At 35.7% G+C, this 230,686-nt stretch carries 215 protein-coding genes, 1 tRNA gene, 2 pseudogenes, 2 riboswitches and 4 other annotated features (2 of these 224 cut by a window edge); of the genes and pseudogenes, 166 read left to right on the top strand and 52 right to left on the bottom strand.

What is annotated here, in order from left to right:
• Positions 1-1,090, top strand: a pseudogene (locus tag AC4BC4_RS13275) (YfhO family protein) (it extends 1,515 nt beyond the left edge of the window).
• 65 nt (positions 1,091-1,155) lie between these two features.
• Here AC4BC4_RS13275 and mnmM read toward each other — a convergent pair.
• From mnmM to AC4BC4_RS13250, 5 genes are all read right to left on the bottom strand, one after another.
• The gene (mnmM, locus tag AC4BC4_RS13270) at positions 1,156-1,719 is read right to left on the bottom strand and encodes a tRNA 5-(aminomethyl)-2-thiouridylate-methyltransferase MnmM (protein WP_490476003.1); all 564 of its coding nucleotides are present in this window, start codon (positions 1,717-1,719) and stop codon (positions 1,156-1,158) included.
• Positions 1,719-2,687 (bottom strand): tRNA modification radical SAM protein MnmL/YtqA, encoded by a 969-nt coding sequence (gene mnmL, locus AC4BC4_RS13265; RefSeq protein WP_490476002.1) that lies wholly within the window; start codon positions 2,685-2,687, stop codon positions 1,719-1,721. Before mnmL ends, mnmM begins: the two co-directional genes overlap by 1 nt.
• Positions 2,688-2,701: 14 nt before the next feature.
• Positions 2,702-3,352 (bottom strand): phosphatase PAP2 family protein, encoded by a 651-nt coding sequence (locus tag AC4BC4_RS13260; protein WP_490476001.1) that lies wholly within the window; start codon positions 3,350-3,352, stop codon positions 2,702-2,704.
• Between the two features lie 135 nt (positions 3,353-3,487).
• Complete coding sequence (locus AC4BC4_RS13255; protein ID WP_490476000.1) at positions 3,488-4,519, bottom strand: DUF4097 family beta strand repeat-containing protein; 1,032 nt, start codon at positions 4,517-4,519, stop codon at positions 3,488-3,490.
• 1 nt (position 4,520) lies between these two features.
• Positions 4,521-5,177: a DUF1700 domain-containing protein gene (locus AC4BC4_RS13250; RefSeq protein WP_490475999.1), complete on the bottom strand. Its 657-nt coding sequence runs from the start codon at positions 5,175-5,177 to the stop codon at positions 4,521-4,523.
• Between the two features lie 241 nt (positions 5,178-5,418).
• On the opposite strand from AC4BC4_RS13250, the gene AC4BC4_RS13245 reads away from it, so the two are divergent.
• Positions 5,419-7,455 (top strand): muramidase family protein, encoded by a 2,037-nt coding sequence (locus AC4BC4_RS13245; protein ID WP_490475998.1) that lies wholly within the window; start codon positions 5,419-5,421, stop codon positions 7,453-7,455.
• 51 nt (positions 7,456-7,506) lie between these two features.
• Positions 7,507-7,787, top strand: a binding site (T-box leader).
• 239 nt (positions 7,788-8,026) lie between these two features.
• On the top strand, positions 8,027-10,540 hold the full coding sequence (gene leuS, locus AC4BC4_RS13240) for a leucine--tRNA ligase (RefSeq protein WP_490475997.1): 2,514 nt from the start codon (positions 8,027-8,029) through the stop codon (positions 10,538-10,540).
• A 120-nt stretch (positions 10,541-10,660) separates the two neighbouring features.
• On the opposite strand, the gene AC4BC4_RS13235 is transcribed toward leuS, so the two are convergent.
• Genes AC4BC4_RS13235 through AC4BC4_RS13220 form a run of 4 tightly spaced genes read right to left on the bottom strand, consistent with a single transcriptional unit; the run spans position 10,661 to position 12,511 of the window.
• Positions 10,661-10,984 carry a hypothetical protein gene (locus AC4BC4_RS13235; RefSeq protein WP_490475996.1) on the bottom strand — a complete coding sequence of 108 codons (324 nt, stop codon included), beginning with the start codon at positions 10,982-10,984 and terminating at the stop codon, positions 10,661-10,663.
• Between the two features lie 23 nt (positions 10,985-11,007).
• A complete protein-coding gene (locus AC4BC4_RS13230; protein ID WP_490475995.1) occupies positions 11,008-11,250 on the bottom strand; it encodes a hypothetical protein in 243 nt (80 codons plus the stop codon).
• 14 nt (positions 11,251-11,264) lie between these two features.
• On the bottom strand, positions 11,265-11,810 hold the full coding sequence (locus AC4BC4_RS13225) for a hypothetical protein (RefSeq protein WP_490475994.1): 546 nt from the start codon (positions 11,808-11,810) through the stop codon (positions 11,265-11,267).
• The gene (locus AC4BC4_RS13220) at positions 11,744-12,511 is read right to left on the bottom strand and encodes a hypothetical protein (protein ID WP_490475993.1); all 768 of its coding nucleotides are present in this window, start codon (positions 12,509-12,511) and stop codon (positions 11,744-11,746) included. The genes AC4BC4_RS13225 and AC4BC4_RS13220 overlap by 67 nt, the downstream gene beginning before the upstream one ends.
• A 337-nt stretch (positions 12,512-12,848) precedes the next feature.
• On the opposite strand from AC4BC4_RS13220, the gene wrbA reads away from it, so the two are divergent.
• Together wrbA and AC4BC4_RS13210 are read left to right on the top strand one after the other, a co-directional pair.
• The gene (gene wrbA / locus AC4BC4_RS13215; RefSeq protein WP_490475992.1) at positions 12,849-13,454 is read left to right on the top strand and encodes an NAD(P)H:quinone oxidoreductase type IV; all 606 of its coding nucleotides are present in this window, start codon (positions 12,849-12,851) and stop codon (positions 13,452-13,454) included.
• Positions 13,455-13,686: 232 nt separating this feature from the next.
• Positions 13,687-15,345 (top strand): annotated as a pseudogene (locus tag AC4BC4_RS13210) (IS1182 family transposase); the annotation flags it as partial.
• 222 nt (positions 15,346-15,567) lie between these two features.
• Here the strand turns inward: AC4BC4_RS13210 and AC4BC4_RS13205 are convergent.
• The 3 genes from AC4BC4_RS13205 to AC4BC4_RS13195 form a co-directional block, all read right to left on the bottom strand.
• Positions 15,568-16,386 (bottom strand): amino acid ABC transporter substrate-binding protein, encoded by an 819-nt coding sequence (locus AC4BC4_RS13205; RefSeq protein WP_490475991.1) that lies wholly within the window; start codon positions 16,384-16,386, stop codon positions 15,568-15,570.
• A 13-nt stretch (positions 16,387-16,399) separates the two neighbouring features.
• Entirely contained in the window at positions 16,400-17,035 is a 636-nt protein-coding gene (locus AC4BC4_RS13200; RefSeq protein ID WP_438758317.1) for an amino acid ABC transporter ATP-binding protein, read from the bottom strand.
• 177 nt (positions 17,036-17,212) lie between these two features.
• Positions 17,213-17,857: an amino acid ABC transporter permease gene (locus tag AC4BC4_RS13195; RefSeq protein WP_438758318.1), complete on the bottom strand. Its 645-nt coding sequence runs from the start codon at positions 17,855-17,857 to the stop codon at positions 17,213-17,215.
• 75 nt (positions 17,858-17,932) lie between these two features.
• Positions 17,933-18,179 (bottom strand) — a binding site (T-box leader).
• Positions 18,180-18,272: 93 nt separating this feature from the next.
• Positions 18,273-18,501 (bottom strand) — a binding site (T-box leader).
• 256 nt (positions 18,502-18,757) lie between these two features.
• Between AC4BC4_RS13195 and AC4BC4_RS13190 the strand changes: the two genes are divergently transcribed.
• From AC4BC4_RS13190 to AC4BC4_RS13165, 6 genes are all read left to right on the top strand, one after another.
• Complete coding sequence (locus tag AC4BC4_RS13190; protein ID WP_438758319.1) at positions 18,758-19,480, top strand: gamma-glutamyl-gamma-aminobutyrate hydrolase family protein; 723 nt, start codon at positions 18,758-18,760, stop codon at positions 19,478-19,480.
• Positions 19,481-19,618: 138 nt separating this feature from the next.
• Positions 19,619-21,265 carry a peptide ABC transporter substrate-binding protein gene (locus AC4BC4_RS13185; RefSeq protein ID WP_490475990.1) on the top strand — a complete coding sequence of 549 codons (1,647 nt, stop codon included), beginning with the start codon at positions 19,619-19,621 and terminating at the stop codon, positions 21,263-21,265.
• A 251-nt stretch (positions 21,266-21,516) separates the two neighbouring features.
• Complete coding sequence (amaP, locus tag AC4BC4_RS13180; RefSeq protein ID WP_490475989.1) at positions 21,517-22,080, top strand: alkaline shock response membrane anchor protein AmaP; 564 nt, start codon at positions 21,517-21,519, stop codon at positions 22,078-22,080.
• 13 nt (positions 22,081-22,093) lie between these two features.
• The gene (locus tag AC4BC4_RS13175; protein ID WP_438758322.1) at positions 22,094-22,309 is read left to right on the top strand and encodes a DUF2273 domain-containing protein; all 216 of its coding nucleotides are present in this window, start codon (positions 22,094-22,096) and stop codon (positions 22,307-22,309) included.
• 38 nt (positions 22,310-22,347) lie between these two features.
• The gene (locus tag AC4BC4_RS13170; protein WP_438758323.1) at positions 22,348-22,818 is read left to right on the top strand and encodes an Asp23/Gls24 family envelope stress response protein; all 471 of its coding nucleotides are present in this window, start codon (positions 22,348-22,350) and stop codon (positions 22,816-22,818) included.
• 37 nt (positions 22,819-22,855) lie between these two features.
• Positions 22,856-23,104 (top strand): GlsB/YeaQ/YmgE family stress response membrane protein, encoded by a 249-nt coding sequence (locus AC4BC4_RS13165; protein ID WP_490475988.1) that lies wholly within the window; start codon positions 22,856-22,858, stop codon positions 23,102-23,104.
• Positions 23,105-23,239: 135 nt separating this feature from the next.
• Here the strand turns inward: AC4BC4_RS13165 and AC4BC4_RS13160 are convergent, their stop codons facing one another.
• A complete protein-coding gene (locus tag AC4BC4_RS13160; protein ID WP_438758325.1) occupies positions 23,240-23,560 on the bottom strand; it encodes a DUF960 domain-containing protein in 321 nt (106 codons plus the stop codon).
• 191 nt (positions 23,561-23,751) lie between these two features.
• Positions 23,752-24,366 (bottom strand): 50S ribosomal protein L25/general stress protein Ctc, encoded by a 615-nt coding sequence (locus tag AC4BC4_RS13155; RefSeq protein WP_438758326.1) that lies wholly within the window; start codon positions 24,364-24,366, stop codon positions 23,752-23,754.
• Between the two features lie 513 nt (positions 24,367-24,879).
• Here AC4BC4_RS13155 and AC4BC4_RS13150 point away from each other — a divergent pair.
• The gene (locus AC4BC4_RS13150; RefSeq protein WP_490475987.1) at positions 24,880-25,635 is read left to right on the top strand and encodes a 16S rRNA pseudouridine(516) synthase; all 756 of its coding nucleotides are present in this window, start codon (positions 24,880-24,882) and stop codon (positions 25,633-25,635) included.
• Entirely contained in the window at positions 25,625-26,311 is a 687-nt protein-coding gene (locus AC4BC4_RS13145; RefSeq protein ID WP_490475986.1) for a YjjG family noncanonical pyrimidine nucleotidase, read from the top strand. The genes AC4BC4_RS13150 and AC4BC4_RS13145 overlap by 11 nt, the downstream gene beginning before the upstream one ends.
• Before the next feature lie 76 nt (positions 26,312-26,387).
• Here AC4BC4_RS13145 and AC4BC4_RS13140 read toward each other — a convergent pair whose 3' ends face one another.
• Positions 26,388-26,840, bottom strand: coding sequence for a GNAT family N-acetyltransferase (locus tag AC4BC4_RS13140; protein WP_438758329.1), 453 nt, complete (start codon positions 26,838-26,840; stop codon positions 26,388-26,390).
• Between the two features lie 141 nt (positions 26,841-26,981).
• On the opposite strand from AC4BC4_RS13140, the gene udk reads away from it, so the two are divergent.
• From udk to lepB, 27 genes are all read left to right on the top strand, one after another.
• A complete protein-coding gene (gene udk / locus AC4BC4_RS13135; protein ID WP_438758330.1) occupies positions 26,982-27,608 on the top strand; it encodes a uridine kinase in 627 nt (208 codons plus the stop codon).
• Between the two features lie 741 nt (positions 27,609-28,349).
• The gene (locus AC4BC4_RS13130; protein WP_438758331.1) at positions 28,350-28,691 is read left to right on the top strand and encodes a type II toxin-antitoxin system PemK/MazF family toxin; all 342 of its coding nucleotides are present in this window, start codon (positions 28,350-28,352) and stop codon (positions 28,689-28,691) included.
• A 374-nt stretch (positions 28,692-29,065) separates the two neighbouring features.
• A complete protein-coding gene (locus tag AC4BC4_RS13125) occupies positions 29,066-30,076 on the top strand; it encodes a Gfo/Idh/MocA family protein (protein WP_490475985.1) in 1,011 nt (336 codons plus the stop codon).
• 480 nt (positions 30,077-30,556) lie between these two features.
• Entirely contained in the window at positions 30,557-32,434 is a 1,878-nt protein-coding gene (locus AC4BC4_RS13120) for a BglG family transcription antiterminator (RefSeq protein ID WP_490477382.1), read from the top strand.
• Positions 32,431-32,769: a PRD domain-containing protein gene (locus tag AC4BC4_RS13115; RefSeq protein WP_490475984.1), complete on the top strand. Its 339-nt coding sequence runs from the start codon at positions 32,431-32,433 to the stop codon at positions 32,767-32,769. The genes AC4BC4_RS13120 and AC4BC4_RS13115 overlap by 4 nt, the downstream gene beginning before the upstream one ends.
• A 58-nt stretch (positions 32,770-32,827) precedes the next feature.
• Positions 32,828-33,181, top strand: a complete 354-nt coding sequence (locus AC4BC4_RS13110) for a glycine-rich SFCGS family protein (protein ID WP_438758335.1) — start codon at positions 32,828-32,830, stop codon at positions 33,179-33,181.
• Between the two features lie 119 nt (positions 33,182-33,300).
• Complete coding sequence (locus AC4BC4_RS13105) at positions 33,301-33,675, top strand: DUF4312 family protein (protein ID WP_490475983.1); 375 nt, start codon at positions 33,301-33,303, stop codon at positions 33,673-33,675.
• On the top strand, positions 33,676-34,458 hold the full coding sequence (locus tag AC4BC4_RS13100; protein WP_438758337.1) for a DUF4311 domain-containing protein: 783 nt from the start codon (positions 33,676-33,678) through the stop codon (positions 34,456-34,458).
• A gap of 24 nt (positions 34,459-34,482) precedes the next feature.
• Entirely contained in the window at positions 34,483-35,145 is a 663-nt protein-coding gene (locus AC4BC4_RS13095; RefSeq protein ID WP_490475982.1) for a DUF4310 family protein, read from the top strand.
• Positions 35,146-35,269: 124 nt separating this feature from the next.
• On the top strand, positions 35,270-36,589 hold the full coding sequence (locus AC4BC4_RS13090) for a PTS sugar transporter subunit IIC (protein ID WP_490475981.1): 1,320 nt from the start codon (positions 35,270-35,272) through the stop codon (positions 36,587-36,589).
• Positions 36,590-36,903: 314 nt separating this feature from the next.
• Positions 36,904-37,992, top strand: a complete 1,089-nt coding sequence (locus AC4BC4_RS13085) for a DUF871 domain-containing protein (RefSeq protein WP_490475980.1) — start codon at positions 36,904-36,906, stop codon at positions 37,990-37,992.
• Positions 37,993-38,000: 8 nt separating this feature from the next.
• Positions 38,001-39,110, top strand: coding sequence for an amidohydrolase/deacetylase family metallohydrolase (locus AC4BC4_RS13080; RefSeq protein WP_490475979.1), 1,110 nt, complete (start codon positions 38,001-38,003; stop codon positions 39,108-39,110).
• Positions 39,100-40,194: a DgaE family pyridoxal phosphate-dependent ammonia lyase gene (locus tag AC4BC4_RS13075; RefSeq protein WP_490475978.1), complete on the top strand. Its 1,095-nt coding sequence runs from the start codon at positions 39,100-39,102 to the stop codon at positions 40,192-40,194. The genes AC4BC4_RS13080 and AC4BC4_RS13075 overlap by 11 nt, the downstream gene beginning before the upstream one ends.
• A gap of 14 nt (positions 40,195-40,208) precedes the next feature.
• Positions 40,209-40,952, top strand: coding sequence for a 2-dehydro-3-deoxy-phosphogluconate aldolase (gene dagF / locus AC4BC4_RS13070; protein WP_490475977.1), 744 nt, complete (start codon positions 40,209-40,211; stop codon positions 40,950-40,952).
• Positions 40,953-41,083: 131 nt separating this feature from the next.
• Positions 41,084-42,094: a sugar kinase gene (locus tag AC4BC4_RS13065; RefSeq protein WP_490475976.1), complete on the top strand. Its 1,011-nt coding sequence runs from the start codon at positions 41,084-41,086 to the stop codon at positions 42,092-42,094.
• A 197-nt stretch (positions 42,095-42,291) separates the two neighbouring features.
• Positions 42,292-43,302 (top strand): DNA topoisomerase IV subunit B family protein, encoded by a 1,011-nt coding sequence (locus AC4BC4_RS13060; RefSeq protein ID WP_490475975.1) that lies wholly within the window; start codon positions 42,292-42,294, stop codon positions 43,300-43,302.
• 30 nt (positions 43,303-43,332) lie between these two features.
• A complete protein-coding gene (locus AC4BC4_RS13055; protein WP_490475974.1) occupies positions 43,333-43,773 on the top strand; it encodes a YaiI/YqxD family protein in 441 nt (146 codons plus the stop codon).
• Between the two features lie 349 nt (positions 43,774-44,122).
• Positions 44,123-45,199 carry a D-alanine--D-alanine ligase gene (locus AC4BC4_RS13050; protein ID WP_438758347.1) on the top strand — a complete coding sequence of 359 codons (1,077 nt, stop codon included), beginning with the start codon at positions 44,123-44,125 and terminating at the stop codon, positions 45,197-45,199.
• A 131-nt stretch (positions 45,200-45,330) separates the two neighbouring features.
• Positions 45,331-46,698, top strand: a complete 1,368-nt coding sequence (locus AC4BC4_RS13045) for a UDP-N-acetylmuramoyl-tripeptide--D-alanyl-D-alanine ligase (RefSeq protein WP_490475973.1) — start codon at positions 45,331-45,333, stop codon at positions 46,696-46,698.
• A gap of 332 nt (positions 46,699-47,030) precedes the next feature.
• Positions 47,031-48,572, top strand: coding sequence for a degradosome RNA helicase CshA (cshA, locus tag AC4BC4_RS13040; protein WP_438758349.1), 1,542 nt, complete (start codon positions 47,031-47,033; stop codon positions 48,570-48,572).
• Positions 48,573-48,888: 316 nt separating this feature from the next.
• Positions 48,889-49,242 (top strand): holo-ACP synthase, encoded by a 354-nt coding sequence (gene acpS, locus AC4BC4_RS13035; RefSeq protein WP_490475972.1) that lies wholly within the window; start codon positions 48,889-48,891, stop codon positions 49,240-49,242.
• 93 nt (positions 49,243-49,335) lie between these two features.
• A complete protein-coding gene (gene alr, locus AC4BC4_RS13030) occupies positions 49,336-50,454 on the top strand; it encodes an alanine racemase (protein WP_490475971.1) in 1,119 nt (372 codons plus the stop codon).
• Between the two features lie 15 nt (positions 50,455-50,469).
• Complete coding sequence (locus AC4BC4_RS13025) at positions 50,470-50,847, top strand: type II toxin-antitoxin system PemK/MazF family toxin (protein WP_438758352.1); 378 nt, start codon at positions 50,470-50,472, stop codon at positions 50,845-50,847.
• A gap of 395 nt (positions 50,848-51,242) precedes the next feature.
• Positions 51,243-51,944 carry a hypothetical protein gene (locus AC4BC4_RS13020; protein WP_490475970.1) on the top strand — a complete coding sequence of 234 codons (702 nt, stop codon included), beginning with the start codon at positions 51,243-51,245 and terminating at the stop codon, positions 51,942-51,944.
• 31 nt (positions 51,945-51,975) lie between these two features.
• A complete protein-coding gene (locus tag AC4BC4_RS13015) occupies positions 51,976-53,328 on the top strand; it encodes a coiled-coil domain-containing protein (RefSeq protein WP_438758354.1) in 1,353 nt (450 codons plus the stop codon).
• A gap of 32 nt (positions 53,329-53,360) precedes the next feature.
• Positions 53,361-53,762 carry a LysM peptidoglycan-binding domain-containing protein gene (locus tag AC4BC4_RS13010; RefSeq protein ID WP_438758355.1) on the top strand — a complete coding sequence of 134 codons (402 nt, stop codon included), beginning with the start codon at positions 53,361-53,363 and terminating at the stop codon, positions 53,760-53,762.
• A gap of 150 nt (positions 53,763-53,912) precedes the next feature.
• A complete protein-coding gene (gene lepB, locus AC4BC4_RS13005) occupies positions 53,913-54,743 on the top strand; it encodes a signal peptidase I (protein ID WP_490475969.1) in 831 nt (276 codons plus the stop codon).
• 219 nt (positions 54,744-54,962) lie between these two features.
• On the opposite strand, the gene AC4BC4_RS13000 is transcribed toward lepB, so the two are convergent.
• Complete coding sequence (locus AC4BC4_RS13000) at positions 54,963-56,444, bottom strand: helix-turn-helix domain-containing protein (RefSeq protein ID WP_490475968.1); 1,482 nt, start codon at positions 56,442-56,444, stop codon at positions 54,963-54,965.
• A gap of 186 nt (positions 56,445-56,630) precedes the next feature.
• On the opposite strand from AC4BC4_RS13000, the gene AC4BC4_RS12995 reads away from it, so the two are divergent.
• The 3 genes from AC4BC4_RS12995 to AC4BC4_RS12985 all read left to right on the top strand — a co-directional run bounded on the left by AC4BC4_RS12995 (position 56,631) and on the right by AC4BC4_RS12985 (position 61,258).
• Positions 56,631-57,974, top strand: coding sequence for an FAD-dependent oxidoreductase (locus AC4BC4_RS12995; RefSeq protein ID WP_490475967.1), 1,344 nt, complete (start codon positions 56,631-56,633; stop codon positions 57,972-57,974).
• A 142-nt stretch (positions 57,975-58,116) separates the two neighbouring features.
• Complete coding sequence (locus tag AC4BC4_RS12990; protein ID WP_069646395.1) at positions 58,117-58,344, top strand: hypothetical protein; 228 nt, start codon at positions 58,117-58,119, stop codon at positions 58,342-58,344.
• A gap of 247 nt (positions 58,345-58,591) precedes the next feature.
• Positions 58,592-61,258, top strand: a complete 2,667-nt coding sequence (locus AC4BC4_RS12985; protein WP_490475966.1) for a YhgE/Pip domain-containing protein — start codon at positions 58,592-58,594, stop codon at positions 61,256-61,258.
• Positions 61,259-61,361: 103 nt separating this feature from the next.
• Here the strand turns inward: AC4BC4_RS12985 and AC4BC4_RS12980 are convergent, their stop codons facing one another.
• A complete protein-coding gene (locus AC4BC4_RS12980; RefSeq protein ID WP_490477345.1) occupies positions 61,362-63,020 on the bottom strand; it encodes an IS1182 family transposase in 1,659 nt (552 codons plus the stop codon).
• A 325-nt stretch (positions 63,021-63,345) separates the two neighbouring features.
• On the opposite strand from AC4BC4_RS12980, the gene AC4BC4_RS12975 reads away from it, so the two are divergent.
• The 6 genes from AC4BC4_RS12975 to AC4BC4_RS12950 all read left to right on the top strand — a co-directional run bounded on the left by AC4BC4_RS12975 (position 63,346) and on the right by AC4BC4_RS12950 (position 71,093).
• Positions 63,346-64,026, top strand: coding sequence for a class I SAM-dependent methyltransferase (locus AC4BC4_RS12975; protein WP_490475965.1), 681 nt, complete (start codon positions 63,346-63,348; stop codon positions 64,024-64,026).
• A 197-nt stretch (positions 64,027-64,223) separates the two neighbouring features.
• Positions 64,224-65,387, top strand: a complete 1,164-nt coding sequence (locus AC4BC4_RS12970; protein WP_438758361.1) for a cation diffusion facilitator family transporter — start codon at positions 64,224-64,226, stop codon at positions 65,385-65,387.
• Positions 65,388-65,680: 293 nt separating this feature from the next.
• Positions 65,681-66,073, top strand: a complete 393-nt coding sequence (locus tag AC4BC4_RS12965) for a RidA family protein (protein WP_438758362.1) — start codon at positions 65,681-65,683, stop codon at positions 66,071-66,073.
• Positions 66,074-66,290: 217 nt separating this feature from the next.
• Entirely contained in the window at positions 66,291-67,952 is a 1,662-nt protein-coding gene (locus AC4BC4_RS12960; RefSeq protein ID WP_438758363.1) for a MutS-related protein, read from the top strand.
• 276 nt (positions 67,953-68,228) lie between these two features.
• Complete coding sequence (locus AC4BC4_RS12955; RefSeq protein ID WP_438758364.1) at positions 68,229-70,052, top strand: APC family permease; 1,824 nt, start codon at positions 68,229-68,231, stop codon at positions 70,050-70,052.
• Between the two features lie 141 nt (positions 70,053-70,193).
• Positions 70,194-71,093 (top strand): prenyltransferase, encoded by a 900-nt coding sequence (locus tag AC4BC4_RS12950; protein WP_490475964.1) that lies wholly within the window; start codon positions 70,194-70,196, stop codon positions 71,091-71,093.
• A 244-nt stretch (positions 71,094-71,337) separates the two neighbouring features.
• Here the strand turns inward: AC4BC4_RS12950 and AC4BC4_RS12945 are convergent, their stop codons facing one another.
• The 5 genes from AC4BC4_RS12945 to AC4BC4_RS12925 all read right to left on the bottom strand — a co-directional run bounded on the left by AC4BC4_RS12945 (position 71,338) and on the right by AC4BC4_RS12925 (position 75,174).
• Complete coding sequence (locus AC4BC4_RS12945) at positions 71,338-71,481, bottom strand: hypothetical protein (protein ID WP_490475963.1); 144 nt, start codon at positions 71,479-71,481, stop codon at positions 71,338-71,340.
• Between the two features lie 259 nt (positions 71,482-71,740).
• The gene (locus AC4BC4_RS12940; RefSeq protein WP_438758369.1) at positions 71,741-72,415 is read right to left on the bottom strand and encodes an ABC transporter permease; all 675 of its coding nucleotides are present in this window, start codon (positions 72,413-72,415) and stop codon (positions 71,741-71,743) included.
• Positions 72,415-73,347, bottom strand: coding sequence for an osmoprotectant ABC transporter substrate-binding protein (locus AC4BC4_RS12935; protein WP_438758370.1), 933 nt, complete (start codon positions 73,345-73,347; stop codon positions 72,415-72,417). Before AC4BC4_RS12935 ends, AC4BC4_RS12940 begins: the two co-directional genes overlap by 1 nt.
• Entirely contained in the window at positions 73,347-73,982 is a 636-nt protein-coding gene (locus AC4BC4_RS12930) for an ABC transporter permease (protein ID WP_438758371.1), read from the bottom strand. Before AC4BC4_RS12930 ends, AC4BC4_RS12935 begins: the two co-directional genes overlap by 1 nt.
• A gap of 4 nt (positions 73,983-73,986) precedes the next feature.
• Positions 73,987-75,174: a betaine/proline/choline family ABC transporter ATP-binding protein gene (locus tag AC4BC4_RS12925; RefSeq protein WP_438758372.1), complete on the bottom strand. Its 1,188-nt coding sequence runs from the start codon at positions 75,172-75,174 to the stop codon at positions 73,987-73,989.
• A 537-nt stretch (positions 75,175-75,711) separates the two neighbouring features.
• On the opposite strand from AC4BC4_RS12925, the gene queA reads away from it, so the two are divergent.
• Entirely contained in the window at positions 75,712-76,743 is a 1,032-nt protein-coding gene (gene queA / locus AC4BC4_RS12920; RefSeq protein ID WP_490475962.1) for a tRNA preQ1(34) S-adenosylmethionine ribosyltransferase-isomerase QueA, read from the top strand.
• A gap of 100 nt (positions 76,744-76,843) precedes the next feature.
• Here queA and spxA read toward each other — a convergent pair whose 3' ends face one another.
• On the bottom strand, positions 76,844-77,242 hold the full coding sequence (spxA, locus tag AC4BC4_RS12915) for a transcriptional regulator SpxA (protein ID WP_490475961.1): 399 nt from the start codon (positions 77,240-77,242) through the stop codon (positions 76,844-76,846).
• Positions 77,243-77,758: 516 nt separating this feature from the next.
• Between spxA and lanM the strand changes: the two genes are divergently transcribed.
• Both lanM and AC4BC4_RS12905 read left to right on the top strand, forming a co-directional pair.
• Positions 77,759-80,653: a type 2 lanthipeptide synthetase LanM gene (gene lanM / locus AC4BC4_RS12910; RefSeq protein WP_490475960.1), complete on the top strand. Its 2,895-nt coding sequence runs from the start codon at positions 77,759-77,761 to the stop codon at positions 80,651-80,653.
• Between the two features lie 80 nt (positions 80,654-80,733).
• Positions 80,734-80,910 (top strand): hypothetical protein, encoded by a 177-nt coding sequence (locus AC4BC4_RS12905; RefSeq protein WP_438758376.1) that lies wholly within the window; start codon positions 80,734-80,736, stop codon positions 80,908-80,910.
• A gap of 66 nt (positions 80,911-80,976) precedes the next feature.
• Here AC4BC4_RS12905 and AC4BC4_RS12900 read toward each other — a convergent pair whose 3' ends face one another.
• Both AC4BC4_RS12900 and AC4BC4_RS12895 read right to left on the bottom strand, forming a co-directional pair.
• On the bottom strand, positions 80,977-81,309 hold the full coding sequence (locus tag AC4BC4_RS12900; RefSeq protein ID WP_490475959.1) for a hypothetical protein: 333 nt from the start codon (positions 81,307-81,309) through the stop codon (positions 80,977-80,979).
• Positions 81,310-81,329: 20 nt separating this feature from the next.
• The gene (locus tag AC4BC4_RS12895; RefSeq protein ID WP_438758378.1) at positions 81,330-81,584 is read right to left on the bottom strand and encodes a helix-turn-helix transcriptional regulator; all 255 of its coding nucleotides are present in this window, start codon (positions 81,582-81,584) and stop codon (positions 81,330-81,332) included.
• A gap of 684 nt (positions 81,585-82,268) precedes the next feature.
• On the opposite strand from AC4BC4_RS12895, the gene AC4BC4_RS12890 reads away from it, so the two are divergent.
• From AC4BC4_RS12890 to AC4BC4_RS12825, 14 genes are all read left to right on the top strand, one after another.
• Complete coding sequence (locus tag AC4BC4_RS12890) at positions 82,269-84,905, top strand: calcium-translocating P-type ATPase, PMCA-type (protein ID WP_490475958.1); 2,637 nt, start codon at positions 82,269-82,271, stop codon at positions 84,903-84,905.
• Positions 84,906-85,542: 637 nt separating this feature from the next.
• On the top strand, positions 85,543-87,552 hold the full coding sequence (locus AC4BC4_RS12885; protein ID WP_490475957.1) for a KUP/HAK/KT family potassium transporter: 2,010 nt from the start codon (positions 85,543-85,545) through the stop codon (positions 87,550-87,552).
• A 131-nt stretch (positions 87,553-87,683) separates the two neighbouring features.
• Positions 87,684-88,982 (top strand): hemolysin family protein, encoded by a 1,299-nt coding sequence (locus AC4BC4_RS12880; RefSeq protein WP_490475956.1) that lies wholly within the window; start codon positions 87,684-87,686, stop codon positions 88,980-88,982.
• Positions 88,983-89,209: 227 nt separating this feature from the next.
• On the top strand, positions 89,210-90,127 hold the full coding sequence (locus AC4BC4_RS12875) for an L-lactate dehydrogenase (protein ID WP_490475955.1): 918 nt from the start codon (positions 89,210-89,212) through the stop codon (positions 90,125-90,127).
• 39 nt (positions 90,128-90,166) lie between these two features.
• Positions 90,167-90,886: an epoxyqueuosine reductase QueH gene (locus AC4BC4_RS12870; RefSeq protein ID WP_490475954.1), complete on the top strand. Its 720-nt coding sequence runs from the start codon at positions 90,167-90,169 to the stop codon at positions 90,884-90,886.
• Between the two features lie 171 nt (positions 90,887-91,057).
• Entirely contained in the window at positions 91,058-93,322 is a 2,265-nt protein-coding gene (metE, locus tag AC4BC4_RS12865; protein ID WP_490475953.1) for a 5-methyltetrahydropteroyltriglutamate--homocysteine S-methyltransferase, read from the top strand.
• Complete coding sequence (gene metF, locus AC4BC4_RS12860; RefSeq protein WP_438758384.1) at positions 93,323-94,186, top strand: methylenetetrahydrofolate reductase [NAD(P)H]; 864 nt, start codon at positions 93,323-93,325, stop codon at positions 94,184-94,186.
• Positions 94,187-94,954: 768 nt separating this feature from the next.
• Positions 94,955-95,593 (top strand): signal peptidase I, encoded by a 639-nt coding sequence (locus AC4BC4_RS12855; RefSeq protein WP_490475952.1) that lies wholly within the window; start codon positions 94,955-94,957, stop codon positions 95,591-95,593.
• 71 nt (positions 95,594-95,664) lie between these two features.
• A complete protein-coding gene (locus AC4BC4_RS12850) occupies positions 95,665-96,912 on the top strand; it encodes a hypothetical protein (protein ID WP_490475951.1) in 1,248 nt (415 codons plus the stop codon).
• Between the two features lie 39 nt (positions 96,913-96,951).
• Complete coding sequence (locus AC4BC4_RS12845; RefSeq protein ID WP_438758387.1) at positions 96,952-97,686, top strand: LPXTG cell wall anchor domain-containing protein; 735 nt, start codon at positions 96,952-96,954, stop codon at positions 97,684-97,686.
• Between the two features lie 16 nt (positions 97,687-97,702).
• Positions 97,703-98,545, top strand: coding sequence for a BsaA family SipW-dependent biofilm matrix protein (locus AC4BC4_RS12840; RefSeq protein WP_490475950.1), 843 nt, complete (start codon positions 97,703-97,705; stop codon positions 98,543-98,545).
• 13 nt (positions 98,546-98,558) lie between these two features.
• On the top strand, positions 98,559-99,179 hold the full coding sequence (locus tag AC4BC4_RS12835; RefSeq protein ID WP_490475949.1) for a hypothetical protein: 621 nt from the start codon (positions 98,559-98,561) through the stop codon (positions 99,177-99,179).
• Positions 99,180-99,297: 118 nt separating this feature from the next.
• Positions 99,298-101,835, top strand: a complete 2,538-nt coding sequence (locus AC4BC4_RS12830) for a hypothetical protein (RefSeq protein ID WP_438758390.1) — start codon at positions 99,298-99,300, stop codon at positions 101,833-101,835.
• 308 nt (positions 101,836-102,143) lie between these two features.
• The gene (locus tag AC4BC4_RS12825; protein ID WP_490475948.1) at positions 102,144-102,851 is read left to right on the top strand and encodes a recombinase family protein; all 708 of its coding nucleotides are present in this window, start codon (positions 102,144-102,146) and stop codon (positions 102,849-102,851) included.
• 72 nt (positions 102,852-102,923) lie between these two features.
• Here the strand turns inward: AC4BC4_RS12825 and AC4BC4_RS12820 are convergent, their stop codons facing one another.
• The 3 genes from AC4BC4_RS12820 to AC4BC4_RS12810 form a co-directional block, all read right to left on the bottom strand.
• Positions 102,924-104,075 carry a pyridoxal phosphate-dependent aminotransferase gene (locus AC4BC4_RS12820; protein ID WP_490475947.1) on the bottom strand — a complete coding sequence of 384 codons (1,152 nt, stop codon included), beginning with the start codon at positions 104,073-104,075 and terminating at the stop codon, positions 102,924-102,926.
• Between the two features lie 242 nt (positions 104,076-104,317).
• Positions 104,318-105,040: an amino acid ABC transporter ATP-binding protein gene (locus AC4BC4_RS12815; RefSeq protein WP_490475946.1), complete on the bottom strand. Its 723-nt coding sequence runs from the start codon at positions 105,038-105,040 to the stop codon at positions 104,318-104,320.
• Positions 105,033-106,496 carry an ABC transporter substrate-binding protein/permease gene (locus AC4BC4_RS12810; protein ID WP_490475945.1) on the bottom strand — a complete coding sequence of 488 codons (1,464 nt, stop codon included), beginning with the start codon at positions 106,494-106,496 and terminating at the stop codon, positions 105,033-105,035. Before AC4BC4_RS12810 ends, AC4BC4_RS12815 begins: the two co-directional genes overlap by 8 nt.
• A 220-nt stretch (positions 106,497-106,716) precedes the next feature.
• Between AC4BC4_RS12810 and AC4BC4_RS12805 the strand changes: the two genes are divergently transcribed.
• The 11 genes from AC4BC4_RS12805 (at position 106,717) to AC4BC4_RS12755 (ending at position 116,848) form a co-directional block, all read left to right on the top strand.
• Positions 106,717-107,805, top strand: a complete 1,089-nt coding sequence (locus tag AC4BC4_RS12805; RefSeq protein ID WP_490475944.1) for an iron-containing alcohol dehydrogenase family protein — start codon at positions 106,717-106,719, stop codon at positions 107,803-107,805.
• Positions 107,806-107,974: 169 nt separating this feature from the next.
• Complete coding sequence (gene tgt / locus AC4BC4_RS12800) at positions 107,975-109,120, top strand: tRNA guanosine(34) transglycosylase Tgt (RefSeq protein WP_438758396.1); 1,146 nt, start codon at positions 107,975-107,977, stop codon at positions 109,118-109,120.
• Between the two features lie 82 nt (positions 109,121-109,202).
• Positions 109,203-109,574, top strand: a complete 372-nt coding sequence (yajC, locus tag AC4BC4_RS12795; protein WP_438758397.1) for a preprotein translocase subunit YajC — start codon at positions 109,203-109,205, stop codon at positions 109,572-109,574.
• Positions 109,575-109,623: 49 nt separating this feature from the next.
• A complete protein-coding gene (locus AC4BC4_RS12790; protein ID WP_490477381.1) occupies positions 109,624-109,938 on the top strand; it encodes a post-transcriptional regulator in 315 nt (104 codons plus the stop codon).
• Positions 109,939-110,120: 182 nt separating this feature from the next.
• A complete protein-coding gene (locus AC4BC4_RS12785) occupies positions 110,121-110,861 on the top strand; it encodes a zeta toxin family protein (protein WP_490475943.1) in 741 nt (246 codons plus the stop codon).
• Entirely contained in the window at positions 110,861-111,238 is a 378-nt protein-coding gene (locus AC4BC4_RS12780) for a hypothetical protein (protein WP_490475942.1), read from the top strand. The genes AC4BC4_RS12785 and AC4BC4_RS12780 overlap by 1 nt, the downstream gene beginning before the upstream one ends.
• 235 nt (positions 111,239-111,473) lie before the next feature.
• On the top strand, positions 111,474-114,071 hold the full coding sequence (adhE, locus tag AC4BC4_RS12775) for a bifunctional acetaldehyde-CoA/alcohol dehydrogenase (protein WP_438758400.1): 2,598 nt from the start codon (positions 111,474-111,476) through the stop codon (positions 114,069-114,071).
• A gap of 92 nt (positions 114,072-114,163) precedes the next feature.
• Positions 114,164-114,595: a GNAT family N-acetyltransferase gene (locus AC4BC4_RS12770; RefSeq protein WP_490475941.1), complete on the top strand. Its 432-nt coding sequence runs from the start codon at positions 114,164-114,166 to the stop codon at positions 114,593-114,595.
• Between the two features lie 26 nt (positions 114,596-114,621).
• Positions 114,622-115,386: a type I methionyl aminopeptidase gene (gene map, locus AC4BC4_RS12765; protein ID WP_490475940.1), complete on the top strand. Its 765-nt coding sequence runs from the start codon at positions 114,622-114,624 to the stop codon at positions 115,384-115,386.
• A 130-nt stretch (positions 115,387-115,516) separates the two neighbouring features.
• Positions 115,517-116,377 carry a VOC family protein gene (locus tag AC4BC4_RS12760; protein ID WP_490475939.1) on the top strand — a complete coding sequence of 287 codons (861 nt, stop codon included), beginning with the start codon at positions 115,517-115,519 and terminating at the stop codon, positions 116,375-116,377.
• A gap of 42 nt (positions 116,378-116,419) precedes the next feature.
• The gene (locus tag AC4BC4_RS12755) at positions 116,420-116,848 is read left to right on the top strand and encodes an NUDIX domain-containing protein (RefSeq protein ID WP_490475938.1); all 429 of its coding nucleotides are present in this window, start codon (positions 116,420-116,422) and stop codon (positions 116,846-116,848) included.
• Positions 116,849-116,928: 80 nt separating this feature from the next.
• Here the strand turns inward: AC4BC4_RS12755 and fni are convergent, their stop codons facing one another.
• The 6 genes from fni to AC4BC4_RS12725 all read right to left on the bottom strand — a co-directional run bounded on the left by fni (position 116,929) and on the right by AC4BC4_RS12725 (position 123,116).
• Complete coding sequence (gene fni, locus AC4BC4_RS12750) at positions 116,929-117,975, bottom strand: type 2 isopentenyl-diphosphate Delta-isomerase (protein WP_490475937.1); 1,047 nt, start codon at positions 117,973-117,975, stop codon at positions 116,929-116,931.
• Positions 117,959-119,056: a phosphomevalonate kinase gene (locus tag AC4BC4_RS12745; RefSeq protein WP_490475936.1), complete on the bottom strand. Its 1,098-nt coding sequence runs from the start codon at positions 119,054-119,056 to the stop codon at positions 117,959-117,961. Before AC4BC4_RS12745 ends, fni begins: the two co-directional genes overlap by 17 nt.
• Positions 119,053-120,051 (bottom strand): diphosphomevalonate decarboxylase, encoded by a 999-nt coding sequence (gene mvaD, locus AC4BC4_RS12740; RefSeq protein WP_490475935.1) that lies wholly within the window; start codon positions 120,049-120,051, stop codon positions 119,053-119,055. Before mvaD ends, AC4BC4_RS12745 begins: the two co-directional genes overlap by 4 nt.
• The gene (mvk, locus tag AC4BC4_RS12735) at positions 120,051-120,995 is read right to left on the bottom strand and encodes a mevalonate kinase (protein ID WP_490475934.1); all 945 of its coding nucleotides are present in this window, start codon (positions 120,993-120,995) and stop codon (positions 120,051-120,053) included. The genes mvaD and mvk overlap by 1 nt, the downstream gene beginning before the upstream one ends.
• Positions 120,996-121,406: 411 nt before the next feature.
• The gene (locus AC4BC4_RS12730) at positions 121,407-122,042 is read right to left on the bottom strand and encodes a pentapeptide repeat-containing protein (RefSeq protein ID WP_490475933.1); all 636 of its coding nucleotides are present in this window, start codon (positions 122,040-122,042) and stop codon (positions 121,407-121,409) included.
• 15 nt (positions 122,043-122,057) lie between these two features.
• Positions 122,058-123,116 (bottom strand): FUSC family protein, encoded by a 1,059-nt coding sequence (locus AC4BC4_RS12725; RefSeq protein ID WP_490475932.1) that lies wholly within the window; start codon positions 123,114-123,116, stop codon positions 122,058-122,060.
• Between the two features lie 343 nt (positions 123,117-123,459).
• Here AC4BC4_RS12725 and AC4BC4_RS12720 point away from each other — a divergent pair, with 343 nt between their 5' ends.
• Positions 123,460-125,136: a peptide ABC transporter substrate-binding protein gene (locus tag AC4BC4_RS12720; RefSeq protein WP_490475931.1), complete on the top strand. Its 1,677-nt coding sequence runs from the start codon at positions 123,460-123,462 to the stop codon at positions 125,134-125,136.
• Positions 125,137-125,215: 79 nt separating this feature from the next.
• Here the strand turns inward: AC4BC4_RS12720 and AC4BC4_RS12715 are convergent, their stop codons facing one another.
• A complete protein-coding gene (locus tag AC4BC4_RS12715; protein WP_438758412.1) occupies positions 125,216-125,563 on the bottom strand; it encodes a DUF3899 domain-containing protein in 348 nt (115 codons plus the stop codon).
• Positions 125,564-125,644: 81 nt separating this feature from the next.
• Between AC4BC4_RS12715 and opp1B the strand changes: the two genes are divergently transcribed.
• The 12 genes from opp1B (at position 125,645) to AC4BC4_RS12655 (ending at position 136,778) form a co-directional block, all read left to right on the top strand.
• Positions 125,645-126,586 carry an oligopeptide ABC transporter permease Opp1B gene (gene opp1B, locus AC4BC4_RS12710; RefSeq protein WP_438758413.1) on the top strand — a complete coding sequence of 314 codons (942 nt, stop codon included), beginning with the start codon at positions 125,645-125,647 and terminating at the stop codon, positions 126,584-126,586.
• A complete protein-coding gene (opp3C, locus tag AC4BC4_RS12705) occupies positions 126,586-127,638 on the top strand; it encodes an oligopeptide ABC transporter permease (RefSeq protein ID WP_438758414.1) in 1,053 nt (350 codons plus the stop codon). The genes opp1B and opp3C overlap by 1 nt, the downstream gene beginning before the upstream one ends.
• 5 nt (positions 127,639-127,643) lie before the next feature.
• Positions 127,644-128,705, top strand: coding sequence for an oligopeptide ABC transporter ATP-binding protein Opp1D (gene opp1D / locus AC4BC4_RS12700; protein WP_490475930.1), 1,062 nt, complete (start codon positions 127,644-127,646; stop codon positions 128,703-128,705).
• Positions 128,705-129,661, top strand: coding sequence for an ABC transporter ATP-binding protein (locus tag AC4BC4_RS12695; RefSeq protein ID WP_438758416.1), 957 nt, complete (start codon positions 128,705-128,707; stop codon positions 129,659-129,661). Before opp1D ends, AC4BC4_RS12695 begins: the two co-directional genes overlap by 1 nt.
• 681 nt (positions 129,662-130,342) lie before the next feature.
• Positions 130,343-131,467, top strand: a complete 1,125-nt coding sequence (locus tag AC4BC4_RS12690; protein WP_490475929.1) for an RNA-guided endonuclease TnpB family protein — start codon at positions 130,343-130,345, stop codon at positions 131,465-131,467.
• Positions 131,468-131,731: 264 nt separating this feature from the next.
• The gene (locus AC4BC4_RS12685; protein ID WP_490475928.1) at positions 131,732-132,517 is read left to right on the top strand and encodes a Cof-type HAD-IIB family hydrolase; all 786 of its coding nucleotides are present in this window, start codon (positions 131,732-131,734) and stop codon (positions 132,515-132,517) included.
• 14 nt (positions 132,518-132,531) lie between these two features.
• Positions 132,532-133,332, top strand: a complete 801-nt coding sequence (locus tag AC4BC4_RS12680) for a Cof-type HAD-IIB family hydrolase (RefSeq protein WP_438758420.1) — start codon at positions 132,532-132,534, stop codon at positions 133,330-133,332.
• A gap of 310 nt (positions 133,333-133,642) precedes the next feature.
• Positions 133,643-134,164 (top strand): translation initiation factor IF-3, encoded by a 522-nt coding sequence (gene infC, locus AC4BC4_RS12675; RefSeq protein ID WP_010762696.1) that lies wholly within the window; start codon positions 133,643-133,645, stop codon positions 134,162-134,164.
• A 110-nt stretch (positions 134,165-134,274) separates the two neighbouring features.
• Entirely contained in the window at positions 134,275-134,475 is a 201-nt protein-coding gene (gene rpmI / locus AC4BC4_RS12670; protein ID WP_010762697.1) for a 50S ribosomal protein L35, read from the top strand.
• Positions 134,476-134,609: 134 nt separating this feature from the next.
• Positions 134,610-134,969 (top strand): 50S ribosomal protein L20, encoded by a 360-nt coding sequence (gene rplT / locus AC4BC4_RS12665; protein ID WP_010763962.1) that lies wholly within the window; start codon positions 134,610-134,612, stop codon positions 134,967-134,969.
• A gap of 365 nt (positions 134,970-135,334) precedes the next feature.
• On the top strand, positions 135,335-135,997 hold the full coding sequence (locus AC4BC4_RS12660; RefSeq protein ID WP_490475927.1) for a hypothetical protein: 663 nt from the start codon (positions 135,335-135,337) through the stop codon (positions 135,995-135,997).
• Between the two features lie 112 nt (positions 135,998-136,109).
• Positions 136,110-136,778, top strand: coding sequence for a CPBP family intramembrane glutamic endopeptidase (locus AC4BC4_RS12655; RefSeq protein WP_490475926.1), 669 nt, complete (start codon positions 136,110-136,112; stop codon positions 136,776-136,778).
• A 124-nt stretch (positions 136,779-136,902) separates the two neighbouring features.
• Here the strand turns inward: AC4BC4_RS12655 and AC4BC4_RS12650 are convergent, their stop codons facing one another.
• Positions 136,903-138,216 carry a PTS sugar transporter subunit IIC gene (locus tag AC4BC4_RS12650; RefSeq protein ID WP_490475925.1) on the bottom strand — a complete coding sequence of 438 codons (1,314 nt, stop codon included), beginning with the start codon at positions 138,214-138,216 and terminating at the stop codon, positions 136,903-136,905.
• A gap of 690 nt (positions 138,217-138,906) precedes the next feature.
• Between AC4BC4_RS12650 and psiE the strand changes: the two genes are divergently transcribed.
• Positions 138,907-139,359, top strand: a complete 453-nt coding sequence (psiE, locus tag AC4BC4_RS12645) for a phosphate-starvation-inducible protein PsiE (protein WP_438758424.1) — start codon at positions 138,907-138,909, stop codon at positions 139,357-139,359.
• Between the two features lie 51 nt (positions 139,360-139,410).
• On the opposite strand, the gene AC4BC4_RS12640 is transcribed toward psiE, so the two are convergent.
• Positions 139,411-140,457, bottom strand: coding sequence for a YeiH family protein (locus AC4BC4_RS12640; RefSeq protein ID WP_490475924.1), 1,047 nt, complete (start codon positions 140,455-140,457; stop codon positions 139,411-139,413).
• Positions 140,458-140,568: 111 nt separating this feature from the next.
• Between AC4BC4_RS12640 and AC4BC4_RS12635 the strand changes: the two genes are divergently transcribed.
• From AC4BC4_RS12635 to AC4BC4_RS12580, 12 genes are all read left to right on the top strand, one after another.
• Positions 140,569-141,384 carry a LysR substrate-binding domain-containing protein gene (locus AC4BC4_RS12635; protein ID WP_490475923.1) on the top strand — a complete coding sequence of 272 codons (816 nt, stop codon included), beginning with the start codon at positions 140,569-140,571 and terminating at the stop codon, positions 141,382-141,384.
• 192 nt (positions 141,385-141,576) lie between these two features.
• Positions 141,577-141,933: a DUF7006 family protein gene (locus tag AC4BC4_RS12630; protein ID WP_438758427.1), complete on the top strand. Its 357-nt coding sequence runs from the start codon at positions 141,577-141,579 to the stop codon at positions 141,931-141,933.
• A 208-nt stretch (positions 141,934-142,141) separates the two neighbouring features.
• Positions 142,142-142,630, top strand: coding sequence for a MepB family protein (locus tag AC4BC4_RS12625; protein ID WP_438758428.1), 489 nt, complete (start codon positions 142,142-142,144; stop codon positions 142,628-142,630).
• A gap of 1,018 nt (positions 142,631-143,648) precedes the next feature.
• Positions 143,649-143,858 carry a hypothetical protein gene (locus AC4BC4_RS12620; RefSeq protein WP_438758429.1) on the top strand — a complete coding sequence of 70 codons (210 nt, stop codon included), beginning with the start codon at positions 143,649-143,651 and terminating at the stop codon, positions 143,856-143,858.
• Between the two features lie 134 nt (positions 143,859-143,992).
• Positions 143,993-144,667 carry a two-component system response regulator SapR gene (sapR, locus tag AC4BC4_RS12615; protein ID WP_438758430.1) on the top strand — a complete coding sequence of 225 codons (675 nt, stop codon included), beginning with the start codon at positions 143,993-143,995 and terminating at the stop codon, positions 144,665-144,667.
• A gap of 14 nt (positions 144,668-144,681) precedes the next feature.
• Entirely contained in the window at positions 144,682-145,707 is a 1,026-nt protein-coding gene (sapS, locus tag AC4BC4_RS12610) for a two-component system sensor histidine kinase SapS (protein WP_490475922.1), read from the top strand.
• Positions 145,708-146,293: 586 nt separating this feature from the next.
• The gene (locus AC4BC4_RS12605) at positions 146,294-147,157 is read left to right on the top strand and encodes a GRP family sugar transporter (RefSeq protein WP_490475921.1); all 864 of its coding nucleotides are present in this window, start codon (positions 146,294-146,296) and stop codon (positions 147,155-147,157) included.
• A gap of 87 nt (positions 147,158-147,244) precedes the next feature.
• Positions 147,245-148,633 (top strand): amino acid permease, encoded by a 1,389-nt coding sequence (locus AC4BC4_RS12600; RefSeq protein WP_490475920.1) that lies wholly within the window; start codon positions 147,245-147,247, stop codon positions 148,631-148,633.
• 135 nt (positions 148,634-148,768) lie between these two features.
• Positions 148,769-150,133 (top strand): class II fumarate hydratase, encoded by a 1,365-nt coding sequence (gene fumC / locus AC4BC4_RS12595; RefSeq protein WP_490475919.1) that lies wholly within the window; start codon positions 148,769-148,771, stop codon positions 150,131-150,133.
• 30 nt (positions 150,134-150,163) lie between these two features.
• Positions 150,164-151,342, top strand: coding sequence for an NAD(P)-dependent malic enzyme (locus tag AC4BC4_RS12590; RefSeq protein WP_490475918.1), 1,179 nt, complete (start codon positions 150,164-150,166; stop codon positions 151,340-151,342).
• Positions 151,343-151,503: 161 nt separating this feature from the next.
• A complete protein-coding gene (metG, locus tag AC4BC4_RS12585; protein WP_490475917.1) occupies positions 151,504-153,513 on the top strand; it encodes a methionine--tRNA ligase in 2,010 nt (669 codons plus the stop codon).
• 189 nt (positions 153,514-153,702) lie between these two features.
• Positions 153,703-154,941 carry a hypothetical protein gene (locus AC4BC4_RS12580; protein ID WP_490475916.1) on the top strand — a complete coding sequence of 413 codons (1,239 nt, stop codon included), beginning with the start codon at positions 153,703-153,705 and terminating at the stop codon, positions 154,939-154,941.
• 204 nt (positions 154,942-155,145) lie between these two features.
• On the opposite strand, the gene AC4BC4_RS12575 is transcribed toward AC4BC4_RS12580, so the two are convergent.
• Together AC4BC4_RS12575 and AC4BC4_RS12570 are read right to left on the bottom strand one after the other, a co-directional pair.
• Positions 155,146-155,736, bottom strand: a complete 591-nt coding sequence (locus tag AC4BC4_RS12575; protein ID WP_490475915.1) for a hypothetical protein — start codon at positions 155,734-155,736, stop codon at positions 155,146-155,148.
• A gap of 258 nt (positions 155,737-155,994) precedes the next feature.
• Complete coding sequence (locus tag AC4BC4_RS12570) at positions 155,995-158,163, bottom strand: HelD family protein (protein ID WP_490475914.1); 2,169 nt, start codon at positions 158,161-158,163, stop codon at positions 155,995-155,997.
• Positions 158,164-158,371: 208 nt separating this feature from the next.
• Here AC4BC4_RS12570 and AC4BC4_RS12565 point away from each other — a divergent pair, with 208 nt between their 5' ends.
• The 11 genes from AC4BC4_RS12565 to AC4BC4_RS12515 all read left to right on the top strand — a co-directional run bounded on the left by AC4BC4_RS12565 (position 158,372) and on the right by AC4BC4_RS12515 (position 170,605).
• Positions 158,372-159,142 (top strand): TatD family hydrolase, encoded by a 771-nt coding sequence (locus tag AC4BC4_RS12565; protein WP_490475913.1) that lies wholly within the window; start codon positions 158,372-158,374, stop codon positions 159,140-159,142.
• Positions 159,139-159,735 carry a ribonuclease M5 gene (gene rnmV / locus AC4BC4_RS12560; protein WP_490475912.1) on the top strand — a complete coding sequence of 199 codons (597 nt, stop codon included), beginning with the start codon at positions 159,139-159,141 and terminating at the stop codon, positions 159,733-159,735. The genes AC4BC4_RS12565 and rnmV overlap by 4 nt, the downstream gene beginning before the upstream one ends.
• On the top strand, positions 159,732-160,613 hold the full coding sequence (rsmA, locus tag AC4BC4_RS12555) for a 16S rRNA (adenine(1518)-N(6)/adenine(1519)-N(6))-dimethyltransferase RsmA (RefSeq protein ID WP_490475911.1): 882 nt from the start codon (positions 159,732-159,734) through the stop codon (positions 160,611-160,613). Before rnmV ends, rsmA begins: the two co-directional genes overlap by 4 nt.
• A gap of 233 nt (positions 160,614-160,846) precedes the next feature.
• On the top strand, positions 160,847-162,046 hold the full coding sequence (locus AC4BC4_RS12550; protein ID WP_490475910.1) for an MFS transporter: 1,200 nt from the start codon (positions 160,847-160,849) through the stop codon (positions 162,044-162,046).
• Positions 162,047-162,157: 111 nt separating this feature from the next.
• Positions 162,158-162,262: riboswitch (glycine riboswitch) on the top strand.
• A 183-nt stretch (positions 162,263-162,445) separates the two neighbouring features.
• Entirely contained in the window at positions 162,446-163,531 is a 1,086-nt protein-coding gene (gene gcvT, locus AC4BC4_RS12545) for a glycine cleavage system aminomethyltransferase GcvT (RefSeq protein WP_490475909.1), read from the top strand.
• A 23-nt stretch (positions 163,532-163,554) separates the two neighbouring features.
• Positions 163,555-163,938, top strand: a complete 384-nt coding sequence (gene gcvH / locus AC4BC4_RS12540) for a glycine cleavage system protein GcvH (protein WP_490475908.1) — start codon at positions 163,555-163,557, stop codon at positions 163,936-163,938.
• Between the two features lie 3 nt (positions 163,939-163,941).
• Entirely contained in the window at positions 163,942-165,258 is a 1,317-nt protein-coding gene (gene gcvPA / locus AC4BC4_RS12535; protein WP_490475907.1) for an aminomethyl-transferring glycine dehydrogenase subunit GcvPA, read from the top strand.
• On the top strand, positions 165,255-166,700 hold the full coding sequence (gene gcvPB / locus AC4BC4_RS12530) for an aminomethyl-transferring glycine dehydrogenase subunit GcvPB (protein WP_490475906.1): 1,446 nt from the start codon (positions 165,255-165,257) through the stop codon (positions 166,698-166,700). The genes gcvPA and gcvPB overlap by 4 nt, the downstream gene beginning before the upstream one ends.
• Positions 166,701-166,868: 168 nt before the next feature.
• Entirely contained in the window at positions 166,869-168,056 is a 1,188-nt protein-coding gene (locus AC4BC4_RS12525; protein WP_490475905.1) for a M20 metallopeptidase family protein, read from the top strand.
• A gap of 48 nt (positions 168,057-168,104) precedes the next feature.
• Positions 168,105-169,769 carry a formate--tetrahydrofolate ligase gene (locus tag AC4BC4_RS12520; RefSeq protein ID WP_490475904.1) on the top strand — a complete coding sequence of 555 codons (1,665 nt, stop codon included), beginning with the start codon at positions 168,105-168,107 and terminating at the stop codon, positions 169,767-169,769.
• Between the two features lie 203 nt (positions 169,770-169,972).
• Positions 169,973-170,605, top strand: a complete 633-nt coding sequence (locus AC4BC4_RS12515) for a hypothetical protein (protein ID WP_490475903.1) — start codon at positions 169,973-169,975, stop codon at positions 170,603-170,605.
• Between the two features lie 79 nt (positions 170,606-170,684).
• On the opposite strand, the gene AC4BC4_RS12510 is transcribed toward AC4BC4_RS12515, so the two are convergent.
• Positions 170,685-171,794: an ABC transporter ATP-binding protein gene (locus AC4BC4_RS12510; protein ID WP_490475902.1), complete on the bottom strand. Its 1,110-nt coding sequence runs from the start codon at positions 171,792-171,794 to the stop codon at positions 170,685-170,687.
• 184 nt (positions 171,795-171,978) lie between these two features.
• Between AC4BC4_RS12510 and mgsA the strand changes: the two genes are divergently transcribed.
• Positions 171,979-172,401 (top strand): methylglyoxal synthase, encoded by a 423-nt coding sequence (gene mgsA, locus AC4BC4_RS12505; RefSeq protein ID WP_490475901.1) that lies wholly within the window; start codon positions 171,979-171,981, stop codon positions 172,399-172,401.
• Positions 172,402-172,473: 72 nt separating this feature from the next.
• Positions 172,474-172,571: riboswitch (THF riboswitch) on the top strand.
• Positions 172,572-172,729: 158 nt separating this feature from the next.
• A complete protein-coding gene (locus AC4BC4_RS12500; protein WP_438758455.1) occupies positions 172,730-173,266 on the top strand; it encodes a folate family ECF transporter S component in 537 nt (178 codons plus the stop codon).
• A gap of 57 nt (positions 173,267-173,323) precedes the next feature.
• Here AC4BC4_RS12500 and AC4BC4_RS12495 read toward each other — a convergent pair whose 3' ends face one another.
• Both AC4BC4_RS12495 and AC4BC4_RS12490 read right to left on the bottom strand, forming a co-directional pair.
• A complete protein-coding gene (locus tag AC4BC4_RS12495) occupies positions 173,324-175,087 on the bottom strand; it encodes an ABC transporter ATP-binding protein (protein ID WP_490475900.1) in 1,764 nt (587 codons plus the stop codon).
• The gene (locus tag AC4BC4_RS12490; RefSeq protein ID WP_490475899.1) at positions 175,084-176,808 is read right to left on the bottom strand and encodes an ABC transporter ATP-binding protein; all 1,725 of its coding nucleotides are present in this window, start codon (positions 176,806-176,808) and stop codon (positions 175,084-175,086) included. Before AC4BC4_RS12490 ends, AC4BC4_RS12495 begins: the two co-directional genes overlap by 4 nt.
• A 299-nt stretch (positions 176,809-177,107) precedes the next feature.
• Between AC4BC4_RS12490 and AC4BC4_RS12485 the strand changes: the two genes are divergently transcribed.
• The 3 genes from AC4BC4_RS12485 (at position 177,108) to AC4BC4_RS12475 (ending at position 180,114) form a co-directional block, all read left to right on the top strand.
• Positions 177,108-177,953: a putative ABC transporter permease gene (locus tag AC4BC4_RS12485; protein ID WP_490475898.1), complete on the top strand. Its 846-nt coding sequence runs from the start codon at positions 177,108-177,110 to the stop codon at positions 177,951-177,953.
• A gap of 214 nt (positions 177,954-178,167) precedes the next feature.
• On the top strand, positions 178,168-179,337 hold the full coding sequence (locus AC4BC4_RS12480) for a 3D domain-containing protein (RefSeq protein WP_490475897.1): 1,170 nt from the start codon (positions 178,168-178,170) through the stop codon (positions 179,335-179,337).
• A 207-nt stretch (positions 179,338-179,544) separates the two neighbouring features.
• Positions 179,545-180,114 carry a GNAT family N-acetyltransferase gene (locus AC4BC4_RS12475; RefSeq protein ID WP_490475896.1) on the top strand — a complete coding sequence of 190 codons (570 nt, stop codon included), beginning with the start codon at positions 179,545-179,547 and terminating at the stop codon, positions 180,112-180,114.
• 21 nt (positions 180,115-180,135) lie between these two features.
• Here AC4BC4_RS12475 and AC4BC4_RS12470 read toward each other — a convergent pair whose 3' ends face one another.
• Together AC4BC4_RS12470 and AC4BC4_RS12465 are read right to left on the bottom strand one after the other, a co-directional pair.
• A complete protein-coding gene (locus AC4BC4_RS12470; RefSeq protein ID WP_490475895.1) occupies positions 180,136-180,651 on the bottom strand; it encodes an LURP-one-related/scramblase family protein in 516 nt (171 codons plus the stop codon).
• A gap of 42 nt (positions 180,652-180,693) precedes the next feature.
• The gene (locus tag AC4BC4_RS12465) at positions 180,694-181,563 is read right to left on the bottom strand and encodes a Cof-type HAD-IIB family hydrolase (protein ID WP_490475894.1); all 870 of its coding nucleotides are present in this window, start codon (positions 181,561-181,563) and stop codon (positions 180,694-180,696) included.
• Positions 181,564-181,758: 195 nt separating this feature from the next.
• Between AC4BC4_RS12465 and AC4BC4_RS12460 the strand changes: the two genes are divergently transcribed.
• The 5 genes from AC4BC4_RS12460 to AC4BC4_RS12440 all read left to right on the top strand — a co-directional run bounded on the left by AC4BC4_RS12460 (position 181,759) and on the right by AC4BC4_RS12440 (position 186,199).
• The gene (locus AC4BC4_RS12460) at positions 181,759-182,442 is read left to right on the top strand and encodes a uracil-DNA glycosylase (protein ID WP_490475893.1); all 684 of its coding nucleotides are present in this window, start codon (positions 181,759-181,761) and stop codon (positions 182,440-182,442) included.
• Between the two features lie 151 nt (positions 182,443-182,593).
• A complete protein-coding gene (gene pta, locus AC4BC4_RS12455) occupies positions 182,594-183,574 on the top strand; it encodes a phosphate acetyltransferase (RefSeq protein WP_438758464.1) in 981 nt (326 codons plus the stop codon).
• Between the two features lie 126 nt (positions 183,575-183,700).
• Complete coding sequence (gene tsaE, locus AC4BC4_RS12450; RefSeq protein WP_490475892.1) at positions 183,701-184,174, top strand: tRNA (adenosine(37)-N6)-threonylcarbamoyltransferase complex ATPase subunit type 1 TsaE; 474 nt, start codon at positions 183,701-183,703, stop codon at positions 184,172-184,174.
• Complete coding sequence (locus AC4BC4_RS12445; RefSeq protein ID WP_490475891.1) at positions 184,171-184,692, top strand: GNAT family N-acetyltransferase; 522 nt, start codon at positions 184,171-184,173, stop codon at positions 184,690-184,692. Before tsaE ends, AC4BC4_RS12445 begins: the two co-directional genes overlap by 4 nt.
• A 178-nt stretch (positions 184,693-184,870) precedes the next feature.
• Complete coding sequence (locus AC4BC4_RS12440) at positions 184,871-186,199, top strand: 6-phospho-beta-glucosidase (RefSeq protein ID WP_490475890.1); 1,329 nt, start codon at positions 184,871-184,873, stop codon at positions 186,197-186,199.
• 76 nt (positions 186,200-186,275) lie between these two features.
• Here the strand turns inward: AC4BC4_RS12440 and AC4BC4_RS12435 are convergent, their stop codons facing one another.
• The 3 genes from AC4BC4_RS12435 to AC4BC4_RS12425 form a co-directional block, all read right to left on the bottom strand.
• Positions 186,276-187,019: a MurR/RpiR family transcriptional regulator gene (locus AC4BC4_RS12435; protein ID WP_490475889.1), complete on the bottom strand. Its 744-nt coding sequence runs from the start codon at positions 187,017-187,019 to the stop codon at positions 186,276-186,278.
• A 26-nt stretch (positions 187,020-187,045) separates the two neighbouring features.
• The gene (locus tag AC4BC4_RS12430; protein ID WP_490475888.1) at positions 187,046-187,570 is read right to left on the bottom strand and encodes a GNAT family N-acetyltransferase; all 525 of its coding nucleotides are present in this window, start codon (positions 187,568-187,570) and stop codon (positions 187,046-187,048) included.
• A 76-nt stretch (positions 187,571-187,646) separates the two neighbouring features.
• Entirely contained in the window at positions 187,647-187,835 is a 189-nt protein-coding gene (locus AC4BC4_RS12425) for a hypothetical protein (protein WP_490475887.1), read from the bottom strand.
• A gap of 238 nt (positions 187,836-188,073) precedes the next feature.
• Here AC4BC4_RS12425 and AC4BC4_RS12420 point away from each other — a divergent pair, with 238 nt between their 5' ends.
• From AC4BC4_RS12420 to AC4BC4_RS12355, 14 genes are all read left to right on the top strand, one after another.
• Positions 188,074-188,247: a hypothetical protein gene (locus tag AC4BC4_RS12420; protein ID WP_438757109.1), complete on the top strand. Its 174-nt coding sequence runs from the start codon at positions 188,074-188,076 to the stop codon at positions 188,245-188,247.
• 23 nt (positions 188,248-188,270) lie between these two features.
• Positions 188,271-188,780 carry a phage major tail protein, TP901-1 family gene (locus AC4BC4_RS12415; RefSeq protein ID WP_438757108.1) on the top strand — a complete coding sequence of 170 codons (510 nt, stop codon included), beginning with the start codon at positions 188,271-188,273 and terminating at the stop codon, positions 188,778-188,780.
• Positions 188,781-188,883: 103 nt separating this feature from the next.
• The gene (locus AC4BC4_RS12410) at positions 188,884-189,225 is read left to right on the top strand and encodes a tail assembly chaperone (RefSeq protein WP_490475886.1); all 342 of its coding nucleotides are present in this window, start codon (positions 188,884-188,886) and stop codon (positions 189,223-189,225) included.
• A 71-nt stretch (positions 189,226-189,296) separates the two neighbouring features.
• Positions 189,297-189,566, top strand: coding sequence for a hypothetical protein (locus tag AC4BC4_RS12405; RefSeq protein ID WP_490475885.1), 270 nt, complete (start codon positions 189,297-189,299; stop codon positions 189,564-189,566).
• Positions 189,567-189,581: 15 nt separating this feature from the next.
• A complete protein-coding gene (locus AC4BC4_RS12400) occupies positions 189,582-191,753 on the top strand; it encodes a phage tail protein (protein ID WP_490475884.1) in 2,172 nt (723 codons plus the stop codon).
• 13 nt (positions 191,754-191,766) lie between these two features.
• Positions 191,767-192,534 carry a distal tail protein Dit gene (locus tag AC4BC4_RS12395; protein ID WP_490475883.1) on the top strand — a complete coding sequence of 256 codons (768 nt, stop codon included), beginning with the start codon at positions 191,767-191,769 and terminating at the stop codon, positions 192,532-192,534.
• On the top strand, positions 192,531-195,290 hold the full coding sequence (locus tag AC4BC4_RS12390; protein ID WP_490475882.1) for a phage tail spike protein: 2,760 nt from the start codon (positions 192,531-192,533) through the stop codon (positions 195,288-195,290). The genes AC4BC4_RS12395 and AC4BC4_RS12390 overlap by 4 nt, the downstream gene beginning before the upstream one ends.
• A 26-nt stretch (positions 195,291-195,316) precedes the next feature.
• Positions 195,317-196,192: a phage baseplate upper protein gene (locus AC4BC4_RS12385; RefSeq protein WP_490475881.1), complete on the top strand. Its 876-nt coding sequence runs from the start codon at positions 195,317-195,319 to the stop codon at positions 196,190-196,192.
• Positions 196,192-196,422: a hypothetical protein gene (locus AC4BC4_RS12380; RefSeq protein ID WP_438757101.1), complete on the top strand. Its 231-nt coding sequence runs from the start codon at positions 196,192-196,194 to the stop codon at positions 196,420-196,422. The genes AC4BC4_RS12385 and AC4BC4_RS12380 overlap by 1 nt, the downstream gene beginning before the upstream one ends.
• Entirely contained in the window at positions 196,419-196,685 is a 267-nt protein-coding gene (locus tag AC4BC4_RS12375; protein WP_438757100.1) for a collagen-like protein, read from the top strand. Before AC4BC4_RS12380 ends, AC4BC4_RS12375 begins: the two co-directional genes overlap by 4 nt.
• A complete protein-coding gene (locus AC4BC4_RS12370) occupies positions 196,685-197,188 on the top strand; it encodes a hypothetical protein (protein ID WP_438757099.1) in 504 nt (167 codons plus the stop codon). Before AC4BC4_RS12375 ends, AC4BC4_RS12370 begins: the two co-directional genes overlap by 1 nt.
• A 234-nt stretch (positions 197,189-197,422) precedes the next feature.
• Positions 197,423-197,887, top strand: a complete 465-nt coding sequence (locus AC4BC4_RS12365; protein WP_438757098.1) for a MarR family winged helix-turn-helix transcriptional regulator — start codon at positions 197,423-197,425, stop codon at positions 197,885-197,887.
• Positions 197,884-199,620, top strand: coding sequence for an ABC transporter ATP-binding protein (locus AC4BC4_RS12360; RefSeq protein WP_490475880.1), 1,737 nt, complete (start codon positions 197,884-197,886; stop codon positions 199,618-199,620). Before AC4BC4_RS12365 ends, AC4BC4_RS12360 begins: the two co-directional genes overlap by 4 nt.
• Positions 199,613-201,502 (top strand): ABC transporter ATP-binding protein, encoded by a 1,890-nt coding sequence (locus AC4BC4_RS12355; protein ID WP_490477380.1) that lies wholly within the window; start codon positions 199,613-199,615, stop codon positions 201,500-201,502. The genes AC4BC4_RS12360 and AC4BC4_RS12355 overlap by 8 nt, the downstream gene beginning before the upstream one ends.
• 25 nt (positions 201,503-201,527) lie before the next feature.
• On the opposite strand, the gene AC4BC4_RS12350 is transcribed toward AC4BC4_RS12355, so the two are convergent.
• Positions 201,528-203,186, bottom strand: coding sequence for an IS1182 family transposase (locus AC4BC4_RS12350; protein ID WP_490477379.1), 1,659 nt, complete (start codon positions 203,184-203,186; stop codon positions 201,528-201,530).
• Positions 203,187-203,350: 164 nt separating this feature from the next.
• Positions 203,351-203,424 (bottom strand) — tRNA-Arg (locus AC4BC4_RS12345).
• Positions 203,425-203,596: 172 nt separating this feature from the next.
• Positions 203,597-203,676 (top strand) — a sequence feature (ribosomal protein L21 leader region).
• Positions 203,677-203,695: 19 nt separating this feature from the next.
• On the opposite strand from AC4BC4_RS12345, the gene rplU reads away from it, so the two are divergent.
• From rplU to AC4BC4_RS12325, 4 genes are all read left to right on the top strand, one after another.
• Complete coding sequence (rplU, locus tag AC4BC4_RS12340; RefSeq protein WP_438757096.1) at positions 203,696-204,004, top strand: 50S ribosomal protein L21; 309 nt, start codon at positions 203,696-203,698, stop codon at positions 204,002-204,004.
• A 33-nt stretch (positions 204,005-204,037) separates the two neighbouring features.
• Positions 204,038-204,376, top strand: a complete 339-nt coding sequence (locus AC4BC4_RS12335; RefSeq protein ID WP_438757095.1) for a ribosomal-processing cysteine protease Prp — start codon at positions 204,038-204,040, stop codon at positions 204,374-204,376.
• Positions 204,377-204,392: 16 nt separating this feature from the next.
• Positions 204,393-204,680, top strand: a complete 288-nt coding sequence (gene rpmA, locus AC4BC4_RS12330) for a 50S ribosomal protein L27 (protein WP_438758825.1) — start codon at positions 204,393-204,395, stop codon at positions 204,678-204,680.
• A 175-nt stretch (positions 204,681-204,855) separates the two neighbouring features.
• Complete coding sequence (locus AC4BC4_RS12325; RefSeq protein ID WP_490475879.1) at positions 204,856-205,320, top strand: DUF2798 domain-containing protein; 465 nt, start codon at positions 204,856-204,858, stop codon at positions 205,318-205,320.
• Between the two features lie 268 nt (positions 205,321-205,588).
• Here AC4BC4_RS12325 and AC4BC4_RS12320 read toward each other — a convergent pair whose 3' ends face one another.
• Positions 205,589-206,398 (bottom strand): metallophosphoesterase, encoded by an 810-nt coding sequence (locus tag AC4BC4_RS12320; RefSeq protein WP_490475878.1) that lies wholly within the window; start codon positions 206,396-206,398, stop codon positions 205,589-205,591.
• A 172-nt stretch (positions 206,399-206,570) separates the two neighbouring features.
• On the opposite strand from AC4BC4_RS12320, the gene AC4BC4_RS12315 reads away from it, so the two are divergent.
• The 10 genes from AC4BC4_RS12315 to recN all read left to right on the top strand — a co-directional run bounded on the left by AC4BC4_RS12315 (position 206,571) and on the right by recN (position 215,562).
• Positions 206,571-207,635, top strand: coding sequence for a M24 family metallopeptidase (locus AC4BC4_RS12315; protein WP_490475877.1), 1,065 nt, complete (start codon positions 206,571-206,573; stop codon positions 207,633-207,635).
• A gap of 436 nt (positions 207,636-208,071) precedes the next feature.
• Positions 208,072-208,497: an Asp23/Gls24 family envelope stress response protein gene (locus AC4BC4_RS12310; RefSeq protein WP_438757087.1), complete on the top strand. Its 426-nt coding sequence runs from the start codon at positions 208,072-208,074 to the stop codon at positions 208,495-208,497.
• Positions 208,490-208,939: a transcription antitermination factor NusB gene (nusB, locus tag AC4BC4_RS12305; RefSeq protein ID WP_069655274.1), complete on the top strand. Its 450-nt coding sequence runs from the start codon at positions 208,490-208,492 to the stop codon at positions 208,937-208,939. Before AC4BC4_RS12310 ends, nusB begins: the two co-directional genes overlap by 8 nt.
• A gap of 110 nt (positions 208,940-209,049) precedes the next feature.
• Entirely contained in the window at positions 209,050-209,895 is an 846-nt protein-coding gene (locus tag AC4BC4_RS12300) for a bifunctional methylenetetrahydrofolate dehydrogenase/methenyltetrahydrofolate cyclohydrolase (RefSeq protein WP_490475876.1), read from the top strand.
• Between the two features lie 9 nt (positions 209,896-209,904).
• Positions 209,905-211,248, top strand: coding sequence for an exodeoxyribonuclease VII large subunit (gene xseA / locus AC4BC4_RS12295; RefSeq protein ID WP_490475875.1), 1,344 nt, complete (start codon positions 209,905-209,907; stop codon positions 211,246-211,248).
• Between the two features lie 4 nt (positions 211,249-211,252).
• Complete coding sequence (locus AC4BC4_RS12290) at positions 211,253-211,492, top strand: exodeoxyribonuclease VII small subunit (RefSeq protein WP_490475874.1); 240 nt, start codon at positions 211,253-211,255, stop codon at positions 211,490-211,492.
• The gene (locus AC4BC4_RS12285; RefSeq protein WP_490475873.1) at positions 211,492-212,382 is read left to right on the top strand and encodes a polyprenyl synthetase family protein; all 891 of its coding nucleotides are present in this window, start codon (positions 211,492-211,494) and stop codon (positions 212,380-212,382) included. Before AC4BC4_RS12290 ends, AC4BC4_RS12285 begins: the two co-directional genes overlap by 1 nt.
• Before the next feature lie 13 nt (positions 212,383-212,395).
• Entirely contained in the window at positions 212,396-213,211 is an 816-nt protein-coding gene (locus AC4BC4_RS12280) for a TlyA family RNA methyltransferase (RefSeq protein WP_490475872.1), read from the top strand.
• Positions 213,212-213,403: 192 nt separating this feature from the next.
• Entirely contained in the window at positions 213,404-213,853 is a 450-nt protein-coding gene (locus AC4BC4_RS12275) for an arginine repressor (RefSeq protein ID WP_438757080.1), read from the top strand.
• 17 nt (positions 213,854-213,870) lie between these two features.
• Positions 213,871-215,562 (top strand): DNA repair protein RecN, encoded by a 1,692-nt coding sequence (gene recN / locus AC4BC4_RS12270; RefSeq protein ID WP_490475871.1) that lies wholly within the window; start codon positions 213,871-213,873, stop codon positions 215,560-215,562.
• A 142-nt stretch (positions 215,563-215,704) separates the two neighbouring features.
• Here recN and AC4BC4_RS12265 read toward each other — a convergent pair whose 3' ends face one another.
• Both AC4BC4_RS12265 and AC4BC4_RS12260 read right to left on the bottom strand, forming a co-directional pair.
• On the bottom strand, positions 215,705-215,818 hold the full coding sequence (locus AC4BC4_RS12265; RefSeq protein ID WP_071868151.1) for a DUF4044 domain-containing protein: 114 nt from the start codon (positions 215,816-215,818) through the stop codon (positions 215,705-215,707).
• A gap of 71 nt (positions 215,819-215,889) precedes the next feature.
• Positions 215,890-216,846: a magnesium transporter CorA family protein gene (locus AC4BC4_RS12260; protein WP_490475870.1), complete on the bottom strand. Its 957-nt coding sequence runs from the start codon at positions 216,844-216,846 to the stop codon at positions 215,890-215,892.
• 183 nt (positions 216,847-217,029) lie between these two features.
• Here AC4BC4_RS12260 and AC4BC4_RS12255 point away from each other — a divergent pair, with 183 nt between their 5' ends.
• The 14 genes from AC4BC4_RS12255 to AC4BC4_RS12190 form a co-directional block, all read left to right on the top strand.
• Positions 217,030-217,401, top strand: coding sequence for a DUF3397 domain-containing protein (locus AC4BC4_RS12255; RefSeq protein ID WP_438757077.1), 372 nt, complete (start codon positions 217,030-217,032; stop codon positions 217,399-217,401).
• A gap of 281 nt (positions 217,402-217,682) precedes the next feature.
• Positions 217,683-218,114: a division/cell wall cluster transcriptional repressor MraZ gene (gene mraZ / locus AC4BC4_RS12250; protein ID WP_438757076.1), complete on the top strand. Its 432-nt coding sequence runs from the start codon at positions 217,683-217,685 to the stop codon at positions 218,112-218,114.
• A 13-nt stretch (positions 218,115-218,127) separates the two neighbouring features.
• The gene (gene rsmH / locus AC4BC4_RS12245; protein ID WP_438757075.1) at positions 218,128-219,087 is read left to right on the top strand and encodes a 16S rRNA (cytosine(1402)-N(4))-methyltransferase RsmH; all 960 of its coding nucleotides are present in this window, start codon (positions 218,128-218,130) and stop codon (positions 219,085-219,087) included.
• Positions 219,088-219,103: 16 nt separating this feature from the next.
• Positions 219,104-219,505, top strand: a complete 402-nt coding sequence (gene ftsL / locus AC4BC4_RS12240; RefSeq protein WP_438757074.1) for a cell division protein FtsL — start codon at positions 219,104-219,106, stop codon at positions 219,503-219,505.
• Between the two features lie 34 nt (positions 219,506-219,539).
• Positions 219,540-221,420 carry a peptidoglycan D,D-transpeptidase FtsI family protein gene (locus tag AC4BC4_RS12235; RefSeq protein WP_490475869.1) on the top strand — a complete coding sequence of 627 codons (1,881 nt, stop codon included), beginning with the start codon at positions 219,540-219,542 and terminating at the stop codon, positions 221,418-221,420.
• A 58-nt stretch (positions 221,421-221,478) separates the two neighbouring features.
• The gene (mraY, locus tag AC4BC4_RS12230; RefSeq protein WP_490475868.1) at positions 221,479-222,444 is read left to right on the top strand and encodes a phospho-N-acetylmuramoyl-pentapeptide-transferase; all 966 of its coding nucleotides are present in this window, start codon (positions 221,479-221,481) and stop codon (positions 222,442-222,444) included.
• A 397-nt stretch (positions 222,445-222,841) separates the two neighbouring features.
• Positions 222,842-224,212: a UDP-N-acetylmuramoyl-L-alanine--D-glutamate ligase gene (gene murD / locus AC4BC4_RS12225; protein ID WP_490475867.1), complete on the top strand. Its 1,371-nt coding sequence runs from the start codon at positions 222,842-222,844 to the stop codon at positions 224,210-224,212.
• Positions 224,213-224,219: 7 nt separating this feature from the next.
• Positions 224,220-225,311, top strand: a complete 1,092-nt coding sequence (gene murG, locus AC4BC4_RS12220; RefSeq protein WP_490475866.1) for an undecaprenyldiphospho-muramoylpentapeptide beta-N-acetylglucosaminyltransferase — start codon at positions 224,220-224,222, stop codon at positions 225,309-225,311.
• A gap of 60 nt (positions 225,312-225,371) precedes the next feature.
• Complete coding sequence (locus AC4BC4_RS12215; RefSeq protein WP_490475865.1) at positions 225,372-226,367, top strand: cell division protein FtsQ/DivIB; 996 nt, start codon at positions 225,372-225,374, stop codon at positions 226,365-226,367.
• 162 nt (positions 226,368-226,529) lie between these two features.
• Positions 226,530-227,852: a cell division protein FtsA gene (ftsA, locus tag AC4BC4_RS12210; protein ID WP_438757065.1), complete on the top strand. Its 1,323-nt coding sequence runs from the start codon at positions 226,530-226,532 to the stop codon at positions 227,850-227,852.
• 26 nt (positions 227,853-227,878) lie between these two features.
• Positions 227,879-229,129, top strand: a complete 1,251-nt coding sequence (gene ftsZ / locus AC4BC4_RS12205) for a cell division protein FtsZ (protein WP_438757064.1) — start codon at positions 227,879-227,881, stop codon at positions 229,127-229,129.
• Between the two features lie 15 nt (positions 229,130-229,144).
• Positions 229,145-229,822 (top strand): YggS family pyridoxal phosphate-dependent enzyme, encoded by a 678-nt coding sequence (locus AC4BC4_RS12200; protein WP_438757063.1) that lies wholly within the window; start codon positions 229,145-229,147, stop codon positions 229,820-229,822.
• A 13-nt stretch (positions 229,823-229,835) separates the two neighbouring features.
• Positions 229,836-230,441 carry a cell division protein SepF gene (locus AC4BC4_RS12195; RefSeq protein WP_490475864.1) on the top strand — a complete coding sequence of 202 codons (606 nt, stop codon included), beginning with the start codon at positions 229,836-229,838 and terminating at the stop codon, positions 230,439-230,441.
• Positions 230,442-230,451: 10 nt separating this feature from the next.
• Positions 230,452-230,686, top strand: partial view of a YggT family protein gene (locus AC4BC4_RS12190; protein WP_438757061.1) — the 5' portion only. Its footprint extends 38 nt past the window's final position; the window shows 235 of its 273 coding nt (coding positions 1-235); the start codon lies at positions 230,452-230,454; the stop codon falls past the right edge of the window.

The following is a 230,686-nucleotide window of genomic DNA, read 5'->3' as shown; positions in this document are numbered from 1 at the left end:
TATTTCAGCAAATGATAGTTTTAACTATGGATACAGTGGTATTTCCATGTTTTCTTCAATCAGAAATCGTCATTCTTCAGTTTATTTAAATGATTTAGGCTATCGATCATTAGGTACAAATTTAAATATTCGATATGGGAATAATACATTATTAATGGATTCGTTGATTAGAGTAAAATACAATCTTTCTAAAACAGAGTTAAACAAATTTGGTTTTGACGAAAAAGATAGGCATGGTGAATACAAACTATACGAGAATAAATATGCACTGCCTTTAGGAATCCTGACAGATAAGGAAATATATGAACCAGAGGCTGTGCAAACGCAAGCAACCTTATTTAACCATTTAGCCGAAACCAATGAGGACTTTTTTACATTTGCTTCAACAAAAAAAATTAGAACAAAAAATTTGAAAGAAGAAGTCAAAAAAATAAATAAAACAACGATTGTAACATATACTGCTGAAAATAAAGCTGAACCTATTGAAATTGAATGGGAATCAATAGTACCAGCTGGCAAACAAGCTTATTTTAGCGTACATCCAACTAATTATGAAGACTTAGGTGCTACGAAGCTTGCTATCAAGGTAAATGAAGAAGAGAGAATTTCGACTATTTCTGAGACTGGACAATACTATGATTTGGGTTATTATGATGCGCTAACAACCATTCAATTTAAAACCACATTTTATGGAGGAGAGGGAAATAATATAGGGATTATTGCGCCTGATATTGCCTTGATGGACGTGAACAAATTTAAAAAAGCATTTAAAAGTGTAGAAGAAAAAGGGGTAGAACTTTCCGTAACAGGGCGGAAAGTAACTGGGCAAGTGATAGTAGAAAAGGATCAAGTTCTTTTAACAACAATTCCTTATGATAGAGGTTGGAAAGCGTATGTCGACGGTAAAAAAGTTGAGATCCCTATCTTTAAACAAGCCCTGTTGACCATGCCTATTCCAACTGGTGAACACGAAATCACACTTGTTTTTTTACCAGAAGGTATCGTAGTTGGAAGCTGTTTATTTATTTTGTGTATAGTTATTTTTAGCGGGTATCGTTATTGGTTAAAAAAGCCATTGAATAAAGTATGAAATAGTATAGTAGCATGGGGAAATCTCATTAGTTTTGCCCCGCGCTACTATACTATTTTAGTGACTCATTTTTTTTCAATACAAAATAAAATCGGTGGATTATTTCTCTGATTGATAAATTGATAGGTCAATACGCTATATTCTTCTTGCGGTAGCTTTTGCGAATACTCATGTACCAATGCTAATTCTGCTTCGCCGCCAGTATGCCCATAATAAACAACTAAAATGATTCGTCCTTTAGACTTTAGGCGAGCAATCAATGCATCCAGTGCTTGTTTCGTTGTATCTGGTTGGGTGATGATTTGTTTATCACTTTTAGGCAGATAACCCAAATTAAAAATAGCAGCTTTTAATTGTGTGTCTTCTGGAATAGTCTCTTTAATGGTTTCATGTCCTTGATGTAGCAAAATCGTTTGCTCTTGTAAGCCTAATTCAGTCAGTCTTTTTTCTGTATTTACTAATGCTTGTTTCTGGACATCAAATGCATAAACTAGGCCATTTGTACCAACAAGTTCAGCTAAAAAAGCTGTGTCATTTCCGTTTCCCATCGTAGCATCAACGACGCTATCACCTTCTTGAATGACTTCTTTTAAAAGTGTATGACTAAAATGAAGTGCTGTCTGTAACATCAAGCAAGAACCTCCTTAGTGTTCCGTACATTATAGATTCCTTGGATACTATTCCGGCGTTTCATTTCATCATCGATTGCATTTAAAACTTCCCACTTTTTCAAACTCCACATTGGACCAACTAAGGAATCAGTTGGTGCATCTCCTGTTAAGCGATGAATGACGATTTCTGGCGGAATCATTTCTAATTGGTCACAAATAACACCAACATAATCTTTCCTAGTCATCAATTGCAAGCGCCCTTCATGATAATCTCTTAACATGCGAGTATTCGTCATTAAATGTAATAAGTGTAATTTGATTCCTTGAATATCTGAATCAAGAATCGTACGACGAACATTTTCTTTCATCATCTCTAGACTTTCACCAGGCAATCCATTGATCAGATGTGTGCAGACACGAATATCATGTTTACGCAATTTGGCTACACCATCTAGATAGGTCTGATAATCATGAGCTCGATTGATAGTGCTGCTAGTATTCTCATAAGTCGTTTGTAAGCCCAATTCTACCCATAAATAATAACGTTGATTCAGTTCTGCCAGATAATCAACAACATCATCTGGCAGACAATCAGGACGCGTACCAATTGAAATACCAACTACACCATGTTCATTAACTACCTGCTCAAAACGATGTCGAATCACTTCAACAGGCGCATGAGTATTCGTGAAGTTTTGAAAATATACAATATATTGGTCGACATTCGGCCATTTTTTATGCATCATTTGAACTTCTTTTTGAAATTGAATCGGTAATGGATCTTTTGGGGCAACAATCATATCACCAGAGCCTGAAACACTGCAAAACGTACAACCGCCTTTGGCAACAGTCCCATCTCGATTTGGACAATCAAATCCGCCATCTAAGGGGACTTTAAAAATTTTACTGCCAAATTGTTGTCGTAAAGCATAATTCCATGTGTGGTATCGCTTATTCAGATCTTCCGTATAGATAAATTCAGACATAATTTTTCTTCTTTCTATTGTTGTTTACTTTTAAAGCGCCAGATAAAACGTTTTTCTAAATAAATTGGGTAGCTCATCAATAGCCAAGCTAAACCAAAACAGAATCCACCCAAAACATCACTAGGGAAATGAACGCCCACATAGATTCGGCTGATACCAATTAAAAAAATACCTATCCCTAAGATAATTTGTAAAAATAAACAAAGATTTTTTTGTTTGACAAATTGTGGCAATAATAAAATAATCGTTCCATATAACAGCACACTACCTGTAGAATGACCACTTGGAAAGCTGTAGCTGTGTTCTGTTACTAAATGATCTAATGTTGGACGTGAACGCATAAAAACTAACTTAATCAATGGGTTTGCTACACCTGCGATCAATCCTATATTAATCAAAAGCCAAAGCATCTCTGCATAGTATTTTCCTCTAAATAGTATGAACGCAATTGCTAAAGTCAAAATACCCATAGTCAATGGATCAGCGAATTTTGTATACCAGATAAAAAATTGATTAGCCGATGGATAAGGTGTCCGAACAAATGTTGTGATCGTTTGGTCAAATCCTTTTAACCAGCCAGGATAAAAACGCACGACATAACCTAGAAACATAAAGACAACTAAAAAACAGCTGCCGGCAAATTGATAGTATAATTTATTTTTCATGAAAGATCCTTTCCCGTTTAGATAAAGCTTATTATATCATCAAATAATTAAGAAGACATCTGAGAATCATCAAAAAAAGGAGCCTATACAAAAACGTTGAACGTTCTAGTATAGACTCTGAATTCACAAAGCAAATTAGTCGTCTTCTCCATTTTCATAATCTGAAGGTCCTTCAACTGAAATATCACCAGAATTTGTTTGGAATGTAAACGATTTTGATCCATTTCCTTTTTTGTAAGAAGTTCGTTCTTTGCCGAAAATCGTACTATCACCTAATATTGTTTTTGCTTTGATTGTTACATCATATAAAACTTCTTCTGTGTGAAGATCGATACTTCCTTGCTGCGTGTCAACCATCAATTTTTTAGGAAGTTCTGTTCCGTATAATGAAAAATCTCCATTGATACTTTTAGCTTGTGCGTCACCTTTAAGATTAGTTGCTTCGATATCACCATTAGTTGTTTCTATTTTAGCAACTCCTGTAACGGTATTTAAAGAAATATCGCCAGATTTATTAGTAGCAGACCAATCAGAAGCAATAAAATCATTTATTTGAATATCCCCATTTGTTGAGTGAAACGTCGCTTTATCTGTTCGAACATCTGTGTATACGTTTAGATCGCCATTAACGGTTTCAGCGTTTAATTTTTCTACATGGGTATCATTGATAGTCAAATCAGCATTGGTTGTTTGAATGGACAAATCTTTTGTAGCAATACCTGAAAGATTGATATTTCCATCAGCTTTACCATTAATCACTAAGCGTTGAGTATCATCAGGGATGGTCAATGTGACAGCCGAACCTCGATTAAAAATACCCAATTTTAGCCCATCTAATTCTCGTCTATTCTTATTGCTATTTACTGAAATGGTCAACTGATCATCTTTTTCCTTAACATCTAAAGAACTATTTATTGAAACAGGCATAGAACTCCGAGTATTCATTTCGATAGTTGTTGAAGGTTCAGTTAAGATATAAAAATCAGCGTTACCAGAGAGATCAAGATAAATTTCTTTTGTATTTTGCTTATTTTTTATCTCATATGTTTGTTTTTTTTCATCGGTCATAGAATTTTCAGCACGTTTAAAATAAACGGCACTACCGATTCCGCCGATTATCATAGCTAAAACGCCGATGGTCAGAAAAAAAGCAGTTGTCTTTTTCATATTAAATCTCTCCTCTTAAAACACGAATATTCCACTGGAAATAACGTTTAAATACTTTTCCAAAAAATTTGGTTAAAGGTGTTAAAATCAATAGTCCGATGACCCCGGCACCGGATAGGAAAATACTAAAAAATAATTCGAACATTGTTCCATCATTAAAGCCGGAAAAGATTGAAATACCCCCGAGAATTGGTGAAAATAAGAAAATAACAGCGACTAACCAACCAGAGAATAAAAACATAATAAAAGCAAAAATCATCCAGAACATGAAAAGAAAATTAAATGAAAGGACGCCAATAACTTGGCAGAATCTCACAAAACCGTTATGTCGAGGACGCTCGTAGGAACGGTAATCATCATCATAAGGATGTTCAGGTATTTCTTCGTATTGATAGTCATTAGAAACAGTGGGCTGGATTTCTTGCCAACCATCGCGTTCAAGTTTTTTTTCAGGAACAGTGATGTCAAATTCCTGTAAAATTTCTTCAGCAATTCCTCTTGGTTTCCCTAAATTTTTTGCGATTTCTTCTTCCGTTTCACCACCAGCTAAACGTTCTTCAAAAATGACCTCGTATTTATTTAAAATAAACGCTTGTTGTTGGTGGGTCAAAGGTTTTAAATAAATTTTTAATTCAATTAAAAAGTGCTCTTTATTCATTTTTTTCCCCCATTTCATTGTACACTTATGCTACTTCTTCTCCACTATAGTTTTTTTTTGATACAATAACAAGCTTTTAAAGAAAAATCAGTCTAAGGTAAAGAAAGGTATCAGACTTGAGACCTAGCCTCTATCTTTAGTTTTTCAAAAAAAGGATAAAGAATTATTTCTATTTTCTTTGAAAAAAGGGTATAATAAAGTTCAGGGAATGCTTCTTTTTAGAAAATTTGGAGGATATATTATGGAAAAGTATAAAACATCAAGAAAAGAGCGAAGGAAAGCCGAACAGAACAAGCTTGCTTCTGATCAGTTAAGAAAAGGAACCACTGTACTTAGTTCTGCGATTGTTGTATCCTCAATTACTGCACCGATTATTACGCCAAAAATCGCTGAGGCATCAGAAGATAAGATACCAAGCCAACAAGTAAGTTACTCAGATACAACTACACATACAGAGGCCGCTCAAACACAAGTAGCGACAACTGACACAAACGATTCGATGACACAAGAAACTCAGACGATATCTCCTGAAACTTCTTCAAGTGATGAGATATCTGAAACACAAGAATCATCAGAATTGAATACATCAGAAACAACGCAAAGTACTGAGACAACGGAAGAATCAACTGAAACGACGGATTCCTCAAACAGCGAAACAGAGACGGAAGAATCAAAAATGCCTGAACTTGCGATGCGTTCAGCCTTTGCTGCACAGTCTAGAAGCATTAGTCCAAGTACCTTCATTGCTGATATAGCTGGACATGCGAAATCTGTTGCAGCTGCGAATGATTTATATGCATCGGTTATGATGGCTCAGGCAATTCTTGAAAGCGATTGGGGTAGAAGTACCTTATCAGCTGCACCAAACCACAATTTATTTGGGATCAAAGGAAGTTACCAAGGGCAATCTGTTACCATGAAAACATGGGAAGTTATTAATGGGCAGTGGATTCAGGTAAATGCAGCGTTTAGAAAATATCCTTCGTATTCTGAATCATTTTCTGATAATGCCTATGTTTTGAAAAATACGTCTTTTCAATCAGGTGTCTATTATTATTCAGGTGCATGGAAAAGTAACACAAACTCATACAAAGATGCAACAGCTTGGCTAACAGGACGTTATGCAACCGATCCTAGTTATAATACAAAATTGAATACTATTATTACAACATATAATCTAACGCAATATGACACACCTTCATCAGGCGGTGGCAATACAGGTGGCAACACCGGTGGGAATACTGGCGGGAGCGGCAACACAGGGAGCGGAACAAGTAATCAAGATGTGATCTATACAGTAAAAGCCGGCGATAGCTTGTGGGCCTTGTCTGCTAAATATGGCACATCAATCGCTACAATCAAAAGCTGGAATAAGCTTTCTAGTGATATGATTTATGTAGGTCAAAAACTGATTGTGAAAAAAGGTTCCGGGAACACAAGCGGCGGTAGCACTGGTGGCAATACAGGTGGCTCAACTGGAAATACAGGTGGTTCAGGCAATGCAGGAACGTCAAATTCATACTACACAGTAAAATCAGGGGACTCGTTATGGGCAATCGCCAATGCAAACGGCATAAGTATTGCGAATCTGCGTCAATGGAATAATTTAAGTGGAGATATCATTTATCCAGGTCAAAAACTGATTGTGAAAAAAAGTTCAGGGAATACAGGCGGTTCAACCGGAAATCCAGGTGGTTCAGGCAATGCAGGAGCCTCAAATTCTTACTATACGGTAAAATCGGGGGACTCATTATGGGTAATCGCCAATGCAAACGGCATAAGTATTGCGAATCTGCGCCAATGGAATAATTTAAATGGAGATATCATTTATCCGGGTCAAAAACTGATTGTAAAAAAAGGATCAAATGCTAGCGGAGGGAACTCAAGTGCTGGTAACAGTGGTTCAACAGGAAATACGGGTGGTTCAAATAATACTGGAACAGCTACTGGGCACTACACTGTAAAATCAGGAGATTCTCTGTGGGTAATTGCTAATGCAAATGGCATAAGTATTGCTAACCTGCGCCAGTGGAACAATTTAAGCGGGGACATCATTTATCCAGGTCAACGTTTAGTTGTGAAGAAAGGTCAGGGAGGATCAGCTAGTTCATCAGGGAATCAAGGAGGTAGTCAATCAGCAAGTTCATACACTGTAAAAAGTGGAGATACTTTATGGGGACTTTCTCAAAAATATGGAACAAGCGTCCAAAGAATCAAACAATTGAACAGTTTATCTAGCGATACAATTTATATCGGTCAAAAATTGAAAGTTAAATAAAACAATTGAAATTGATGGGAATCTTTGGTAGTATAATAGCACATGACAGATATACAAACAGTGAAAAGGAATAGTAGAAAGAACCATGTTTTAGAGAGCGTATGGTTGGTGAAAATACGTGCAGAAGCTTTCGAACTCGCCTTTGAGTTATTTTACTGAACGAATAAAGGAATTCTCTTTGCATTTATTTGATGAAGATGAGTGACAGTTAATAATTAGATGATCTTCTGAACTTTACTAAGTAAAATCGGTGGCGGCCGTTACAACGTTGAGGCTTGTAGTTATACAAGTAAATTTAGGTGGTACCACGTTGTCGATTGCACGTCCTATAGGAACTTTTTCCTGTAGGACTTTTTTTTGTTCATCACGTCACTTTGCTTTGATCTCATCAATTTCTAAGAACTGAAGTACTGTGATCAGCTATGCCACAGCAAAAGCTGAATAATACTTGTCGACCAGAAGGAAAGAAGTTACCTTACTATTGAAACCATTCAAAAGTAAGGAATGACTCTAAGAAAAATGCAAGACAAACAATATCAATAATAAGTTTTTTAAATAGGAGGAAAAAAACGTGAGTTACGATCACAAACAAATTGAGAAAAAATGGCAAAAATATTGGGCAAAGCACAATAGTTTTACAACACACGATGATTCAAATAAAGAAAAATTTTATGCCTTGGATATGTTCCCTTACCCATCAGGACAAGGTCTGCACGTAGGTCATCCAGAAGGGTACACAGCAACAGATATTTTGTCTCGAATGAAAAGAAGTCAAGGATATAGTGTACTGCATCCGATGGGGTGGGACGCATTTGGATTACCAGCTGAACAATACGCGTTAGATACTGGAAATGATCCAGCAGAATTTACGAAAAAAAATATCGAAACATTTAAACGTCAAATCAATTCGTTAGGTTTCAGTTATGATTGGAATCGTGAGATCAATACAACAGATCCAGAATATTATAAATGGACTCAATGGATTTTTACAAAATTATATGAACATGGCTTAGCATATGAAGCAGAAGTGGCAGTCAACTGGGTACCAGAACTTGGCACAGTGATTTCAAATGAAGAAGTTATTGATGGAAAAAGTGAACGTGGTGGCTATGATGTTGTCAGAAAACCGATGCGTCAATGGATGCTGAAAATTACGGCTTATGCAGATCGTTTACTGGATGATCTAGATTTAGTTGATTGGCCGGAGAGTATCAAAGATATGCAGCGTAACTGGATTGGACGTTCTGAAGGAGCGAACGTTACATTTAAAGTAGCAGGATCAAAAGACGAATTTACGGTATTCACGACTCGTCCAGATACATTATTTGGGGCAACATACACAGTTTTAGCACCTGAATTAGAGTTGGTGAAAAATATTACTACGCCAGAGCAAAAAAATGCTGTAGAAGCTTATATCGATGCGGCTTCAAAAAAATCAGATTTAAATCGGACAGATTTAGCCAAAGAAAAAACAGGTGTCTTTACTGGGGCTTACGCGGTAAATCCGGTAAATGGCGCTGAAATCCCGATCTGGATTTCAGATTATGTACTGGCGTCTTATGGAACCGGGGCAATTATGGCTGTTCCTGCTCATGATGAGCGTGACTATGAATTCGCTAAAGCATTCAATATTGAGATTATTCCAGTATTAGAAGGTGGAAATGTTGAAAAAGAAGCGTTTACAGGTGATGGAGTACACATCAATTCTGAATTTTTAGATGGTTTAAATAAGGAAGAAGCAATCACTAAAATAAATGAATGGCTAGAAGAAAACAAAGTAGGAAAAAAAGAAGTTAGTTATCGCTTGCGTGACTGGTTATTTTCTCGTCAACGATACTGGGGTGAGCCAATTCCTGTGATCCATTGGGAAGATGGATCAACAACGACAGTTCCAGAAGCTGAATTACCATTAAGATTGCCAAAAACAGATGATATCAAACCAAGTGGAACGGGTGAATCACCACTTGCAAATATTACTGATTGGATCAATGTAGTCGATCCTGAAACCGGCAAAAAAGGCAAACGTGAAACAAATACTATGCCGCAATGGGCAGGAAGTTCATGGTACCATTTACGTTATATTGACCCTCATAACAAAAATGAAATTGCCAATTATGAAAAGCTGGAACGCTGGCTACCAGTAGATATTTATATTGGTGGAGCCGAACACGCTGTACTCCATTTGCTTTATGCGCGTTTCTGGCATAAATTCTTATACGATATCGGTGTTGTTCCAACAAAGGAACCCTATCAAAAATTGTATAATCAAGGAATGATCTTAGGTCAAAGTTTCCGCGATGGCCGTGGTGTACTAGTTCCAACAAATATGGTCGAAAAACGTGATGGAGTCTGGATCAATCGTGAAACAGGTGAAGAGCTGGAAGAAGCACCAGCTAAAATGAGTAAATCATTGAAAAATGTTGTAAATCCTGACGATGTTATTGAAAAATATGGTGCTGATACATTAAGAATGTATGAAATGTTTATGGGGCCACTGGATGCATCTATTGCTTGGAGTGAAAATGGACTTGAAGGCAGCCGTAAATTCTTAGATCGTGTATGGCGTTTGATAGTAGATGAAAATAATAAAATGCGTGACCGCATTACAACTGTAAATGACGGACGTTTGACTAAAGTGTATAATCAAACAGTGAAAAAAGTAACAGAAGATATGGAAAATCTGCACTTTAATACAGCAATTTCTCAGTTGATGGTATTTGTGAACGAAGCAAATAAAATTGATGTTTTACCGTATGAATACATTGAAGGATTTGTTCAATTACTAGCACCAATTGCACCTCATATTGGAGAAGAGCTGTGGGCAATATTAGGCAATGAAGAAAGTTTAACGAATCAACCTTGGCCGACATATGATGAAGCTGCATTAGTTGAAGATGAGGTAGAAGTTGTTTTCCAAGTTAATGGAAAAGTTCGTGCAAAATTGAATATTACTCGAGGACTAAGTAAGGAAGAATTAGAAGAAAAAGCTTTAGCTGCACAAGAAATCCAAACCTTTATTGATGGAAAAACAGTCCGTAAGGTCATTGTTGTTCCAGATAAATTGGTTAATATTGTAGCGAATTAAATAATTTATTTTTATCTTGATTAATTCAAAGAACAGAGAGTGTAGAACAATAGTCTTTTCTTAAAACGAAAACAAATTCGATATTGATGATGATTGTCAAAATCGGATTTGTTTTTTCTTTTAACAATAAACTATTATACTGAAATCAAATAAAGAAAGGTTACCAAAGAGTTTGTTATTGTAAAATATCTGAATTTTCAGTTTTTTTCGAAAGCTTCTTTTACTTTTTTTTCCGAATTGTTCTTTGACAGCATTGCCCATACTTTCAGATACCGTTACCATATTTGTTTTCACTGAAGATAGTTTTGTTGCCCTACTTTGTTCCGTTTTTTGTTTATTGAGTTGTATTTTCTGATTCATCGAATGCCCAATTGCACAAGCTATTGATTCCTTTTGTGTTTTTTTTAAAGTTCCTCTGTTACATCGTCTAACATCAAAAATCACTCCCTTTCTTAGCTAATTCCTGATCATATAATGTACGAATAGCGCGATAATAAGTATCGTCTAATTTTTCTATCTAACGCATGTACAGCCTGCCTAATAAATTCCTGCTCTGGAACAGATTCTTTTAAATAATAGTGGGTCCTATCTGCAATTTCTTCCAAGTCACGTAGTCCATGATCTCTTTGAAAGAGAAGGGCCTCTTCTTTCTCTTCAAATTGGCGCTTTTTGCTTAAATAATCGTTCTTTAATACCTCTTGTTGATCCAACTGAACACTCCTTCTTAAAAAAGTTGACGCGCCAAATCTTTATCACTTTGAACAAGTTTGTCAAGACCAGATTTAATTTCAGAAACGAGATGATCAAAGCTTTCTCCTAGTTGTTTTGCTTTTGCGATTTGTTCAGTATAAAATGTCGTGGGTTCGGTCACAATACTTACTTTTGTTGCGCCCACTGAAGCTAATGCATCAAGTATTTCAGACTCGTTCAATTCTGTGCCAATTGATCGAGCATGTTGTAGTCCTTCTGTCCATACTTGTTCCGCTTCTGTAATCGCATCTTGATAGAATCGGATCACGTCAATCAATCTGTCTTTCATCGTCTGAGCAGCAGTTGTTACAGCGACTAAAGCTTGACTATTATCTAAATAAATTTCTTCATTCTTAGATAAGCTACCACCACTCGTTTTTAATTTTTTTCTTAATTTTTTTAATTCAGAAAAATCAAGTACTCGGTAGGCACCGTATAATTTTAAGTACTCTTTTACTCGAGCTTTCGCTTCAGCACCATCGTTTGTCCAGAATTTTCCATCATCCTTTTTTTCGCCCAATTCTTTGCAGCTCGTTCTACTTGCGCTTTGGTCATACCGGGAGCAAAAATACCGTCTTTGGCTAAGCGATCTAAATTTAACGTGTCCCCATCAAAGTATTTAGCGAGGGTCGTATGTTCATTAAAGCCAATTCCTTCGATAGGTGAAACCGTGCCGTACATATGTTCACGACCAGAAAGATTTGCCCATGAATCATTTTGGTGACGACACAATAGTTCAGGATTATTTTTCAACCATTTCAGTTGATTTCTTGAGAGTGTCTCAAATTGATCGCGCCCCCAATCGTCAAAACTAGTTGTTTGAAAGCCCATTTTTTGCCCATGTTCAGCGGCCATTTCCATCATGTAGCCCCCAGACTGACTAAAACCAGCTACATCTGTAATGATTCCATTGTGGTTTTTTATTTTCTTTTGTACTTGTGTTAAGAATGTTTCAGCCAAGTCATACTCACCGGAAAGTTCACCAATAGCGGCACCGCTTGCCGTTCCAAAACCACTTGATCCAGCCTCACCAGGCATATTGGTTCCTGCATATACGACTGTCACGTTATTGTAATCAGGTTTACCGTTGATTATTGGGGCGATTGCCATTGCGTTTAGTTGACTCTTTTTATCGCTGTCGGCTTTGTTGATGATTTGGAAATCTTGCTTCCCATCGTGTAGATCTAGTGAAAAATTGCGCTTATAGTCTTCATTGTTCATAGTCTGTCACTTTTAATAAAGAGAATGTGGGACAAAAGTAAAATTTCCTTTTTATATCCTAAATGCGAATAAATGATAGAAGTAGAAGTCATTCTTTTGGAAATAAGCTGAAATTCACAAAATTTGAAGATCGATTTTTATGAATTCTTCGAGTTAATACTGTTGCTTCAACTTTTGCACTAAACACTCTGTATAACTTCTTTTATTGTAAGAAACGACTGTAAGTATAATTTTCCTGAAACTTATTTTTAGTAAGTAAAATCTCTTGTGAGTTTACTTACTTTTTGTTAGTATTTGGATGTAGATAAGAAAACAACAGTTATTGGAGGAAAATATCATGACAACAAAATTATTAATTGCTTATTACAGTTCAACAGGAACAGGTACACAAATGGTAAAATGGGCTAAAGAAGCAGCAGAAGCAAATGGTGCAGAAGTTCGTTTGAGAAAGGTCCATGAGTTAGCACCAGATGTAGCAATCGATTCAAATCCAGCTTGGCGTAAGAATGTTGATGCAAGTAAAGAGATTCCAGAAGTGACAAGTGACGATTTGTTATGGGCAGATGCCTATATTTTCTCTTCACCTTCCCGCTTTGGTGTGATGGCAAGTCAATTAAAACAATTCTTTGATTTACAAGGTGGACTTTGGGCACAAGGTAAATTAGCAAATAAATTTGTAACAGCATTTTCTTCTGCGCAAAATCCAAATGGGGGACAAGAGCAAGTGATCCAAGGGATTTACACAGTGATGCAACACTGGGGCGCAATCATCGTACCAGCAGGTTATGTAAACCCATCAACATTTGCAGCGGGAGGCAATCCTTATGGAACAAGTGCTTCAATTGATGGAGAAGGCAATATGTTGAAAGCTGATGAAGTGAAAGCGGCAATTCAAGATCAAACAAAACGTTTGGTTGATGTGACTAGTAAATATTTAGGTTAATAAAAGAGTAAAACTGAATCTATAAAGTACCTTTGATATCTTTATTAAAGAGTGGTACGAATAATATAAAAATTTACATTACAATAAAAATATGAGCTTGGGACATAAGTACTAACGAAAAATCCAGATACCAGTCAAATTGATTGGCATCTGGATTGTTTTTTTGTACAAAAATAAGAACACCTTTGCTAAAATAAAAGTGACTAAACAAATAAGTCAGCGAGGTGTTCTTATGTTTAAAAATTATACCACAAATCAAGTCGTTCTTCCTCTAGATTTTAGTTTTCAGTTAGAAAAAAACGATATTGCGTTTGTCATTGATCAATTAGTTGAAAGTATTCCGGAGGAACGCTTTCTTCCTTTTCATCATCAAATGGGGCCTTCTTCTTATCATCCGAAAATGATGATGAAGATGATTTTATGTGCCTACACACAATCTGTATTTTCTGGTCGCAAGATTGAAGCCTTGACGAAAGACAGTATTCGCATGATGTGGCTTACTCAAAGTTATCAACCTAGTTATCGAACCATCAATCGTTTTCGAGTGAATCCTTTAGTGAATGCACTCCTTCGGGAGTGCTTCGTCCAGTTCCGTAGCCAATTAGTCAAGGAACAATTAATCGATGAAGAAGCCATTTTTATCGATGGTACAAAGATTGAAGCCAACGCCAATAAATACACCTTTGTTTGGAGAAAATCCATTGATAACTTTGATAAAAAGCTTACTGAAAAATCAAATTTTCTCTACGATGAATTGTTAAAGAATCAAATTATTCCTGAAATTGAGCGAGAGTCCTCAAAAGAATTATCTGTCACTGAATTAGGTAAGATTGAAGAAAATCTCGCGCATGTTGTCGAAAAGTTTACAGAAAAAATCGAACAAGCAGAGGATGGAATTACGCGCAAATCAATCCGTTCTAAACGAAAAATTCCTAAAAAATTAAGGACACTTTTCAAGGACTTTAAAGAGCGAAAACTCGCTTATCAAAAACATAGACAGATTTTAGGGCAACGAAACAGTTACTCTAGAACTGATCTAGATGCCACTTTTATGCGCATGAAAGACGATCATATGAAAAATGGTCAGTTGAAAGCAGGTTATAATCTTCAAATCGCCACGAACAGTCAGTATATTTTAGGCTATGATCTTTTCTCAAATCCAACAGATACACGAACATTGCGCCCTTTTTTAACCACTTTAAAAGAGTGTTTCTTTGATCTGCCAAACTATATTGTCGCAGATGCCGGCTATGGAGGAGAAGAAAACTATCAAGCGGTTTTAGAGGATCACGAGCGAACACCACTCATCACTTATGCCATGTACCATAAAGAACAGAAGAAAAAGTTTAAACAAAATCCGTTCCTTCCAGCAAACTGGCCGTACCAAGAATTAGAGGATACGTTTCTTTGTCCAAACGGACGAAAAATGAATTTTCGAAACTATTCTATTCGTACAGATAAATATGGCTTTAAACGTTATTTAAAACGGTATGAATGTGAAGACTGCTCGAATTGTCCTCTTCGAAGCCAGTGTACAAAAGCGAAGAGTGACAAGAATCGTGAGATTCAAAAGAACATGAATTGGGAATACTTTAAAGCAAGAATTCAACAGCTGCTTTCAGAAGAAGAAACAGGTAAACTCTATCGTCAACGAAAAATTGACGTCGAACCAGCTTTCGGACATTTGAAGGCTTGTTTAGGGTTCACTCGGTTCTCTGTTCGAGGGAAACAACAGGCACACAATGAAATTGGATTCGCGTTAATCGCAGTAAATTTAAGGAAATATAGGCTAAGTAAGCTAGAAAACATGAAGGATTCTCCCAATAATCTAAAAAATAAAAGACTGAAAATCATTTTTTACGATTTTCGGTCTTTTATTTTAAGGTTTTTGGGACTTACGTCCCAAGCTCATATTGGCAAATACAACCTAATAGGAGATCAATTCTTGAATTTAGTAGTCAGCTGATACTCAAACAGGGAAATTGAAATCCCCACAAGAAGTGAACAGATAACTGTAGACAACTTGTCTTATCTTCTTCCTGTTCCGAAATTTGGGAAAGGCGATATTTTAGAATACACAAAATAAGAACTATTTTATTTGTAATAAGTTATTTTATTTCGTCACATCTTCTCCAAACCATTTTTTAGAAATTTCAGCAAGTTTGCCAGATTTTCTAAGTTGTTCAAAACCTGTGTTGATTTTTTCTGCTAACTCTTTATCAGATTTCCTTAAACCTACTGCAAAAGCCTCGCTTTCGAAACTACCACTGACAATTGAATAATTGGCTAAATTATCTTCATGAGAAAGATAATAATTTGCATAAACTCGATCGATCAATAACCCATCAATTCTTCCCGACTTTAAATCCATAAATGCTTCATTAAATCCATCGTATAAAATAGCGGTTTGACCATTAACAATATCTTTCAAAATTTCAGGTTGTTCTTCAAAACTATTATAGCCAGAAGAACCATTTTGAGCACCTAAAATTTTTCCTTTCATATCAGAAAAATTAGTAATATTATTCTTTTTCAAAGAAACTACGACCTGTTCATTTTTCATATAGTCATCACTAAACAGCACTTTTTCTTCCCGTTCCGCGCTTTTAGAGTAACCATTCCAAATCAGATCGATTGTTTGATTTTGCAATTCATTTTCTTTCATAGACCAATCAATAGGTTGGAAGTCTACAGTAATATCATATAAGTCAAATACTGCTCGAGCTAAATCAATGTCAAATCCGATAAGCTCGCCAGATTTATTTTGAAAGCCCATTGGGACAAAAGAATCATCTAAACCAACGATTACTCGTTTGTCCGAATCGATTCGTGACCATTGATCCGTATCTGTTTTTTTTCTACCACAACCTGCTATTGACAGTAGTACCACTAAAGCTGTTATGGTAAGGAATAGATAGCTTTTTTTCTTCATATACTTGTCCTTTCTATTGAACAGGTGTCACTGTCAATATGTTATCGGCAATATTTTCAGCAAAGTTCATATCGTGAGTGACGACGATTTGAGTCATACCTTGTGCTTTTAGCGTTAAAATAACCTCTTCGACTTGTTGGCGAAGTTCAGGATCAAGAGCACTGGTAGGTTCGTCATAACCTAATATTTTTGGTTTCATTGCAAGAGCACGAGCGAGAGCAACGCGTTGTTTTTGACCGCCAGATAATTGATAAGGGTATAGTTTTTCTTTTCCACCTAAACCAAATTTTGTTAGCAGATCAATCGCTTCTACCTCACTTGCTTCTTTAGATTGTTTTAAGGCAAGAATCGGCGCTAAAGTGATATTATCTAACACTGAAAGATGAGGAAATAATTGAAAATCTTGAAAAACGATTCCTACTACCTGATCTGCATTATCCATTTCGACAGGATTAACCGCTACACCATCCAATAAAAATTCCCCTGAATCGATTGTTTCTAGACCAGCTAAACAACGTAACAATGTTGTTTTTCCTCCACCAGAAGGGCCCACAATTGTTAGGATCTGTCCGTCTTTGATTTCTATATTTAATTGATCGATGATCCGGCGTCCATCGAAACTTTTTGTTAAGTTTTTGATCGTTAGCATATTATTCCTCCTAAATTTAAAAGTTGAAAGAGCTAGCCCTTAAAACTAGATACTGTTAAAAGTTGAAAGGGCTCGTCCAGCTCAGACAGGAAAATAGGAAATTATGAAAGAGGTGTTTTTTGCCTCGATCCTAATTTATCTTTTTCCAAAAGAGCTAGCCCTTAAAACTAAATACAATTATTTATAATACTGATAGTGTTTTTCCAATTTTTTTGAAGCTAGCGTTAAGACTGCTGTTAATAATAGATAAATAATGCCTACTAAAACTAATGGTAATAAACTCACGTCGCGGCTCATTGCAATTTTTCCTGCTCTTAATAGATCGCCTAAACCAAGTACGTAAATCAGTGAGGTATCTTTGACCAAATTAATCACTTCATTACCAATTGAAGGCAATACGATTTTAATTACTTGAGGTAAGATAATCCGTGATACGGTTTGAAACCGTGTCAAACGCAATACTTTAGCCGCTTCATATTGACCTTCTGGAATTGATTGAATACCGCCACGAAAAATTTCTGCAAAGTATGCCGCATAATTCAATATAAATGCAAACAAAGCTGCATCATATCGCTCAAAGACAACACCGATCAGAGGTAAACCATAAAAAACAAAAATAAGTTGTAATAATAATGGTGTACCTCGCATTAGCCAAATATAGAGATGAATCAAAAAAGTTAGTGGCTTAAAATTTGTTTGCAGGGCAAACGCTACGATAATTCCAAGGGGAATCGATCCTAATAGTGTAAAAATAAAAACTTTCAATGTCATAAGTGCACCGTCTAGTAAAGCCGGCAAAATTTCCAAAATGTAGTTCATCATTTTTCCTCCAATTTTTTAATTATTCTTAGTACCATTTTGTGACAAAAAAGCAAAAAGTCCTCTTGGCAAATTTGCCAAGAGGACGAAATAATCGTGGTTCCACCTCAATTTGTTAATACCTTACGATAATAACCTCATTAAACCTTTATCTAACGCTAAAGATTCTTTTCTGATAACGGAGAATACCGCATCTTCTTACTTTATTCAGAAGGTGACTGAAACAGATGTGTTCATCAAAGGTTTCCAGCTTTTTCTCTCAGCGAATAAAAAAGTCTCTGTCAGGAAATAATCAGTGATTACTTGTTCTGGTTGTGTGTTTTAGTTGTATTGGAAATAGTAATAGGTAGTAAATATTGTTTTATATCTCAGCGTGACTGCCAGTTGTAAGTAAATAAAAAGTCCTTTGGCAAGTAAGCCAAAGGACGTAAAATGCGTGGTTCCACCTTTTTTTATTATCGTCTCGCAACGATAACCTCAAGAAGTCATAGACTTCTAATGCTATAACGGGCATTCCCGAACTTTCCTACTAGTAATTCAAAAAGCTAACTCCCAGATGTGTTTCACTTTATCACTCTGTCTTTTCCCACCAACCAAAGACTCTCTTCAAGAAAAAATAAAGGTACTCTTCTGTTCTTTGTTTTGTATAACTTTACCATCACTTTTTTCACTTGTCAACAACTATTTATTTAGAAAATTCAGACAACAGATCGTTTTAAGCATAAAAGTAACGGATTTGGTAAAGTTGAGGTAAAATAGAAATAGTCGTTTTCTATTAAAAAGTAAGTAAATAGCGATAGCTAAAAACTATCTCGCTGTTTCTATTTGTACTATCCTTTCACATATATATCTGATAAACTAGTTACAATTATTATCGGAAAGTACAGAAGGAGTGAGTGTAGATTGAGGCGACCGATTATTGGAATAGCAGCAAATGAAATTGAAGATGCGGGAGCACGATTGTATCATTTACCGATCAGTTACACTCCGTGTGGTTACGTGAAAGCAGTGCAAAATGCCGGAGGTTTGCCAATGGTTTTACCAGTAGGGCCCCCTGAGTTGGCTAAGGATTATATTGACCAGATTGATAAGTTGGTTTTAGCTGGCGGACAGAATGTATCGCCCTCATTATATGGTGAATCAATTCAAGTTGAAGAAGCTTTATTGTCGCAAGAAAGAGATCAATTCGAGTTAGCTTTGATCGAAGAAGCTGTTAGACAAACGAAACCTATTTTTGCAGTCTGTCGTGGTCTGCAACTGGCTAATGTGGCTCTTGGCGGCAGCTTATATCAAGATATCAGTCAGCTGAATGATACGAAAATTAGTCATATGCAAGTACCGATATCCAGAGAAATTCCTACACATCAGATTCGAACAGAAGAAACAAGTATTCTACGTAAAATCTATGGCGAAAAAACGACGGTCAATTCGTTTCATTTTCAAGCAATAAAAAAATTAGCAAAAAGATTAAAAATGACAGCCATTAGTGAAGATGGCATCATTGAAGGCGTTGAAAGTAAGGATTCTAGTTTAGCGTTTTTAGGGGTGCAGTGGCATCCTGATTTTGCGTATGATCATTTAGAACAAGAAATGGCTGTTTTTCGTTATGTGGTTGAAAAATTATAAGTTATCTAGCTTTACAGAATCATTTCCTCTACCTTTAAGTAGCTCACAGAAAGTCAAAAAAGGACTTTAAGTTGATCTTCTAAATTGTTCAGGGGCTAAGTATTCTATTCAGCTATAAAAAAGAGGGGGAATCGAATAATGAAGAAAAAATTTGGTTTATTTGTATTGGCAGCTAGTTTATTATTGACGGCTTGCAGTGGGGGAAAAGGAACAAACTCATCTGGTGAAAAGGCAGATGGGGATAAGACAGAACAAACACAAGTGATCAAAGTCGCTTCTGGTGGAGAATTGTCAACCTTAGATAGCGCTCATTATACAGATGTTTACAGTTCAGATATGATCGGTCAGGTTGTGGAAGGACTTTATCGGATGGACAAAAATCATGATCCCGAATTGGCGGTTGCAGCAAGTGAACCTACCGTTAGTGATGATGGCTTAGTTTATACATTCAAACTAAAAGAGACAAAATGGAGTAACGGTGATCCTGTTGTAGCTGGTGATTTTGTTTCATCATTTAAAAACGTTGTTGATCCAAGCTTTGGTTCAAGTAGTAGTAACCAAATGGATATTTTTAAGAACGGTCGGAAAATCCGTGAAGGTGAAGCGAATATTGATGAACTTGGCGTGAAAGCTATTGATGACCAAACCTTAGAAATGACGTTAGAATACCCAATTCCATATTTAGCTCAGGTTTTAATAGGAACACCATTTATGCCTAAAAATGAAAAATTCGTCAAGGAAAAAGGCGAAGCTTATGGAACTTCTGCTGATAATTTTGTTGGGAATGGTCCATTTGTGATTTCCGGTTGGGATGGTAACACAGAAGAGTGGAAACTAACAAAAAATAAAGAGTATTGGGATCAACAAAATGTTAAACTAGATACAATCGATGTTCAAGTTGTCAAAGAAATCGGTACAGGAACAAATCTATTTGATGCAGGTGATCTAGATTATACTGTTCTTGCAGATACGTATGCTTTGCAGTATAAAGATTCGCCACAAGCACATTTTACTCCTAAAGCAATGGTAGGCTATCTAAGCCCTAATCATAAACGTGAAGTAACTGGAAATGTCAATGTTCGTAAAGCGATTTTACAAGCAATTGATAAAGAAACTTTTGCAAAAGATATTTTAGGCGATGGTTCGACTGATCTGAATGGTTTTGTACCAAAAGATTTTGCAAAAGATCCAGATACAGGCGAAGATTTCCGTAAAGAAAATGGGGATTTTTTGCCATTTGATTTAAAAGCAGCACAAAAAAACTGGGAAACTGCTAAAAAAGAATTAGGTAAAGATAAAATCGAATTAGAATTGCTTTCAGCTGATTCTGCACTTGCAAAAAAGACAATCGAATATGTTCAAGGGCAATTGCAACAAAATTTACCAGGTTTAACAATTAAATTAAAATCTGTTCCATTACAAAATCGTTTGGATTTACAAACTGCTAGCGACTTTGACCTCGTTTTTGGTACATGGACACCAGATTATGCTGATCCAATCAACTTTTTGGAGTTCTATGATTCTAAAAGCGGTTTGAATACATCGGGTTATGATAATCCCGAATATGACAAAGGATTAAATGAAGCAAGAATCACTTTAGCAAATGAACCGGAAAAACGCTGGGATAAACTGAAGGAATTAGAAGAAACTTTGATTGAAAAAGACGCGGCTGTTTTGCCTCTTTACCAAGGAGCAATTGGTTATCTCAAGGCAGATCGATTAAAAGAATTACAAGTTTTTCCATTTGGAAGAACCGTTTCTTATCGTTTAGCATATGTTGAATAATTTGTAAAAAAAGTAAAAAGCAAGTTGATTACTAAGATTTTTATCTTGTGTGTCAACTTGTTTTTTTATTTATAGTGAGCCACTGGATGCGCTTATATCAGTATTTATAGTGATAATTGTTATAAAAATAACAAGAAAGATCAACAATGAGCATGCATATCTTTTGTAATTGTCGAATAATGCGTTTAACATAAAACATATACAGAGAAAAAAATTTTCAAAAGAACAAATGATGGTGGAGGGAAAAAACGATGCGACTAATCAAAGGACTTATTTCTTTATTGTTAATAGCGGGTATTTTTGGAATCGCTGGTTTATATTCTCAAATGGTAGATTTAGGTGCTGTAACCACTTTTTTCAGTAATTTGCTGTTTCAATATGAGGAATTATTTTATTTTTACCAAGTTGTTCTTTTTGTTTTATTAACAGTCTTTTTGATCACATTTTTGATGGTTCTATTCAAACCGATCACCAAAAAACAAATCCATATACAAAAAGATATGGGGCAGGTTAATTTGCCGCTGAGTACGCTTGAATCAATCGCCAGATCCTCGCTGCAAGGAATTGTAAATATTGAGGATACGCAAGTGAAAATACGTTTGACAAAGAAACAAACAGCAGATGTTCAAGTCACGATAGCAGATGAAAAGCAACAGCAATTTTTAAGCAGAGGGAAGCAAATTCAAGAATTGATTCCCAAAGCCTTGCAAAATATGGCGATGGTCGAGACGAATAAAACAAAAATTATTTTCAAAAAGAAAAAAGCAGAATCGTCCTTGCTACCAAGTGGCAAAAAAGAGTCTCGTGTGGTTTAAGGGAGGAAATATAATGAAAAAACGAGTAACAATAGCTCCTTACCGCAATCAAATTATATTTACTAGTTTGGCTTTGCTCATGGCCATACTTTTTATGACGATTGGATTTTGGAAAACAGTTTTAATTGTCATTTTAACAGGCAGTGGTTACTTTATTGGCAAAATGCAAGATGAAAAAAGCTCTATCTCTTCAATTTTAGCTTCTATAAAAGCTTTTTTTGAAAGATAAATATAAATCGAATCACAATCAGAAAGGTTGAGAAGAATATGGATAACAAAGCAAATGGAAACACAACTGAAGGAACAAACGCAAATGGAATCAAAACAACATTAACATTTGATGATCAAGTCGTGAAAAAAATTGCTGGTATCGCCGTATCAGAAATCCCAGGAATTTTAGGATTAAGCGGAAATGCAATTACAAACTTGACCGACAGATTTACGAATGGAAATAACCCAACAAAAGGAATTAGTGCAGAAGTTGGAACAAAACAAGTAGCCATTGATTTAGATGTCATTGCAGAATATGGAAAAAATATTGCTCAAGTATTCGATACAGCAACAAAAAAAGTTGCAGATGAAGTAAAAAACATGACTGGTTTGGATGTCATTGAATTTAATATGAACGTAGATGACGTTATGTCGAAAGAACAGTATGAAGAAAAATTTGAAAATAAGAAAAAAGATGATAGCGAAAATGAGAAAAAACAAGAGAATAATACACGTACATTGCAATAATATGTAACTGTATTTGATTTAGAGGAGGCTGTTTATTATGTTAAGTTTTATTTGGTCATTAATTGTCGGCGGTGTGCTAGGTGCCATTGCTGGAGCAATTCTAGGTAGAGATGTACCCGGTGGTGTAGTCGGTAATATCATCGTTGGATTTATCGGAAGCTGGGTAGGTACGATGCTATTAGGAAATTTCGGTCCTATCATTGGTGGATTTCCAATTATTTCAGCATTGATCGGTGCCGTTATCTGTATTGCGATTTATTCATTTATTGCAAAACGAATGGCTTAGAAAAGTAGTGGTCGGTACAGAAATATTTAACCTTTAGAAATAAGAAAGAGGTGTTTCTGTTTCCGCCATTTATTTGTATTTAGGGTGTAGAACAAAAGTGGATTTTTACTTTTGTCCTACACCCTATTTTTTTGGTTATTCAAACATTTCTGCTGGCAGTAAAATTGTTTCTTTATTTCCATCATCAAAAGCAAAAACTTGAGAGGGGTATTCGGTTGAATAAGGGAAAGGTAAGTCAATGGCCATTTGGACAGTACTGATTTCTTGTGAAAAGTGAACAGTTACTTTTCCATCATTATTGATTAAATCGAAATACAGCATATTTGTAAGAGGAATAACTCCTTTTAAATCCAAATCAATAATCAGCCAGATACTATCGATCAAGGCACCAGGCAGGCTTTCAACTACACCTAAAGAAGCATAACGACTACGTTGACTATCAAAACTTTCCACCATTTAATTTCCCTCCTTTGTCTATCTAATAACAATAGTATACCCTATTTAGTAAAAACTCGCTTCTGTAATGTTTGGTAAAAAAAGCAAATATAAAGCTCAGAATAACGTGAGATGATATGACGTTTGATCATATGAAAAAAGAGACAAAGTCAAAAGACCTCATCTCTAAAAATTTACTTTTAAGTAACGAATTATTCTGGTTTTTCACCGATCACAGTTGGTTCAGCTGCTTCTTCAGAGCTTTCTTCTTCGGTTTCAGCTTTTGCCTCTGTTACTGCGACGATTTGTTCTTCGCCTTCAGTAATAATATCGTAATCTTTATTTTTTGGTAAATCAGCAATAGTAATCGCATCACCAATTGCAAGTTTTGTAATATCAACTTCTACACGTTCTGGTAATTTATCTGGAGTTGCTGAAACTAAAACGTTATATAAGTTTTGAATCAACTCGCCACCAGCTTTAACACCTTCAGCTTCACCGACAAGAACGATTTCAGCTTCTACTTCTGTCGCTTCTTTCATATTTACAGCTAAAAATTCAACGTGTTTCATTTGGCTTGTGAATGTATCTAATTGCGCTTTATACATTAAAGTATTGATTTTTTTCCCACCAATGTTCATTGTAATAACAGCATTGGCACCATTGTCACGTAAAAGTCTTGTTAGTTCTTTTTCTTCGACTGAAATTGGTGTGCTTTCGATTTCATATCCATATACGACAGCAGGGACTTGACCCTTATGACGTAACTCGTTTCTTAATGAACGTGGACGGACAGCTCTTTCTTTAACTTCTAATGATACTGACATAACCTAAATTCCTCCCTTGAAATTTAAAAGCTGGACGAGTTGTGTAGTCTCAAGATCTAAGAGACTAGCTCGTGAAGCTAGACAAATCAAAATGAATTTATATTTGGTTATCTGCAAAACGCAACATGATGGAAAAAAGGAGTCTTGCTGGTGTCTATTGAAACTTGTAAAAGATTAAACGTAGCTAAGGTTTTCTTGTTAAGATATAAAACAAACAAGAACTTCTACAAATCGGACAGCAAAAACAAAAAAACCCGAATAATTGTGCACAATTATCCAGGGGAAAATTCCATGTGATACCTTATTCTCTCCCAGGTCATTACGCTGTTTTTGAGAAACCTTATTCACTTTCTATATTAACCATAACGTGAATCCAATATTAAGTCAAGAGAAGTGAAAGAAATACGAGCGTCTTTTAATTATTACTTAAAGGTTTGTTTAATCGAGTCGGGATCGTTCTCTTTTCATTCTTCAAATTTTATACTAAACTATTAGTTGAAATGAGGAAATTAAATGCGCTTAGATAAATTATTGGAACAAGAAAAAATTGGTTCTAAAAGAAAAATAAGAGCCATGATTCGTAGTAAACAGGTCACTGTTGACGGACAAGTCATTATGGACGAAAGTCTTAATGTCGATGCAGCCTTGCAAGATATTTTTGTTGGAGATGTGAAAATCCAGCATGAAACCCATGTCTACTATATGTTGAATAAACCTCAAGGCGTTGTGACAGCTGTTAAAGATGTTCAGCATCAAACCGTTATCGATTTAATTAGAGCAGAAGATCAAAGAGTAGGATTATATCCTATAGGACGATTAGATCGTGATACAGAAGGATTACTTTTGATTACAGATAATGGTCAGTTGGGTTACCAATTACTATTACCGCATAAAAAAGTTTCAAAACGTTACGAAGTAATTGTGAACGATATGTTGACAGAATTTGACTGTCGATCATTTACTGAAGGAATTGTATTTTCTGACGGAAAAAAATGCAAGCCAGCCGAACTTGTGATTTTGTCTTCAGAAAAAGGGCAAAGCCATGCGTATTTAGATATCACCGAAGGAAAATTCCATCAGGTCAAAAAAATGTTTTTATCTGTAGGGAAAAAAGTGATTTATTTAAAACGATTATCGATGGGGCCGATTCAGTTAGATCAAACGCTGGGTTTAGGCGAATATCGCTCTTTAAATCAAGAAGAATTACAGACGCTATTGCCCTATTTTACAATTCATAAAAAAGAAAAGAGAGTGGAATATGAAATTTAAGACATTATTATTTGATGTGGATGACACGTTACTAGATTTTCAATTGACAGAAAAAAAAGCACTGCATGCGTTATTTCAAGAAGAAAACCTAACACTAACAGATGAAATACAAGCAACGTACAAAAAAATAAATAGCCAATTGTGGCAAGATTTTGAACAAGGAAAAATAGATAAGAAGACGGTCACAGATACTCGTTTTAGTTTATTATTTGGCCAACTGAATAAAAAAGTAGATGGGAAAAAAATGGGAGAGCAATATCGCGATCATTTAGCTCAAGGACATGATTTGTTAGGAAACAGTAGAAAGATCATTGAACGACTTAAACCAGATTATGAATTGTATATTGTGACAAACGGTGTGGCAAAAACTCAGTATCAACGATTGAATGATTCTAAAATGTCCCTCTTTTTCAATGATATTTTTGTTTCAGAGGAAGTAGGATATCAAAAACCGATGAAAGAATATTTTGACTATGTTTTTGAGCGGATTCCTGGTTTTGAACGAGAAAAAACATTGATTATTGGCGATTCACTTGCATCAGACATTAAAGGAGGCAACTTAGCCAATATCCAAACACTTTGGTTGAATCCATCCAAACAACCAGTAGAACCAACTGTTCAGCCAACATACGAAATCAATCGATTAGACGATATTTTTAATGTCTTAGAACAATAAAAAGAGAGCTTAGAACAGAAGAGCTAAGATTTAAAGGCTTCAGAAATAAATATTTTTTCTAGCCCTCTGTTGCTACCTATACATTGATACTCAATCGAACCATATCTCTTAAAATAAGTTTATGTTCGATGATTTCTTCCTCATAGTGACGAAGAAAAAAGTCATGATCAATACTTATCATGCGAAATCCACATTTTTGATAGAGATATAATTGCCCAAAACTGGTACTTCCAGTACCGATTTCAACTGTTTTATAATGATTTTTTTTAGCATGAGTCAATGCGAATTGAATTAATTCTTCACCATATCCCTGGCCTTGGTAGTCTTTAGAGACAGAAACATTAACGATTTCAAGTGTTTCAGGACGAGTGGGAAGCAAGATTAAAATACCTATGATCGTTTCATTTAAAATAAGATCGAAACACACGCTACGTTTGGTGTAGTCTTTTATTAAGTCTTTATTTGGATCTGCTAACAGCGATAAGTCATAGTGGATTTTTTGGAATTCTTGAATTTTTCTAATTGTCATACTATTTTCCTTTCTGATAAAATTGAATAATAAATGAGTAGATTAAAAAAATAATCGAAAAATTGTAGCTTTCTGCTTAGTTTCTATTATAATAGAAAAAGGGTAACATGACTATTACATACAAGAGAGAGGTTTCGTTGAATGAAAAATACTCAACCAATCGTGATTGGTGTTACTGGCGGTTCAGGAAGTGGGAAAACCAGTGTTAGTCGGGCGATTTTCAATCATTTTCCCGATCATTCTATTATGATGTTAGAACAAGATTCTTATTATAAAGATCAAAGCCATCTTAGTTTTGAAGAACGATTAACAACGAATTATGATCATCCGTTTGCTTTTGACACAGATTTGCTGATCGAGCATTTACAACAATTAATAGACTACCAAACAATCGAAAAACCAGTATATGATTATGTTGCTCATACGAGAAGTTCAGACATTATTATTCAAGAGCCAAAAGAGGTTATTATCTTAGAAGGCATATTGATTTTGGAAGATAGTCGTTTGAGAGAGTTGATGGATATTAAATTATATGTGGATACAGATGATGATATCCGTATCATCCGCAGAATCAAACGTGACATGGATGAGCGTGGAAGAACCTTAGATTCGGTTATTGAACAATATTTAACCGTTGTTAAGCCGATGTACCATCAATTTATCGAACCAACGAAACGGTATGCAGATGTGATCGTTCCAGAAGGTGGAGAGAACCATGTTGCGATAGATTTGATCACTACTAAAGTAGCAAGTATTTTAAATGAATAATAAATGTACATAACTGGGTAAGGCAACTTACAAAATCATGTTTATATCGAATTTCAATCAAAAGAAGTCAATAATCAGCATGAGTACGTATAATTTATATATTTTATTGAGTTACATCTTAGTGTTAAATGATAGTGGAGTATCAAATTAAACCGATAAAAAAGTTAAGATAATGTGAAAAATTCAAATAAACTATCCAATATCTAGAAAAATAATAACGAGAGAAGTCAGGAATGTACTTTATTCTGATTTCTCTCGTTATTTGTGAAGGAATAAAGAAGCATGAAAATAAAAATTTGATGAGAAATGTTAGGAGGGGTTAGTGGATTGAAAAATATTATTCTTTATTTTAATCAATATATAGAGAGAGTGCTTCTATTTTTCCAGAAAACAAGAAAATATATAGAGGGATTTTAATGATTAATATTTGTTGTTTTTTTGATATAAATACTGGCTAATAAGCCTTTTTTTAATTTTTATGGATTTTTTTAGTCTATCCACTTCAAATCTATTCTTTTTTATTTAGGGATTATACTGATTTTAAATTAAATGTTTTTGTGTATTTTAGTTTTTTTAAAATAAACGCTATTATGTATATTTTTCTCATTAAAGACTTTTTTTATAGAGATTATCAAAGTTTTAAGTGATTGCTATAAAAAATTGAAAAATTTTAATTTAAAAGCATGATATAATTTACACGGAAGAAGTTTTTGATTAGATTAGTTAGGGGGACAAAGTATTATGATACGAAGGGGAGAAATCTTTTATGCAAATCTCTCGCCTGTTGTTGGTTCGGAACAAGGAGGAATTAGACCTGTATTGATTATTCAAAATAATAAGGGGAATTTATTTAGTCCAACATTGATTGTTGCGCCTATAACTAGGAATGTGAATAAGAAAATGCAGCCGACTCAGGTCAAAGTAGATATACCTCATGACGAGTGCATGACGCCGTCATTAGTGTTGTTAGAACAAATCCGAACGTTGGATAAAGAACGAATTCTTCACAAAATTTGTCAGTTACAAGAAGACGATATGTTAAAGGTCAACCAAGCGCTGAAAATAAGTATTGGTATTCGTTAAAAATGGGAGTAGTACATAGGTAAGGATATACATAAACATTCGTAAATAATAGATCGAAAATCAGGAGAATGATTAGCTCAAATGATTTGCGAATATGATTTTAAATCGAAGATTATTAGAGAAGCAGGACAGAAGTTCATTTTTGGGGCTATTTACTTCTGCTGCTTTTCGTATATAGAACTAGGAGCAAAACAAAACAGTTAGTTTTGCTTCTGGTTCTATAAGTGTTGAACGGACACTAGAATGAAAGATGCAATCAATAAGTGACTATCAAAAAATAAACACTTTCTCTGGAAAAATAGTTGTCTTTTAAAAGAATTCTTTTGAATTTTTTATGGTGTACGTCTATAGTGTAATCAAAGGAGTCGATACGGATGAAGAAAATTCGTTATGGTATTTTAAGTACAGCGCAAATCGTTCCTCGTTTTGTGGAAGGAATCAAAGAAAGTAGTTTAGGTGAAGCTGTAGCAATTGCATCACGTACGTATTATAAGGCCGCGAAGATGGCAGAGGAATTGGCTATCCCTAAAGCTTACGGCAGTTATGAAGAACTCTGTAAGGATGAGGAAGTAGATATCATCTACGTAGCTACATATAATAAGGGACATTATGAAGCGGCAAAAATGGCGTTGACTTATAAGAAACATGTTTTAGTTGAAAAGCCGTTTACTTTAAAGTTATCTCAAGCAAAAGAACTTTTTGAAGTAGCAGAAAAAAATGGCTGTTTCTTGATGGAAGCGCAAAAATCTGTTTTTTTACCGATTAGTCTACAAGTGAAAAAAGCAATTCAGCAAAACAAAATTGGCGAAATACACTGGCTGCAATCGATCACGTCTTATCCTAATGTTGATCATATCAGTTGGTTTCATTCATTAGATGCCGGAGGTGGAGCATTACATGGGTCAGGTAGTTATCCTTTGCAGTACATGCAATTTATATTGGATCAATCGATCACGGAATATTACGGGAACGCTACAAGAAAAAAAGGGGCCGCAGATGATCAAGTAAATATGGGACTGACGTTTCAAAATCAAGTGTTGGGAACTATTTTTATCTCTGTTAAAGTGGATATTCCAAGTAAACTGACGATTTATGGTGATAAAGGACATATAGAAATTCCATATTTTTGGAAAACAAAACAGGCGACTATTTATTACGACGATGGTAGACAAGAAACCTTGATAGGTGAGTTTGATAGTGAATTTGTATTTGAAGTGGAGCATGTGAATGAATGTCTTCAAAATCACTTGTTGGAAAGTCCTGTTATGACTAGAAATATGACGTTAGATACTGTAAGTATCGTAGATCGTCTTTATGCTACGTGGCTGGAAACGGACGATAACTCAGAAAAATATTGCAATCACAGTATATCTATGTTAAAGTAGTCCTCATGCGACGAGTTGACTCAATCAGACAGCTTCGGCTGTTCCGTTTTGACGGCTAGTGATTGACAAAACAACAGAGGCACATATGTTAAATCATACCTACCGGATGTAGGCGTGTCGGATAAATATTTTTGTGGAGAAGATGTTATCTATTTATTTTTATAAATACTGTGGTAAAAAGAAGACTTCGGTCTTCTTTTTATTTTGAAAAGAAGCGCATCGTTACACTATTTGGTGCAATAAGAATTCAATAATGATTATTGTTGATTGCACTAAGAAGAAACAGTCATAATACTAGAGATCAGGCTGAATAGTTCTTAAGTAACATTTTACAAAATAGCGCTTTAAAGAATATAAAATTTCTAGAAGAAATAGTATACTAAGAAGGTTGCACTTGTGTAAGTGCAACTTTTTTGTGTTGTTATGCAATAAAAATCACGCTATAGTTCAAGTGTAAGGGAAAGAAAGTTGGTGAGTAGAATGTCACTGCACTTATCAAAACGAGCAATAAAAATCTTGTTGTTGCTTTTAGATTTAGAAGACAGTGTTACGACAAAAGAATTGGCAGAAACCTTCCATGTTAGTGTACGGACAATCAAATATGATTTAGAAAATGTACGTGAGTGGCTTAAAGAACAGAACGTTTTACTTAAAGCGCGTCGTAATAAAGGTATTTGGTTAGAAATACCTGATTCCGAACGATTGACCTTGAAAAATGAAATTATTGAAGTAGAACGTTTTGAAACTTATCCGGATCAGGAACTAAGAGTAAATCAATTGATTTTTCGATTGTTATTAGCGCCTAACTGTCTAACGTCACAAGCGTTGGCAGATGATTTACAGGTCAGCAGAAATACGATCATCAGTGATTTAGATCGTGTAGAAGAATTGACCCAAACGTATGACCTTGCACTTAATCGCCAAAGTCGGCTAGGATTTTCGATTGTTGGGAAAGAAAGTAAAATACGATTGCTGATGGAATACATCACCCAAAAAGAAATAACTGAATATGATATTTATCAAATCATGAGTTATTTTGTCCACTTAGGACAGCAGAAAAAAATGCAGGAAGTTCATGTTGGCGTCAATACAATTTTTCAAAAAATTTATCAAGTTGCCTTAAAAGAAATGACGGGACTGTTAGATCCTTCTTTATTTGATCAATTTAATTATGCTGAAATACTTTCGATTACATTACGTGTAGCGATTGCGGCTTCAAGAATGCAGCTTCATCATACGGTTGGCGGATATAAAATGTTAGCAAATCAAAATGTGTTAGAGCAAAAGCAAGAGTTGCCGTTTTTATTGATGAAAAAAGTCTTTGATCATTACGAGCTACCGCTTTTGGCAGATGAATATTTTTATATTTATAGTGATGTGTTTGTTGCAAATAATCAGCAAGACATCGTCGGATTGACAGAAGAGTTGATCAAAGATGTCTCAAAAGAAGTCGATTTTCCTTTTTATCGTGATCATCAGTTATTTACAAATCTTTTTGCTCATTTATCCTTACGTTTAACTAAAAAGCATCTGTTTATAAATGAGTATAATCCGTTTGTTGATGATATTAAAGCGAAGTATCCACAATTATTTTCAGCAATTCAGCTTGCAAGTCAAAGTGATATTGTAGGATCTGCTTTGTTGATAAATGATTCATTTATTGCCTACATTGCTTTGCACTTTCTAGTTGCATATGAGAAAAATTTGCATGAAGTCAACGTGGTAAGAATCGTATACGTGTGTTCGACCGGTTTAGGTGTGACGAGTTTGATCGAGCAGAAAATTATGGAAGAGGTCTCGAATGTTGAAATAGCTGGATTTGCTTCTGTTTTAAATGCAGTGGATGTAATAGAAGAAAAGAATCCAGATTTAGTTTTGAGTATTTTTCCGATCGAAAGTATGAATCGTCCTTTTGTTAAAGTCAATCCGCTGCCAACGGAAGTAGATATTCATACTATCCAAGAAGAAGTTAATAAAATCTTGATCCAGACGAAGGCTGGAAACGTACCACGTTTAGTCCCTCGTCAGCAAGTCAAAGAAAAACAAGGAATCGAAGCCGAAAGTCGGGATATTCTTGTACGGACATATGTGATTTACGAAGAACTACTAAAAGCGTTCGCCAAAAAATTATCGCAGGAATATAAAGAAGCATTTTTGCTTCATGTAATGCTGATGGTGCATCGAATCACATTTGATAGCCAATATGAAAACGAAGGGAATATCATCAAAGAAACCTTACTGGACCAGAAAGAATTGGTTGGACGCATCGAAGAAATTTTTGCTAAATGTGATTTGATGGTTAATCAAGCCGAGATTACCGCGCTGTTGAATTATATAGAAAAGGAGGAACTTGTATGAAGTTAAATGAGGATGCTAAAAAAATCATTGATGAAAGTTCAAACAAAAGCGAGTTGGGAACGGTACTCAAAAAAATAAGTGAATTGTTGGAAGAACAAGCGATTCAACCGACAGACTTACAATGGACGATTTTGATTAATCATGTCAATGAAATGATTAAACGCTCGATTGCTGGGGAACAAATGTCAGGAGTTGATCCAGTCATGTTTGAAGAGGTATCCGAAGAAGCCTTAATGATCGCAAATGAAGTGGTTCAGCATATTGGAAATTTACCGCAAGATGAAATGTATGTATTATCGATTCATTTTGAAACAGCTAAGCAAAACGAAGGATAAAAAAGAGCTGAAGTCTTTTTTATCAAGCGTTTAAATAAAAAAATTGGAGGAATAAATCATGGTAACAGTAGTAATAGCAGATCGTTTAGGTAAAGGACAAAATGTCGCAAAAGGTGTGGAGGCTGCAGGAGGTCGCGCAGTTGTTGTTCCTGGTATGGGAGCAGATATGCGTTTAGGGGATGTAATGCAGCAAGAAAATGCTGATTTGGGAATTTCATTTTGTGGAAGTGGCGGTGCAGGTGCATTAACGGCTGCTACAAAATACGGTTATCCAGAACGTCATGGTATGCGTTCAATTGATGAAGGTGTGACAGCAATCAATGATGGGAAAACTGTTTTAGGCTTTGGATTTATGGATCAAGAAGACTTGGGTAAACGGATTGTTGAAGCATACATGAAAAAAAACGGATAGGCGTTGAATAACCTTTCGGAAAAAATGGAGTGAGACAAAAAACGTCTTAATTAATTTCACCTATTTTCTGTCAAGGTTGAACAAGCCAGCTCAGTTTTAATAAATAGGAGGGAAATTTAATGGGGAAAGTAACAACTAAAAAACGCCAGATCATTCGAGTTGAAGGAACAGGCAAGGAAAAGCACTTGGCTTTTGCTAATGCATTGAATCAAATTCATAGTCAAGTGCTAAAAGAAAAAAATGACGTAATCGTTCGGATCGAACCGATGACCATTCAGATTGTAAGAGCAGAACAAGAAACATTTACAGAACGTTTTTTCTTTTTCTTCTTACCTAGGGTGCGTGCAGATTATCGTGTACTGTTAGATGTTGAAGTGGAAATCACATTGATTGAAATGGAAACAGTCTCGTTTGTGGAGAAAAAAGTTGCTGATCCAAATGGTTTTCCTATCTTTTTTAGAAAGAAAAAAAGAATGTATAAGGAGGCAAATTAAATGGATGTTTTAGTTGTTTTGATCAAATCATTATTGATTGGAGGTTTAGTTGGATTTTCAGCTGGAGCTGGAGCTGCAAGAATGTTTCATGCGCCCAATACACAAGGACTAGGTGCATTTAGAACATTAGGTGAAATGAATGCTTGTGAAGGGGATGCGGCCAGTCACTTTTCTTTTGGATTAGGTTTCTTCTTTAATGCTTGGGCATCCACAGTTGGAGCAGGGGCATTTACACAAGATGTCGATCATCGTGTTATCCCAAACTGGGCAGCAGCGGCCTTGTTGGTAAAAAATAAAGATATTGCGCAAACGATGCACAATCCTAAAAAGATGGGAATATCCGGAGCCATTATAGGAATGTTGGTTGTGGCTTTCTTGAATACAACAGCTTCAGCAATTCCTGAGTCGTTGCAAGTAACAGCCGTTGCAGTTTTAGTACCGGCAGCAAATTTATTGATCAACACAGTAATGCCAGTTTTATTCTGGTTAGCTGCGATCGATGCTGGAAAGCGTTCGGGTTTTTGGGCCACGATTTTTGGAGGACTTGCAACAATGATCATGGGCAATGCAGTTCCAGGTGTTGTATTAGGAATTTTAATCGGTAAAGGTGTGGATGAAATCGGTTGGACTAGAGTGACTAAAAGTATGATGGCAGCAGTAATTTTATTATTTGTATTTAGTGCTTTTTTCCGCGGATTTGATTTACAAATGATCGAAAGTTTCCGTTTGCAAATTCCTATTTGGTTGCAAAATATGCATGATATTTTTAGTGTTGGCAAATAATTAAGTCGAAAGTGAGGAACTGTGATGGATGAAATAGTGGCGTTAGAAAAAAAGAATTTTTGGTTTGCTGACTGGTCATTTCCGATTTTAGTCGGGCTATTGTCAGCAGGCGTATTTGCTGGAACACATATGTATATAGAGCATGGTGTAGGGGCATTTAATGAAGTGGCAATCGTTGCGATGCTGAAGGCTGGTATGGATGGCGGTTCTTATGGGGCGGCTGCCGCATTTGGTGCAAGTTTCTTGTTTGCTCGCATTTTAGAAGGATCATTAGTTGGTATTTTAGATATTGGTGGTGCGATTTTAACAGGTGTTGGGATTGGGGTTCCGGCGATTCTTTTAAGTATGGGAATTACGGCGCCCGTAGAAAATTTTGGCCTTTCTTTATTGACGGGTATGATTCTTGGTTTGATCATCGGTGGAATTATTATCATGATTCGTAAATTTACGATCAATCAGTCAAACTCTACATTTGGTGCAGATGTCATGATGGGTGCAGGAAATGCTTCTGGCCGTTTCTTAGGACCTTTGATCATCATCAGTGCATGCGGCGCTTCTGCTCCAATTGGGATTGGATCGATCGTTGGTGCCGTGATTTTCTATATTTGGAAAAAACCAATTGCAGGTGGCGCGATTTTAGGTGCGATGATATTTGGTGCAATGTTTCCTGTTGATTTACCTAGTTAAAAGCAAAACGAAATTGCACTTTTCTTTTGAAAACCGTTTACATTATAATGTTACTATGTTATTATAAATTGAAAATAATTTGATTTTTAATTCATACTAATTTTTGAACGGAGGACAAAAAGAAATGAATGGTTTTGTGCAGTGGATGGAAGTAAAATTGATGCCGATTGCCAATAAGTTTGGCTCTCAAAGACATATGACAGCGATTAGAAAGGGGCTTATTGCAACAATGCCCTTGACGATCGTAGGGGCTTTTTTTACAGTATTTCAGAATATTCCGATTGATGCTTATATGAAGTTTATTGAGCCTTATCAGGCAGTTTTGGATATTCCATCACGATATACGATGGGGATTTTAGCGTTGTATGCAACCTTTGGGATTGCTTCTTCTTTAGCGACAAGTTATAAATTGGATTCTTTAACGTGTGGAATTTTAGCTGTTATGGCTTTTTTGGTAACAGCGGCCCCCCCAACACGGGTTTTTGAAGATGTCAAAGATGTGATTGGTGCTGGTCGTTACATCAATTTAGCCAATATCGGTTCTGCTTCACTGTTTGGTGCAATTGTTACAGCGCTGGTTTCTGTTGAAATCTATCGTTTCTTTGTTCAAAAAGATATCACAATTAAGATGCCAGACGGTGTGCCACCAGAAGTATCTAATTCTTTCATTGCGTTGATTCCAGGCGCTGTAATTTTATTACTATTTTGGGTGATTCGCCATGTTATTGGTTTTGACTTAAATGGTTTCTTGAGCACGTTATTGATGCCGCTAAAAGATACATTAGCTGGAAATAGCTTGTTTGGCGGACTCCTTACAGTTTTCTTGATTTGTTTCTTCTGGGTGTTAGGGATTCATGGGCCAGCAATTATGGGACCTGTTATCAGACCGTTTTGGGATATGTCGATTGCTGAGAATACACTTGCCTTTCAAGAAGGGGCATCTGTTCATAATTTGCCTAATATCTTTACAGAGCAATTTTTACAATGGTTTATCTGGATCGGCGGTGCCGGTACAACTTTAGCTTTAGTCGTTTTAATGATGTTTTCTAAATCAACCTACTTGAAAAGTTTAGGACGTTTATCCTTCTTACCAGGATTGTTCAATATTAATGAACCTGTGATTTTTGGTACACCGATCGTGATGAATCCAATTTTAGGGATTCCGTTTATCGTGGCGCCATTGATCACAACAACATTTTCTTACTTCTTAACTGTTACAAATGTGATTCCGATGATGGCAGCACGTTTACCATTTGCAATACCTGCGCCGATCGCTGCTTGGATGAGTACAAACTGGAGTGTTCCTGCAGCACTTCTTGTCTGTGTCAATTTCGCAATTACTTTGGCGATCTACTACCCGTTCTTCAAAGTATATGAAAAACAACAGTTAGATAAAGAAGCAGAAGAGTTAGCAGCTGAAAAGAAAGCAAAAGCAGCTGCATAAGTAAGAAAAAAGAGAGGGAGGGTAGTAGCGTTACTACCCTCTTTGGTGATTAGGGTCATGTTCATTTGGTTCATAGTATTTTTTATTCTTAGTCAAGTAATGATTGAAAGAAACTGGCTGCCAGAAAAATTTACTGATTTACGGTTGTTCCATCTATGTCTTATTTCAATTGGTTTAATTTTTATATTGATCGTCATTGGAATTTTAGTTAAACAGCCTATATTTATAGTAGGAACCGGTACTATTCTTTGCAGCTCAGTACTTTCTTGGAAATATAGAAATAAATTCGACCATATAAAGCGGGGGTAAAAGGAATGAAAAGAGTATTAGGTGTATCTGTTTATCCAGATCATAGTGATATAGATAAAGATAAAGCGTATTTAAAAAAAGCTAGTGAATGTGGATTTTCACGGATTTTTATGAGTATGTTGGAAGTATCGGAAGGCAAAGAAGTTGTAAAAGAAAAATTTAAATCGTTGATTGCATATGCGAAAGATTTAGGTTATGAAACGATTTTAGATGTTGCACCAAACATTTTTGATGAGTTACAAATTTCATATGATGATCTGACCTTCTTTTATGAGACTGGTGCGGATGGAATTCGTTTAGATGCTGGATTTGATGGAAATAAAGAAGCAAAGCTGACGTTTAATCCATTTGATTTAGCGATTGAGTTGAATATGAGTAATGATGTGGCTTATCTTGATAATATTTTGACATATGAAGCAAATGTACCATTTCTTTACGGGTGTCATAACTTTTATCCGCAAGAAGGGACCGCATTACCTTATGATTTTTTTGAGCGTTGTAGTGTTCGTTTTAAAAGGCATGGGATTCGTACAGCGGCATTTATCAATTCTCAAGTGGGGACAATCGGTCCTTGGGATGTGAACGATGGGTTACCGACGTTAGAAATGCATCGACATTTGCCGGTGGATGTTCAAGCAAAGCATTTATTTGCAACGGGATTAATCGATGATGTGATCATTGGAAATGCGTATGCTTCAGATGAAGAGATAGAACTATTAGGTAGCTTAAATCGTTATCAATTAGAATTAGCGATTGAATTTACTGATGATGTAAGTAACGTTGAAAAAGAAATTGCTTTGACTGAACAGCACTTCCGTCGCGGGGATATCACTGACCAAGTCGTTCGTTCAACCGAAGTTCGTAAAAAATACAAGAATGAAGCGAATCCTGCACATGGTAATACGCAAATGTTTCAAATGGGTGATGTTGTAATCGGTAATGATGCATTTGGAAAATACAAAAATGAGTTACAAATTGTTTTACAGCCACATTCAGATGACCGAAAAAATAAAGTAGGTCAAATAACAGAGAAAGAATTGTTGTTGTTGGATTTTGTAAAACCTTGGACAAAATTTAGATTTAAAGAAAAGTAGGAGATAAAATGAGCTACGATTTGGTCATAAAAAATGGGAAAACTATTGAAGGAAACCCAATAGAAATAGCAATTAGTGCTGGAAAAATCGCAAAGGTTGCAGATAAAATCGAAGCAAAGAGCAAAAAGTTGATTGAGTTAGAGACAGGCACATACGTTTCACCCGGTTGGATCGACGATCATGTTCATTGTTTTGAAAAGATGACCTTATACTACGATTTTCCAGATGAAATTGGTGTCAAAAAAGGTGTAACGACAGTAATCGATGCTGGCACTACAGGTGCAGAAAATATCCATGATTTTTACGATTTAGCCAAACAAGCAAAAACCAATGTATATGCTTTAGTAAATATTTCAAAATGGGGCATTATTGAACAAGACGAGCTGGCAGATTTAAGTAAAGTGAAAGAAGAATTAGTTCACAAAGTCTTAGCTGAACTACCTGATTTCATCGTAGGAATCAAAGCTCGCATGAGTAAAACGGTCATTGGTGATAATGGGATCACACCTTTAGAAATGGCGAAGAAAATTCAGAAAAAAAATAATGATTTACCGATGATGGTGCACATTGGATCGGCACCTCCAGAATTGGATGAAATCTTAGCACATATGTCTAAAGGTGATATCTTGACTCATTGTTTCAATGGGAAACCTAACGGGATTTTAAACAAAGAAACAGATCAAATCAAAGACTTTGTCTGGACAGCTTACGATAAAGGGATTGTATTTGATATCGGTCATGGAACGGACAGTTTTAATTTTCATGTTGCAGAAACTGCTTTAAAAGAAGGGATGAAAGCAACTTCGATAAGTACGGATATTTATATCCGTAATCGTGAAAAAGGACCAGTTCATGATTTAGCGACAACTATGGAAAAACTGCGTGTTGTAGGCTATGAATGGGCTGAAATTATTGAGAAAGTGACAGCTGCTCCAGCTAAAAATTTCCATTTTGACACAAAAGGATATCTAAGAGAAGGATATGATGGAGATATCACGATTTTTACAATCGAAACAGGCCAAAAGAAATTGACCGATTCAAATGGTTTCACAAGAGAAGCAAAAGAAGTGATCAGACCTGTAAAAACCATTATTGGAGGAACAGTTTATGACAATTAGTTACGAAAAATTCAATTTAAAAGAAGTCATCAATGCCTCAGGTAGAATGACGATTTTAGGGGTATCAAAGGTTTCTGAAAATGTCTTAGCGGCTCAAAAATTCGGTGGGGAGCATTTCTTCGAGATGAGTGAACTAAGTATCCAAACAGGTGCTTATTTAGCGAAAATATTGAAGGTTGAAGATGCGCAAGTTGTTTCTTCCGCATCTGCTGGAATCGCGCAAAGCGTGGCGGCTTTGATTGGTGAAGGGTCCATATACCATGCTTATCATCCGTACACTGATAAAGTGGTGAAACGTGAAATCATCTTACCAAAGGGGCACAATGTAGATTATGGCACACCAGTTGAATTGATGGTCCAACAAGGTGGCGGACAAGTTGTGGAAGCGGGTTATGCTAATATGTGTTCGAAAGAGCATATTCAAATGATGATTACCGATCGAACCGCAGCGATTCTTTACATCAAGAGCCACCACGCAGTTCAAAAAAGTATGTTAAGTGTGGCAGAAGCCGCAGCTGTAGCGAAAGCGCATAAGTTACCATTGATCGTTGATGCGGCAGCGGAAGAGGACCTATTCCAATATATCGAATTAGGTGCAGATCTAGTGATTTATAGTGGTGCTAAAGCAATTGAAGGACCAAGTGCAGGACTTGTAATTGGGAAAAAAGACTATATCGAATGGATCCGTCTTCAAGGTAAAGGCATCGGACGAGCAATGAAAATAGGCAAAGACAATATCTTAGGATTCACTCAAGCAGTTGAAGATTATGTGAAAAATGGCAGTGAATCTGGAGACGCAATGCAAGTACGTTTAGCACCATTTATTGAAGACTTGAACAACATCCAAAACATCGAAGCCAAAGTTGTTCAAGACGGAGCTGGAAGGGATATTTACCGTGCCAGTATCAAAGTAAGCGGCGAAAAATCTGCCAAAGAAGTCATTCAAGAACTAAAAGCTGAAAGCCCAGCAATTTACACTCGTGAATATCAAGCGAATAACGGTATCATTGAATTCGATATTCGTTCAGTCAATGAAGAAGAAATGAATAAAATGATCAAAAGACTACAAGAGATTATGAACTAAAGGAGAGAAAAATTATGACATTAACACCAAACTATTTAGAGGACCGCATTTGTTTAAATGTCCTAGCTAACTCAGTAGAAAACGCGAAAGACTGCTACGACGCTGCAGAAGGGCATATTGTTTTAGGCGTATTATCTAAAAACTACTCAACAGACGAAATGGCGATCGAAGACATGAAAAAATATTCAGCCAAAATCAACAATGCTTTATCTGTCGGTTTAGGTGCAGGAGATCCAAACCAAAGTCAAATGGTTTCAAGAATTTCAAAAGACTTACAACCACAACATGTGAACCAAGTATTTACAGGTGTAGGCACATCTCGTGCTTTACTAGGACAAAATGAAACAATCGTAAACGGCTTAGTCTCACCAACAGGCAAAGTTGGTATCGTCAATATCGCAACAGGTCCATTAAGCTCACAAACTCCAGCAGGAGAAGTAACGATCGAAACCGCAATCCGTTTATTACAAGACATGGGCGGTAGCTCAATCAAATTCTTCCCGATGAAAGGTTTAACACACATCGAAGAATACAAAGCTGTTGCACAAGCTTGTGCTAAATATGATTTCTATCTAGAACCAACGGGGGGCATCGATTTAGAAAACTTTGAAGAAATCGTGCAAATTGCAGTGGATGAAGGCGTGAAGAAAATCATTCCTCATGTATATAGCTCAATCATCGATTCAGCAACAGGAGATACAAGACCAGAAGATGTGAAAACATTACTTGGTATGATGAAAAATACATTGAAAAAATAAAAGCAGAACAAGCTCGTTCAGACCTGACAGGAAAATAGGGAACCTTACCTGTGGCGCTTTTTGCCACATTCAAGGTTTATCTTTTTTCCGAAGGGCAAGCTTGTAAAGCTAGAAAATAGGTAGGGATTAAAATGAAAATTGCAGCTTTTGGTGAAATAATGATGCGTTTGACACCGCCAGAATATTTGATGCTAGAACAAACTAAAGAGTTACGTTTAGACTTTACAGGAACAGGCGTCAATATTTTAAGTAATCTCGCTCATTTTGGCTGTCAAACAAGCTTACTGACGAATCTTCCTGATAATCGTTTAGGTGAAGCCGCTAAAGCAAGTGTTCGTCAGCTAGGTATTCAAGATCGCTGGATCGGCGTATCTGGCGCTCATATCGGCTCTTATTTTGCAGAAATGGGATTTGGACCAAGACCGACTCAAGTAACCTATCAAAATCGTCGAAATAGTTCCTTTGGTGTGAGTGATGCTTCATGCTATGATTTTGATTCATTTTTAGAGGAAACAGATTTGGTTCATATTTGTGGTATCTCTTTAAGTTTGACTGAAGCGACTCGTGAGGCTGCGCTTATTTTAGCTGAAAAGGCACATACATTGGGTAAAAAAGTTTGTTTTGATTTTAATTTTCGTCCTAGTTTAAACGAAGCTCATGGCATTTCATTCATGAAAGAACAATATCAAAAAATACTGCCGTATTGTGATTTAGTATTTGGCAGTCAGCGAGATTTAACTGATTTATTAGAGATGCCTCTTAATGAAACGTTAGATGCTGACAAACAATTTGAAGAAATAGTGCATCGATTTATGCAGAAATATCAAATTGCGTATTTTGCTGGAACGATTCGCCAATATGAACGTGATAAACATTATTTAACTGGATTTTTATTTGATTCAGAAAAATATGCAACAACAGCTCCCAGAGAGATCACTAATTTAGATCGAATCGGTGCAGGTGATGCGTATGCAGCAGGTGTCTTGCTAGGGTATAGTGAGTCATGGTCATTAGTAGAAACGGTGGAGTTTGCTACAGCAAATGGTATCTTAGCTCACACGATTCAAGGTGATGTACCACTAACAACACGAAAACAGGTCAGACATATCATGGAACAGCCAACGGTCGATTTAATTCGTTGAGAGAAAGAGTAGAATGAAATAGTATAAATGCGTTTATACTACTTTCGTTCTGCTCTTTTTTTCATTATAATGAAGAGAAGTACGGAATTTAGCGAAACCATTTACGTGGCGAAGATAAATTGGTATGCTAAGGAAGTAGAGCTATTATTTTGTACGTTAAACGTATATAAAAAGTCTGTTTACAGGAGGAAATCAACATGACCGATGAAAATATTTGGAAAGCTCTAGACGATGATGTTTTGAAAGATAGTATTCGGAAACGACCAGGTATGTACATTGGTGGAATTGGTCCGACAGGCTTAGAAAGTATGGTCTTACAAGTGTTGGATCATTTACTTCAATTAGCGGTTGATTTAAAGCAGACAGAACTTTCAATCGAACTTTCAGAGAAACAATTTATTTTTTCTTTTTTCAGTAAAAAAGGATTTTTTTTAGATAAAATGCCAGAAGAGCAGTATACACCGCCTTACCTTTTTCTTTCAGTAGTCAATGCATTGTCGGAGCAACTAGGTTTTGGTATAGAAAAATTAGGAAAACGAACGATTCAGATTTATCAAAATGGACAGTTAAATAAAAAAGCACTGATTCCGTCAGAAGATGAAGGGCAAAGAATTGAATTGGCTTTTACACCTGATGCGCTTTTATTTGGCAATAAGCCGCTATCATATTTCATTTTATTCAATCGTTGTCAACAATTGGCGATGCTGAACAGTGGTTTGACCATCACATTGACTGACGGGAAAAATCAGAAAAATCAGTTTCATTATGAGCAAGGACTTGTTGAGTATATTTTTCAAAAAGATGACAGTATTACGAGAGGTTCGGAGCCTTTGATTATCAACACGATTAGTGAAGGCGTCTCGATTCAAGCCGTTATTTCAAAAAATGGTTCGACTAGTATTAAGGATAGTTTCGTCAATGGACATCTACCTTCTGATGGTGGTACGCATCTTGATGGATTTATTCAAGGAACGGTGGATGCAATCAATCAGTTTTTAGAGGAAACTAATCGTTTGAAGTATCTAACCGTCGATAATTTTCCAGAACGATTTGATATCGTTCTTTCAATTAAAGTTAAACGACCTAGATATACGGGTGCGATCAAAAAGAAAATTAGAAATCCAGAACTGTATAAAATCATGAGAGAAGCTGTTTTTTCAGAAGTGTCTATCTTTTTAAAACGGCATCCAGCTTGGTATTTAAATTAAAACGATAGATCATCATTGAAAGGTGAGCGTATGAGAATTTTTATTGATGGTGATGGTTCACCAGTAAAAGATACAACAATTGAAGTCGCATTGGATTATTCGATCGACGTTGTGATTGTGACAAGTATCGATCATTATTCATTGAAAGAATATCCTGAAAGTGTTTCTTTTGTCTATGTAGACAAAGGAGCTGATGCAGCCGATTATAAGATTGTTCAGTTGATCCAACCAGATGATATTTTAGTGACGCAAGATTATGGTTTAGCGTCATTGGTATTACCTAAAGGTGTCCGAGTGTTGCATCAATTAGGATATGAATATACAGTAGAAAATATGGATGGATTGTTGGAACAACGTTATTTCAGCGCAAAGGTTCGAAAAAGTGGAGGACGCACGAAAGGTCCAAAAGCTTTTACGCAGACAGATCGTGAAAAATTTAGAGAAAATCTTGTATTGCTGATTGAGAAATAAGATGTGAATGTTAAACATGAAAGCTCCTCAAAAGAATGTCTTATTTTCTTATTTAGTTAAGTGGATAAAAAGACTCAAATTGTTCGAAAAAATAATAATGCAAAAAATTCATCGATTTTATGATTTGTTTCTATTCTGACTAACGCTTTTATGCTAAAATATGAAGGAACTATTTTAAATTTATTTGTGGGATCCGATATTAATGATATTTATACTACCTAGCGTTATAGGCTAGCTCTTCGGAAAAAGAAAATCTAATTGTGGTTAAAAGTGCCACTCTCATATTTTCCTATTTTTCAGTCAGAGTTAAACGAGCCCGCTACGCTTTAAAAATTAGGAGGAAAAGCATTTGAAGATTACATTGCTATATGGTGGGAGAAGTGAGGAACATGATGTTTCTATATTGTCTGCCTATTCCGTTTTAAATGCGATTTACTACAACTATTATCAAGTTCAATTAGTGTTTATCAGTAAAGAGGGGACATGGGTCAAAGGCCCGCTTTTGACTGAAAAACCAGAAAATCAAGATATTCTGAAATTAACTTGGTCTGAAGAAGGCGAAATAGATAAATGGGGTGAATTCACGGGACGTGTGATATTGCCTTGTGAAATTCAAGAAGAAGATACGATTGTTTTCCCAGTATTACATGGTCCAAACGGGGAAGATGGTACGATCCAGGGATTTTTAGAAACAATAGGTATGCCTTACGTTGGTGCTGGTGTGTTAGCAAGTGCAAATGCAATGGATAAAATTATGACGAAATACCTTCTTCAAACAGCAGGAATTCCTCAAGTACCATTTGTTCCTGTACTAAAAAGCGATTGGAAAGAAAATCCTAAAAAAGTATTCGAACAATGTGAGGGTTCCTTGATTTATCCAGTATTTGTGAAACCTGCTAATATGGGCTCAAGTGTAGGAATCAGCAAAGCTGAAAATCGTGAAGAACTACAAAATGCTTTAGAAGAAGCGTATCTTTATGATTCTAGAGCGATCGTTGAACAAGGAATCGAGGCTCGTGAGATCGAAGTAGCGATTTTAGGTAATGAAGATGTTCGAACTACATTGCCAGGTGAAATCGTCAAAGATGTTGATTTTTATGATTACAATTCAAAATATATCGACAACCAGATCACGATGCAAATTCCAGCAGAAATACCAGATGAAGTCCATCAAAAAGCACAAGAGTTTGCGAAAAAAGCGTATACTATTTTAGATGGTAGCGGATTAAGCCGCTGTGATTTCTTTTTGACTAGTAAAAATGAATTATTCTTAAATGAGCTGAATACAATGCCTGGTTTTACAGAATTTAGTATGTATCCATTGTTATGGGAAAATATGGGCTTGAAATACAGCGATTTGATCGAAGAATTAATTCAATTAGCCTTAAACCGTTTCAAACAAAGACAAAGTTTTTACGAAAGATAAGCTACTAAAAAGGGAGGAGACAAAACATTTGACGTTTTGTCTCAGCCCTTTTATGTATGACTAGCTATGATTATAAAACTTTAGGTAAAAATGTAAACAATCTAATGTACATTTATTAAGGAGAGAAATTAATGAAATTAACTTTCTGGGAAGCCGCTGAAGTAACAAAAGCTACCAATGATTGGAAACAATGGTCAGATTTTGAACTGACTGGTATTGAATTTGATAGCAGATTGATAAGCGATGGGAATCTTTTCGTCCCCTTAAAAGGTGAAAATGATGGTCATTTATTTATCAAAAGTGCTATGGATAAAGGTGCGAAAGGTTCTTTTTGGAACTCGTCAGAAACAGCTCCAGACGAATTTCCAATTTTACAAGTCAGTGACCCTTTAAAAGCAATGCAAGAATTAGCCGTTTATTACTTAAAGAAAATGACTCCTACTGTGATCGCAATTACTGGAAGCAATGGTAAGACAACAACGAAAGATATGACAGAAGCCGTTTTGGCAAAGCAATTTAATACCTATAAAACGCAAGGAAATTATAATAACGACATCGGGTTACCCTATACGATTTTACATATGCCTGATGAGACAGAAAAACTGATTTTAGAAATGGGAATGGATCATGCGAATGAGATCGATTTTCTATCAAGATTAGCTAAACCCGAAGTTGCTGCAATTACAATGATTGGAGAAGCACATATTGAAAATCTTGGTTCAAGAGAAGGCATTGCAAAAGCAAAAATGGAGATCACTTCTGGCCTTTCGGATGAAGGGCTAATGGTTCTTCCAGCAGATGAGCCATTACTGATACCACTAGTAAAAGAATTGCCGCAAACAATCAAAACATTTGGGTTTGATCAAGCCGATTGTAAAGCTACAATCGTTGAAGTGCAAAAAGACTATACGTCCTTTAGAATCAACGGATCAAACACATTATTTACTATTCCAGTTCCAGGTAAATACAATGTGGGCAATGCCTTGATTGCCATCAGCATTGGACAATGGTTTGACATTTCAGAAGATAAAATTCAAGCTGGTTTGGCAGAGTTTCAATTAACAAAAAATCGAACAGAGTGGTTAAAAAGTCAAACGGGGATCGAAATTCTAAGTGATGTTTATAATGCGAATCCAACAGCGATGAATCTAGTGCTGGATAGTTTTAGTCAAATGCCAACACAAGGCAAAAGAGTAGCTGTTTTAGGCGATATGCTTGAATTAGGACCTGATTCAGCTGCTATGCATGCTTCGGCAGATGAACATCTAAATCCAGAAGAAATCACAGAAGTTGTTCTTTATGGAACGCAAATGCGAGTGCTATACGATATTCTTGCAACAAAATATCAGCAAAATAAACTCCATTACTTTAAAAAAGAAGAAAAAGAAGCAGTAACCGCGAAGTTAAAATCAATTCTTGAACCTAAAGACATGGTTGTTTTAAAAGCAAGTAATGGTATGGGCTTAAATGAAGTTGTCGCGAACTTACTTGAAATTTAGAGAGGTTTCATAAAACTTGCTGAAAATGTAAAAATATGCTAGAATAACCTATTGCCGAAAGATCGAAGTAGATAAATCGAAAGTACCTAGTGAAGATACTTTCCTATCATATAAAGATTAAAAAAGCTGAACGAACTCGTTTGGCTTTTCTAGTGCCTGTAGCTTCATAAGGTGGATTTTTCGGTAACACTAATCAGAAAATAAACTGAACCTGTGTAGAAGGTCAGTGACTCCATGAACATTTTCAAAATTAGTGAAAGTCAAATCACCTGTAACATCATTCTGGAAGAATTCATTTCTTCTGCAACAAACACTATTTAGGAGGATATCATTTGAAATTTAAAGAACTTGGCTTAGAACCAGAATTATTGGCAGCAATTGAACGCTCAGGATTTGAAGAAGCAACGCCCATCCAAGAGGAAACGATTCCGTTAGCATTAGAAGGAAAAGATGTAATTGGACAAGCACAAACAGGAACAGGTAAAACTGCCGCGTTTGGTCTTCCAATGTTGCAAAAAATCGATACAGCAAACCGTGTGTTACAAGGAATTGTTATTGCACCAACACGCGAGTTAGCAATTCAAACGCAAGAAGAATTATATCGTTTAGGTCGCGATAAAAAAATCCGTGTCCAAGCAGTATATGGTGGAGCAGATATCGGTCGTCAAATCCGTGGACTAAAAGAAAATCCGCACATTGTTGTCGGAACACCTGGACGTTTATTGGATCATATCAATCGTCGTACACTAAAACTAGATACAATCGAAACGTTAGTTTTAGATGAAGCTGATGAAATGTTGAATATGGGATTCTTGGAAGACATCGAAAAAATCATCTCTAAGATTCCATCAAAACGTCAAACATTGCTATTTTCAGCGACAATGCCACCAGCAATTAAAAATATCGGCGTGAAATTCATGAAAGATCCAGAGCACGTGAAAATCAAAGCAAAAGAAATGACTGCTGATTTGATCGATCAATACTATGTACGCTCAAAAGATTTCGAGAAATTCGATATCATGACTCGTTTGTTAGATGTTCAAACACCAGAACTTACAATCGTTTTTGGTCGTACAAAACGTCGTGTAGATGAGTTAGCTCGCGGGTTAGAAGCTCGTGGATACAAAGCTGAAGGTATTCACGGAGACTTGTCTCAACAGAAACGAATGAGTGTATTACGTTCATTCAAGAGTGGAAACTTAGATATCTTAGTAGCGACAGATGTTGCTGCTCGTGGGTTAGACATTTCTGGCGTAACACACGTTTACAACTATGATATCCCGCAAGATCCAGAGAGCTATGTTCACCGTATCGGTCGTACGGGTCGTGCTGGAAAAGGTGGAATGTCCGTTACTTTTGTTACACCAAATGAAATGGGCTACTTACACGTTATTGAAGAACTAACGAAAAAACGTATGACACCACTACGTCCACCAAACGAGCAAGAAGCATTCAAAGGACAATTAGGGGCTGCAATCGAAACGGTTGAAGAAAAAATAGCAGAAAATGGCTTGGAAAATTACTTGCCTTCTGCTGAAAATCTTTTAGAAAAGTATTCTGCTGAAGATTTAGCAGCATTATTACTTAAAACAATTTCTAAAGACCCATCAGATGCTGTACCAGTAAAAATTACACCAGAACGTCCATTACCATCAAATAAAAAAGGATTCAATAAAAATAATCGCAGCGGTGGCGGTGGCAATAGCCGTAATCGTAATAAAAATGGCGGTGGCGGTTACCGTGGCAACAAAAATAACAAAGGCACTGGCGGTAGCGCAAACGGTGGAGGCTACAATAAGAACAAAGATAATCGTTCAGCAAAACGTCATAACGATAAAAAACGTAGCTTTGTTATTAGAGATAACTCAAATTAATAAATTCATAAAAAGTAGAAATGAGAATCAGCTTGTTTCAGTTTGACTAGTTATTGAATTTTAAGAGGGTAGAACAAAGCGTATTATGCTTTGTTCTGCCCTTTTTTGTTAAAGTTTAACCACTTTATCTTCGTAATAAAAAGAGAGGAAATAAAGCGAAATAGGAACAATTAAACGAGGTTTTTTCTCTTTTTTAGTTTAAATTAGATAAGTTCATTCAGCTTTTTTTAAAATTTTACATTATTATGTGGAAAAATCGCGAAAATTTGATAGAATAAGAGTAATTTATAAAATAAATCAAAGAGGGCTCATAAGAATGATAAAAGGAATTGGTATAGATATGGTTGAACTCTCAAGAATCGAAAAAATTATCGAGAACAAATCCTCTTTTGTAAAACGAGTTTTGACCGATGATGAACATGTCCTTTTTCAAAAATTGGTCCATAAACGGCAAGTAGAGTTTTTGGCTGGCAGATTTGCTTGTAAAGAAGCTTTTTCTAAGGCGTGGGGAACTGGGATCGGAAGTGTAGGATTACGTGACATTGAAATTTTAAAAGAAAAAAATGGCGCGCCGAAAGTTACCAAATCGCCTCATGAAGGGAATGTATTTGTTTCAATCTCACATACAGAAACCTTTGCGGTTGCTCAAATCATTTTGGAAACTGTGTAAGTAGGCGTTTGATTTTATCTATTTAATTTGAATATAGGTTGAGCAAAATTTTTGATCAGATCTTGTTTCAACTTAAAAGAAAGAAGGACACATATGGCAGTAGGATGGCATCGTCCCACAAAATTAGTGATCGATACACAAGCAATTAAAGAAAATGTTGGCAACGAAGTAAAACGAATGCCAAAAGGGACAGAATTATTTGCGGTAGTCAAAGCAAATGGATATGGTCACGGCGCTGTTCAAACGGCCAAAGCGGCAAGAGAGGGAGGCGCTACTGGATTTTGTGTAGCAATCTTGGATGAAGCGATAGAATTACGTGAAGCAGGTTTTCAAGAGCCGATACTGATTTTGAGTGTCGTAGATGTTTCTTACATAGATTTGTTACTGAAGTACGATTTATCTGTCACGGTAGCAACGCAAGAATGGCTAGAACAAGCGATAGAACAACTAACCCATATAGAACCACAAAGACCATTGAAAATACATATAAAAGTTGATACTGGAATGGGCCGCATTGGATTCACTACATCAGAGGCTGTAAAACAGATAGTTGAATTAGTACAATCAGAGAAGACACTTATTTGGGAAGGATTATTTACGCATTTTTCTACAGCAGATGAGAAAGACGCAAGTTATTTTGAAAAACAAACACATCGTTTTCAAGAAATCTTGTCTGTGCTTTTTGAACTACCAAAATACGTCCATGTAAGCAATAGTGCAACAGCGCTTTGGCATCCTGACAATGTGGGAAATATGATTCGTTTTGGGATAGCAATGTACGGACTGAATCCATCTGGACATGCGTTGCCAGAAGTTTATCCATTGAAGCCTGCACTGAGCTTAGTCTCGAAATTGATTCAAGTAAAAGAGCTCTCAGCTGGAGAAGGAATTGGTTATGGACACACTTATATAACAACTGCAAATGAATGGATTGGGACTGTACCAATTGGTTATGCAGATGGCTGGTTACGACATTTACAAGGCTTCTCAGTGTTAGTGAATGGCGAGCTGTGTGAAATTATTGGAAGGATCTGTATGGATCAATGCATGATTCGCTTACCAAGACAAATGGACGTAGGAACACAAGTCACATTGATTGGACACGATCATGGAGAGGTTATTACTATGCAGATGGTCGCAGACAAACTAGAGACAATTCATTATGAAGTCGCATGCACGTTTTCAGAACGTATACCAAAGGAGTATAAATAGAATAGGAGGTTTCAAATGGTCAAAAGGGGTGACATATATTTTGCAGACTTATCCCCTGTCGTAGGATCAGAACAAGGGGGAGTACGTCCAGTACTAGTCATACAGAATAATTTAGGTAATCATTTTAGTCCAACTATTATCGTTGCTGCAATCACAGCGAAGATGGCTAAACCAAAGTTACCAACACATATAGGAATTAATTCAGAAGAAACAGGGATCGAACGCGATTCGGTCATTTTACTAGAACAAATCCGTACTATCGATAAAATCCGTTTAAAAGAAAAAGTTTGCCACTTAGGTTTAGAAATCATGGACTCAGTTGATCGTGCATTGGGTGTTAGCGTAGGAATTGTAGAAGCAGAATTAGAAGAAAATCTTGGTACATATCGTTAAAGATATCTGGTGTTTTTAATGGAAAACATATCCTATTTTTATTAAGAATAGGAGAGTCGATCGAAACAGTGTGATCCTAAATAGGAGAACCTTGTTTTTACTTATTAGAGTGTTATTTATTAATGAATAATAAAAATCCCATCATTTATAACAGAAAACGTTAACACAAGTGCTTATAAACAATTCCATCTAGTTAAAATCCTAAAAAAATCCTAAAATTTATAGATGGATATCCTGTTTTTATTGACTTTTATCATTCGTTATAAAAAAAAGTTGGCAATAACGATACGTAATGTTACAATAAACTATGTATAATTGGGTGGAAAGTGGATAACTTTCGAATAAATAGATATAGTTAGTGTTTTTTTATTAATGGGTAAAGGAGTTTATATTTGATGACGATTTTTATGTTTGCATTAGTAGTAATACTGTTTCTTTTTTTCAGTTATCAGTTGTACGTTCGATTCCAACTGGAGAGCTTAGATTCTGATAGTCCAAAAATGAAACGTAAGATTAATTTTTATAAGTATCAAGAAAATAATCGATCATTATTATTTTTAATGATTGCAGCAATTATTTTTTGCCTAGTCCTTTTTGGGATAATTTATAATCAAGATACTTTAAGAAAAGATAATAAAGATTTAGAATGGAAGATAGAAGAGGTTAGAGGATCCAGAGGAGCAGCTTCTGGTGCTGAAATTGAAAGCTACGAAGAAAATACAATGAAATTGACTAAATTTCCTTGGCAAAAAGTCGTAGAAAGCCGAGACGCTCAAGCATTAGACAATTATGAACTTCAACTTATAAGAGATTGGCAACCCTTTTTTGGAGAAGCCAATGTGGCAATCTTGATCAGTCAAAAAACTGAAACACTGACCGTATCAGTTTTTCCTACAGCATTGACGTTTAGTGATTTCCAAACAGCTGAAAAGAATATTGAAACCTTTATCAAAGAGCTACAGCCAGTAAAAGAAATCATGATGATTGATTTTAACTTTACATATCGAGATAAAACGAACAAGCTATCTAAACAATCGATTGTTTATACAAGAGAATCGAAAGAAAGTAACTTAGAAAAAGTGGTATTAGACAAATGAGTAAAGAAATAAAAGATGGGGTGTAAAATACATGGCAAAGAGACGGTTAATCAAAAAAATTAACGAGGTTTCCGAAGAAGAACTAACACAAGAGGTAGATTTTACTTCGGTCAATGATCAACCTGAAACTGCGGTAACAACGAATAATCGCAGTTTAATAGCTGAACAAGAACAAGAGATTACTCGTTTAAGAGAATTGATTGAAGAATACAGATTGCAAGAATCTGAATTTGAACAAAATAAGGATGAAAATTTCCGTTTATCTCAACAAAATAAACAATTAGTGATCAAAGTCGAAAGTAGTCAGGATGAACTGGAATCATTAAAAGAAAAAAATGATGAATTAGCGACACAGCTCAACCTAAAAGAAACAGAGATTTTTGAACTGGAAGATGCGAATGAAGCTTCTGACTCTACAGAAGAACTGACGCGTTTAAAGGCACAAATAGAAGAGTTGAAAAAAGAGAATGTCAGTGGACAAGAACAAATTGCTTATTTAGAAACTGCTCTTGTTGAAAAAGACAAAGCATTAGAACTGCAAATTCTTGAAAAAAATAAAGAAATAGAACAATTACAAGCTGATTTGGCTACCCGAGGAACAATCGGAGAAAAACAAGAAGCATTGGAGACGGTGAAGATGGAATTAGAATCATTAAATGAAAAACTTCAAACTACTGATAAAGAAAATCAAGAGTTGACACAAAAACTTGCTGATCTTCAAGAACAAATGCATCGATTGCAAGAAGAAAACGAAGAATTGAAAGAAAAAGAAGTTTCTTTAGCAACAACTAGTGATGTTACCGTTGATAACAGCCGAGTTGATGAATTGAAAAAAGAATTAGAAACAGTTTTAAAAGAAAAAAGTGAATTAGAAAACAATCTGGGCCGTATCCAAGGGTTGAATGACAAATATTCAATTCAAAAAAATGTGTTTGAATCTGAGTTAGCTGGTTTAAGAAGTATTTATAAAGAAAAAGAAGAAGAACTAGAAAGTTTAAATGCTGAACTTGAAACAATGCGTAATATTTCTGCAACAGGCGAAGCTACAGGAAATCAATTAGCTGAACTATTGCAAGCAAAACAACAAATCAACGATCTATTATTGAAAAACCAATCTCTACAAGAAGAAGCCTTGAAATCACAACAAGAAATCGGTGAGGTAATGGTTTCAGCTAAGAAAGAAGCAAATCGCATCATTAGTGAAGCTCAAGTTGAAGCGAAACATATGGTCAACTCAGCTGAACTTGAAATGTTAAATATTGGAAATCGTGCGAAAAATATTTCTAATGAAGTAGAAGAATCTAAAAATGAAGTAATGACAATTTATCGTGAATTAGAAGAACGTCTAAGTAAATTATCACGTTTGGATAAATCAGGAAACTAAGCGACCACAAAACGAATGAAGGGAAGAACAATATGAAAAAACGAATCAATAAAAAATATTCTATTCTGTTGGTTTTTTCTGCAATATTGTTTAGTACTGCTATTTACTTTATGTCTAGTTCATTGGTTTTAGGAGCATCAGCAGGCGGTACGGCATCTGCACCAGTAACAGCTGATGGTGGAGCGGCGATTATACCTGCGCCAACACCTCCAGCTACACAAGCAGAACCAAAGCAAGAAACGGCAACTGAAAATACCATTGCTGAACAAAAAGAAAAAGAAGCACCAAAAGAAGTCTATGTTGTAAAAGATGGTCAGACTTTATGGGAAATTGCTCAAGATTCAGGCCTATCAATTCAAACATTAATGAACAAAAATCAGCTTAGTAGTAGTGTCATCGTTGAGGGGCAAGAATTAGTATTCGATCAGGAGTAAGATATAGGTGGGTGGAGCAAAACTTTAGAGTTTGCCCCGCTCCCTTTTTGTATAAGCCAAAAAACGCTTTGCAAGATTTTTGTATGGAAAAAAATATAGTAGTCTGTTATTCTTAACTAAGAGTATTAATCATTTTGATTGAGGTGTATCATGGATGAAATAAGAGTACGTTTTGAACGGCTGAAACGGCAATTAAAAAGAAAGTTCAATAAAAATAAAAAAGCTAAAAATAGAAAACGTCCACAATCTGGCCCTAAGAAAAAACGCTCCCAACCTAGAGAACGAACAGAAGAAATAAAGGGAGCAGCAAAAGTTAAACCAAGATCCAAAGAAGAACGAGTTAAGGTATCTGAACCTATTAAAAAAAAGAGAAAAAAGAAAAAAATATCTAAAGAAGAATTAGAAAAAAGAAAGAAGAAAAAAAGAAAAGAGAATATTATTGAAATTATCAAATTTATGCTTCCTATCGTAGTAGTTGCGATTTTTGTTTTTTTCTTTATTTTGAATACATCACCTCATATGGTTGATGGGGATTCAATGAAGCCAACATTATTAAATGGAGATCGAGTGATTGTTCGTCGTACAAAAGAACCTGAAAGATATGAGATCATTACATTTAAACCACCTGTTAAAAGTGAGTTCCAATACGTGAAAAGAGTTATCGGTATGCCAGGAGATTTAGTTTGGACTGAAGATAGTGACTTATTTATCAACCATCAGGCTGAGTCTTTACCAAAAGTTTCAGAATTATCTGCTGCAAATGAATTACCTGATGGAACAATCAAAGTAAACCTGACAGAAGATAGCTTGGAGCAAATGTCCCAATTAAAAAAAATTCCTAAAGGGCATTATTTTGTATTAGGAGATAATCGGAATAATTCTAGTGATAGTAGAACGTTTGGATTAGTGGATGGTCGAGCGATTGAAGGGGTTGTCTCTTTTAGGTTTGCACCGTTTAATAATATTGGATTTATCAAATAAAAAAACGATAAATATTTATCGTTTTTTTATTTTAATTCGCAGTATAAGGATAATTATTTACCATGTTTATTTCCATAAAAAAATAATACTACACAAAAATATTTGTTCCAAATTTACAATAATTCTCATTAAATTTACTAGACATAAAGAAAACAGAGAACTTTAGCACTGATTTCTCTGTTATAATTTCAAGTAGTGATAGATGAAATATATGGTACTTTATCTTGTATCAATCAACTGAATAATTAGTTTTTCAATCTCTGCCATATCATAACGATTACCAATATCAGAAAAGATGTATACAAGTTCTTGATTTTCTGAAATCGTGTCACTATAAATATTAGAAAGTAAGATGTCGTAGTGACTATCTTCTTTAAAAGCTTCTGCTTTGATGGGGTATTTATGACCTAAAATATTTGTTAAATGTTGGATAACTAATTCACCAATAAAAGGATTCAGTGAATGATACACACCAATCGCAATTTTTTCTTCATTTAATTCGGCAATATGATTTAGTATGATCGTGTAGTGTATTTCAGTGAATTTATTTTTATAACTCCCTTTTTCACCATCTTGATCAAATTTTTTAGTAGCAATATCCATCAATTCGAAAACTTCATTCCCGGAAAAAGGATGCCGATGTGCATTGATGATAGATTTTATCGTCCAACTATCAAAAGATAAAATAAAACCATCAAAATAATAAAGTTGCGAATGTAGTTGAAATAGCAGGTTTTCAATATACAATAAGCGAGCAGATGAAGCATAGCTCGATAAATAACCTTGTTGTTTTAGATATTTTAAGATTACCTTGTTCATATAGTTTAAATAAGAACTTTCTCTGCGTTGTTTTTCTGCCAATCGAAAAGCAAAAGAAGAATTTGGTGAAAAATTATGCATAGAGCAAAAGAAGTCATAAAACATGTATGCTTCATAAATAGTATATGGACGGTCAATTTTTTTCATATATGTATGTAAAGACAAACTAATTTCTTCGAATAGTGGTCGATCGGGATAATCATAATTGGGACTAATGACCGGATTGTATTCGGTCGTCAGACGTCTAAAGGATATTTTCATCCATAATTTGATCTGAAGTATTTCGGTCGGATCAAAGACAAGATTAAGAGACTCCTTTAAAATATCAACAAAACCAAGATATTGATTAGCAGTTTCTTTTTCTAAGCTGGATTTGTCTTCAAAAAGAAACCAAAAGAAACTAAAGAAAAAATAGCGGATCTGTTTTTCTTCACCGACTAATTTACCTCGCTTGATTTGAAGATGAAACTCTTTTAGAAGATCATTCAGTTCACTGATTTTTCGGTAGTAGGTTGCAGAGCTGATTGCATAATTCAGCTGAAAATAATCGCAGGTCACTTCACCTTTATTGAACAATTGATTAATCATTTGAAATTTGATTGATTTTTCTAAAAATAGTAAAACAACGTTTTTCAATGGAAATGTTGGCTTCTTTTTTAAAGTGATATTCTCGCCATTTAATGTTATTTCGACTTGCTGGTTTACTTGATTTTCATCAAGAAAGCTTTGCAGGAAAGACAGATACTCATTTAATGTAGGTAAGCTAATTTGAAATTCATTCACTAGCTCACTTTTTGTTGCCTTGCCTTCATTATTATATAAAAATAATAGAATATCATTCATATAATCGAAAGGCTTTTCTAAAAAATCTCGTTTAAGCATAATAGACACCTCACTTTAAGCATACTTGATTCATAGGGAAATGGCAATACGCAACGTATAAAAAGAAAGTAACCACTTACTTTTTATTAAAAAAAAAATAATATAAATATAGACTAGAGTGTGATATTATTTTACATTTATATAATTCTAATGATGGTTTATTCAATTGAAGGGAGAAAAACCTTAGTGAAAGTAGTTATTATCGGAGCCTCGCATGGTGGGCTTCAAGCAGCAGTAACATTAAGAAAATTAAATCCTCAAACTGAGGTTATTCTAATTGAAAAAAGAAGTGAAATAAGCTTTATTTCAAGCGGGATCGTTTTGAAAATGAATCAATTGGTCGATGAATTAGACGATGTGCGGTATTTTTCTTTAGAAGAATTGAGGGAAAAGGGGATAAATGTTTTACTCAACGCAGCAGTTACCAAGATTAATTCTGAGAAAAAAATGATTACTTATCAAGATATACACAAGAAACAACACGAAATAAACTATGAAAAACTAATTCTTGCAACAGGTTCAAATCAATTTTCTACGAATCTAACATTACCAAGTAAAGAAAAAGTAACTGTTTTTAAGAACTATCCAAGCTCTGTAGAGGTTTTGGAAAAATTGGAAAAAGCAAAATCTATTTCGATCGTTGGTGGCGGTTATATCGGTGTAGAATTATGCGATGCTTTAAAGGGTCAAGGGAAAGAAATTCATTTGATTGAAAGTGCTGACTCAGTCCTTTTTCGATATGTAGGCAAGGAATTATCTTCATTAATAGAACAAAAAATTAGAGATTCCGGTGTTAAACTTCATTTAAATGAAAGTGTTATTGGGTTTTCAAACATAGAAGAAGAGACGTTTATCACGAACACAACAAATGAAGCAATCGAAAATGAGTACGTGATTGTCGCCGTCAATGCACGTCCAGATACGACATTAGTGAAGGATTTTTTAGATTTAAATGCAAATGGAACGATTCGTGTAAATGAACATATGCAAACAAGTAATCCTGATATTTATGCCTTAGGTGATGTTATTTCTTATCCAGTCAGCAATAGTTATCGTAAGTCATTTATTCCTTTGGTGAACAACGTTGTCAGAAGTGCAACTGTCGCGGCAATGAATGCATTAGGACATTCGATGAACTATAATAAGACACAAAAAACGACAGCTACTAAAATTTTTGGCTGCTATGTTTCAAGTACTGGTTTGACAGAAGTGGAAGCGAAATTTGAAGGAATGGACGTTGAAAGTATTTTTTTGACATTACCATGTCAGTTACCATATCTCCAAATACAGGAAGATGTCCATATCAAAATGGTTTTTGAAAAAGGAACACACAAGTTGATTGGCGGTCAATTGATGTCTGAAAAAGATATTACGCAATCAATCAATACGCTATCTTTAGCGATCAACAAAGAAACAACACTTGAAGAGTTAGTTTCGATGGACTTTTACTTTAATCCAGGAATCAATCATCCGATGGGAGTCATCAGCCGAGCAGCATATGAATTTTTGATCGAAAAGTTGAAAGAATAGCCGGAATGAAGCAAAGACGGAAATTTATTTTAGATTATGAGTTAAATGATTATACACTTAGTTTTGACAAAATAATGCGAATCACTTCTACTTATTTCTTTTTAAGCGTATAATAAAATAAAAATTCTAGGAGGCGTAGCCCATGAAAGCAGACGAGAAGAAATTTTATGACTTCATAATGGATCGCACAAAAGCGGATCACCAAGAAGATATGAAACATTTGCTAGCAGAGTTGATGGAAAGAAGATCAACAGATAAACTCGATAAGATGTATCTTATGAGTGTGGTTCCTAGAGCGCTTTCCTATTTAGATCCAGATTCAGTAAACGAAGTAAAAAAAGTAGTATCAGAGTTTTCAGCAAAACTATAAGCTAACAAATAAAGGCAGGCTGATTCATTCGGATGAGCTTGCTTTTTTAGTGTCAAAAAAAAGCAATGAAAGAAATAATACAAAAAAATCATTTGTATAATGGTTTAAACTAAATGCATAGAAGAAATCTCTACGACAATTCAGGATACCTGTCGTAGAAATGGACAAAAATTGGATTTTTCATTTGTTAATGATAAAAAAATTATGCTAAAGTAAATCAGTTATTAAAAAGAGTGGGTGAAATAGGATGGAACATATAAAAAATACATTGAAGTTATTTAAATTAGATTGGCAACGCATTTTTAAAAATCCGATTGCAACATTTTTGATTATCGCACTGATGATTATCCCATCACTTTATGCATGGTTTAACATCAAAGCCTTGTGGGATCCTTATGCGAACACTGGCGAGTTGCCGATTGCGGTATACAGTGATGATCAAGCTGCAACTTTCAAAGACAAAAAAGTGAATATTGGAGAGGAAGTCTTGAAAAATCTTCATAAAAATAAACAACTGGGTTGGCAATTTGTTGATTCAAAAAAAGAGCTAGATAAAGGCGTAAAGTCAGGGAAATATTATGCAGGCATTTATTTACCCAAAGATTTCTCAAAAGATCTACTAAGCTTTACAACAGGAGAGATCACGAAACCTAAAATAGATTATTCAATCAATGAAAAAATCAATGCGATCGCACCTAAGATCGCAGATAAAGGAGCTTCTTCTTTACAAGCTCAAATCACAGATCAATTTACTAAAACAGCTAGCAGTACTTTGGTGGGTGTATTTAACGATATTGGCTATAATTTAGACTCAAATCTAGTTAGTATCACAAAAGTGAAAAATATGATTCTTTCAAGTGATGAGAATATCGATCAAATCGATAAATATGCGCAAGAAGTTGTGGCATTGAATGGAAAAATGCCAGAATTAAAAACTAAATTAGCGAAAGCCAATGAATTTGTTGACTACTTACCTGAGGTTGATGCATTGGGCGCAAAATTGGTCGATTTAAATGATAAGATGCCGACGATCAAAGAGCAGGCAAAAGTTATTCTAACGCTGCAGGAAAAAATTCCTGAAATTCAAAATGCTGGCAAGCAATTAGCGATGATTGATGAAGATTTTGCTTCAGTTGAACAAACAATGACTGAAGGAATCGCTGAAGCTAAACAAGGATTACAAATTATCCGACAAGTACAAACGGCATTGCCGGATATTGAAAAGTTAGGGAATCAAGCGGATAGTTTAGCGACCGCAACGAACGAAGGTGCAGCAAAATTAAAAGAAGCGCTGCCTAGTATTACTAGTAGTATGAAAGTCACTTTACAAGCTATTTCGACCATTGGTTCTAGTGTTGCATCTGTCGTTGAGCAACTACGAGACAATCGTTTGCCACTGGCTGAACGCGAGCAATTAAAGCAACAATTATCAGACAGCTTAGGACGTCAACAAGCTGTTATTCAACAATTGATCCAAACATTGCTTCAAATTCAAGAAGCTGCTGGAAATCAAGGTTTACAAGAAACGATTGATAAATTAAGTACAGTAAATGCTATGATTACTGATTTAAAAACAAAGGTCGACAATCTAGATGTTAATGCCATTACGGATGATGATTTGAATGCGATTCAAAATTCCGCTAATCAAATTGCACAGACAGCTGGAAGTATTGATGTGGACGAAGTTTCAACTTTAGTCAATGATATTTTAACTAAATTGATAGCGACTATTACGACTGCCCAAGGACTACTTGATCAAGCAAAACAAATTGATTTTGCCGCATTATTAAGTTCAACAGAGGGTACTGTCACCAATGCAATTGGGATTTTAGAAAAATACCAAGCAGAATTGCCTGCCATAAAACAAGAACTCCATGATGCGAATGTCCTATTAAATGGGCACATGGATACGATTGTAAATGGTATTAACAAAGGAGCGGAATTATACAACAACGAATTACCAGTGATACAAGAAAAAGTAGGTTTAGCTGCGTCATTCATTCAAAATGATTACCCCGAAATCAGAGAAAATATTACAGGTACGTTAAAAACGGTAAATGAAAAAATGCCGGATCTTGAAGCAGCGTTGGATAAGGCGGATGATTTAATTCAAAACGATTGGCCAAATATCAAAATAGGGCTTCATAAAGCGGCACAAGCGATTAGAAAAGGTGAAAAGGATGTTGACCTTGGGCAAGTGATAAAATTGCTTAAATTAGACGCTAACGCTGAAAGTGACTTTTTCACTAAACCAGTTGAAATCGCGGAAAATAAAATTTATCCAATTGCCAATAACGGATCAGCAAGTACGCCATTTTACACAGCCCTATGTTTATGGGTAGGGGCCGTCTTATTTTCAAGTGTTGCGACGACTGATTTTTATTTAGATGAAAAAGACCGTGGCAAATATTCTAAACGCGAACAATTTTCTGCAAGAATGTTGACGTTTTTAGTCATGGGATTGGCACAAGCGTTGATTGTGACGTTAGGGAACTATTTTTTATTAGGCGTGGATGTAAGACAGCCATTTTATAGTGTCTTGTTTGCCTTATTGATCGCCTTTGCCTTTATGATGATGGTCTATGTTTTGGTTGCACTGTTTGGGAATGTCGGAAAAGGTGCTGCAATCATTATTTTAGTTCTTTCCATTTCCGGTGGTGGAGGAAACTATCCGATCCAAGTCTCAGGTAAATTCTTCCAATTTATTAATCCCTTTTTACCGTTTACACATGCGGTGAATTTACTGCGGGAGTCTGCAGGAGGAATTTATTGGCCAAATGCTTGGAAGGCAATCATTATTTTACTTTCCATCACGATCGTGTTCTGTGTAGTAGGTATTCTTTTATATCCATACATTGAGGAGAAAACAAAGAAATTGGCAAAGATTTCTCATGAGAGTCATATTTTCCATTAAAAGGAAGAGGTTGGCAAAGTGTTTAACTTCGAAAAATAAGAAGGAATTGTTCTGCTTCTACCGTTTATTCGGACTCCTTAAGACTGAGCTTGGGACATAAGTCTTAAGACAAATAAAACAGAAGACCGAAAATCATAAAAATGTTTTTCAGTCTTTTATTTTTTAGATTATTGGGAGAATCCTTCATGTTTTCTAGCTTACTTAGCCTATATTTCCTTAAATTTACTGCGATTAACGCGAATCCAATTTCATTGTGTGCCTGTTGTTTCCCTCGAACAGAGAACCGAGTGAACCCTAAACAAGCCTTCAAATGTCCGAAAGCTGGTTCGACGTCAATTTTTCGTTGACGATAGAGTTTACCTGTTTCTTCTTCTGAAAGCAGCTGTTGAATTCTTGCTTTAAAGTATTCCCAATTCATGTTCTTTTGAATCTCACGATTCTTGTCACTCTTCGCTTTTGTACACTGGCTTCGAAGAGGACAATTCGAGCAGTCTTCACATTCATACCGTTTTAAATAACGTTTAAAGCCATATTTATCTGTACGAATAGAATAGTTTCGAAAATTCATTTTTCGTCCGTTTGGACAAAGAAACGTATCATCTAATTCCTGATACGACCAGTTTGCTGGAAGGAACGGATTTTGTTTAAACTTTTTCTTCTGTTCTTTATGGTACATGGCATAAGTGATGAGTGGTGTTCGCTCGTGATCCTCTAAAACCGCTTGATAGTTTTCTTCTCCTCCATAGCCGGCATCTGCGACAATATAGTTTGGCAGATCAAAGAAACGCTCTTTTAAAGTGGTTAAAAAAGGGCGCAATGTTCGTGTATCTGTTGGATTTGAGAAAAGATCATAGCCTAAAATATACTGACTGTTCGTGGCGATTTGAAGATTATAACCTGCTTTCAACTGACCATTTTTCATATGATCGTCTTTCATGCGCATAAAAGTGGCATCTAGATCAGTTCTAGAGTAACTGTTTCGTTGCCCTAAAATCTGTCTATGTTTTTGATAAGCGAGTTTTCGCTCTTTAAAGTCCTTGAAAAGTGTCCTTAATTTTTTAGGAATTTTTCGTTTAGAACGGATTGATTTGCGCGTAATTCCATCCTCTGCTTGTTCGATTTTTTCTGTAAACTTTTCGACAACATGCGCGAGATTTTCTTCAATCTTACCTAATTCAGTGACAGATAATTCTTTTGAGGACTCTCGCTCAATTTCAGGAATAATTTGATTCTTTAACAATTCATCGTAGAGAAAATTTGATTTTTCAGTAAGCTTTTTATCAAAGTTATCAATGGATTTTCTCCAAACAAAGGTGTATTTATTGGCGTTGGCTTCAATCTTTGTACCATCGATAAAAATGGCTTCTTCATCGATTAATTGTTCCTTGACTAATTGGCTACGGAACTGGACGAAGCACTCCCGAAGGAGTGCATTCACTAAAGGATTCACTCGAAAACGATTGATGGTTCGATAACTAGGTTGATAACTTTGAGTAAGCCACATCATGCGAATACTGTCTTTCGTCAAGGCTTCAATCTTGCGACCAGAAAATACAGATTGTGTGTAGGCACATAAAATCATCTTCATCATCATTTTCGGATGATAAGAAGAAGGCCCCATTTGATGATGAAAAGGAAGAAAGCGTTCCTCCGGAATACTTTCAACTAATTGATCAATGACAAACGCAATATCGTTTTTTTCTAACTGAAAACTAAAATCTAGAGGAAGAACGACTTGATTTGTGGTATAATTTTTAAACATAAGAACACCTCGCTGACTTATTTGTTTAGTCACTTTTATTTTAGCAAAGGTGTTCTTATTTTTGTACAAAAAAACAATCCAGATGCCAATCAATTTGACTGGTATCTGGATTTTTCGTTAGGACTTATGTCCCAAGCTCAGTCTTTGTTTTCTTTTCTCCTGTATAAAAATCAATGATAATACTGTTGTGATTGCATTGATATTAGTTTTATCACATGGTATCTTTAAAAGTGAAAGTCTAAGTGAGATTTTAGAATAAAGTCGTAAAAGTAAACGGTTAAGTAGAGAGAAAAAAACGAAATAGAAAAGAGAGTAGAGGAAAAAGATGTCAGGTTGGAATACTTTATTTTACGATAAAGAGAATATAGAAATAGCGCCAGAACCAGAAGTAGTCAAATTCGTGGAACTTTTAAGAAAAGAATTTCCTGAGCAAGAGAAAAAAGTATGGGATCTAGGATGTGGTGCTGGGAGGCATAGCTTAGCACTTGGGAAAATGGGTTGCGAGGTTTTTATCAGTGATCATTCTGAAAAAGCAATAGAATTGACGAAGGATAAATTAGAGAAAAATAAAATTAGTCATACAGCTGCTCTCATATCGATGGAGAATTATCCATGGAAGGAGAGAGAATTTTTACAAGGTGTTTTTAGTTGGGCCGTGCTACAACATAATACGGTAGATAAGATAACTGAATCAGTAAATTGCATACAAGATGCTCTTGTAAAAAATGGTTATTTTTTAGGAACTATCAAGTCAACTAAGGCTGACCTATTTGGTTTGGGAGAAGAAATAGAAAAAAATACGTTTATTTTAAATGAAGGAAAAGAGGAAGGGATTCTCCATCATTATTTTGATGAAGAAGGAATAAAGAACCTTTTTCCAGATGATAAATGGGAAATCGTTATACTTGCTGAACAAGTAATGAATTATGTGTCAAAAGTAGAAAAATTTTGGGAAATCAATCCATTTAGATATACGACTTGGTGCATACTTGCTAAAAAACGATAATAAAGCTCAGATCTAAATTTTTGCAACACGGATTGTCTATTTCAAGGTAGCTCTAAAAAAAAGAAAAGAATTCCCATCAATCGACTTGGATCTTTCTAAACAATAAAAAGTCGCTGATAAAGGGCATTTTTTACTATACAAATTTCTAAAATCATTTTATGGTTAGTAGATATTCTAAAAACGAGGAAGGGATTAGGATGATAAATTTTTTAATAGATCGTTTTGAAAAGAAACAACAAAAAAATTCGGATATTCGAACAGCATTTGGGATTTTTGCTGGAATCATAGGCTTGTTATCCAACATGCTGCTTTTTGTAAGTAAATTAATGATTGGATTGATTTCTGGAAGTGTATCGATTATGGCAGATGCAATGAATAACTTATCAGATACGGTATCTTCTGTTTTGACTTTAGTCGGCTTTTATATTTCTGGGAAACCAGCAGACGAAGAGCATCCTTATGGTCATGAACGATTTGAATATATCAGTGGTATGCTGGTTTCGTTGTTGATCACATTTGTAGGGTTTCAGTTTTTCATGACCTCCATCGAACGAATCAAAGATCCGCAAAGCATCAAGGTTACACCGATGATCTTGATTGTATTGCTGCTGTCCATTTTAATCAAAGTTTGGCAAAGTGTTTTTTATAAGCGAGTTGCGAAGAAAATCGACTCTAATACGTTGATTGCAACAGCTAAGGATAGTTTGAATGATGTATTTACGACAATTGCGGTTTTGGTTTCGGCTACTGTTGAGGGAATTACCGGACTGAAAATTGATGGAATCGTTGGCTTGGTGATTGCTTGCTATATTATTTTTAGCGGACTTCAGTTGATCCGGGAATTTGTGAATGAGTTGATGGGTTTAAGACCTAATCAAGCAGCAATCGATGAAATGAAGGTGTATTTATCATCAGTTGCAGACATAATCGGGTATCATGATTTACTGATTCATCAGTATGGACCGAATAAAACGTTTGCTTCAGTTCATATCGAAATCGATGACCGTTGGGATTTGACAAAGGCTCATGAAATGATCGACCAGATCGAAAAGAAATTTAAAGAGCAGTTAGGCGTGGAACTTGTTTGTCATATCGATCCAGTGAATTTATATGATCAAAGACAACAGTTCATTCACCAAGAGCTAAAAAAAATCATCAAAAAGATCCATAGTGAGTTAAAAGGACATGATATTCGTTTGGTAGAGCATGGGGGCAAACCGCATATTTTATTTGATTTAGTCGTCCCAAATCATTTCAAGGCAACGGATCAAGAATTGAAGATTCGTATACAAGAACAAGTTTATAGAACGATTGGTGAATATATAGTAGAAGTGACGTTTGATCATAATTATTTACTTTAATTTGTTGATATAGCTGTGAAAAATATTCGTAGATATAAATATATTGAGAAAATAGCAATGATTACTAAAAATGAGTAGAGGTAGTGAATATAAATATGGAATTATTTATGTGGGTAATGCCAATAGCAATCGTCATTTCAATTTTTTATTGGCTGACTAAGGTTTCAAAAGCGTTTAGTAGAAGTGAGTATTCAAATAAAAGCAACGATAAAAAAGATAGTTCTTCTGATTAATTCAAAAAAGATCGAAATGAAGGCATAGATGGATTAAGCACAGGATAAAGGAGAGATTAGATGAGTAGAAAAAGTTATGAAGGTAAAAATGTATCCGTTTCAGGACCCTATTCACATGCTATTGATGCTGGAAACTATATATTTTTCTCAGGGCAAGTTGCTAAAAATAGCACAACCTATGTTGAAGTAACTGGCAATATTATGGAGCAAACGAAACAGTGCTTCATGAATTTACAAGAAGTCATGAAAGTTGCCAATGTTAGTTTAGATGAAGTGGTGAAAGTCAATGTTTATCTGACAGGAATGAACTATTTTAAAGAAATGAATGAAGTTTATAAAACAATGTTCAAAGAACCTTTTCCTGCTAGAACATGTGTTGCAGTTTATGAATTACCACTAGGTGCGGATATTGAAATAGAAGTGGTTGTTTACAAAAATCCTGTAGTAAACTAAATTCAAAAAATAAAAAGCAAAGAAATTATAGTGCTCATTATGGGGAATTTAACAAAACTCATTAAAATAATAACTGGAAATTTTCCTATGTACTACACAAAAACGCTATTCTGATAGTATTATTGATATTCCAAAAGAGTTTCATAGTGTATTCATGTGTTTCTTTTATGTCAGGTTATCAAAACTATACTTAAAATTAAAAACGGGAGGATGTTGGATGGAAACCCAATTGATTGTATTAGGATTTGTTGGACTAATTTTGTTGATTATTATTGTTATGGAAATTCATAACAGATTAAAATTAAAGGCAACTGTCAAAAGTAAATGGGGCACATTTCCCAGCGCACGTTTTTTTGATAAAGAAGAAAGTTTGAAAGTAGCGTGGCAAAAGGCTAAAAGATACAGGTATTATGATAGTGAGATCGATGATATTACTTGGTATGACTTAGATTTTTTTGCTTTATTTGAACGAATTAACGGAACGTATTCAAGTGTAGGATCAGAAGCTCTATATCAACGATTGCGAAATTTTAACTTCTCTGAAAAGAGTCATGACCGCTTGGAAACTTTGATCGAGTACTATGAACAAAATCCTGATATAAGAGAAGAAATTCAGTTTCAATTTGCTTGTTTAGGTAAACAGGATAATAATCATGTAGAAAGTTATTTAAGCGAAACAAGAAGCCAAGAACTACCAAATACGATTTTCTATTTATTATGTGGCATTTTGCCGGTTGCGGCTCTTATTTTATTGCTGATATTTCCTACGACACTATCGATTGTAGTTCTTTTAGGGTCAATAGTATTTAATGTTATTTATTATCAGGTCAAAAAAGAAAAACTACAACGTGAGCTAACGTGTATGGGTTATTTGGTTCAAACGATTGTGTGTGCAAAAAAGCTAGGAAAAATAAAAACACCTTTTCAAAAAGAGTTACTTAAAAATCTTCAGCCACTCGCGTCGATGACAAAATTTGGTGTTTCTTTTAGAATGAAGTCCAATAGTGAAGCGGAGATGATGTTTGACTATGTAGCGATGATTTTTATGTTACCGTTCATTTCGTATAATTTTGTCCTAGAAAAATTAACAAATTACGAGATTCAGGCAAAAGAAATGTGGCGGTTACTTGGAGAGTTAGAAGTTGCAGCAGCTGTTTTAAATTTTCGAACTATTATGCCCGATACGAGTCAGCCGATCTTTTCTGATAAAATTGTGGTGACTGGCACAGAAGTTTACCATCCTTTATTGGCAACACCTGTACCTAATGATCTAAATTGGGCAAAAAACACGCTTGTAACGGGTTCTAATGCTTCAGGTAAATCGACCTATGTAAAAAGTGTAGCGATCAGCTGTATCCTTTCTACGACGATTCACACAGCACTAGCTACTAAGTTTCAATTACCATTTGGGCATATTTTGACATCAATGGCTGTTGAAGATGATATTTTTGAAGGAGATAGTTATTTTGTGGCAGAAACTAAGTCAGTAAAACGCGTGCTAGATTTTGCTGAAACGAACGTTCCTTGTTTATGTTTCATCGATGAAATACTAAAAGGGACCAATACGATTGAGCGAATTGCTGCTTCATCCAGCATGATCCATTGGTTGAATAATTACCCGTCGCTTGCTTTTGTTGCAACGCATGACATTGAGTTGACTGAAATTTTAAAAGAATCATGTGACAATGTTCATTTTGAAGAACAAGTAACGAAAGAGCAAGGTGTGACATTTGATTACCGTCTGAAGCAAGGACCGTCTACTACGAGAAATGCTATCCAGTTATTACACGTATTGAATTATCCGAAAAGTGTCGTTGAGCAAGCGAAAAGAGAAGCAGATTATTTTGACGAGTATCGTACTTGGCAAACTTTAAAATAATGATTCAGACATGAGTATCTATTAAAGATGTTTATGTCTTTTTTTTATAGCTAAAAATGAGAGGAAAAGTGAAATTTTTGGAAATACCATTTTGTTAGAAGGATAAAAATCAAAGAAATAAGTCTTTTTTACAGATGCAAAAGTAAAAGATGAATCGTTCAAACATTTAATAGATAAATAATTGACAATTATAACTTATGAGCGTAGCATATGTGATTGTTTGTGGAAAAAATAATTTTTTTTAAAGAAAAAAATAGAGAAGGAGAGAGTTACCAAGTGGACTATTTAAAACGATTGTTTATCGGAAAACCGTTAAAATCTACTGAAAACGATGAACACAAATTAAGTCGATTTGCAGCATTGGCATTATTGTCATCGGATGCATTGTCGTCAATTGCGTATGGTACAGAACAAATCGTGGTTGTATTGGTTACATTATCTGCTGCTGCTATATGGTATTCGTTACCGATTGCGGCTTTTGTTATTATTTTACTTATTTCATTAACTTTATCTTATCGGCAAATCATTCATGCATATCCTCATGGTGGCGGAGCGTATGTTGTTAGTAGTGAAAATTTAGGGAAGAATGCAGGGTTAGTTTCTGGTGGATCGTTGTTAGTTGATTATATGCTAACTGTTGCTGTTTCAGTTTCTGCTGGAGCTGAGGCGATCATTTCAGCTGTACCTGCTTTATATGGTCATCAAGTCGCAATTTCGATTGTTATTGTTTTGTTGATCATGTTGATGAATCTGCGTGGCTTAAGAGAATCTGCTAGTTTTTTGATGCTTCCTGTATATAGTTTTATTGCTGTGATTACGTTATTGATTGCGACGGGCATATTTAAAATTATTACCGGAGCAGTTCCACTGCATGCAACAGCAGTACCAGGAACCGTTGTGCCTGGGATCACGATTGCCTTGATTTTACGAGCATTTTCTTCTGGCTCGTCTTCATTGACTGGAGTCGAAGCAATCAGTAATGCAGTACCTTTTTTCAAGCAGCCTAGAGCAAAAAATGCAGCAGGAACTTTAACATTGATGGCTGGAATTTTAGGTTTTTTCTTTGTAGGGATAACATTTATCAACTATTGGTATGGAATCGTCCCTCAAACTGAAGTGACCGTGTTGGCTCAAATCGGCCAAGCCGTTTTCGGGCAAAATATTCTTTATTATGTATTGCAGTTTACCACGGCACTGATTTTAGCTGTTGCCGCAAATACTGGATTTTCGGCTTTTCCTGTTCTAGCGTATAATTTAGCGAAAGATAAATTTATGCCACATATGTATATGGATCGTGGGGATCGTTTAGGCTATTCAAATGGCATAGTAACATTGGCAACGGGTTCTGTCATCTTGTTATTGATCTTCCAAGGTTCAACGGAACGATTGATTCCACTTTATTCAATCGGGGTATTTATTCCCTTTGCGCTATCTCAAACAGGAATGGTACTAAAATGGAAAAAAGAGACTAATAAATGGTTGTCAAAATCGATTGCTAATATTGTTGGAGCATTGATTTCTTATGGAATCATCGTTATTTTATTCATGTATCGTTTAGGAGATATCTGGCCGTTCTTTATTATCATGCCTGTATTGATTTTTGTTTTTTACAGTATTCATGCGCATTATCAAAATGTGGCTGAACAACTGCGTTTGGAAGAAACGGTAAAGCAACAGGAATTTTATGGCAATACAGTGATTGTTTTAGTTGGAAATGCAACTCAGGCCAATGTGGGTGCAGTAAATTATGCTCGTTCAATCGGTGATTATGTGGTTGCGATGCATGTATCCTTAGATGAAAATATCGAAAAGGAAAAAGAAATTGAAGCAGAATTTAAACAACATTTTCCAGATATCCGTTTTTCTGTCGTCCACTCATCTTATCGTTCCATCACGAATCCAATTCTCCGATATGTAGATTTGGTAAGTAAAAATTCAGCAAAACGGAATTATACGACAACTATTTTGATTCCGCAATTTGTCCCTAATCGACGTTGGCAAAATATTTTGCATAATCAGACGAGTTTACGTTTACGTTTGCGATTATCATGGCGAGAGAATATCGTTGTTGCGACCTATAGTTATCATTTGAAGAAATAACAAAAAGTTGTAAGCTTATTCGTTTTTTGGAGGGCTTACAGCTTTTTTTATTCTTTGCGAGTGTAACATTATTCTTCTATCTTGAAAGAAGGTATACTTATTTCTAAGTAATCAATAAAAAATGTTCAGATCGGAGTACAAATGTCATTTAAAATTTTATGGGAGTTAGGAGAAATATATACAACTCCTTTGGATTGGTTTTTGGTTTTATTAGGAATGGCCTATAGCGGTTATTTGCAAGGAAGTTTTTTTAATTGGCGGATTCTTATTTTTTTAGTGGTGTTATTTCTTTACCATATCACGATGAATATATTTAATAATTACATGGATTTCAAAAATGCGAAAGATGATATTTATAAGAAGCAAACTAGTACTATTAGTAAATGGGGTCTTTCGTTAAAAACAGCTAAAAGAACTTTTTTCATTTTTCTTGTCATTTCTTTGTTTTTTGGAGCTATTTTAGTTTTTAGTACAGATAGTCTGGTGTTGATTTTAGGACTATTGGGGTATTATGTTGGATTTGGTTATTCTTATGGGAGAAGACCGATCAATAGTTTGCCGATCGCTGAGACTGTTCCAGCGGTGTTGAGCGGCTTTATGATTCCGATACTAAGTGCTTACTTAGCAAATTACGGTACAGTTAAACTCACATTTCATTCGTTTGGTGGAATGTTAATTGGTTTTATGCCGATGTTTTTTTGTATGTTTAATAACTTGCTGGCAAATAATACCTGTGATCTTGAAGAAGATATCAAGAATGGACGTAAGACACTTGTCTACTATATTGGGAAGAAAAACAGTGTTAATTTACTTATCTTAGTGACATGTCTAAGCTATGTGGCGATTATAGTAGCAGTTTACTTTAAACAGGCGCCACCTTTGACTCTGGTGCTGCTCTTGTTATTTCCAATCACTTTAAAAGTGCTGCGTCCTTATTTTAAACAACAAATAAAAAAACAAACCTTTCCGTTAGTGCTTAAAGGAATGACTTTGATTATGTTTGGGTATCCGATTGTGTATTTGATTGGGAGTTTTATTTAGTGAATGAGGATAAATTATATGCACATAAAAGATAGAAAAACTATTTAGTTGCTCTAACAGTCTATTGTTTAATTATGAACTATAATGTAAAAGGATTAGACATTGGATATACATTAATTTACTATCTAACGTTATGGGAAGATCAGTAAACAGGTACTTCAATTTAATATAAAAACGAAAAAAATAAAATATAAAAAACCTCAATACTTTTTACAAAGAATATGTAAAAAGTATTGAGGTCGTTTTATTTATTGTCCAATTTACCTACAGCAAAAGCAGTTCCTTCTGGATCGAAAAAACCAAAGGCAGGTAATGCGTTATCATCTACGATGCTACTTGCAGTGTCGATTCTAGCGTGTACATCCTCAAAATCTTCGACAAAGAACATAACAGAGGGGATATTTCCCGAAACTTCAGGAGAATATTTTTGGATAAATTCTTTTTGAAAAAGAGAGAGTTCAAAATCGGGTGTGATTTCTAAAACGATATTTTCAAAATTATCTGGTAAGCTATTTTTTTTCTACCGTTTTTGCTCCGAAGGTATCTTGCCAAAACGTACAGATTGTATCAACATCATTAACGTAAAGCATTAATCTTGTTTTTTGGATCATGTTATCACACCTTTCAAAATGGAGTTGTCTTAAGAATTAATTTGTTGAATGTTTACTCGCTGGATCTAATCGACGTTCGATCATACCTAATACCCAGTCTGTAATGATGGCCATTAAAGCCGTTGGTAATGCCCCAACAAGGATGATGGCTGTACCGTCTGTTGCATTTGTTCCGCGAATAATGATATCACCAAGACCACCGGCACCTACAAATGCACCGATTGCGGTAATTCCGATCGCCACAACTAAAGCATTACGGATCCCTGCCATGATCACGGAAACAGAGAGTGGCAGTTCTACCATGTAAAGACGTTGCCATTTCGTCATACCCATTCCTTTACCCACATCTAAAATATTTCGATCGACTTGGATCATACCAGTATAAGTATTTTTGATGATCGGTAAAAGAGAATAGAGAAAGACGGTGACAATAACCGTATTTACTCCAAGACCAAGACCTAGCATCAAAATTGAAAGCATTGCCAGAGAAGGAACTGTTTGGATCAAGTTTGCGATACTCACGACCCAGCCAGCCATTTTTCTCCTGCGGGCAATGAAAATGCCAATTGGTATTCCAACAATCGAGGCAAATAATACACCGTAAATGGAAATTAGAAAATGACGGACAAATTGACTCAAAACATAGCTGCCATTTTGATCAAAGTAATAGAAAAACTGCTGCAGTAAATTCATATCATGTAGATTCTGCATTATTTTCCACCTCCTTCAGATTCGAAGAAATGGTGTTCTTTTAAGAAATTTTGTGCAACTGTTTCAGGTTCCATTAGGTCATTATCTGCTTGATAATTTAGTTTTTGCATTGTTTCAGTTGTGATTTTTCCTGATAGTTTAGAAAGCACGTCATTTAATTCAGGGTGTTTTTTTAAGATTTCATCGGTTGCAACCGCACATGCATCATAAGGTGGGAAGAAATGAAGGTCATCTTCTAAAATGACTAAATCATAACTACGGATTCGACCATCCGTTGAATAGCCTAAAACAACATCCATCTTATTCGCCGCAACAGCATCATAAACTAAACCAATCTGCATAGGGAAAACACGCTTGAAATCAAATCCATAAGTTTCGGTAAAACCCTTATAGCCATCACCTTTACGATCGATCCAAGAAGTATCAACACCAGCTGTTAATTGATCACCGACTTTTTTCAGATCGCTGATTGTTTTTAAATTATATTTTTTAGCAGTTTCTTGGGTGACCATAAAGGCATAAGTATTGGCAAATCCATAAGAATTAAACCATTTTTGCTGAAATCTTTTTTGAAATTCTGATTGCACGACATCGAACGCTTTTTTAGGATCTTTGATTGGTTCCATATTTAGCGTTGTCGTCAAGTCAGTTCCAGTATAACGAGCAGCTGAAATTTGTGCATCCCCATTCATCATTGCTTGATGATTGATTGTAGTTGTTGCTAAGTTATTGATGATCGTTGTTTTTTCATCAGTGTAATGTTCGATCATTCCAGAAACTAGACTTGCTAATATTTGGGCTTCTGATGTAATGCCCCCAGTAATGGAAATCGTCGAGTCATCAGAGTTAGAAGCGAGTCCTGGTAATGAGCAACCTGATAATAATAGAGCGCTACAAAACGTTATGAATACTAATTTTAATTTTCGTTTCATTATTCTGCCTCCCTTAATGCTTTAGGAGTTAATTTCTTCTCTAACAGACCAAGTAATAAGTCTGCAGCTAAAGCCAAAATAGTAACAGGAATGGTTCCGGCAAAAATCAAGTCAGGTTGGTAATTATTCAATCCACTAAAAATAAAGTCTCCAAGACCTCCTGCACCGATGTAAGAAGCTAATGTCGCCCAAGCAATCACATACACTGCAGCTAAGCGAATCCCAGCCATGATAGTTGGCATAGCAATCGGTAATTCTACCATAAAAATCGACTGTACATTTGTCATGCCCATTCCTTTTGCGGCATCTTTATAATCAGAACTGACTTCTTTGATCCCAATATACGTATTACGTAAAATAGGCAGTAATGAATAAATAAACAATGCGATGATTGCTGGAATTTTCCCAACACCAAAAATTGGAATCATCAAGGCAAGTAATGCTAATGAAGGAACTGTTTGTAAAGCACTAGTCAAACCGATGACAATCGCTGCGGTTCTTTTTGTTCTAGTCAATAATATACCGATCGGTACGGCCAACAAAATTCCTATGAGCAGTGCGACACCTGAGATAAAAATATGTTCACCGATTTTAGTAACAAGTTCATTTCCTCTTTCTAAAAGAAATTGATTCATCTTATTACACCTCCGCTTGAGGCTGTTTGACATCAGTTAGTTCTGTTTCATTTGGAACATCTTCAGTTGTCTCTTCTTCACCCCAGATAACATCATATACAATATCAACCAATGAAGCGCGAGTTAAGATACCAACGACTTTTTGATTATCATCCACAACGGGCACATATTTTAAACCACGTTTTAAGATTCGTTGTAAGGTATCGCGCAATAAAGACGATTTTTTTACATAGAAGACTTTTGGATTCATGATGTCACTCACACTTGTCGCTTTATTTCTACGGCGGTCGAGCGTTTCAACATCAATAAAGCCTTTTAATACACCAGTACCATCAACAACTAAGAGCGTATCGACCCGTTTTTCTCTCATTAGTTTGATTGCTTCTGATAATGATTTTTCCGGTGTGATCGTGATAGCGTTGTTCAACATCACTTCGCCAACTGTGGTAATATCTGGCTTGGCTTGGATCAAGCGGTCTTCACCGATCAATTCTTCGACAAATTCATTGACTGGATGACGTAAAATATTATCTGGCGTATCAAATTGAATGACTTTTCCTTCACTCATGATCGCGATTCGGTTGGCTAATTTTAATGCTTCATCCATATCGTGTGTCACAAAAACAATCGTTTTGCCCAAACGCTCTTGTAGATCTTTAACTAAATCTTGCAATGAATCTCTTGTGATCGGATCTAAAGCACCAAATGGTTCATCCATCAAAATGATGTCTTGGTTCGCTGCAAGAGCACGAACGACACCAATCCGTTGTTGCTGACCACCGGACAATTCATTTGGATAGCGATCTAACATTTCTCTAGGTAATTCGACTAAATCAATCATTTTTTCAGCGATTTTGTTTCGTTCTTCTAGGTCAACTTTTAATAACTTAGGTACAAGTACAATATTTTCTCTGATCGTCATGTGTGGCATTAAACCAATATTTTGAATAACGTAACCGATTTTTCTACGTAATTCTACGGGATTACTAGTTTGAATATCCTCACCATTGATCAAGATTTTTCCTTTTGATGGATCAGTCATTCGATTGATCATCCGCATAGTAGTTGTTTTACCACTACCACTGGTTCCGATAAAGCAGATAAATTCACCTTTATCAAAAGACAGATTGACGTCATCTACAGCGATTTTACCGCCTTTGTAAATTTTTGAAACATGTTGAAATTCGATCAACTTTCTCACCCCAAATTCTTTTTTCTGTATCTTACTGCTTAAATGATTGCTATGTTTACTAACAAACGTTTCTACTACTAGTATGCTACAAAACAGCGATTTCGACAAATCAGAGGGTTTTTTCAGTTGTCTTCAGATAATAATGATAGTAAAACAAATTGGTTATTATAGTGTATATTTGCTTAGTTTAGCATTTACTTTAGCTAATATTAGAGAGAAGTTTATTGTATTTGGTGGACTTTATGCGCGTTGTTCGAGTGTTTATTCTGGTCGAATCATTTTAAAAACATATCAAAAAATGTAAAACTAGTTTGTTCGCGTATAATTACTTTAACTGACAAAGCAAAGACTACATTTAATACACAGGAGTCTTCTCGCCGAAATTACTGTCGTTAGCTAGGTTTGATTTACGTGGATTCCAAATGTAGTATAGTACGTTCAAGCATTTTGTCTTGTTGAAGGAAATTCTCTTCGTAGCCAGATAACCTAAAAAATGGTAAAATAACCAAGACAAATCAAGTAGAGAGAGTGACAAATATGCTTAGTACAGAAGATTTTGATTTTGATTTACCAGAAGAATTGATTGCTCAAACACCGTTGAAAGATCGAACAAGTTCACGGCTTTTAGTTTTAAATCGCGAAACAAAAGAAATTGAAGACAAATATTTTCATGAAATTATTGAAGAATTAAATGCTGGAGACGCATTAGTAATGAATGATACAAGGGTATTGCCTGCTCGACTATACGGGGAAAAACCAGAGACTGGTGGGCATTTAGAAGTACTTCTTTTGACAAATAAAGAAGGAGATACGTGGGAAACCTTGATCAAACCTGCTAAGCGAGCGAAAATCGGCACGAAAATCAGCTTTGGTGATGGTCGTTTAATGGCAACTGTTGTGGAAGAATTAGAACATGGCGGTCGAATCGTGACATTTGATTACGAAGGAATTTTTTTGGAAATTTTAGAATCACTTGGAGAAATGCCTTTGCCACCATACATTAAAGAACGTTTAGAAGATCCTGATCGGTATCAAACAGTGTATGCTAAAGAAAATGGGTCTGCAGCGGCTCCTACAGCTGGTTTGCACTTTAATCAAGAACTACTTGCTAAAATCAAGTCAAAAGGCGTGAAGCTCGTTTATTTGACCTTACATGTGGGATTAGGAACGTTCCGTCCTGTCAGTGTAGATAATATTTCAGAACATGAAATGCACAGTGAATTTTACCGTTTAACTAAAGAGGCGGCAGCGCAATTAAACGATGTTCGTGAAAATGGCGGGAAAATTGTTGCAGTAGGGACAACCTCGATTCGAACATTAGAAACGATCGGAACCAAGTTTGACGGACAAATCAAAGCAGATAGCGGCTGGACGGATATTTTTATTACACCAGGCTACAAATTCAAAGTTGTACAAGCTTTTTCAACGAACTTTCATCTGCCAAAGTCAACATTAGTGATGCTAGTCAGTGCATTTGCAGGAAAAGATGTTACGCTTGCAGCTTATCAGCATGCAATCGATGAACGTTATCGTTTCTTTAGTTTCGGAGATGCGATGTTTGTGAAATAATATAAAACGAAAGTATCAAAAAACCTCATTCGATTCTAAACTTTAATGCTTAGAATTGAATGAGGTTTTTTATTGATTTTTAGACTCGAGGTAATAACGATTATAAACCACTTAAAAGTAAGGTTTGGGATAATTCTCTTTTTCGGACTGATCTAGGTAAGAAGCAACGAATTTCATCTTCATTAAAACCAATCTGTAATCTTTTTTCATCAATCAGAATTGGACGGCGAAGTAATCCAGGATTATCTTTGACCAACTTCAATAATTCATGCAATGGGAGTTCATTAATATCTAAATCTAATTTTTGAAAGACTTTAGAACGGATGGAAATGATATCTTCTGTACCTTCTTCCGTAAGGATTAATATATTTTTTAGTTCATCTAATGTAATAGGAGTAGTGGCAAAGTTCTTTTCTTCAAATGGAATATCATGGTTTATCAGCCATCTCCTCGCTTTTCTACATGATGTACAGCTATTTGTTGTGTATAATTTCAACATGTTTTTCAGGTCCTTTCGAAAATATTGGTACGTACCTCTTAACAACTATAATATACGAAAAGTAAAAAATTTACAAAATAAAAGCTCGTAAAATAGCTGTTTATTTATATTGAAGTCGATAAAAAGTGAATAATTTATAAATTTTTGTTATTTTTTTATTTATAAATTATACTATTGGCTTTGGAATTGAGAAAACAGTCTTGTTATGTAAAAAAATGACCCAAAAATTTTTTTTCTTTGACAATTGGGGAAAATTTGTCCAAAAAATAAATAGTAAATTTTAAAAAGAGTACGCAATCTATATTAACGAAAGTTAAAAAACGAGCCAAAAGATGTAATGCTCATTTTTAAACATCATGTTCACTATTGTTTATAATGTACACTTTGCACAAAAATAGAGGTTTGAGCGTTCTTTTGACTGTAAAAAAACTAACGAATACAAACTTACCATAGTATTTTTCCTACTTTTTTATTATTATTATAAAGAAGGTTGATAATGTCAAAGGAGTGATAACGATGATTGAAGAATTGACGTATAGTTATGCAACAACAATATCAGAAAGGATTCAGTGCTGGAAAAACCTAAATCTAAAAACAGATACTTATTTAAAACAGTGGCAAGCGCGTAAAAGCTTATTGACAAAAACTGATTATGATAAAATGCTTCAACAATATCATTTAGACAAAGAAGCTTTTGGTACTGGATTGCTGCCTTTTACAGAAGAACGAGCCAAATTATTACTTTCGACTGTTGAAGAAAGTGGATGGTTCAAGTTACATAAACATTTATTTACAGCTGAAATTTCGGTGAAAGAAATGACGTTAAAAGCTGCATTGCGTTTTCATTTACATCATTATGAAAAACATATCCATAGACTGTTACAAAAATTTCCTTTGATCCAGTTATCAGAAAAGGTAGTGACAGAATTAATCGAGCAATTATGTGACGAATTCTTTTTTATTGCCCAAAAAACATTAGTTTGGGATGTTCATCGGATGATTGAAGAATATCAGTTGCAAGCAGAATCGAAAGAAGCAGAATTCACTAAATATATCGAAGAATTTCTTGGTGATAAACAACGGACTTATCTTTTCTTTGCAGAGTATCCCACGCTTGCTAGACTCCTCTCTGTCAGATTGGCCTTTGCGTGTGAAGTGATTGAGGAGTTTATCTCTGCCCTAAATGATTCTACTGAACAACTAGCAGCAACTTTCGATATCTCAGCGCCCATGGAACTTACTGAAATACAACTTGGACAAGGGGATAGTCATGATCGTGGAAAAACGGTGATTCAGTTTGAAGTACAGGCAAAGCCGTTGATTTTTAAATTTAAGAATCTAGAAATAGGAGAACGATTCAATGACTTATTGACCTATCTTGAAGGGCTAGATCCAGCATTGTCTTTCTATAAAATCAACCGAATTGTTCAACCAACATTTACCATCGAGGAAAAAGTTTCTTATCAGGAATGCAAGGAAGAAAGTGACGTGACTGATTTTTATCAAAATTATGGTCAGTTATTGGCGATTGTCTATTGGTTAGGGGCAACAGATTTGCATATGGAAAACCTGATTGCAAGTGGTCCCTATCCTGTGTTGATTGATTTGGAGACGTTGATCCGGCCTGAAATGTTTAAAATGACCAAAAAATTATCTAGACAAGCGCGAATAGAAAAGCATTCTGTGATCGTCACAGGTTTGTTGCCGCAGAAAAAACACTTGAAACGTGAGCTGGAAATGGACGCGTTGTCTGGTACCAAACAAAAGTTGCCTAAAAAGATCAGAAGATTGAGAAATGATCGTTCCAGTGCTATCGCTTTTCAGCTAGAAGAAGCTTATATGGATGGTGCTCAAAATATTCCTCGTTTGGCAGGAAAAGAAGTTGATTATTTAGTTTATCGCGACGTGATCCAGATGGCGTTTAAAAAGATGAATCAACTATTACTAAAGAATAAGTCTGAATTTATCGCGCAAGTCAAAGCCTTATTTTCAGATACAACGATTCGGCTGATATACAGAGATACACAGCATTATGGAAATTTATTGAATTTTACCTTGCACACAGATTGCATGTCTAACTATATCGAAAGGGAAAAAATCATTGAAAACTTATGGGCTAGTAAAATTATTCCAGAAACGTTGATCCCCTTTGAGATTCAATCGATGTTAGACCATGATGTTCCTTTAGTCACAGCAAACACGTCTTTGACAACTGTTTATACGAATGGTCATGAGTTAGGGCAATTGTTAGTTAAGACTCCGCTAGAAGATACGGTAGAGCATATGGAGCAGATAACAGAGAAAACTAGTCATTTTTCTTATCTTTTATTAAAGGAAAGTTTAGATACTCTAGAATATAAGACACAAGAGATCGCGATTCCAGCGAAAAATAATTCACTTGAACCACCGTTATTACAAAAAGCAGCTGATATTGGAGATAAAATTATTGATCAGATCAAGATAGATCAAGACAGCGGGGAAGTTGATTGGATATCTGTTCTTCCAGAGTCAGATGATGAGATAGGAATTACCTATCCAGGCACTGATCTTTATGAAGGCAGTGCAGGCATATATTTATTTTTGGTTTATTTGAACCATTATGTTCCTAAAGAGAGTTATCAAGAAGTGATCGATTTATTGGAAAAAGAAATTTTTATGACGGAGAGCAAAAAGGATACTTACCAGAGTGCTTTTTTTGCTGAAGGAATGCGCTTGACCGTTGCGTTTTACGTCACAAGATTGCTCAATGATGATAAGCATCGATTGTATATGGAAAAGAGTTTAGAGGCTTTAAAAACAACTCAAATAAAAGAACAGAATCAACTGAATGAATGGCTTTACGGCAAAGCGAGTTTATTAACGATTTTAGCAATTGTCTATCAAACATTCCATAACGAAGAAGCTTGCGCACTACTTTTTCATTATGCACAATCAGTCACCTGTCAAGAAATGGGTGATAACAGTTTTGCTCATGGTTATGCTGGAGTATGCTATGGTTTAAGTCGAGCGAACCAAGTTCTAAATGACAGGGTGATCAAAGAAAAACTTGAATGGTATCTAGAACGATTTGAGAAACGACTTGAAAAAGACGAAATTTTAAATAAATCTTGGTGTCGAGGAACATTGGGCATTAGAGAAGTAAGCAAATGTTTGAATTTTACTTTTACTGAGGAAATTCTTGGAAAAGTAGAAGATGTCAATACAGAAGATGATTGTTTATGTCATGGGAACTATGGAAATAGCGACAATTATTTAAATGATATTAATTTATTAATCAAAGATGCCGTTAAACTGAAATCCGATCCCGAAAGCATTCCTATCAGTCTTTTTTGCGGTTTAGCAGGAGTAGGCTATCAATTATTGAGAGCCTATGACCCGTTTGATGTTCACTCCATGCTATTTATTAAGTGACACAATCTGAAAAAAGAACTTTACTTATCTGTGAGAACGATTTATAATCTAAGTATTAACGTAAGGGGGGAAATATTATTATGAGAAAATTATCGATTGAAAAAATGGAAACAAAAACAGACACAACAAAGTTAGACAAATTTGTAGGTGCTTCTTTCGAAAGAAATGAAGAGACTGAAGAAATGTTTAATAGACTAGATGAAGTTACACCGCAATCAGTTGCTGGTTGGACTAGATTCATCGGACCATGTAGATAATTTTGACAGAATAAGGGTCGGAAAGCTAACAAATGAATGTTGGCTTTCCGACCCTTATTATTGTTATTAGTTTAGCTTTCTTAAAATAAGAATACCAATTGCTTCGGTCCCGGAGATTAAAAATACTAAAAAGTTTAATAACCAAGAATATGATATTGGGCTATGTGTAGCCACATCCTGGAAGAAATTGTTTAAGATACCTATCAAAACAAGTCCAACTATAAAAGAAATGAAACTTGCTGTTGAAATAATTTTCTTACCACGTTCGTCTTTTCCTTCTTTACTAAAGAAAAAGTAAACAGAATAGACAATGAATATAAGTGATAGTATAAACACTAGCAAGCTAGACCAGTGATTTACAGGTAGATTATCAAAAAAAGATTTAAGTGATTCAGTCATAATTATCCTTTCCTTCCGTGTTAGTCGGTCACTTCGTTAGTTTGCTCTTCTTCTGTCAATTTTTTGAAAGTGAAGATTTGTTCAATCGGTACCTCAAAAACGTCAGCTATGTCATGAGCCAGTAAGAGGGAAGGATTGTACCTATTTCTTTCTAACTGAATAATTGTTTGTCTAGATACTCCCACCTTGTCAGCAAGTTCCTGTTGGGTCATGCGTTTCATGGCTCTGTAGACGTGAATGGAACTCTCAAATGATGAGTTCTTCTTTTTTGGCAATGCAAATCCCTCCAATAGTCTAATTTATGTATTAAATAAAAAGCGCATAGTCAATATACCATATCTTACTTTCACTTACAAATAACTTGCAGTAATAATTCAAAGAAAAAAGCCAAGCTTCTCGATTAGCTTGGCTTTCGTTTCTGGAAGGAATCAGTGTACTGAATATTTTTTTTACTTTTAGTTATACATGTAAAGTAATTGGTTGAATTTCTTGTTCATAAACCAAATCTTGTCTTCATTACATTTTCTACATTTCTTTGTTTAAATTTTTTTCAATCAAACTATCTTTATACATGTTTTTTTGTTTTATTTAGATCGATCATCTAACTTTTTACACATATTCACTATTTTTAAAGATGTTGTTATGATTTTTTACTCTACATATATATTTTTTTGTGAAAGGTGAATCCTGTTCTGCTAACAATTTTGTGTTTATTTACTTCATGCTTCGAGAAATTCTTCAATACAACTGATTAATCCTCCTTCCTTCTATAAACATAGTAACATAAAAAGGAAGCGTTTTCAAATTAAAAGCTTTCTTTTTATGAAATATTGAAACGAAAAAATGGTAAAGAAAAAATGAAAAATTAGCCATATTTATTGAAGTTTGAAAAAAGAACATGGTATAGTGAATATAGATACTATAATAATAGAAGGAAAAAATAAGAATGGGGGGATAGGATGGAAGCATACAAACAACCTATCGAGACAATTATCAAAGAAGTAAATACCAATAAAGAACAGGGATTAACAGGACAAGAGGTACAAAAGCGACTTGCTGAATATGGACCCAATGCGTTTCAAGAAACGAAAAAAGATTCTATAGTAAAGAAGTTTCTGCATAGTTTATCTGATTTTACAACCATCATCTTGCTAGTTGCAGCAGCTATTTCGTTTTATACAGCGATTGCTACGGAGCACGGGGATTATTTTGAAGGAATTTTAATTATTGCAATCGTGATTATCAATGCAGTCTTAGCGATTGTTCAAGAAGGAAATGCTGAAAAATCGTTAGCGGCGTTGCAGAATATGAATAAACAAAGTAGTTCCGTTTTACGTGACGGCAAGGTAGAGACTATCGATGCAGAAGATGTTGTTGTTGGAGATATCCTCGTATTAGAGTCAGGATCGATGATTACAGCAGATGCTCGTTTGATTCAAGCGTCACAACTTAGAGTAGAAGAATCTGCCCTTACTGGAGAAAGTGAACCAATTGAAAAAGATTCGGAATACATAGGGAAACAAGATGCACCGATTGGCGATCAACTCAATATGGTTTTTAAAGGCTGTACTGTGTCAAATGGTCGGGGAAGAGCGATTGTTACAGCAACTGGCATGCAGACTGAAATGGGTAAAATTGCTGGGTTATTGAATGATGATGTGACGCAGCAAACCCCACTTCAAAAACGCTTGAACCAATTAGGCAAACGCATCAGTTTAATTGCTTTAGGTGCTGCAGCGTTAGTGTTTATCATTGGTGAACTACAAGGCGAGCCAATATTGGAAATGTTTATGACGGCCGTCTCACTAGCTGTGGCAGCAGTACCTGAAACATTGATGGTAATCGTGACGTTGACCCTTGCGTATGGTGTACAGAAAATGGCTAAAAAGCATGCAATTATTCGTCGTTTGCCAGCTGTTGAAACGCTTGGAACGGCTAATGTTATTTGTTCTGACAAAACTGGAACATTAACACAAAATAAAATGCGTGTTAGACGTGTTTGGTCGCGCGGCGATGAAGTGACTGACACAGAAGATGCAATGACAGATGAAGCGATGGAAGTTTTAAAAATGGCTTCACTTTGTACGGATGTTATTGTAGATAAAGATGGGAATGACTTAGTCATTCAAGGGAATCCTACAGAAGCAGCTATCGTGCGTGCTGTTGAAGAAAATTATCATACAAAAGCTGAATTAGAAGAAAAATACCCAAGAATCGGTGAAATTCCTTTTGATTCAGAGCGCAAAATGATGACAACCGTTCATAAAATGGGGAAAAAATATATTTCAGTAACGAAAGGTGCCTTTGATGTCTTATTAACGCGTTTTCGTTTTGGTGATTTAGATCAAGCAGCTGTAGTAAATGATCGTTTTGGGAAACGTGCTTTACGAGTGATTGCAGTAGGTTATGCGATTTATGATGAAGAACCTACCGAGATCACTTCAGAGGCTCTAGAAAAGAATTTACGTCTATTAGGATTGATTGGTATGATCGATCCGCCAAGACCAGAAAGTAAAGGCGCTATCGCTCGTGCGAAAAAAGCTGGAATAAAAACAGTTATGATCACGGGAGACCATGTAGTAACTGCGGGAGCGATTGCTAAAGAATTAGGTATTTTAACAGATAAAAGTGAAGCTTTGACAGGATCAGAATTGCAAAAAATGTCTGATGATGAATTAGATTCACGAGTAAAATCACTTTCTGTATATGCACGAGTGACTCCAGAAGATAAAATCCGCATCGTTAAATCTTGGCAGAGAACGGGTGCAGTTGTTGCCATGACAGGTGACGGAGTCAACGATGCACCTGCTCTAAAAGCAAGTGATGTTGGGTGTGCGATGGGAATTACAGGAACAGATGTCGCACAAGGTGCGGCAGATATGATTTTGACCGATGATAACTTTGCAACAATCGTTGACGCAGTAGCACAAGGTCGGGCAGTTTATAGAAATATTCGTAAAGCAGTAAACTTTTTACTAAGTTGTAATATTTCGGAGATATTTATTGTGTTGATTGCTATGTTATTAGGCTGGGGAGCACCATTTACAGCTGTCCAATTATTATTTGTAAACGTTGTGGCAGACGGTCTTCCAGGGTTTGCGTTAGGAAAAGAGCCAGCTGAAAAAGGAATCATGGACGAAGTACCGATTCCTAGAAACGAAGGGATTTTTGCGCGCGGTTTGTGGCAAAAAATTGCGATCAATGCGTTTGTTTTTACTGTTATCACCTTGTTCGGTTTTTATTTAGGTGCAAATGTTGATTCAGTTTCTTACTTTTTCGAAGCAAGCCATGAAATTGGTCAAACTGTAGCATTTTTGATTTTAGCTTACTCATCGATTCTGCATGTTTTTAATGTTAGAAGTACAGAATCAATTTTTAGAGTAAAATTATCAACAAATAAATCTCTGTTTGAAATGGCTGTACTCGCAGTTATCATTACGACAGTTATTGCGTTGTTACCATTCACACAAGAGTTGTTCGGACTTGTTCCAATCGGAATCAATCATTGGTTATTAGTAATGGGCTTATCGATCATTCCTATTTTTGTAAATGAAATGATCAAATTCCACTATTCAACAGATGATGATGACGAATAAAATTAGATGAAAAAGAATACTTGAAGAACGGATTTCCTAATCGAAACTCGGACTTCAGGTATTCTTTTTGTAAAAAACGGTTTGATGAAAGCTTATTTTGAAAATACTATTGAAATTATTTACATAAAAGGCTTGCTAAAATGGTAAAGGAGTATTATAGTTGTTATCAAAATCAGTTGTTTCAATTTTGAACGCATATTTTTAAATAACGTATAAATAGTAACCGATATTTTTATTTGGGTTTCCAAATAAGGATCTTAGGGGAGTAGCAGCATAGTTTATCTATGTTTTTAGATCAACAGCAAGTGTGAAAACACTGGTCTAAGAATGAAATTGCGAGACCTAAGTGTAAGGGCCAAGTGGCGTTTCACTTAGGTCTCTTGTTTTACTTAAAAGTGAGATTAGGATGAAGAATTTTTAATGATCAACTTTTTAGCTTTACGTATTATCTAGCTATGTGGACTGGCAATAGGCTCTGTATCAATCACATCAACTCTGATGAGCTAAATCTCAAAGAATTGAATGTTATCGGAAAAAATAAAATCTGTCTGTGACAAAAAAGTATCGCAAAAAGATTATCTCATTTTTCTGTCAGAGCTTCATGGGCCGCTACACTTTTAAATTGGAGGAGAATCGTGTGATAGAAAAGTCAAAAATTTCCCATCATCAGAAATTGACTGCTGCTGGTCTTTTAGTAGCGATGGGTGTTGTTTACGGGGATATCGGAACAAGTCCGCTTTATGTAATGAAAGCGATCGTTGGAGATAATGGTGGTCTTCAGAATGTCTCAGAGAATTTTATTATTGGTGCGGTATCATTGATCTTTTGGACATTAACAATTTTGACAACGATCAAATATGTTGTGATTGCTTTAAATGCGGACAATCATGGTGAAGGTGGGATTTTTTCTTTATACACACTTGTTCGTAAAAATGGGAAATATTTGATTATTCCAGCAATGATCGGTGGGGCAGCTTTACTTGCTGATGGTGTATTGACTCCTGCGGTAACAGTGACGACAGCAATTGAAGGGTTGCGAGGAATTCCAGTTTTCTTTGATCGTTTTGGTAGTGATCAAAATATTATCGTGATGATTACCCTGGTCATTATTCTTATTCTGTTTTCGGTTCAACGTTTTGGGACAGATGCAGTGGGAAAAGCTTTTGGACCGATTATGTTTGCTTGGTTTACGTTTATAGGTGTGATGGGTTTAATCAATTTTGGACAAGACTGGACAGTCCTTCGTGCATTGAATCCTTATTATGCGATTCATCTGCTTTTTAGTCCTGAAAATAAATTAGGGATCTTTGTTTTAGGGAATGTCTTTTTGGCAACAACCGGAGCAGAAGCGTTGTATTCTGACCTAGGTCACGTTGGTAAACACAATATTCGTGCTAGTTGGCCGTATATCAAAGTTTGTTTAATCCTCAACTACTTAGGACAAGCAGCATGGATCTTAAACGCAAAAAATGATCCGTCTATTTTAGCGATTGAAAATTTAAACCCGTTCTTTCAAATGATGCCAAACAGCATTATGTTGATAGGAGTAGTTTTCGCTACAGTTGCGGCAGTCATTGCATCTCAAGCACTAATTTCGGGTTCATTTACGCTAGTTTCTGAAGCAATTAAATTAAAACTATTACCAAGATTAAAAATTATTTATCCTGGTGCTAATATTGGTCAAATGTATATTCCGGCAGTCAATATGATGTTGTGGATTGTGTGTTCCTTGATCGTGGTCACGTTTAGAACATCTACGCATATGGAAGCAGCATATGGTCTTTCTATTACGGTGACAATGCTTATGACAACTATTTTGTTGATGTTTTACTTATTACAAAAAGGCGTGCCGAAATGGGTGGCGTATCTTATTACTCTATTCTTTGGCAGCATTGAATCGATTTTCTTTGTTTCAAGTATTGCAAAATTTTTCCATGGAGGTTATGTTGCAGTTGGGATTGCACTATTGATATTAGCTGTGATGACTATTTGGGAACGTGGGAACATTATAAAAGAGAAAACCTCTGATACCGTTCCGCTCAAACAATATGTGGAACAATTACGAATGTTAAAAGATGATACAAGTGTTCCAAAATCTCAAACCAATGTTGTGTTCATGACACCTGATACGATTGGGGAGGAGATTGGGCGACAAATCATTTATTCGATCTTAGATAAACAGCCTAAACGAGCAAATGTGTATTGGTTTGTCAATGTCGAGGTAACAGATGAACCGTTTACCAAAGAATATTCTGTAGATATGATGGGTACGGATTTTGTCGTTCAAGTTCAACTATATCTTGGTTTTCATGTAGCGCAAGAGGTAAATGTTTACATTCGTCAAATCGTGCATGATTTAATGAAAGAGGGACGTTTGCCTAAACAACCACAGAAATATTCATTAACACCAGGCCGTGAAGTAGGGGATTTCCAATTTGTTATTATTCGTGAAGAACTATCCAAAGTAACCGAATTGAAAAAATGGGATCGTCAAATCATGCAGCTGAAACTAGCAATCAAACAACGAACAACAACGCCTGAAAACTGGTTTGGTTTAGAATATAGTGAAGTGAAATATGAATCTGTTCCTTTGATTATTGGTGATACAAGAAAAACCAGATTAAGAGAAAGAAAAACTATTTCATAGTAAAAATCTCTAAGACTATTTTGAAGTCTTGGAGATTTTTCAGATTTTTACTTTAATGTATTGGTTTCTATTCGCGCTATTTTGAAAGGACAAGTATAATAAACAGATAGAAGGAAAATGAGGTGTAACATATGCTTGCAATAAATTTTTTTATATTATTTTTAATGATTGCAATTACAGCATTTTTTGTAGCAAGTGAATTTGCTTTAGTTAAAATTCGAATGTCCAGACTGGAACAATTAAAAAAAGACAACGTTAAAAATGCAGAACTCGCAATCCATGTAACGCATCATTTAGATGCTTATTTATCAGCTTGCCAATTGGGTATCACATTAACAGGATTAATTATAGGTTGGGTTGGTGAAGGATCGGTAGCGACACTACTTCATCCACTGATAGGAGATTTGCCAATAAGTGCTACGCTCAGTCGTACGATCTCCATCATTTTGGGATTTGCTATAGTGACGTATGTAGATGTTGTTGTTGGAGAATTATTGCCTAAAAGCTACAGTATTGCTCAAGCTGAAAAAGTGGTTTTAGGAATCGTTAAACCGCTTCACTATTTTTATAAAGTGATGTATCCTTTCATTTGGTTATTGAACCATTCTGCGGCAAAATTAGGGAAAGTATTAGGAATAAAACTTATTTCAGAAGGTGAAGAAACCTTGACCCAAGAAGAGTTGCTATATGTTGCAGTTGATTCTTATAAAAAAGGTGAACTGACTGAAGAGGAATATCATTATATGGAAAATGTGTTTGAATTTGATGATACCTTAGCCAAAGAGATTCAGGTCGATCGAACATCAATGGAAGTTTTTGAAGCAGATGAAACCGTAGAACAAGCTATCCAGCACTCGTTAAAGCGAGGACATACACGTTATCCAGTTATCGAAGAATCTAAGGATAAAGTATTAGGATATGTTACATTGCCAGCTTTGATCAAGGAGTCATTTATCAATGATCAACGAAAAGTTAGCGAATTAGTCGAAGAGCCGATTATTGCTCTAGCGACGATCCCAATCAAAAGTTTATTGACGATGATGCGAAAAGAAGGGAAACACATTGCCATTTTGAAAGATGAATATGGCGGAACGACAGGGATGGTCACGATTGAGGATATTTTAGAAGAACTGGTGGGAGATATCAGGGATGAAACAGACTTAGAAAATGCCTTAATTGCGAAAGAATCGAGTAATTCTTATATTATTTCTGGGAAAATCACACTTGATGATTTTGAACGTTATTTTAAAGTTAAAATTCCATCGTTTGAAGATTCTGAAATGTCGACATTAGCTGGGTTTATTGTGGAGCAAAAAAACAATCAAATTGCTGTAGGTGACCAAATCAAGATCGATCGTTTTACTTTTGAAGTAATGGATTATGAGCATGCCCATATTGATTATTTTAAGGTAACTAAATCAGCTGAATAAAAAAATGAGCCCGAAACAAAACGAAAAACAAGTTTTGTTTCGGGCTTTATAGTTGGCTAAACGGCGAAAAAAAGGAGCTACTGTAAATCTCTTTAATTACTTAAAATTTCGGGAAAGTCTTTTAGACTCTTTTATGTTAGCTGATTTTCACTTGGAGTGTAAAATAAGATTGACTTGAACTGGTTATTCAGCTAGGATTAAGAAAAAGTGAAATAGGGAGTGTTTGGATGCGAAAGGTAGGCATTATTGGATTAGGACATGTGGGTGCAACACTTGCTTATACATTGGTCACTGAAAGCTTAGTTGATGAGCTTGTTTTGATTGATAAAAATGAGACATTAGCTGTTTCTGAAGAATATGATTTACTAGATGCAGAAGTTTTTTTGACGGGTAAGACCAAAATCGTTATTCAAGATTACCAAGCTTTAAAAGATGCATCGGTCATTGTTTTTTGTGCAGGCCAGATTAGTGCATTAGGAGACGATGGCGACCGTTTTAAGGAACTTGAGATCACGAGTAAAATAGTAGAAGAAATAGCGCCTAAAATTAAGCAGTCTGGATTTAATGGTATTATTTTAACAATTACGAATCCATGCGATGTGATTGCAGCGTATATGCAAAAATTAACAGGATTTGAAACGAATAAAGTATTTGGAACAGGTACGATGTTGGATACAGCACGGATGAAACAAGCAGTCAGTCGTAATTTATCGATCGACAGTCGCAATATTGGTGGTTATGTTTATGGTGAACATGGGGATTCTCAATTTGTTGCGTGGTCAAGTGTGACAGTTGGAGATCAGCCACTTTTGACTTGGAGCAGTGAACTTGATTTAGAGGGATTAGATGAAGACGTTCGGGCAGGGGGCTGGAATGCATTTGCAGGAAAAGGCTATACAAGTTATGGTATTGCAACTTGCGCTGCTCGTCTCGTTGGAATGATTCTAAACGATTCAAAAACGATTGTTCCTGTTTCCGCTTATAATAAACAAGCGGATGCATATTATGGTCAACCTGCTATAATTGGAAAAAATGGTACAGAATCATTGATCGATTGTTCGTTGACTGAAAAAGAAATCGACGCCTTAAAAAAATCTATTGAGATCATCAAAAATGGTCTGGCTAACTTACCATTTGAGCACTAAGATAAAGCGTATCATTCTACTAAATCTGGAGGTGATCCATTGATAAACTTAACGGAAATAACGGAAAAGATGTCCTCAAATCAAAAAATCAATTATGATCGTGTCCTGCAAAAAGTGATTATGGACTGGGAAAAATCGGATAGTCGTCCAACTGTTTTACTTCACAGTTGCTGTGCGCCTTGTAGTACGTATTCACTTGAATATTTGACACAATATGCAGACGTCACGATTTTCTTCGCTAATTCAAATATTCATCCACGAGCAGAATATCAACGCCGAGAAATCGTACAGCAAAAATTTGTAGCGGATTTCAATGAAAAAACCAATAATCAGGTTCAATTTTTAGCGGCGCCTTATGAACCGAATAAGTTCATCCAAATAGTGCAGGAAAAAGAACTAACTGAAGAACCAGAAGGTGGAAAGCGCTGTTCTGCCTGTTTTCAGATGCGCCTAGATATTGTTGCAGAAAAAGTACAAGAATTAGGCTACGATTACTTCGGTAGCGCACTGACGCTATCTCCAAAGAAAAATAGTCAATTGATCAATGAAATCGGAATCGATATTCAAAAATTCTATGCAACCAACTATTTACCAAGTGATTTTAAGAAGAATAATGGTTATAAACGTTCGATCGAACTGTGTAAAGAATACGACGTGTATCGTCAATGTTACTGTGGTTGTATGTTTGCAGCGGCAAAACAAGGTGTTGATTTAAAAGCAGTGAATAAAGAAGCGAAAGCATTTTTAGCAGAACAATAAGAATAGTTAATCAAGACGATGATTTCAGATAGTTGAAACCATTGTTTTTTTTGAGGATTTTTATTTTTTTGTTATAGTTTTAAACTATATATTTTGATAGAAAATAAGTGTTATTCTATATTGTCTTCTCGTGGTAAGCTAGTTGAAATACCTTATTGAAGGAGGAAAAGTATGAAAACATCGATTATCGGGTTCCCGCGAGTGGGAGAATTAAGAGAATTAAAATTTGCAACAGAAAAATATTTTAGAAAAGAAATTTCAGCAGAAGAATTGGAAGCAAAAGGCAAAGAACTGCGCACTAAGCATTGGCAATTGTTAGTCGATCAGGGAATCGATTTTATTCCAAGTAATGATTTTTCATTTTTTGATACAACCTTAGATACAGCGGTTTTATTGAATATCATACCTGAAAAATATCAAGCGTTACATTTATCTCCGTTAGAAACTTATTTTGCATTGGCAAGAGGATACCAAGGAAAAGCCGGAGATGTCACAGCATTGGCAATGAAAAAATGGTTCAATACCAATTATCATTATATGGTTCCAGAAATCGATGATGATACAAAGTTGAAACTTGTTGGAGAAAAAATCTTTACCACCTTTAATGAAGCAAAAGAAGTGGGTGTTGTTACTAAGCCAACGATAATCGGTCCATTTACTTTATTAAAATTAGCTACTTATCACGGATCAAAACAGGCAAGTGATTTTTATGAAGACGCAATTACAGCCTATTCACAAATTTTTGCTCAATTAGCAGAACTTGGGTGTGAATGGCTTCAACTTGATGAACCAGCTTTAGTTTTAGATCTATCACTAGCAGAAGTTAAGCAATTTAAAGCGTTGTATCAAAAATTATTAGCTAAAAAAGGAAATTTAAAAATACTAATGCAAACATATTTCGGAGACGTTCGAGATGTTTACCAGGAATTGATTGATTTACCAGTTGATGGAATAGGGTTAGATTTTGTTGAAGGGAGAAAAATACTAAGTTTGCTTGAAGACTATGGATTTCCAAATGATAAATTATTGTTCGCTGGAATCATAAACGGAAAAAATATTTGGAAAAACGATTATCAAGCAACATTAACATTACTTGAAAAGCTTCAACCATACGGCGATATCGTATTAAATACATCGTGTTCATTATTGCATGTGCCATTTACATTAGGCAATGAGTCCCTATTATCAACAGACGTAACCAATTATTTTGCGTTTGCCGTCGAAAAATTAACTGAATTGAATGATTTGAAGCAGATAGTTGAGAATAAAGAAGACAATCAAGACTTGTTGAATGCTAATATTACCTTATTTGAACAGCAACGCTTTTCTAAAAATGAGCAGGTGGCACAACAGATCAAAGCCTTGACTGAAAAGGATTTTATCCGATTACCAGAATTGGAAAAACGTGCAGTTATTCAAGAAGATAAATTAAAACTGCCAATTCTACCAACCACCACGATCGGTTCTTTTCCGCAAACAAAAGAAGTCAAACTAAATCGAGCGAAATTTAGAAAAGGTGAGATCGCTGAAACTGAATATACAGCTTTTAACCAAGAAAAAATTGCGGCGTGTGTTGCTTTTCAGGAAAAAATCGGATTAGATGTTTTAGTGCATGGTGAATTTGAACGTAATGATATGGTCGAATACTTTGGTGAAAGTTTAGAGGGCTATCTATTTACTGAAAAAGCTTGGGTTCAATCATACGGAACTCGCTGTGTAAAACCACCAATTATCTGGGGAGATGTTTCTCGATCAAATCCGATCACCGTGGCCTACTCTAAATACGCTCAAAGTTTGACGGATAAACCGGTGAAAGGCATGCTGACAGGTCCTGTAACGATTCTAAATTGGTCATTCCCGCGTGAAGATATCAGTTTAAGAGAATCAACGTTACAGTTAGCTTTGGCCATTCAAGAAGAAGTCTTAGATTTAGAAGCGAATGGAATTGAAATTATTCAAATTGATGAAGCCGCACTTCGTGAAAAGCTACCATTACGTCAAACGGATTGGCATTCTGAGTACTTGGATTGGGCAATACCAGCTTTCCGTCTTGTTCATAGTAAAGTACAACCGACAACTCAAATTCATACTCATATGTGTTATAGCGAATTTTCGGACATTATTCAAGATATTGATAATATGGATGCAGATGTTATTTCATTTGAAGCATCTCGCTCAAATTTAGATATTTTAGATGCATTAAAAGCAATCGATTTTAGAACGCAAGTTGGACCGGGTGTTTATGATATTCATTCGCCGCGTGTTCCATCAGTAGAAGAAATCGAAACAACGATCTATAATATTTTAAACAAATTACCAATTGAAAAAGTTTGGGTCAATCCAGATTGTGGCCTGAAAACGCGAGGAGTACCGGAAACAGAAGCAAGTTTGAAAAAATTAGTACTCGCAGCAAAAAAGGTCCGTGGAGGGGTTTAAATGAGAACTGATGCCTTGTTCAAAGAAAAAACCGTCTTTTCCTATGAAATTTTTCCGCCGAGACGAACAGCACCGATCGATACAATCTATCAGACGTTGGAACGCTTAAAAGGACAACAACCAGATTTTATCAGTGTAACATTGGGTGCTGGTGGAACAGGTGAGAACTTAAGTACTGCAGACATTGCTCAGAAAATTCAAGAGGAGCAATTTTTGCCAAGTGTCGCACATTTACCTGCCGTGAATTTTTCTAAAGATGAAATTATTGTTATTTTAGAAGAACTAAAGCAAAAAAATGTAGAAAATATTTTAGCTTTAAGAGGGGATATTATACCGGATAAAGAACCAAAAAAAGATTTTGCTCATGCTAATGATTTGGTCACGTTTATTCAAGAACAAGGTAATTTCAACATTATTGGTGCTTGTTATCCCGAAACCCATGGGGACTCTGAGAGCGCAGTTGAAGACATTAGAAACTTGAAGCGTAAAGTTGATTCTGGAACGAATCAATTGATCACACAGTTATTTTTTGATAATAATTATTTTTATACATTCAAAGAAAAGTGTGATATTGCCAATATCAATGTACCGATACAGGCAGGTATTATGCCTGTAGTCAATAAAAAGCAAATTGAGCGAATTGTAAAAATGTCTAATGTGACATTGCCGACAAAGTTTTTAAAAATGATGGAACGCTATGAGCATAATCCAGAAGCTATTCGGGATGCTGGTATTGCTTATGCAATCAATCAAATTGTGGATTTAGTGGCACAAGGAGCAAATGGAATTCATTTATATACAATGAATAATCCTTATGTAGCACAGAAAATTAGAGAAGCAACACGTAGTTTATTTATTGCATAATTTAAAAAAATGCAGGATTCAATTGTTTTTGAGTGTCAACTCAGGACAGTTAGATCTTGCATTTTTTTATAATCTAATTTTATATAAAGTGTTTCCTAGGTGTTATTATTATTTTTCTGAATTTGTTCAACATTATGAATGTCATTATTTTATGATAATTAAATAACGTTTATATGAATTTTTATTAAAAACATTTTTATTATAATTTGCACGTTTTTTAGTTTTTGTTTTTTCGTAAAATGCATTCCATGTTCATTAAAAATGTTTTTTATAAGGTTTTTAAGGTTTGGGTAAATTTAATTTTCTTAATTAGTAAAAAAATTGAAGAGAAAATTTACGAATAGTTATTGACATTAAAAATAACAAGATATATAGTTTTATGTAGAGGATTAAGTTATTTTTTAATTATGATCTTAGTTTGTTCGTTGAAGTTATCGTATTTTGTTTTATCTACGACAAAATTACTAATTTAGTACGATTCAATGAAATGAAAGGAGTCTTTATATGCCAAGAAAAGCGCCTATCCAAAATAGTGCGAGTTCTAAAGACGAAAAGGCTAGGCGGATTGATTCAAAAAAATATTCAGTTTTTTATGCAGAGTCTAAAAGGATATTTCCAGAAAATAAACGAGATAAGCGGCGCGTGGTAAAGGTAAGACCGCGATCAACAGCACGAATCTCTCATAATGAATATTCCGAAAAGTTTAGAAGTTCTGAATGTTCAAAGCCTCGTCAGGTACGGCCTCGTAGAACTGTTCAAAAACGAAAAATGAGACAGGGTTATAGTGAAATAGAACGGAAACAGATGACTAAAAGTCCAAGCTTCTTGCTGTTTTCTATTTTAAGCAATTTGGTGTTTTACGGAATTACAATTGGAATCATTTTGATGTCAGTGATGTTTTCATTTAGCTCAAAGTCAACAGCATCGATTTTTGGTTATCGATTTTATACTGTTTTAACTAATTCTATGGTTCCTCAAGAGAATGGACCTAAAGGTGGTTTTTATGCGGGAGATATCGTTATCGTTAAGTTGATGGATGATAATAAAATCAAAAAAGATGATATTGTAACATTTGCTGTTGGAGATGGTTCTCGTTATCTAACTCACCGGATGGTGGAACGAAAAAATGAATTAAACGGAGAAAAAGGAGATTATCTTATTACAAAAGGGGATGCCAATCAGAGTAATGATCCGCCCGTAAAGGCAGATCGTGTTCTTGGAAAAGTAGTATTTGCGCTTCCCAAGATAGGTAGTGTTATAGCGTTTGCTCGAGAAGAATTTTGGGCATGTCTAGTGTGTATTTTTTCTTTATATGGATTTTTCTTAGTGCTGAAGGCCTACCTATTTTCACAAAAAGAAGAACCAGCTGGTAGAAGAAATAGAAGGAGCCCAGCATACGAACGGTGATATTACCACTTTATCTTATCTAATAGGAAAAGTGTAAATATATATTATATTTTTATAGGAGGATATTAAGAATGAAGAAGAACAAGAAGAAAAAGTTGGTAGCCGCAGCTTGTCTAGCATTATTAGCAGCTGCCGCAGGTACTTTTGCATGGATCAATTCTCAAGATCAACGAATTAACCGTGTAAAATCTGCCGCAATCAAAGATGGTAGTGTCAGTGTAGAGGAAAATTGGAATCCCAAACCAATTGTTCCTGGTACAGATGCAACGAAAGAAGTAGCTGTGACGAATTCAGGAAATACTCCGGTTTTTGTTCGTGTTTCGTATGAAGAAGTTTTGAAATATTTGACAGAAAAAGGTGCTGTGACGAATCGAACTATCGGATGGAAAGCCAGCGAAACATCTACTTTATCAGATGATATTCCAGTTGAATATGATGGAGAAAAGTATAAAGATGCAGGAAGTGGCTACATAGATGTAACAGCTCAAGTAAAAAATAGCTCTGCAGCTGCTTTGCCAGCCGGAGTAAAAGTGTATGCAAAAGGTTCTGTCACTAAAGATCCAGTGACAGGTGATGAAAACACAACGTTCAGCTATTCCGCATTCTTTGAATATGCTCCTAGCAAATATCAAGCGATGGAATCAGAAGTATCGGTAGCAAGTGGAAATACTGTTGATTCGCAAATCGAAAGTTGGAACTTTGTTATGCCTAAAGCAGAATACCTAGTTTACAAAGGTGGATATAGCCATAAAGCAACAAACTGGGCAGCATCTTCTTTAGAAGGAGCTTCAACAGAGGCAACGGCAGCGAAAGCTTCTCTTTTAGGTAGTGCTGGGAAAAAATACGACGTAGATTATAACTATACAATTGCTGCTTTAGGTTTAAGTGCACTTCCAGCTGTTACTCCAGCAACAGCTACCGATCAAATTCCAGTTACCAATGCAGATAAAAAAGGTATCCAAGCAGATAAAGAGGCTTTAGGAGTGAGCGGAATTAAAGTAGAGTATGGTGCGGACATGATTACAACAGCAGCACTAGCTAAAGATAAATGGGCTTACAATAAAGAGGACGGTTATTTCTACTTCACAAGTCCAATTATTTCAGGTGCTACAACGCCACACCTATTGAAAAAATTAGTATTTACAAATGATGTAGGAACAGAATTTACAAATGCGACATATGATTTGATTGTAAAAATGGAAGCCATTCAAGCAACTAAAGAAGCGCTAACTGATAGTACTGGTTGGAACTTAAAGGGAGCGGATGATTCAGAAACTAAAAAAATTACGACGTATCTAGATGGACAAGCAGCAAGCTAGATTTCTAGCCAAAAAAAGTAAAAGGAAGGGGTGCAAACGATGCAACAATATCACGTACGAGAACGTCTATTGTTACGGGTTTTGGGCGGTTTATTGAGTATTTTTATCACGTTTACAAGTGGATCGTTACTAGCTGTTGCCAGTCAAACCCTTCCTCCGGGAGTGGTCATTGGCGATGAGACAGGAATATTTGCTTCTTCAGAAGGAGAGTATTATGTTGATTTGCCGAATGTCTTACCTGGAGAAAGCTATGAAAAAACGATTACGATTCGTGGTATGGATGTAAAAGAACCATTTGAATTAGGAATTTTAGTAACTCCAGATGCAACAAAAGGAGTTATCAATTTTAATAAAATGATTACATTGACTTTGTCTATTGATGGGAAAAAATTGTATCAGGGCCCTTTATTAGGAAATGGAGAATTTGATTGGACAGTCCAACCGCTTACAATAGGAACTTGCGAGTATGGTAAAGATCAGATTTTAACTGCGGTATTCGAGGTAGATAAAGACCTAACTCTTGCTGATTATAAGGAAGAAAGCCAGCTATTGTATCATTGGACCTTTATTGCAACAAAAAATCAATCAAAAAAATCAGATACTACAGATAGTCGTTCCGCTATAAAAGATAAATCAAAATCTAAAGGAACCTTTCCGATGACGGGAGAAGAAATCAAAAACCTGATTTACCAAACACTTGCAGGGCTATTATTGGTATTGATTGTAATTCTATTATGGAAAAAACGTAAAGAAAAATTAGATCAAGAGGAGTAGAGGAAGGGGGAGACCGATGAGTGGAGTAAAAAAATTGTTGAAAATAATCAATCAGAATAAATCTTTCTTGGCTGTCTTTTCTTTATTTTTAAGCCTTTTACTTGTAGTAGGGAGTACATACTCATGGATTACCTATAGCGATGAAAAGATCAATCAAAACGAGTCACATAGTAAAAAGCTTTCTGCGGTAATTGATGAGGTCTTCACTCCAAATCTGCAGTGGGCACAAGGAAAGACGACTGAAAAGAAATTACTAGTGAAAAATGACGGACAAATGCCAGCTCTTGTTCGGATATCGTTGTATGAATTTTTCACTCAGTTTACGCTTGATATGACTGATGGTGTTGGTAATGGTAATCAAAAAATTGTTAGCAAATCAAGTGGTTCTGATATGACAATGGAAGATACTGCTACATGGAAAAAAGGTAATACATATAAAATTGCTTCTGAAAAGTATTATGTAGCATCCGAGGTTTACAAAGGGGATAAAACAAATCCAAATACGGCGTATGTCTATAAAAAAAGTCGATCATTTGAGGGGCTTAAATACTTAAGGATTCAATTTAATGATGCTGATATCTATGATGAAAATGAGCAACCATTACCTGATGCACAGAATTATTGGTATTATTCAGATGGTTATTTTTACTACTCAGAAGTGTTGCAACCACAAGAAAAAACAAAACAACTTGTCCAAAGTATTACTTTAGCTAGCGCTTTACCTAACAAGTATAAGGGCTCTTTATACCAGTTAATTCCAGTTATGGATGCGCATGATGTTACAAAATCTCTAATGAAAAACTGGAAGATTTCTTCGGGTTCATATGTGGAAGCAATGTATCTTGAAAAAGTTAATTAGGAGAGGAGTAAAAATGAAAAAAAAGAACAAAATCGTCCATTTTTTGTTGATATTACCTATACTTATTTTGTTTTTAGTTATTGGAAGCGTAGCTGCATATGCCGCAATGATGATGAACGACGAGAAAGCAAATCTTTTTCAGATCGGCAATCTTCAGACTAAAGTTAAAGAAGTTTTCACAGAACCTACTGCGATTAAGCCAGATGAGAAAGTCGTAAAAAAAGTAGCAGTGGAAAATACTGGAACTGTTAATCAGTTTATTCGAGTGATGCTTCACCCTGAAATTCATTTGGAAAGTCTTGGAAGTATCCGGTTATTGCCTTCAAAGATTGGAGAAGAGATTTTTTTAGATTTGAATAGCACAGAGTGGAAGCTAGGAGAAGATGGCTATTATTATTACCTGAAAAGTTTAAGGCCTGGTGAATCTAATGTTACGAAAGACCTCTTTACAGAAGTCAAATTGAAAAATGATTTAGGATTAGAGTATCACAACGCTTATATCAGTTTATTGATAAAAGTAGAAGCAATTAATTGCGCACAATATGCTTATCGTGAGGCATGGTGGCAGGGAGCTACACCTAGTAGTGGAGCTTTACAGACAATCGACAAAGAATTAGCTAAACAAGCAGAATAACGTTAGGCACATGGAATAATTATTCCATGTTGGCCTATTTCAATTCAACACTCATGAAATGAGTGTTTTCTAAAAAGGAAATCATTGATTTGATAAGTATTGATAAGAAGGAGATAAAATGAAAAAAAAAGAGAACAAAAATAGTAAAAAATGGTTGTTTGTACTATCAGTAATAGTAGCTGTAATTTGCGGTTATTTTATAATAAATAGAGATACTTTGAAGGCTTTTACAGTTGTAACCAAAGGTGATTTCAAGCTAACAGTAGAGAATAAGTGGAGTCAAGAGGATCGAAAGAATTTTGCTGATTTAAAATGGGATAAGATAGATGATATAGGTCAGTCAGGTTATCAATTGTATCAATCTGAGGATGGAACAACTTGGAACAACCGGTCTTTAAAGTATGGAAAAGCAATAAAAGTACTAAATATTTATCCCGATGATCCTAAGTCTGCTAAATTAGGAGAATGGATGGATGAGCTAAATTTGAAGGCATTAGATGGAAGTAACTTGATTCAAGTTACTTCAGAATCATTAAGTAACTATAATGCCAATCCCAATAAATATTTGAAAAACAGTGCTGATGAATATCAATATGATGTTTTGATGTTTGGTTCCTGGGATGGGAATAATAAAATGGATATGAAGCAAAATGCTGCCAATGAAACAAAGCAATATCTAAATACGGGAAGAGGGGTACTATTTGGTCATGATACTGTCATTACTATAAGACCAGTTTTTTATGCTAATTTTAAAAATTTATTAGGTGTAGGTTATCGTCTTGAATCAGGTGGTGTGACGGATACGGGATCTTCAGAAGTTAAGCTGATAAATAATGGCTATTTAATGAAATACCCTTTTGAAATGGAAAATGATTTGGTTCTAAAAATTCCATATGCTCATAACTACGAGTTACAAAAGAAAGATGTTGGAACAACGTGGCTTGAATTTATTAATCCTTCAGGTAGATGGCCAAATCCAATCTATGATAGTGGTGCTTGGCGGGGAGGGTGGTATTTAAAAACGAATAACAATGTTGGGATGATTCAAACAGGGCATTCCTCAGGAGATTCGAGTATAGACGAGAGAAAAATAATAGCTAATACATTGTATAATTTGTCACAAGTATCATTAGATAATTTCGCTAGTGATCAAAGTGTTAAAGATGATCAAGCTCCCGATATGCCCAAAACTAGTATACATTGCGGTAAAGAAGGTGATGATTTAAGGGTTATGCTTGATGCTGTTGATAAAGGTAAGGAATATCAGTGGTACATAGAAGCGAATACTAAAAAGAGTGGCAAAAAAAAATCAGATGTCATAAAAGAAACCATCATAAGTAATATTGCAGGATATTTTTACGAGGTAACCGATTCTCCAAATTCTTCTTTACATCAAAAAGTAGACGGATACAAAGATTCATACGGAAGAATAGATCCGATGAAATATGATTTATATGTTGCTCCAGATGATGATTCTATCAAATATGATACTAGGGATTCTTTCATTATTCATGAAAGAACAAATTCAGAAAAGTATCTACATGTTTTAGCTGTAGACCGTTCTAATAATATATCTCAAGTGAACAGTCAAAAATTAGAAGACTTGAATCAAAGTATTGAGTTTAAAGTTGAACGTACGAAAGATGAGGCAAAATTAATTAATTTAAAATTGGATAATACTTTAAATAATAAAATGGAGACATTAGAAATTGTCATACCTAAAAATACAGTGATTAAAGATTTTAATTCTTTAAATCTTCCACCGAATTGGTCACTTCAAGAAAGTAATGAAACGATTGATAATAAGTTTTTTTCATTTAAAATTAAGGAAAAAAATGATTTGGCAACAATTACTAATTTTATAAAAAATATACGCTTTTCAATCAACACTCCTTTTGATCAAAAGGGTGAGCTAAAAATAGTATTTTATGAAAAAGACAAAAATACATCAGTGATAAGTAATGTCACTAAAGTTTGTTGGGCTGAAGATATACCTCAAAAAGTCTCATTAAAAGCGTATGATGAAATGGGCAATCCAATACCTGCTGCTGATTTATTGTTAGATCAGAAATTGACGATTGAAAAGAAAGAAACGATTGTGCCGAGAACGATTGATTTCTATGATTTTATTAAACTAGTAAGTATTGAAGAAATACCGATTTCTCCACTTGAATGGATAATCACAAATGAATTTCAAACAGGGAATTTGATTTATGACTTACGTAAATTAACAATTCATAGTAGACAAGTTGTTAATGATAATAATAAGCAAGTAGTTATACCAAAAAGTGGATTTTCAGTATTGACAAGTGAAACTCAAAGTGGTGAAAAAACGAATGAATTCTCATTAACAATGAATTCAACTGCAAATAATAGTTCAATCTTTGATACTTATATTATTCGCTATCAGCGTAATGAGCCTCTATATATTTTTAGTACAAAAATTCCGATGAATTACGAATTGATTGGGTATGTGCTGACAACTCAAAAAGAAGAGCATCAGCCGAATGCCAATATTCAGACGTCGATTCAATTTGATGTATCAGTCACTCCAGAAGTCTGGGTGACGACGTATATTAAACCAGTCACTGATACCCCTTCACTTTATCACTGGGAGTATAAAGAAAATAATTTGGGTATAATTACATCAAAATGAAGAAAAACATATATTTGATTTATAAATGAGTTTGAAAATATTGGTTCATAGGTGCCGCCATATAGAATAACTTAAAATCCTAAATCAACAGATAGGAAGGTCATATAAGTGTATTTACTTTTAGTATCATTAGGTGTCATTATTTTTTTCCACAGTATACTACTTACGTTTATCATTCGAAAAAATGTAGAAATAGAGCATCGACTTAATCAAATTACTAAAAGAAAATTATTTTCTAAAAAAAGATAAGTAGATAAAATAAAGAATTTAAGAAATGATAATCCAATAAAATAAGGAAGTTGGTAAGAATGTATCTAGGTTATGCTCATGGTAATAAATTGAATAAACAATTTGATTTTTTAGAAATTTATGGACTAGATGAAATATTTTCAGATGAGGAACATAGTTATGAAGTGTTTCAAAATCCTGAGAGTGAGTATCAAAGATTATTGAATTCCACTGAACCAGGCGATTGTATGGTAATTGTTTTTTTGGAGGTAATATCAAGAGATTACCAGCAATTACTTAGGTTTTTGAACGAACTGGAAGATTTAGAACTAGATTTAGTTGTATTAACCGCGCCAGAGTTGAATTTGAACGATTGGAGAGCGGTGGTCTCGTGGATAAGTCGAAATGATCAGTTAATACATCCGCGTTTAATCAAGATGAAGTTGATACGAGAAAAAAGTGAGAATAAAGAAACCTATTCTGTGTTTACTCGAGATCCGGAAGCAAAACAATTATATCGTGATATCGCTTGGCAATTGGTTAAAAAACGTAAATTAAGACAAATTGCCAAACGCAATGGTGTTCCAGTTGAGACGATTTATCGAATCCAGCAAGAAATTAAAAAAGTAAAATTAGCGGTAATCTTAGCAATCTGTTTCTTCCTAGCTATTGCTACTATCAAAATTACTGAGAATTTTTCCGATAATGTACTTATTCAAATCGTGGTTTGTGTTGTTTCAACATTAGTGATTCTCTATAATACATTGTCAGATAGCGAACAACCGTAGCGAAAGATCGGATAAAGATAAAAAAGTTTTGCATTTCCTGTCACTACGATAGGAAATGCAAAATTTTTTTATCTAAAAATCCATTTTTTCGATTCGATCAAAAGCTTCTTTTAAGATCTCTATATTTTGAGTTGCTGCTAGGCGAACATAATCATCGCCAGTTGTTTCGCCAAAAGCTTTTCCAGGAATCATTAATACATTCGTTTCCTTTAAGACTTTTTCAACAAATGGAACGGAAGTTAGACCTGTTTTGGAAATATTAATAAATGCATAGATACTTCCTTTGACTGGATGTAGTGAAAGGAAGGGAATCTTGGCGATTCTTTGCTCCAGATATTCCAGACGTTCTTTAAATACAGAGACCACGTTTGTTACGAGTATTTCGGCGTGGTTCAAGGCATAGATGCCTGCTTGTTGAGAAGGGCTTGGCGCAGAGTACGTAATACTTTCGTTGATCAATTTGGCTGCATCGTTGATATAATCAGGTGCAATCATATAGCCAATACGCCAGCCAGTCATTGCGAAGGCTTTTGAGAAGCTGCTGAATGTAATAGTATTTTCGGGAGCGAATGTTGCCATCGGTACGAAATCGTCATAGAAACAAAAGGCTTCATACACTTCATCAGAGAGAATATAAAAATCATGCTCAATGGCCAAATCAGCAATTTCTTTGAATAGTTTAGGAGAAAAGACAGCTCCAGTTGGGTTATTTGGTGAATTAATAATAATTGCTTTTGTTTTTTCTGTAATAGCTGCCTTCAGCACGTCGATATTGATTTGAAAATCATCTTTTTCGTATGTTGGAATAAATACTGGTTTGCCTCCAGCAAAAAGGACTTGATCTTTATAGGGCGAGAAATAGGGTTCGTGTATAATTACTTCATCTTCAGGATCAAGCAATACCTGTAAGGTTAAATACATACCATGTAATGCGCCAACTGTGGCACGTACTTGATTTGCTTCGAAGGATAAGCCATATTGTTTTTGATAAAAAGTGATCACGCTATCAATGAATTCTTGACTGCCGCCTGATGCGGTGTATTTGGTATGGCCGTTTTTAACGTCTGTAAACGCCGCTTCGATTATTTGTTCATCGGTAATCAAATCTGGATCACCAATCGATAAATCCAATAAATCTGGTACTTTTTTAGCTAAAGTAGCGATATCCATCAAGATATTTTCAGCAGGTTGCTGATGTTTTTTTGCAATGTTTGAACGATCCATATTCGTACCTCCAATTATTTATTGCTTTATCTATTCTATACTATTTTTTTAAGAGGCTAGAAGATAACTCTACGAGTTATACCCTAGCCTTAAAAAATCCGAACAAATAGTGGGAGCGGAAGCAACTCCTTTTTAAATAAGTTGACATTCACAAAAATTTGAAGCGTAATTTACGTGAATTCCCTCTTATTTCTCGGCGTTAAATGCTTTTGTCCCAACCTTGTTTTGTCTTCTTTCAGTTTCTATAAAACTTTTCTTAAGAAATCCTGAGTCCTTGGGTTCTTAGGTTGTCCAAAAATCTCTTCTGGCGTACCTTCTTCCTGAATGATTCCAGTATCCATAAAAATCACACGATCTGCTACTTCACGAGCGAAACCCATTTCATGTGTTACAACGACCATCGTCATTCCTTCAACTGCCAAGGCTTTCATAACAGCTAAAACTTCACCAACCATTTCGGGATCAAGTGCAGAGGTTGGTTCATCAAAAAGCATCACATCAGGATTCATTGCTAAGGCACGTGCGATGGCTACCCGTTGTTGTTGCCCACCAGATAAACTTGAAGGATAGCTCGTCGCTTTATCTTTTAGGCCAACTTGTTCTAATAAAGCAACAGCTTTTTCTTTTGCGGCTTCTGACGATTCCTTTTTGACTTTTATTGGGCTGATCGTTAGATTATCTAAGACTGTTTTATGTGGAAACAGATTGAAATTTTGGAATACCATGCCCATTTTCTGGCGAAGAGCGTCAATATCTGTATCTTTATCCAATAAATTTTTTCCTTCAAATTCAATTGTTCCATCGGTTGGTTGTTCTAATAAGTTTAAGCAACGCAAGAAGGTACTTTTTCCGCTGCCTGAAGGACCAATGATTACGACAACTTCTCCAGCTTTTACATCCAAATCAATGCCTTTTAAGACGTCATTTTTCCCGAAGGTTTTGTGTAAGTTTTTAATATTAATCACTAGTGCTCATTCTCCTTTCAGCAACACCTAACAGGCGTGAAATGGTAAAGGTTAAAACAAAATAAATCAATGATACTACTAAATATGGTAAGAAAGGTTTAAAGCTAGCGCCTTGAACATTGCCAGCTTGGAAAATCAATTCCGAAACGCCGATAACAGAAACAACAGAAGATTCTTTGATTACAGTGACAAATTCATTTCCTAAAGCAGGTAAGATATTCTTGATTGCTTGCGGTAAAATGATGTAACGCATTGCTTGTGGTTGATTCATACCAAGAGAACGTGCAGCTTCTAATTGCCCTTTGTTGACTGCATTGATTCCCGCACGAACGATTTCAGCAACATAAGCACCACTATTTAAGGCTAAAGCGATGCAACCAGCAGCGACTTTTGATAAATCAAGACCTAAAACTCCTGTACCAAAATAAACGATAAAGATTTGAACCAATAAAGGAGTACCACGAACATATTCGATATAGCAAATTGCAATGCCGCGTAAAATTTTTGATTTGGATAATTTCATTAAGGCAAGTATACCACCTAGAATCGCGCCAAATAGAACACCCATAAAGGCCAAGAAAATTGTATAACCAGCACCGCTGATATAGAATTTACCATATTTTCCAAGGAAGCTTTCATCGTCGGTAAACATTAATTTACCTGCTTCTTTTTTGTAGCCATCAAGTAAATTATTATCATTGATCGTTTTAATCGAAGCGTTGACTTTTTGTTCTAAAACAGGTGCATTTTTAGGAATCGCAACTGCTGCATCTTTTTGCCCATGTTCAAATGAAACGTCTGCAAATTTTAATTCTTGATCACGATCAACATAAGCTTCGGCAACAGGACCTTCTAGCACTGCAGCATCAACTTTTTTATTTTTCAAATTCATAATAATGTCTGGTACTTTTTGCAAAGAAGTTGGAATTGAACCGATAAGTTCCGTCTTCGCTAACTCTTCTTGAGTGGTTTGTTTTTGCACACCAACTTTTACACTATCAAAATCTGTTGTAGATTTGAATTGTTCTTGATCACCGTTTCTGACAACCACTTTTTGCTGAACTGTCATGTAAGGGGATGAAAAATTAACTTCTTGTAATCGTTCAGGAGTTGGTGCCATTCCTGAAATAATCAAATCGATTTTACCAGTTTTTAAGGCACCTAATAATGCATCAAAACCCAATTCTTCGATTTTTAATTTAACTCCAAGATCATCTGCGATTTTTTGTGCGATCGAGATATCAAAACCAACGATTTGGTCTTTACCATCAACATCTGCATGGAATTCATAGGGAGCATAGTCGGCAGATAAACCAACGATCAATTCTCCTCGTTTCATAATGCTGTCATAAACAGGATCTTTTTCTTCGGCAACGGCCGTAGTTACTGGAACAAAAGTGAGTAGTACCAGCAATAGAGGAATAATAAGTGCTAAAGTTTTTTTACATAAGTTCATTTGCTTTTCTCCTTTATAATAAAATGGATAGTAGCTGAGTAGGCACAACTACTTATTTTTCAATAAATATTCTAAAAAATGCGTATAAATGTATAAAAATTTATTGTTTTTGGATGTGTTTTATCATATCATAGATTAAGGGAAAGGAAAAGTGAATTTTATCAAAGAATTTACAAAAATTCACTTTTGCATAAAAATGAGTAATGAAAGGTCGAGAAGAATGAGTCAGTCATTGATAGTAAGAGGAGCACCGCAAGAATATGAATGCCGAGTTGGGGCGTGGGATGAATTAGAAGAACATTTAAATAGAAGAAAGATCAAACGGGTAATGGTTTTGCATGGGAAAGATTCATGGGAAGCCGCTAAACCTTATTTTCCTAAATTAATGAATATAGAGACATATTTTATCTATTATGGCGGAGAATGTACGGATGAGCACACACAAACATTAAAACAAGTTTTTGAACGCGAGCAATTAGACGGGATCATCGCTGTCGGAGGTGGAAAAATTGCAGATTTAGGAAAAGCGGTAGCGAATCAATGTGATACGCCTATCTTGATTTTACCAACACTTGCTGCAACTTGCGCTGCGTATACACCATTAAGTGTCATATATGACAATGATGGAGCTATGGACCGTTATGATGTCTTTCCTAAAAGCAATGCGTTAGTTTTGATTGAGCCTAAAGTTATTTTAGATTCACCGATTGAACTGATGGTCGCAGGGATCGGCGATACTGTCGCTAAGTGGTATGAAGCAGATGCAATGATCTCACAATTAGCGGTACAGCCGATTGAAATCCAAGTATCTGTATTTGCAGCTCAAAAATGTCGAGACGTTTTACTTTCTGACAGTCAAGAAGCACTTAATGCTATGGAAGAAAAAGAAATCAATCAAGCTTTTTTAAATGTTGTAGAAACCAATATTTTGCTAGGTGGAATGGTGGGTGGATTCGGAGATGATTACGGACGAACTTCTGGGGCTCACTCGATTCATGATGCATTGACTATTTTGCCAGAGAGTCACCACCAACTTCATGGCAATAAAGTTGCATATGGTGTTTTGGTTCAGTTAGTGATCGAAAATAAATGGTCGGAAATAGAGCAGCTAATACCATTTTATCGCAGTCTGGGGTTACCGATTTCTTTAAAAGAAATGAAGATGAATTTATCAGAGGAAGATTATCAGTGTGTTTCCAAGCGTGCTGCTGAGCCGCATGAAACTATTCATTATATGAAGGAAAAGATTACACCAGAAATTATAAAAAAAGCAATGATCGAACTTGAAAGAGCAATGAGCAGCAAATAAATGAATTTGAAAAAATCAAAAAAACTGGAGATCGAAGATTTTGAAATCTTATTTTCAGTTTTTTTTTGTCTAAGGATATGCTAAAGAAAGTCCGCAAAACCTTGCAAATATGAACAAAAAAAAGTATGATGAGGAAAGTGTAAATTTACAAAAGAAAGTAGGAGAATGAATGACAGAACCAGCCATTCGTTATCGTTTAATAAAGAAAGAAAAACATACCGGTGCCCGTTTAGGAGAAATAATCACGCCTCATGGTACTTTTCCAACACCAATGTTTATGCCTGTAGGAACGTTAGCGACAGTAAAAACAATGTCACCTGAAGACTTAAAAGAGATGGGGGCAGGAATAATTTTGAGCAATACGTATCATTTGTGGCTTCGTCCAGGAGATGATTTGATTGCGGAAGCTGGCGGCTTACATAAATTTATGAATTGGGACCAACCGATTTTAACCGATTCTGGTGGCTTCCAAGTGTTCTCACTAAGTGATATGCGTAAAATCACAGAAGAAGGCGTTCATTTTAGACACCATTTAAATGGATCGAAGCTGTTTCTCTCACCAGAAAAGGCGATTAACATCCAGAATAATCTTGGGTCTGATATTATGATGAGTTTTGATGAATGTCCACCGTTTGATGAAAGCTATGATTATGTAAAGAAATCGATCGAGCGTACATCACGTTGGGCAGAACGTGGCTTGAAAGCTCATGCTAATCCAGATCGTCAAGGATTATTTGGAATCATTCAAGGTGCAGGTTTTGAAGAGTTACGTCGTCAAAGTGCGAAAGATTTGATCAGTATGGATTTTCCTGGCTATTCCATCGGTGGATTGTCTGTTGGTGAACCTAAAGCTGAAATGAACCGCGTTTTAGATTTTACAACTCCTTTGATTCCTGATAATAAACCAAGATATCTAATGGGTGTGGGAACAGCTGATTCATTGATCGATGGCGTGATTCGTGGTATCGATATGTTTGATTGTGTGTTACCGACTCGAATTGCTAGAAATGGTACTTGTATGACGTCTAAAGGTCGTCTTGTTGTTAAAAATGCGCAATACGCAAGAGATTTCCGTCCGTTGGATGAGAAATGTGATTGTTATACTTGTAAAAACTATACACGTGCGTATATTCGTCATTTGATCAAAGCAGATGAAACATTTGGTATTCGCTTAACATCTTACCATAATCTATATTTCTTATTGAACCTAATGAAGCAAGTTCGTCAGGCAATTATGGATGATAATTTACTAGAATTCAGACAAGCCTTTTTTGAAGAATATGGCTTCAATAAAGAGAATGCAAAAAGTTTCTAAAAAAATGATCAAAAGACTAGTGTTGTACAAGAAATTTTGTTACAGTAAACTAGTGATTATAGGATAGAGAGGTGAATAGATAATGGGCGGAGGACTTTCGTTTATTTTACCATTAATTCTTTTAGCGGGAATGATGTTTTTTATGACACGTTCGCAAAAGAAACAACAAAATGAACGTCAAACACTTTTAGAAGCAATGAAAGTGGGCGATGAAATTGTCACAATCGGTGGATTGCATGGTGTAATTTCTGAAATCGATAATGACAAGAAAACTGTACTGATTGACTGTGAAGGAATCATCCTTGAATTTGATCGTGCGGCAATCAAAACAGTGAAACCAGGTAGCGTTGTTGTAAATGACAATGATGTGACTGTAGTTGAGACTAAAGAAGAAATAGTGGTTGAAGAACCAACTGTAACTGAAACTTCTGAAAACAACGAGACGAAAGAATAAATTCCAGCTTGCTGGAATTTTTTCTTTCTATCACATCTGTAGATCATACATAAGGTCATTCTTTAGAAAGAAGGGGAGAACCATCGAAAAGCTGTCATGGCACCAAAAGTTCTTATTGAAAAAAGAATTAAAAATAAAATGCCGATTCTTTCAGCAACTTGGTTATTCATCGGTTAATGAAAATGAGTTGATGAACTATCTTGTTTCTTATCGTTGGAAAAAGAACCCTCCGTCATCTATCAAAGTTTGTCGTGAAGATATTTTACATATTGAACCAAACGAATTTTTTGATTATCAGCAATTGATTGCCCAAACAAGTAGTCTCACAATAAAAGATTGGCAAGATTTAACGGACCTGTTTTAAATAGTACCAAAAATTGGAATTAATTTTTAATTTAACGGTCTTTTTCCGCTTTTTGTATGATATAATAATTATATTGTTTTTTATAAAAAGTGTAGGGGAAAGATTATGACAACTAAGGAAGCTTATTTCGATGAAAAAAAAGCCAGTATTGTATTTCAAGAGCTTTATTTCATGATTCAATTGTGACTATTACTGATAAAATTTGCGAAGGGTATCGAGAATTAGCTGTTGAAGACCAGAAAAAACAAATTGTTTTTATTGGCGGCGGATCTGGTGTTGGAAAGACGACGACCATCACTCAGTTACCCATCTATGATGAGATAAAAAAATTCAATAGCGTTGATGCAGATCAAATCAAAGCGTTACTTCCTGAATACTATTGTGAAGATTTGAATAGAAGATTTGCAGATAAGGTTCATGATGAGAGTAGTGATCTTTCGGCGAAAATGCTAAAATGTTATCAGAAGCTAGAAAGAAAAATAGTTTATGATGGAACTATGAAAAATGCTGCTAAGTATCGTAAACTGATCAAAGAGTTTTACGATAATGGGTACGAGATTACCCTTATATTTATTGATTGTGAATTACCAACAGCCTATAGACGAGTTGCCTATAGGGAGAGGGATACAGGCAGAGAAGTAGAGACTGAAATTATCAGAGATTCAAATTATCTATCTGCTAGAACATTGATCACATTATTGCAGGAATTTGATCATGAAATTGCTAATGTGTTAATCATTAATTCTTCTTGTGATAAAAGGGAATTAGTTTGTTCAAAAAGTACAGATAAAGTTGGAATAACTATTTTGAAACAAGATTTGTATAATGAAATTCTATTGAAATCTAATACGGATAATAAGAATTTTATGACAATTCATAATATGATAAGGTTATCAAAAAAAACTAAGGGAGGAAAAGCCTAATGGATATTGGAAAACTATTACAAAAGACGATTGAAAGCTTTCCAACCGAAAGTTATAAAGAATTAGAAAAAAAACAAGTTCAATATATTAGAGAAAATGAAGAACAGTTGCATAAACAAGCTGAAGATAGAATGCGTGCTCAAGAAAAGAAGCAACGAGAGTTTACTATTGCGAAAGTTACAGATAGCAATAGCAGTACCGAAAAATATATAATCAAGAAATTTATTGAAACACTTTCTCCAACTCCTTATGTTGAGATAAGACAAACTACTAAACAAAGTTTAAATGCTTATCACAATCATATGGCTATAAATCGCTTGGCTAGTCAAAAGTTAGAACATTATCCAGACGTTATTTTTCATTCTGATGATAGATAAAGAAGTTAGAGTCAGAAAGTTTACATATTCTCAAATAACAATAGTGAACGAAAGACCTAAGTGTATTGGTAAATCGCCTATATATTTAGTTTTTTTTTGATCATAAAAAAATTTTGCGTTTTAATGTGAAAAAAATCACAATAACTATTTACAAGATAAAAATAATGTTGTATGATGTGTATGTGAAACAATTAACAAACAAAAATAAATAATTTATTTTTCTAGGAGGATCACAATGGCTAAAACAATGAAGAAAGAAGATACTAAAAAAACTGATGTAGCAGCAATGATCGACGAGTTAGCAAAAAAAGCAAATGTCGCTTTAAAAGAAATGGAAGACTTCGATCAAGAAAAAGTTGACCACATTGTGCACCAAATGGCAATGGCTGCTTTAGATCAACATATGCCTCTAGCAAAAATGGCCGTAGAAGAAACTGGTCGCGGAATTTATGAAGATAAAGCAATTAAAAACATGTACGCTTCTGAATATATTTGGAACAGTATCAAACATGATAAAACAGTAGGCGTCATCAATCAAGATGATCAAACTGGTTTGATTGAAATTGCTGAACCAGTAGGAGTTGTTTGCGGGGTTACACCAACAACGAACCCAACATCAACTACGATTTTTAAAGCCTTGATTGCTATCAAAACACGTAACCCAATCGTATTTGCATTCCATCCAAGTGCCCAAAAATGTTCTGCAGAGGCTGCTCGTATCGTCCGTGATGCTGCTATCAAAGCAGGCGCTCCTGAAAACTGTGTACAATGGATCGAACAACCTTCATTAGAAGCAACTTCAGGTTTGATGAATCATCCTGGGATCGCAATCGTTTTAGCCACTGGTGGTAGTGCTATGGTGAAATCAGCATACTCAACTGGTAAACCAGCTTTGGGTGTTGGACCAGGTAACGTTCCGTCTTATATTGAAAAAACAGCCAAAATCAAACGTGCAGTCAATGACTTGATCGTGTCTAAATCATTCGATAACGGTATGATTTGTGCCTCTGAACAAGCTGTGATCGTAGATAAAGAAGTATATGCAGCTGTAAAAGCTGAATTTGAAGCTCATCAAGTGTATTTCGTTAAACCAAACGAATTACAAAAACTAGAAGATGCCGTAATGAATGAAGGAAAATATGCCGTGAATCCAGCAATCGTTGGTTACTCAGCTGAACATATTGCAGAGCTTGCCGGCATTAAAGTACCAAAAGGAACGAAAATTTTAATTGCTGAACTTGAAGGTGCAGGAGCTGAATATCCACTTTCACGCGAAAAATTATCTCCAGTTCTAGCCATGATGAAAGCAAAAAATACAGATCATGCTTTTGATCTATGTGAAGCAATGCTTGAATTAGGTGGATTAGGACATACAGCTGTGATCCATACAGAAGATGAAGCGTTACAAGTGAAATTTGGTTTGCGCATGAAAGCTTGCCGTATCTTAGTAAACTCTCCATCAGCAGAAGGCGGAATCGGTAATATCTATAACGAAATGATTCCTTCATTAACATTAGGTTGCGGATCTTATGGTAAAAACTCAGTCTCTAAAAACGTATCTGCTGTCAACTTGATCAACGTTAAAACTGTAGCGAAACGGAGAAATAATATGCAATGGTTCAAATTACCGCCAAAAATTTTCTTTGAAAAAAATTCATTACAATATCTACAAAAAATGGAGAATGTTGAACGTGTGATGATCGTCTGTGATCCAGGAATGGTTCAATTTGGTTATGCTGATACGGTTCGTAAAGAATTACAAAAACGTAAAAATGACGTTCAAATCGAAGTATTCTCAGCAGTAGAACCAAATCCATCTACAAACACAGTTTATGCTGGAACAAAAGTTATGATTGATTTTGAACCTGATACAATCATCGCTTTAGGTGGGGGATCTGCAATGGATGCAGCCAAAGGCATGTGGATGTTCTATGAACACCCAGATACAGAATTCTTTGGCGCTAAACAAAAATTCTTAGATATCCGTAAACGTACGTATAAAATTGAAAAAGCAGTTAAAACTCAGTTTGTATGTATCCCAACAACATCAGGTACGGGTTCAGAAGTAACGCCATTTGCAGTTATTACAGATAGCGAAACACATGTAAAATACCCATTAGCTGACTATGCATTGACGCCAGACGTTGCGATCATCGATCCTCAATTTGTGATGTCAGTTCCGGCTTCTGTAACAGCTGATACTGGTATGGACGTATTGACACATGCAATCGAGTCTTATGTTTCAGTAATGGCTTCTGATTATACGCGTGGATTAAGTCTACAAGCAATCAAATTAGTCTTTGAACACTTAGAAAACTCAGTGAAACGTCCAGATGCAGAAAGCCGTGAAAAAATGCATAACGCATCAACAATGGCTGGTATGGCTTTTGCCAATGCATTCTTAGGAATTTGTCACTCAGTAGCACACAAAATTGGTGGAGAATATGGGATTCCTCACGGACGTACAAATGCGATTTTATTACCGCATATCATCCGATACAATGCCAAAGATCCTTCAAAACATGCAATGTTCCCTAAATATGATTACTTCCGTGCAGACACAGATTACGCTGATATTGCGAAATTCTTAGGTCTTAAAGGAAAAAATACAGCAGAATTAGTGGATGCATTAGCAACAGCTGTTTACGATTTAGGTGTATCAGTTGGAATCGACATGAACTTGAAGGCACAAGGTGTGACACAAGAAATTCTTGATTCAACTGTTGATCATATGGCTGAACTTGCTTATGAAGATCAATGTACAACAGCAAATCCAAAAGAACCATTGATCAGTGAATTGAAACAAATCATTATTGATGCCTACAATGGTTAATTGAATATAAAAGAAGAGTAGCTGATAAGTTGCTCTTCTTTTTTTATGAAAAGGAGTATAATGAGGGAAAATCAACAGTGGAGGGATAGATAATGGTCGTCAGAGAAGCAAAAATCGAAGATATAGATTCCATCAATCGACTAAACACTTATCCATTAAAACATGAATATTTATTGGAAGATGCTAAAGAACAGCTAAACTACTTACTTTCATCACCCGTCAATAAATTATTTGTAAAAGAAATAGAAGGAGAAGTGGCGGGATATATTCAGTTAAGTGAATATGTCTGTACGTATGGCCCGATATTAATGAACGTTATGGCACTTGTGGTAGACGAAGACCTGCATGGAATGGGCGTAGGTAAATCACTATTGAATCATGCAGAGCAATGGGCAAAAGAAAACAGTGCAAAAGGAATTCGGCTAAATTCAGGTGTAGAACGAATCGAAGCCCATAAATTTTATGAGCACCAAGGATATGAAAGTGTCAAGAATCAAGTGAATTTCAGAAAATTATTTCAATAAAAATAAATCAAGAAAAGAGGAACAAAATGATTACATTAAAATCCAAAAGAGAAATAGATAAGATGATAGAATCTGGGGCGTTGTTAGCAGATGTACACAAACAGTTGCGTTCATTTATAAAACCATGCATTACAAGTTGGGATATCGAAGTATTTGTACGTAATCATATTGAAAGTCATGGTGGAATACCCGCCCAAATTGGGTTTGAAGGATATGAGTATGCAACATGTTGTAGCATCAATGATGAAATCTGTCACGGTTTTCCTAGAAAAAAAATATTAAAAAATGGAGATTTGATTAAAGTTGATATGTGTATTGATTTGAATGGGGCTATCTCAGATTCCTGTTGGTCTTATTCAGTAGGGGAAGCGTCGGATGAAACAAAACAGTTAATGGAAGTCACTAAGAAAGCTTTATATCTGGGTATTGAGCAAGCTGAAGTTGGCAATCGTGTTGGTGATATAGGTCATGCTATTCAAACGTATGTGGAATCAAAAGGATATAGTGTAGTTCGGGATTTTATAGCGCATGGAATTGGGCCGACAATTCATGAAGAACCATTTTTTGCTCATTACGGAGAACCTGGTAAGGGGTTACGACTAAAAGAAGGAATGACTATAACGATAGAACCAATGGTCAATATCGGTTCGTGGCAAATGGAAATGGAAGCAAACGGATGGACTGCCAAAACAAGAGACGGTAGTTTAAGTTGCCAGTATGAACATAGTTTAGCTATCACAAAAGAAGGGCCAGTGATTTTGACCTCTCAAGGTGAGGAAGGTAGTTATTAGGAAATAAAGTTTTAGAGCTAATAAAATAAGAGCATTTTTTTTTCAAATAAATCGTTTGATGTATATAATGAAGCTAAAGTATAAGTAGTTCATAAAATAAGAAATTCTATTCAAGAAAGGATGAGTGAAAATGTCCAAATTTTCTCCATGTTTATGGTTTGATGGCAAAGTAGAAGAAGCAGCTGAGTTTTATGTAAACGCTTTTAAAGGAGGCGAAATCAATAAGGTTGATTATTATGTAGACAGTGAACATCAACCTAAAGGATCCGTGCTGACGGTATCATTGACACTTGCAGGACAAGAAGTTATTTTGCTCAATGGCGGGCCGGAATTTGATTTTACACCTGCCATTTCATTTTTCGTAGAATGTGAGACAGAAGAGCAAATCAACAAGCTATGGGAAACATTAAGTCATAAAGGTGAAATATTAATGGAATTTGAGGCCTATCCTTTCAGCAAGAAATATGGCTGGTTAAAAGATCATTATGGTGTTTCATGGCAGTTGTCCTTATCAGAAACGTCGCAGTCTATCACACCAAGTTTTTTATTTACCGGAAAACAGTTTGGAAAAGCAGAAGAAGCGATGAACCAATGGATCGAAATTTTTGGTGAAGGCACTATCGAATTTGTCCAAAAAAATCAGGACGGTACTGTAGCGCAAGCTTTATTTAGGATGCATGGACAGCCATTTCGAGTGATGGATAGCGGTGAACAACATAACTTTACCTTTACGATGGCAACGTCATTTTATGTCTATTGTAAAGATCAAGCTGAAATCAATCGATTGTGGGATGCTGTAACAGCTAAAGGAAAAGAATGGCCCTGTGGTTGGATGGAAGATGAATACGGGGTGTGTTGGCAAACTGTTACGGCGGATATGGAGAAATTATTCGATAATTCAGATCCAGATCGAGCGTATCGCGTGATACAGGAATTGTATAAAATGAAACGAATTGACATAGCGGCGTTACGAAAAGTATATGAAGAATAAGGTGAGAAAATCGAGTTTTTTATAGGTAAAGGGAGGGAAAGATTGAAGTCTTTTGGAAAAAGAAATGATAAATTGATATATAGACGTCGCGTAGGCGCATATGCAGTGATTTTAAATCAAGTTGGAAAATATTTGGTAATTGAATCTTCTGAGGGATACTTATTTTTGGTTGGTGGAGGGATTGAAAAGGGAGAAAATCCTGTGGTAGCTTTGAAGAGAGAAGCTATTGAAGAAATAGGGTTTAGCCTAAATATAGGCGAATTTATTGGGAAAGCTGAAAAACATTGGGTTTCTCCACAGTATTCTGATCTGTCACAACACAACATCGGATATTTTTATGCTTGTACCTTAGTTGATAAGGTACAAACTCCACTAGAAACTGAACCTATGCGTTGGGTATCTTTGGAAACGCTTGAGAAAAAACTATTTCATGAACACCATTTATATATGTTAAAGAAAAAAATAGAGTGAATCAAGTCAATTATCAGAAATCAATAGCTCTATAAAAAAAGGCTAGTATATAACTCGTAGAGTTATGTTCTAGCCTTTTTTTATTTACTCCTCTTCGCAAAAGGCTGATAAGCAATTCCACGACTTTCACACCAATGAATGATCTCACTAGAAAAAATAATATCGGTTGTTTTAAGTTCTTCAGTAGTCGTTTTCCCAAGCAAAGTATATAACATTTTAAGCTCATCTTCCCATTGTTGAACAAGTTCAATTGTTTCGTCTACACCATTTGTCATCAACTGGTTCAAAATAGTTCCTGCAACGCCCACACTTTTAGCCCCTAAGCTAAGTGCTTTGACGATATCTAAGGACTGTCGAATACCACCAGAAGCTAAAATCGTTAAATCACGCTGCCAATTCATAGATTCTAACAATGACAGGATCGTTGATTGTCCCCAATCAGTTAAAAAACCGAGCTCTCTTTTTTTCCGACGAGCATTTTCGATCTGGGTAAAACTTGTTCCACCTTGACCGCTGACGTCGACAGCTTTCACGCCTCGCCAAACTAATTGCTCGATCGTTTCACTACTCATGCCAAAGCCAACTTCTTTGACGATCACAGGAACAGATAAGTGCTTGACAATATCTTCAATAGTATCTAGCCACCCATGAAAATCACGATCGCCTTCTGGCATGACTAACTCTTGCGGAATATTTACATGAATTTGCAGTCCGTCAGCATGAAAAAGATCGACAGCTTTTTTCGCATCTTCTAAAGCCAATCCTGCTCCGATATTGGCTAAAATCACGCCATCTGGATTTTCTTTACGCATGATTTGGTAAGTATCGGCTAAATCAGGATTTTTCAGTGCAGCGCTGACGGATCCAGTTGCCACCATCACGCCAGTTTCTCTCGCTAGAATACCTAGTTGCTGATTAATTTTTTTTGCTCTTTCGCTGCCACCTGTCATGGCATTGATATAAAACGGTTGTTTGAAAGAAAAGTCAAGAAAAGACGTTGAAATATCCACTTCATCTAATGCTATTTCTGAAAACGAATGATGGATAAAACGAATTTGGTCGAAGTCGTTCGTTTTTTCTTTATGAAAGGCTTTTGCCAAAGAGATATGCTCATCTTTTCGATTCATCTTTGTCCTTCTTTCCGTAAAAATATACATGTAATGGTAAAGGAGTGATCCCTTCTTTTTCCCAAGAACTCATCAAAGGTAAAATACCGGATTTTTGTTTAAATAAGACAATTCCGCAATCGCCACCACCTGCACCAGATGATTTGGCTGCTCCACCATAAGTCTGTGCTAAATTACATAGTTTTTTAAGAGCAGGTGTTTCGATCGTAACGCCTGTGATCGAGGTTAGTTGTTGAAGTAATTTACGATTTTTTCGTATTTGTGTTTGGATCAATGAAATATTTTCCGAGTTGAATCCTGTAATCATCGTTTCAACACAGGTTTTACTATCATTTAAAAATTGTTGGTAGGCTTTTTCTTGCATCTCTTTTGATTGATAGACTTGATCCACTAAATCAGACGTAGAAGCAGGACTACCCGTCCAACCAATTAGAAGACGTAGTTTTTTTGGTACGATCAAGGGTTGAATCATTAATTTTGGCCAAGTTTCTTTAAGTAAAGCTGTCAATGTCAGTTTTTGCACGTGTTCGCTGACCCATTGATGGTCAAATGTTGAAAAAGCAATCCAACCGCCGTAGCAACTTGCTGCGATATCTCCGCAAGAGCCATTTCCTTGAACTTCTAAATGTGCCAATGCAGAAAGTTTGAAAATATCTTCTTCGGTCAAATCTAAACCATAGAAGAGACTCAATGCTTTTACGGTCGCAACAGTAACAGCGCCGCTAGAACCTAATCCATATTTTCGTCCATTTGAATTATCTAACTCACTAGTGACTTTCAAGTGGTAAAAAGATAGGACTTTGTGCTGTTCTTGGGCATACTTTTCGGTTAAACGAATTGCTGCTAGTACGTAGTGAAAGGGATTTTCACGAATATCTAGAACAAGTTCGTTGTTTCTTCTTGTCCAGCGTACCGGTAAAGAACTGAACTGAGCAGACTGAATACTGCCGACGTTTTCAGCTGTTTCGATCGTAACTGTTACAAATTGATCTACTGCAACGATGATTGCCGGATGTCCAGGCTCAACAACTGCATATTCACCGGCAATAAATAATTTTCCGGGTGTGGAAACTTCTATCATATTTTTTCCGACCTTTCTACAGGTATTACGTTTATTCCTGGTCCTGCGTATGCTGTAATCAGTTGTTGTTCAGAAAAATGACCAGCTAGAAAGTTCTTTAATGCAGGTACATTTTTCTTTTCTAGCAAAATTTTAACATTTGGGCCAGCATCCATTGTAAAGTAACAAGGGATCCCTTGTTGTCTGGCAGCACGTACTAACTGCATGACTTTTAAGCTTTCAGGCGACCAATAAGTGAAGGGGGGGACGGCAGCTAATGTAGTACCATGCATACGTAAACCATTTGCTTCAGTTACTCGTCCCAATGTATCAAAGTCTTTTTCTTTGATTGCTTTTTTAGCCGTTGCTAAATCTGCTTCGACATTTTCTAACCAACCAGAATAAAAGCTTGATGTTTTAACGGTTCGTTTCATGCCGTCACGACTAGAAATATCTTTTACACCATCATCAATTAAAACGAAAAGCATCGCCAACTCATTTTCCCACGCATCAGATGGAATCGTTTTGGCAAAAGAAGTTTGATCCGAGTCACCCTTTTGCCATTCAGAAAATCCACCGAAAATACTGCGACAGGCTGAACCTGAGCCTCGTCTGGCTAAGCGAGACAACTCTGTTTCAGTTAATTGTAAATTCAATGCTTCGCTACAAGCCCCAGCGAGAGCTGCCAACCCACTAGCAGAAGACGCTAAACCCGCGGCCGTAGGTACAAAATTTTGACTGTCGACTTTCGCAAATAGTGACAGATTTTGTTGTTGACGGACAAGTTCTAAAAATTTAGAAATTTTAGCTGTTTGTTTAAAATCTTGTTTTTCCCCATCTAAAAAGAAACTATCCTCAGTCAATGATTCATCAAAAACGACACTTGTTTCAGTATAAAATGCATCTAATGTTAAAGAAAGACTGCTGTTCATTGGTAAAATCAATTGCTCATCTTTTTTGCCCCAATATTTGATCAATGCAATATTGGTATAGGCTCGTGCTTTTCCAGCGTACATTAATTTTTCACTCCTAATGATTGAATCCAAGTTGCCACAGCGCCAGCCGACTCTATTGCTGCAGCGATTTTTACTGCTTGCTCCTTAGAATCAGCTAAGGCGATCATACAACCGCCGCGCCCCCCACCTGTTAATTTTGCGCCTAAAGCGCCATTTTTTCGAGCTGTAAAGACTAATTGATCGAGTTGTTCATTACTGACGGTCAATGCTTTAAGCTGTTCCTGTGCTTGATTCATAACGTTTCCTAGTTTATGAACATCATCTGTTAAAATAGCTTGTTTTGCAAGTTTAGTCAAGTGACCTAACTCAGTAATATGTTGTGAAACACTTTGTTTATTTTGTTCAAAAAGACGAGCTACATCACGGACAGCAGCCCTGGTCTGGCCTTTGATTCCTGTATCAGCCACGATCAAAAAAGCATTGGAAACATTCATCGGGAATGGTTCTAATGGGTGACCTTTTATAAAAAATAGCGATTCCTTGCCGCTCGTTGCAGCTGCATCAATACCACTAGGATTACCGTGAGCAATTTTTTCGGCGCCATTTACTAAAGGAAGCAAAACTTCTTGTGTGCATGGTTCATCGAAATAATCATATAGTGCCCGAACGATAGAAGCAGCAGTAGCAGCACTTGAACCCATCCCACGTTCTGCTGGAATCGTACTAGTGATAGTGACTTTTAAAGTCGTATTTTCTTGATGAAGTGTCTTCAAGGTTTGGTTGATGACTTCTTTGACACTGTTTAGTTGATGAGGCACTTCTGACAGTTCTCCGGAAAAATAATGACAATCTAATACCAGAGTAATGTTAGGTTCAACTTTTGTTGAAGTGTAAGTCTCTTGAAACGGAAACGCAATTGCAGGTTCACCATAAACAACAGAATGTTCACCCATCAATATAATTTTTCCACAAGCTTGCCCATAACCAATTTTTTCTTTATTCATTTTAATAAACAGTCCTTTTATTTAAATATCAACTACATGATGAGCCAAAGAGTGGCAAAAAATCATAATTAAAATACAATGATTCTCGCTCTTTTATTAATAGTACTATAGATGAATCCTACGAGAAAAATCCCTCAACGATTTATTAAGTCTTCACATAGGATAGTGAAAAAAATTAACAAAAGCTGAACTTGGCAGATATGATTTATACAATAAATTTAGTAATAGGAGAAAAATGGTTCTCCTGTATGAAAACTATTGTCAAGCTATACTAGTTTACCAAAAAAGTATATGAAATAAAATTTTTAGTTTCTATAATTAAAGAAAATATTAATTTCTTATTAATATTTATAAGCAAAAGAAGAAAGAGTAGAGCAAAAATACTACGCTCATCTCTACTCTTTCTTTTTATTAGTCTTCAATAATTAACCCCAAACCTGCAGCAATCGTAATAGCTTGTTCTTGTGTGACCTTTAATCCTTTGAGTAATTCTTGCGAAAAAGCAATTTTATCAAAGCTACTCTTCGTTAAATCAAGTCCAGCTAATTTCGTGTGAAACCAATTGCCCCCTGTCAATGAGCAACCATCAAATACTAGATTATTCCACGTAACGTCAACGAATTCAGTATCATTTAAACTAGTTTTTTGAAAATGAACAACCTTTTGATTCGTTGCACTAAAAGAAGCATAGTCTGCTATGCACTCTTCAAATAAGCAATCGCGCAAATAACTCTCAGCAAAATTTGTTCCTGTTGATTTGCACTGATGAAAATGAACTTGGTGAAAACTAGCCCCAATCCACTCTATATTGGAAAAATCACAATGATCAAAAATCACGTTACTACATTCAAATCGTTCAAGATGATTTCGGTTCATTGTGATTTTTTCAAAACGACATTCTCGAAACACTAAATTGCGTATATCTTGATAACTAAGATCTTGGTCTTTTACTGACAAACCTTCAATAATAATCTCATCATCTAAAGAAATAAAATCAGTTTCAATAAGTTTGGGCAGCAAAGGTGCAATAGGTGCTTTGATTTTCATAAATAAACCTCCCGATTATTCTGTTTCTTTGTCTAAACTTTCATCTAATTGATAGGCACGATTATAAAATTTTAAACAAGTCGTCAATACAAATGCTCCTAAAAGCCCTAAAAGACTACCTAAAACAATTCCAATCAAACGATAATTAAGCAAACTGATTAAATATTGATGGCGAGCTAAATTAGCTAATAATAAAGACATTGGTGTTGTAAAAAAATTCGCGATCGTATAATTTCGTTTAATGAAAAATTCTACAGTCAAAAAGAAACAGCAAATCAGTAAAATATTTTCCAGTGTAGTAAATGGGATACTCAAAAAAAGAGCTGCAATCAATAAACCAATCATCGTCCCGAGTATTCTTTGTATATTGCGATGCATAATAGCCCGTAGATTATCACCTTGTAAAACAGCCGCGCAAGAAACGACCATCCAATAAGCATTTGTCAAATGCAAGGATTGACTGAGATACGTTGCCAAAAATAAAATCGCAGCATAATGCAGCGCATCAAGAAGAGCTCCTGGATCTGTGTAAAGTCGCTCTTGTAAGGAAATCTTCTTTTGAGTAACGACAGATTCCCCTTCAACAAAATACAAAATGACAGCGACAATAAGAGAAGTCAAAATGCCTAATAAAACATAACTCATCATAATAGGCACTTTTTCAAAAGAAATTTTGGTTCCGCTCCCCATTGCAGTTACCATGACAATAAAAAAAGCCCCAGGCTTAGCAATTCTGTATAACCTAAAAATAATTCTAGCGGAAAAAGCGATCAATGCAATAACGATCGGAATGATCCAAGGGATATGGGTACTAAGAACACCCGCTAGATTTCCAAAAAGTAAAAAAATACCGATGGAACTAAGTCGGATCATCAATTCTTTTAGTGGAAGAGTTTGATAGTAGAGGAATGTAAAAATGCCAAGTGAGCCGAAACTACCAATTAATAAATTATTTGAAAAATAGCCAATAAACAAAGGGACTGCCATACAGATACCTGCACCAATAAAGCGAAAAGGTGCTTTTTGAGGTTTGTGAAAGGTAGTTAATTCTTTGAAAAATGATGAACGATGCATCTAATCACTCCTTATTGATTGTTATGAAACTAGAATATTATTTTAAATCAATCACTATTGAACACGATAAATGAACAAAAAAGGACTTGCGTAGAACAGCGATTATTTCTTCCATTACTAATCTAACATACTTTTTTATAAGAAGACAATCGCTTTTTGTAGCTATTTCTAAGAAATTACTTCTATTGAAGGTATAATTTAATGATGCCAGTATTAAAATAAAATAAGATAATTCTTGATTTTTTAATTTAAAAATTGTAAACTATACCTCAGTACAATAAATAATTATTAAATTCTGATTTTTCAGAAAAATACTCAAGGTCTTATTAGGGAGGAAACAACAATGAAGTTAAAGAAGTCATTTGCTTTTGGATTCATCACTTTATTTAGTTTAACACTAGCAGCTTGTGGTAATGGCGGCGGAAAAACAGACGATACAGGCAGCTCAAAAGCAGCCGAAGGCAAACCTAGTGGTGAGCAAATTTTCAGTGTCAATGTTTTACAAGAAATGCCGAGTGCTGATTTATCAGTAGCAACAGATGTTATCAGCTTTACAGCACTAAACAATGTTTATGAAGGAATCTATCGTTTGAATTTAGATAATAACCCAGAACCTGCCGGAGCGAGCGAAAAAGCAGAAGTCAGTGATGATGGTATTACGTACAAAATCAAATTAAATGAAAAATCTAAATGGTCAGACGGCAAACCAGTAAAAGCAGAAGACTATGTCTATGGATGGCAACGTACAGTTGATCCAAAGACAGCTTCAGAATATGCTTACCTTTACGAATCTGTTAAAAATGGTGCAGATATCGCAGCAGGTAAGAAAGACGTAAGTGAACTTGGAATTAAAGCAACTGGTGATTATGAGTTAGAAATCACCTTAGAAAAAGCAACACCGTATTTTGATTATCTATTAGCTTTCCCATCGTTCTTCCCACAAAGAAAAGATATTGTTGAAAAATATGGGAAAGATTATGCAGCAAACAGTGAGAACGCAGTTTATAATGGACCGTTTGTTTTAGCAGACTTTGATGGACCAGGAACAGATACTGAATGGTCATACAAGAAAAACAAAGATTATTGGGATGCTGATACTGTAAAATTAGATGAGGTAAAAACAAATGTTGTGAAAGAAGCTCCAACTTCATACAACTTATTCCAAGATGGACAAGCAGATGATGTAACATTAACGGGTGAACTAGCGCAACAAGCAGCGAATGATCCACAACTTGTCATCCAAAAAGAAGCATCAACACAATATATGGAATTAAACCAAATTGCTGAAGACTCACCATATAGAAACGAAAACTTAAGAAAAGCTATTTCTTATTCAATCGACCGTAAAGCACTAGTTGAGAACATTTTAGGTGATGGATCAGTTGAACCTAAAGGCTTAGTTCCAGCAAATATGTCTAAATCTCCAGATTTAAAAGAAGACTTTGCAGAAGCTGCTGGCGATAAAATTGAATATGATAAAGACAAAGCAAAAGAACATTGGGAAAAAGCAAAGAAAGAATTAAATATTGATTCATTAGACATTGATATTTTATCTTCTGATGCAGATTCATCTAAGAAAACAGTTGAATATATCCAAGGTGCGATTGAAGAAAACTTACCAGGTACAAAAGTAACGGTTAGTCCTGTACCATTCTCTGTTCGTTTAGATCGTTCTAATAAAGGCGATTTTAAAGCAGTAATCGGTGGTTGGGGAGCAGATTATGCAGATCCAAGTAGTTTCCTAGATTTATTCCAAACAGGCGTTCCATATAACCGTGGACACTATAGTAATCCTGAATATGATAAATTAGTAAAAGCAGCTGCAACAACAGATGCCAATGATCCTGAGAAACGTTGGGCTGATATGGTAAATGCAGAGAAAACAATCATGGGTGACATGGGTGTAATTCCTCTTTACCAAAAAGCAGAAGCGCATTTACGTGCTGAAAAAGTAAAAGATGTTGGTTTCCATCCAGCAGGTGCACAATACGATTATAAATGGACGTATATTTCAGAATAGTCTGAAATAGTTTTCAATAGCAAAAAGGACCTTTGCCCTCTTTTAAATAAAAAGGCAACGGTCCTCTTGCTATCTTTGCTCATAAAAAGTAAAATAATAAAGAAACAATAGAGACGATCAGTAAAATACCACCAGATTCAAGCCAGTAAAGCTGATGAGCTTTACCTATTTCTGAAAATGGGATGAATTCTTTCGGTTCATTTTTCTTTCTAAAACGAAAATGCATTTTCATAAAACGTTGGAAATTATCAAAAAATCCTGAGGACATGATCCATAAGGCTAAGCCGATAATTAGAAAAAATAATGAAACAATGAAGAAGGTATCAGATATAGAACGGATAGTCAGTGACTGATGTATCAGTAGGTAAATAAAAATACCGATGCTTGAGACTGCTGAGGTGATCAAGGGCCATTTTAAGTTTTTCATGTGCTCATCCTTACTTAATTTTCTATCCTTACTTTATCGAAAAAAACTGATGAAGTCAAAATAATCTCGGAGGTGTCATTCTTGAACAGTTTTGGAAAATATTTTCTTAAACGAGTCTTCTTCATGATCATCACATTGTGGCTGATCGCAACGATTACGTTTTTCTTAATGCAATTATTACCAGGTACGCCTTATACCAACCAAGAAAAACTTAGTCCAGAAACAATTGCTATGTTGAACAAGCAGTCAGGTTTGGATAAACCAGTCATCGTTCAATATGGAATCTACTTAAAAAATCTTCTGGTCGGTGATTTTGGGATTTCATTCCAATTTAAAAACCAACCAGTGGCAAAACTTTTGGCAGGTCGTATCGGACCGTCAGTACAATTAGGTGCACAAGCTATCATCTTTGGTACACTAGTCGGTATTTTACTAGGAATCATTGCAGCGATGCGCCAAAATACATGGGTAGATACATTAGCTACTTTAATGGCGATCTTGGGACGTTCCATCCCTAACTTCGTTTTTGCGGTATTACTGCAATATATCTTTGCCATGAAATTAAAAGTGTTACCAATCGCAATGTGGAATGGCTTTTCTTATACGATTTTGCCGACGATTGCGTTAGCAATGAGTCCAATGGCCGATTCCGCCAGGTTTATTCGAACCGAAATGGTCGAAGTTTTACATAGTGATTATGTAGAGTTAGCCCGTGCAAAAGGCTTGAGTCGTTGGCAAGTTGCCGTGAGACATGGACTTAGAAATAGTTTGATTCCTTTGATCACGTTACTTGGCCCATTAGCTGTAGGGCTGATGACAGGCTCGTTAGTAGTTGAAAATATTTTCGCTATCCCAGGTATTGGGGAGCAGTTCGTAAAATCAATCATGACCAATGACTATCCAACGATCATGGCAGTAACGATCTTATACTCTGCTTTGTTAGTATTCGTTATCTTGATTGTTGATTTACTTTATGGATTGATCGATCCAAGAATTCGTGTTTCAGGAGGTGCCAAAGGTTAATGGAAATAGTAGACTTAAAAAATGTCCCAGAAAAAATTAAAGAAATACCAGCAAATGAATTCCAGCCTTTGGATACATCAACAACAAAGGAACGTGAACGAATTGCAACACCGTCATTAAGCTTTTTACAAGATTCTTGGCGTCGTCTGAAAAAAAATAAAGCTGCTGTGATTTCTTTAGTATTTTTAGGAATCATCATCTTTATTTCAATTATAACAATTTGGGTATCACCTCATGATCCTACACAACAAAATGTAGCGTATATCAATTTACCACCACGGATCCCGTTTTTAGATAGTATCAACGGATTCAATGGTACAGCGAATGTTGCTGGTAAAATGGTAGACAAGTACGCTCAAGCCAATGTTCCTGATAATGTGAATTTTTATCTTGGAACCGATGGACTAGGCCGCGATGTATTGAGCCGTTTATTCATGGGAACTCGTATCTCATTATTGATTGCCTTTATCGCAGCTTTACTTGATATTACGATCGGTGTTACGTATGGTTTGATTTCAGGACTTTTAGGTGGACGAGTGGATACAGTGATGCAACGTATTTTAGAAGTCCTTTCTGGAATTCCTAACCTTGTTGTGATGATCTTGATGTTGACTGTTTTTGATCCAGGTATTTTATCAATCGTTTTAGCGATGGTTATTACAAACTGGATTTCAATGGCCAGAATCGTTCGGGCTCAGACGTTGAAATTGAAAGATCAAGAATTTGTTTTGGCAGCTCAAACATTAGGTGAATCTCGTTTGAAGATCGCCGTAAAACATATTTTACCGAATATTTCAAGCGTGATCATTGTTCAAATGATGTTCAGTATCCCGTCGGCAATTTTCTTTGAAGCGTTTCTAAGTTTCATCGGTTTAGGATTAAGACCGCCGACCGCTTCACTTGGTACATTATTAAATGAAGGATATAAAACGTTCCGTTTCCTTCCATATTTGATGTGGATTCCTGCCGTAACCTTGTCAGTCGTGATGATTTGTTTCAACTTGTTAGCTGACGGACTACGTGATGCCTTCGATCCTAAGATGAAAGAGTAGAGTGAATGACTATGGAAAAAGTATTAGAAGTAAAAGACTTACAGATTTCTTTTGATACGTTTGCTGGAAAAGTAAATGCTATTCGTGGTGTTAGCTTTGAGCTGTTCAAAGGGGAAACTCTTGCAATCGTAGGAGAATCTGGTAGTGGTAAATCTGTAACAACTAGAAGTATCATGCGTTTATTGAGCAGCAATGCAAACATCGACAATGGAGAAATTCTGTTTAAAGGTGAAGATATTGTACACAAGACGGAAAAACAAATGCAAACCATTCGTGGGAAAGAAATTGCGATGATTTTCCAAGATCCAATGACATCATTGGATCCAACGATGCCAATCGGCAAACAAGTAGCTGAATCGTTGATCAAACACAATAAAGTATCGAAAAAAGAAGGCCTAGATCAAGCCTTAGAACTATTGAAATTAGTAGGGATTCCAAATGCTGAAAAACGTTTGAAAAACTACCCTCACCAATTTTCAGGCGGACAACGTCAACGTATCGTGATTGCGATTGCGTTGATTTGTTACCCAGAAGTTCTAATTGCAGATGAGCCGACAACAGCATTGGATGTTACGATCCAAGCACAGATTCTAGAATTATTAAAAGACCTACAACAAAAAATCAGCACATCGATCATCTTCATCACCCATGATTTAGGTGTTGTAGCAAACGTCGCTGATCGCGTAGCTGTTATGTATGGCGGACGTTTAGTGGAAGTCGGAACATCAGAAGAGATTTTCTACAATCCGCAACATCCGTATACGTGGGGATTACTGGGCTCAATGCCGACAATGGAAGGAACCGAAGACAAGCTTTATGCGATTCCTGGTTCTCCACCCGATTTGTTAGATCCGCCAAAAGGAGATGCTTTTTATCCGCGTAATGAATTTGCGATGAAGATCGACGCTGAAGAAGCACCACCATATTTTGAAGTCTCACCAACTCATAAAGCTGCAACGTGGTTATTAGCACCACAAGCACCAAAAATCACCCCTCCAGCTGAAATTGTAAGACGTTGGGCGATTTATGCTGAACGCCATAATGCGACTGTAGGAGGCGTTAAATAATGAGTGAAAAAAGAAAAGTACTTTTAGATGTTAAAGGATTAAAACAATATTTTAACGTAGGTCGTCCTGATGAAGTCAGAGCGGTCGATGATATTAGTTTCCATATCTATGAAGGTGAAACATTTGGATTAGTTGGAGAATCTGGTAGTGGTAAATCAACTACTGGACGCAGTGTGATTCGTTTATACGATCCGACGGCTGGAGAAATCGTTTTTAATGGTGATGATATCAGTAAAATCCGTTCAAAATCTGCGATGCAGGCATTCCGTCGTGAAGTGCAAATGATTTTCCAAGATCCTTATGCGTCATTGAATCCAAGAATGAAAGTCAATGACATTATTGCAGAAGGAATCGACATCAATCATTTAGCCAAAGATGCCGCAGAACGTGAAGCGAAAGTCAACGAATTACTAAAAGTCGTTGGTCTTGATCCGAGTCACGGCACACGTTATCCACATGAATTTTCAGGTGGTCAACGTCAACGTATCGGAATTGCGAGAGCCTTAGCAGTTGATCCGCGCTTCATCATCTGTGATGAGCCGATTTCAGCTTTGGATGTATCGATCCAAGCCCAAGTTGTCAATCTATTACAAGACTTACAAAAAGATGCTGGTTTGACTTATTTGTTTATTGCCCATGATTTATCAATGGTAAAACATATCAGTGACCGTATCGGTGTTATGCATAGTGGTAGACTATTGGAAATGGGTTCAAGTGATGATGTATATAACTATGGAGTACATCCATATACTGAAAGTCTATTATCAGCTATTCCATTACCTGATCCAGATTATGAACGTACACGTAAACGTATCGTTTATAATCCGCAACCAGAAGATAATAAAGAACGTAAACTAAGAGAAATCACACCTGAACATTATGTGTATTGCTCTGAAGATGAAGTTGACGTTTATCGTAAAAAAATTGAAGAGAAAAAAGCCAGAATGAATCAGTAAGAATTTTGGCAAACTAAATACTAGCTAAGAGAAATCATTCCTTTTTCTTAGCTAGAATTTTTAAAAAGTAAGATGAATGAATCAGTTTTCATTGTGATACAATCATTTTAAACTAGGTTTTTAAGGGTTAAAACATTGGAAAGTTGAGACTGAACGAGCCCGTTCAGCTTTTTATTCAATCTAGCTTTACGGGCTAGCACCTCAGAAAAAAGATAAAATAAGAGTGAGACAAAAAGCGTCTCAATCGTATTTTCCTATTTTTCAGTCGGAGCTAAACGAGCCTGTTCAGCTTTTTATTCAATCTAGCTTTACGGGCTAGCATCTCAGAAAAAAGATAAAATAAGAGTGAGACAAAAAGCGTCTCAATCGTATTTTCCTATTTTTCAGTCGGAGCTAAACGAGCCTGTTCAGCTTTTTATTCAATCTAGCTTTACGGGCTAGCATCTCAGAAAAAAGATAAAATAAGAGTGAGACAAAAAGCGTCTCAATCGTATTTTCCTATTTTTCAGTCGGAACTAAACGAGCCCGTTCAGCTTTTTATTCAATCTAGCTTTACGGGCTAGCGCCTCAGAAAAAAGATAAAATAAGAGTGAGATAAAAAGCATCTCAATCGTATTTTCCTATTTTTCAATCGGAGCTAAACGAGCCCGTTCAGCTTTTTATTGGTAGGGTGGTATTCTAATGAAGGTATTAAAAGCTTATAAATACAGACTTTACCCTACTTTATTACAAGAAGAGTTTATTAAAAAAACTTTTTCTTGTGTACGGCTTTTGCACAATCTTTTATTGCAGGAAAGAATTCAGCTATATAAAAATTTGAAAGAAAATCCTGATTTGAAAATTAAATTACCGACACCAGCTCAATATAAAAAAGAGCATCCTTGTTTAAAGGAAGTAGATAGTTTGGCATTATCCAATGCACAAGTATACTTAGATCGAGCATTTAAAAAATTTCATCGAGAAAAATCAATTGGATTTCCTAAATTAAAGCAGAAAAAGAATTCCGTTTCCTCTTACACAACGAATAATCAAAATGGTACGATTAAAATTATTGACGAAAAATATTTAAAAGTACCGAAGTTGAAATCGTTGATCAAAATTAGAATGCATCGTCCGTTAATAGGGAAAATAAAGTCAGCAACGATTTCTTTGACTCCAAGCAATAAGTATTTTGTTTCGATCTTGTGTGAAGAAGAAATACCTAAAGTTGAGAAAACATATTCAGCAATCGGGATAACTTTAGGTGCTTCGGAATTTGCTGTTTTATCAAATGGTAGACGTATTGACAATGATAAATATACGAAAGAATTTGAACAGCGGATTACTAGAGAAGAAAGAAAATTAACACGGCGTAAAGAAATAGCTAAATTAAAAGGAACAGATCTTTCTCAACAAAAAAACTATCAGAAGCAAAAACTAAAGGTAGTAAAAATGCGGGAAAAGTTAATGAATCAACGAATCGATTTTATGAATAAAATCACGACAGAAATTGTCAGGAAATATGATTTGATTTGTATAGAAGATATACATCAAGCAGATTTTTTCAGAAATTCTAAATTACATCGTGGGATTTCAGATGTTTCTTGGGCACTATTTGTGTCGAAACTTGAATACAAAGCTAATTGGTACAACAAACGAGTTATCAAAGTTTTATCATGCGAAAAAAGTTCTGAACATTCAGATAATAACTCAGTGAGCCAAATATTTTTTCAAGACATTAATGTAAAAAAAGGCCAGCATGATACTGAAACTGCAGCTAGCATACAAGTGCTGATTCAAGGATTACAGGATGCAATACCCAATTAAAAAATGAAGAACTGTAGGGACTACAGGGATAGCCTAGGGCATATAAGATAGATATAGCGTTTAGTCGATCATTTATCTTTTTCTAGGAAATTTCTAGTTGAATAGAAATAGTTCACTAATTATTAGTTGATAAAAAAGTTAAACTTTATTCTACTTACTTCAAACAATAAAAGGTTTGAACAAAATTGAATAAAGTTTTTTTACGTTCTATTTTGAAAAGTATAGTACAATAATACTAGTTGATGATGAAAAAGGAGGAGAGGTATGAACAACTATAAAGCGCTTGTTTTTTTTGACTTAGATGGAACATTATTAGATGCTGAGTCAAATTTGCCTAAAGAAAATCACCAAGCAATTTTACAATTACGGAAAAACAAAATATTACCATTGGTAGCAAGTGGACGTTCACCAAAAGAAATCAAACAAATTACGAAAGAAACACCAATTGATTCTTATGTGAGTTTAAATGGACAGTTTAATGTTGTTGAAAATAAAGTTATTTCAAAACATGCAATACCATTAAAATACATTCAAAAATTGATGGCGCTTTCTAAAACACTAGGGCATTCCTTAGCTTGTTATACAGAAGATGAATATGCTGCTTGTTATTCAACTGAAAGTATGGAAAAATTATACAAATTGGATCACGCACCACTGCCGCAAATTTCAGCAGATTTTTACAAAGAACATGAGATTTATATGGTTTATCTTTTTTCAGAAGATGAAGAAACAGATCGATTCTATCAAGAAGCATTTGGTGACACATTTACCTTTTTTAGAGATAGTCCATACTCGTTAGCTGTTGTATTAAAAGGCCAGTCGAAAAAAGCAGGTATTCAACAAATTGTTGAGCACTTGAAGTTAAACGAGCTGCCTACATACGCGTTTGGCGACGGTAATAATGACTTGGGTATGTTTGAAGCGGTACAAACAGCAATTGCTATGGATAATGCCTCCGAACATGTGAAAAGCCACGCTGATTTTATTACAAAATCTCATATGGATGATGGCATTTGTTTTGGTTTAAACTATTTTGGGTTGTTAGACTGAAAGGAAGTAAAAAAATGACAGTAAAAATGATTGCGGTGGATATGGATGGAACATTTTTGAATAGCCAACAAGATTATGATCGAGAAAAATTTAACCAGTTGTACAAGCAAATGAAAAACCAAGATGTTCGTTTTGTAATAGCAAGCGGAAATCAATACTATCAGCTTAAATCTTTTTTTCCGCAAATCGAAGATGAGTTATCTTTTGTAGCAGAAAATGGAGCATATGTCGTGAGTGAAGGAAAAGAAATTTTCACTGGTGAAATTGATCCTGAAGTGATTCATGATGTGCTAACAATTTTAGCTGATTTTAAGTACGGGCATACAATACTTTGTGGAAAAAAAAGCGCCTATGTTTCAGACGATGAACCGGAATCATTTGTTGAATATGGCAGGAAATATTATCATCGATTGAAAAAGGTACCAAATTTATTTGAAGTGAAAGAGGATACCTTATTCAAGTTCGCTTTGAATTTCCCTACTGAGCAAGTAGCAGAAGTACTCGAACAATTACATGAAGCATTAGGAGATAAAGTGATTCCTGTTTCTAGTGGGCACGGAGATGTTGACTTGATCATTCCGGGAATTCACAAAGCACATGGTTTGATGAAATTACAAGAATTATGGGGAATAAACGATCATGAAGTGGCTGCTTTTGGTGATAGTGGCAATGATCTGGAAATGCTGAAACATGCGGAATATAGCTATGCCATGAGTAATGGACATCCAAATATCAAAGTAGCTGCTAAAGAAATCATTTTATCCAATGATGAAAATGGTGTTCTTGTTAAGATAGAAGAACTACTTGGAAACTAGTGAATAAAGAGGAAGACAGAAACCGATCCATTCACAATAACTAGTTTCTGTCTTAATTAAAAAAAGCATTGACAAAAGCTAATAAATGTCCTATACTATTAAAGTTGAGAAATGAAAGCAGAAGCACCCGCTTCTCGCCTTAGCTGACAACGTCACTGGGCTAGATATGGACTCTAGATATCATTATAGGAGTCTGAAATCAATCGCGGGATCTGTATTCAGAGCCTGTTTTTTATTGTATTTTTTACGATAACAAACTTTCTGAAAAAGAGTTTCAGCAATGATTTTCTCTTAAAATACTTGGAGGTGAATGACCATAGCAAAGGATATGATGGTGAACGACGGCATTCGTGCACGCGAGTTACGTTTGATCGGACAAGATGGGGAACAATTAGGTGTCAAAACAAAAGTGGAAGCATTACAAATTGCTGAAACTGCCAACTTAGATTTAGTTCTAGTAGCACCTACTGCAAAACCGCCTGTTGCGCGAATTATGGATTACGGAAAATTCCGTTTCGAAACGCAAAAGAAAGAGCGTGAAGCTCGTAAGAAACAAAAAGTGATCAACGTAAAAGAAGTACGCTTAAGTCCAACAATTGACTTAAATGACTTTAATACAAAACTTCGTAATGCACGTAAATTCTTAGAAAAAGGGGACAAAGTGAAAGCTTCGATCCGTTTCAAAGGCCGTGCCATTACCCATAAAGAAATTGGTCAGAAAGTTCTTGATCGCTTAGCGGAAGAAACTGCAGATATTGCTACAGTGGAACAAAAAGCGAAAATGGATGGACGCAGCATGTTCCTAACGCTGGCACCGAAAAACGAAAATTAAGCGAACAAGCTGATAACTAGTTAATAAAATTTTTGAGGATGCTAGTTCAACTTTTTCAACTAATTTAGTTGAACTGTATGCGAAATGAAAATGTAGGAGGAAAATTAGTCATGCCAAAACAAAAAACACACCGCGGATCAGCAAAACGTTTCAAACGTACTGGTAACGGCGGGTTAAAAAGATTCCGTGCGTTTACAAGTCACCGTTTCCACGGTAAAACAAAAAAACAACGTCGTCAATTGCGTAAAGCAGGAATGGTTTCATCAGGCGATTTCAAACGTATTCGTCAACAATTAGCAAGGATGAAATAAGAAAGCTTTTAGGATTATTTCCTGAAGTTGTATTTAAAAAACTTGCTGAATTTGAGAAATCTGAAATAATTCATGCAATAACTTAGCAATTAAAATAACTCATAGAGACAACAGAAATTTAGGAGGAATTAACCATGGCACGTGTTAAAGGTGGCGTAGTAAGCCGTAAACGTCGTAAAAAGATCCTTAAATTAGCGAAAGGCTATTATGGATCAAAACATACTTTATTTAGAACAGCAAAAGAACAAGTAATGAAATCTTATAGTTATGCATACAGAGATCGTCGTCAAAAGAAACGTGATTTCCGTAAATTATGGATTGCTCGTATCAATGCAGCAGCTCGTATGAATGGCTTGAGCTATTCTAAATTGATGCACGGTTTGAAATTGGCAGAGATTGATATCAACCGCAAAATGTTAGCTGAATTGGCTGTTAATGATGCAGCAGCGTTTACTGCATTAGCTGACCAAGCTAAAGGTGCTTTAGCTAAATAATGACTGAACCAAGAGATTGGGAAAGAAGCGTTTAACGCCGAGAAATAAGAGGGAATTCATGAAAATGGCTTTTCAAATTTTTGTGGAGTTCAACTTATCACCGATGGCGTTGCTTGTGCTCCCACCGTTTATTCGGATTCTTTAAGGCTAGGATATAACTCGTAGAGTTATGTTCTAGCCTCTTTTTATATAAAAAATAGATAATTTAACATGTTATTTAGATTTTTTTGTACATTTTTATGGATTTAATGTTATAATTATCTCGATTAATTGAATACAATAATAAATAGAAAGCTGGTTTTAAAGTGAGAAAGAAAATGTTTGGGGTTATGACGCTTATGATTGGTCTTTTATTCTCGTTTGGGATGAAAACGGAGGCTGCTTCGCTCAATGATTTACGATTTGGTTCTCATGTTCAAACTTATGGTGATACTGGTTTTGGTAAGGACAAGAGACTAAGAACAATTAGTGAGATGGGTGCAAACGGTACAGGAAGTGGTTCAGTTCGAGAATCCAAAAGAATGGAAGCCATGTTTATTAGAGGAACAAATGATATCACGATCAATACGCATATTGAAAGTATTGGCTGGTTATCTGAAAAATTGACGGCAAAAGAGAAAAATGCAGGTGTTTCGAAACGTAACATTAAAGGCCGTAATACGACGATTTATTACGAAGCTGGTCGTGGCGGGACCGCTGGTGGATCTTTGCGAGTAGAAGCAGTCGAGTTTACCGTGAATGGTAGCTTGGCTAAACAGTATGATATGTATTATTGTGTCCATGCACAAAGTTATGGTTGGTTAGGCTGGTCGAAGGCAAAAAGTACAGCAGAAGATAGCAATTCAACAGCACACAAAGCAGGAACTGCCGGAGTTGCAAAACGCTTGGAAGCTTATAAAGTAGTGTTGGTCCCAAAAGGCTCGCCAGCACCGAAAAATTTTAGTGGACAAAAGAATTACCAATACATTGCAAAAGACTCATTGGGTCGAGTGTATGCTTATAAAGATGGTAAGCGAGTAGCTAAATAGACAAATCAACATGATTCACTCAAATACGCTTTTACAGTCATTTACTGCGTGGCTGAAGTCTGATACTATTAAAGTGTTATATAAAAATTTAGACAAAAAGGAGCGTATTGGGATGGAATATGTCAAGAAACTTTTTATTTTGGTTGGTTTGTTTTTAGTAAGTCAAATTAGTATGACAGTCTTTGGTGTAGCAAAAGGATTTTCTTTAGAGATGGGAGAAACTAATTTATCCTTGTTTGCATCGATTCTATTGATCCTAGTGGTTATTGGAAACATATGGTTGTTGATGTTTTTAGGAAAAAAGCTGGGATTTCTAAATTTAAGTTGGGATTTTTTTACTAAGAAAAATGTTGGGATTATTTTAGGCGGTTTTATTTTAGCACGTGTGATTGCGATTGGAGGAACACTTCTATTAAACACTCAAGGATCAGAATCTACTGCCAATGATGCTGCGATTCAAACCATGTTTTTAGGAGAAAATCCTTTATTAATCCTATTATTGATTGGGTTCTCGGCACCAATTATGGAAGAAATCGTGTTTAGAGGTGGAATTATCGGTTTTTGGTTGGAAAAATTTCCAATGGTCGGTATTGCAATCAGTTCTATTTCATTCGGTTTGATTCATGGACCGACGAATCTGATCAGTTTTTTGATTTATGGTTTGATGGGCTTGATTCTTTCTATGACGTATTACAAAACGCAGCGTTTAGAGATCAGTATATCTATTCACTTTTTAAATAATATACTTGCAGCGATCGTAATCGCTTTTGGACTGATTTAGTATAATAAATTAAATAAAAAGAGGTTGGACAGCAGTGTTTGTTCAGATTCCTTAAGGTTAGGAGCTAACTCTACGAGTTATACCCTAACCTCTTTTTTGTTTCATAATTTCGCCTGTTGGTTCATTATTCTTTTTTTGCTTTTACTTGTGCATCATAAACCGCTTCACCTTCCATTTCAATCTGATAGGCTTTTGAATCTTCCAGCTTGAAGAAAGGATAATACAATCCAAAGCTAAGTAAAATCTGTACGATTTGCAGAATAGCTCCCCGCCAGCCACTAACCATCAATCCTGAAATGATAGGCGGCATGGTCCAAGGTAAATTCACTCCATTGGTTAAGGGAACAATTCTAGTTGCCATTGCAGTATATGCCAAAAGACACATCAAAAGTGGGGCAATAACAAAGGGAATCAGCATCATTGGATTTAAGACGATCGGAATACCAAAAACTAAAGGTTCATTGATATTAAAAATTGCAGGTGCAAATGATAATTTACCCAATGTTTTAAACTGAGAGGACTTTGCGAAAAATAGACAAGCAATAGCTAAACCAATAGTTGCGCTAGACCCACCAAGTTTGACAAAGTTACTATAAAATTGATAGTTTACAATATTGGGGAGTTTTTCACCTGTAGCGAAAGCTTGGGCGTTTTCTACGGTGAGTGCGATCCAAATCGGCTGCATTACGGCGCCTACAATATTCGAACCGTGAATACCGAAGGACCACAACAAGGATTCAAAAAGTAAAATAATCAATGTTGCAGGAAGTGAACTACCTAAAGCTAAGAGCGGTGTTTGGAGAACCTCAAAAATAAAATTTTGAGCCGTTTCATAAGAAGTGAAGGTAAACCCGATCCGAACCAGGTTAAATACGATCACCACAAAAAATCCGGGAATCAATGCTGAAAAAGATTTCGCGACATTAGAAGGAACAGAATCAGGCATTTTGATTGTCCAACCTTTTTGTACGACCCAACGGAAAATTTCAGATGCTAGAATAGCCGTGATCATACCGACAAACAGGCCTGATGCACCAAAGTTTCCTAAAGGCAGAAATGAACCAGCATCTGTTGAAGTGATCGGTGTTAGCACTAGAAATGCTACAAGGGCAATTGCTTGAGTAGAGCCTCGATCGACAGAATAATACTTTGCCATCTCACTAGCAATCCCTAAAATCACAAATAAGGTCATTGCATTCATAGTCATATCATTGACTTGTAAAAATAGTGACATCCAGTCTTCCCCTAAAATGGCTGCCATAAAGTTAGTATAAGGTTCTATCGGCAATTGTGTGATTAATAAAAACAAAGAACCAATGATCAATAAGGGCATAGCGACAAAAAAACCATTTTTGATTGCTGAAAGATAACGATTAGAATCAAGTTTATAGGCAATCGGACCTAACTTTGTTTGTAGCTTATCTAAAAAAGTATTCATGTTGTTCCTCCTTTATTTTTTATGAAATAAAAATTTGAACCTTGAAAATTTTGTAAGCATTTACAAAAATGAGGAATAATTGATAAACTTATTTTATAATATATGCTTGTTAAAATCAATACATTAAAGTTGTTTTTCTTTACAAAAAGATTTTTTTATCATTAATATTTTTCAGAAAAATTATCTACTTGTTTACAAATGTTATTTCTAAATTATTTGAATCTAGAGGTAAATTAAATAGAAGCTCACTGCCATTTTTTAGCATTTTTCTATTAAACTATAAATGTAGTACGATAGTTACGAGGTTGCCGAGAACGAGTATAACTTCGTATCATATTATTAAAAAAACATAGAAGACTTACAAAATTCGGGAATGTTAGTTGTATTTTTCATTAAGATATTTTACGTTGATTACATGAATGGATTTTGAAGGTTCCAACGATCTAGCTTTTTTAGTTTTTAGATTTTTACATCGTACAAAAAAAATGTTATATTATTCTTATGAAGAAAGAGTAGCGAATGTCTATTAAATAGATGGATACAAGTATTTTATGTTATCCAGCTTCATGGGCTAGTCTCTAGAAAAAAAGATGAAAATGGCATGAGGCAAAGAGCACCTCAGTCAATTTCCCCTATTTTTCAGACGAGACAAAACGAGCCCATTCAGCTTTTAATTTTAGGAGGAAGAAAATGAAAGAGGAACAAAGATTTGGAATTATGAAAAAATATGTCAATTGGGCTTTGGATGTTGTTTTAGGTATACTTGCCTTACTTATTTTGATTTTTATGATTCGTCAACTGATTGATATTGGCACATTTATCAACAAACCAATGACCCCTAAAAACTTATCGATTGTGATGCAAGAAATCGTTGCATTCTTCATGTTATTTGAGTTTATTATGATGGTGATCCGTTATATTCAAGAAGGTCATCATATCCCGATCAGGTATTTGATTTTGATTTGTATTACGGCAATTTTAAGACAGCTCATGGTATTACATGGGGAGGCGGTTCAAACATTATTATTATCAGTATCTATCTTATCACTCGTTATTGTATTGTTTGTGCTCAATTTAAGTGGGAATAAATCGTATGCAGGCTTTAAATCTCGTATAGATGAGAATCAACAAATCGATAAATAAGAAAAAAGCCACTCGGTAAAAGCTAGAGTGGCTTTTTTTATTTAGCTATACTTAAATTCTTAATAAAGAAATCAGCATGATAGCCAGTACAACTTGGATCAAACCGACTGATAATCCATAAATCAAGAAACGTTTGCCTTCTTTAAAGAATTTTTGGAAATCCAAGCGTAAGCCAATGGCAGCTAAAGCAGTGATTTCAAACCAACTGCTAATGAAGTGAGCCGTTTCACTGAATGCCACTGGTAAATGAACCAGACTATTTACAACACAAAATAAAACAAATCCGATTACATACCAAGGCAAAGGAAATTTTTTTTTCTGTGATATCATTTCTACTGATGAAGAAACAGTGGCTTTTTGCTGTTTGAATGTACCAAAAAAATAAACGACGAATACAAGCAACATAATGCGCATAATTTTAAACAGCATAGCAAGCTCTACAACTTGTCCATTGATCATGCTGGCACTTGCTACGACTTGTCCCACAGATTGTAAGATACCACCGATCAAGGCACTTTTGGTTAGAATATCGTTGCCATAAATAAGAGAGGCAATAACAGGCAACAGTAACATTAGGATTGTTCCTAGCAAATTGACTAATGTAATAATTTGACCTTTTTCCTCTTCTTTTGCGTGAATAGTAGGCGCAATCGAAGCAATTGCAGAAGAACCACAGACCGCATTTCCACCAGCCATCAATAAGGACATATTTTCTGAAAATCGCAATTTTTTACCAAGTATATAAGAAGCTATGATCGTCAGCCCCATTTGTAAAAGAACAAAAATCCCTCCTTTAATCCCGATTTGGGAGATAGTTTGGAAGGTGACTGTTATACCTAACAATACAACGGAAAATTCTAAGAGCTTACTTTCCGCTATTTTAGTTCCTTTTTCCAACAAGGGGTTTTTCAAAAATGTATTCCCAAGTAAAATACCGACTAAAATCGCAATAGTTGCTGCTCCTAAAGTCGGTAGCCAAATTGCGATGATTTTACTGATGACAGCTACAATAAAAGCTGTCATTAACCCTGGTAAAATCACTATGATATTTTTTAAATATGGTTTTTTTTTATAGTTGCTCTTCACTAAATCATTCATCTTCTTTCTCGTTTTTGTTTATCTCTACATTTAGTATAACGAAACAATTTGCATTTGAGAAATAAATAGTTAAAATAATATCTATAACTAAAATGAATGGAAGGGCTCCCTATGTTTAGATTACTGAAAACATTTCGTATCGTATATGAAACAAAAAATTTTTCAAAAGCAGCGGACTATTTATTTATTTCTCAACCTGCCGTTTCTAATCAAATCAAGCAATTAGAAGAAGAACTTGATTGTCCACTATTTGTTCGTAATGGACGGCAAGAAATACTATCTACAAAGCAAGCAGATATTTTATATGAACATTTGCTTAATTTAACTGATGACTGGGAAGATGTCTTGCAAGCGTTACAACTCCAAGAGTCTAATAGAGAAACCTGTAGAATTATTGCGTCTAATACCTTTGCGGTCTATTATTTGCCAGAGTTGATGGTGCAATTGATCCAGCACTTTCCAAAAGTATCATTTGTATTAGATATGAAAAATTCTGAAGAAGTTTTAGATAGAATCGAGAAACATCAAGCACATTTTGGATTTATTGAGAAGCCGTTAATAACGGATTCGATTGTTCGTCAAGAAATTTTAACTGATGAGCTAGTTCATGCTGGTGAAGTTTTTGCCGATTTATGGTTGGTCCGTGAAGAAAATTCTGGTGTTTTTCATTATACAGAACGTTACTTTTTAGAACATAATTTAAATCCTCAAAAAATGATTATAAAAAATAATGAAATGATCGTCAGGTGTCTGGAACAAGGGATTGGTCAATCGATCCTATCAAAGAGAGTACTAACGAAAAAAATAAAATGGCGTTCTTTAGGGCGAGAATATCAAAGGGACTTTTATTTTATTAAAAGGCCGCATATCAAATCTGCTCAATTGCGAGAAATTGACATGTATATCAATCAATACTATAAAAATTAAAAATTTGAAAATTTAAAAGTGGGGAAAAGTAATAATATAATATATTTATATAAATAAAATAGATGTTTTAATGGAAGAAAGCAGGTTAATTGTGCTATCTTAATAAGAGATATTCAATAAGGAAAATAAATCAAATAGTTATTTTCTAAAGGTAAGTTTATTTGAATGATTGTTATGATAGGAGGAAATAGTATGGAAACATTTTTATGGAACATTCCGCTAAAAGAATATGTTGCCAAAGTGGACCAAACAATTGAGATTGATCAGGAATTTATTGATTTTTACGAGAATTTAGCAAAAGAGGCAAATCAATTAGTCGAACTTGTGAACCCTACAACATTGCCAGTGATTCTACCAAAACTGATTGCTATAGATGAGAAATGTACATTGACCATGTTTTATATCTTTAATGGATATGTATTTGAGAATGATAGCGCGGTTGATATGATTCGCTTAATCGAACGAGAATACAAGAAAACACACAGAGAAAAATATATTTTTGATATGCCAGAGTACGAAACATGGTCGATTTCTCAAAGAATTATCTAATTGAGACGTTTATCATTACATAGAATTTCGGTAAAGAATCAATAAAAAAGCATTGAAATTTTTATAAACGTAACACGACTAGTTAGTAGCTTTTAGTTGTGTTTTTTCTTTTGTTCAGAGAAATAACGTATGCTACAATAAAATAGCTATTCTGGCAAAGAACACAATTGATAGCTCAACGTCTCTTTAACTAAGTGGAGGTATCGCGATGGAATCAATGGACTATTTATCAAAAATCATTCCAAGAATAAGTGATTATTCTTTAGATGATTTCAAAGTGGAAGAACAAAATGAAGAGTATGAGGGAACTATTTTTCACTTGGGTAATCATTCGTATCGAAGTAGAAAGGCAAAAATAACGCCTAAAAAACTTGGATACTTTGTTGTGTTCTGGGAAAAAGATGAGACAAATAAAAACAAACCTTATGACTTTGATTCATCACCAGATAAATTGATTATTACGGTAGTGGATCAAGAAAAACTTGGTCAATTTATATTTCCAAAAGAGATTTTAGCAAAAAAGAAAATTTTAAGCGATGGAAAAAATAAAGGAAAAATGGCTCTTCGTGTATACCCAGATTGGGTAACAGGATTGAATAAAACAGCTCGAACGACACAACAATGGCAAAGTTCTTTCTTTATTGATTTAACAAATAAGCAAGAGCTCAGTAAATTACAAAAGCTATATTTTGGCTAATTATCTAAAGGGAAGAAAAGAAGGATTTTATTGATTATAATCAAAGTATTTTTCAAATTGAGCCAAAGAAATACAGATTATTTAGCTTTTGTACCGGATCCTGTAAATGTTTCATTCTATCTTAAAAGTGAATCGTTCAAAATCATTAAAAGAAAAAACTGGAAATAAGCATTATTGCTTATTTCCAGCACTAATAGTCATCAATAAAGAAAATACAAACAATGATATTCGTATAAAAGGAAGTATCGAAAAAGGTTACGTTAGTTGTTACTCATTGTTTTTCTTAAAGAATACTTGGGAGTAGTAATTGACTATTAGTTTTAAAATCACTGCTTACTCTTTAAATCATCCAGGAGAATGGGTAAAAGCTGGTTGGGATCAGCGTTTAACAAAGTCAATGGTTGGTTGACTATTATAATTATGATTTAAAAAGTAAGCAAGTGTTTTTCTAGATAGAAACGAATACACAAAAAATGGCGTTGGATACACATCCAACGCCATTGCAAGTTCAATAAATAAGCATAAACAAATCCAAGTCAGAAAAAACTAGCATAAACCCCTAGAAATTTCTCTCAAAATTGAGTAAAATGGAAGATGTCAATGTATAAGTATTGGCTTAAGCAACTTGATTGGTCAGGTGTTCACTGACTGTTCAGGGCTTCATGATTTAGTTGGTAGCTAAATCGTGAAGTGCTTTTTTTGTCTTATTCGTTTCTATCTAACACTCATTTTATAGGAAAACCCTTTTAGGGTCAATAAAGGGATGAAAAAAAATAGATAAATCTGTATTTTATTGTTTTTTTTGTGTAAGTTATCTCTTTCTCTAGAGGGAAAATAACTGTCTAGAGCTATTTAGGTTAAAAACACAAAAAATTAAAAAAGAGATAAACACTAATGTTCTTATTTCTCGAAATGTATAGACTGTCAAACTAAAGAAATGACTTTTCTTTAAAAAAAGTCAGGATTAGCGTAAAATGTAAGTGTATACAAAAATATGAAAATCATTGTGGGGATTAAAATGTTGATAGAACTAGTGATGGTGCTGACAATTTTTACATACGGTAGTAATTTTATTTTGTATCTGATTCTTAGAACGAAGGAAAAAATCAAAGGAATCGAAAAACTTTCAATCTTTTTCGGTGTAAATATGACAATTTTACTTTTGGATGGGGTCTTTTTGTTTATAGGAAAAGCAATTGCAGATAATAATATTACTGTTTTAGAATAAATGTTGAAAGAATGGGGACACTAATTTTAGGTTGACTTCATTTTTTTTTGTTAAAAATTCGGCTAAAAGTCCTATATGAATGACGAAGATTTTCTGATAAGGTACAATAGAAGAAACAACTGGAGGGGAAACGGATGGCAAAAATCATGATTATAGAAGATGAGGCAACGATTCGTGAATTAATCAGCGAAGAATTGCAGAAATGGCAGTTTGACACATTTGGAACGACAGATTTTAATAATGTTTTAGAAGATTTCCAACGTGAAGAGCCTCAATTGGTTTTGTTGGATATTAATCTTCCTGTTTTTGATGGTTATTATTGGTGTCAGAAAATACGTGAAATTTCTAAAATTCCGATCATCTTTATTTCTAGTCGTAATACGAATATGGATATGATCATGGCAATGAATATGGGTGCTGATGATTTTGTCACCAAACCTTTTCAAATCGATGTGTTGATTGCCAAGATAAATGCGTTGTTACGTCGTTCATATAATTATTCAGAAGTTGGCAGTGAAATTATGTCGCATAATGGAATCACGTTGAATGTTGATAATGGCAGTATGGAAATTGATGGTGCAGTGATTGATTTAAGTAAAAATGAATATCGTCTGCTGTATATTTTGATCAAGAAACATGGGAAAATTTTAACGAGAGAGAAATTATTACGTGCGTTGTGGGAAGATGAGCGCTTCGTAGATGACAACACGTTGACTGTCAATATCAATCGATTGAGAAAAAAAATCGAACAAGCAGGTCTTGAAGGATATATTGAGACAAAAGTAGGGCAAGGCTACATCGTACCGTAGAATAGGAGAAGAAAATGACAATTAGTAAATACTTAAAAGATCATTGGCTTTTATTGATCGGCTGGCTATTTTTTATTGGCGTAACCTGCTTTATTTTATGGTTGTCTCCTGATATGGTCGTGAATCTATCCATCATAGGGTACTTGGTCTTATTGCAAGGACTATTTTTACTTCTTTTCTTAACAATCGATTATTCATTAAAAAAACGCTGGTGGCGTTCTCTGGATATTTCACAACATCCTCCTTCTTTGGAGCAGTACTTAAGTGAGGCTTCAAAGTCAGAAGAAAGAATCGTTCAAAATTATATTAATGGCTTATTGGTGGAACATCAACAAATTATGCAACAAGCAATTAATAATCAACAGGATCAAAAAGATTACATCGATTCGTGGGTTCATGAAATCAAAGTGCCATTAGCGGCAGTCAATTTGATTTTACAATCGATCGAAGATGAGATTCCAGAAAAGAAATATTATTTAGTCGAAAATGAGTTAGGTAAAATCGATGAGTATGTCGAACAAGTTCTTTATTATGCTCGATTGGATAGTTTTTCTAGAGATTACTTGATTCAGGAGTATTCATTGAAAGAAATCGTTCAATCTGTTATTCGCACTCAAGGAAATTATTTTATCCAGAAAAATTTACGTTTTTCAATAGAAGGAAACGATCAAATGGTCTTGACCGATGCAAAGTGGGTTGCCTTTATTTTCAAACAATTAGTCAGTAATGCAATCAAATATACACCTGCTGGCGGTGAGATCACAGTTGTGCTAACGCGTACGAAAGAAGGCGCTTGGTTATTTTTGAAAGACACTGGAATCGGTATTCCCGAAGAAGATCAACGACGCATTTTTGACAAAGGCTTTACGGGAGAAAACGGTCGATCGAGTGAGCAGCATTCAACAGGTTTAGGGCTATATTTGGCGAAAAGTCTTGCGGATAAATTAGGCCATCAATTGACGATGGAATCAGTTGAAGGAGAAGGTACGACGATGAAGTTGTTGTTTCCATTTTTGAGTTACTTTAATGAGAGAAGATAATAAGCGTGTTGAGAAATAATGGCTCTTTGTCAACTAATGTTGGTGAAGAAAAGCCAAAGAATTAAATCGATTATCATGATTCCTAGAAGAAATTTCCTCTAGGATTTTTTATTTACTTTAAAAAGAACGTTACCGAAGCATAAAGAAATACTTAACTTGAAATTGTAAAAGTTACGAAACCCATAAGCTGGAAGTCTAGGACGTTCTTCACTCAATAACGCATGAAATCTCGAATGACCTCTTGCTTTTAAGGCATAAAGAAAGTCTTGATAACAGATGGAGCCTATTTTTAAATCGAGCGTGATTGATTTTTTTCAAGAAGTTCCCAGTTTTTCTTCAAGTGTGGCTATTTTTTCGCTTCTGTATTTCCCTGATGAAAAAACGTGTTCATTCACTGAATTACGTATCTGTTTCTACATTTAGATAAGCAGTATATGCCTAAATCGTAATAGAAAATGATGTTATTTCAACCATTTATCTAAAAGGAAATGAGGAATGTCTATTAAACTTTTATTTGTCTTATAGTTGTATAGATAGAGCTTTTATTGTTAGACTAAGCCTATCATACTTTTGATAGGAGTATATTATGGAGATAATAGTAGCGTTGATTCCAATGTTTGCGTGGGGCAGTATAGCTCTTGTCAGTGGTAAAATGGGCGGTAGTGCAAATCAGCAGACATTGGGAATGACCATTGGTGCGTTGTTCTTTTCGGTCGTTGTTTTTTTTATTGTTCAGCCGATGATCAATAGTCAAATGATCGTCATTGGTATTTTGTCGGGCTTGTTTTGGAGTGTTGGGCAAAATCAGCAATTTCACGGTATGAAATATTTAGGGGTCTCTGTAGGATTACCTGTTTCAACGGGGATGCAGTTGATCGTCAATACAATTGCTGGTGCTGTATTTTTTCATGAATGGACAGGTAGTAGAGATTTTCTTTTAGGGTTTATTGCACTTGCCTTATTGGTCTTTGGGGCTTATTTGACAGCGCGACAAGATGATGACAGCGGTGTGAAAATGACGAATACTATGTTTGATTTTAACAAAGGGCTGCGAGCATTGGTCGTATCAACAATTGGTTATGGAGCGTATACGATTATTATCAATGCGGCAGGACTTGATCCAATGGGGATCATCTTGCCTCAAAGTATCGGTATGTTATTTGGAGCCAGTTTCTTTGCATTTAAAAAGGTTAAACTGGATCATTATGTTTGGCGGAATATGAGTTGTGGACTTTTGTGGGGTGCTGGAAATATTTGTCTGTTACTGACGATGCGTCAAATTGGATTGGCTATCAGTTTTTCACTATCTCAAATGGGTATTATTATTTCAACTTTGGGCGGAATCTATTTACTTGGTGAGCGCAAGTCTAAAAAAGAAATGAGAGATGTCATTATTGGTTGCTTATTCGTTATTTTAGGTGGTATTCTTTTAGGGTACATGAAAGCGTAAATGGAGTATTTACGCTTATTTTTATGAAAATTTCTGCAATTATGTGCATGAGAAAATTTGTTGATTTATATTATTGGAGGAAAAGAAATGTCGATGTTTCGAAAAAAAGAGCTGACGGCTGTTTCAAGTGAGCCAAGCGCAATGAAAAAGGATTTAAAAACAATGGATTTGATCATGCTTGGGATCGGTGCGATTGTTGGGACAGGAATTTTTGTAGTAACAGGGGTTGCAGCTGAACAATATGCGGGACCTGCATTGTCGCTGTCCTTTTTAGTGGCTGCAGGCGCGATTGTTTTAGCCGGTTTGTGTTATGCGGAGTTCGCATCGCGGATTCCAGCGATTGGCGGACCGTATGCGTATATGTATGTTGTATTTGGTGAACTTGTTGCTTGGATGACGGGTTGGCTAGTGATATGTGAATTTTTTTTAGCAGTATCCTCAGTTGCTTCTGGTTGGTCTGGATATGTTCATGGATTTTTAAATAGCCTTGGGATTGATTTGCCTAGAGCGTTGAGTGGTGCTTATAATCCGGAAAATGGTACATATGTGGATGTGATTGCGATGCTTGTTCTTTTAGCGGTTACGTTTTGGGTATCATTAGAGGCAAAAACGGCTTTGCGGTTGAATAATGTGATGGTGTTTGTCAAGTTTGGGATTATTGCTCTCTTTCTAATTGTCGGTATTTTTTATGTAAAACCTGACAATTGGCACCCTTTTATGCCTTTTGGGTTTTCAGGTGTGGTGAGTGGAGCCGCAGTGGTTTTCTTTGCCTTTTTAGGATTTGATGCAGTGAGTATGACTGCAGAAGAAGTGAAGGATCCGCAAAAGGATATCCCTAAAGGAATTATCGGTTCGATTATCATAGCAACTGTTTTATATGTGATCGTAACGCTGATTTTAACTGGAATTGTGCCTTTTGATTCACTTGGCGTGAAAGATCCAGTAGCCTTTGCTATGCGTTTTGTGCAGCGTGATGGCGTAGCGGCAGTGATTTCTGTTGGAGCAATTTTGACGCTGTTGACTGTGACGATTTCAATGATGTATAGTTTAGCTAGAATTATTTATGCGATCAGTAAGGATGGATTATTACCGAAATTTATGAGTAAGATCGATGAAAAAAATCGTACACCGAAAAATGCAACATATGTAGCAGGTGCTTGTACAATGATTTTTGCAGGTCTCGTTCCGATGGAGCTTTTGGCTGAGTTGACGAATATTGTGACATTGATGTATTTAATCGTGATGGCGATTGGTATTATACGTTTGAGAAAAACAGCAGGGGATCCTAAACCAGGGGAATTTAAAATTCCATTTGTCCCGTTTGTCCCAATTTTGCTCGTTATTGTTAGTATTGGGTTGATGTTACAATTACAAGCAGCAACGTGGAAAGCTTTCGTGATAGCATTGATTTTAGGGTTTATTATTTATTTCGCTTATGGGTATAAACATAGTAATGAAGGTAAAATCAAAAATTAAAAGAAGAAATCAGTGATCATAATGGTTGCTGATTTTTTTATGTTTCTTTTTCACAAAAAAAGATTTTTACTGTAAATCGTGATAAGTTTACAGTATAGTGATAGTAAATGGAGTAGAAAAGAGGAGAAAAAAAGCATGTCTTATCGTATCGAAAAAGATTCTATGGGAGAAGTTCAAGTACCCAAAACAGCACTTTGGGGCGCACAAACTGAGCGTAGTAGACAAAATTTTAATATCGGTATAGAAAAAATGCCTGCAGCCTTGATTCAAGCATTAGCATTAATAAAAAAGAATGCTGCTAAAGCAAATGAAGCGACAGGAAAATTAGAAAAAAAGATCAGCCAAGCAATCCAAGAAGCTGCAGATACGATCATTATGGGAGAGGTAGATGACCAGTTTCCGTTATCGTTATGGCAGACGGGAAGCGGCACACAAACGAATATGAATGTGAATGAGGTCATTGCTCATATCGCTACTAAAAGTGGCGTAGTTGTTCATCCAAACGATCAGGTGAATATGTCTCAAAGTTCAAATGATGTTTTTCCAACGGCGATTCATATAGCCGCGTTGCAGTTGATCGAAGAACGATTGTTTCCAGTGATGAAGCAAATGATTCAAACATTGAAAAAACTTGAATCAGAAAATGAAAAAATCATAAAAATCGGCCGAACTCATTTGCAAGATGCAACGCCTATAACCTTTGCGCAAGAAATCAGTGGTTGGCGATCTGGACTGGAACATAGTTATCAAATGGTAGCCTTGACGTTAAATGAATTAAAACAGCTAGCGATCGGTGGTACAGCTGTCGGGACTGGTTTGAATGCTTCTAAAGAATATGTTGGAGAATTCTTTAAGTACTTGAATGAAGAGACCAACGCTGACTTTTCAGAAGATCTAAATAAATTTCATGGGTTAGCAAGTAAAGATGCGGTCGTTTTCACTTCAGGAGCTTTAAAAGCATTGGCTGCAAATGCAATGAAGATGGCAAATGATATTCGCTGGATGGCTAGTGGTCCACGAAGTGGTTTCGGTGAAATCACGATTCCTGCTAATGAGCCGGGCAGTTCGATCATGCCAGGGAAAATCAACCCGACACAATGCGAAGCCTTGACTATGATCGCAATTCAAGTTATGGGAAATGACACAACAATCGGAATCGGTGCGTCACAAGGGAACTTTGAATTAAACGTCTACATGCCCGTGATGGCCTATAATTTGCTTCAAAGTATTGAGTTATTAACAGATGGATTGCGTTCTTTTGATCAGAATTGTTTGAGCGGAATCAAAGCAGATCAGGGGAAAATGAAACAATATGTGGAGCAGTCGTTGATGCTTGTCACAGCACTAAACCCTCATATTGGTTATGATAATGGAGCCAAGATCGCCAAAAAAGCTTTTGTAGAAAACATGACATTGAAACAAGCAGCCTTGGCTTTAGAATTAGTTACGGAAGAAGAGTATGAAAACTGGGTAAAACCGGAGCAAATGTTAGGTGAATAAACGTGGTCAATTTAGAAAGGGATGGGTAAGATGGCAACAATTTATGAAGAAGCTTTAAAAGCACATGCACATTGGCGTGGAAAAATTGATATTCATTCAAAAATCGAAGTAAAAACAAAAGAGGATTTATCCTTAGCATACACCCCCGGAGTTGCTGAACCGTGCAGGAAAATCTATGAAGATCCGAATGCTGTTTATGATTATACATGGAAAGGGAATACTGTAGCTGTTGTAACAGATGGAACAGCGGTTCTTGGTTTAGGTGATATTGGTCCTAAAGCGGCCTTACCCGTTATGGAAGGCAAGGCGCTATTGTTTAAAGAATTTGCAGATATTGATGCAATTCCTATATGTTTGGATACAAAAGATCCTAAAGAAATCATCAATATTATCAAAGCCATGGCACCAACCTTTGGCGGAATCAATTTAGAAGATATCTCTGCGCCTCGCTGTGTGGAAATCGAACGTACCTTGATGGAAGAGTTAGATATTCCCGTTTTTCATGATGATCAACATGGAACGGCGATCGTAACCATTGCAGCGCTGATCAATGCCTTGAAAATCGTTCATAAAAAAGTTGATGAAATCAAAGTTGTTGTGTCAGGAACAGGTGCTGCAGGAAGTGCAATCATAAAAATGCTCCATCATTTTGGTGTGAAGAATATCATCACATTTAATATCGATGGCGCGTTATCTAAAACGATGGCAAGACCGATGAACTTTTTAGAAAAAGAAATTGTAGAAATTACGAATCCTGAAAACTTCAATGGTTCTTTAGCAGAAGCGATGCTGGGAGCAGATGTTTTTATCGGTGTTTCTGCCCCTAAGTTGGTGTCAAAAGAAATGGTAGCGTCAATGAACGAAGGTGCTATCGTGTTTCCGATGGCTAATCCTGAATCAGAAATTGATTATCAAGATGCAATTGATGCGGGTGCGGCAGTTGTTGGGACAGGTCGTTCAGATCATCCAAATCAAATCAATAATGTTTTGGCTTTTCCTGGCTTATTTAAAGGGGCTTTCGTTGCAGGTGCAACAAAAATTACTGAAAATATGAAATTGGCTGCTGCAAAAGCAATCGCTGAGATCATTCCAGAATCAGAGCTTACCAGTGAGTACATTATCCCATCTGCTTTTAATCGAGAGTTGGTAAATGTTATCATTCGAGAAGTCGCTGAAATGGCTGTTCAAGATGGCGTTATCAGAGAATAAATACAACATTAATTAGAAATTTCTGTCAGTTTTTTTAAAAGTGAAACTGACAGAACTTTTTTATATCGAGAAAATATAAGGATTTCTAGTTCAATAAAGCCAAGTATGGTATACTACTTAGGAGTAAATTCAAGAGAATGCTAGAAGGAGGATGTTTCTACATGTCAGAAAAAGAAACATTTTATATTACCACCCCAATTTATTATCCAAGTGGACAACTACATATCGGCAATTCCTATACAACGATTGCTTGTGATGCGATGGCCCGTTACAAACGTTTGATGGGCTATGATGTATTTTACTTAACAGGTGTGGATGAGCATGGGCAAAAAATTGAAAGTAAAGCTTCAGAATTAGGTGTTACACCAAAAGAATATGTCGATAAAATGGCGGCAGATGTTCAGAAATTATGGAAAACACTTGATATTAGCTATGACAAATTCATCCGTACAACAGATGAGTATCATAAAAAAGCGGTTCAACAAATCTTTGATCGTCTATTAGAACAAGGGGATATCTATCTTGGTGAATACGAAGGCTGGTATTCTGTTTCAGATGAAGAATACTTTACTGAAACACAGTTAGCAGAAGTCTACCGTGATGAAGAAGGTAAAGTAATTGGTGGTAAAGCACCAAGCGGTCACGAAGTTGAATTAGTCAAAGAAGAATCTTATTTCTTCCGTATGAGTAAGTATGCAGATCGTTTATTGGCTTATTACAATGAACACCCAGAATTCATTCAACCTGAATCACGTAAGAACGAAATGATCAATAACTTCATCAAACCAGGTTTAGAGGACTTGGCTGTGTCACGTACGACGTTTTCATGGGGGATTCCATTGTCTAATGATCCAAAACATGTGGTATATGTTTGGATCGATGCGTTGTCAAACTATATCACAGCATTAGGCTATGGATCAGAAGATGACAGCTTATTTAAAAAATATTGGCCAGCAGATGTTCATATGGTCGGAAAAGAAATCGTCCGTTTCCACACGATTTATTGGCCGATCATGTTGATGGCCTTGGACTTACCATTACCAAAGAAAATTTTTGGACATGGTTGGTTAATGATGAAGGATGGAAAGATGTCTAAATCTAAAGGAAATGTGGTTTATCCGGAGATATTAGTCGATCGCTATGGATTAGACGCATTGCGTTATTATTTATTGCGTGCAATTCCTTTTGGTAGTGACGGTGTCTTTACACCAGAAGATTTTGTTTCTCGTTTGAATTATGACTTGGCGAATGATTTGGGGAATTTATTAAACCGTACAATTGCGATGATCAATAAATATTGCGATGGACATGTTCCTGCATATGCATCAAAAGTTACACCGTTTGATAGCGAATTATCAACGACAGCTGCTAATGTAATCGGCAAGTATCATGAAGCGATGGAAAAAATGGAATTTAACACGGCAATCGCTGAGGTTTGGACATTGATTTCACGTGCTAATAAATATATTGATGAAACACAGCCGTGGGTTTTAGTGAAAGATGAAGAGAAGAAAAATGAATTGGATAGCGTCATGGTTCATTTAGCTGAAAGTTTGCGAATCGTAGCGATTCTTTTACAACCGATGATGACTGAGACACCAAGAAAAATCTTTGAACAATTAGGTATAAATCCTGATAAGATGAATATGGAAGAAATTCATTTCGGTGAATTTCCAACTGGAATCAAAGTTGTTGCAAAGGGAACACCAATTTTCCCTCGTTTAGAGATTGATACAGAAGTTCTTTATATTCAAAAGAAAATGACTCAAAACGCGCAAACGACAACAGAAGAAATTAAATGGAATCCAGAAGAAACAGAACTTGTTTCGATCAAAGAAAAAGAAATCAAGTATGAAGATTTTGACAAAGTAGAGTTAAAAGTAGCAGAAGTCGTTGATTGTAAAAAAGTCAAAGGCGCAGATAAATTATTACAATTCCGATTAGATGCAGGAGATGAACAAGATCGCCAAATTCTTTCAGGTATTGCAGAGTTTTATCCAGATCCAAGTGCGTTGATCGGTAAAAAAGTTGTGATCGTAGCGAACTTGAAGCCAAGAAAAATGCGCGGACAAATCAGTCAAGGCATGATTCTTTCAGCAGAGTCACCAGAAGGAAAGCTACAACTTATCGATGCACCAAAAGAAATGCCAAATGGGGCAGTGATTGCCTAGTTTAATAGATAGAATGTTTAAATAAAAAATGACCAAAGGATCTGAGTTTTACATGGCAGATACTTTGGTTATTTTGATGTAAATCTAATGATTTGGAGATTTTATTAAAATTTATACCAAAATGATATGTTTTATTGTATCATTATAATTGAACAAAAAAATTGAGTGATTAAATAAGGAGAATGTTGGATGAAAATGAAGAAGTACATGTTGGGGATCATTACAGGGGTCGTAATCTTTTTATTAGCAGCTTGTGGGTCGGATCCAAGAAAAGATTTTACTAAAGAGTTGTTAAGTTCAAAAGGCGATGACTACAATGCTGCAAGTTTTAAGATGAAAATCAATGATTTGTCGTATGATGGTGACGAAGGTGGCGCCTATGTTAAAATGATTGCCAGTCAATTAAAAGATATGAGCATTGATGGGAAATATGCGATCGATGATAAAAAAGATATGATGGAAATGGAAATCACAGCGAATTTATTTGGTGAAAAATTGCCTTTCCAATTTGTAGGGAACAAAGACAAGTATTATATGTCGACTAGTTTTGTTTCAGGTGTGATAGATTTAGCCAACTCATTTAATTACCCAGTTGAACTTAGTAAGAGTGATTTGAACAAACTAAAGGGAAAATATATCGATATAGCTGAAGCTGGCGACACACTTACTTCTGGAGAACTTGATAAGAAGACAGACCCATTGAAGAATAAAACATTTACAAACGCTGAAAATTCTAAAATGAGTAGAGAAATAAAAAGATTAATCGAAAGTTTCGATAAAAAATCATTTACAAAAGACAAAGACGTCGTGACGCATACATTTACCAAAAAAGAAATTATTAAAATAATGGAGAAGATCGATGAAGTAGCCAAAGAAGACAAAGAGTACAAAAAATCAGGCGACCAAAAAGAAATGAAAGAGGCAATCAAATCCTTAAAAAATGATCTGGATAAAATGGATATCAAAGTTAGCATAAATCAAAAAACAAAAGCAGTTGATATGAGAATGGCATTAGCTGCGACGGATGATGAAGAGGCTAATATGAGCATCGATATGACGATTTCTGTTAAGCCACAAAAAAATAGCGGAAAAATAAAGATGCCAAGTAAGAAAGAGATCATCAGCCAAGATGATTTAAACGGTATTTTATCTAATCTCACAGGCTCAATTTCTGCTGATTCAGATTCTGATTTAGATTTAGACGATGATTCAATCGATTATAGTGATTTGAAAGATGATCCTGAAATTCAAAAATTGATGGACGAGCAATTAGATGAAATGATCAAACAAATCGAAGCGAATCCAAGCGCTGTAACAGAAGAAAATGCGAAAGAAGTTCGTGATGGTGCAAAAACGATTTTTAATGACGAGCAGATGAAAAAATTAAATGATGCGTTAGATAAAGCATTGAAGACTGGAACAGTATAGAATAATAAAAAAAGATGTCCTTTGTGTTAGCTAAATTTTTGGTTTAGTTAGCGCAAAGGATGTCTTTTTTACTAGTAGGTCAAGCTTTAAGGAATTCGAAAAAAAGGCGGGAGCAGAAGCAACCCCTTCTTAAATAAGTTGATATTCACTTCTGTCCCAACCTCATAAAAAGTTTATTTTTTTTGGTCAGTTCAAGCTGATTGGTTAAAATTTGAATTTTTTAGTTGATTTAATTCTACGGAAACGAGTTGGTAAAAACAGGATCACTATCGCATATGGTACGCTAATGATCGACCAAGTCAGGGTTCGGCTTAAACTGTTATTTTGATAGAGCCAGTTAAGTAAAAAGTGTAATCCAACTATGCTAAGTGTAACAAAAATCAAAACAGCATAAGTCGGTTCGGTTTTGACAACAGCTCGAATGATTCCGCCGAGTAGAGGTACCAGATAAAAATAAGCACTAGTTAATGAAATGCGCCAACTTTTTACTACAGTTCCAAGGTTCAACAAGAAAAATACAATAGACAAAACAATGCCTAAAGGTGGGAAAAAAGCAATTAAAAACGAATAAATAGCGCCCCATAAAAGCATGAATGGACCTTTTACGATTGCTGCGATAACAACAAAAATGGCAATCAAAAGAAATTGCTGTGTCACAGTTTCATAAGCCAACAGACCAAAAAGAATCAGTAATAACCAATGCCAGATCGTATTGACTTGAGGTTTTCGTTGAAGCGTTACATTTTTTTGAATGGTTGATTTTAGAAAGTCAGATTCTTCGAAGAAATTTTTCAAAAAGCACTCACTCCTATCAAATTTAAAATCGGACTGAAACTAAGTTTACTGCTAAAGAAGAAAAAAAACATCGGGCTAAAGTCGGTTTTTTAGATGTAGTTATGTAAGGATGAATCTGTGAATCTCCTGTTTGATTTGTCTAATATTGCAGAAGAGACGTATAAATAGTTTGACTTAGACGTTTAAAGTTAATATATTGCATCATCACTAAAAAAACGTGAATGTCTACCGAATTACAGGCATTCACGTTTTTTACGCTTATTTAAACAACTCAGAAATTTCTCCAATATAAGGCAGAAAGACTTGTTTCATTCCCCTGGAAATGGCAGTATATAGAATCTTCTTCTCACGTTCAGTCGTTCCATAACGTACAGTCGAAGGATCATGAATGATCACATTATCAAACTCAAGTCCTTTAGCCATATCGATCGAAAGAATTTGAACAGTCATAGCGCTATTTTTTTGTAAAAGTTGTTGCTGTAATTGTTCTGCTTCTGACAAGGTTTTGGTAATTATTACAGTATCTTCTCCTTGTGTTAATGAATCCAAAAGTGAAGTAAGGGTAGCTAAATATTGTTCTTCATCTTCACAGAAAATAAACGAAGGTTTTTCACCATCTTTTCGGATCGAAACAATGTTGAGTTTTTCATGATTGGTCATTAACGTTTGAAATAACTGAGTAATTTCTTTACTTGAACGATAGCTATTTAGTAATTGATATGAAGTGACGGCACGACTAGAAGCAGATAATAATGCTTTTAATTCAATAAAGCTGATCGACGTATTAAAAATTGCCTGATTTTCATCACCAGCCAAAGTAAAATTAGCTTGTGGAAATAATTTCAGCAGTAAAAGAATCTGCGCTTCAGTATAATCTTGCACTTCATCTACCAAAATAAAAGCCATTTGTCGATTAGATAAATCTTCAACAAAAGTATCTTTGATTAGTAATAAAATGACCACTTCATCTGCAGTATAAGCAGTAGTTACTCGTTCGTAGTCATTGTGCTGATAGTTCAGGTATAAGGATTCAAAAAGCCGCCACTGGTCAAGCCAAGCGAAATTAGCGATAGCGTCAACTACTTTTCGGTATTTTTGCTGCAATCGTTGCAGCGCAAATTCTGCTAATTGTTCTTCTTCTTCCTCAGAGAATGTCGTGTCAAAGTAACGCAATTGTTCGGCTTCAGTTAAGTCTTGCATCTGATCGATTATTTGTTTGGATTTTGATTGTTTGATCAAGTAACGATTCCACAAACTAGATAATTTTTCTTTTGTCGCGGAAAGCCTATCTCTGATCGATAAAGTCTTAGGTGTTTCTTGATACAGACCAAAAATCAATTCGGTAGAAAAGATAGGTTTTCGTTTGAATAAAATAGGCTGAAATAGTGATTGTTGAATCAGGGATGAGTCTTGGAACATTTGAATAAAATCAACAAATTCTTGTGATTGGATTACTTGTTGTTGGACATTTACTTTTTCGGCGGTGATTCGTTTGAAATAAGCGGATTCACTTTCGATTGGTGCTTTTTCACGAAATGTAAACTTAAGAAATTGTAGTAATGTCAAATTCAATGGATTTCGTTCCCCTAAATTTGGCAATACTTGAGAGATATAATCAATAAATGTCGAATTAGGAGAGAGCAGTAAAATATCATCAGCTGTAATTTTGGTCCGATGATTATAAAGTAAATAAGCGATTCGTTGCATGATTGCCGAAGTTTTACCACTACCAGCAATGCCATTGACCAAAAGCAGTGGATGACTTTCGTCACGAATGATCTCATTTTGTTCTTGCTGGATCGTTGTTGTGATATCTTTCATATACTGAGAAGAATCGGCTTCTAGAGAATGAAGTAAAATGTCATCTTGAATCGCAAGCGTAGTATCAAAAAAGTTGATCAAACGGTCCTCTTCAATGATCAATTGCCTTTTCAAATTCAAGTGAACGGGTATTTCAGTTTTATTGACGCGATAACTGCTGTCACCTAAAACGTTATTGTAAAAAAGAGACGCAATCGGTGAACGCCAGTCGTAGATTCGTGATTCACCCTCGAGATTTGTAAAGTCATTCATCCCGATATAAAAAACATCTCGGTCAGAATCGGCATCTAAAAACGTCACGTCGATTTTTCCAAAATAGGGAACTTTAAGCAAGCGCTCAACTTTTTCAAGTTGCTTAGAGGCTGTTTCGTTTTTGATGTTTAGTTGATCGATTTCTCTATTTTTCATTTCCATCATGGCAAATGTTTCTAAATTATCTGAGTAACTATCGAAATTTAGCTTTGTATCGCCGCCAAATTGTTCAAGTACTGATTTTCCTGTAGTATTGACTTCATCGATAGCAGTTTGATATGTGTCTTTTGCTTGGCTCAATTCTTCATAAACCTGCTTCAGATATTGGGTTTCTTGTGTGCGATCATTTGACATATTGGTTCCTCCTGATATGAATTGCCGTGACCGAATAGTATAAGCTATTTTTTTGAATAAAGCAATTATAAGAAGCGGATAATTTATTGGAGCTGTCCATTCAGCTTTTGATTAAAATGTGATAAAGTATAGAAGAGGAACGAGCTAATATATAAATTTAGTAGAGTTGAGTCGTTGTTACCATTTTTAAATTTAGGAGTGAATAAACATGATTTTTGATTCTCATACCCATTTAAATGCAGAGCAATTTAATGAGGATATTCCAGAAACAATTGAACATGCTAGAGAATTAGGTGTAACGGAGATGGCGGTGGTTGGTTTTGATACGCCAACGATTGAAAAGTCTCTGAAACTTAGTCAACAATATAAAGAAATCCAAAGTATTATCGGATGGCATCCTACAGAAGCAGGGAGCTATACATCGGATATCGAGAAAAATCTTCAACAATTATTAACAATGCCAAAAGTAGTCGCTTTAGGTGAGATCGGTTTAGATTATTATTGGATGGAAGATCCAAAAGAAGTTCAAGATCGTGTGTTTCGGCGTCAAATCGCTATCGCCAAAGAAATGAATTTACCTATCAGTATCCATACTCGAGATGCGATGGAAGACACGTATAAGATTCTAAAAGAGGAAGATATTCGTGATATTGGTGGAATCATGCACAGTTTCAGTGGTGATCCTGAGTGGATGGCGAAATTTTTAGATATGGGCATGCACATTTCTCTAAGCGGCGTTGTGACATTCAAAAAGGCATTAGAAGTGCAAGAAGTAGCAAAAGCTGTCCCATTAGATCGTTTATTAGTTGAAACAGATGCGCCTTATTTAGCACCAGATCCTTATAGAGGCAAACGTAATGAACCTGGTTATACTCGCTATGTAGTGGAAAAAATCGCTGAATTACGTGAAATGCCCTTTGAAGAAATAGCCAATCAAACGACAAACAACGCTCATCGCTTATTTAGGTTAAACAAATGACAGATAAGTTGAGAATTGAAGAAATCATAGTCGTTGAAGGAAAAGACGATACCAGACGTATTCAAGAAGTTGTGGATGCTGATACCATCGAGACGATCGGTTCAGCTATTAATGAGGATATTTTAGAACAAATCGAACACGCACAAGAAACGCGAGGGGTCATTATTTTTACTGATCCAGATTTTTCGGGTGAGAAAATACGTAAGACTATCATGGAAGCTGTTCCAGACGCCAAACATGCATTTCTCTCACGCCAACTAGCTGTCCCAAAAAAGAAGGGTTCAAGTTTAGGCGTAGAACATGCGAGCGATGAAGCGATTTTAGAAGCATTGGAAAAAATCGTGACACCTGTCAATGAGGTAGATGATTACAAAGAAATTCCTAGACAAATCTTGATCGAATATGGTTTAATAGCGGGAGCTCATGCAAAGGAACGCCGTGAGAAATTAGGAGATGAGCTGCGCATTGGTTACACGAACAGTAAACAATTGACTAAGCGCCTAAAAATGTTCCGCATTACAGAAAAAGAACTAATAAAAGTCATGACATACTTAACTGAATTACCAAGTGAAAAATCGGAGGAATCAATTTGACAGAATATAAAGAAATAGCCACACCTTCAAGAACCAAAGAAATTTTGAAGACACATGGCTTTTCATTCAAAAAAAGTTTAGGTCAAAACTTTTTAACAGAACCGAATATCTTACGTAAAATCGTTGAGACTGCAGGAATTGACACTCAAACAAATGTAGTAGAAGTAGGACCAGGAATCGGGGCTTTAACGGAACAGCTAGCTAAAAATGCTGCACAAGTGTTAGCCTTTGAAATCGATGATCGTTTGATTCCTGTTTTAGAAGATACTATGAGTCCGTATAAAAATGTCACAGTCGTTCATAATGATGTGTTAAAAGCAGATTTAGTCGGTACAACTAAAGAGATTTTTAAAGAAGAACTTCCTATCAAGGTCGTTGCTAATTTGCCATACTATATTACTACGCCCATTATGATGCACTTTTTAGAATCTGATTTAGATGTGCAAGAAATGATCGTTATGATGCAAAAAGAAGTCGCAGATCGAATTTCGGCAAAACCAGGGACCAAAGCATATGGTTCGTTATCGATTGCAGTTCAATACTTTATGGAAGCAAGCATTGCGTTTATTGTGCCAAAAACCGTTTTTATTCCCCAGCCCAATGTTGATTCTGCTATCATAAAATTGATCAAACGTGACAAACCAGCAGTCGAAGTAACAAATGAAAAAGAATTTTTCAAATTGACCAAAGCATCATTCCAATTACGCCGCAAAACATTGTGGAACAATTTAATTCATTTTTACGGAAAAGATGATTTAACAAAAGCGTGGCTGACCGAAAGTTTAACAGAAGCAGAAATCGATCCATCACGCCGCGGTGAGACCTTATCACTAGTGGAGTTTGGTCGTTTAAGCAATGTATTAGAAAAAAATCGTTGAATAGAAAACTAAAAAATGAGCTGAGAGAATCGGAAAAATTTTCTCAGCTTATTTTTTAGTTTTATCATGTAATGTAGTAGAGTTTCACACTAAACGTTCTAAAATCAAGATAGAAATCAACTTATTTTGGCTTTATGTAAAATAATTGAATTGAGTGATTGACTTTTTTTAAATATCAAGGATAATTATAAATAAGAAAACGCTTTCTTTTTTTCTTGTGAAGGAGTGATGAGATGGAAATTAATAAAAGAGGAAATGTTTCATGGATGCTTGTTGCTATATTTTTAGGATACACCTGTATTTATGTAGATAAAACGACCATTGGTATGTCACTGGTGACGATTGCAAAAGATTTAGACATTGATCCACAACAGAAAGGATTAGTATTGAGTGCTTTTTTTCTAGGATATACATTTTTTCAAATCCCATTTGGGTATTTGATTAGTAAGGTTGGAACGAGAAAAGTGATGATCACGTCCATTTTCTTAGTCGGTATTTTTCTTTTTTTATTTGGATTTGGCTTTTCTTTATTGTATTTGATATTGATTCGCTTTATGACAGGAGCTGTAGCTCATTCGGGTTATCCTGCTTCTGTAAGAACCTTTATTTCACAAGAGTTACCAATAGAAAAACGCGGACCAGCACAATCAACAATGATTGCATCTTCTGGTTTTGCTGCAGTTGTAGGACCGTTATTGATCGCACCTCTTTTACTTCAATTCGGCTGGCATAAAACCTATTATTTTATAGGAACAGCAGTCATGCTGATTGCCGTTTTGATGTATTATGTGATTCCCAAAGAATTTGGTGGATTGAAGGAACCATTAAAAAATGAAAGAACAATTTCTTTTCGAACGGTATTGAAGGATCAAAATGTCTGGATATTGATTTTTGCAGCTTTTTTTATTAATGCAGCGATATACGGACTTAACGGCTGGATGGCAACTTATCTTGTTGAAGCACACGGGCTGGCATTATCTCAAACGGCGTATGTAACAGCAATTATTGGCTTTTTCACTATGATGGCAGCCATGTTAGGCGGCATTATAGTGAATAAGTATTTTATTGGTAAAGAAAAACAGGTGATTTTTACTGCGACTTTAGGCGGCGGAATTTTTGCCATATTTGTATCGATTGTTCAGTCTTTTCTACCTAGTATGGTATTTTTGACTTTTGCGGTAGTCTGTTCCAGCCTTGCTTTTGCAACCTTGATGAGCATTCCGCTAAAACTATTTCCTTCGGAGGAAGTCTCTGCAAAGTATGCTACTATAAATGCAATCGGTGTTTCTGGAGGATTTGTTGCTCCGACGATTATTGGTGCATTAGTTCAACTTTCCAATGGTAGTTTTTTTAGTTCATTTCTATTTATAGGCATATCGTTCGTGATTTCTGGTGCAATTACCTTATTGGTGCAAAAAAATAAACAATCATGATTCAGAATTTTGAAAAAAATAAACGTCTATGAGAAAATATTTATAAGAAACACAAATAAAAAATTGGCAATAAAATATTCGAAGAATAGAGATACAAATTAAAGTAGATGGAAGAAGATTACGGGAGAGACTAGTCAATAGCACCGAAGGAATAAATGAACAGTGGCGCAAACCACTGCTTATGAAGATCTCAGGTAAACGGACCGTAATTGGACATCACTCTGGAAAGCGAAAGCACCGAAGGAGCAACTCTTCGAGATGAAGACGAATCTCTCAGGTTTTGGACAGAGGAGCAGGCATTTTTTTAAGATGTCTGCTCTTTTATCTTTATATAATTAGTTTAGCTTAGGGGTATTTTGGTAAAGTATTAAAAACAAAAGACTAAAAGGAGTGTACATTATGGATTTAAAAACACCTTTATACGATGCACATCTTGAAGCTGGTGGAAAAATGGTTTCATTTGCTGGCTATATGTTACCCGTCCAATACAAGGACGGGGGCGTGATCAAGGAACATTTAGCTGTGCGCAATCAGGTAGGATTATTTGACGTTTCTCATATGGGTGAAGTTGTTTACGAAGGGAAAGATGCTTTAGAAAATTTGCAATATATAGTAACGAATGATTTTAGTAATTTAGAAATTGGTCGCGTTAGATATAGCTTAATGTGTAATGAAGCTGGTGGTGTGATTGATGATTTACTAGTCTATAAATGTAGCGCTGAAAAATATTTATTAGTAATAAATGCAGCAAATAAAGCAAAAGACATTGCGTGGATGAAACAGCACTTATTCGGTGAAGTCACATTTTCAGATCAATCAGATCAGTTTGTTCAGGTTGCATTACAAGGACCTTATGCAAAAGAAATAATTGAAAAATTGACCGATCCAGATGAAATACCCAAAACATATTATAGCTTTACTGAAAATGCCAACGTTGGCGGAGTGAATTGTATCTTATCACGAACGGGTTATACAGGAGAATTTGGCTACGAATTATACTGCCGATCTGAAGAGGGAGTCAAATTATGGGAATTATTGCTGGAAACAGGAAAAGAATATGGTATTGTAACTTGCGGTTTAGGAGCACGTGATACCTTAAGATTAGAAGCTGGAATGCCACTTTATGGTCATGAAATGACGGAAGAAATCACGCCATTTGAAACCGATTTAAGCTTTGCTGTTAAGCTTAAAAAAGAAAAGTTCATCGGTAAACAAGCACTAATTGATAAAGGTGAACCAAAAATCACACGAATCGGTCTACAATTGATGGATCGAGGAATCGTTCGTGAAGGAGCGGATATTTACTTTAATGAAAAGAAAATTGGGCAAACAACTTCAGGAACAATGTGTCCGTTTATAAACAAAGCGTGTGCAATGGCTCTAGTTGAAAAGGATAACGTAGAAATCGGTTCTGAAATCGAGGTTGAAGTTAGAGGGAAAAAAATTGCAGCGAAAGTTGTCACACTACCATTTATAAAAAAATAATTGAAAAGAAGGAGTCGTTTATCATGACAAAAATGAAAGAAATGAAGTTTTCAAAATCACATGAGTGGGTATTGTTTGATGGGGATAAAGCCAGAATTGGTCTTTCTGAATTTGCGCAAGATCAATTGGGGGATATTGTTTTTATTGATTTACCAGATGAAGGTGATGAAGTGGAAAAAGGGGAATCATTCGCGGATATTGAGTCCGTTAAAGCTGTTTCAGAAGCGTATTCGCCACTTACAGCAAAAGTGTTGGCAATTAATGAAGAGTTGCTGGATAATCCAGAATTAATTAATTCTGCACCGCTCGAATCATGGTTGATTGAAGTGGAAGGAGTAGGCGAAATAGAGGACTTATTAAGTGCGGATGAATATAAGAAATTTTGCGAAGAATCTGAGGAGGCATAATGAATGGGTAATTATCTTGGCTCAACAAAGCAGCAACAACAAGAAATGCTAAAGACGATCGGCTTGGAAAAGATGAGTGATCTTTATCAAGAGCTTCCAAAAGAAATGATAATAGAAAAATTGAATATTCCAGCAGGAAAATCAGAATTTGAAGTGCGACGTATTTTGGAAAATATGGGTAAGAAAAATAAAGTATTTTCAAGTATTTTTCGTGGTGCAGGAGCGTATAATCATTATATTCCAGCGATTGTTAAGCAGATTTCAGCAAAAGAAGAATTTATGACATCGTATACGCCTTATCAACCAGAAATCAGCCAAGGATTGTTGCAGTCGATTTTTGAATACCAAACGATGATTTGCGAAATTACGGGAATGGATGCGACGAATGCATCTGTTTATGATGGTGCGACGGCAGCCGCTGAAGCAATCAATATGTGTTTAGAGAAAAAACGGTTGAAAGTACTCATTTCAGAAACAACCAATCCTATGACGATCCAAACAGCATTGACTTATTTTAGTTCTAGAGATATTGAATTTGTCATGATTCCAGAAAAAGATGGTTTAAGTGATTTAGCTACTTTAAAAGAAAAACTGGATGATACAAGTGCTTGTTTCATTGTTCAGCAGCCAAATTATTATGGAGGAATCGAGGATGTCGAAACAATGGCTGAACTAGTTCATGAAGCGAATGCTAAATTTATTATGAGTGTCAATCCTGTGGCTAGTACTGTGTTAAAAAGTGCTGGCGAAGTCCGAGCTGATATTGCGGTCGGGGATTCCCAGCCCTTTGGCTTACCCTTAGCTTTTGGCGGACCGTATATTGGTTTTATTGCGACAAAAGAAAAACTTATTCGTAAATTACCTGGTCGTATTGCAGGCGAAACAGTGGATGAAACAGGTGACAGAGCATTTGTTTTAACATTACAAGCCCGGGAACAACATATTCGTAGAGAAAAAGCTGCTTCTAATATTTGTTCTAACCAAGCCTTGTGCGCCTTAACGAATGCCGCTTATATGAGCACAATGGGCGCAAGAGGCATTCAGGAAGTTGCAACTCAATGCTATAGTAAAGCACATTATTTGGCCGAACAATTAAGTGAAATAAGCGGTGTCAAACGATCCGATGACAGTCCTTTTTTTCATGAGTTTGTCACTACTTTTCCTGTAACAAATGACAGTGTATTGTCTAAACTAGAAGAACACGATATCTTAGGCGGTTATCCCACAGAAAAAGGGTTATTATGGTGCGTGACAGAAATGAATACTAAAGAGCAAATGGATGAGGTCGTTGCATTGGTGAAGGAGGTGTGTGTTCAATGAAATTGATTTTTGAACGTAGTGTCGAAGGGTATTTTAATGAAATGATCTCACCTTGTGATGTACCGATCACAGACCTTCCAGAAAAAATAAGACGGCAAAAAGAACTGCATTTACCTGAGATCTCTCAGCCTGAGATCAGCCGTCACTATACAGAATTAGCGAATGCCACTTTTGGAATCAACAACGGTTTTTATCCACTCGGTTCATGTACGATGAAATACAATCCTAAAATCAATGACGAAATGGCAACCTATCCAGCTTTTGCGAATATTCATCCATTGCAACCGGAGCACACAGTTCAAGGCTCATTAGAAGTCTTTACGATGACAGAAATGCTTTTAAAGGAAATTACAGGGATGGATGCGATCACGTTTCAACCTGCAGCTGGAGCGCATGGGGAGTTTACGAGCTTATTAATGATCAAAGCGTATCATGAACGAAATAATCAATCGCAACGAAATAAAATCATTGTGCCAGATTCCGCACACGGGACAAACCCTGCAAGTGTAGCGATGACGGGTATGATCACTGTCAACATCCCGTCAGATGAATATGGGTGTGTTGATATTGAAGCTTTAAAAGAAGCCGTGGGAGAAGATACAGCGGGTTTGATGCTGACAAATCCAAATACAGCTGGAATTTTTGATAAAAATATTTTAGAAATAACCAAAATCGTTCACGATGCTGGCGGACTGAATTATTATGATGGTGCAAATTTAAATGCCATTATGGGGGTTGCCCGGCCAGGTGATATGGGCTTTGATATCATCCATTTAAATTTACACAAAACCTTTTCAACGCCACATGGCGGTGGTGGTCCAGGGTCTGGGGCTGTTGGATGTAAAACAATATTAAAATCATTTTTACCTAATTATTATCCAATAAATGAAGGCGGGAAAATCACCTTTACTGAGCCAGAGTATTCGATTGGAATGGTCAAGGGATTTTATGGTCAATTTTCGGTGTTTTTACGAGCATTTACGTATATTTTATTTTTAGGATCAGAAGGAATCTCATCCGCTTCTAAAGGTGCCGTGTTGAATGCCAATTATATGCTTCATGAATTAAAAGATATTTTTGAAGTTCCATATGGCGAATCTTGTATGCATGAATTTGTCATTAGTTTAGACAAATTAAAAAAAGAAACAGGTGTTACAGCGTTAGATATTGCCAAAGGAATTTTAGATCACAACATGTATCCACCGACAATGTATTTTCCACTTACTGTGCCTGAAGCGTTGATGGTAGAGCCACCTGAAACAGAATCGAAAGAACGAATGGATGATGCAATAGCAATATATCGTAAATTGTACGAAGAAGCTCATAAAAATCCAGAAGTTTTTCATGAATATCCACTACATGCTCAAATCCATCGGGTAGATGAAGTGAGAGCTGCGAGACATCCGATTGTTCGTTATGATTTTGAAAAAAAGAATGTTTAGTTAAGAGAAGACGATAAAAAAGTATTGAAAAATTAACAAAAACATGCAAATAATCCAATATATTTGGTACTATAATGAGAGAAGCTTCTGATTCGTAGCTTTGGTTGTATGTTTGGTTTTTACAAAGCTATCAAGAGCGACTTAGATTCAAAAGAAAAGGAGAAAAAAATGCTAATAGAAGAACAAAAAAAAGCTGCGGATAGTTTCGAAGAAGAACTGATTCAAATTAGGCGACATCTGCACCAGAATCCAGAAATAGGAATGGCGTTACCAAATACGGTTGCTTTTGTGAAAGAAAAACTAACAGAATATGGCTATGATCCAAAACCTTGTGGAGAATCCGGTGTCACAGTAGTTGCTGGTAAAAAAGACGGAAAAACATTTTTATTGCGTGGTGACATGGATGCACTACCGATTCAAGAATTGACCGATCTTCCGTTTAAATCTGAAAATGGCTATATGCATGCATGCGGTCATGATATGCATACAACAATGTTGCTTGGAGCCGCTAAACTATTAAAAGAATTCGAAGATGAATTGGACGGTCAAGTAAAATTACTGTTTCAACCAGGTGAAGAAATTCTTTCGGGTTCAAAAGACTGTATCGAAAATCATGTATTAGAAAATCCTAAAGTTGATGCAGGTATGATGATTCATGTTTTTCCTTTTAAAGGATATAAAGCAGGACAAATCATGCCGACACCAGCTGGAACCTTTATGGCCAGTGCTGATTGGTTTGAAATCACGATAAAAGGCCGAGGCGGACATGGTTCCCAACCCGAGACTGCGATCGACCCAATCAACGTAGCGGTTCATATTTATACAGCGTTACAAGAACTTTCAGCAAGAGAAATCGGTTCAGAAGAACGCTTTGTTCTCACCATCGGGGAGTTTACCGGTGGTACACCAGGTGCGTCAAATATTATTCCAGAAACGACCGTCATGAAAGGAACGCTGCGAACATTAAAAGAAGAGGTCCGCACGCAAGTCAAAGAACGAATGACCGAAATGGCTGAAAACATTGCCAAGGCTTTTCGTGCCGAAGCACAGGTGATTTTTACAAATGGTTGTACGACAAACGTGAACGATTCAGACTTGACCGCATTTACCAAAGAATCTTTAACGGAAACCTTTGGCGCTGATCGAATTGTAGCAATTCCTACCTCTACTCCGCTAATGGGCAGTGAGGATTTTGGTGAAATCAGTCAATTGATTCCAACAACGACTGTTCTGTTGGTAGCATCAGAAGAAAATATCAATCTGCATAACCCAGCGATTGTTTTTGATGAGTCAGTGTTGATCGAGGGTGCGAAAATCTATGCAGATACCGCAATGTCTTGGTTAAAGAAAGGATAAATTGTTCTGTTTTTCGGTGAGTAGGTTTCATGAAATGGAGGGGAAAAAGTGGTTAAATCAGATATTGAAATCGCACAAGAGGCAACGATGCTACCAATCGACAAAGTAGCGGAAAGAATTGGATTAGATGAAGATCAATTTGAACAATATGGAAAATACAAAGCAAAAATTGATGTTGAAAAGATCAAAGCAAATGAACAGGGAAAAGTCATTCTTGTTACGGCGATTACGCCTACACCTGCAGGCGAAGGGAAAACAACAACAGTTGTTGGCTTAGGCGATGCCTTAAACCGAATTGGAAAAGATACGATCATTGCTTTAAGAGAACCTTCTTTAGGTCCAGTTTTTGGAATAAAAGGGGGAGCAGCTGGTGGTGGTTATGCACAAGTAGTGCCCATGGAAGATATCAATTTACACTTTACAGGTGACTTTCATGCAATTGGGGCGGCAAATAATTTGTTAGCAGCAATTATTGACAATCATATTTTTCAAGGCAATGAGCTAGGTATCGACAATCGCCGTATCACTTGGAAAAGAGCGGTGGATATGAATGATCGTCAATTAAGACATATCGTTGATGGGTTGGGTGCTCGAGTTAATGGAGTACCTAGAGAAGACGGTTTTGAAATCACGGTGGCATCAGAGATCATGGCTATTTTGTGTTTATCTAATGATATTGAAGATTTAAAAGAAAATTTAGCGAATATTATTATAGGATTTACGTACGATAATCAACCAGTCACTGCTAGAGAATTGAATGCTCATGGTGCAATGACCGCTTTATTGAAAGAGGCAATCAAACCCAATTTAGTTCAAACACTTGAAAATAACCCTGCGCTGATTCATGGTGGACCATTTGCTAATATTGCGCATGGCTGTAACAGTGTGATTGCAACGAATACTGCAAGGAAATTAGCAGATTATGTCGTAACAGAAGGCGGGTTTGGTGCAGATTTAGGGGCAGAAAAATTCATTGATATCAAATGTCGAAAATCTGGCATTCGTCCTTCGGCTGTCGTTGTAGTAGCAACTGTTCGTGCATTAAAAATGCATGGAGGCGTACCCAAAGATCAGCTTGGAATCGAAAACGTGGAGGCCTTGACTAAAGGGTTACCTAATTTATTAAAACATATTGAAAATACAACAACTGTTTTTGGGCTACCAACGGTTGTTGCAATCAATAAATTCCCAACAGACACAGATGTAGAACTTGATCTTGTCAAAGAAGAATGCCAAAAACGTAATGTAAATGTGGTTCTTTCAGATGTCTGGGAACATGGTGGAGCAGGTGGGGAAGAATTAGCGAGAGAAGTTGTTCGTCTAGCAGATTTGGAAAATGATTTCTCTTTTGCGTATCCTGATGATCTGTCAATCAAAGAAAAAATCAGCGCAATTGTCGAAAAAGTTTATGGTGGAAATGCCGTACACTATGAAGCGATTGCCGAAAGAGAAATTGCTAAATTGGAAAAACTTGGGTTTGGACATTTGCCAATTTGTATGGCTAAGACACAATACTCGCTTTCGGATGATCAAACCAAACTGGGAAGACCGACTGATTTTGCGATCACCATCAGTAATATCAAAATATCGGCTGGTGCTGGATTTATAGTTGTCTATACAGGGACAGTGATGACGATGCCTGGCTTACCTAAAAAAGCAGCCTATGAAAAAATCGATGTTGACTCTGATGGGAAGATTGTTGGATTATTCTAAATTAAAATCAATCAAAAAAAAGACCTCAATAATTCGAGCTTGTTGTTCGAGTTGCTGAGGTTTTTAGTGATCGATTAAAAATAGAATGAAAAATCTGTTTTGACTCCTCCTTCATAAAATAAAACAACATGTGTCTTGACACCTCGGTGGATCTCCTATAAAATAAATAGCATCATATATGTCAAGACATATCGGAGGAGAATATGAAAAAGAATTCAGTCAGACATTTAACAATTTCAGCTTTACTGGTGGCAATGGGAATCATTATCCCTATGGTTATGCCAAGAATTACAATAGGACCGGCTTCTTTTACTCTAGCTAGTCATGTACCAGTATTTTTGGCAATGTTTTTTTCGCCGGGAGTGGCGATTGCAGTAAGCTTAGGGACAGGTTTTGGATTCTTTTTATCAGCGACACCGATCATAGCCTTAAGAGCACTTTCTCATTTACTGTTTGCAGGAATAGGTGCATTTTATTTACAGAAACATCCGACGATCGTTTTATCGAATAATAAGTTTGTTTTGTTCAATGGTCGATTTCAATTATTTAATTTTGTAATCGGCGTAATACATTCTGCAGCTGAATTGGCTGTAGTCAGTGTTTTTTATACGATGGGAAATATGCCAGAAACATATTATACACAAGGGTACATGTACTCAATCTTCTTATTGATGGGTATTGGTGGCTTGATCCATAGTGTGATCGATTACAACATTGCTTATTTTGTGGCAAATGCATTAAGTAAACAATTTGATATTCCCGTATTTACTCAGGCAAAAAAAGTAAAACAAGTAAAAGTAGACAGTATTCCACAAGAAACAGAAACATTGGCATAAAAAGTGTGTGGGACAAAAGTAGCATTCGCTTTTGTCCCACACACTAAATACTTCTGTTTAGTCTTTTCTTACATAGAAATTATGGTAATTTAATTACTTGTTCAGTTTCTGGATCGAAGAAGTGAGCTTTATTGATATTGAAGGCTAAATCAACCATTTCTTCTGGCTGATGGAAATCACGAGCATCCACTTTTGAAATAAATTCTGTGTCGCCTAACCTTGTATAAAGCATTGTTTCAGCACCCAAAAGTTCGGATACTACAACTTCAGAGCGAACGACAGCATCATTCATTGTATCTAAGGCAACTTGTTCACTGTGAATATCTTCTGGTCTGATTCCGAAAATTATAGATTTTCCTTCATATCCTTTTTCAACTAATAATTTATTTTTTCCTTCTGGAATTATAAGTTCTAACCCATGTCCATCACGAATGACGCCATTGTTTAACGTAACGTTAAAGAAGTTCATAGCAGGTGAGCCAATAAATCCTGCGACAAAGATATTATTCGGTGTATTGTAGACTTCTTTTGGAGAACCGATTTGTTGAATAAAACCATCTTTCATAATGACAATTCGATCTGCCATAGTCATGGCTTCTGTTTGGTCATGAGTAACATAAACCGTGGTCGTTTCTAGGCGACGATGTAGCTTAGCAATTTCGGCACGCATCGCCACACGTAATTTTGCATCCAAATTGGACAAAGGCTCATCCATCAAGAAGACTTTGGCATCACGTACGATTGCTCGCCCTAAGGCAACACGCTGACGTTGTCCGCCAGATAATGCAGCTGGTTTGCGTTGTAAATAATCAGTTAAACCTAGAATTTCACCAGCATTTTCCACCCGTTTCTTGATTTCGGCTTTGTCATATTTGCGCAGTTTTAAACCAAAGGCCATATTATCAAAAACAGTCATATGAGGATATAAAGCATAGTTTTGAAAAACCATTGCGATGTCACGATCTTTTGGTGCGACATCATTCATGATTTTATCTCCAATAGAAAGTTCGCCTTCTGTGATATCTTCTAAACCTGCGATCATACGCAATGTTGTAGATTTACCACAACCAGATGGTCCAACAAAAACAATAAATTCCCGATCTGCAATTTCCAAATTAAAATCTGTTACAGAATAATTTTCTGCATTATCATATTTTTTATAGACATGTTTTAACGCCATTTCTACCATAATCGTCACTCTTTTCTTTTTTTATTGTATCCTTAGTATAAATGAAAGCGCTATACATCATCAACGGAAGGTTGCACAAGAAAAAATCGAATTTTTCGTCAAAGTGACAAAGAAGCAAACTTTTCTTTAACTTCATATTGGAAGACTTTGTTATAATAAGAAGAACAGAAGAGGGGAGAAACAGATGAAAATTGCATTGATAGCACATGATCGAAAAAAAGAACTGATGGTCAAACTAACATTAGCGTATCAGCCGATATTAAAAGAGCATGAACTATTTGCTACAGGAACGACTGGGCTAAAAGTTTCAGAAGCTACAGGGCTTCCTATTCATCGCTTTAAGTCTGGACCATTAGGTGGTGACCAGCAAATCGGGGCAATGATTTCAGAAGACAAGTTGGATATGGTGATTTTTTTGCGGGATCCTCTAGCAGCACAACCGCATGAGCCAGATGTCACAGCGCTGATTCGCTTAAGTGATGTGTATGAAATTCCTTTGGCAACCAATATTGGAACAGCTGAAATTTTATTGAGAGGATTACAAGCAGGTTTTGCCGATTTTAGAAATGTAGTTCATGAAACAGACAATAAACCTTTATCATTTTAACTAGTATAGTCGAAGGTTGTTGCAGCAATGGAATGAATATGCTATATTTCATTTAGGCTTAGGCCTAAATAAAACAGAGTAGGAAATAAAGCGTTAAGTGCTGAAAGGATGGGATGTTGCCTTTCGGACGAAGAATATATGAAAATAGTGATTTAGCTGCATGAACTAGCTTCTAGGGAAAAAGATAAAATAGGATTATGATAGAAATCGTCATATTTCTATTTTTCAATCGAAGCTAAATGATTCATTCCACTTTTTCTGTATTCGCGGTTTTGTTTTCGCATTCGCTGCATATTTTGTGTAGCAGCTCTTAGAGGAGATGCTAGAAATGAAGAAAAGAAAAATTGATACACGAACTATTACGCTGATGAGTTTGTTGATTGCGTTAATGGTGATTTTCACACGATTTATTTCGTTTGAGACACAGTTTTTACGAGTTAGTTTGACCTTTATTCCAGAGTCATTGATGGGGATTCTTTTTGGTCCATTTTGGACAGGGATCGGTAGTGCTGTAGCGGATACAGTCGGTATGTTGTTGTTTCCAAAAGGTCCGTATTTTCCTGGTTTTACATTGAATGCCTTTATTTCTGGCGCGATTTATGGATTCTTTTATTACAAAAAGGAATTAACATGGAAACGGGTGATCATGGCGACATTATCTGTTACGCTGATTATCCATATGTTCCTGACGCCTTTATGGCTTGGACTTTTATATGGCGTAAATATCTCCAATCTTGCTTGGTGGGCGCCTAGAATCGTGAAAAATATCATCTTTTTTCCGATACAAGTCGCAGCTACTTATTATTTAGGGAATAAAGTTCCTTATAAACAATTTTTGAATAAATCATTGACCCATTTAAAATAAAAAAAAGCCCTCAACTTTCCAACATCCCAAGGAAGTTTGAGGGCTTTTTATCTATTATCATAATTGATTTTTAAATTGAGCATCATATAAAGCGTGGTAATACCCATCTTTTTTATGGATCAATTCATCATGACTGCCAATCTCGACAACAGATCCTTGCTCCATTACTACTATTTTATCCGCATTTTTTATCGTTGAAAGACGGTGAGCAATTACGAAACTTGTACGTCCATCCATCATTTGTAAAAACGCATCTTGAATATTTTTTTCAGTCAACGTATCAACTGAGCTTGTCGCTTCATCTAAGATCAGCATAGGAGGATCACTGATCATGGTTCTAGCAATCGTCATTAGTTGTCTTTGTCCCTCAGAGATTTTGATGCCACTAGAACCTATCAAAGTATCTAATCCTTTAGGCAGCCGAGTAACAAAATCAAAGATATAAGCCTTTTTCATAGCAGCTTCAATTTGTGTATCTGTAGCTGTCGGGTTTCCATACGTCAAATTATCACGAATTGTACTATCAAATAACCAAGTATCTTGCAAGACCATGCCAAAACTTTTGCGCAAGCTATTTCGTGTGACTTGGGTGATATTATGACCATCAATCGAAATCTGTCCGTTATCTACTTCATAAAAACGCATTAGTAAATTGACTAAGGTTGATTTCCCAGCACCAGTTTTCCCAACTATTGCTATCGTTTCACCAGGAAAAGCGGTCAAATTAAAATCTTGAATCAACGGTTTTGAAGGCGTATAAGAAAAATCTACATGGTTGAATATGACTTTTCCTGCAGCATCTTCTAAAACAAATGCATGTTGACCATCTGGTTTTTCTTCAGGTTGGCTGATAATCTCAAACGTTCGATCTAATCCAGCCAAGGCAGTTTGAATTTGAGTAGTGATACCGGATAACTCAATAAAAGGTTTAGAAAATTGACTAGAATAAATCGTAAAACTTGAAATCACACCTATCGTGATTGCCTGATTCCCACTTAATACTAACAAGCCACCAACAAGACCAATCGATAGATAAGCTAAATGATCGATAAAACGAGATAACGGATTTGTTAGTGAAGAAGAGAACTGTGCTTTTTGACCACGTACATACAAGTCTTGATTTAATGATTCAAATCGTTTTTGAGAAACTGTTTCTTGCTGAAAAGCTTTGACGATTTTTTGATTCCCAACCATTTCAGAAACAAAACCGGAAATTTCCCCCACAATTTTTTGCTGTTCAAAAAAGTTTTTCTGAGATGATTTCGCAACTGCCCAATTCACTAGAAAAATAATCGGTGTCGCGATCAAAACAACGACTGTAAGTAGTGGACTGAGTTTTAGCATAAAGAAGAAGGCAATAATCACAACCGATAGGCCTGAAAATAACTGATTAAAAACAGCAGAGCAAGCCACAGAGATATTATCCATATCATTTGTAAAGCGACTGACGATATTTCCGTGAGACGTTTGGTCATAATAATTTAAGGGTAATCGATTTAAATGAGCGAAAGCATCTTTTCTCAATTCTGCTATAGAAAGATACGAAACTCGGTTACCCAAGCGTTGGATCAACCACTGACTGATTACAGTGATGACGAGAATACCCACTAAGGTGCTAAGAAATCGCAGCAGGATCGTAAAATCAACATTGCCTTTAGAAATCATTGTGTCTACCGATTTTCCCATATAATAGGTCATTAAAACAGTAGTCAATCCGCTAAGAATACCAAGAAAAACGGCAGCAATCATCTCTTTTGGATAACGAAGCAAATAGGGCATGAAACGATTGAATGAATTAGTAGACGTTTTTTTCGTTGTCATGAAATACTTTCCTCCTCTTGTGAAGCGACGATTTCTTGGTAAGCTTTAGAATGATGTAATAACTCTTCGTGTGTTCCTAGTCCAACTTGTTTTCCACTGGCCAAAACTAAAATTTGATCTGCTTGTTGAATCGAACTGATTCGTTGAGAAATGATAATAAGGGTTGTTTCCTTTAAATCTCGTTTTAAAGCTGTCCGCAAATTTAGATCTGTTTGATAATCTAAGGCGCTTAAAGAGTCATCTAAAATTAAAATATCAGGTCTGTGAATCAAAGCACGGGCAATCGTTAATCGTTGTTTTTGCCCACCAGAAAAGTTTTTTCCACCTTCATAAACTTGCGTGTCTAGACCATCGCTTAGATCTTCGACAAATTCTTTACATTGAGCAGTTTCTAATGCTTGCCAACACTCATCATCGGTCGCATTTTTTTTGCCCCATTGAAGGTTTTCTCGAATTGTACCTGTAAATAAAATAGCCGTTTGAGGTGTAATTGCGATTTTATTGCGTAGTTTATCTATAGACCAGTCGCGAACGTTGATTCCGTCAACGAATAGATTGCCTTCACTGGTATCGTAAAAACGTGGTATTAATTGTGTCAATGTACTTTTCCCACCACCCGTTGGTCCAGTAATACCTAAAACTGAGTTTTTAGATATTTTCAATGAAATATCTTTCAAAGCCAATCCGGCAGTTGGTTGGTAACGGAATGAGACACGATCGAAGACGATTTCTTTTGTTTGACTATCAGAAGAAACACCTTTGTCGACCGATTGGATACTAGGTTCGACCGATAGAACCTCCTGAACTCTGGATGCCGAAGCCGAGGCACGTGTAAAAATAATAACTAGATTTGAAACAACAATCAATGCCAGCAGCATTTGATTCATGTAATTGATCAAAGCCAACACTTCCCCTTGTTGTAATCCGCCAATCTCGACTTTGATCCCACCGAGATAGAGCAAGGCCAAAATACCAAGGTTCATTACTAAGGTGGTGGCAGGAGTTAATAACGCTGAGATGTTAGAAACACGAATGTAAATAGAAGAAAGATCATCGGTTACGTCGCTAACATGTTTTTCCTCTGTCTTTTTTCTAGCAAAGGCTCTGATCACTCGAACACCGCTTAAATTTTGACTGATTTGTCTGTTTAACAGGTCAAGCTTTTCTTGCACTTTTTTATATAAAGGGACTGTTGTTTTAATAATAAAATAAAGAATAAGGCAAAAAATTGGAAGCATTAGTAGAAAAATAAGGCCCATTTGTACATTGATGTAAAAAGCCATAATAACAGAGCCAATACTTAAAAAAGGCGCACGAATCACTAGTCGAATCAACATTGCTAAGGCCAGCTGCAACTGGTTGATATCATTTGTCATACGTGTGATCAGTGTATCCGTTCCAAAACTGTTTAATTCAGCATGAGAAAGTTGGTTGATTTTTTTCATCACTTTATTTCTTAATTCTGTTCCGAATCCTTGTGAGGCGATGGAAGAATAGTATTGGCAGATCATTACACAAATCAGTCCAATGATAGACATTAAAAACATCCAACCAGCCATTTGAATTACGTAAGCTCGATCATTATTTTTAATTCCTTGATCCACTAAACGTGCCATAAATAATGGCAAAACCAACTCGAAACAAGCTTCTAAAAACTTGAAAAAAGGACCAAGAATGATTTGCTTACGGTATTTCTTTGCGTATGTGAGTAAACTGAACATGGGATTCCTCCTAAATATAAAAATATGGCAGACTCATCGAGTAGAAAAAATTTAGTGCAATTTTTTGTCATAGAGAGAATTGATTCCTGAAAGATCAGCCTGTGAAACGATATAATGCTAAGAGCATAACAGACTCACTACGTTCTAACAAAAAATGAGCTTATAAAAGAAACAATCATTTTGCCAATAAAGTTTCTCTTCTATTGTATATCAATTTTTCATGAGAATAAAGTTGCTCGCATAAATCTATAGTTATTTGTTACAATAACAAGCAAGTACTATTTTAAAGGAGAAAGTATATGAATAAATTTATTGAAATTGTTTTACTATTTTTTATCTACTCATTTATCGGTTGGCTTTGGGAGACAGTTTATTGCTCATTAAAAGCCAAAAAATTTGTGTATCGAGGATTTTTAGTTGGACCGTATTGCCCGATTTATGGTTTTGGTATTTTAGGTGTTCTTTATTTTTTAGAGCCGCTTAAACAAAATATCGTTGTCTTGTATTTACTATCAACGATTTTAGTGACTATTTTAGAATACATCACGAGTTATGGTTTAGAAAAAATGTTCCATGCTTCTTGGTGGGACTATAAAGACGTGCCATTGAATATCAATGGACGGGTTGCTTTGCCTGTATCACTATTTTGGGGGATCGGCTGTGTGCTGATTGTACGTGTTATTCATCCGAGAGTAATGTTATTTGAGGAATTTTTATCTGAAAAATTTGGTATCGTTCTACCGATTATTTTATTACTTCTAATCATTAGTGATCTAATTTACACACTAGCGAATATGCAGTCATTCAAAAAAGTCACAGCACAGATCAGTACGGCTGTGGAAGAACGCAAACAAGACTTAGCAAGTGCAGTGACTGAAAAACGTGAGGAACTCTCAGCAAATCTATCTGAATTAAAAGAAACCGTAACGGAAGAAATGAAAGAGCGTAAACAATCAAAAATGACAGACCGAAATACTTGGTTAGAAGAGTTTAAAGAAAGTCCTGCAATCAAAAAATTATTGACCCATATGAACTACAATCAAAAACGTTGGATAAAGAATTATCCTAATTTGAAATTGAAAAATGTGAAAAATCCTTTCGAAGTCCAACAAATTATTAATAAAAGTAAAAAAAAGCCCAAGTAATTTTTATTTAATATAACAGTCTATTTTTGTGTCTTATACATGTGTCAAGTAATGATATACGTAGGTTTTTACAACTAAATCGAGAAGGATAAAAGCAAACAATATTACAGGGAAATAGCTGATTTCACTGAAATGTAATAAATTGTAACGCTATTGAAACAAAATAAGCCTTATAGATTAGTATAATAGGCAGAGTTGGATTTAGTTAGGAAAGGTGTTGGATTCAGTGAAGGTAAAAAAATTGATACCATTTTTAGCTGCTATCATGCTAGTAAATGTTGCTCTTCCAATCAGTGCTGCTGCAGAGTCATTAGACGATCTGAAGAATAAAGAAGCTCAAGCTGCACAAACTGGAGAATCGCTTAGCAAAGATATCAATACAGCTTTAAATGATGTTAATGAAAAATATGCTGAAATCGAAAAATTGAAAGCAGATATTTCAAAAGCTGAAGAAACAATCAAGAACTCTGAAGCTGAAATCACAGTGACGGAACAAAGTATTGCGCGTCGTAAAGAAGTCGTTGGAAATCGTATGAAAGATGTCCAGCTAAGTGGGGAACAGCGTACATGGCAAGTATTATTAGATGCTGAAAGTGTATCAGATTTCTTTAATAAAGCCTACGCGATGACGATTTTACAAAATGCTGAAAAAGAAAAAATCAATAGTTTATCTAAAGATAAAGAAAAATTGTCTGAACTTCAAGAAACTGTAAAAAGTAAACAAAATGAATTACAAACCAACGAAACAAAATTACAGGACGAAGCATCAGCAATGAACGAACAAGTTGTAACGTTGAAACAGCAATTATCTGATAATCAAGCTGCATTGCAACAAATCGCTAGCCAAAAACAGACAGAAGAAAAACGTATCACTGATGAAAAGAAAGCCGCTGAAGCACGCAAAAAGCAAGTTGCATTAGAAGAAGCACAAAAAAAAGCTGACGCGACTGCTCAATCAAGCTCAAGCAGCAGTTCATCATCAAGCAGTGATTCAAGTAGTTCAAGCTCAAGCAGCGAAGAACAACCAGTTGTTACACCACCATCACAGCCTGCAGAAACACCAAATACTGGCGGTGAAACCGGTAATAGTGGAGCAAACGGTCAAGTACTTTACATGCAATCAACAGCCTATTCATTTAGAGAAGCTGGTTCTGGCTATATCACTGCAACAGGGATCGATCTTCGTACCCAAAGTAATGTGATTGCCGTTGATCCAAGCGTGATTCCTCTAGGATCATTTGTTGAAGTAGAAGGATATGGATTTGCTGTTGCTGGAGATACTGGTGGCGCAATCAAAGGAAATATTATTGATGTGCACTTCCCGTCTGTTGACCAATGTTTAACATGGGGTCGCAGAAACAATGTTAAAGTTACAATTCAATAAAAAAGTGAAGATACTCATTGAGTGTCTTTTTTTTATTCTCATTCATGGTGTACTTCATAGAGCAACATTTTGTCTAACGATCAACAAGTTAGTAAATGTCTTTAACTGTTTCTCATCCAATTATTAAAACAAATTAAAAAACAAGTGAATGTAATGCATGAACAAAAAATAAATGGTACACTTCAGTAAAGAAAGTGAGGAATAACAATGATTCGTTTTGCAACAAAAGAAGACGGAGAGGCTATTGCTCCGTTGATATTAGTTATTTTAAAAGATATGGAATTATCCTTATTAGAAATTATCCCGGAAGAAACAATTTTAGCCGTATTAGCCGAAGCAGTGGCTGATCCAACATATCGTTATGGTTATCAACGTGGCTTAGTGTATGAAGAAGATGGTCATGTGGCAGGCATTGCGTTTGGTTATCCAAATGAAGCTGAGACAATAATCGATGAACCACTAAAAAAAGTATTGCGTAAATACAATCTTGACGAAGAAATAAGAATATTTATTGATTCTGAGACATTGCCAGGTGAATGGTATTTGGATTCGATTTCTGTTGATGAAAAGTATCGTGGATTAGGAATCGGCTCTAAACTATTGGATGCTTTGCCTAAAATGGCTAAAAGAGAGGGTAAAAACGTAATTGGATTAAGTGTGGACAAAGGAAATCCAAATGCCAAAAAATTATACACTCGAAAAGGCTTTAAAGATGTGGCTGAGATGATGATCAGTGGACATTTATACGATCATATGCAAAAAAAAATCAGCGAATAATAGACGCTGATTTTTTCTATTTTAACAGGCACCCCAACCAATGATCGGTTTATGATTGGGATTCTTTTTTTTATTGTACAACCAATAATCCAACACTGCAGCAACACATATACATAACGGTGCATCTTCGTCATTTAGTACATCCAAACTAAAATAATCACCTGAAAAAAGATTAGCTTTATTCATTTCCATGATTTTACGATTGACTTGGTAGATGGAATAGCGATGATTTTTTATGTCTCCTAAAACACTCCAATGCAAGTGTTGGATGTAGTAAAAATCTGCATTCAAATTTAAAATTTTTCGTAATACGCCGACCTTTTCAAAACCTTTGTATAATTCAAACCGTGAACCAAAAGCAAAGGATGTTTGTCTGATGCTAGCGACGAGTTCACCGCTCATCGTATATAAAGAAAGAGCATCGCCGCGTGTTCCCCAACGTCCAACAAGTAAGAAAAGAGACTTGCCGTCTTCCTTTTTGACAATAGTCCTCGTGACATTGCTCAATTGTCGTTCTTGAATAAAAAATTCAGACACCGTATCTCACCTCTTTTCCAAATTATTTAGCCGTTCAGATCACTACAAATTTTCGCGAATTGCCCGCAAAATAGCTTCTCCCACACCATTTTCTAAGTTGGTAGAGGTGATATAGTTTGCGTGTTCTTTAACTTCTAATTCAGCATTTCCCATTGCAAAACTAACATCAGCCCATTGCAACATACTGACATCATTGAAATTATCCCCAATAGTCATCACCTCTTTTTTTGAAATACCGCGGTCTTTTGCAACATGAGCGACGGCGATTCCTTTTTGAGCATTTTTATGATTGATCTCAATATTGTTTTGTGCAGATGAGGTGACGGCTAAATCGTTCAACTGTCTTATTTGAGTACTTGCAGGACCTAAGACTTGCGGACCATCCATACTAAAACCAATAATTTTTAACACTTCGATATCCTTTTGCTCAATCAATGCTCGCATATTCTCTATATAAGTGATATCGAGTAAAGATAAGTGAGCAGCAGCCATCGCAATCGCTACTTTGTAGGTCATATGCGGCATTGTCGTTGCAATATGAGAAGCAAAGTTTTCAATTCTTTTTTCTTGTTGCTCAGAATAAATGCCTTTATTAGTAGAGACTTCAAAGTATACATTGTGTGCATCCAAAATATCCATAATTTCAGTAGTCGTTTTTTTATCGATTCCTGCGGTAAAGAGGGAATTACCTGTTTTATCAAATACTTTAGCACCGTTCAACGTGATCATTGCACATTCGATCCCAGCCTCATCTAAAGCAGGTTTTGCTTCTGTATAAGCACGTCCTGTCGCCACCATAAACTCAATACCTAAACGTTCTGCTTCTCTAATTGCTGATGCATTGTCTTTTGAAATCCCCATTTTTGAATCAAGTAGAGTTCCATCCATGTCTGAAGCAATCAATTTAATCATAAATTTTTCTACACCTCATTTATTTATCTTATCTATAGTTTACCATGTTTTTTCCATTTCAGGGCAGAAAAAATTTCTTGTCACATCATAAAAAATCAGATATGCTTATTGTGTAAAAGAAAGCGTTCAGAATAGAAGTTTTAATTAATATGAATAGAAAAATAGCATACCGATTAAATTATAGGAGGATCACGAATGAAAGCAATTATTCATAATAGTTGGCAAGAAGTTTTAGAAGAAGAGTTCACGAAGGAATATTATTTAAATTTGAGACATTTTTTAAAGCAAGAATATAAGGAACAAACCATTTATCCAGATATGTATCATATTTATTCTGCACTGGAGTTAACACCATATGAAGAGGTTAAAGTAGTTATATTGGGACAAGATCCTTATCATGGTCCTAAGCAGGCACATGGATTAAGTTTTTCTGTACAGCCAAATATTAAAACGCCACCTTCTTTGATGAATATTTACAAAGAACTTCAAACAGATTTGGGTTATCCGCCAGTTTCACATGGTTTCTTAGAAAGTTGGGCAAAACAAGGTGTCCTATTATTAAACACTGTTTTAACGGTTCGAGCAGGTCAAGCTTATTCTCATAGAGGACAAGGATGGGAAAATTTGACGGATGCAATCATTAAAAAACTGAATGATCGTGATAAACCAATTGTATTTATCTTATGGGGAAAGCCAGCACAAGAAAAAGTCAAAATGATTGATACGAACAAGCATATCATTATCAAATCATCCCATCCAAGTCCATTGGCCGCTCACCGTGGATTCTTTGGATCAAAGCCATTTTCAAAAACAAATCAGGCATTAGAGCAATTAGGTGAGACTCCGATTAACTGGCAATTACCTGATACAGTGTCTTAAAACAGCTGCTTCTGTTATAGTGCAGAAATGTGAGTTTGTGAAAACAATATCAGAATCAACATTTTTACACTAATACAGCTAGAAATAACTGTTATTTTCTTGGAGAATGGTGTATGATAAGTTTGTATAAATAAACATTGGAGGGTATATCGTGGAATTATTCGATAGCTTAAAATTTAAAGTCATTCGCCGTAACATCAAAATTGTTTTCCCAGAAGCAACAGATCCCCGTATTTTAGGAGCTGCTGCTCGTTTGAAAGCAGAAGAATTAATGGAACCAATCTTGATTGGTAAACAAGAAGCAATTGTAGAAGCTGCTCATGCTCGTGGAATCAAAGCTTCTGGATTTACAATCGTCGACCCTGATAATTATGATGGATGGGAAGATATGGTTGCTGCATTTGTTGAACGCCGTAATGGAAAAGTAACAGACGAAGATGCACGTAAGATTTTAAAGGATGTAAACTACTTTGGCACAATGCTGACATATATGGGTCTTGCTGATGGTATGGTCAGTGGTGCAATCCACTCGACTGGAGATACTGTTCGTCCAGCTTTACAAATCATCAAAACAAAACCAGGAGTTAGCCGTACAAGTGGTGCAATGATCATGGTTCGTGGTCGCGACCAAGAAAAATACATCTTTGCAGACTGCGCAATCAATGTGAATCCGAATGCGCAAGAATTAGCTGAAATTGCGGTTGATAGTGCAAAAACAGCTAAATTATTTGATATCGAGCCAAAAGTGGCAATGATGAGTTTCTCAACAAAAGGTTCTGCAAAAGCACCGGAAGTTGATAAAGTTGTTGAAGCAACAAAAATTGCTAAAAACTTAGCACCAGAACTTGAGATCGATGGTGAATTACAATTTGATGCTTCTTACGTTGCATCTGTTGCGCAACTAAAAGCACCGAATTCATCTGTTGCAGGTCAAGCAACTGTCTTTGTTTTCCCTGAGCTGCAATCAGGAAATATTGGTTATAAGATCGCTCAACGTTTAGGTAACTTTGAAGCAATCGGTCCGATCTTACAAGGATTGAACAAACCAGTTTCAGACTTGTCTCGTGGTGCAAATGAAGAAGATATCTACAAACTTTCAATCATTACTGCAGCACAAACATTAATGAATTAATTAAGACTACTAGAGAATTGAAGCAAAACGTTCAACGTTTTGTTTCAGCTCTCTAGTTTTTTTTTCAATAATTCGGTATACTACACTACATGGAATGATAGACAGTTTAAGTAGGTAGGTGACAAAATGGATGTAACAATCAACAACCCTAAAGAAATGGAATCTCTAGCAACCATTATTGGACTAGTGGCGAATTCTGGGGATAATATTATTCTTTCAGGTGAGTTAGGTGCGGGGAAAACTACGATGACAAAAGGGATCGCATTAGGGTTAGATATTGATCAAATGATCAAAAGTCCGACGTACACAATCATTCGTGAATATCAACAAGGACGTTTGCCACTGTATCATATGGATGTGTATCGTGTTGAAAATAATGTGGATGACCTTGGTTTAGATGAGTATTTTGAGGGCGATGGTTTATCTGTTGTTGAATGGGGAAAACTATTGGGAGAGTTTTTACCGATGGACTATTTAGATATCACGATTGCAAAAGATTCTGAAGATATGAATAAAAGAATGGTGTCAATTCAAGCATTCGGGTCACAAGCAAAAGGATTTTTAGAACGGATTCAGCAAAAAATGGAGGAACAAATATGACAGAGGTTGAATTTACGATTCGGGAAGCAATCCCAACAGATGCTGAAGAAATTTTACAGGCATTAACACTAATTGGCAGTGAGACACCTTATTTGGTGATGGATGAAAAAGGCATGGAAATGATGCCAGATGAGATGAGTGAAAATCTAGCAAATCTGTATGAATCTCCAAATAATGTATTGATGGTGGCTTTAGCAGACGGAAAAGTCATTGGTACGGCTTCTGTCAAAGCGTCTTCTAAAAAACGCATGGAGCATATCGGTGAGATCGGTATCAGCATTTTAAAAGACTATTGGGGATTTGGTTTAGGCAGTTTGATGATGGAAGAGCTAATTGAATGGGCTAAGGAAAGTAAGGTAATCCGTCGTTTAGAACTGACTGTCCAACACCGCAATCAGCGTGCGGTTCATGTGTATGAAAAAATCGGATTTAAAACAGAAGCGATCATGGCTCGTGGTGCAAAGACGGACGATGGAGAATTTTTAGAGGTTCATTTGATGAGCATGATGATTGATTAAGCAAAATAATGGGATTGAACATACAATGTGTTCAATCCTTTTTTTGTAACGTCTTGTTACTCGAATGTTACAAGTTACTTTTGCTTTGATTATGTAACCACTTACTTCTTTGCTCTATATTCTAACCTAATAACAGGCTATACTAAGGTCAGATAAAACGCTAAGGAGCTGAAGCGAGATGTCAAAAGGAATTAAAATCGTTACGATCGGTGGAGGATCAAGTTACACACCAGAATTAGTTGAAGGCTTTATTAAACGATATGATGAATTGCCAGTACGCGAGTTATGGTTAGTTGATATTGAAGCAGGAAAAGAAAAATTAGAAATCGTTGGTGCAATGGCCAAACGTATGGTCAAAGCAGCTGGTGTAGATTGTGAAGTTCACTTAACTCTAGATCGTCGTGAAGCCTTGAAAGATGCTGATTTCGTTACAACACAATTACGTGTAGGACTTTTAGATGCACGGATTTTAGATGAACGTATCCCATTAAGCCATGGCTTGATTGGCCAAGAAACAAATGGAGCTGGCGGTATTTTTAAAGCGTTGAGAACAGTTCCCGTAATTTTAGATATTGTAGAAGATATGAAAGAACTCTGTCCAAATGCATGGTTGATCAACTTTACAAACCCAGCAGGAATGGTAACGGAAGCTGTTTTACGTTATGGTAATTGGGATAAAGTAGTCGGTCTATGTAATATTCCAGTCAATGCAGTTTTTGAAGAAGCAGAATTATTAGGTGAAAATAATCGCGATTTATTCTTCCAGTTTGCTGGGATCAATCACTTACACTGGCATACCATTACAGATAAAAACGGAAAAGACCGCACGGATGAATTGATCAAGGTGATGTATGGTCAAGACGATGCAAAATCGATCGTAGCCAATATCAAAGACAACAACTTGATTTGGGAACAGGTAGAAAATCTGCACATGATTCCTTGTCCATACCATAATTATTACTATTATACAGATAAAATGCTAGCTGAAGAATTGGAAGATTTTAAAAACAATGGCACACGAGCTGAAAAAGTCAAAAAAATCGAACATGAATTGTTTGAATTGTACAAAGATCCCAATTTAGACTACAAACCAAAACAATTAGCAGAACGCGGTGGTGCTCGTTATAGCGATGCAGCGTGCGAAATCATCAACTCTATTCATAATGATAAACGCACAACAATGACTGTTAGTACTAGAAACAACGGCACGATCACAGATCTACCGGCGGAAAGTGCAGTAGAAGTAACCTGTACGATCACTGGAAAAGGTCCTGTACCTTATAACTTCGGCAGCTTTAAACCACAAGAACGTGGTTTGTTACAAGTAATGAAATCAATGGAAGAATTAACCATCGAAGCGGCTGTCACAGGAGATTATGGAACATTGCTACAAGCTTTTACAATGAATCCATTGATCACAAGTGGTGATGTTGCTAAAGAAGTGATGGATGAGCTATTAGAAGCACATAAACACTATTTACCAGCTTTCTTTAAAGAAGGAAAATAATTAAAAGAGATCAAAAAAAGCATTAAGCTCCGAAATATACTCAGGAGCTTAATGCTTTTTTGCGTCTATTTGGGTTCTACTCTTTTTGATTTTGTACTTCTTTTGCCAAATATTCTACCGTATAAAGCGCTGGAACTTGAGAAGTAATGTCACTATCCCCAATTCGTTCTGTTGAAATATAATAAGGAATATTTACATCTGAAAGGGCTGCAATCGGAGATTTTTCACTATTTGTGATAGAAATGATGGAACTATCATTCGTAATAAAATGATTCAGATAATTGATGATAGCTTCATTTTCTCCACTAACAGAAAGAGCAATCACGCAAACATTTTTCGCCATACTTTTGTTAAAAAAGTTCACAGGGTGATTAATCGGATCTTCAATATGAAAAGCCATACTGAAAATAGAGGAGAAATACAACGCACCATATTCGGCAATAATATTTGATGATCCTGCTCCAATAAATAAGACAAGATCTTTTTCTGACAATAATTTTGCTGCAGCTTGAATTCGTTCTTGGTAAAAGGATTCTGTAGAACGTTGGATAAAATTAGTAAAAGACGTTTCATCCACGGCATGCGTCGTAACAGGCTCAGCCAATGATTTTCGATATAAATTCAATTTGATTTTAAATTCAGAAAATCCTTCACAACCAAATTTACGACAAAAGCGCAAAATGCTGGCGGTACTGCTATGGGTTTCTTTCGCTAACTCACGAATTCTCATATAGACGACTTCATCAATGTGAGATGCAATATATTTATAAATTTCTAAATCGATGGGACTTAAATCAGGACTATGATCTAAAAATAACAAGATATCCACTACTTTCTTTGTTAAGATTATTTATTGAAATCAATGCTGTAAACAAAATGACGAACTGGTATGCCAGAATAGTCTTTATCAAATTGTTTTACGAGGATCATGCTGTTTTTTTCTGCAACCTTTTGAGAAGAGAGATTCGTCTCTCGAATGATTGAACAGATTTTTTCAGCTTTCAAACTATTTTTAGTATATGTGAGGCATAATTGGCTAGCAGACGTTGCATAACCTTGATTCCAAAATTGTTTATTGACTAAATAGCCGATTTCTAATAGGGATTCACCTTCGACCTCAGAATAAACAATTCCACATTGACCGATAAAATTATTGTTCTGTTGGTCAATGATTGCCCATAAACCAAAGCCATTTTCTTGATAACTTTTTAAATTCCAGTTTAACCAATCATTTACTTTTTCTTCAGTAAAAGTTGCCTCATAGGCATACATCGTTTCTTCATCTTGTAAAATCAAGCATAAATCCTCGAAATCATCAGATGTAAGTTCTCTTAAATAGAGTTTGTCATTTTCGATTATTTTTTTAGTCATTGCGAGAATCTCCCTTTTTATCCAACTCTAACTTCATATTCATAACATACAACGGACCAATCCATCTTGGACAATGTTATCTAAAAACGAAAAAATTTGTTAATCGGCCATCGTCGATTCCTACTATTGGATGGATAAAAGAATTTTTCAAAGAAATCTTGATAGGCATTTCTGAAGTTTCTGTATAGCACAATGGTTCATCATTTAATTGATACTGCTGGATCATTTTTGAAAAATCGTTGGTATATTTTTGTAATAATATCATTCAGCACTTTTTTTGTCATTTCCATTATTTTACCATAGTAACGGCTTTTATCAGAAAAAAAGAAGGTTTAAAACTCTAAATAGTGAAAGAGACGTAACAGTAACTTGGGACAATTTTAACAGACTTCTGGGAGTTTGAACTCACTAATTATTTGTATACTAGGTTCATCAAGTAATAACTGCTGTAAACATTCGATTCATAGAGTCGCCCGTGACTTTAAATGAGAGGGGATGTCAACGTGAAATTAGATGATGTTGCTTTGCAAAATAAGAGGTACTTAACTTTTGAGCAGCAAGATAAGGCAATCAAACAACAGTTGAAAATTATCGAAAAGCTGCAACGAAGAGTAAAGGCAGAACAACGACGGAAAAATCAACTGGCATCTCAATTAAAAAAATTAACACAGCAGTAAAACATCAAGGAGGAAATGAACAGATGACAGCATTAAGTGGAGTAGATGTAGTATGGCGTTTTCGTTTAGCCGAAGACGAAGGAAATGAAAGCGCGTGGGGCTTAGCCTACAGCACAGAGAATGGTTATTCAAAATCAAAAGAAAGTGAATCGACTGTTACAAAAGATGGCAGTGTGGTCACACCAGGTGCAACAGAAACAACTGTTACAGCAACAACTTTATATAAAATCGGTTCGACTCAAATCGATAAATTGGAAACGGCAATGGATGAAAATAAGCGTGTTCAGATTTGGCGTATTAATACCAAAGAAATTGGTACTGGTAACGATCAAGGGAAATTCAAAGCTAAATACTTTGAAGGCTATTTTACTTCTTTTGAAGAAACAGATTCAGCAGAAAATAAAGTTGAATACTCTTTGGAATGGGCGATTGAAGGCGCAGGTAAGAATGGTTTTGCAGTTTTAGAGCTTGATACTTCAGAGGGCGGCGATTATGAATTTAAAGACACTGTAAAAGTAGAAGCTAAAGCATAATTGATTTTATAAAGTAATCGAAAGAGGTTAGATACTAGCCTCTTTCAGATAATTTATTATGGCGAGACAATTATTGTCGTTTTTAAAATTAGGAGGAAAAGACATGGAATTATCAATGAATGAAAAAATATTTGGCTGTAAATTTGGTTACGGTTTTTTAAAAGAAATCAACAAACGTTATTCAATAGAACGTGGTGGTATGCAGCTAAAATTAGGAGTTGGAGCAATTGTTTCAAATCTTCTTTTATCTGATGTAGATACCTTATTTGAAGTCTTACTGATTGCAAATATGACAGAAAAACCTCGAATGACAGTCAAATTTTTAGAAGAGTATGTTGAGGAAAATGGCACAAAAAATCTGTTTGAAGATGTGATCGATTCGCTAAAAAAGTCGGAATATACCGGGATGATGACCAGCAAAATGTTGGAAGAAGCACAAGCGTAAATAACATAGATTTTGATGAAGTATATGAGCAGGTCCGTCTAAACTGTTTGCGCTTCTTAAAAATTGAAAATTTGAATGAAATAGACCGCTTGACCATTCCTGACTACGAATTACGTATGAAGGCCTATCAATTAAAGCAATTAGATCGACAATATGAAATTCATATGCAGGCGTGGGCTACAGTTATGGCAGGTCAAACGCGAAAAGGTAAACCAGTTTTTAGAACTTTCGACAAGTTCTTTGATTATCGAAAAGCAGAAGAGAAAATACTTGGCAGACAACAAGAAACTTCTCCTGATAAAGTGAAACTTCAAAATTGGATCGCTAATTTCAATTCATAGGAAAGGAGGGGGAAGATGGAGAAAAAGATTGATGTTATAGCAGTTTTAACAGCTGTAGATAAAGAATTTAATAAATCTTTATCGAATGTTTTAAACTTAATAGATAAAGTTAAGGTATCAGCGGACATGCTTACAGAAAGTATAGTACAAATATCTAGTGGAGTAGGTTCCTTTAGATTAATTGCTGATTCGGTAACTGTTTTAAGTACATCATTGAGTCAAATTATCTCTCAATATGCAGCTTTAGCCAATGCACAAAAAGAAATTATACCTATCCAAAGCAAAATAGATAATACATCTGAATCTATGAAGGAATTATCTACTAACTTAGAAAGAATTACAGAAAGATTGAAAGACGCATCAGTGTTTGGCAAAGAGTTTGATTCACTTTCTAATGGTTTTAAAGCATTCCAAGATATAGCTGATACAAGTGGTTTAAATGATTTAAAAGAAATGATTATGAGTGTCAGCACAACCTATTCGGGGCTTATATCTAAAAATGGACAGCTAGGTAAAACAATGAGTGATGTCAAAGAAAAATACTCTTTAGCAAAACAAGTGATGGCAGGTAAATTGGAAGTTGATGACTCTTCATTTAAGAAACTTGATGAGGGCATGCAGGGATTTGTTGAAAAGATTGCTGGTACAAAAGAAAAATATGTGGATTTTGTTTCGGATGCAAAAGACAAAATGAACGTTTTTGGACTGGCTTTTATGGATAAAGTTCCGATTGTTGAAACATTTGGGAATAAAGTTTTAGATGCAGCACAAAATTCAGAAACGGCTTTAGGGAAAATTGTAAAAGTCGGTAGTGGTGTAGGCGAAAAATTGGGTGCATCATTTAATGTGGGAACAAAGGCTTTAGGAGGAATGGTTAAGGGACTGACTTCTATCATGGGAGTTGCTATAAAAGCTTTAGCCCCTGCAGCAATAATTGGGCTTGCTTTAGCAGGTCTTGGATTAGCAAATAGCCAATTTGGTGATGAGCTACAAGGGTTTATTACTACAGCTATAGAAAAAGGACCAGAAATCATTACCGGTTTTGTGAATGGAATAATTTCAAAATTACCAGATTTAATGACATCAGGTACACAATTGATAGCAGGGTTTGCAGAAGCGATTGCTGTGAATTTGCCCGTGATAATGCAAAGTGCGGTTAATTTAATCAATGCCTTAGTTCAAGGTGTAATTGAAAGTTTACCAACGTTGATTCCAGCAGCGTTGATGTTAATTGAATCCTTAGCCACGAGTTTATTATCTGCAGCACCACAGTTGTTAATGACTGGATTAAATTTATTGATGGCTTTAGTAAGTGGGATTGTAGATAACAAAGATCAAATAATTAACACGGTCACCAATATCATTGAATCATTTACTACTAATATTACAGGACAACTACCTGAAATCATTAAAAAGGGTGTTGAGATATTAATGAAACTTGCGGAAGGAATCGCTTCGATATTGCCAGTTTTAATTCCAGTGGCCATTGAAGCTATTGCGACTTTAGTAAGAACCTTGTCTGAGCAGCTGCCAACAATCATTTCTGCTGCAGTAAAAATTATAGCGACTCTTGTTGCTGGTTTACTTAATGAGCTTCCAAGTATTTTAGTAGCAGCAGGGAAATTGATATGGGAACTAGCAAAAGGAATCCTAGGTGCGTTACCGTCCATTGCAACAGTTGGGTATCAAATTATTAATGAACTTTCTAAGGCTCTATTTGATATTGATCTATTTGAAATCGGAGGTAATATCATTCAAGGTTTCATTAATGGTATTACAGAAAAAGCAAAAAAAATATGGGAAGTTCTTGAAAACATTGGAAATGGAATCAAAGACTTTTTTACAGGAAACTTTAAAATCCACTCACCATCCCGCTGGATGCGAGATGAAATCGGGGCAATGTTGCCAGCAGGTTTGGCTATCGGTATTGAACGAAATGCTCATGTAGTAGACAAGCCAATGAACGATTTAGCTTCTCAAATCATGTTGCCAAGCTTAGATAGTTTAGATCAACATTTAGAAACGGTCCAAGATATATCCGTTCAATCTAGTAGCAAACAAATGATGATTCCAACAAAACAACCTGCAACATTCAACATCAAACTTGGCAATCAACAATTCAAAGCCTTTGTTTCCGATATCTCAGAAGCAATGGGACAAGACTCTGCTATCAACTTAGCATTTTAGAAGGAGGGAAAAAATGTATTATTTTGAAGACACAACTAAAAAAGTCCACAAAGATGATTTGATTCTTCCTTCTTCAGCCATGATGTATGAGGGTGTTTATCTCGAAAAAATGATCGACGGTTATCGTACTTTAGCGGTAACAGGTAGAGAAATGCTGTCACTTACGGTAGAAACGCAAGAAACCCAGGTTGGAAGTATCAAACTAAATCAAAAATTACCTGCCAGAACGCTGAAAGTAACCTATCAATTGATTGGAAAAGACGCCAAAGATGTTCAGAAAAAATACCATCAATTGATGCGTTTTCTTTATAAAGAGTCTGCGATTGAGATTCGCTTTAAAGACGAATTGGATTATCACTACTATGGACAATATATGACAACAGATGAGGTGCGAGGGGATACCAATAGCATTATTGCAAGCTTTGAAATTCTTTGCACAGATCCGAAAAAATACTCTGCTTTGTTACAAACCGATGAAGCCATTACTACCTATTTACCCTATCAAACGACACCAGAAAAAATCACAGTAACGATTGCCGTTTTTGGTCCTTTAAAGATCACAAATGGCGACCAAACTATTAAAATCACTAGCTACAATTTAAGCGCAGGTGATCAAGTTGTGTTTGATTTTTTAAAAGGAAAAGTTTTTGTAAATGAATTGGATCAAACTTTTTTACTTGATTTAGAAAGTGATTTTGAAAACTTTAGAATTAAAGAAGGTCAATCCGTTCACTGTAATAACGGTAAAATGATTCTTGCTTATCGGGAGGTACAACTATGAATAAAAGTGTTTATTTCTTTGATGAGCGGCAACATTTGCTTCAAATCGTTAAGGAAAATGAATTAGTCGAAGTGATTCAGGAAAAAGAAATCACTTCAAATAAAGCTGAGTTGATGAATGATACGCTGAATGTATCAACCATCTATGACGAGGAATTAAAGCAAGCATCATATATGGCTGTGAAGGAAGAGACCGCTTCATATAGTTTATATAGAATTATTTTAGACAGTGAAGAAGAAAATCTTTTATCCTTTGTTGGAATTAGTTTTGCACCAGATGAGTTAGATTCGTACGTGGTCAAAAATGTCCAAGTGAAAAATGAATCGATCAAAAATACAGTACAAAAACTGTTAGTAGAAACAGAATGGCGTTTAGGGAAAATCGATTCAAACTTACCTTTAATAACAGAAGATTTCAATCTCTTTTCTGTTCGCGATGCTTTAAAAAATATTCAAACTCATGGCTGTGAAATTCTTTTTAAATATAAGATAGATGGTATTGGGATTACAGATAAATGGCTGGAAGTTTATCGTGAAATCGGCGAACAAAGTAAACAACGTTTCACGTACGGTGAAAAAGCATTGAGTATTGTGAAAGAACAGGATCGTAATCAAGTGTATACAAGTTTGATTGGTCGTGGTCGCGGTGAAGATGTGGGCGATGGAAAAGGCAAACGAATCGAATTCACGAATATAGAATGGAAAAAAATAACAGGTAAACCGTTGAATAAACCAAAGGGACAAAACTGGTTGGAATTTCCTGAAATGACCGAGCAATACGGTATTCCACTCAAAAACGGTGGCATGAGAAGACGTGAAAAAGTCATTACGTTTGATGAGGAAGAAGATCCAGCAAAACTCCTACAAAAAACCTATGATTCACTCGTTGAATATTCGCGTCCGCTCGTTCAATTTAAAACTGAAATTTTAGGTGGAGATACCATTGGAAATACTGTCACTATCCATCGATATGACCGAAATTATCACTACCAAACTCGTATTTTTAAAGTGAAAATCGATCGCTTAACAGGAAAAGTCGAGGCTGGTTTAGGAGATAATATTGCGAAAAGTATTTCAAAAGCTACTTCAGATCTCAAAGGAAATGTTGATTCTTTAGACGAAAAAAAGATGACTTTTTATGATTCAGAAGAAATATCTAAGTGGCAAGATGATATTATCCGTGGTGCCAAAGGCGGTTCTATAAAGCTGATGAATGGGATTGAAACTGGTAAATCAGATAGTCGTGAACCTTACCAGATGGTATGGATGAACAAAGGCTCTCTTGAAACGAGTGATCATTTTTTAGTGGCTAATAGTGAAGGTATTGGTTTTATTGATGGAGATTTTAATAAAGGTGAGTATAAAACAGCTTGGACCATTGATGGAAAATTCAATGCTGATTTTATTCAAGCTGGAACGATTAGAGGACGAACAATAGAAGGGTGCGAGTTTAAAACTCTAGATGACACATTTCAAATACAGATTCTAAATGGAAATATTATTTTTAGTGATAAAAAAGTAAATAAACGTTTAGGTTCTATAAGCGCAACAACAAGTAATGGAAAAGTTAATGGATTTGCGGTCATTCAAAAGCCCGGATTTATTTTTTCATTGAACTCTGGGAGTAAAGATATAGAAAATACATCTAACTATGTTATTCAAATACCAAAAGAAAGTACGATGGAAGAACCTAAGCTAAATTCACGAGCGGTATGGAAACATAATGGCGATTTGCATATTACAGGGAAGTTATTTATCAACGGAAAAGAAATAACGGGAAACGGTAGTGGTGGCTCAGGTAGCGGAGGCGGAATCCCTCCAGAACTGACAACAGATCAGGAAAAAAATGCTTGGGGAATTTGGCGATTCTTTAAAAATAAAGGCTGGTCGGAGCAATCTATCGCTGGAATGCTCGGGAATATCCAATCAGAATCAGGGATTATGCCTGATATTGATGAATCGAGTGGCGGAGGTGGCTATGGGCTGACGCAATGGACGCCTAAATCTAAACTTGTTGATTGGTGTAACGAACATGGGTTGGATCATCGAACGCTTGATACTCAATGCCAACGGATTCAATGGGAAATGGAAAACAATCAACAATGGTTTCCAAATTATGAACGTCCAGACTTATCAAATATATTATTTAGAGACTTTACAAAATTGTCAGACGTTAGACTAGCAGCAGAGTATTTTATTGCATTTTATGAGCATCCTAAATACCCTAATCAACCAGTTAGAGCACAGCAAGCTCAATACTGGTATGACAAATTAAGAAACTTAAAGCCAGGATCAACTACAGGCGCTGCTGGTTTAGCTCATTTAGAGACATTATACAAACAGCCTTTAGGCAATGGACAATGTTATGCAGTCCCAGCAGAGTATTCTGGATTTCTAGGTGGCTGTGGTTTAGGCGCAAATACAGGCTATCCCTTAAGCCATGTGATTGGAAATACTGAAGCAGCAGCTGAAATTGGTAGTGGTTACAACTGGTCGGCAGTTGGTTGGAAAGTTATTTTTAATCCAACATACGACCAATTAGTAACAGGTGCAATCATCAACTGGAAACGAGGCGGCAATATTGGCGGCTTTACTGTCGACAGCACATATGGTCACACAGGTGTCATCCGTGGTTTAATCAATGGAGGCTTCCAAACTTATGAGCAAAATATCGGATTAGGACAAGTAGTCGGCAAATATGAGCGATCATGGGTTGGAGCAAGCGAAATCAGTTCAATTGTCATCCCACCCAAATAAACAATTTTTTAGAAAGGAGTGAGTAAATGTCAATCGTCTATCCAATTTTTTTATCAACAACACAACCAAATGACAATATTCCTTCGATCATGATTCGTCAATTTGACGAAGGAAGTCAAGTTTTGGCTGTAACCGTAACAGAACAAGGAAAACCAAAAGACATTTCAAATTTAACCCCTTTTTTCTGCGTCAAACAAGGCCATCATGTAGGTCTCGGTTTATCTGAACAAAAAGTCACTAAAATCATCGACGCAAAAAAAGGAATATTGGAATACACATTAACCAATTACGATATGCAAAATATTGGAGAAAATACGGCTTACTTTAGTTTTAGAGAACTGCAAAAAGACTTAAGCTGGCGCCAACAATTTTCTACAAGTGATTTTACTTATCAAGTTAAAAAAAGTATCTATGAAGATGGTATTAAAGATAGTAACTATATTTGGACATTTGAAGAAATTTTACGCTATTTTACTGAATGGGTGAAAACATGTCAGGAGGTCTATGATGACTGGTATGTAGTCGCACAAGAAGAACTGCAGCGGATTATTGCTGAATTCCAAGAGTGGATCATAACAAATCAACAGCGCTATGATCAGTGGACAGAAGTTCAAAGAGCAGAGTTTGATAAATGGTTTACTACGATTAAAGGAATTTTAGATGAAAATGTTGCTGGTAATCTTTTGAACTTAATCGAAGAATTAAAATTAGCGCATTTCACTTTAAAAAGTGGTGAAACCGGAATTCTTAGAACGCTTCGAGATGATAAATTTAGCTTGAATCATGGGGTGACTAAATTAGGAAGCATTACGCATAAAAAAGAAGCTTCAGCCTTAGTGATAGCTGAAATCGATAGTGAAAAACAAAATACTTTCTTCATAAGAAAGGTAGGTTCAGTCTAATGCCGAATGAAGTAGAAGTCAAAAAAGTCATGGAAACCGATGAATCAGGTGTACAACGTCAAGTGTTTCCAGAAACCCATGTTAGCGCAGTTCTTGGTTTAGATAAAATCGAAACAATAGGAACAGGCGTAACATCAATCAATGGAAAAACAGGAGACATCACCTTAACAGCGAAGGATTTAGGTGTTCAAGGTACAGGCATAACAATAGATAAGGTGGGATCAGTATGACAGATATCGTTGAATTGAAAAATGATGGAGCGCTTATTTATCCGAAAACCCATGTGAATGCTGTGGAAGGAATCACAACAATCAAGGGTGAAAAAGGAGAAACAGGTGCAACTGGAGCCACAGGACCACAAGGCCCAGCCGGGACAAATGCCACAACAACTGCTGTTGCAACACAAACAGTCAATGGATTGATGAGTGCAGTAGATAAGAAGAAATTAGATACATTACCAACAATAACATTTAATAAGGTGGGATCAGTATAATGGCAGATATCGTACAATTAGAAGAAAAAGGAACAATTTTATATCCTAAAACCCATGTGAGTGCGGTGGAGGATTTATCAGCTTTTTTAAATAGTAATACAAAAATAGCTACAGTCTATTTTACCCAAAGTGAAGAGGTTGATAATAAACACGGTGTGGTGAATATCCCACTGAAGTTAACGAAAGAGAATGTATCAGGATTTTATAAATTTGATGGGACAAATATTATAGAAATAAATGAAACAGGTTTGTATGAAATTAACGGTAGATTATCAATCATAGATTGCACTGCTGGTACATGGACAACGATGTCTTTAGCTATTGAAAATAATGGAAGCTTAGTAAATCCTCTCACTGAGAGTAGAAATACACCCAATGGAGAATCCGGTATAAGCGGTATTTTTGAATTAAAAGCCGGAGCAACGCTACGAATAATAAAAAATGGAAGCAGTAGCAATGGTACAGTATTGAAAAGTTCGGTTATGCTCAAGAAAATTAATTAGTTACATGCTAATAAAGTAAATAGATAAATAATCCAGATAACAACTGATTTTACTGTTATCTGGATTATTTAATTTGTTACAAATTAAATAAAGTAGTGAGAGATGTTTTTAGTGGAAGATTGATCTTGATCGGCTATAAAGTGGTTAAAAACATTTTGGCTGAACACACTTGACCATATCAATATTTTTTTATAATATAGTTAGGAACCGAACTATTTAACAAGGAGGTAAATCATGGACAGAAAAATCGGCTTAAAAATCAGAATATTAGCCAATGAACTCAATCGAAAGGCAGCAGAAATTCTAAAAGAAGACGACGGCGAAGCCTCTTCAAGCATCCAAATGCGCATTCTGAATTTCATTCACCGCCGTAATAGTCAACAAGTTCCAGTCTATCAAAAAGACATCGAACAAGAATTTGACATTCGACGTTCCACTGCAACAGGCGTGCTACAAACAATGGAGAAACGTTTATTTATCGAACGAAGCAGTTGCAAAGAAGACAACCGTTTCAAAACAATTATTCTGACTGAACTAGGAAAACAAAAAGTTAAAGAAAACATCGTAAAGTTACATAAGTTCGATGAATTACTGGTACAAGGGATTCCAGAAGAAGAACTCGTAATCTTCTTTAAATTAATGGACAAACTATCTGAGAACAGCAAAAAAATAAATAAGGAAGGTGAACGGATTACATGATAAAAAAGCTGATCGCCAACATAGGTATTTATAAAAAAGAAAGTATCATTACGCCAATCTATGTAACTGGAGAAGTGATTTTAGATATCATTATTCCTTTAGTAATGGCAATGATGATCGATAACGGAATTGAAAAAGGGGATACAAAAGCTATTTTGATGTATGGGGCGATTTTATTTATTTGTGCAATCATTGCTTTATTTTTTGGTGCGATGTCAGGTCGGTATGCCGCTGTTGCATCAGCTGGTTTTGCTAAAAATTTACGCGATCAATTATTTGTTCGCATCCAAGGCTTTTCTTTTTCAAACATCGATCGTTTTTCTACCTCAAGTTTGATTACACGATTGACTACTGATGTGACCAATGTTCAAAATGCTTATCAAATGATTATTCGGCTTTTAGTTCGTAGTCCATTGGTCATGATTTTTTCATTAGCTATGGCGTACAGTATCAATAAAGATTTATCATTGATTTACTTAGGTGTTGTGCCATTTTTGATGATTGGTCTAGCGACTGTTATTTATTTTGCTCACCCCAATTTCAATAAAGTTTTTCGGATTTATGACAAATTAAATAACGTTGTTCAAGAAAATTTACAAGGGATTCGTGTTGTTAAATCTTATGTGAGAGAAAAACATGAGGATGAAAAATTCAAAACAGTTTCTAAAGATATTTATAAAACATTTTCAAAAGCGCAAAGTATCGTTGCATTTAATAACCCCATTTTGCAGTTTGCTATATACACGTGTATGTTATTGATCTCATGGTTAGGAGCAAAGTTTGTAGTAGGTGGTACTTTGACCACAGGTGAACTAGTTAGTATGTTTACGTATACGATGCAGGTTTTGATGAGTTTAAATATGTTATCAATGGTTTTTGTCATAGTGTTAATCGCACGAACATCTGCTGAACGTATCACAGAAGTTTTATCAGAAGAAAGTGATTTAAAAAACAATAAAGACCCACTTTATGACATTCCAGATGGTTCTGTTCGCTTTAAAGATGTCTGTTTCAGCTATGCTAACGATCTTGAAAAATTAGCGTTGATGCAGGCGAATATGGAAATCAAATCAGGAGAAGTGATCGGGATCGTTGGTGGAACAGGTAGTTCTAAATCTACATTAGTCCAGTTGATTCCAAGATTATATGATGTTACACAAGGATCAGTCGAAGTTGGTGGACACGATGTACGAGAGTATGATCTAAAATCATTGCGTGACCAAGTCAGCATGGTTTTACAAAATAATGTATTATTTACAGGAACAATCAAAGAAAATCTGCGTTGGGGAAATGAAGAGGCCACAGAAGAAGATTTGATCAGAGTATGTAAAATTGCGCAGGCGGATAGTTTTATCGAAGAATTTCCTGATAAATATGACACAATGATTTCTCAAGGTGGAAATAACGTCTCAGGGGGTCAAAAACAACGTTTATGTATTGCTCGCGCCTTATTGAAAAAACCAAAAATTCTGATTTTGGATGATTCTACAAGTGCTGTTGATACGAAAACAGATAGCCTGATAAGAGAAGGGATGAGACAAGAAATCCCAGGAACGACAACCTTTATTATCGGGCAACGAGTGTCTTCTGTTCAAGATTCTGATCGCATTATTGTGATGGACAAAGGTTTGATTGATGCTATCGGAACCCATGATGAGTTGTTAGCTAATAATCAGATTTATCAAGAAGTGTACGAATCTCAGCAGAAAGGATTTGGTGAAGACGATGCGTGATGAACAAACAAAAGGGATTCGCAAAAGTCAAGATCCTTTGAAAACGTTGAAAAGACTGTTTTCATATATGTTTAAAAATTATAAATTCCAGCTTATATTAGTACTATTTCTCATCTTACTAAGTACTTTTGCCAATGTCCGCGGCTCATTATTCTTGCAAGTGGTGATTGATAATTATATTACACCGCTTCTTGGCCAAAGTAATTCTAATTTTTCTGGATTGTTAAAGGCAATCACAACAATGGCGCTGATTTATGGTGTTGGGATCATTGCAAATTTAGGCTATAACCTGATGATGGTTCGTATCGGTGAAGGAACACAAAAAACAATTCGAAATGAAATGTTTACTCATCTTGAAACATTGCCCATTAGCTATTTTGATTCAAATTCTGACGGAGATATTATGAGTCATTTTACGAATGATACGGATACATTACGCCAGATGATTTCACAAAGCATTCCTAATTTAGTAGCAGCAGTTGTTAGTTTTGTTAGTGTGTTTATTGCTATGTTTACAATCAGCATTCCATTGACACTAGTCGTGATGGTCTCTGTTTCCATAATGATCGTGACGATTCGGATGATTGCTGGGCGCAGTAGTCGTCATTTTGGGAAACAACAACGGGATTTAGGACGTGTAAATGGATTTGTTGAAGAAATAATGCATGGACAAAAAGTGGTGAAAATATTTAACCACGAGCCGCAAACGATTAAACAATTCAAAATGATTAATGAAGAATTACGTCAAAGCGCTACTCAGGCTAATAAATATGCAAATAGCTTAATGCCGATCATGATGAATTTGTTGAACATTCAATACGTACTTTTAGCGGTAGTAGGAGGAATCTTTTCAGTGTATGGTGTATCGGGTTTAACGATTGGGATGATCGCCTCTTTTCTTCAATTAAGCCGTTCATTGAATATGCCTATCAGCCAAGTTTCTCAACAAATCAATTTTGTGATCATGGCTTTGGCTGGTGCAGATCGCATTTTTACTTTGATCGATGAAAAATCGGAAGTTGATGATGGCTATGTGACGTTAGTTCATGTGAATCGTGAGTCAGGTCATCTTGTTGAAAGTGACGTTAGAACAGGCTTATGGGCGTGGAAACATCCGCATAAAGATGGTACAGTGACGTATACAGAATTAACTGGAGATGTACGCTTTGAAGAAGTATCCTTTGGTTATACTAATCAGAATCGAGTCTTAAAAGATATTAATCTTTATGCAAAACCAGGTCAAAAAGTTGCCTTTGTTGGAGCGACTGGAGCAGGAAAAACAACGATTACCAACTTGATCAATCGTTTTTATGATATTCAAGAAGGAAAAATCCGTTATGATGGGATCAATGTGAAGAAAATCAAAAAAAGTTCTTTAAGAAAATCATTAGGAATTGTTTTGCAGGACACTCATTTATTTACGGGAACGATTCGTGAAAATATTCGCTATGGGAAATTGAATGCATCAGATGATGATGTGATCAAAGCGGCTCAATTAGCAAATGCAGAGGATTTTATCAATCATTTACCCAATAAATATGATACAGTGATCACGGGTGATGGTGAAGGTTTATCTCAAGGGCAACGGCAGCTACTATCAATTGCAAGAGCCGCAATTGCTGATCCGCCAGTGATGATATTGGACGAAGCAACATCCAGTATCGATACGAGAACGGAAAAACATGTACAAGCTGGGATGGATCGTTTAATGAAAGGTAGAACGGTATTTGTTATCGCACATCGATTGTCAACCATTCAAAATTCAGATGCAATCATGGTGATGGATCATGGGCGTATCATAGAACGTGGCAGTCATGAAGAATTGCTAGAAGGAAAAGGAATTTACCATCAATTATATACAGGAAAAGTAGAACTTTCATAAGAAAAAAGAGCTTGGGACATAAGTCTTAAGACAAATAAAACAGAAGACCGAAAATCATAAAAATGATTTTTAGTCTTCTGTTTTTTAGTTTCTTGGGAGAATTATTCTTGTTTGATAGCTTATTTAGCCTATATTTTCTCAAATTTACAGCCATTAGCGCAAGCCCAATTTCATTGTGTGCCTGTTGTTTCCCTCGAACAGAGAACCGAGTGAACCCTAAACAAGCCTTCAAATGTCCGAAAGCTGGTTCGACGTCAATTTTTCGTTGACGATAGAGTTTACCTGTTTCTTCTTCTGAAAGCAGCTGTTGAATTCTTGCTTTAAAGTATTCCCAATTCATGTTCTTTTGAATCTCACGATTCTTGTCACTCTTCGCTTTTGTACACTGGCTTCGAAGAGGACAATTCGAGCAGTCTTCACATTCATACCGTTTTAAATAACGTTTAAAGCCATATTTATCTGTACGAATAGAATAGTTTCGAAAATTCATTTTTCGTCCGTTTGGACAAAGAAACGTATCCTCTAATTCTTGGTACGGCCAGTTTGCTGGAAGGAACGGATTTTGTTTAAACTTTTTCTTCTGTTCTTTATGGTACATGGCATAAGTGATGAGTGGTGTTCGCTCGTGATCCTCTAAAACCGCTTGATAGTTTTCTTCTCCTCCATAGCCGGCATCTGCGACAATATAGTTTGGCAGATCAAAGAAACACTCTTTTAAAGTGGTTAAAAAAGGGCGCAATGTTCGTGTATCTGTTGGATTTGAGAAAAGATCATAGCCTAAAATATACTGACTGTTCGTGGCGATTTGAAGATTATAACCTGCTTTCAACTGACCATTTTTCATATGATCATCTTTCATGCGCATAAAAGTGGCATCTGGATCTGTTCTAGAATAGCTGTTTCGTTGTCCTAAAATCTGTCTATGTTTTTGATAAGCGAGTTTTCGCTCTTTAAAGTCTTTGAAAAGTTTCCTTAATTTTTTTGGAACTTTTCGTTTAGAACGAATTGATTTGCGCGTAATTCCATCCTTTGCTTGTTCGATTTTATCTGTAAACTTTTCGACAACATGCGCGAGATTTTCTTCAATCTTGCCTAATTCAGTGACAGATAATTCTTTTTCGGACTCGCGCTCAATTTCAGGAATAATCGTATTTTTCAATAGTTCATCATAAAGAAAGGTTGATTTTTCGGTGAGTTTTTTGTCAAAGTTATCAATGGATTTTCTCCAAACAAAGGTATATTTATTTGCGTTGGCTTCAATCTTTGTGCCATCGATAAAAATAGCTTCTTCATCGATTAATTGTTCCTTGACTAATTGACTACGGAATTGGACGAAGCACTCCCGAAGGAGTGTGTTCACTAAGGGATTCACACGGAAACGATTGATTGTTCGATAGCTAGGTTGATAGCTTTGAGTGAGCCACATCATGCGAATACTGTCTTTCGTCAACGCTTCAATCTTGCGACCAGAAAATACAGATTGTGTGTAGGCGCATAAAATCATCTTCATCATCATTTTGGGATGATAAGAAGAAGGACCCATCTGATGGTGAAAAGGAAGAAAACGTGCCTCGGGAATACTTTCCACTAATTGATCAATAACAAATGCGATATCATTTTTTTCTAACTGAAAACTAAAATCTAGAGGAAGAATGACTTGATTTGTGGTATAATTTTTAAACATAAGAACACCTCGCTTGTTTATTTGTGTAGTTACTTTTATTCTAGCAAAGGTGTTCTTATTTTTATAGAAAAAAATAATCCAGATGCCAATCAAGTTGATTGGTATCTGGATTTTTCGTTAGGACTTATGTCCCAAACTCTTTTCAGTATAAACGATTAAAATAATACGCCAAGAGAGATTCGAACTCCCGACCGCTCGCTTAGAAGGCGAGTGCTCTATCCAGCTGAGCTATTGGCGCAAAATAATAACGCAACAGAATTTATTATAATGAACATAGAAAACAAAGTCAATCATAAATTAGAAATAACAACAATTTTTTTTCAGGAAGTGGTTTATATGCAAGAAAGGCTAAGTTTTTATTGACTCTCATTTCGTATTTTGGTACAATATTAATGTTGTAATTGTGGGCTCCACAGCTACAACCGCACAGAACAAGTTTTTGTAAGTACAACAACCGTTGTCACTTGGGATGGCGAGTCTAAGTCTAGAAGAAGGAGGTGCTGTATAGCATGTACGCAATTATCAAAACTGGTGGTAAACAAGTAAAAGTTGAGGTAGGTCAAGCAATTTACGTTGAAAAATTAGACGTAGAAGCTGGCGAAAAAGTTGTTTTTGACGAAGTTATCTTGGTGGGTGGCGAATCTACGAAAGTAGGAGCTCCAACTGTCTCAGGTGCAACTGTCGAAGGAACTGTAGAAAAACACGGCAAACAAAAGAAAGTCGTGACTTTCAAATACAAACCTAAAAAACACACTCACCGCAAACAAGGTCACCGTCAACCATATACAAAAGTTGTAATCAACGCAATCAACGCATAATTCTTTTAAGTTGCATAGGAAAGAGGCCTATCAATGATTAAAAGTTCTTTTAAACGAAATGGCTCAGGCCAGATCGTTTCTTTTGAAATAAGTGGTCATGCTTACTCAGCTGAACCAGGTCAGGATATTGTTTGTGCTGCAGTATCTGTTCTAGCTTTTAGTACATATAATGGCATTGAAGCCTTAGCGGGATTTACGCCAATTATAGATATGAATGAAGTGGAACAAGGATACATGTATGTTGAAACGATTTCTGATGTTACTCAAGAACAAGCAAACATTGCTCAGATATTATTAGAGAATCTTTTATTAGGTCTCCAATCTGTTGAGGCAGAAAACAGTGAATTTGTTCGAGTAACGACAATTAATTAGAAAATAGGAGGTGCAGATAATGCTAAAAATGAATTTACAGTTTTTCGCCCATAAAAAAGGTGGAGGTTCTACTTCCAATGGTCGTGATTCAGAATCTAAACGCCTAGGCGCTAAAAGTGCTGATGGCCAAACAGTAACTGGTGGATCAATTTTATACCGTCAACGCGGAACTAAAATTTACCCAGGAGCTAACGTAGGTATTGGTGGCGATGACACTTTATTTGCTAAAGTAGACGGCGTAGTACGTTTTGAACGTAAAGGCCGTGACAAAAAACAAGTATCTGTTTATCCAGTAGCTCAATAAATTTTGAACTGATTTACTCTATCTTTTATATTAAAAGATAGAGTTTTTTTAAACCATCAGATACATATTTTGCCCAAAAAAATGCCATTAGAAAAGGATTAAAAATATTTTACTTACGAAAAATTTTTTAATATGGTAGCATAAACTCTGTTATTAAAAAAAAGGAGTGTATTGCATGCCACAAAATAAAAAAGAAGGAATATTTTTCACAACGATTGTCTGTTTTTCTATGGTTATTTCAATGAGCGCTTATAATCTTTTACTGCATGGCCAATTTTCATTGAGTAATTTATTAATTGGATTAGTCCCAGGATTTATTGTAGCGTTTATATTTGATATTTTGATCGTCTCATCACCAGCCAAGAAGCTTGCTTTTGCTTTACCTATCAATAAAGAGAAAAAAATCCATATGATCATTGCTGTTTCCAGCTGTATGGTTTTAGGAATGGTCTTTTTTATGTCAATGTACGGTGTTTTCATGCAATTTGGTTTTACAGATAATTTTTTGAATTATTACATTGAAGCTTTTACTAAAAATCTGATTCTGGCATTGCCACTTCAATTATTACTTGTAGGTCCGATTTGTCGAATGATTCTAAGTATGAGCCGACAAAAAAGTTGGTTAAAGGAAACTAACTAAAAAATAATTAACAAATCAAAACGAGTGAATGCTTTGAACTCACTCGTTTTTTGTATTTATTTGATAACTATCGATTCAAAAAAAGGGCCATCATTAAAAAAAGATAAAAAGTTGGTATAATCAATAGAATCTTGACTATTAGGACCGAGATTGGTTACGTTTGAAACTTAGACAGCTAGGATACATATGGATAAAAAGCGAAGAATATCAATGTTTGAGTAGCCTTAAAGAATCCGAATAAACGATGGGAACAAAAGCAATCTCTACTTTAAACATACAGATCAAAAACAGCGATTTCTGGTGGTACTCCAAAACGTGCTGGAATTTTTGTTGTACCTAATCCTGTATTGACATACAACGTTTTGTCGTTTTCTAAATGATAAAAACCTTCAAAATATTTTTCTGCCATCACATTCTTGATTCTAAAAAAGGGAAGCTTTACTTGGCCACCGTGACTGTGACCGGACAATATTAGCTGAATATTTTGATTGAGTACGTCATCGGCTTTGTCTGGTTCATGGCTTAATAAAATAGTATAGTCACTTTGCCGGTTAGCCAATGTATCCTCAATTGATGAATTCCCTAAAACAGAGTCATCCAAACCACCTATGTAGATCGATTTTTCATTAGAGAGTGGAATAGTAACACCGCTGTTTTCAAGTAAGTGAAAGTCTGATGCAGCTAAAACCTCAGGATAAATATGAGCTGCTCCGCCGCCGTAGTCATGATTCCCCCAGACAGCATATTTTCCTAATGGCGCTTTTAAACGCTTAAGTGCTGTAATAACTTCTTCAACTGGCCCGTATGTTGCGTAGTTATCAAATAAATCACCTGTAAATAAGATAATATCAGGGTTTCCGTTATTGACTTTTGTAACGATTTTTTCTAATTGTGCAACTGGGTATTTTTTCTGAATATGAATGTCTGAAAGTTGTACAACTTTGACCGCCTTTTGTCCGTCATTGCTGCCAACTGTGTAGCGGTGTGTGATGATCATTTTTGGCTCTATAAAAAAGGCATAAAGGGGCATGCCGATAATAGCGAATAGAAATAAGTAGACAAAATATCGTTTTTTCATAGTTGACCTCTCTTTCAAAGCTTACTATAACGAAAAGAAATTAAAAAATGGTAAAATAAATCTAGTAGTATAAAAACTTTAGAATAAATTAGAGGTTACTGCTCTTCGGTGTTTTTCAAAATCATTATTTGATATAATAGGAAAGAACTTATTAGGAAAGAAGGATGAAACAATGATAGCAAGAGTAAATAAATTAAGAGCATTAATGAAAAAAAATGATCTTTCGAGTTTTCTAATCACAAGTCCATATAATTTGCGTTATCTGACAAATTTTACTGGAACAACAGGATTGGCAGTGATTACGTTAGACAAAGCTTTTTTTGTCACTGATTTTCGCTATACAGAACAAGCAGCAGAACAAGCTCAAGACTTTGAAATTATTCAAAATTCTGGGCCGATTTACGATGAAGTTGTAGCGATTGCAGAAAAAGAACAATTGGCAAATATTGCGTTTGAAGAAACGGCTATGAGCTTTGCGGAATATAGTCTTTTGGAAGAAATCACACCATGTGATCTAATACCAGTAGCAGGTCTGATTGAAGAATTGCGTGAAGTCAAAGACGAAGAAGAAATTGCAATCATTGAAAAAGCCTGCAGTATCGCTGATCTTGGATTCAAGCATATTCTGACAGTCATTAAACCTGGTATGACAGAAATTGAAATTGCCAATCAATTAGATTTTTATATGCGTTCTTTAGGCGCTTCAGGTGTATCTTTTGAAACAATCGTAGCAAGTGGTGTGCGCTCTGCAATGCCGCATGGTGTTGCTAGTGAAAAAGTCATTGAAAAAGGTGATTTGATCACGTTGGATTTTGGCTGTTATTATCAAGGATATGTTTCTGATATGACTCGAACATTTGCAATCGGCGAACCAGATAGTAAACTGAAAGAGATTTATCAAATCGTTTTAGAAGCGCAGTTAAAAGTACTAGATGAAGCAAGACCAGGACTGACTGGGATTCAATTGGATGGGATTGCTCGTGATCATATTGCATCTTACGGATATGGTGAGGCATTTGGACATAGTACGGGTCATGGAATTGGCTTAGAAATTCATGAAGGTCCGAATGTTTCGTTTAGAGCAGATAAACAATTTGTAGCTGGAAATGTGATCACGGATGAACCAGGGATTTATCTTGCAGGTCTTGGTGGTGTTAGAATAGAAGATGATTTATTGATTACGAACGAAGGAAATCGAGTTTTAACACATTCGCCCAAAGAATTGATCATATTATAAGAATATTTGTGAAAATAATGAAAAAAATGGTGTGTATCCTAGTTGCAGACTAATTTCTAGGATTAAACTACTTTTGACTCATTTTCTCATAGATTTTTTGGTAGCGAAACGAACGGATTAATGATAAACTAAGGTGGAATGTAAACATAGATAGAGAAATGAGTTGGGAATTCAGTAATTATAAAAGTTTCCAGTCTATAACTATCCAGTTACACAGCTAGCTCCTTGGTGAAAGAGGAAACTGAATGAGATAACAAGAGGTCAGTCAGTTTTTCTTATCGAACAAGAGGAGTTTGCGCTTATGTTTGTATTATCTAGCTTCGTGGACTAGCTTTTCGGAAAAAAGCTTAAATATGAATGAGGTAAAACAACTCAGTCCTATTTTCATATCAGAGCTGAACGAGTCCGCTACGCTTTTATTATAAGGAGGATTAAAATGACTGAAGAAAAAAATCTAGTAATCAATACTAAAGATTCTTTAGGTGAGATTGTTATCGCACCAGAAGTGATTGAAGTCATTATTGGTATTGCAGCATCTAAAATAGATGGTGTGTACGGCATGCGTGGAACATTTGCCAATAATGTAACAGAATTTCTTGGTCGTGCAGCTCACGGTAAGGGAGTTTATTTAAGAGCGGAAGAAGAAGGTCTTAAAGTTGATATTTATTGTTACTTAAATTACGGTATTTCAGTACCTAAAGTAGCCTTAGATATGCAAGATCGTGTGAAACAGCAAGTGCTGTTCATGACAGATATCGATTTAGTGGAAGTCAATATCCATGTGGTAGCAGTAGTACCTGAGAAGCTGCCTGAACCAGATTTTGATGAATTATTCCCGGAAGATGAGGGAGAAAATGAGTAAGCCAAGTTTCACTCGTCATGAGATCCGTGAAAAAGCGCTTCAAGCGTTATTTCCTTTAGACTTTAATGTTGACTTAACAAAACAAGATGCGATTTCATACGCATTAGAGTTAGATAATCAAGAAATCATTAGTGAAGATGGAGAAGAATTTGTCCCGACATACTTAGATTTATTGGTTGGTGGTGTTTGCGATCGAAAAGCAGAACTGGATGAGATCATCAAAAAACATTTAGGGAATAACTGGTCGATTACACGTATTGCTAAAATGGATTTGATCATTTTACGTATGGCTATTTTCGAAATGCTTTATGTTGGGGATGTTCCTAACACAGTTGCTTTGGATGAAGCAATAGAACTTGCAAAAAAATATAGTGATGACCGTTCAAGAAAGTTCGTCAACGGTGTTTTAGCGAATGTGATGAAAGAGATTGATTCAAAGTAGAGATACTTTGAATCTTTTTTCATTTAGAAAATATAAGGAATCATAGAGTTTTAAGACTAGCCAAATTATGCTAAAATGAAAGAATATAGACAAAACGAGGAGTGAGCTTAATGGGAGAGATAATCGACGGCCGCAAATTAGCAGATAAAATGCAGGCACAAATCAAAGAAGAAGTGCAAGAACTTGAAAAAAAAGGCATGCGTCCAGGTTTAGTTGTTTTATTAGTTGGCGAAAATCAAGCCAGTCAAACGTATGTAAAGAATAAAGACATCGCAGCAGCCAAAATCGGCATTCATTCAAAAATCGAACGTCTTCCTGAGACTATTTCAGAAATAGATCTCCTTGACGTGATCGAACAATACAACAAAGATCCAGAATACCATGGAATATTAGTTCAGTTACCATTGCCAAAGCACATTGATGAAGAGAAAATACTATTAGCCGTCGATCCTAAAAAAGATGTCGATGGTTTTCATCCAATGAATATGGGGCATCTGTTTATTGGTGAACCGACGATGATTCCTTGTACTCCATACGGCATCATGAAAATGTTTGAAGCGTATGACATTGATTTAGAAGGCAAACGAGCAGTTGTGATCGGTCGAAGTAATATTGTTGGGAAGCCAATGGCACAACTTCTGATGATGAAAAATGCTACGGTTACAATCGCTCACTCAAGAACTGTTGATTTACCCTCTGTTGCTCGGGAGGCGGATATTTTAGTTGTTGCGATAGGTCGTGGGCACTTTGTGACAAAAGATTTTGTTAAACCTGGTGCCGTCGTCATCGATGTTGGTATGAATCGAGATACGCATGGAAAGTTGATCGGCGATGTAAAATTCGATGAAGTCTCTCCTCTAGCAAGTTATATCACGCCAGTGCCAAAAGGTGTTGGACCGATGACGATCACGATGTTGATGTATCAAACAGTAGAAGCTTGTAAAAAACAAAAGTAAGGTGAGAAGATGGAACAGCAATATTTAACAGTTACAGCTTTAACAAAATATTTAAAACGTAAATTTGATGCTGATCCATATTTGGAACGGGTTTATTTGACTGGTGAAATTTCCAACTTTCGTTTACGTCCAAATGCTCACCAGTATTTTAGTTTAAAAGACGATGGAGCGAAGATTTCAGCAATCATGTTCAAATCTGCTTTTCAAAAACTGAAGTTTCAACCAAAAGAAGGAATGAAAGTCCTTTTAGTTGGTCGAGTTTCATTATATGAAAGTGGTGGTTCCTATCAAATTTATGTCGAGCATATGGAGCCGGATGGTGTGGGCGCTTTATATCAAGCGTTGGCAGAGTTACGTGAGAAATTAGGAAAAGAAGGATTATTTGAAGGACCTAAAAAAAATCTGCCTAGATACCCTAAACGAATTGCCGTTGTAACAAGTCCGAGCGGGGCTGTTATCCGCGATATTATTACGACAGTAAAACGCAGATATCCGATTGCACAACTCGTTTTATTTCCTACGTTAGTGCAAGGAGATCAGGCGGCAGATGATATTGTTCGTAATATTCAACGCATCGAAGAATTAGGGAACTTTGATACAATGATTATTGGTCGTGGTGGTGGTTCGATCGAGGACTTGTGGCCGTTTAATGAAGAACGAGTAGCCAGAGCGATTTATCAGGCAAATACACCAGTTATTTCTTCAGTGGGTCACGAGACAGATATAACGATTGCCGATATGGTAGCTGATGTGAGAGCGGCAACACCAACTGCAGCAGCAGAACTGGCCGTTCCAGTATTGAATGAAGAATTACTAAAAATCAAAGATCGGCAAACGCGCTTAGAGCAAAGTTTTCTTTATCAATTACAGCAAAAAAATGAACGGTATCAACGGTTGAAAAATTCATATGTATTCAAGCAACCAGACCGTTTGTATGAAGGACAAACCATTAAATTAGACCGAATCACGCAACGCTTGATGCAATCGATGGAAACTGTTTATCATCAAAAACAACGAACAGCACAAGAAATTATTGCTCAATTTAAACAACAAACACCAATCGGACAAATCAGAGAAAGTCAGCAGCAACTAACGTTTTTGAACAAATCACTTCATGATAGAATGGGACAATACATGAAAGATAAAGAAAAACAATTTACTTCTGCTGTCCAACAGCTGGATTTGTTGAGCCCATTAAAAATCATGGGTCGAGGCTATAGTTATACGACGAAAAAACAACAAGTCATCAAGTCTGTCAATGAACTACAACCAAAAGAAAAAATTCAAATCCATTATGTGGATGGTGTGGTAGATACGGTGATTGAAAAAATAACGTCCACTGAAAAGGAGTAACAAAATGGCTAAAGAAAAAGCAGTCGAAAAAACATTTGAAGAATCACTAATTGAATTAGAAGAGATCGTTCAACGGTTAGAGCGTGGAGATGTTCCTTTAGAAGAAGCCTTAGCTGCGTTTCAACAAGGGATGGTCTTAAGTAAACAGTGCCAAGATACATTGGAAAAAGCTGAAAAAACTCTGACAAAAGTTATGACAGAAACTAACGAAGAAGTGACTTTTGAAGAAAGCGAGGACAATTGATGGAAGATTTCACTGAATTTCGTAAGTTGAGTTTACCGCTTATTGAAAAAGAAATGGAAAATTTTATCAATGAATACACTGCAAATGAGCAATTAAAAGAAGCGATGTTGTATTCAATTCATGCAGGAGGAAAAAGGTTTCGTCCACTTTTAGTTTTAGCTACGATTCGTTCATTTAATAAAGAAGTGGAAGTACATGATTATCAAGTCGGGGCTGCTTTAGAAATGGTTCATACCTATTCATTGATCCATGATGATTTACCAGCGATGGACGATGATGATTTGCGCCGTGGTAAACCAACGAATCACAAAGTCTTTGGTGAAGCGTATGCGATTTTAGCAGGTGATGGACTACTCACAGCTGCTTTTCAATTGATCGCAATCAGTCAACTCGAGTCAAATCAAAAAATATTGTTGATCCAACTGTTAAGTAAAGCTTCTGGTACACAGGGGATGGTGGCTGGACAGGCTGGCGATTTGCAAGGTGAAAAACGAGCATTGTCACTATCTGAATTAGCGAATGTTCATGAAAAGAAAACAGGGGCTTTAATCGAATTTGCTCTGTTAGCTGGTGGTATTTTAGCCAATCAGCCAAAAGAAGTTGTCGACTTATTAGGTGTTTTTGCGCAACATTTAGGTTTAGCTTTTCAGATCAAAGATGACTTGTTGGATGCAACAAGCTCAGAAGAAGAGTTGGGTAAGCAAGTTGGCCGAGATGAAGCGCTAAACAAAAGTACTTATCCGATCTTACTTGGATTAGATGGAGCTAAAGAGGCGCTGGAGGAACAATTAGCAATAGGAAATGATACATTAGAGAAAATAAAACAAACAAGCTCAGAATTTCAATCAGAATTATTACATGAATTGTTAGAACAATTGCGGTTAGGCTAGAAAGAAGGCATTTATGAAGAAAGAGCGCGTAGATATTTTAGCGTTTACTCAAGGATTATTTGAAACAAGAGAAAAGGCCAAACGTGCAGTAATGGCAGGACTCGTTTATAACGATAAAAATGAACGATTAGATAAACCCGGTGAGAAAATTTTGATTGAAACGCCTTTACAAGTAAAAGGTCAAACCTTACAATACGTTTCTCGCGGTGGTTTAAAACTTGAAAAAGCGTTAGACGTATTTGAATTAGATGTGACGGATAAAACTATGTTGGACATTGGTTCATCTACTGGCGGATTTACCGATGTAGCGTTGCAAAATGGCGCTCGTTTGAGCTATGCGCTAGATGTTGGTTATAATCAACTCGCATGGAAGATCCGTCAAGACGAACGAGTAGTTGTCATGGAACGAACGAATTTCCGCTACAGCACACCAGAAGATTTTCAAGCAGGCACTCCAGATATCGCAACGATCGATGTATCCTTTATCTCTCTAAAATTGATTTTACCTCCACTGCACAACATCTTGAAACCAGGTGGTAAAGTCATTGCGTTGATCAAGCCTCAATTTGAAGCGGGTAAAGAGTTGGTTGGCAAAAAAGGTATTGTCCGTGAACCTGAAACCCATAAAATGGTTTTAAATGATATTCTTTCATTTGCACAAGAAAATGGATATTCAGTCAGCGGATTGGATTATTCACCCATCACTGGTGGAGAAGGAAATATCGAATTTTTGGCCTATTTAACTTCTGAAAAGACATTAGAGCCTAAAGAGCTATCGACGGAGATCACAACTGTTGTTGAAGCGGCTCATAAAAAGTTAAAAGGCTAGTGAGTAAACACAGATAGATCGATTCTTTTGTCAAATAAAAGACTTGATTCATAAGACTGAGATAAAGCGTTAGACGTTTTGTTTCAGCCTTATTTTTTATGCTTTCAAAATGAATAAAAATACGCTATGATAAAATGGAAATGAAAGGCTAAGATTTATAAGGTGGATCATTATGAAAAGGAGTAAATAGTTATGAGAAAAAAAGATCGGCATCGTCTGATTACTCGTTTATTAGCTGATAAAAATATACAAAAACAAGAAGACTTTGTCACTTACTTAGAAGAAAAAGGCATAGAAGTGACTCAAGCAACGATTTCTCGTGATATTAAAGAAATGAAACTAATCAAAGTACCATCTATAGATGGTGGTTATCGTTACAGTGTTCCTGCAGAAACAAAAGAAGATACTTCTGTAAAACTTGAAAAATTAATGAAAGATGCATTTGTTTCAGTTGATCAAATGGAAAAGCACGTTATTTTGCGTACTATACCAGGGAATGCTGCAGCAGCATCTAATTTAATCGAAAAGCACTATAAAGAAATTGTCTTTGCAACACTTAACGATGATGATGGCGTGTTGATCATCGCACGAACTGAAAAAGACGCTGAATTTTTAAAAAATGAATTTTTCCGATATTTATAAAATCGAGGTGAATAGAAATGTTGCAAGAACTTTCTGTAAAGAATTTTGCGATCATATCCTCATTGCAATTAGAATTTCAAATGGGAATGACCGTTTTAACCGGTGAAACCGGTGCTGGGAAATCAATTATTATTGATGCAATGGGATTATTGACAGGCGGACGCGGATCAAGTGACTATATTCGTCAAGGCGCTTCTAAATGTACATTGGAAGGTCTCTTTACAATGCCGAAAAACCAAGAGCTAGTGAATCTTTTGGAAGAATTAGGAATCGAAAAAGATGAGGATTCGATTGTGATTCAACGGGATATTTCAACTTCAGGTAAGAATGTTTGCCGAGTGAATGGTCGAATCATCAATATCGCAAATTTACGCAAAATTGGTGAATTTCTAGTTGATATTCACGGCCAGAATGAACACCAGGAATTGATGCAGAGTGAAAAACATTTAGGCATGCTTGACGATTTTGGCGGCAAAGAGTTGCTAAAGATAAAAGAGCAATATGAGGGGCTTTACTCGGAGTATCGTATGATCGAAAAGAAAGTCAGAAACAGACAAAAAAATGAAAAAGAATTCGCTCAACGTATGGATATGCTGCAGTTTCAAAGCGATGAAATAGCTGCAGCTGAACTTGTTTTAGGTGAAGAAGAACAATTGATCGAAGAACGAAATAAACTTGGGAATTTCCAGAAAATCGCAGATGCTTTGACAGCCAGTTATGAAGCAGTCAATGGAGATGGTGATAGCAGTCTAGATAAAATCGGTTATGCAATGAATGAATTGTTATCGATAGAGATGCTTGATCTTGAGTACAAAGCAATATCAGAAGCTGTTCAAAATAGTTATTATCTTTTGCAAGAAGCGAGCGGTGATCTGTCTCGCCACATCGATAGTCTAGAATTAGACGAAAATCGGTTAAACGAAGTAGAAACTCGACTGGAACTCATCAGACAGATGAAAAGAAAGTATGGCGAGTCAATAGAAACGATCCTAGATTATTATCAAGAAATCACGCGAGAATTAGCAGATGCTGATTTTTTAGAAGGCCGGACGGGTGAGTTAGAATCATTACTAGTTGAAAAGAAAAAACAAGTAATTGAGAGTGGTTTAAAGTTACGGGAAAGCAGAAAGAAAATTGCAAAAAAATTAGAAAAGAATATTTTAAAAGAATTAAAGGAATTATATATGGAGCGTACAGTATTTGATATCCGTTTCACAGAATTGTCAGAAGAACAATTTACTGAGGAAGGACTAGATCAAGTCGAATTTTATATAACGACAAATCCTGGAGAGCCATTAAAACCTTTAGTAAGAGTTGCGTCTGGTGGAGAACTTTCCCGTGTGATGTTGGCATTAAAAACAATCTTTTCTAAGTCTCAAGGAATCACAAGTATTGTTTTTGATGAGGTTGATACAGGTGTTAGTGGCCGCGTTGCACAAGCGATCGCAGATAAAATCTACCAAATTTCTGAAAACTCACAAGTGCTATGTATTACGCATCTTCCTCAAGTCGCTGCTGTAGCCGACTATCAATATTTTATTGAAAAAGAAATTATTGGCGAACGTACAGAAACAAAGGTTAGAAGATTGAAAAAAGATGAACGAGTAGCCGAAATTGCCCGTATGCTTTCAGGCAGTGAAATTACGAAACTAACGACTGAACATGCAAAAGAATTATTGAATATGGCTGGAAATGAACGTAGAAGTTAAGAGGCTAGAACAAAAGTATTTAGGGTGTGGAACAAAAAGTGATTGTTCCTTTTGTCCACACCCGTTAAACTCCATCAAAAAAATGAGAAGAAAATGATGGTAGACATCGAATTTTCTTCTCATTCACTGTTTATTTAGTTGATTATCGTAAACTCATTATGGCAGTCAAGATTGTTGAACCAGCAATGGCAATCAGCATCAACCAAACAACGACTTTAGTGACTTTAGAAAAAGTACTTGTCTTTTTATCGTTCATTGATTATACACATCCTTATTCTTTACTTTCTCTAGTTTACATCGTTTTACTAAAATCAGCAACTAGAAATTTTACAAAAGGTTTCTTTTTTTTAGCCGTCGAATCACAAAAATGCAAGTTGCTGTCGTAATGATGAAGATCCAAAAAAAGGCATCTCCGCGATTAGCAAAGGGCAATTTTACATTCATACCAAATATTCCACCAACGATTGTAGGAATTGTCAAGACGATTGTTAAAGATGTTAAAATTTTCATTACATTATTCAGATTATTTGAAACGATTGCTGAAAAAGTATCGCTAACTTTATCCACCAGTTTTAATTGAATGCTTGTAGTCGTTGCTGCTTGTTTTGTTTCCACCAAAATATCATGGAGATGTGGCAAATGTGCTCTTGGCTCTGTAAATATTCGGGCGTTATAAAGCGTATTTAAAACCTCTAAGTTAGAATTTATTGCAAATTCAAAATAGACCAAGCTTTTTTGGATATCCATCATTTGATAAAGTTGCTTGTTTTCGGTTGAAACTTTTAATTCACCTTCCAGTTTATTGGTTTGCTGAATTAGTTCTTTCAAAAAACGATTATAATAAGTTGAAATTTGCCATGATAAATACAGAATTAAGGTTTCTTGAATGGGCAAATCATTATCAGGTACGGGAGTAGCAAGTGTCTGCTTTAAAAAATCAGCTGAATTATTGATAACCGTAATTACTTTTCCGCAAGTTGTCAAAATGATTGCGAAAGGAAATGTATCTAATTGGGTATAACCGCTAGGACTGATCGTTGCATGAGGATATTGGAGCAGCATCAAAGCGGGTCCTTCCAAAGTATTTTGATGTAATCCCTCGAAACGAGAATTCTCATTATCATCCAGTACACCTGTGATATAATCTTTAGGAAGTTTATAGGTCGTGACTAATTGGTTGATCTCTTCTTCAGTTGGTTTTTCTACAGCAAGCCAGATCGTGTTATCTGTATCAGACCGAGAAGAAATCAATTGACCATTTTCTATTGTTAAATAATTAATCAAAATGTCACCTCTTTTTTTATGAAACTAGTCTAGTTCTATTATAATAGAGTTGGTGTGTTTTGTGAAAGAAAGTTCTTTTATTTTAGTATTATTTAGGCACGAACTTTTAAACGAAATGAAACATGTGTGTAAAGAAAATAAAGTATAGTTAATACAGTGTGTTACGAAAGGAATTGTTAGTAAATGGTGTCTTTTTCAGTCATTATGCTTTTTTGGTATGTTTTTCCAGTAATTGTCTTATTTGCGTGTAACTTTATTATTTCGACGTTCTCTTTAACAGAGCGTTTTAAATTAAAAGCACCGGATATGTCAATTCCATTTTTATTTATAGGATTGAATGAATTATCAAAAGATAGTTATGGACAATCAATTGTACCTTATATGATCATTTCTATTTTATTATTAGGTATTTGTGTAGCTGTTTTTCAAGCGTATTATAATGGCGAAATCCTTTATGGCAGATATTTTAAAATGTTTTGGCGCTTGGTCTTTCTTTTGAGCCTAGTTTTATATGCTGTTCTTATTTTGTTGAATATCGTTCATTATTTTTCATAAAACAAAAATGGTGGAGGCAGATTACTATCCCACTTCTCCCCACCGTTTTTACTTGTAATATTTTTATGATAAATCGAATATATAAATAAGACGGAGAATATATATATAAATCTGATATACAGGTGTTGATACCGCTTTCTTTAAAAAAATCTTAAAAACTGAAATATTACAAACTATTTAAATAACGATTAAATGGTAGAAGATTTACGGTTTTTTGTGGTAGAAAGTGGTTGGATGTGGTAGACTATTCCTATCAAGTGGAAAAATGGGAGGAATTGGCTATGTTTATGGGTGAATTTCAACATAATATAGATGCCAAAGGCCGACTCATTGTACCAGCTAAATTTCGGGACCAATTAGGTGAGAAGTTTGTGGTAACTAGGGGGATGGATGGCTGTTTATTTGGTTATCCAATGTGCGAATGGGAACAACTAGAAGAGAAATTGAAAGAAATGCCTCTTGCTAAGAAAGATGCCCGCACATTTGTCCGCTTTTTTTATTCGGCTGCTACAGAATGCGAGATCGATAAACAAGGTAGGATCAATATCCCTGCTGCGTTAAGAACGCATGGTAGTTTGGAAAAAGCCTGTGTGATCATCGGTGTATCAAATAGAATTGAGATTTGGGATGAAGCTCGCTGGCAAGAATTTTCAACAGAAGCTGAAGAGAATTTTGATGAAATTGCAGAAACAATGATTGATTTTGGTTTTTAGAAAGAGGAGCATTATGACAGAGGATTTTCAGCATTATACTGTTTTGCGAAAAGAGACAGTTGACGGCTTACATGTGAAAGAAGACGGCATCTATGTCGATTGCACATTGGGCGGCGCAGGTCATAGTGAGTATTTGCTTTCACAATTAAGCGAACAAGGACATTTGTATGCGTTCGATCAAGATCAAAAAGCATTGGATTTTGCAGCAAAACGATTAAAAAAATATGTTGATCGAGGTATGGTGACCTTTATCAAGTCGAATTTTAGACATTTAAAAGAAGAGTTAGCCAATCAGGAGATTTATTATGTTGATGGTATTTTATACGACTTAGGTGTTTCTTCTCCTCAGTTGGATGAAGCGGAGCGTGGATTTAGTTACCATCAGGATGCACCGTTAGACATGCGGATGGATCAAGACGCACAACTATCAGCATACCAAGTTGTCAATGACTATAGCTATCATGAATTAGTGAAGATTTTCTTCCGTTACGGGGAAGAAAAGTTCTCTAAACAAGTTGCTAGAGAAATCGAACGGGTCCGTGCCAAAGCGCCGATCGAAACAACTGGTGAATTAGTAGAAATTATAAAATCAGCAATTCCAGCACCAGCTAGACGCAAAGGTGGACATCCAGCAAAACGAATTTTTCAAGCAATTCGAATTGCAGTAAATGATGAACTGGGAGTTGTAGAAGAATCTTTAGAACAAGCCATTGCTTTATTGAACAAAAACGGTCGGATCAGCGTGATTACTTTTCACTCATTAGAAGATCGAATTGTAAAGAGCATGTTTAAAGAATATAGCACAATGCAGGATCTACCACCTGGACTACCTGTAGTTCCAGAAGAATTTCAACCCGAATTAAAAGTAATAACTAGAAAGCCGATTTTACCAGGTGAGACTGAGTTGGCTGAAAATAATCGCTCGCGAAGTGCTAAATTACGAATTGCCGAAAAAGTTAAATTAAACTTATAAAGAAAGGGGTATTGACATGGCTGAGTTAAAAAAAATGGAAGAATTCCAATATGATGTTCCGATAATGGATGAACCAGTCATTGCTCCTGAAAATGAACCTAAAGTTCAAAGAAATGTTGACCTACCCCAATCTCCGAAAAGGAAGTTGAGAAATATCTCACTTTTAGAAAAGGCAATTGGCTTCTTATTATTAGTAGCGATTATTGGAATAGCAATTCTCACCATTCAAGTACGTACATCTATTACACAAATGACCAATCAAATTACTGAGACGCAAGCAACGATTCAAGCAAAAGAAGAATCAGCTTTAAAATTAGAGCAACAAAAAAATGAATTATCAAAAGCAGATCGAATCAAGGACGTTGCAAAGAATAAAGGCCTTTCTGATAATATTGAAAATATTAAGAAAGTGAAGTAATAAAATACAAGGAAATATAAGGAAAGTGAAATAGATGAGCAAAAAAAATAAAATAAAGAATTTTGTCAAAAAGAAGAACTTAAATCCAATGAACAATCGTAAAAAAGTAGGCATTATTTTATTTGCTACGAGTATTGGATTGTTCTTTTTATTTGCCTTTAGATTAACCTATATTGTAGCTGTGGGAAAAGTTGCGGGCGTTTCATTACCAGAAAAGACAGCGGATCTGTATCAAGGCAGTAGTGTGGTCAAAGCTAAAAGAGGTGCGATTTTAGACCGTAACGGAGACGTGATCGCAGAAGATGCTACCTCTTATTCTGTGTATGCTATTTTGTCAGAGACTTATCTAGGTGAAGAAAATAAAAAACTTTATGCGCAGAAAAAAGATTTTCAAACGTTAGCAGAAATTTTAGATAGAAATACGGAACTGACGAAAGATGAAGTTTTAAAATATTTAAATAGCGGTGTAAATGAAGACGGCACTGTGAAATTTCAAGTTGAATTTGGTACTAAAGGGAAAAACATCTCTTTAGAAACTAGACAAAAAATTGAAGATGAATTAAAGCAAAATAAAGTTTCTGGACTCTATTTCGAAGGTCACCCTGCTAGAATTTATCCCAATGGGGTCTTTGCTTCTCATTTTATCGGGTATACTGACTCTGCTGATGCTGAGGATGATTCAAAAGGGTTAGTCGGAAAGATGGGCTTAGAAGAATCATATAACGACATACTAAAAGGTCAAGACGGTAAGATCGACTACGAAAAAGATGTATACGGAAATCCCTTACCTGGAACAGTGGCGAATGAGAAGAAAGCTGTTGATGGGAAAGATATCTACACAACAATAGATAGTCGAATACAAAGTCAGTTGGAATCTCTGCTTGATCCTGTGGTTGAAGAATACAAGCCAGAAGATATGACTGCAATGTTGATGAAAGCAGACACTGGTGAAATACTTGCAATGTCACAGCGCCCATCCTACAATCCTGAAACTAAAGAAGGATTAGGAAAAGATACTGTTTGGCGTAATATTTTAGTGGAAGATAAATTTGAGCCAGGTTCTACTATGAAACTTTTTACAGCGGCAGCTGCGATGCAAGAAGGAAAATTTAATCCTAATACAACGTTCAATTATCCAGCGGGTGGTTATAAGCTGGATGACCGAACAGTGAATGATCATGACTTTGGGGCGGTAGGACCTTTAACATTTCGTCAAGCAATTTCTTGGTCTAGTAACGTTGGGATGCTGACTTTAGAACAAGCAATGGATCCTACTGGACAAGTCTGGAAAAGTTATTTAGAAAAATTTGGTTTTGGAAAATCCACAAACTCAGGATTGGCAGGAGAATCAGCTGGAGAACTGCCAGAAGATAACTGGGTCGATCTAGCAATGTCCTCGTTTGGACAAGCTATTTCGGTCACTAATTTCCAAATGATGCAGGCGTATACTGCAATTGCCAACGATGGTTCAATGACAAAACCTCAATATATTAGCAAAATCGTAGATAAAAATACTGGAGAAGAAAAAGTAACGCAAACAGAAAAAGTAGGGCAACCTATCATAACACCGCAAGCGGCAAGTGATATCAGAACATACATGATTGATACAGTTGAAGATCCGAATTACGGTATTGCTTATGATGTGTACAAAGTACCTGGGTATCATGTAGCAGCTAAAACAGGAACGGCTCAAATTACTGGAGAAAATGGGTATATGGCTGGTTTAACAGACTATACATATTCAGTTGTCGAGATGGTTCCAGCAGAAAAACCAGAGTATATTTTATATCTTACAATGAAAAAACCTCAGACCTATACAAGAGAGGCACTTGCTAAAATTGCTAATCCACTGATGAAAGTGGTAATGGACTCAATGGATAGTGATTCAAATGAAGTAGTAGAACCTGCTAAATAAGGATCAAAAATAAATGGAAAAGTAAATCAATGCAAGTTGAATAATTAGGAGAGATATCATGGAGTGGACACAAATTTTTATTCCCATAGTATTTAGTTTTGCTATAACGGTGGCAGTGATGCCGATATTTATCGGGTATTTTCAAATGAAAAAACAAGGTCAAACAACGCGTGAAGATGGCCCAACTTGGCACAATGTAAAAACAGGAACACCAACGATGGGTGGCTTGGTTTTTCTAGTTGCAAGTTTTATCACCTCATTATTAGTGGGATTATGGAAACAAGAACTCACTCCGTCTTTACTGATTATTTTATTTATCTTGGTTCTTTATGGTTTATTAGGATTTTTAGATGATTTTATCAAAGTATTCAAGAAAAGAAATATGGGATTAAATTCCCGTCAAAAATTGATTGGTCAAATCATTGGCGGGTTAGTCTTTTATTTTGTATATCGCTCAGAAGGCTTACCAGATACACTAGATTTATTTGGTGCTGTATCAGTGCCTTTAGGTGTTTTTTATGGCCTATTTGTTATTTTTTGGTTGGTCGGATTTTCAAATGCAGTGAATTTGACTGACGGTATTGATGGCTTAGTTGCAGGATTAGGAACGATTTCGTTTGCTACATATGCAATCATCGCTTGGAAACAGCAGCAGTTTGATGTTGTTATCGTATGTTTAAGTGTAATCGGTGGTCTATTAGGATTTTTCCCTTACAATAGAAAACCTGCTAAAATTTTTATGGGAGATGTTGGTTCACTTGCGTTAGGTGGTTTGCTAGCAGCAATTTCTATTATATTACGTCAAGAGTGGACGTTATTGTTGATCGGTCTTGTTTATGTATGTGAAACACTTAGTGTTATCTTGCAAGTTGCTTCATTTAAACTATTCGGTAAACGAATTTTTAAAATGTCACCAATTCATCATCACTTTGAAATGTGTGGCTGGTCTGAGTGGAAGATCGATATTGTTTTTTGGTTGACTGGAGCTGTCTGTTCAGCAATCACTTTATGGATTGTTTTATAGAGTGTCTTTGACAGGAATAACGTTTGTACCAAGAAGTAGAACTTGAGAAAATAGATGATCTAAGAGTGGAATCAAAAGCATTCCACTCTTGGATTCCTAATTTTCTATAAGACTAACCGCTTCTTTCAGCATTTCTATTGTGTCTAGCATCAAGAAGCAGTCTTTAGGAAAATAGATAATCTACGAATGGAATCAAAAGCATTCCACTCTTAGATTCCTAATTTTCTACAAAACTAACCGCTTCTTTCAGCATTTCTATTGTGTCTAGCATCAAGAAGCAGTCTTTAGGAAAATAGATAATCTACGAATGGAATCAAAAGCATTCCACTCTTAGATTGCTAATTTTCTACAAGACTGACCGCTTCTTTCAGCATTTCTAAGATAAGGGGAAATTATAATGAAAAAAATTACAGAGTATGAAAACAAAAAAGTCCTTGTTCTTGGGCTTGCTAAGAGTGGTGTTAGTGCTGCGAAGTTGCTGCATGAATTGGGTGCATTAGTAACTGTCAATGACTTTAAACAATTTGATCAAAACCCTGAAGCCCAAGATTTATTAACCTTGGGTATTCGTGTTGTTACAGGTGGACATCCGATCGAACTTTTAGACGAAGATTTTTCTTTAATTGTAAAGAATCCTGGCATTCCTTATACGAATCCTTTAGTAGAGAAAGCTTTAAGCATGAATTTACCTGTTCTTACCGAAGTGGAGCTGGCGTATCAAATTGCTGAGTGCCCGATTATCGGAATCACTGGAACGAATGGAAAGACAACGACAACTACAATGATAGGATTGCTATTGAATGCACAACGCAAAAATGGAACTGCTCGTTTAGCCGGAAATATTGGATTTCCAGCAAGTGAAGTAGCTGAGGTCGCAAATGCTGCAGATGATATCATCATGGAATTATCTAGTTTCCAATTGATGGGAATTCAAACATTTCATCCGCAAATCGCTGTAATCACAAATATTTACGAAGCACATTTAGATTACCATGGATCAAGAGAAGAGTATGTAAAAGCTAAATGGGCAATACAAGAAAATATGCAAGAAAGTGACTCTCTTGTGCTAAATTGGAACCAACAGGAGTTGCAAGAATTAAGCAAGACAACGAAAGCTACGATTATTCCATTTTCAACTGAGGAAAAAGTTGCTGGAGCCTATCTTATAGATGGAGAAATCTACTATAGAGATGAATATATTATGTTAGCGAATGAGTTAGGTGTACCAGGCAGTCATAATATTGAGAATGCCTTAGCAGCAATTTGTGTTGCTAAATTAAAAAATATACCAACTAGTGTGATCAGAAAAACGTTGATGGTTTTTACTGGGGTGCCTCACCGTACGCAGTACATAGGGGAACTGGCAGGACGAAAATTTTACAACGATTCAAAAGCAACGAATATACTAGCAACTAAAATGGCTTTAAGTGGTTTTGATCATTCCTCACTTGTTTTATTAGCTGGCGGTTTGGATCGAGGCAATGATTTTGATGAGCTGATTCCCTCACTACAAGGAATCAAAGCAATCATTCTTTTTGGTGAAACAAAAGATAAACTGCGCAAAGCAGCAGTCGAAGCTGGAATTAAAACAATACAATTGACAGAAAATGTCCAAACTGCTGTCCGTGAAGCCTATGCTTTTTCCGAAAAAGATGATACTATTCTATTATCGCCTGCGTGTGCAAGTTGGGACCAATATCCTAATTTTGAATTGCGTGGAGAGGCGTTTATCCAAGCAATGCACCAGCTAAAAGACATAGAAAAGTGAGATAATGATGAAAATATTAATAACCGGCGGCGGAACAGGTGGACATATATATCCTGCTTTGGCCTTTATCAACTATGTAAAACAAGTAGACCCTAGTACCGAATTCATGTATGTAGGAACCCAAATAGGTTTAGAAAGCAAAATTGTTCCAAAATATAATATTCCTTTTAAGACGATCAAAATCCAAGGATTTCGTCGCTCGCTTAATCCTCAAAATATTAAAACAGTCTATCTTTTTCTAAGTAGTATAGGGAAAGCAAAAAAAATTATTAAAGACTTTCAACCAGATGTTGTCATTGGAACAGGAGGGTATGTGTCTGGTTCAGTGGTCTATGCGGCAAAGCAGTTGAAGATTCCAACAATCATACACGAGCAAAATAGCATACCAGGAATGACAAATAAGTTTTTAAGCAGATATGCGTCAAAGGTAGCTATTTGTTTTCCCGATGTTGCTGAGTATTTTCCTAAAGACAAGGTAATCTTGACAGGAAATCCACGAGCGCAAGAGGTCGTGATGATCAAAAAAACAGATATTTTAAAAGAATATGGACTAGATCCTAACAAAAAAACTGTAGTCATCTTTGGCGGTAGTCGAGGGGCACTAAAAATCAACCAAGCGTTTATTGAGGCTTTCCCACTATTTGAGCAACGGGATTACCAAATTCTTTATGCATCTGGAGAGCGATATTATGAAGAATTACAAGAAACATTAAAGCTTTCCGAAAAGAAATTGACAAACATAAGTATTCAGCCGTATATTGATAAAATGGCAGAAGTTTTAGCAGCAGCAGATTTAATGGTTGGTCGAGCTGGAGCAACTTCTATCGCAGAATTTACTGCGCTAGGACTGCCTGCAATTTTAATACCAAGCCCATATGTCACAAATGATCATCAAACAAAAAATGCACAAAGCTTAGTTAAATCTGGAGCAGTTGAAATGATTACCGACAAAGAACTTACAGGTCTGAATCTAGTCACTGAAATTGATGCGATTTTATTAGATGAGACTCGTCATCAATCGATGGCTGAGGCTTCAAAAAAAGAAGGCATACCTGATGCTGGTGAACGACTGTACAAAGTGGTAAAAGAGATAACTTGATAGGAGGTGTAGAAGATTAGTAAGAAAAAAGATGACTCAGGGGGTCAAGAAGACCAACATTTGGATACTTCTGAACAAATAGATGAGCAAAATCTGACCCCGTGGCAAAAAGAAAATCTAGAATATTTAAAAACGCAAGGCGGCAAGCCTGTATGGGACCCTTCTGTTGTTTCTAATGAAAAGGAAGACCAAGAAGAATCTGTTGAAGATGAAGAAACTGAAATGAATGAAATTCCTCCAGAGGAGCTTGAAACAGAAGAGAAACAAAAGCAAACTTACGAATCTTTTGCAGACCGCTTACCAAAAATAAAAAAAGTACGAAATAAGCGATTATTTCGCAGATTGACATTGATTGTTTCCGTCTTTTTGATTGCAATTTTGATTGTACTTTATTTTGTTTCTCCACTTAGCAAGTTAGGCAATATCGGTGTATCAGGCAGTAAATCGATTGATAGTCAGAAAATCATTGCCCAATCTAAATTGGAAAAAGGCAAGAGTTTGTGGGAGCAATTTGGCGACAGAAAAATTTACGAAAAAAAAATCGAGCGTCAATTACCGCGTGTAAAAAAAGCGACTATCTCATTGAGTGGAATCAATTCATTTAATATAAAAATTGAGGAATATAAAGTCGTTGCATTAGAATCCACAAATAATATGTTTCATCCTATTTTAGAAAACGGAAAAATATTACCTGAGGAAATGAAAGCACCTGAAAGTGGTATGCCTGTTTTCCAAAACTTTAAAGATCAGTCTACCATTAAAAATTTAATGAATTCTTATAATAAACTGCCAGAAGACTTGAAGCAAAATATCTCAGAGATTCGTTATGCGCCATCTAATGCAAACAAAGAATTGATCAATATCAATATGAAAGATGCCAATGAAGTCATCGTAAATATCTCTCAATTAGATGAGAAAATGGCGTATTACAGCAAGGTAGCGAGTCAAATGGAGAAACCTGGGATCATCGATATGGAAGTCGGTATTTTCTCATATCCTTTTAATAATGAAGAGACTGAAGAAAATGTAGAAGAATCTTCACAAGTACTAGAATAAACTTAAAAAAAATAAAAGAATAAAATAGTAGAATCTACTTTCTAAAAAGCCTATGTTTATGGTAAAATTGAAAGAAGTGAGTATTCATAAAAAAATATATATTTAATCGGGTATTTTTTGCCCGCTTACATATTGGAATTAATAGGAGGAGGAACCCCATTCATGGCAAAGACAGGAATGTATGTAGGCCTTGATATTGGTACAACATCAGTAAAAGTTGTAGTTGCTGAGTTTATCGAAGGTCAAATGAATATCATTGGCGTAGGAAACGCAAAATCTGATGGATTAAATCGAGGGATTATTGTCGATATAGATAAAACAGTAAATGCGATTCAAAGAGCAGTAAGACAAGCAGAAGAAAAAGCGGGAATTCAAATTAAAAGTGTGAATGTGGGGTTACCAGCAAACTTACTTGAAGTGGAAAATTGCCAAGGAATGATCGCTGTAAGTAGTGAGTCAAAAGAAATCACTGATGAAGATGTAAGAAATGTTGCATCTGCAGCCTTGGTTCGTTCAACTCCTCCTGAACGTCAAATCGTAGCAATCCTACCTCAAGAATTTACAGTAGATGGGTTTGAAGGGATTAAAGATCCTAGAGGAATGATTGGCGTTCGTTTAGAAATGTTCGGAGTAGTCTTTACAGGTCCGAAAACAATTATTCATAATACAAGAAAATGTGTTGAAAAAGCAGGGCTAACTGTCAATGAATTAGTGATTATGCCTTTAGCTTTGACTGAGACAGTTTTATCAGACGGTGAGAAAGATTTTGGAACGATTGTCATTGATATGGGTGGCGGACAAACAACGACTTCTGTGATGCATGATAAACAATTGAAATTTACTCATGTAAATCAAGAAGGTGGGGAGTTTGTTACGAAAGATGTTTCCATCGTACTGAACACATCATTCAATAATGCTGAAGCATTGAAAATCAATTATGGCGATGCTTATCCAGAAAGAACATCTGTGAGTGAAGAATTTCCAGTTGATGTCATTGGTAAATCTGAACCAGTGAAAGTTGATGAACGTTACCTTTCAGAAGTAATCGAAGCTAGAGTAGAACAAATCTTTAAAAAATCAAAAGAAGTATTGGACGAAATCGATGCATTGGAACTACCAGGTGGCGTAATCTTGACAGGTGGTGGCGCAAGTCTTCCTGGTGTGGTTGATTTAGCACAGGAAATTTTTGATTCAAGTGTGAAATTATACGTACCTAATCATATGGGATTACGCAATCCAGTATTTACGAATGTGATTAGTATTGTAGAATATTCAGCTCAACTGAATGACATTTATCATATTGCTAAAGGCGCGATTCCAGGTGAAAAAATTAGACCATCACAGCCAATCGCTGTTCAAAAAGAAGTACAATATGATAATTATGCAGATGCACCTCAAGAAGATTACGATGATTCTGAAATTCATGAATCAGGTGAAAAAGTAACTGGTAAGATCAAGGACTTCTTCTCAAACATTTTTGACTAACTATTAAAACAGGAGGAAACGATACTATGGAATTTTCTTTAGATAATAATATTAACAATGGCGCAGTCATCAAAGTTATCGGTGTAGGCGGCGGCGGTGGAAATGCTGTAAACCGCATGATCGATGAAAACGTCAAAGGCGTTGAATTCATCGCTGCAAACACAGATGTACAAGCCCTTAAAAACTCAAAAGCAGAAACTGTGATTCAACTTGGACCTAAGTATACACGCGGTTTAGGTGCTGGATCTCAACCAGAAGTTGGCCAAAAATCAGCAGAAGAAAGTGAACAAGTGATTTCAGATGCCTTGCAAGGTGCAGATATGATTTTTATAACTGCTGGTATGGGTGGCGGAACAGGAACTGGGGCGGCTCCTGTAGTTGCTAAAATTGCAAAAGAATTAGGTGCTTTAACAGTTGGAGTGGTTACACGACCATTTAGTTTTGAAGGACCCAAACGTGGGCGCTACGCAGCAGAAGGAATTGCTCTTTTAAAAGAGAATGTCGATACATTACTAATCATTTCAAATAACCGTTTATTAGAAGTAGTTGATAAGAAGACACCAATGCTTGAGGCATTCCGCGAAGCAGATAATGTTTTACGTCAAGGTGTGCAAGGTATTTCAGATTTGATCACAGCTCCAGGCTATGTCAACTTGGACTTTGCTGATGTGAAAACGGTTATGGAAAACCAAGGAACTGCTTTAATGGGAATCGGTGTTGCGAGCGGTGAAGATCGTGTGATCGAAGCCACTAAAAAAGCGATTTCTTCGCCATTACTAGAAACATCTATTGATGGTGCTGAACAAGTGTTGTTAAATATCACAGGTGGCTTGGACATGACTTTATTTGAAGCTCAAGATGCTTCTGATATCGTAACAAGTGCTGCGACAGGTGATGTAAATATTATTTTAGGTACTTCAATCAATGAAGATTTAGGCGATGAAATTCGTGTAACAGTTATTGCAACAGGAATCGATCCTTCTAAAAAAGATCGTAAATCTCAACGTCAGAGTAGACCTACTCAAATCCAAACAGTGCAACAAACACCAGTCTTGGATATGGAACAATCAAAACCATCACAACCTCAACCTCAAGAAGAGACCAGTGCTTTTGGTGATTGGGATATCCGTCGTGAACAAAATGTACGGCCAAAAGTCGAAGATACAACATTTGAGAATGTTGAGAAAAAAGAATTTGAAACATTTCATCGTGAAGAACCATCACAAAATAATGACGATGAATTAAATACACCACCATTTTTCCGCAGAAAAAGATAGGAGCGACTTTTACTCATGCTAGTTGATAATTTAGAAAAAATAAATCAAGAAATTCAGCTAGCATGTCAAAAAGCAGCTCGGTCAGACAATGATGTAACAATGATTGCTGTGACTAAATCCGTGGAAAAAGACACTGCCAAGAAACTTGCTGAACTTGGTATTGAGAATATGGCTGAGAACCGAGTTGACAAATTACTGGAGAAAAAAATGGCACTTGAAGATTTTCCGTCTATTAAGTGGCATTTGATTGGTAATTTACAGCGTAGGAAGGTAAAATCAATAATAAATGAGATTGATTATTTTCATGCTTTGGATAGTTTTAAATTAGCAGAGGAAATTCAGAAGCGCTCAGTGAAGCAAATTTCTTGTTTCGTTGAGGTGAATATAACTGGTGAGGAAAGCAAGCACGGACTTAAATCAGAAGAAGTAATTGATTTTATTCATCAATTAGCATCATTTGATAAAATAAAAATCATAGGCTTAATGACTATGGCGCCGTTGGATGCGTCTGAACAAGTTCTTCGGGATGTTTTTTCTAAGTTAAAAAAACTACAATCTGCAATAAATAATCTGCATCTTTCATATGCACCATGTACAGATCTTAGTATGGGAATGAGTAATGATTTCCCAATCGCTATTGAAGAAGGTGCAACTTTTGTACGAATCGGAACAGCAATTTTCAGAGGTGCGTAAAGGAGGGGAATCTATGTCAATTTTTAGTAAAAATGCGTTATCCAGCTTTTTTGGATTATCTAGTGAAGATGAATATGATAATTATGATGAATACGAAGAGCAAAAGGTAGTTAATGAACCACCAAGACAGACGGTTCGACAAACACAAGCGCAGGTACAAAGACCGACTGCAGCTGAGTCTTTGACCGAAAAACCTTCTGCTCGTTATCGTTCAACAGAAGCGCATCAAGATAAGAAAGAAAGCCGTCAGGAAACAGCATTTAATGAGAAAAAGGTTGTCTCCATGCGTAGTTCTAATAACTCAAATTCTAAACGTTCACAAGACACACATAGCTCGAGTAAACCAGGTAAAATTACAATAATTGAACCACGTGTTTATTCCGAGGCAATGAATATCGCAAAACATATTATTGCAAGTGACGCTGTGTTGATTAATTTTCATTTAGTGGAAGAAAGTCAAGCAAGAAGAATTGTAGACTTTCTTACAGGAACTGTTTATGCGTTAGATGGAGACATTCAACGTGTAGGCGATGAAATTTTTCTTTGCACGCCATCAAACATTGAAATCGATAGTGCTACTGCACAATCGTTAGCTAAGAAACAAATGTTTGATTTTTAGTTAGGAGGTAATGAGTATCGCTTTATTCATATATATACTATATACAGGTGTTCGAATTTATTCCGGCGTTTTAATCATATATGCATTATTATCTTGGTTTCCAGGAGCATATGATTCAATGTTTGGCCGTTTGATTTCAAGAATTTCAGAACCTTACTTAAGCTTATTTGATCGATTGAATTTGAACATTGGGATGATTGGTTTTAATGTGATGATTGCAATCATCGTGTTAAATTTAGCTGCGA

This window comes from Enterococcus sp. AMC1086, assembly GCF_058216575.1.
The sequence above is the reverse complement of the archived record's forward strand: the minus strand, read 5'-3'. Positions and strand labels throughout refer to the sequence as shown.

Bases quoted from the DNA above. Each gene is read 5' to 3' on its own strand.
- mnmM (WP_490476003.1), bottom strand. From the start codon at position 1,719: ATGTTACAGACAGCACTTCATTTTAGTCATACACTTTTAAAAGAAGTC.
- mnmL (WP_490476002.1), bottom strand. From the start codon at position 2,687: ATGTCTGAATTTATCTATACGGAAGATCTGAATAAGCGATACCACACA.
- AC4BC4_RS13260 (WP_490476001.1), bottom strand. From the start codon at position 3,352: ATGAAAAATAAATTATACTATCAATTTGCCGGCAGCTGTTTTTTAGTT.
- AC4BC4_RS13255 (WP_490476000.1), bottom strand. From the start codon at position 4,519: ATGAAAAAGACAACTGCTTTTTTTCTGACCATCGGCGTTTTAGCTATG.
- AC4BC4_RS13250 (WP_490475999.1), bottom strand. From the start codon at position 5,177: ATGAATAAAGAGCACTTTTTAATTGAATTAAAAATTTATTTAAAACCT.
- AC4BC4_RS13245 (WP_490475998.1), top strand. From the start codon at position 5,419: ATGGAAAAGTATAAAACATCAAGAAAAGAGCGAAGGAAAGCCGAACAG.
- AC4BC4_RS13220 (WP_490475993.1), bottom strand. From the start codon at position 12,511: ATGAACAATGAAGACTATAAGCGCAATTTTTCACTAGATCTACACGAT.
- wrbA (WP_490475992.1), top strand. From the start codon at position 12,849: ATGACAACAAAATTATTAATTGCTTATTACAGTTCAACAGGAACAGGT.
- AC4BC4_RS13205 (WP_490475991.1), bottom strand. From the start codon at position 16,386: ATGAAGAAAAAAAGCTATCTATTCCTTACCATAACAGCTTTAGTGGTA.
- AC4BC4_RS13200 (WP_438758317.1), bottom strand. From the start codon at position 17,035: ATGCTAACGATCAAAAACTTAACAAAAAGTTTCGATGGACGCCGGATC.
- AC4BC4_RS13195 (WP_438758318.1), bottom strand. From the start codon at position 17,857: ATGATGAACTACATTTTGGAAATTTTGCCGGCTTTACTAGACGGTGCA.
- AC4BC4_RS13185 (WP_490475990.1), top strand. From the start codon at position 19,619: ATGAAGAAAAAATTTGGTTTATTTGTATTGGCAGCTAGTTTATTATTG.
- amaP (WP_490475989.1), top strand. From the start codon at position 21,517: ATGCGACTAATCAAAGGACTTATTTCTTTATTGTTAATAGCGGGTATT.
- AC4BC4_RS13175 (WP_438758322.1), top strand. From the start codon at position 22,094: ATGAAAAAACGAGTAACAATAGCTCCTTACCGCAATCAAATTATATTT.
- AC4BC4_RS13170 (WP_438758323.1), top strand. From the start codon at position 22,348: ATGGATAACAAAGCAAATGGAAACACAACTGAAGGAACAAACGCAAAT.
- AC4BC4_RS13165 (WP_490475988.1), top strand. From the start codon at position 22,856: ATGTTAAGTTTTATTTGGTCATTAATTGTCGGCGGTGTGCTAGGTGCC.
- AC4BC4_RS13160 (WP_438758325.1), bottom strand. From the start codon at position 23,560: ATGGTGGAAAGTTTTGATAGTCAACGTAGTCGTTATGCTTCTTTAGGT.
- AC4BC4_RS13155 (WP_438758326.1), bottom strand. From the start codon at position 24,366: ATGTCAGTATCATTAGAAGTTAAAGAAAGAGCTGTCCGTCCACGTTCA.
- AC4BC4_RS13150 (WP_490475987.1), top strand. From the start codon at position 24,880: ATGCGCTTAGATAAATTATTGGAACAAGAAAAAATTGGTTCTAAAAGA.
- AC4BC4_RS13145 (WP_490475986.1), top strand. From the start codon at position 25,625: ATGAAATTTAAGACATTATTATTTGATGTGGATGACACGTTACTAGAT.
- AC4BC4_RS13140 (WP_438758329.1), bottom strand. From the start codon at position 26,840: ATGACAATTAGAAAAATTCAAGAATTCCAAAAAATCCACTATGACTTA.
- udk (WP_438758330.1), top strand. From the start codon at position 26,982: ATGAAAAATACTCAACCAATCGTGATTGGTGTTACTGGCGGTTCAGGA.
- AC4BC4_RS13130 (WP_438758331.1), top strand. From the start codon at position 28,350: ATGATACGAAGGGGAGAAATCTTTTATGCAAATCTCTCGCCTGTTGTT.
- AC4BC4_RS13125 (WP_490475985.1), top strand. From the start codon at position 29,066: ATGAAGAAAATTCGTTATGGTATTTTAAGTACAGCGCAAATCGTTCCT.
- AC4BC4_RS13120 (WP_490477382.1), top strand. From the start codon at position 30,557: ATGTCACTGCACTTATCAAAACGAGCAATAAAAATCTTGTTGTTGCTT.
- AC4BC4_RS13115 (WP_490475984.1), top strand. From the start codon at position 32,431: ATGAAGTTAAATGAGGATGCTAAAAAAATCATTGATGAAAGTTCAAAC.
- AC4BC4_RS13110 (WP_438758335.1), top strand. From the start codon at position 32,828: ATGGTAACAGTAGTAATAGCAGATCGTTTAGGTAAAGGACAAAATGTC.
- AC4BC4_RS13105 (WP_490475983.1), top strand. From the start codon at position 33,301: ATGGGGAAAGTAACAACTAAAAAACGCCAGATCATTCGAGTTGAAGGA.
- AC4BC4_RS13100 (WP_438758337.1), top strand. From the start codon at position 33,676: ATGGATGTTTTAGTTGTTTTGATCAAATCATTATTGATTGGAGGTTTA.
- AC4BC4_RS13095 (WP_490475982.1), top strand. From the start codon at position 34,483: ATGGATGAAATAGTGGCGTTAGAAAAAAAGAATTTTTGGTTTGCTGAC.
- AC4BC4_RS13090 (WP_490475981.1), top strand. From the start codon at position 35,270: ATGAATGGTTTTGTGCAGTGGATGGAAGTAAAATTGATGCCGATTGCC.
- AC4BC4_RS13085 (WP_490475980.1), top strand. From the start codon at position 36,904: ATGAAAAGAGTATTAGGTGTATCTGTTTATCCAGATCATAGTGATATA.
- AC4BC4_RS13080 (WP_490475979.1), top strand. From the start codon at position 38,001: ATGAGCTACGATTTGGTCATAAAAAATGGGAAAACTATTGAAGGAAAC.
- AC4BC4_RS13075 (WP_490475978.1), top strand. From the start codon at position 39,100: ATGACAATTAGTTACGAAAAATTCAATTTAAAAGAAGTCATCAATGCC.
- dagF (WP_490475977.1), top strand. From the start codon at position 40,209: ATGACATTAACACCAAACTATTTAGAGGACCGCATTTGTTTAAATGTC.
- AC4BC4_RS13065 (WP_490475976.1), top strand. From the start codon at position 41,084: ATGAAAATTGCAGCTTTTGGTGAAATAATGATGCGTTTGACACCGCCA.
- AC4BC4_RS13060 (WP_490475975.1), top strand. From the start codon at position 42,292: ATGACCGATGAAAATATTTGGAAAGCTCTAGACGATGATGTTTTGAAA.
- AC4BC4_RS13055 (WP_490475974.1), top strand. From the start codon at position 43,333: ATGAGAATTTTTATTGATGGTGATGGTTCACCAGTAAAAGATACAACA.
- AC4BC4_RS13045 (WP_490475973.1), top strand. From the start codon at position 45,331: ATGAAATTAACTTTCTGGGAAGCCGCTGAAGTAACAAAAGCTACCAAT.
- acpS (WP_490475972.1), top strand. From the start codon at position 48,889: ATGATAAAAGGAATTGGTATAGATATGGTTGAACTCTCAAGAATCGAA.
- alr (WP_490475971.1), top strand. From the start codon at position 49,336: ATGGCAGTAGGATGGCATCGTCCCACAAAATTAGTGATCGATACACAA.
- AC4BC4_RS13025 (WP_438758352.1), top strand. From the start codon at position 50,470: ATGGTCAAAAGGGGTGACATATATTTTGCAGACTTATCCCCTGTCGTA.
- AC4BC4_RS13020 (WP_490475970.1), top strand. From the start codon at position 51,243: ATGACGATTTTTATGTTTGCATTAGTAGTAATACTGTTTCTTTTTTTC.
- AC4BC4_RS13015 (WP_438758354.1), top strand. From the start codon at position 51,976: ATGGCAAAGAGACGGTTAATCAAAAAAATTAACGAGGTTTCCGAAGAA.
- AC4BC4_RS13010 (WP_438758355.1), top strand. From the start codon at position 53,361: ATGAAAAAACGAATCAATAAAAAATATTCTATTCTGTTGGTTTTTTCT.
- lepB (WP_490475969.1), top strand. From the start codon at position 53,913: ATGGATGAAATAAGAGTACGTTTTGAACGGCTGAAACGGCAATTAAAA.
- AC4BC4_RS13000 (WP_490475968.1), bottom strand. From the start codon at position 56,444: ATGCTTAAACGAGATTTTTTAGAAAAGCCTTTCGATTATATGAATGAT.
- AC4BC4_RS12990 (WP_069646395.1), top strand. From the start codon at position 58,117: ATGAAAGCAGACGAGAAGAAATTTTATGACTTCATAATGGATCGCACA.
- AC4BC4_RS12985 (WP_490475966.1), top strand. From the start codon at position 58,592: ATGGAACATATAAAAAATACATTGAAGTTATTTAAATTAGATTGGCAA.
- AC4BC4_RS12980 (WP_490477345.1), bottom strand. From the start codon at position 63,020: ATGTTTAAAAATTATACCACAAATCAAGTCGTTCTTCCTCTAGATTTT.
- AC4BC4_RS12975 (WP_490475965.1), top strand. From the start codon at position 63,346: ATGTCAGGTTGGAATACTTTATTTTACGATAAAGAGAATATAGAAATA.
- AC4BC4_RS12970 (WP_438758361.1), top strand. From the start codon at position 64,224: ATGATAAATTTTTTAATAGATCGTTTTGAAAAGAAACAACAAAAAAAT.
- AC4BC4_RS12965 (WP_438758362.1), top strand. From the start codon at position 65,681: ATGAGTAGAAAAAGTTATGAAGGTAAAAATGTATCCGTTTCAGGACCC.
- AC4BC4_RS12960 (WP_438758363.1), top strand. From the start codon at position 66,291: ATGGAAACCCAATTGATTGTATTAGGATTTGTTGGACTAATTTTGTTG.
- AC4BC4_RS12950 (WP_490475964.1), top strand. From the start codon at position 70,194: ATGTCATTTAAAATTTTATGGGAGTTAGGAGAAATATATACAACTCCT.
- AC4BC4_RS12945 (WP_490475963.1), bottom strand. From the start codon at position 71,481: ATGTTCTTTGTCGAAGATTTTGAGGATGTACACGCTAGAATCGACACT.
- AC4BC4_RS12940 (WP_438758369.1), bottom strand. From the start codon at position 72,415: ATGCAGAATCTACATGATATGAATTTACTGCAGCAGTTTTTCTATTAC.
- AC4BC4_RS12935 (WP_438758370.1), bottom strand. From the start codon at position 73,347: ATGAAACGAAAATTAAAATTAGTATTCATAACGTTTTGTAGCGCTCTA.
- AC4BC4_RS12930 (WP_438758371.1), bottom strand. From the start codon at position 73,982: ATGAATCAATTTCTTTTAGAAAGAGGAAATGAACTTGTTACTAAAATC.
- queA (WP_490475962.1), top strand. From the start codon at position 75,712: ATGCTTAGTACAGAAGATTTTGATTTTGATTTACCAGAAGAATTGATT.
- spxA (WP_490475961.1), bottom strand. From the start codon at position 77,242: ATGTTGAAATTATACACAACAAATAGCTGTACATCATGTAGAAAAGCG.
- lanM (WP_490475960.1), top strand. From the start codon at position 77,759: ATGATTGAAGAATTGACGTATAGTTATGCAACAACAATATCAGAAAGG.
- AC4BC4_RS12905 (WP_438758376.1), top strand. From the start codon at position 80,734: ATGAGAAAATTATCGATTGAAAAAATGGAAACAAAAACAGACACAACA.
- AC4BC4_RS12900 (WP_490475959.1), bottom strand. From the start codon at position 81,309: ATGACTGAATCACTTAAATCTTTTTTTGATAATCTACCTGTAAATCAC.
- AC4BC4_RS12890 (WP_490475958.1), top strand. From the start codon at position 82,269: ATGGAAGCATACAAACAACCTATCGAGACAATTATCAAAGAAGTAAAT.
- AC4BC4_RS12880 (WP_490475956.1), top strand. From the start codon at position 87,684: ATGCTTGCAATAAATTTTTTTATATTATTTTTAATGATTGCAATTACA.
- AC4BC4_RS12875 (WP_490475955.1), top strand. From the start codon at position 89,210: ATGCGAAAGGTAGGCATTATTGGATTAGGACATGTGGGTGCAACACTT.
- metE (WP_490475953.1), top strand. From the start codon at position 91,058: ATGAAAACATCGATTATCGGGTTCCCGCGAGTGGGAGAATTAAGAGAA.
- metF (WP_438758384.1), top strand. From the start codon at position 93,323: ATGAGAACTGATGCCTTGTTCAAAGAAAAAACCGTCTTTTCCTATGAA.
- AC4BC4_RS12855 (WP_490475952.1), top strand. From the start codon at position 94,955: ATGAGACAGGGTTATAGTGAAATAGAACGGAAACAGATGACTAAAAGT.
- AC4BC4_RS12850 (WP_490475951.1), top strand. From the start codon at position 95,665: ATGAAGAAGAACAAGAAGAAAAAGTTGGTAGCCGCAGCTTGTCTAGCA.
- AC4BC4_RS12845 (WP_438758387.1), top strand. From the start codon at position 96,952: ATGCAACAATATCACGTACGAGAACGTCTATTGTTACGGGTTTTGGGC.
- AC4BC4_RS12840 (WP_490475950.1), top strand. From the start codon at position 97,703: ATGAGTGGAGTAAAAAAATTGTTGAAAATAATCAATCAGAATAAATCT.
- AC4BC4_RS12835 (WP_490475949.1), top strand. From the start codon at position 98,559: ATGAAAAAAAAGAACAAAATCGTCCATTTTTTGTTGATATTACCTATA.
- AC4BC4_RS12830 (WP_438758390.1), top strand. From the start codon at position 99,298: ATGAAAAAAAAAGAGAACAAAAATAGTAAAAAATGGTTGTTTGTACTA.
- AC4BC4_RS12825 (WP_490475948.1), top strand. From the start codon at position 102,144: ATGTATCTAGGTTATGCTCATGGTAATAAATTGAATAAACAATTTGAT.
- AC4BC4_RS12820 (WP_490475947.1), bottom strand. From the start codon at position 104,075: ATGGATCGTTCAAACATTGCAAAAAAACATCAGCAACCTGCTGAAAAT.
- AC4BC4_RS12810 (WP_490475945.1), bottom strand. From the start codon at position 106,496: ATGAACTTATGTAAAAAAACTTTAGCACTTATTATTCCTCTATTGCTG.
- AC4BC4_RS12805 (WP_490475944.1), top strand. From the start codon at position 106,717: ATGAGTCAGTCATTGATAGTAAGAGGAGCACCGCAAGAATATGAATGC.
- tgt (WP_438758396.1), top strand. From the start codon at position 107,975: ATGACAGAACCAGCCATTCGTTATCGTTTAATAAAGAAAGAAAAACAT.
- yajC (WP_438758397.1), top strand. From the start codon at position 109,203: ATGGGCGGAGGACTTTCGTTTATTTTACCATTAATTCTTTTAGCGGGA.
- AC4BC4_RS12780 (WP_490475942.1), top strand. From the start codon at position 110,861: ATGGATATTGGAAAACTATTACAAAAGACGATTGAAAGCTTTCCAACC.
- adhE (WP_438758400.1), top strand. From the start codon at position 111,474: ATGGCTAAAACAATGAAGAAAGAAGATACTAAAAAAACTGATGTAGCA.
- AC4BC4_RS12770 (WP_490475941.1), top strand. From the start codon at position 114,164: ATGGTCGTCAGAGAAGCAAAAATCGAAGATATAGATTCCATCAATCGA.
- map (WP_490475940.1), top strand. From the start codon at position 114,622: ATGATTACATTAAAATCCAAAAGAGAAATAGATAAGATGATAGAATCT.
- AC4BC4_RS12760 (WP_490475939.1), top strand. From the start codon at position 115,517: ATGTCCAAATTTTCTCCATGTTTATGGTTTGATGGCAAAGTAGAAGAA.
- fni (WP_490475937.1), bottom strand. From the start codon at position 117,975: ATGAATCGAAAAGATGAGCATATCTCTTTGGCAAAAGCCTTTCATAAA.
- AC4BC4_RS12745 (WP_490475936.1), bottom strand. From the start codon at position 119,056: ATGATAGAAGTTTCCACACCCGGAAAATTATTTATTGCCGGTGAATAT.
- mvaD (WP_490475935.1), bottom strand. From the start codon at position 120,051: ATGTACGCTGGAAAAGCACGAGCCTATACCAATATTGCATTGATCAAA.
- mvk (WP_490475934.1), bottom strand. From the start codon at position 120,995: ATGAATAAAGAAAAAATTGGTTATGGGCAAGCTTGTGGAAAAATTATA.
- AC4BC4_RS12730 (WP_490475933.1), bottom strand. From the start codon at position 122,042: ATGAAAATCAAAGCACCTATTGCACCTTTGCTGCCCAAACTTATTGAA.
- AC4BC4_RS12725 (WP_490475932.1), bottom strand. From the start codon at position 123,116: ATGCATCGTTCATCATTTTTCAAAGAATTAACTACCTTTCACAAACCT.
- AC4BC4_RS12720 (WP_490475931.1), top strand. From the start codon at position 123,460: ATGAAGTTAAAGAAGTCATTTGCTTTTGGATTCATCACTTTATTTAGT.
- AC4BC4_RS12715 (WP_438758412.1), bottom strand. From the start codon at position 125,563: ATGAAAAACTTAAAATGGCCCTTGATCACCTCAGCAGTCTCAAGCATC.
- opp3C (WP_438758414.1), top strand. From the start codon at position 126,586: ATGGAAATAGTAGACTTAAAAAATGTCCCAGAAAAAATTAAAGAAATA.
- opp1D (WP_490475930.1), top strand. From the start codon at position 127,644: ATGACTATGGAAAAAGTATTAGAAGTAAAAGACTTACAGATTTCTTTT.
- AC4BC4_RS12695 (WP_438758416.1), top strand. From the start codon at position 128,705: ATGAGTGAAAAAAGAAAAGTACTTTTAGATGTTAAAGGATTAAAACAA.
- AC4BC4_RS12690 (WP_490475929.1), top strand. From the start codon at position 130,343: ATGAAGGTATTAAAAGCTTATAAATACAGACTTTACCCTACTTTATTA.
- AC4BC4_RS12685 (WP_490475928.1), top strand. From the start codon at position 131,732: ATGAACAACTATAAAGCGCTTGTTTTTTTTGACTTAGATGGAACATTA.
- AC4BC4_RS12680 (WP_438758420.1), top strand. From the start codon at position 132,532: ATGACAGTAAAAATGATTGCGGTGGATATGGATGGAACATTTTTGAAT.
- infC (WP_010762696.1), top strand. From the start codon at position 133,643: ATGACCATAGCAAAGGATATGATGGTGAACGACGGCATTCGTGCACGC.
- rpmI (WP_010762697.1), top strand. From the start codon at position 134,275: ATGCCAAAACAAAAAACACACCGCGGATCAGCAAAACGTTTCAAACGT.
- rplT (WP_010763962.1), top strand. From the start codon at position 134,610: ATGGCACGTGTTAAAGGTGGCGTAGTAAGCCGTAAACGTCGTAAAAAG.
- AC4BC4_RS12660 (WP_490475927.1), top strand. From the start codon at position 135,335: ATGAAAACGGAGGCTGCTTCGCTCAATGATTTACGATTTGGTTCTCAT.
- AC4BC4_RS12655 (WP_490475926.1), top strand. From the start codon at position 136,110: ATGGAATATGTCAAGAAACTTTTTATTTTGGTTGGTTTGTTTTTAGTA.
- AC4BC4_RS12650 (WP_490475925.1), bottom strand. From the start codon at position 138,216: ATGAATACTTTTTTAGATAAGCTACAAACAAAGTTAGGTCCGATTGCC.
- psiE (WP_438758424.1), top strand. From the start codon at position 138,907: ATGAAAGAGGAACAAAGATTTGGAATTATGAAAAAATATGTCAATTGG.
- AC4BC4_RS12640 (WP_490475924.1), bottom strand. From the start codon at position 140,457: ATGAATGATTTAGTGAAGAGCAACTATAAAAAAAAACCATATTTAAAA.
- AC4BC4_RS12635 (WP_490475923.1), top strand. From the start codon at position 140,569: ATGTTTAGATTACTGAAAACATTTCGTATCGTATATGAAACAAAAAAT.
- AC4BC4_RS12630 (WP_438758427.1), top strand. From the start codon at position 141,577: ATGGAAACATTTTTATGGAACATTCCGCTAAAAGAATATGTTGCCAAA.
- AC4BC4_RS12625 (WP_438758428.1), top strand. From the start codon at position 142,142: ATGGAATCAATGGACTATTTATCAAAAATCATTCCAAGAATAAGTGAT.
- AC4BC4_RS12620 (WP_438758429.1), top strand. From the start codon at position 143,649: ATGTTGATAGAACTAGTGATGGTGCTGACAATTTTTACATACGGTAGT.
- sapR (WP_438758430.1), top strand. From the start codon at position 143,993: ATGGCAAAAATCATGATTATAGAAGATGAGGCAACGATTCGTGAATTA.
- sapS (WP_490475922.1), top strand. From the start codon at position 144,682: ATGACAATTAGTAAATACTTAAAAGATCATTGGCTTTTATTGATCGGC.
- AC4BC4_RS12605 (WP_490475921.1), top strand. From the start codon at position 146,294: ATGGAGATAATAGTAGCGTTGATTCCAATGTTTGCGTGGGGCAGTATA.
- AC4BC4_RS12600 (WP_490475920.1), top strand. From the start codon at position 147,245: ATGTCGATGTTTCGAAAAAAAGAGCTGACGGCTGTTTCAAGTGAGCCA.
- fumC (WP_490475919.1), top strand. From the start codon at position 148,769: ATGTCTTATCGTATCGAAAAAGATTCTATGGGAGAAGTTCAAGTACCC.
- AC4BC4_RS12590 (WP_490475918.1), top strand. From the start codon at position 150,164: ATGGCAACAATTTATGAAGAAGCTTTAAAAGCACATGCACATTGGCGT.
- metG (WP_490475917.1), top strand. From the start codon at position 151,504: ATGTCAGAAAAAGAAACATTTTATATTACCACCCCAATTTATTATCCA.
- AC4BC4_RS12580 (WP_490475916.1), top strand. From the start codon at position 153,703: ATGAAAATGAAGAAGTACATGTTGGGGATCATTACAGGGGTCGTAATC.
- AC4BC4_RS12570 (WP_490475914.1), bottom strand. From the start codon at position 158,163: ATGTCAAATGATCGCACACAAGAAACCCAATATCTGAAGCAGGTTTAT.
- AC4BC4_RS12565 (WP_490475913.1), top strand. From the start codon at position 158,372: ATGATTTTTGATTCTCATACCCATTTAAATGCAGAGCAATTTAATGAG.
- rnmV (WP_490475912.1), top strand. From the start codon at position 159,139: ATGACAGATAAGTTGAGAATTGAAGAAATCATAGTCGTTGAAGGAAAA.
- AC4BC4_RS12550 (WP_490475910.1), top strand. From the start codon at position 160,847: ATGGAAATTAATAAAAGAGGAAATGTTTCATGGATGCTTGTTGCTATA.
- gcvT (WP_490475909.1), top strand. From the start codon at position 162,446: ATGGATTTAAAAACACCTTTATACGATGCACATCTTGAAGCTGGTGGA.
- gcvH (WP_490475908.1), top strand. From the start codon at position 163,555: ATGACAAAAATGAAAGAAATGAAGTTTTCAAAATCACATGAGTGGGTA.
- gcvPA (WP_490475907.1), top strand. From the start codon at position 163,942: ATGGGTAATTATCTTGGCTCAACAAAGCAGCAACAACAAGAAATGCTA.
- gcvPB (WP_490475906.1), top strand. From the start codon at position 165,255: ATGAAATTGATTTTTGAACGTAGTGTCGAAGGGTATTTTAATGAAATG.
- AC4BC4_RS12525 (WP_490475905.1), top strand. From the start codon at position 166,869: ATGCTAATAGAAGAACAAAAAAAAGCTGCGGATAGTTTCGAAGAAGAA.
- AC4BC4_RS12515 (WP_490475903.1), top strand. From the start codon at position 169,973: ATGAAAAAGAATTCAGTCAGACATTTAACAATTTCAGCTTTACTGGTG.
- AC4BC4_RS12510 (WP_490475902.1), bottom strand. From the start codon at position 171,794: ATGGTAGAAATGGCGTTAAAACATGTCTATAAAAAATATGATAATGCA.
- mgsA (WP_490475901.1), top strand. From the start codon at position 171,979: ATGAAAATTGCATTGATAGCACATGATCGAAAAAAAGAACTGATGGTC.
- AC4BC4_RS12500 (WP_438758455.1), top strand. From the start codon at position 172,730: ATGAAGAAAAGAAAAATTGATACACGAACTATTACGCTGATGAGTTTG.
- AC4BC4_RS12495 (WP_490475900.1), bottom strand. From the start codon at position 175,087: ATGACAACGAAAAAAACGTCTACTAATTCATTCAATCGTTTCATGCCC.
- AC4BC4_RS12490 (WP_490475899.1), bottom strand. From the start codon at position 176,808: ATGTTCAGTTTACTCACATACGCAAAGAAATACCGTAAGCAAATCATT.
- AC4BC4_RS12485 (WP_490475898.1), top strand. From the start codon at position 177,108: ATGAATAAATTTATTGAAATTGTTTTACTATTTTTTATCTACTCATTT.
- AC4BC4_RS12475 (WP_490475896.1), top strand. From the start codon at position 179,545: ATGATTCGTTTTGCAACAAAAGAAGACGGAGAGGCTATTGCTCCGTTG.
- AC4BC4_RS12465 (WP_490475894.1), bottom strand. From the start codon at position 181,563: ATGATTAAATTGATTGCTTCAGACATGGATGGAACTCTACTTGATTCA.
- AC4BC4_RS12460 (WP_490475893.1), top strand. From the start codon at position 181,759: ATGAAAGCAATTATTCATAATAGTTGGCAAGAAGTTTTAGAAGAAGAG.
- tsaE (WP_490475892.1), top strand. From the start codon at position 183,701: ATGGATGTAACAATCAACAACCCTAAAGAAATGGAATCTCTAGCAACC.
- AC4BC4_RS12445 (WP_490475891.1), top strand. From the start codon at position 184,171: ATGACAGAGGTTGAATTTACGATTCGGGAAGCAATCCCAACAGATGCT.
- AC4BC4_RS12440 (WP_490475890.1), top strand. From the start codon at position 184,871: ATGTCAAAAGGAATTAAAATCGTTACGATCGGTGGAGGATCAAGTTAC.
- AC4BC4_RS12430 (WP_490475888.1), bottom strand. From the start codon at position 187,570: ATGACTAAAAAAATAATCGAAAATGACAAACTCTATTTAAGAGAACTT.
- AC4BC4_RS12425 (WP_490475887.1), bottom strand. From the start codon at position 187,835: ATGATATTATTACAAAAATATACCAACGATTTTTCAAAAATGATCCAG.
- AC4BC4_RS12415 (WP_438757108.1), top strand. From the start codon at position 188,271: ATGACAGCATTAAGTGGAGTAGATGTAGTATGGCGTTTTCGTTTAGCC.
- AC4BC4_RS12410 (WP_490475886.1), top strand. From the start codon at position 188,884: ATGGAATTATCAATGAATGAAAAAATATTTGGCTGTAAATTTGGTTAC.
- AC4BC4_RS12400 (WP_490475884.1), top strand. From the start codon at position 189,582: ATGGAGAAAAAGATTGATGTTATAGCAGTTTTAACAGCTGTAGATAAA.
- AC4BC4_RS12395 (WP_490475883.1), top strand. From the start codon at position 191,767: ATGTATTATTTTGAAGACACAACTAAAAAAGTCCACAAAGATGATTTG.
- AC4BC4_RS12390 (WP_490475882.1), top strand. From the start codon at position 192,531: ATGAATAAAAGTGTTTATTTCTTTGATGAGCGGCAACATTTGCTTCAA.
- AC4BC4_RS12385 (WP_490475881.1), top strand. From the start codon at position 195,317: ATGTCAATCGTCTATCCAATTTTTTTATCAACAACACAACCAAATGAC.
- AC4BC4_RS12380 (WP_438757101.1), top strand. From the start codon at position 196,192: ATGCCGAATGAAGTAGAAGTCAAAAAAGTCATGGAAACCGATGAATCA.
- AC4BC4_RS12375 (WP_438757100.1), top strand. From the start codon at position 196,419: ATGACAGATATCGTTGAATTGAAAAATGATGGAGCGCTTATTTATCCG.
- AC4BC4_RS12370 (WP_438757099.1), top strand. From the start codon at position 196,685: ATGGCAGATATCGTACAATTAGAAGAAAAAGGAACAATTTTATATCCT.
- AC4BC4_RS12365 (WP_438757098.1), top strand. From the start codon at position 197,423: ATGGACAGAAAAATCGGCTTAAAAATCAGAATATTAGCCAATGAACTC.
- AC4BC4_RS12360 (WP_490475880.1), top strand. From the start codon at position 197,884: ATGATAAAAAAGCTGATCGCCAACATAGGTATTTATAAAAAAGAAAGT.
- AC4BC4_RS12355 (WP_490477380.1), top strand. From the start codon at position 199,613: ATGCGTGATGAACAAACAAAAGGGATTCGCAAAAGTCAAGATCCTTTG.
- AC4BC4_RS12350 (WP_490477379.1), bottom strand. From the start codon at position 203,186: ATGTTTAAAAATTATACCACAAATCAAGTCATTCTTCCTCTAGATTTT.
- rplU (WP_438757096.1), top strand. From the start codon at position 203,696: ATGTACGCAATTATCAAAACTGGTGGTAAACAAGTAAAAGTTGAGGTA.
- AC4BC4_RS12335 (WP_438757095.1), top strand. From the start codon at position 204,038: ATGATTAAAAGTTCTTTTAAACGAAATGGCTCAGGCCAGATCGTTTCT.
- AC4BC4_RS12325 (WP_490475879.1), top strand. From the start codon at position 204,856: ATGCCACAAAATAAAAAAGAAGGAATATTTTTCACAACGATTGTCTGT.
- AC4BC4_RS12320 (WP_490475878.1), bottom strand. From the start codon at position 206,398: ATGAAAAAACGATATTTTGTCTACTTATTTCTATTCGCTATTATCGGC.
- AC4BC4_RS12315 (WP_490475877.1), top strand. From the start codon at position 206,571: ATGATAGCAAGAGTAAATAAATTAAGAGCATTAATGAAAAAAAATGAT.
- AC4BC4_RS12310 (WP_438757087.1), top strand. From the start codon at position 208,072: ATGACTGAAGAAAAAAATCTAGTAATCAATACTAAAGATTCTTTAGGT.
- nusB (WP_069655274.1), top strand. From the start codon at position 208,490: ATGAGTAAGCCAAGTTTCACTCGTCATGAGATCCGTGAAAAAGCGCTT.
- AC4BC4_RS12300 (WP_490475876.1), top strand. From the start codon at position 209,050: ATGGGAGAGATAATCGACGGCCGCAAATTAGCAGATAAAATGCAGGCA.
- xseA (WP_490475875.1), top strand. From the start codon at position 209,905: ATGGAACAGCAATATTTAACAGTTACAGCTTTAACAAAATATTTAAAA.
- AC4BC4_RS12290 (WP_490475874.1), top strand. From the start codon at position 211,253: ATGGCTAAAGAAAAAGCAGTCGAAAAAACATTTGAAGAATCACTAATT.
- AC4BC4_RS12285 (WP_490475873.1), top strand. From the start codon at position 211,492: ATGGAAGATTTCACTGAATTTCGTAAGTTGAGTTTACCGCTTATTGAA.
- AC4BC4_RS12280 (WP_490475872.1), top strand. From the start codon at position 212,396: ATGAAGAAAGAGCGCGTAGATATTTTAGCGTTTACTCAAGGATTATTT.
- AC4BC4_RS12275 (WP_438757080.1), top strand. From the start codon at position 213,404: ATGAGAAAAAAAGATCGGCATCGTCTGATTACTCGTTTATTAGCTGAT.
- recN (WP_490475871.1), top strand. From the start codon at position 213,871: ATGTTGCAAGAACTTTCTGTAAAGAATTTTGCGATCATATCCTCATTG.
- AC4BC4_RS12265 (WP_071868151.1), bottom strand. From the start codon at position 215,818: ATGAACGATAAAAAGACAAGTACTTTTTCTAAAGTCACTAAAGTCGTT.
- AC4BC4_RS12255 (WP_438757077.1), top strand. From the start codon at position 217,030: ATGGTGTCTTTTTCAGTCATTATGCTTTTTTGGTATGTTTTTCCAGTA.
- mraZ (WP_438757076.1), top strand. From the start codon at position 217,683: ATGTTTATGGGTGAATTTCAACATAATATAGATGCCAAAGGCCGACTC.
- rsmH (WP_438757075.1), top strand. From the start codon at position 218,128: ATGACAGAGGATTTTCAGCATTATACTGTTTTGCGAAAAGAGACAGTT.
- ftsL (WP_438757074.1), top strand. From the start codon at position 219,104: ATGGCTGAGTTAAAAAAAATGGAAGAATTCCAATATGATGTTCCGATA.
- AC4BC4_RS12235 (WP_490475869.1), top strand. From the start codon at position 219,540: ATGAGCAAAAAAAATAAAATAAAGAATTTTGTCAAAAAGAAGAACTTA.
- mraY (WP_490475868.1), top strand. From the start codon at position 221,479: ATGGAGTGGACACAAATTTTTATTCCCATAGTATTTAGTTTTGCTATA.
- murD (WP_490475867.1), top strand. From the start codon at position 222,842: ATGAAAAAAATTACAGAGTATGAAAACAAAAAAGTCCTTGTTCTTGGG.
- murG (WP_490475866.1), top strand. From the start codon at position 224,220: ATGAAAATATTAATAACCGGCGGCGGAACAGGTGGACATATATATCCT.
- ftsA (WP_438757065.1), top strand. From the start codon at position 226,530: ATGGCAAAGACAGGAATGTATGTAGGCCTTGATATTGGTACAACATCA.
- ftsZ (WP_438757064.1), top strand. From the start codon at position 227,879: ATGGAATTTTCTTTAGATAATAATATTAACAATGGCGCAGTCATCAAA.
- AC4BC4_RS12200 (WP_438757063.1), top strand. From the start codon at position 229,145: ATGCTAGTTGATAATTTAGAAAAAATAAATCAAGAAATTCAGCTAGCA.
- AC4BC4_RS12195 (WP_490475864.1), top strand. From the start codon at position 229,836: ATGTCAATTTTTAGTAAAAATGCGTTATCCAGCTTTTTTGGATTATCT.